General features: G+C 61.1%; 192 protein-coding genes, 1 tRNA gene and 1 pseudogene (2 of these 194 running past the window's edge). 105 read left to right on the top strand and 89 right to left on the bottom strand.

All coding sequences use genetic code 11. From position 1 onward, the window contains the following. A protein-coding gene (locus AB4P90_RS16645) for a HAMP domain-containing sensor histidine kinase (RefSeq protein ID WP_014718775.1) crosses the window boundary here: on the top strand, positions 1–107 show its 3' portion. Its footprint begins 1,285 nt before the window's first position; 107 of the gene's 1,392 nt are visible here — the last part of the coding sequence; its start codon lies beyond the left edge, outside the window; its stop codon occupies positions 105–107. Positions 108–114: 7 nt separating this feature from the next. Here the strand turns inward: AB4P90_RS16645 and AB4P90_RS16650 are convergent, their stop codons facing one another. Then, positions 115–1,716: a murein L,D-transpeptidase gene (locus AB4P90_RS16650; RefSeq protein WP_020301790.1), complete on the bottom strand. Its 1,602-nt coding sequence runs from the start codon at positions 1,714–1,716 to the stop codon at positions 115–117. Between the two features lie 39 nt (positions 1,717–1,755). On the opposite strand from AB4P90_RS16650, the gene AB4P90_RS16655 reads away from it, so the two are divergent. Together AB4P90_RS16655 and AB4P90_RS16660 are read left to right on the top strand one after the other, a co-directional pair. Continuing rightward, complete coding sequence (locus AB4P90_RS16655) at positions 1,756–2,484, top strand: murein L,D-transpeptidase catalytic domain family protein (RefSeq protein WP_019817186.1); 729 nt, start codon at positions 1,756–1,758, stop codon at positions 2,482–2,484. A 30-nt stretch (positions 2,485–2,514) separates the two neighbouring features. After that, the gene (locus AB4P90_RS16660; protein WP_038450407.1) at positions 2,515–3,261 is read left to right on the top strand and encodes a creatininase family protein; all 747 of its coding nucleotides are present in this window, start codon (positions 2,515–2,517) and stop codon (positions 3,259–3,261) included. Positions 3,262–3,542: 281 nt separating this feature from the next. Here AB4P90_RS16660 and AB4P90_RS16665 read toward each other — a convergent pair whose 3' ends face one another. Both AB4P90_RS16665 and AB4P90_RS16670 read right to left on the bottom strand, forming a co-directional pair. Beyond that, a complete protein-coding gene (locus tag AB4P90_RS16665; RefSeq protein WP_014718779.1) occupies positions 3,543–3,884 on the bottom strand; it encodes a hypothetical protein in 342 nt (113 codons plus the stop codon). A 45-nt stretch (positions 3,885–3,929) separates the two neighbouring features. Beyond that, positions 3,930–4,574 carry an ATPase gene (locus AB4P90_RS16670; RefSeq protein WP_072434048.1) on the bottom strand — a complete coding sequence of 215 codons (645 nt, stop codon included), beginning with the start codon at positions 4,572–4,574 and terminating at the stop codon, positions 3,930–3,932. Positions 4,575–4,713: 139 nt separating this feature from the next. Here AB4P90_RS16670 and AB4P90_RS16675 point away from each other — a divergent pair, with 139 nt between their 5' ends. Then, complete coding sequence (locus tag AB4P90_RS16675; RefSeq protein ID WP_014718781.1) at positions 4,714–4,998, top strand: hypothetical protein; 285 nt, start codon at positions 4,714–4,716, stop codon at positions 4,996–4,998. On the opposite strand, the gene yfcF is transcribed toward AB4P90_RS16675, so the two are convergent. Beyond that, positions 4,957–5,589 (bottom strand): glutathione transferase, encoded by a 633-nt coding sequence (gene yfcF, locus AB4P90_RS16680; protein WP_058410523.1) that lies wholly within the window; start codon positions 5,587–5,589, stop codon positions 4,957–4,959. The two genes, AB4P90_RS16675 and yfcF, sit on opposite strands and share 42 nt — an antisense overlap. 146 nt (positions 5,590–5,735) lie before the next feature. Here yfcF and AB4P90_RS16685 point away from each other — a divergent pair. Next, positions 5,736–7,176 (top strand): annotated as a pseudogene (locus AB4P90_RS16685) (hypothetical protein). Here AB4P90_RS16685 and AB4P90_RS16690 read toward each other — a convergent pair. Next, positions 7,173–7,715, bottom strand: a complete 543-nt coding sequence (locus tag AB4P90_RS16690) for a DUF924 family protein (RefSeq protein ID WP_019817183.1) — start codon at positions 7,713–7,715, stop codon at positions 7,173–7,175. The pseudogene AB4P90_RS16685 and the gene AB4P90_RS16690 overlap by 4 nt on opposite strands. Before the next feature lie 71 nt (positions 7,716–7,786). On the opposite strand from AB4P90_RS16690, the gene AB4P90_RS16695 reads away from it, so the two are divergent. After that, complete coding sequence (locus tag AB4P90_RS16695) at positions 7,787–8,941, top strand: DUF1624 domain-containing protein (protein ID WP_038450415.1); 1,155 nt, start codon at positions 7,787–7,789, stop codon at positions 8,939–8,941. A 249-nt stretch (positions 8,942–9,190) separates the two neighbouring features. Here AB4P90_RS16695 and metE read toward each other — a convergent pair whose 3' ends face one another. After that, a complete protein-coding gene (metE, locus tag AB4P90_RS16700; protein WP_395605160.1) occupies positions 9,191–11,479 on the bottom strand; it encodes a 5-methyltetrahydropteroyltriglutamate--homocysteine S-methyltransferase in 2,289 nt (762 codons plus the stop codon). 344 nt (positions 11,480–11,823) lie between these two features. Here metE and AB4P90_RS16705 point away from each other — a divergent pair, with 344 nt between their 5' ends. Together AB4P90_RS16705 and AB4P90_RS16710 are read left to right on the top strand one after the other, a co-directional pair. After that, complete coding sequence (locus tag AB4P90_RS16705; RefSeq protein WP_019817180.1) at positions 11,824–12,921, top strand: carboxynorspermidine decarboxylase; 1,098 nt, start codon at positions 11,824–11,826, stop codon at positions 12,919–12,921. A gap of 28 nt (positions 12,922–12,949) precedes the next feature. Next, positions 12,950–14,194, top strand: a complete 1,245-nt coding sequence (locus AB4P90_RS16710; protein ID WP_019817179.1) for a saccharopine dehydrogenase family protein — start codon at positions 12,950–12,952, stop codon at positions 14,192–14,194. A gap of 1,523 nt (positions 14,195–15,717) precedes the next feature. Here the strand turns inward: AB4P90_RS16710 and glsB are convergent. From glsB to AB4P90_RS16725, 3 genes are all read right to left on the bottom strand, one after another. Then, complete coding sequence (gene glsB / locus AB4P90_RS16715; RefSeq protein WP_014718789.1) at positions 15,718–16,626, bottom strand: glutaminase B; 909 nt, start codon at positions 16,624–16,626, stop codon at positions 15,718–15,720. Between the two features lie 55 nt (positions 16,627–16,681). Beyond that, on the bottom strand, positions 16,682–17,026 hold the full coding sequence (locus tag AB4P90_RS16720; RefSeq protein WP_014718790.1) for a hypothetical protein: 345 nt from the start codon (positions 17,024–17,026) through the stop codon (positions 16,682–16,684). Between the two features lie 73 nt (positions 17,027–17,099). Next, entirely contained in the window at positions 17,100–17,510 is a 411-nt protein-coding gene (locus AB4P90_RS16725) for a hypothetical protein (protein ID WP_014718791.1), read from the bottom strand. Positions 17,511–17,619: 109 nt separating this feature from the next. Here AB4P90_RS16725 and AB4P90_RS16730 point away from each other — a divergent pair, with 109 nt between their 5' ends. Beyond that, a complete protein-coding gene (locus AB4P90_RS16730; protein ID WP_038452182.1) occupies positions 17,620–18,465 on the top strand; it encodes a helix-turn-helix domain-containing protein in 846 nt (281 codons plus the stop codon). A 124-nt stretch (positions 18,466–18,589) separates the two neighbouring features. Here the strand turns inward: AB4P90_RS16730 and AB4P90_RS16735 are convergent, their stop codons facing one another. Both AB4P90_RS16735 and AB4P90_RS16740 read right to left on the bottom strand, forming a co-directional pair. Further along, positions 18,590–19,384 (bottom strand): class II aldolase/adducin family protein, encoded by a 795-nt coding sequence (locus AB4P90_RS16735; protein ID WP_058410543.1) that lies wholly within the window; start codon positions 19,382–19,384, stop codon positions 18,590–18,592. A 178-nt stretch (positions 19,385–19,562) separates the two neighbouring features. Continuing rightward, positions 19,563–19,772 (bottom strand): hypothetical protein, encoded by a 210-nt coding sequence (locus AB4P90_RS16740; protein ID WP_014718794.1) that lies wholly within the window; start codon positions 19,770–19,772, stop codon positions 19,563–19,565. Positions 19,773–19,968: 196 nt separating this feature from the next. Between AB4P90_RS16740 and AB4P90_RS16745 the strand changes: the two genes are divergently transcribed. Together AB4P90_RS16745 and AB4P90_RS16750 are read left to right on the top strand one after the other, a co-directional pair. Next, positions 19,969–20,472, top strand: coding sequence for a DUF4142 domain-containing protein (locus AB4P90_RS16745; RefSeq protein WP_020303039.1), 504 nt, complete (start codon positions 19,969–19,971; stop codon positions 20,470–20,472). Positions 20,473–20,502: 30 nt separating this feature from the next. After that, the gene (locus AB4P90_RS16750) at positions 20,503–21,063 is read left to right on the top strand and encodes a type 1 glutamine amidotransferase domain-containing protein (RefSeq protein ID WP_395605161.1); all 561 of its coding nucleotides are present in this window, start codon (positions 20,503–20,505) and stop codon (positions 21,061–21,063) included. Between the two features lie 60 nt (positions 21,064–21,123). Here AB4P90_RS16750 and AB4P90_RS16755 read toward each other — a convergent pair whose 3' ends face one another. Next, entirely contained in the window at positions 21,124–21,330 is a 207-nt protein-coding gene (locus tag AB4P90_RS16755) for a hypothetical protein (protein WP_003191730.1), read from the bottom strand. A 298-nt stretch (positions 21,331–21,628) separates the two neighbouring features. On the opposite strand from AB4P90_RS16755, the gene AB4P90_RS16760 reads away from it, so the two are divergent. From AB4P90_RS16760 to AB4P90_RS16775, 4 genes are all read left to right on the top strand, one after another. Beyond that, positions 21,629–22,105 (top strand): hemerythrin domain-containing protein, encoded by a 477-nt coding sequence (locus tag AB4P90_RS16760; protein ID WP_014718797.1) that lies wholly within the window; start codon positions 21,629–21,631, stop codon positions 22,103–22,105. A 183-nt stretch (positions 22,106–22,288) separates the two neighbouring features. Then, positions 22,289–24,934, top strand: coding sequence for a Tc toxin subunit A (locus AB4P90_RS16765; RefSeq protein ID WP_395605162.1), 2,646 nt, complete (start codon positions 22,289–22,291; stop codon positions 24,932–24,934). A gap of 34 nt (positions 24,935–24,968) precedes the next feature. Next, positions 24,969–29,648 (top strand): neuraminidase-like domain-containing protein, encoded by a 4,680-nt coding sequence (locus AB4P90_RS16770; protein WP_333958670.1) that lies wholly within the window; start codon positions 24,969–24,971, stop codon positions 29,646–29,648. Beyond that, positions 29,645–34,075, top strand: coding sequence for a SpvB/TcaC N-terminal domain-containing protein (locus AB4P90_RS16775; RefSeq protein WP_395605163.1), 4,431 nt, complete (start codon positions 29,645–29,647; stop codon positions 34,073–34,075). The genes AB4P90_RS16770 and AB4P90_RS16775 overlap by 4 nt, the downstream gene beginning before the upstream one ends. A gap of 54 nt (positions 34,076–34,129) precedes the next feature. Here AB4P90_RS16775 and AB4P90_RS16780 read toward each other — a convergent pair whose 3' ends face one another. The 3 genes from AB4P90_RS16780 to AB4P90_RS16790 all read right to left on the bottom strand — a co-directional run bounded on the left by AB4P90_RS16780 (position 34,130) and on the right by AB4P90_RS16790 (position 38,145). Continuing rightward, complete coding sequence (locus AB4P90_RS16780; RefSeq protein WP_395605164.1) at positions 34,130–37,024, bottom strand: RHS repeat-associated core domain-containing protein; 2,895 nt, start codon at positions 37,022–37,024, stop codon at positions 34,130–34,132. 129 nt (positions 37,025–37,153) lie between these two features. Beyond that, the gene (locus AB4P90_RS16785; protein WP_014718802.1) at positions 37,154–37,699 is read right to left on the bottom strand and encodes a putative natural product biosynthesis protein; all 546 of its coding nucleotides are present in this window, start codon (positions 37,697–37,699) and stop codon (positions 37,154–37,156) included. Positions 37,700–37,761: 62 nt separating this feature from the next. After that, on the bottom strand, positions 37,762–38,145 hold the full coding sequence (locus AB4P90_RS16790; protein WP_003191740.1) for a DUF2946 domain-containing protein: 384 nt from the start codon (positions 38,143–38,145) through the stop codon (positions 37,762–37,764). 182 nt (positions 38,146–38,327) lie between these two features. On the opposite strand from AB4P90_RS16790, the gene AB4P90_RS16795 reads away from it, so the two are divergent. Together AB4P90_RS16795 and AB4P90_RS16800 are read left to right on the top strand one after the other, a co-directional pair. Then, positions 38,328–38,936 (top strand): SCO family protein, encoded by a 609-nt coding sequence (locus AB4P90_RS16795; RefSeq protein ID WP_003191741.1) that lies wholly within the window; start codon positions 38,328–38,330, stop codon positions 38,934–38,936. Next, complete coding sequence (locus AB4P90_RS16800) at positions 38,936–39,418, top strand: copper chaperone PCu(A)C (protein WP_014718803.1); 483 nt, start codon at positions 38,936–38,938, stop codon at positions 39,416–39,418. Before AB4P90_RS16795 ends, AB4P90_RS16800 begins: the two co-directional genes overlap by 1 nt. 255 nt (positions 39,419–39,673) lie before the next feature. Here the strand turns inward: AB4P90_RS16800 and AB4P90_RS16805 are convergent, their stop codons facing one another. Beyond that, positions 39,674–40,582, bottom strand: a complete 909-nt coding sequence (locus AB4P90_RS16805; RefSeq protein WP_395605165.1) for a LysR substrate-binding domain-containing protein — start codon at positions 40,580–40,582, stop codon at positions 39,674–39,676. Between the two features lie 205 nt (positions 40,583–40,787). Between AB4P90_RS16805 and AB4P90_RS16810 the strand changes: the two genes are divergently transcribed. Both AB4P90_RS16810 and AB4P90_RS16815 read left to right on the top strand, forming a co-directional pair. Beyond that, the gene (locus AB4P90_RS16810; protein ID WP_014718805.1) at positions 40,788–41,186 is read left to right on the top strand and encodes a helix-turn-helix domain-containing protein; all 399 of its coding nucleotides are present in this window, start codon (positions 40,788–40,790) and stop codon (positions 41,184–41,186) included. Between the two features lie 58 nt (positions 41,187–41,244). Then, positions 41,245–44,007, top strand: a complete 2,763-nt coding sequence (locus AB4P90_RS16815; RefSeq protein ID WP_019816843.1) for a winged helix-turn-helix domain-containing protein — start codon at positions 41,245–41,247, stop codon at positions 44,005–44,007. Here AB4P90_RS16815 and AB4P90_RS16820 read toward each other — a convergent pair. Then, a complete protein-coding gene (locus AB4P90_RS16820) occupies positions 43,954–45,456 on the bottom strand; it encodes a winged helix-turn-helix domain-containing protein (protein WP_236466447.1) in 1,503 nt (500 codons plus the stop codon). The genes AB4P90_RS16815 and AB4P90_RS16820 overlap by 54 nt on opposite strands. A gap of 95 nt (positions 45,457–45,551) precedes the next feature. After that, positions 45,552–46,502, bottom strand: coding sequence for a GlxA family transcriptional regulator (locus tag AB4P90_RS16825; RefSeq protein WP_395605166.1), 951 nt, complete (start codon positions 46,500–46,502; stop codon positions 45,552–45,554). 181 nt (positions 46,503–46,683) lie between these two features. Between AB4P90_RS16825 and AB4P90_RS16830 the strand changes: the two genes are divergently transcribed. Beyond that, positions 46,684–47,406 (top strand): pirin family protein, encoded by a 723-nt coding sequence (locus tag AB4P90_RS16830; RefSeq protein WP_014718809.1) that lies wholly within the window; start codon positions 46,684–46,686, stop codon positions 47,404–47,406. 145 nt (positions 47,407–47,551) lie between these two features. After that, positions 47,552–47,977, top strand: a complete 426-nt coding sequence (locus tag AB4P90_RS16835) for a hypothetical protein (RefSeq protein ID WP_168224286.1) — start codon at positions 47,552–47,554, stop codon at positions 47,975–47,977. A 140-nt stretch (positions 47,978–48,117) separates the two neighbouring features. Here the strand turns inward: AB4P90_RS16835 and AB4P90_RS16840 are convergent, their stop codons facing one another. Beyond that, a complete protein-coding gene (locus tag AB4P90_RS16840; RefSeq protein WP_032901732.1) occupies positions 48,118–49,089 on the bottom strand; it encodes a GlxA family transcriptional regulator in 972 nt (323 codons plus the stop codon). Positions 49,090–49,198: 109 nt separating this feature from the next. Here AB4P90_RS16840 and AB4P90_RS16845 point away from each other — a divergent pair, with 109 nt between their 5' ends. Then, complete coding sequence (locus AB4P90_RS16845; protein ID WP_014718812.1) at positions 49,199–49,741, top strand: thioesterase family protein; 543 nt, start codon at positions 49,199–49,201, stop codon at positions 49,739–49,741. 174 nt (positions 49,742–49,915) lie between these two features. Further along, on the top strand, positions 49,916–53,683 hold the full coding sequence (locus AB4P90_RS16850; RefSeq protein WP_019816838.1) for a hypothetical protein: 3,768 nt from the start codon (positions 49,916–49,918) through the stop codon (positions 53,681–53,683). Positions 53,684–53,700: 17 nt separating this feature from the next. On the opposite strand, the gene AB4P90_RS16855 is transcribed toward AB4P90_RS16850, so the two are convergent. Then, entirely contained in the window at positions 53,701–55,329 is a 1,629-nt protein-coding gene (locus AB4P90_RS16855) for a hypothetical protein (RefSeq protein WP_019816837.1), read from the bottom strand. 142 nt (positions 55,330–55,471) lie between these two features. Between AB4P90_RS16855 and pvdM the strand changes: the two genes are divergently transcribed. From pvdM to AB4P90_RS16870, 3 genes are read left to right on the top strand one after another with little or no spacing between them, the layout of a single operon-like run. Next, positions 55,472–56,821: a pyoverdine-tailoring dipeptidase-like protein PvdM gene (gene pvdM, locus AB4P90_RS16860; RefSeq protein ID WP_395605167.1), complete on the top strand. Its 1,350-nt coding sequence runs from the start codon at positions 55,472–55,474 to the stop codon at positions 56,819–56,821. Between the two features lie 18 nt (positions 56,822–56,839). Further along, positions 56,840–58,108, top strand: a complete 1,269-nt coding sequence (locus AB4P90_RS16865) for an aminotransferase class V-fold PLP-dependent enzyme (RefSeq protein WP_014718816.1) — start codon at positions 56,840–56,842, stop codon at positions 58,106–58,108. Between the two features lie 29 nt (positions 58,109–58,137). Beyond that, complete coding sequence (locus tag AB4P90_RS16870; protein ID WP_014718817.1) at positions 58,138–59,010, top strand: formylglycine-generating enzyme family protein; 873 nt, start codon at positions 58,138–58,140, stop codon at positions 59,008–59,010. Positions 59,011–59,061: 51 nt separating this feature from the next. Here the strand turns inward: AB4P90_RS16870 and AB4P90_RS16875 are convergent, their stop codons facing one another. After that, complete coding sequence (locus AB4P90_RS16875) at positions 59,062–59,889, bottom strand: N(5)-hydroxyornithine transformylase PvdF (RefSeq protein ID WP_014718818.1); 828 nt, start codon at positions 59,887–59,889, stop codon at positions 59,062–59,064. A 190-nt stretch (positions 59,890–60,079) separates the two neighbouring features. Here AB4P90_RS16875 and AB4P90_RS16880 point away from each other — a divergent pair, with 190 nt between their 5' ends. Beyond that, positions 60,080–61,732 (top strand): cyclic peptide export ABC transporter, encoded by a 1,653-nt coding sequence (locus AB4P90_RS16880; RefSeq protein WP_014718819.1) that lies wholly within the window; start codon positions 60,080–60,082, stop codon positions 61,730–61,732. 118 nt (positions 61,733–61,850) lie between these two features. Then, positions 61,851–64,283: a TonB-dependent siderophore receptor gene (locus AB4P90_RS16885; RefSeq protein ID WP_173877515.1), complete on the top strand. Its 2,433-nt coding sequence runs from the start codon at positions 61,851–61,853 to the stop codon at positions 64,281–64,283. Between the two features lie 125 nt (positions 64,284–64,408). Here the strand turns inward: AB4P90_RS16885 and AB4P90_RS16890 are convergent, their stop codons facing one another. Together AB4P90_RS16890 and AB4P90_RS16895 are read right to left on the bottom strand one after the other, a co-directional pair. Next, positions 64,409–74,896: an amino acid adenylation domain-containing protein gene (locus AB4P90_RS16890; protein WP_395605168.1), complete on the bottom strand. Its 10,488-nt coding sequence runs from the start codon at positions 74,894–74,896 to the stop codon at positions 64,409–64,411. 3 nt (positions 74,897–74,899) lie between these two features. Continuing rightward, positions 74,900–88,933 (bottom strand): non-ribosomal peptide synthase/polyketide synthase, encoded by a 14,034-nt coding sequence (locus AB4P90_RS16895; protein ID WP_395605169.1) that lies wholly within the window; start codon positions 88,931–88,933, stop codon positions 74,900–74,902. A 210-nt stretch (positions 88,934–89,143) separates the two neighbouring features. Between AB4P90_RS16895 and AB4P90_RS16900 the strand changes: the two genes are divergently transcribed. Continuing rightward, a complete protein-coding gene (locus tag AB4P90_RS16900) occupies positions 89,144–89,395 on the top strand; it encodes a type II toxin-antitoxin system HicA family toxin (protein WP_014718823.1) in 252 nt (83 codons plus the stop codon). After that, a complete protein-coding gene (locus AB4P90_RS16905; protein WP_014718824.1) occupies positions 89,392–89,757 on the top strand; it encodes a type II toxin-antitoxin system HicB family antitoxin in 366 nt (121 codons plus the stop codon). The genes AB4P90_RS16900 and AB4P90_RS16905 overlap by 4 nt, the downstream gene beginning before the upstream one ends. Here the strand turns inward: AB4P90_RS16905 and AB4P90_RS16910 are convergent, their stop codons facing one another. Then, the gene (locus AB4P90_RS16910) at positions 89,758–90,930 is read right to left on the bottom strand and encodes an MFS transporter (protein WP_395605170.1); all 1,173 of its coding nucleotides are present in this window, start codon (positions 90,928–90,930) and stop codon (positions 89,758–89,760) included. Positions 90,931–91,062: 132 nt separating this feature from the next. On the opposite strand from AB4P90_RS16910, the gene AB4P90_RS16915 reads away from it, so the two are divergent. Then, positions 91,063–91,650 (top strand): TetR/AcrR family transcriptional regulator, encoded by a 588-nt coding sequence (locus AB4P90_RS16915; RefSeq protein ID WP_073452209.1) that lies wholly within the window; start codon positions 91,063–91,065, stop codon positions 91,648–91,650. On the opposite strand, the gene AB4P90_RS16920 is transcribed toward AB4P90_RS16915, so the two are convergent. Next, complete coding sequence (locus AB4P90_RS16920) at positions 91,634–92,989, bottom strand: MATE family efflux transporter (RefSeq protein ID WP_038450461.1); 1,356 nt, start codon at positions 92,987–92,989, stop codon at positions 91,634–91,636. The two genes, AB4P90_RS16915 and AB4P90_RS16920, sit on opposite strands and share 17 nt — an antisense overlap. Positions 92,990–93,069: 80 nt before the next feature. After that, positions 93,070–93,900 carry an IclR family transcriptional regulator gene (locus AB4P90_RS16925; RefSeq protein WP_019816829.1) on the bottom strand — a complete coding sequence of 277 codons (831 nt, stop codon included), beginning with the start codon at positions 93,898–93,900 and terminating at the stop codon, positions 93,070–93,072. 242 nt (positions 93,901–94,142) lie between these two features. Here AB4P90_RS16925 and AB4P90_RS16930 point away from each other — a divergent pair, with 242 nt between their 5' ends. Genes AB4P90_RS16930 through AB4P90_RS16960 form a run of 7 tightly spaced genes read left to right on the top strand, consistent with a single transcriptional unit; the run spans position 94,143 to position 100,581 of the window. Beyond that, complete coding sequence (locus tag AB4P90_RS16930) at positions 94,143–95,171, top strand: ABC transporter ATP-binding protein (RefSeq protein WP_014718829.1); 1,029 nt, start codon at positions 94,143–94,145, stop codon at positions 95,169–95,171. Next, positions 95,168–96,013: an ABC transporter permease gene (locus AB4P90_RS16935; protein WP_014718830.1), complete on the top strand. Its 846-nt coding sequence runs from the start codon at positions 95,168–95,170 to the stop codon at positions 96,011–96,013. The genes AB4P90_RS16930 and AB4P90_RS16935 overlap by 4 nt, the downstream gene beginning before the upstream one ends. A gap of 4 nt (positions 96,014–96,017) precedes the next feature. Beyond that, on the top strand, positions 96,018–96,812 hold the full coding sequence (locus AB4P90_RS16940; RefSeq protein WP_014718831.1) for an ABC transporter permease: 795 nt from the start codon (positions 96,018–96,020) through the stop codon (positions 96,810–96,812). Then, on the top strand, positions 96,812–97,102 hold the full coding sequence (locus AB4P90_RS16945; protein WP_014718832.1) for a (2Fe-2S)-binding protein: 291 nt from the start codon (positions 96,812–96,814) through the stop codon (positions 97,100–97,102). The genes AB4P90_RS16940 and AB4P90_RS16945 overlap by 1 nt, the downstream gene beginning before the upstream one ends. After that, positions 97,099–98,442, top strand: coding sequence for an FAD-dependent oxidoreductase (locus AB4P90_RS16950; RefSeq protein WP_395605171.1), 1,344 nt, complete (start codon positions 97,099–97,101; stop codon positions 98,440–98,442). Before AB4P90_RS16945 ends, AB4P90_RS16950 begins: the two co-directional genes overlap by 4 nt. Then, positions 98,439–99,536, top strand: a complete 1,098-nt coding sequence (locus AB4P90_RS16955; RefSeq protein ID WP_014718834.1) for an FAD-binding oxidoreductase — start codon at positions 98,439–98,441, stop codon at positions 99,534–99,536. The genes AB4P90_RS16950 and AB4P90_RS16955 overlap by 4 nt, the downstream gene beginning before the upstream one ends. A gap of 13 nt (positions 99,537–99,549) precedes the next feature. After that, positions 99,550–100,581 carry an ABC transporter substrate-binding protein gene (locus AB4P90_RS16960; protein ID WP_038450466.1) on the top strand — a complete coding sequence of 344 codons (1,032 nt, stop codon included), beginning with the start codon at positions 99,550–99,552 and terminating at the stop codon, positions 100,579–100,581. A gap of 3 nt (positions 100,582–100,584) precedes the next feature. Here AB4P90_RS16960 and AB4P90_RS16965 read toward each other — a convergent pair whose 3' ends face one another. Further along, positions 100,585–101,232, bottom strand: a complete 648-nt coding sequence (locus AB4P90_RS16965) for a nicotinamidase (RefSeq protein ID WP_073452215.1) — start codon at positions 101,230–101,232, stop codon at positions 100,585–100,587. 217 nt (positions 101,233–101,449) lie between these two features. Next, complete coding sequence (locus AB4P90_RS16970; protein ID WP_395605172.1) at positions 101,450–102,223, bottom strand: L-iditol 2-dehydrogenase; 774 nt, start codon at positions 102,221–102,223, stop codon at positions 101,450–101,452. A gap of 254 nt (positions 102,224–102,477) precedes the next feature. On the opposite strand from AB4P90_RS16970, the gene AB4P90_RS16975 reads away from it, so the two are divergent. Beyond that, positions 102,478–103,425 (top strand): helix-turn-helix domain-containing protein, encoded by a 948-nt coding sequence (locus tag AB4P90_RS16975; RefSeq protein ID WP_395605173.1) that lies wholly within the window; start codon positions 102,478–102,480, stop codon positions 103,423–103,425. On the opposite strand, the gene AB4P90_RS16980 is transcribed toward AB4P90_RS16975, so the two are convergent. Next, the gene (locus tag AB4P90_RS16980) at positions 103,407–104,219 is read right to left on the bottom strand and encodes an aminoglycoside phosphotransferase family protein (protein WP_130175123.1); all 813 of its coding nucleotides are present in this window, start codon (positions 104,217–104,219) and stop codon (positions 103,407–103,409) included. The two genes, AB4P90_RS16975 and AB4P90_RS16980, sit on opposite strands and share 19 nt — an antisense overlap. Positions 104,220–104,432: 213 nt before the next feature. Between AB4P90_RS16980 and AB4P90_RS16985 the strand changes: the two genes are divergently transcribed. Together AB4P90_RS16985 and AB4P90_RS16990 are read left to right on the top strand one after the other, a co-directional pair. Continuing rightward, positions 104,433–105,383, top strand: a complete 951-nt coding sequence (locus tag AB4P90_RS16985; protein ID WP_032872109.1) for a nucleoside-specific channel-forming protein Tsx — start codon at positions 104,433–104,435, stop codon at positions 105,381–105,383. A 14-nt stretch (positions 105,384–105,397) separates the two neighbouring features. Further along, positions 105,398–106,429 carry a purine nucleoside permease gene (locus AB4P90_RS16990; RefSeq protein ID WP_073452221.1) on the top strand — a complete coding sequence of 344 codons (1,032 nt, stop codon included), beginning with the start codon at positions 105,398–105,400 and terminating at the stop codon, positions 106,427–106,429. 150 nt (positions 106,430–106,579) lie between these two features. Here the strand turns inward: AB4P90_RS16990 and AB4P90_RS16995 are convergent, their stop codons facing one another. From AB4P90_RS16995 to AB4P90_RS17020, 6 genes are all read right to left on the bottom strand, one after another. Next, complete coding sequence (locus AB4P90_RS16995) at positions 106,580–107,539, bottom strand: zinc-binding alcohol dehydrogenase family protein (RefSeq protein WP_014718842.1); 960 nt, start codon at positions 107,537–107,539, stop codon at positions 106,580–106,582. Between the two features lie 28 nt (positions 107,540–107,567). Further along, complete coding sequence (locus tag AB4P90_RS17000; protein ID WP_014718843.1) at positions 107,568–107,741, bottom strand: DUF1427 family protein; 174 nt, start codon at positions 107,739–107,741, stop codon at positions 107,568–107,570. A gap of 69 nt (positions 107,742–107,810) precedes the next feature. Next, entirely contained in the window at positions 107,811–108,587 is a 777-nt protein-coding gene (locus tag AB4P90_RS17005) for a helix-turn-helix transcriptional regulator (protein WP_019816817.1), read from the bottom strand. A 114-nt stretch (positions 108,588–108,701) separates the two neighbouring features. Beyond that, entirely contained in the window at positions 108,702–108,872 is a 171-nt protein-coding gene (locus tag AB4P90_RS17010; protein WP_019816816.1) for a putative metallothionein, read from the bottom strand. An 88-nt stretch (positions 108,873–108,960) separates the two neighbouring features. After that, positions 108,961–109,416, bottom strand: coding sequence for a DMT family transporter (locus AB4P90_RS17015; RefSeq protein WP_014718845.1), 456 nt, complete (start codon positions 109,414–109,416; stop codon positions 108,961–108,963). 4 nt (positions 109,417–109,420) lie between these two features. Then, positions 109,421–109,909, bottom strand: a complete 489-nt coding sequence (locus AB4P90_RS17020; RefSeq protein WP_014718846.1) for a DMT family transporter — start codon at positions 109,907–109,909, stop codon at positions 109,421–109,423. Positions 109,910–110,028: 119 nt separating this feature from the next. Here AB4P90_RS17020 and AB4P90_RS17025 point away from each other — a divergent pair, with 119 nt between their 5' ends. The 3 genes from AB4P90_RS17025 (at position 110,029) to AB4P90_RS17035 (ending at position 111,832) form a co-directional block, all read left to right on the top strand. Next, complete coding sequence (locus AB4P90_RS17025; protein WP_014718847.1) at positions 110,029–110,961, top strand: LysR family transcriptional regulator; 933 nt, start codon at positions 110,029–110,031, stop codon at positions 110,959–110,961. Between the two features lie 257 nt (positions 110,962–111,218). Further along, entirely contained in the window at positions 111,219–111,458 is a 240-nt protein-coding gene (locus AB4P90_RS17030) for a type II toxin-antitoxin system Phd/YefM family antitoxin (protein ID WP_122300701.1), read from the top strand. Further along, positions 111,455–111,832 carry a type II toxin-antitoxin system VapC family toxin gene (locus tag AB4P90_RS17035; protein WP_003191983.1) on the top strand — a complete coding sequence of 126 codons (378 nt, stop codon included), beginning with the start codon at positions 111,455–111,457 and terminating at the stop codon, positions 111,830–111,832. Before AB4P90_RS17030 ends, AB4P90_RS17035 begins: the two co-directional genes overlap by 4 nt. 27 nt (positions 111,833–111,859) lie before the next feature. On the opposite strand, the gene AB4P90_RS17040 is transcribed toward AB4P90_RS17035, so the two are convergent. Then, positions 111,860–113,179 (bottom strand): Nramp family divalent metal transporter, encoded by a 1,320-nt coding sequence (locus AB4P90_RS17040; RefSeq protein ID WP_003191984.1) that lies wholly within the window; start codon positions 113,177–113,179, stop codon positions 111,860–111,862. Between the two features lie 42 nt (positions 113,180–113,221). Beyond that, positions 113,222–114,775: a DUF726 domain-containing protein gene (locus AB4P90_RS17045; RefSeq protein ID WP_014718848.1), complete on the bottom strand. Its 1,554-nt coding sequence runs from the start codon at positions 114,773–114,775 to the stop codon at positions 113,222–113,224. A gap of 285 nt (positions 114,776–115,060) precedes the next feature. Here AB4P90_RS17045 and AB4P90_RS17050 point away from each other — a divergent pair, with 285 nt between their 5' ends. Both AB4P90_RS17050 and AB4P90_RS17055 read left to right on the top strand, forming a co-directional pair. After that, positions 115,061–116,056: a GlxA family transcriptional regulator gene (locus AB4P90_RS17050; protein ID WP_073452232.1), complete on the top strand. Its 996-nt coding sequence runs from the start codon at positions 115,061–115,063 to the stop codon at positions 116,054–116,056. 111 nt (positions 116,057–116,167) lie between these two features. Beyond that, on the top strand, positions 116,168–117,367 hold the full coding sequence (locus tag AB4P90_RS17055) for an NAD(P)/FAD-dependent oxidoreductase (protein ID WP_395605174.1): 1,200 nt from the start codon (positions 116,168–116,170) through the stop codon (positions 117,365–117,367). Positions 117,368–117,536: 169 nt separating this feature from the next. Here the strand turns inward: AB4P90_RS17055 and AB4P90_RS17060 are convergent, their stop codons facing one another. The 3 genes from AB4P90_RS17060 to AB4P90_RS17070 all read right to left on the bottom strand — a co-directional run bounded on the left by AB4P90_RS17060 (position 117,537) and on the right by AB4P90_RS17070 (position 120,288). Continuing rightward, the gene (locus AB4P90_RS17060) at positions 117,537–118,727 is read right to left on the bottom strand and encodes a sugar transporter (RefSeq protein ID WP_014718852.1); all 1,191 of its coding nucleotides are present in this window, start codon (positions 118,725–118,727) and stop codon (positions 117,537–117,539) included. 112 nt (positions 118,728–118,839) lie between these two features. Next, positions 118,840–119,202, bottom strand: a complete 363-nt coding sequence (locus AB4P90_RS17065) for a type 1 fimbrial protein (RefSeq protein ID WP_038450482.1) — start codon at positions 119,200–119,202, stop codon at positions 118,840–118,842. An 87-nt stretch (positions 119,203–119,289) separates the two neighbouring features. Further along, positions 119,290–120,288 carry a bile acid:sodium symporter family protein gene (locus AB4P90_RS17070; protein ID WP_395605175.1) on the bottom strand — a complete coding sequence of 333 codons (999 nt, stop codon included), beginning with the start codon at positions 120,286–120,288 and terminating at the stop codon, positions 119,290–119,292. 85 nt (positions 120,289–120,373) lie between these two features. Between AB4P90_RS17070 and AB4P90_RS17075 the strand changes: the two genes are divergently transcribed. Further along, on the top strand, positions 120,374–121,162 hold the full coding sequence (locus AB4P90_RS17075) for a helix-turn-helix domain-containing protein (protein WP_014718855.1): 789 nt from the start codon (positions 120,374–120,376) through the stop codon (positions 121,160–121,162). 93 nt (positions 121,163–121,255) lie between these two features. Further along, positions 121,256–121,687, top strand: coding sequence for a hypothetical protein (locus tag AB4P90_RS17080; protein WP_020303074.1), 432 nt, complete (start codon positions 121,256–121,258; stop codon positions 121,685–121,687). 286 nt (positions 121,688–121,973) lie between these two features. Here AB4P90_RS17080 and AB4P90_RS17085 read toward each other — a convergent pair whose 3' ends face one another. The 10 genes from AB4P90_RS17085 to AB4P90_RS17130 all read right to left on the bottom strand — a co-directional run bounded on the left by AB4P90_RS17085 (position 121,974) and on the right by AB4P90_RS17130 (position 132,983). Then, positions 121,974–123,218, bottom strand: coding sequence for a zinc-dependent alcohol dehydrogenase (locus tag AB4P90_RS17085; RefSeq protein WP_133632836.1), 1,245 nt, complete (start codon positions 123,216–123,218; stop codon positions 121,974–121,976). An 83-nt stretch (positions 123,219–123,301) separates the two neighbouring features. Then, positions 123,302–124,420: a carboxylate-amine ligase gene (locus AB4P90_RS17090; RefSeq protein WP_395605176.1), complete on the bottom strand. Its 1,119-nt coding sequence runs from the start codon at positions 124,418–124,420 to the stop codon at positions 123,302–123,304. Positions 124,421–124,427: 7 nt separating this feature from the next. Next, positions 124,428–125,372: a class I SAM-dependent methyltransferase gene (locus tag AB4P90_RS17095; protein ID WP_102666272.1), complete on the bottom strand. Its 945-nt coding sequence runs from the start codon at positions 125,370–125,372 to the stop codon at positions 124,428–124,430. A gap of 11 nt (positions 125,373–125,383) precedes the next feature. Beyond that, the gene (locus tag AB4P90_RS17100; protein WP_106111274.1) at positions 125,384–126,763 is read right to left on the bottom strand and encodes an iron-containing redox enzyme family protein; all 1,380 of its coding nucleotides are present in this window, start codon (positions 126,761–126,763) and stop codon (positions 125,384–125,386) included. 295 nt (positions 126,764–127,058) lie between these two features. Next, positions 127,059–128,801 carry an ABC transporter substrate-binding protein gene (locus AB4P90_RS17105; protein ID WP_003192009.1) on the bottom strand — a complete coding sequence of 581 codons (1,743 nt, stop codon included), beginning with the start codon at positions 128,799–128,801 and terminating at the stop codon, positions 127,059–127,061. A gap of 32 nt (positions 128,802–128,833) precedes the next feature. Further along, complete coding sequence (locus AB4P90_RS17110; protein ID WP_014718862.1) at positions 128,834–129,106, bottom strand: DUF2160 domain-containing protein; 273 nt, start codon at positions 129,104–129,106, stop codon at positions 128,834–128,836. An 11-nt stretch (positions 129,107–129,117) separates the two neighbouring features. Beyond that, the gene (locus AB4P90_RS17115) at positions 129,118–129,918 is read right to left on the bottom strand and encodes a carbohydrate ABC transporter permease (protein ID WP_137271231.1); all 801 of its coding nucleotides are present in this window, start codon (positions 129,916–129,918) and stop codon (positions 129,118–129,120) included. Between the two features lie 10 nt (positions 129,919–129,928). Beyond that, positions 129,929–130,795 (bottom strand): carbohydrate ABC transporter permease, encoded by an 867-nt coding sequence (locus AB4P90_RS17120; protein WP_005789024.1) that lies wholly within the window; start codon positions 130,793–130,795, stop codon positions 129,929–129,931. Beyond that, entirely contained in the window at positions 130,792–131,889 is a 1,098-nt protein-coding gene (locus AB4P90_RS17125) for an ABC transporter ATP-binding protein (protein WP_137271232.1), read from the bottom strand. Before AB4P90_RS17125 ends, AB4P90_RS17120 begins: the two co-directional genes overlap by 4 nt. Next, positions 131,889–132,983: an ABC transporter ATP-binding protein gene (locus AB4P90_RS17130; protein ID WP_014718865.1), complete on the bottom strand. Its 1,095-nt coding sequence runs from the start codon at positions 132,981–132,983 to the stop codon at positions 131,889–131,891. The genes AB4P90_RS17125 and AB4P90_RS17130 overlap by 1 nt, the downstream gene beginning before the upstream one ends. 351 nt (positions 132,984–133,334) lie before the next feature. On the opposite strand from AB4P90_RS17130, the gene AB4P90_RS17135 reads away from it, so the two are divergent. After that, the gene (locus AB4P90_RS17135; RefSeq protein WP_032902867.1) at positions 133,335–135,152 is read left to right on the top strand and encodes a sigma-54-dependent Fis family transcriptional regulator; all 1,818 of its coding nucleotides are present in this window, start codon (positions 133,335–133,337) and stop codon (positions 135,150–135,152) included. A 1-nt stretch (position 135,153) separates the two neighbouring features. Here AB4P90_RS17135 and AB4P90_RS17140 read toward each other — a convergent pair whose 3' ends face one another. The 6 genes from AB4P90_RS17140 to AB4P90_RS17165 all read right to left on the bottom strand — a co-directional run bounded on the left by AB4P90_RS17140 (position 135,154) and on the right by AB4P90_RS17165 (position 139,982). Beyond that, positions 135,154–137,271 (bottom strand): TonB-dependent receptor family protein, encoded by a 2,118-nt coding sequence (locus tag AB4P90_RS17140; protein WP_395605177.1) that lies wholly within the window; start codon positions 137,269–137,271, stop codon positions 135,154–135,156. Positions 137,272–137,406: 135 nt separating this feature from the next. Further along, on the bottom strand, positions 137,407–137,676 hold the full coding sequence (locus AB4P90_RS17145; RefSeq protein ID WP_019816804.1) for a hypothetical protein: 270 nt from the start codon (positions 137,674–137,676) through the stop codon (positions 137,407–137,409). 133 nt (positions 137,677–137,809) lie between these two features. Next, positions 137,810–138,550: a hypothetical protein gene (locus AB4P90_RS17150; protein ID WP_395605178.1), complete on the bottom strand. Its 741-nt coding sequence runs from the start codon at positions 138,548–138,550 to the stop codon at positions 137,810–137,812. Positions 138,551–138,744: 194 nt separating this feature from the next. After that, positions 138,745–138,942: a hypothetical protein gene (locus tag AB4P90_RS17155; protein WP_014718870.1), complete on the bottom strand. Its 198-nt coding sequence runs from the start codon at positions 138,940–138,942 to the stop codon at positions 138,745–138,747. A gap of 92 nt (positions 138,943–139,034) precedes the next feature. Beyond that, a complete protein-coding gene (locus AB4P90_RS17160; RefSeq protein ID WP_014718871.1) occupies positions 139,035–139,436 on the bottom strand; it encodes a hypothetical protein in 402 nt (133 codons plus the stop codon). A gap of 129 nt (positions 139,437–139,565) precedes the next feature. After that, the gene (locus tag AB4P90_RS17165) at positions 139,566–139,982 is read right to left on the bottom strand and encodes an Ivy family c-type lysozyme inhibitor (RefSeq protein ID WP_014718872.1); all 417 of its coding nucleotides are present in this window, start codon (positions 139,980–139,982) and stop codon (positions 139,566–139,568) included. A 346-nt stretch (positions 139,983–140,328) separates the two neighbouring features. Between AB4P90_RS17165 and AB4P90_RS17170 the strand changes: the two genes are divergently transcribed. Further along, complete coding sequence (locus AB4P90_RS17170) at positions 140,329–141,105, top strand: hypothetical protein (RefSeq protein WP_019816803.1); 777 nt, start codon at positions 140,329–140,331, stop codon at positions 141,103–141,105. Positions 141,106–141,172: 67 nt separating this feature from the next. On the opposite strand, the gene AB4P90_RS17175 is transcribed toward AB4P90_RS17170, so the two are convergent. Continuing rightward, positions 141,173–141,263 (bottom strand) — tRNA-Ser (locus AB4P90_RS17175). A 153-nt stretch (positions 141,264–141,416) separates the two neighbouring features. On the opposite strand from AB4P90_RS17175, the gene AB4P90_RS17180 reads away from it, so the two are divergent. Beyond that, entirely contained in the window at positions 141,417–142,088 is a 672-nt protein-coding gene (locus tag AB4P90_RS17180; RefSeq protein WP_003192030.1) for a Bax inhibitor-1/YccA family protein, read from the top strand. 69 nt (positions 142,089–142,157) lie between these two features. Here the strand turns inward: AB4P90_RS17180 and murB are convergent, their stop codons facing one another. The 8 genes from murB to AB4P90_RS17220 all read right to left on the bottom strand — a co-directional run bounded on the left by murB (position 142,158) and on the right by AB4P90_RS17220 (position 149,013). Beyond that, positions 142,158–143,177: a UDP-N-acetylmuramate dehydrogenase gene (gene murB / locus AB4P90_RS17185; RefSeq protein WP_020303087.1), complete on the bottom strand. Its 1,020-nt coding sequence runs from the start codon at positions 143,175–143,177 to the stop codon at positions 142,158–142,160. Then, a complete protein-coding gene (locus AB4P90_RS17190; RefSeq protein WP_014718874.1) occupies positions 143,174–143,638 on the bottom strand; it encodes a low molecular weight protein-tyrosine-phosphatase in 465 nt (154 codons plus the stop codon). Before AB4P90_RS17190 ends, murB begins: the two co-directional genes overlap by 4 nt. After that, positions 143,638–144,402, bottom strand: coding sequence for a 3-deoxy-manno-octulosonate cytidylyltransferase (kdsB, locus tag AB4P90_RS17195; protein WP_038450504.1), 765 nt, complete (start codon positions 144,400–144,402; stop codon positions 143,638–143,640). Before kdsB ends, AB4P90_RS17190 begins: the two co-directional genes overlap by 1 nt. Beyond that, positions 144,399–144,584 carry a Trm112 family protein gene (locus AB4P90_RS17200; protein WP_003174668.1) on the bottom strand — a complete coding sequence of 62 codons (186 nt, stop codon included), beginning with the start codon at positions 144,582–144,584 and terminating at the stop codon, positions 144,399–144,401. The genes kdsB and AB4P90_RS17200 overlap by 4 nt, the downstream gene beginning before the upstream one ends. A gap of 24 nt (positions 144,585–144,608) precedes the next feature. Further along, positions 144,609–145,619, bottom strand: coding sequence for a tetraacyldisaccharide 4'-kinase (gene lpxK, locus AB4P90_RS17205; protein ID WP_122301406.1), 1,011 nt, complete (start codon positions 145,617–145,619; stop codon positions 144,609–144,611). Further along, a complete protein-coding gene (locus AB4P90_RS17210) occupies positions 145,619–146,047 on the bottom strand; it encodes a biopolymer transporter ExbD (protein ID WP_014718877.1) in 429 nt (142 codons plus the stop codon). The genes lpxK and AB4P90_RS17210 overlap by 1 nt, the downstream gene beginning before the upstream one ends. After that, positions 146,044–146,679, bottom strand: a complete 636-nt coding sequence (locus AB4P90_RS17215) for a MotA/TolQ/ExbB proton channel family protein (protein ID WP_003192043.1) — start codon at positions 146,677–146,679, stop codon at positions 146,044–146,046. Before AB4P90_RS17215 ends, AB4P90_RS17210 begins: the two co-directional genes overlap by 4 nt. Before the next feature lie 108 nt (positions 146,680–146,787). Beyond that, positions 146,788–149,013 carry a DNA internalization-related competence protein ComEC/Rec2 gene (locus AB4P90_RS17220; protein WP_236713041.1) on the bottom strand — a complete coding sequence of 742 codons (2,226 nt, stop codon included), beginning with the start codon at positions 149,011–149,013 and terminating at the stop codon, positions 146,788–146,790. 135 nt (positions 149,014–149,148) lie between these two features. Here AB4P90_RS17220 and AB4P90_RS17225 point away from each other — a divergent pair, with 135 nt between their 5' ends. Continuing rightward, positions 149,149–149,664, top strand: a complete 516-nt coding sequence (locus AB4P90_RS17225) for a DUF2062 domain-containing protein (RefSeq protein WP_003192045.1) — start codon at positions 149,149–149,151, stop codon at positions 149,662–149,664. A 3-nt stretch (positions 149,665–149,667) separates the two neighbouring features. Here the strand turns inward: AB4P90_RS17225 and AB4P90_RS17230 are convergent, their stop codons facing one another. Both AB4P90_RS17230 and AB4P90_RS17235 read right to left on the bottom strand, forming a co-directional pair. Then, the gene (locus AB4P90_RS17230) at positions 149,668–151,026 is read right to left on the bottom strand and encodes a sensor histidine kinase (protein ID WP_014718879.1); all 1,359 of its coding nucleotides are present in this window, start codon (positions 151,024–151,026) and stop codon (positions 149,668–149,670) included. Further along, entirely contained in the window at positions 151,013–151,741 is a 729-nt protein-coding gene (locus AB4P90_RS17235; RefSeq protein ID WP_014718880.1) for a response regulator transcription factor, read from the bottom strand. Before AB4P90_RS17235 ends, AB4P90_RS17230 begins: the two co-directional genes overlap by 14 nt. A 205-nt stretch (positions 151,742–151,946) precedes the next feature. Between AB4P90_RS17235 and AB4P90_RS17240 the strand changes: the two genes are divergently transcribed. From AB4P90_RS17240 to AB4P90_RS17255, 4 genes are all read left to right on the top strand, one after another. Continuing rightward, positions 151,947–154,700: a response regulator gene (locus tag AB4P90_RS17240; RefSeq protein WP_019816717.1), complete on the top strand. Its 2,754-nt coding sequence runs from the start codon at positions 151,947–151,949 to the stop codon at positions 154,698–154,700. A 55-nt stretch (positions 154,701–154,755) separates the two neighbouring features. Next, positions 154,756–155,745: a 2-hydroxyacid dehydrogenase gene (locus AB4P90_RS17245; RefSeq protein WP_020302959.1), complete on the top strand. Its 990-nt coding sequence runs from the start codon at positions 154,756–154,758 to the stop codon at positions 155,743–155,745. Between the two features lie 71 nt (positions 155,746–155,816). Then, entirely contained in the window at positions 155,817–156,257 is a 441-nt protein-coding gene (locus AB4P90_RS17250; protein WP_003192054.1) for a hypothetical protein, read from the top strand. Then, on the top strand, positions 156,254–156,658 hold the full coding sequence (locus tag AB4P90_RS17255; protein ID WP_014718883.1) for an META domain-containing protein: 405 nt from the start codon (positions 156,254–156,256) through the stop codon (positions 156,656–156,658). The genes AB4P90_RS17250 and AB4P90_RS17255 overlap by 4 nt, the downstream gene beginning before the upstream one ends. 132 nt (positions 156,659–156,790) lie before the next feature. Here the strand turns inward: AB4P90_RS17255 and AB4P90_RS17260 are convergent, their stop codons facing one another. Next, entirely contained in the window at positions 156,791–157,252 is a 462-nt protein-coding gene (locus AB4P90_RS17260) for a TlpA disulfide reductase family protein (protein WP_003192057.1), read from the bottom strand. A 115-nt stretch (positions 157,253–157,367) separates the two neighbouring features. Between AB4P90_RS17260 and arsC the strand changes: the two genes are divergently transcribed. The 3 genes from arsC to AB4P90_RS17275 are packed head-to-tail and all read left to right on the top strand — an operon-like array spanning position 157,368 to position 158,720. Next, positions 157,368–157,721: an arsenate reductase (glutaredoxin) gene (gene arsC / locus AB4P90_RS17265; protein WP_014718884.1), complete on the top strand. Its 354-nt coding sequence runs from the start codon at positions 157,368–157,370 to the stop codon at positions 157,719–157,721. Positions 157,722–157,774: 53 nt separating this feature from the next. Then, positions 157,775–158,332, top strand: coding sequence for an NAD(P)H:quinone oxidoreductase (wrbA, locus tag AB4P90_RS17270; RefSeq protein ID WP_153474968.1), 558 nt, complete (start codon positions 157,775–157,777; stop codon positions 158,330–158,332). Continuing rightward, positions 158,316–158,720: a DUF2069 domain-containing protein gene (locus AB4P90_RS17275; protein WP_032902853.1), complete on the top strand. Its 405-nt coding sequence runs from the start codon at positions 158,316–158,318 to the stop codon at positions 158,718–158,720. The genes wrbA and AB4P90_RS17275 overlap by 17 nt, the downstream gene beginning before the upstream one ends. A gap of 125 nt (positions 158,721–158,845) precedes the next feature. Here the strand turns inward: AB4P90_RS17275 and AB4P90_RS17280 are convergent, their stop codons facing one another. Both AB4P90_RS17280 and ttcA read right to left on the bottom strand, forming a co-directional pair. After that, positions 158,846–159,517, bottom strand: coding sequence for a DNA-3-methyladenine glycosylase I (locus AB4P90_RS17280; RefSeq protein ID WP_014718887.1), 672 nt, complete (start codon positions 159,515–159,517; stop codon positions 158,846–158,848). Between the two features lie 67 nt (positions 159,518–159,584). Continuing rightward, positions 159,585–160,409 carry a tRNA 2-thiocytidine(32) synthetase TtcA gene (gene ttcA / locus AB4P90_RS17285; protein WP_014718888.1) on the bottom strand — a complete coding sequence of 275 codons (825 nt, stop codon included), beginning with the start codon at positions 160,407–160,409 and terminating at the stop codon, positions 159,585–159,587. 362 nt (positions 160,410–160,771) lie between these two features. Between ttcA and AB4P90_RS17290 the strand changes: the two genes are divergently transcribed. Then, a complete protein-coding gene (locus AB4P90_RS17290; RefSeq protein ID WP_014718889.1) occupies positions 160,772–161,374 on the top strand; it encodes a Yip1 family protein in 603 nt (200 codons plus the stop codon). Between the two features lie 128 nt (positions 161,375–161,502). Then, positions 161,503–161,997, top strand: coding sequence for a SprT family zinc-dependent metalloprotease (locus tag AB4P90_RS17295; protein ID WP_003192067.1), 495 nt, complete (start codon positions 161,503–161,505; stop codon positions 161,995–161,997). Between the two features lie 93 nt (positions 161,998–162,090). On the opposite strand, the gene AB4P90_RS17300 is transcribed toward AB4P90_RS17295, so the two are convergent. Beyond that, the gene (locus AB4P90_RS17300; protein ID WP_020302957.1) at positions 162,091–163,266 is read right to left on the bottom strand and encodes a CaiB/BaiF CoA-transferase family protein; all 1,176 of its coding nucleotides are present in this window, start codon (positions 163,264–163,266) and stop codon (positions 162,091–162,093) included. A gap of 157 nt (positions 163,267–163,423) precedes the next feature. Between AB4P90_RS17300 and tusD the strand changes: the two genes are divergently transcribed. From tusD to AB4P90_RS17330, 6 genes are all read left to right on the top strand, one after another. Beyond that, positions 163,424–163,816 (top strand): sulfurtransferase complex subunit TusD, encoded by a 393-nt coding sequence (gene tusD, locus AB4P90_RS17305; RefSeq protein ID WP_003192069.1) that lies wholly within the window; start codon positions 163,424–163,426, stop codon positions 163,814–163,816. A 1-nt stretch (position 163,817) separates the two neighbouring features. Further along, positions 163,818–164,168, top strand: a complete 351-nt coding sequence (gene tusC, locus AB4P90_RS17310; protein ID WP_032902851.1) for a sulfurtransferase complex subunit TusC — start codon at positions 163,818–163,820, stop codon at positions 164,166–164,168. Next, positions 164,168–164,446, top strand: a complete 279-nt coding sequence (tusB, locus tag AB4P90_RS17315) for a sulfurtransferase complex subunit TusB (protein ID WP_020302956.1) — start codon at positions 164,168–164,170, stop codon at positions 164,444–164,446. Before tusC ends, tusB begins: the two co-directional genes overlap by 1 nt. Then, positions 164,443–164,778 (top strand): TusE/DsrC/DsvC family sulfur relay protein, encoded by a 336-nt coding sequence (locus tag AB4P90_RS17320; RefSeq protein WP_014718893.1) that lies wholly within the window; start codon positions 164,443–164,445, stop codon positions 164,776–164,778. Before tusB ends, AB4P90_RS17320 begins: the two co-directional genes overlap by 4 nt. Continuing rightward, the gene (locus tag AB4P90_RS17325; RefSeq protein WP_014718894.1) at positions 164,775–165,776 is read left to right on the top strand and encodes a glycosyl transferase family protein; all 1,002 of its coding nucleotides are present in this window, start codon (positions 164,775–164,777) and stop codon (positions 165,774–165,776) included. The genes AB4P90_RS17320 and AB4P90_RS17325 overlap by 4 nt, the downstream gene beginning before the upstream one ends. Before the next feature lie 88 nt (positions 165,777–165,864). Further along, on the top strand, positions 165,865–166,860 hold the full coding sequence (locus AB4P90_RS17330) for a glutathione S-transferase family protein (protein ID WP_060767000.1): 996 nt from the start codon (positions 165,865–165,867) through the stop codon (positions 166,858–166,860). 106 nt (positions 166,861–166,966) lie between these two features. On the opposite strand, the gene cysG is transcribed toward AB4P90_RS17330, so the two are convergent. From cysG to ftsK, 6 genes are read right to left on the bottom strand one after another with little or no spacing between them, the layout of a single operon-like run. Further along, on the bottom strand, positions 166,967–168,361 hold the full coding sequence (gene cysG / locus AB4P90_RS17335) for a siroheme synthase CysG (protein ID WP_395605179.1): 1,395 nt from the start codon (positions 168,359–168,361) through the stop codon (positions 166,967–166,969). Beyond that, on the bottom strand, positions 168,362–169,642 hold the full coding sequence (gene serS / locus AB4P90_RS17340; RefSeq protein ID WP_019816715.1) for a serine--tRNA ligase: 1,281 nt from the start codon (positions 169,640–169,642) through the stop codon (positions 168,362–168,364). Positions 169,643–169,657: 15 nt separating this feature from the next. Beyond that, the gene (gene crcB / locus AB4P90_RS17345; protein WP_014718898.1) at positions 169,658–170,032 is read right to left on the bottom strand and encodes a fluoride efflux transporter CrcB; all 375 of its coding nucleotides are present in this window, start codon (positions 170,030–170,032) and stop codon (positions 169,658–169,660) included. Further along, positions 170,029–171,354 carry a replication-associated recombination protein A gene (locus AB4P90_RS17350; protein ID WP_014718899.1) on the bottom strand — a complete coding sequence of 442 codons (1,326 nt, stop codon included), beginning with the start codon at positions 171,352–171,354 and terminating at the stop codon, positions 170,029–170,031. Before AB4P90_RS17350 ends, crcB begins: the two co-directional genes overlap by 4 nt. A gap of 27 nt (positions 171,355–171,381) precedes the next feature. Beyond that, positions 171,382–172,005, bottom strand: coding sequence for an outer membrane lipoprotein chaperone LolA (gene lolA / locus AB4P90_RS17355; RefSeq protein WP_003174700.1), 624 nt, complete (start codon positions 172,003–172,005; stop codon positions 171,382–171,384). Between the two features lie 54 nt (positions 172,006–172,059). After that, positions 172,060–174,468 carry a DNA translocase FtsK gene (ftsK, locus tag AB4P90_RS17360; protein ID WP_395605180.1) on the bottom strand — a complete coding sequence of 803 codons (2,409 nt, stop codon included), beginning with the start codon at positions 174,466–174,468 and terminating at the stop codon, positions 172,060–172,062. 474 nt (positions 174,469–174,942) lie between these two features. On the opposite strand from ftsK, the gene aat reads away from it, so the two are divergent. The 3 genes from aat to infA all read left to right on the top strand — a co-directional run bounded on the left by aat (position 174,943) and on the right by infA (position 176,706). Then, on the top strand, positions 174,943–175,623 hold the full coding sequence (aat, locus tag AB4P90_RS17365; protein ID WP_014718900.1) for a leucyl/phenylalanyl-tRNA--protein transferase: 681 nt from the start codon (positions 174,943–174,945) through the stop codon (positions 175,621–175,623). A 56-nt stretch (positions 175,624–175,679) separates the two neighbouring features. Further along, positions 175,680–176,387 (top strand): arginyltransferase, encoded by a 708-nt coding sequence (locus AB4P90_RS17370; RefSeq protein ID WP_003192088.1) that lies wholly within the window; start codon positions 175,680–175,682, stop codon positions 176,385–176,387. Positions 176,388–176,487: 100 nt separating this feature from the next. Beyond that, a complete protein-coding gene (infA, locus tag AB4P90_RS17375) occupies positions 176,488–176,706 on the top strand; it encodes a translation initiation factor IF-1 (protein ID WP_002553999.1) in 219 nt (72 codons plus the stop codon). A 245-nt stretch (positions 176,707–176,951) separates the two neighbouring features. Here the strand turns inward: infA and clpA are convergent, their stop codons facing one another. Continuing rightward, complete coding sequence (gene clpA / locus AB4P90_RS17380; protein WP_395605181.1) at positions 176,952–179,222, bottom strand: ATP-dependent Clp protease ATP-binding subunit ClpA; 2,271 nt, start codon at positions 179,220–179,222, stop codon at positions 176,952–176,954. 29 nt (positions 179,223–179,251) lie between these two features. Then, on the bottom strand, positions 179,252–179,620 hold the full coding sequence (gene clpS, locus AB4P90_RS17385) for an ATP-dependent Clp protease adapter ClpS (RefSeq protein ID WP_005789091.1): 369 nt from the start codon (positions 179,618–179,620) through the stop codon (positions 179,252–179,254). 225 nt (positions 179,621–179,845) lie between these two features. Here clpS and cspD point away from each other — a divergent pair, with 225 nt between their 5' ends. After that, positions 179,846–180,106 (top strand): cold shock domain-containing protein CspD, encoded by a 261-nt coding sequence (gene cspD / locus AB4P90_RS17390; RefSeq protein ID WP_014718902.1) that lies wholly within the window; start codon positions 179,846–179,848, stop codon positions 180,104–180,106. Positions 180,107–180,181: 75 nt separating this feature from the next. On the opposite strand, the gene icd is transcribed toward cspD, so the two are convergent. Further along, positions 180,182–181,438, bottom strand: coding sequence for an NADP-dependent isocitrate dehydrogenase (icd, locus tag AB4P90_RS17395; protein ID WP_005789095.1), 1,257 nt, complete (start codon positions 181,436–181,438; stop codon positions 180,182–180,184). A gap of 483 nt (positions 181,439–181,921) precedes the next feature. On the opposite strand from icd, the gene AB4P90_RS17400 reads away from it, so the two are divergent. The 24 genes from AB4P90_RS17400 (at position 181,922) to AB4P90_RS17515 (ending at position 208,980) form a co-directional block, all read left to right on the top strand. After that, a complete protein-coding gene (locus AB4P90_RS17400) occupies positions 181,922–184,147 on the top strand; it encodes an NADP-dependent isocitrate dehydrogenase (protein WP_130175066.1) in 2,226 nt (741 codons plus the stop codon). 225 nt (positions 184,148–184,372) lie between these two features. Beyond that, complete coding sequence (locus tag AB4P90_RS17405) at positions 184,373–184,819, top strand: NUDIX hydrolase (RefSeq protein ID WP_073844364.1); 447 nt, start codon at positions 184,373–184,375, stop codon at positions 184,817–184,819. A gap of 59 nt (positions 184,820–184,878) precedes the next feature. Further along, positions 184,879–186,003 carry a tRNA 2-thiouridine(34) synthase MnmA gene (mnmA, locus tag AB4P90_RS17410; protein ID WP_014718905.1) on the top strand — a complete coding sequence of 375 codons (1,125 nt, stop codon included), beginning with the start codon at positions 184,879–184,881 and terminating at the stop codon, positions 186,001–186,003. Next, positions 186,000–186,623 (top strand): high frequency lysogenization protein HflD, encoded by a 624-nt coding sequence (hflD, locus tag AB4P90_RS17415; RefSeq protein ID WP_003192101.1) that lies wholly within the window; start codon positions 186,000–186,002, stop codon positions 186,621–186,623. Before mnmA ends, hflD begins: the two co-directional genes overlap by 4 nt. A 125-nt stretch (positions 186,624–186,748) precedes the next feature. Next, on the top strand, positions 186,749–188,119 hold the full coding sequence (gene purB / locus AB4P90_RS17420; protein WP_047711152.1) for an adenylosuccinate lyase: 1,371 nt from the start codon (positions 186,749–186,751) through the stop codon (positions 188,117–188,119). An 84-nt stretch (positions 188,120–188,203) separates the two neighbouring features. Continuing rightward, positions 188,204–189,370 carry a cupin domain-containing protein gene (locus tag AB4P90_RS17425; RefSeq protein ID WP_014718907.1) on the top strand — a complete coding sequence of 389 codons (1,167 nt, stop codon included), beginning with the start codon at positions 188,204–188,206 and terminating at the stop codon, positions 189,368–189,370. After that, positions 189,363–189,785 (top strand): GNAT family N-acetyltransferase, encoded by a 423-nt coding sequence (locus tag AB4P90_RS17430; protein ID WP_014718908.1) that lies wholly within the window; start codon positions 189,363–189,365, stop codon positions 189,783–189,785. Before AB4P90_RS17425 ends, AB4P90_RS17430 begins: the two co-directional genes overlap by 8 nt. Positions 189,786–189,933: 148 nt before the next feature. After that, positions 189,934–190,671 (top strand): secretin N-terminal domain-containing protein, encoded by a 738-nt coding sequence (locus tag AB4P90_RS17435; RefSeq protein WP_395605182.1) that lies wholly within the window; start codon positions 189,934–189,936, stop codon positions 190,669–190,671. Positions 190,672–191,164: 493 nt separating this feature from the next. Continuing rightward, a complete protein-coding gene (gene aceA, locus AB4P90_RS17440; protein WP_003174717.1) occupies positions 191,165–192,490 on the top strand; it encodes an isocitrate lyase in 1,326 nt (441 codons plus the stop codon). Positions 192,491–193,133: 643 nt separating this feature from the next. Beyond that, positions 193,134–193,547, top strand: coding sequence for an NADH-quinone oxidoreductase subunit A (locus AB4P90_RS17445; protein WP_003192109.1), 414 nt, complete (start codon positions 193,134–193,136; stop codon positions 193,545–193,547). Between the two features lie 10 nt (positions 193,548–193,557). Next, positions 193,558–194,232: an NADH-quinone oxidoreductase subunit B family protein gene (locus tag AB4P90_RS17450; protein ID WP_003174719.1), complete on the top strand. Its 675-nt coding sequence runs from the start codon at positions 193,558–193,560 to the stop codon at positions 194,230–194,232. Positions 194,233–194,303: 71 nt separating this feature from the next. Continuing rightward, on the top strand, positions 194,304–196,088 hold the full coding sequence (nuoC, locus tag AB4P90_RS17455; protein WP_005789116.1) for an NADH-quinone oxidoreductase subunit C/D: 1,785 nt from the start codon (positions 194,304–194,306) through the stop codon (positions 196,086–196,088). Positions 196,089–196,090: 2 nt separating this feature from the next. Then, complete coding sequence (nuoE, locus tag AB4P90_RS17460; protein ID WP_003232080.1) at positions 196,091–196,588, top strand: NADH-quinone oxidoreductase subunit NuoE; 498 nt, start codon at positions 196,091–196,093, stop codon at positions 196,586–196,588. After that, the gene (nuoF, locus tag AB4P90_RS17465) at positions 196,585–197,940 is read left to right on the top strand and encodes an NADH-quinone oxidoreductase subunit NuoF (protein WP_032896666.1); all 1,356 of its coding nucleotides are present in this window, start codon (positions 196,585–196,587) and stop codon (positions 197,938–197,940) included. The genes nuoE and nuoF overlap by 4 nt, the downstream gene beginning before the upstream one ends. 135 nt (positions 197,941–198,075) lie before the next feature. Beyond that, positions 198,076–200,790: an NADH-quinone oxidoreductase subunit NuoG gene (gene nuoG / locus AB4P90_RS17470; RefSeq protein WP_014718910.1), complete on the top strand. Its 2,715-nt coding sequence runs from the start codon at positions 198,076–198,078 to the stop codon at positions 200,788–200,790. Then, positions 200,787–201,794: an NADH-quinone oxidoreductase subunit NuoH gene (gene nuoH / locus AB4P90_RS17475; RefSeq protein WP_003174724.1), complete on the top strand. Its 1,008-nt coding sequence runs from the start codon at positions 200,787–200,789 to the stop codon at positions 201,792–201,794. The genes nuoG and nuoH overlap by 4 nt, the downstream gene beginning before the upstream one ends. Positions 201,795–201,805: 11 nt before the next feature. Continuing rightward, a complete protein-coding gene (nuoI, locus tag AB4P90_RS17480) occupies positions 201,806–202,354 on the top strand; it encodes an NADH-quinone oxidoreductase subunit NuoI (protein ID WP_014718911.1) in 549 nt (182 codons plus the stop codon). A 9-nt stretch (positions 202,355–202,363) separates the two neighbouring features. Continuing rightward, positions 202,364–202,867 (top strand): NADH-quinone oxidoreductase subunit J, encoded by a 504-nt coding sequence (nuoJ, locus tag AB4P90_RS17485; RefSeq protein WP_003174726.1) that lies wholly within the window; start codon positions 202,364–202,366, stop codon positions 202,865–202,867. 2 nt (positions 202,868–202,869) lie between these two features. Beyond that, positions 202,870–203,178: an NADH-quinone oxidoreductase subunit NuoK gene (nuoK, locus tag AB4P90_RS17490; protein WP_003174727.1), complete on the top strand. Its 309-nt coding sequence runs from the start codon at positions 202,870–202,872 to the stop codon at positions 203,176–203,178. Continuing rightward, positions 203,175–205,028, top strand: coding sequence for an NADH-quinone oxidoreductase subunit L (nuoL, locus tag AB4P90_RS17495; RefSeq protein ID WP_395605183.1), 1,854 nt, complete (start codon positions 203,175–203,177; stop codon positions 205,026–205,028). The genes nuoK and nuoL overlap by 4 nt, the downstream gene beginning before the upstream one ends. Before the next feature lie 55 nt (positions 205,029–205,083). Then, entirely contained in the window at positions 205,084–206,616 is a 1,533-nt protein-coding gene (gene nuoM, locus AB4P90_RS17500; protein ID WP_014718913.1) for an NADH-quinone oxidoreductase subunit M, read from the top strand. Between the two features lie 7 nt (positions 206,617–206,623). Further along, positions 206,624–208,087 carry an NADH-quinone oxidoreductase subunit NuoN gene (gene nuoN / locus AB4P90_RS17505; protein ID WP_003174731.1) on the top strand — a complete coding sequence of 488 codons (1,464 nt, stop codon included), beginning with the start codon at positions 206,624–206,626 and terminating at the stop codon, positions 208,085–208,087. Positions 208,088–208,325: 238 nt separating this feature from the next. Beyond that, complete coding sequence (locus AB4P90_RS17510; RefSeq protein ID WP_003192123.1) at positions 208,326–208,676, top strand: toxin; 351 nt, start codon at positions 208,326–208,328, stop codon at positions 208,674–208,676. After that, a complete protein-coding gene (locus tag AB4P90_RS17515) occupies positions 208,666–208,980 on the top strand; it encodes a DNA-binding transcriptional regulator (RefSeq protein ID WP_089042244.1) in 315 nt (104 codons plus the stop codon). Before AB4P90_RS17510 ends, AB4P90_RS17515 begins: the two co-directional genes overlap by 11 nt. Before the next feature lie 61 nt (positions 208,981–209,041). Here AB4P90_RS17515 and AB4P90_RS17520 read toward each other — a convergent pair whose 3' ends face one another. Both AB4P90_RS17520 and AB4P90_RS17525 read right to left on the bottom strand, forming a co-directional pair. Further along, positions 209,042–209,794 (bottom strand): outer membrane beta-barrel protein, encoded by a 753-nt coding sequence (locus tag AB4P90_RS17520; protein ID WP_395605184.1) that lies wholly within the window; start codon positions 209,792–209,794, stop codon positions 209,042–209,044. Positions 209,795–209,919: 125 nt separating this feature from the next. Then, on the bottom strand, positions 209,920–210,753 hold the full coding sequence (locus AB4P90_RS17525) for an arylamine N-acetyltransferase (protein WP_072446046.1): 834 nt from the start codon (positions 210,751–210,753) through the stop codon (positions 209,920–209,922). A 120-nt stretch (positions 210,754–210,873) separates the two neighbouring features. On the opposite strand from AB4P90_RS17525, the gene AB4P90_RS17530 reads away from it, so the two are divergent. Then, the gene (locus tag AB4P90_RS17530) at positions 210,874–211,110 is read left to right on the top strand and encodes a DUF6555 family protein (protein WP_003192128.1); all 237 of its coding nucleotides are present in this window, start codon (positions 210,874–210,876) and stop codon (positions 211,108–211,110) included. A 30-nt stretch (positions 211,111–211,140) separates the two neighbouring features. On the opposite strand, the gene AB4P90_RS17535 is transcribed toward AB4P90_RS17530, so the two are convergent. Together AB4P90_RS17535 and AB4P90_RS17540 are read right to left on the bottom strand one after the other, a co-directional pair. Beyond that, on the bottom strand, positions 211,141–211,341 hold the full coding sequence (locus tag AB4P90_RS17535; protein WP_032902837.1) for a DUF6021 family protein: 201 nt from the start codon (positions 211,339–211,341) through the stop codon (positions 211,141–211,143). 12 nt (positions 211,342–211,353) lie between these two features. Further along, a complete protein-coding gene (locus AB4P90_RS17540) occupies positions 211,354–211,533 on the bottom strand; it encodes a hypothetical protein (protein ID WP_032902836.1) in 180 nt (59 codons plus the stop codon). A 114-nt stretch (positions 211,534–211,647) separates the two neighbouring features. On the opposite strand from AB4P90_RS17540, the gene AB4P90_RS17545 reads away from it, so the two are divergent. After that, complete coding sequence (locus AB4P90_RS17545) at positions 211,648–212,169, top strand: DUF3087 family protein (protein WP_395606102.1); 522 nt, start codon at positions 211,648–211,650, stop codon at positions 212,167–212,169. A 30-nt stretch (positions 212,170–212,199) separates the two neighbouring features. On the opposite strand, the gene AB4P90_RS17550 is transcribed toward AB4P90_RS17545, so the two are convergent. Further along, the gene (locus AB4P90_RS17550) at positions 212,200–213,060 is read right to left on the bottom strand and encodes a Dyp-type peroxidase (protein WP_395605185.1); all 861 of its coding nucleotides are present in this window, start codon (positions 213,058–213,060) and stop codon (positions 212,200–212,202) included. A 138-nt stretch (positions 213,061–213,198) separates the two neighbouring features. Between AB4P90_RS17550 and AB4P90_RS17555 the strand changes: the two genes are divergently transcribed. Both AB4P90_RS17555 and AB4P90_RS17560 read left to right on the top strand, forming a co-directional pair. Continuing rightward, positions 213,199–214,815 (top strand): NADP-dependent glyceraldehyde-3-phosphate dehydrogenase, encoded by a 1,617-nt coding sequence (locus AB4P90_RS17555; protein ID WP_020302317.1) that lies wholly within the window; start codon positions 213,199–213,201, stop codon positions 214,813–214,815. A 163-nt stretch (positions 214,816–214,978) separates the two neighbouring features. Next, positions 214,979–216,040: an FUSC family protein gene (locus AB4P90_RS17560; protein WP_395605186.1), complete on the top strand. Its 1,062-nt coding sequence runs from the start codon at positions 214,979–214,981 to the stop codon at positions 216,038–216,040. A 71-nt stretch (positions 216,041–216,111) separates the two neighbouring features. On the opposite strand, the gene AB4P90_RS17565 is transcribed toward AB4P90_RS17560, so the two are convergent. Further along, on the bottom strand, positions 216,112–219,966 hold the full coding sequence (locus AB4P90_RS17565) for an Ig-like domain-containing protein (RefSeq protein WP_395605187.1): 3,855 nt from the start codon (positions 219,964–219,966) through the stop codon (positions 216,112–216,114). 413 nt (positions 219,967–220,379) lie between these two features. Then, the gene (locus tag AB4P90_RS17570) at positions 220,380–221,111 is read right to left on the bottom strand and encodes a TetR/AcrR family transcriptional regulator (RefSeq protein ID WP_014718925.1); all 732 of its coding nucleotides are present in this window, start codon (positions 221,109–221,111) and stop codon (positions 220,380–220,382) included. Positions 221,112–221,466: 355 nt separating this feature from the next. On the opposite strand from AB4P90_RS17570, the gene AB4P90_RS17575 reads away from it, so the two are divergent. The 4 genes from AB4P90_RS17575 to AB4P90_RS17590 are packed head-to-tail and all read left to right on the top strand — an operon-like array spanning position 221,467 to position 226,084. Further along, positions 221,467–222,174, top strand: coding sequence for an ABC transporter ATP-binding protein (locus tag AB4P90_RS17575; RefSeq protein ID WP_020302320.1), 708 nt, complete (start codon positions 221,467–221,469; stop codon positions 222,172–222,174). Next, on the top strand, positions 222,171–223,370 hold the full coding sequence (locus tag AB4P90_RS17580; RefSeq protein WP_395605188.1) for an ABC transporter permease: 1,200 nt from the start codon (positions 222,171–222,173) through the stop codon (positions 223,368–223,370). The genes AB4P90_RS17575 and AB4P90_RS17580 overlap by 4 nt, the downstream gene beginning before the upstream one ends. Then, a complete protein-coding gene (locus AB4P90_RS17585; protein ID WP_395605189.1) occupies positions 223,363–224,841 on the top strand; it encodes a TolC family protein in 1,479 nt (492 codons plus the stop codon). The genes AB4P90_RS17580 and AB4P90_RS17585 overlap by 8 nt, the downstream gene beginning before the upstream one ends. Next, a complete protein-coding gene (locus AB4P90_RS17590) occupies positions 224,831–226,084 on the top strand; it encodes an efflux RND transporter periplasmic adaptor subunit (RefSeq protein WP_395605190.1) in 1,254 nt (417 codons plus the stop codon). Before AB4P90_RS17585 ends, AB4P90_RS17590 begins: the two co-directional genes overlap by 11 nt. Positions 226,085–226,187: 103 nt before the next feature. On the opposite strand, the gene AB4P90_RS17595 is transcribed toward AB4P90_RS17590, so the two are convergent. After that, a complete protein-coding gene (locus AB4P90_RS17595) occupies positions 226,188–227,582 on the bottom strand; it encodes an FAD/NAD(P)-binding protein (protein WP_395605191.1) in 1,395 nt (464 codons plus the stop codon). A 22-nt stretch (positions 227,583–227,604) separates the two neighbouring features. Then, positions 227,605–228,168, bottom strand: coding sequence for a helix-turn-helix domain-containing protein (locus AB4P90_RS17600; RefSeq protein WP_014718931.1), 564 nt, complete (start codon positions 228,166–228,168; stop codon positions 227,605–227,607). Between the two features lie 92 nt (positions 228,169–228,260). On the opposite strand from AB4P90_RS17600, the gene AB4P90_RS17605 reads away from it, so the two are divergent. Beyond that, a complete protein-coding gene (locus AB4P90_RS17605; protein ID WP_019819413.1) occupies positions 228,261–229,190 on the top strand; it encodes a DMT family transporter in 930 nt (309 codons plus the stop codon). A gap of 205 nt (positions 229,191–229,395) precedes the next feature. Next, positions 229,396–230,686, top strand: partial view of a monovalent cation/H+ antiporter subunit A gene (locus AB4P90_RS17610; protein ID WP_137271343.1) — the 5' portion only. The gene runs 1,631 nt beyond the window's last position; 1,291 of the gene's 2,922 nt are visible here — the first part of the coding sequence; the start codon lies at positions 229,396–229,398; its stop codon lies off the right edge, out of view.

Below are 230,686 nucleotides of genomic sequence, written 5' to 3' on the forward strand. Positions count from 1 at the left end.
TGGCGGCGATCATCAACTTGCATGGGTTCAAGCTGGAGGTCGGCACCAGTGAGTTGGGCGGCGCCCGCCTGGTGCTGGAATGCCGCCAGCAACTGATGCCGGAATAAGCGTGCCCTAGAGCACGCTGCCCATGGCCTTGATCAACACCGGGTCACGCGCATAGATATCCGGCGCGTACACCAACTCGCCCTGACGATCCACTTCTACCGTCCAATACCCCAACAGCACCGGTACCGGCGTGGCCAGCCTGAATTCATGGGTTTCGCCGGTCGCCAGCAGCTCATCGGTGCGGGTGCGTTCGGCGGGCGTTACCAGCAGGTCGCGCAATAACAACGGTTGCTCGACCCGCACGCATCCCGAACTGAACGCCCGTGGGCCCTTGGTGAACAAGGGCTGGCTGGGGGTGTCATGCAGGTACACCGAATACGGATTGGGAAAGCGCATCACAATCTTGCCCAGCGGGTTACGCGGACCGGCCTGCTGGCGCAGCAGGATATTGCCGGGGCGTGCCCAGTCGACCTGGTCGGGCGTCAAGGGGTGACCTTCGGCGTCGAGCACTTGCAGGTTTTGCTGGCGCAGGTATTCAGGGTTGAGACGGATGGCGGGCAGTTTGTCCTCGCGCATGATGGTCGGTGGGATGGTCCAGGTGGGGTTGAGGGTCAGCCGGGTAATACGCGACTTGAGCAACGGCGTCTGGCGTTCGGCCCGGCCTACTTGCAGGCGGGTTTGCCACACCGGGATGCCGCTCTGGTACACGCTCAGTTGCGCGGCGGCCACATTGACCACGACGCCTTCAGGCTCCAGGTCCTGGGCCAGCCAGCGGAAGCGCTCCAGGTTGATGCGCAGTTGTTCACGACGCATCGCCGGGCTGATATTGAGTTCAGCCACGGTGCCGGCGCCGACCACGCCGTCGGCCTGCAACGAGTGGCTGAGCTGGAAGGCTTTCACCGCCTTGACCAATTCGCCCTGGTATTGCTTGCCGTTGCCGCTGGGCAACTGGGCCAGGTAGCCACCGCTGTGCAGGCGCCGCGCCAACTCCGGCACCCGGGCGTCGTTCATGCCCGGGCGCAGCAACGCGCCCTCGGCGACCGGGTCCCAATGGGGCAGCGGCTGCTGGCGCACGCCGGCATAGGCATTGCGCAGGCTGCGGTACAAATCGGCGCTGGGCCGCGCATGATCGAAGGCTTGGGCCATGTCTTGCAGGCCGGTGGCGGCGAACGCCAGTACTTGGGTATTCGGATCGCCACTGGGTGGCTGGGAGTGCCAGAGGGGCTCAAAGCGCGATTGCTGCAGGCGCCCGTAATGCAAATCCTGCAGGGCTTGCAGGTACTGCTGGCTGTTGGCGATATCGCTGCACAGCACGTTGGCCGTGGCATCCGCCGCGGGCAAGCTATAGTGGGTGGGGTCCAGGCCATCGTCGGCAAGCATCAGCAACTGGCTGTGCAAGGCATGCCGGCGTTCGTCAGCCGACCATAGCGGGGCATCGCCCTGCTGCTGGTAAAAGGCTTGTAGGCGCGCCAGCGCGGCGGCATCGATACGCGGCGCAAGGTGCGGGCAGACACTGGTCAACTGCGCTAACGCCTGTTGCAACGGCGCCAGCGCGACCGGCGCAGGGGTGGTGACGGGCAATGGCTCCACCGGCAGCGTTTCGGCTGTAGCGACCAATGGTGCAACGAGCAGGCAAATGCTCAAGTAACATGCGTGTTTTTTGAACAATTGACTTAGCTCCACTCCACAGCGGGGACTCGACTGTAGATGCTGACTTTTATACGCCTGCTCAGGCTAACCAGCCTGGGCTTGATCACTGGGTGCCTGGCTTTATTGAGCAATGTTGCGCTCGCCGCCAATGGCACCTCTCCTTCCCTGTATAGCAGCCTGGCGCGCTCGGCTCCAGAACTCAATCCCACCGTGCTGAAAAGCGCCCTGAGCGCCGTGCAGTGCGCGGTCAATAACGGCGAGGAGCGTTCCGATCGCCTTGCGGTTATTGACTACTCCCAGCCCTCGACCGCCCGTCGCCTATGGATCTTCGACCTGCGCAAAAAGACCTTGGTTCTACGCGACCTGGTGGCTCACGGTGCCAAGTCCGGGGAAAACTTCGCTACCCAGTTCTCCAATCTCGAGGGCAGCCACCAGTCGAGCCTGGGCTTGTTCCGCACCCAGGAAAGCTACCTGGGCGCCCATGGCTACTCGCTACGCATGGACGGTCTGGAACCCGGCTTCAATGACCAGGCCCGCGACCGCGCCATCGTGATTCATGCTGCCGACTACGTCAGCCCATTGTGGAGCAAGCGCGAAGGCCGTATCGGCCGCAGCCAGGGTTGCCCGGCCGTGCGTCCGCAAGTCGCCCGCCAAGTGGTGGACAAGCTCAAGGACGGGCAGTTCATGTTTTCGTGGTACCCCGACCAGCGCTGGCTGAAGTCATCGACCTACCTCAATTGCAAACCCCAACAGGTGGCGAGTAGTCGTACAATCCGTGGCGGATAGCCTGTCCCCACTGATAAAAGAGAACGTCGCATGCTTCTACACACCTCCACCTGGATCGAAATCGGGCAGTTCCTGGAACGCAGCCGCACGGTGGTGATTCCCATCGGTTCCAACGAGCAACATGGCCCCACCGGCCTGCTGGGCACTGACTGGATGTGCCCGGAGATCATCGCCCACCACGCCCAGAAGCACGCCGACATCCTGGTCGGCCCGACCTTCAATATCGGCATGGCCCAACACCACCTGGGCTTTCCCGGCACCATCTCCCTGCGCCCTTCCACCTTTATCGCCGCGATTGGCGACTGGGTGCGCTCGCTGGCCGGGCATGGTTTCGAAAAGATCCTGTTCCTGAACGGTCACGGCGGCAACATCGCCACGATTGAAGCGGCGTTCTCCGAGCTGTACGCCGAAGCCAGCTTCGCCCGCCGCCCGGCCGGGTTTGCGCTGAAACTGGTGAACTGGTGGGACCTGGAAGGCGTCACTGACCTGGCCCAGCGTCAATTCCCGGTGGGGCATGGCAGCCACGCCACGCCATCGGAAATTGCCGTGACGCAGTGGGCGTATCCGGACGCGATCAAGTCTGCCGACTACTCACCACAAATTGCCAACACCGGCCCGATCCGCGAGGCCCTGGACTTCCGTGCGCGCTTCCCTGACGGCCGCATGGGCTCGGACCCGGCGTTGGCTACTGTGGAGAAAGGCGGTGAGTTGGTGGCGTTGGCGGCGCAGGGATTGGTCAAGACTGTCGACAGCTTCAGCAACGAAGCCAAACCCTGATCCAAATGGGGCCAATACCCTGTAGGAGCGAGCTTGCTCGCGAAAGAAGTCAACGATTACGCGCGCTCCCGAATAAACGCGGCGCCTATGAGTTTTTCGCGAGCAAGCTCGCTCCTATGTATTGCCCACAGAATCAGCGCCTAGCGCAGATCCCCTGTGGGAGCGGGCTTGCCCGCGAAGGCGGCGTGTCAGTCACTGAATATTTAACTGAACCACCGCTTTCGCAGGCAAGCCAGCTCCCACATTGGTTACAGGGTGGGTTGCGTTATGTGTGTGCGGGTTTATTTGCAATCCTGCGCGGCCTGCTCCAGCCGCGATGGCTTGATCGCCGAAGCCAACGGCTTGCGCTCATACAGGAACACTTTGGTGCCGTCCTGGGACTTGTAGGCCTCCAGCACATCATCGGCGGCAATCTTGCTGGTCAACAGCACCTTGGCGTGGCGCGAGTTCTGGGTGACGGTCGAGGTGATGCCGTGCTTTTCCAGCTTGGGCAATACGCATTGCACATAGCCATCGGGGGTCTTGTTGGTTTGCAGGGTCAGCGATGGGGCGTTGGGCGCCGTGATACAACCGGTCAGCAGCAACGAAGCACAAGCCAGGGCCGAGGCGAAGAAAGAGCGCATAAACATTCCTGAAAATAACCAAATAGGGTTCACAACCATCGCGGATCAACCTGCGCGAATCAGGGCCTTGAGCGACGCATCGAACTGCTTCAGGGCATCTTGCTGTACATCGCGTTGTTGCTCAATCAGTGCAGCAATCTCCGGCGCCGCCTTGTCGTGCACCCACACTGACGGCACGTGCTTATCCACCGAGCCTTCGGCCTTGGCGATAAATTGCAGGTTCGCGTCGTAGAAGCGTGCGACAAAGCGTGCTTCGACCCGGTCATTACGCTGGGTGAGCAATTGGTTATGGGTATCGAGCACCACCACCACATCCGGGTGCGCCTGCACCAACTCATCCAGGCTGCTATAGACCGTCACCGAGAGAAAAGTGCCCTGCAACGAGTGCATCAACCAGTCGATCGCCAGTTCCGGGTCGGAGCTGTTGACGAACGCCTCGCGAATCCGCCCATCCAGGGCATCCTTGGCGCCGTTCTGCGCCATGGCGTGGTAGCGTTCAAGGTAGCTGAGGTTGTCGCGGGTGTTTTCACTGAACAATACCCCCACCGACTGGGCACGCTGCAGGGAGTCTACGCTACCCACCAGTGGCAGCAAATGGCCTGTACGCACTTCATCGGCCATCGCCGGGGTGGTCATGACCGCGGTGCCCAGCATCAGGGCCATCAAAGCCAACTGGATAATCGTCCTCATCGCGCATTTTTCCTTGGGCTGCGTCTCGATGTGCAGATTCTGCGCGTTTGGCGAAAAAACAGAACTTGTGATCCTTGATGGTGACTATCATTTGAACCGATAGTGTCAGGCCGCCCATAAAATCTATAAGGACCCCGCCATGAAGCCCTACCAGAAAATCTTCGATCGTATCCGCGAGGCGGTACTGCCAGAGTTTCGCGAGCGAGTCGCCGACTACCTGGTTGAGTACGAAACCGTGTTGCTGAACTCACACGCCGACGCCGCGAAAAGCAGCGCCAGCGCCGAGCAATTGCGCGGTTATTTGCGCGGTTTGAACACCATGCGCGTGCTGGGCATGGCCGACTGGGAAGACCTCGACCGGCGTGTTGCCCAGCAGGCACAACTAGAGCGCGGGCCGTCGCAGCTCGACCCACTCGCGCACTGACGGCCGCTGCCACTGGCGTTGCGCGTAGGCCACCAGCTGCGCTGGCATGGCGTCACCGTTGAGGATCAGGCGATTGAGCATCACCGCCAGGTCCACATCGGCAATCGACCACTGGCCGCACAGGTACTCGCGGTTATCCGCCAGCAAGGCTTGCGCCGCGCTGATCAACTTGGTCGCGGCGGCTTGAGCCTCTGCTGACAACGGCGGCCTCTTCTGCCCGCAGAACACCACCAGGGTCGAGCGCTCCTGGCGAATCGGCAGCAAGTCGCTGCGCAACCACGCTTGAACCTGTCGCGCCCTCGCCCGCTGTTGCACATCCGCCGGGTACACGCGGGTTTCGGGGTAGGCCTGGTCCAGGTACTCGGTGATGGCCGAAGACTCCGACAGCGCAAAATCACCGTCTACCAAGGTCGGCACTCGCTGGGTCAGGGAGCGTTGGGCGTAATCTGCCGCCTGGGTTTGCCCGGCATCGAGGTCCAGGGTGAGGGTCTCGAACGCCAGGCCTTTTTCGCGCAAGGCGACAAACACCGACATGGCATAGGGGCTGGTAAACAGCGAATCAACGTAGAGGTGCAGCGGGCCTTGGCTCATGGGCAATCTCCTGAGGTGAGGCGTCACGCTACGAGATCCCGGCCGATAAAGACAATGCAGGGTTTTTATGGGGGCATTCCTGGCGGGAATAGCGCGGCTAGTGGCAATATTATGGCTACCGCTGATTTTCAAGGAAGGAACAGCACATGAAACAAGCAGTTGTGGTTATCCACGGCATCGGCGAGCAGCGCCCAATGGACACCTTGCGCGGCTTTGTCGAAGCGATGATCCCCACGGACACCCCCGATGGCAAACCTCTGTACTGGAGCAAGCCGGATCGGCTATCGCGCAACTTCGACCTGCGCGTACTGAAGGCCTCGGGCCGTACCTCGACGGATTTCTATGAGTACTACTGGGCCCACAAGATGCAGGGCACCAAGTTCGGCCATCTGCTGGGCTGGCTGTGGGACATCTTCAAGCGCCCGCGTCGCGACATTCCCGAGGCCATCGTGCCGATCTGGCGCAGCACGCGCTGGACGGTGCTGGTGTTATTGCTGCTGGTTGCCAGCGGTACATTGGCCACGGCCTGGGGCCAATTGCCCCCCAGCGACAACCCCTTCGCGCTGATCCCCTTGCTGCTCGCGGCCATGGGACTGGGGCTGCGCTATTCGGCGCTGGCGTACCTGGGAGACGCCGCACGCTACCTCAGCCCCAATCCGCAGAACGTGAGGGTGCGCGAGCAGATCCGTGCCGACGGTGTAGACCTGCTGCGTGCCCTGCACAACCAGGGCGACTACGAGCGCATCATCGTCGTGGGTCACAGCCTGGGCTGCTGTGATTGCCTATGACATCGTCGGCTACCTCTGGCATGAATACCACGACCAACTGACCCAACTGACCCCCAGCAACCGTGAGCTGGCGGCCCGTTATGCCAACCGCGAACCGCTGCAACCGGTGGTCAAGGATGCCCTGCCCGCCGCCGGCGCCTTGCTGGACGGCAGCCTGAGCAGCCTGTTGAATTTTCGTCAGCAACAGACCGAAGCTTTTGCCGAACAGCGCGGCCTGGGCAACCCCTGGCGCATCACCGACCTGGTCACGGTCGGCAGCCCAATGGCCCACGCCAGCCTGTTGCTGGGCCGCAGCGTCAGTGACTTCCAGCAGCGTATGGAACGCCGCGAAGCCCCGGCCTGCCCGCCCACCGAAGACACCCAAGGCTACGGCTACAACGCCCGCCAACCGCTGATGCTCGGCCAAAAGCCCTTCACCCCGCACTACCTGCACCACGCCGCAGCCTTTGCCGTCACGCGCTGGACCAACCTGTACTTCCCTGCCCCCTTCGGCCTGTTCGGCGACATCGTCGGCGGCCCGGTCAAGCCCGTGATGGGCGGCGGCGTGCTGGACTTGCCGGTGACCGTGGGCAATGGCAAAGGCTGGCTGGCCAAATCCTGGTTGAGCCACACTCACTATTGGAGCGAACGCGGCGGTACGCAGGGTTACCTCAGCGCACTGGGCAAGGATGAACAGGCGATCAACCAGGGCCCGCGTCCTTCGGCCACTGAAGCGTTGCGATGGGCAATTGACCTCAAGGGTGTGCGGCGGTTTCGCCGCGTTGGCGCCCAGCGAAGCCTGGCGCCAGAGCACGCCTAACCGGCGAAGCCACCGGCCTTGAGGAAGGCGCGTTCTTCGTCGGTGCTCGTCCTGCCCAACACCCCATTACGATGGGGAAACCGCCCGAACCGCTCGATGATGTCGGCATGCTCCTTGGCCCAGTGGTAGGTGCTGGCATCCAACTGCTGGTTCAGGGCCAGGGAGCGTTGCTGGTCCTGGGGGTCTTCCGAATGTTCAAAAGGCAAATAGCAGAACGCACGCAACTGAGGTTCAACCTGTTGATCCAATCCTGCGTCCACCATCTTTCGCGCATACAACCGCGCCAGCGGGTCGGTGGCGAACATATGCGCCGTGCCGCGAAAGGCGTTGCGCGGGTACTGGTCCAGCAGGATCAGTAACGCCAGCGCGCCATCCGCCGTGGTCAACCAGTCTTCGAGTTCACGCCGCGCCGCCTGCATATGAGTGGCGTGGAAGCTGTCGCGAAAGGTCGCATCGAACTCGTCGTCCTTGGCGAACCAACGCTTGGGCCCCGCCTGTTTCCAGAACGCGATTACGGCTTCGGCCGAGTGTGGGGTCATGCTTGTCATCAGCGCCTCGCTTAATGTTATAGAATAACGTCAATATTTTGCCTGCGTGTGACCCTTAACTTATGACTGACGCTATGACTTTACGCAAACGCCTGCTGTCCATCGACGCCCTGCGCGGCCTGGTGATCCTGTTTATGTTGCTGGACCACGTGCGTGAAACCTTCTTGCTGCACCGCCAGGTCAGCGACCCCATGAGCATAGACAGCACCGAGCCTGCGTTGTTTTTCAGCCGCACCCTGGCCCACTTGTGCGCGCCGGTGTTTGTGCTGCTCACCGGATTGTCGGCTTGGCTGTACGGCCAGAAATATCAGGGCCGTCGCGACGTGTCGGCATTCTTGTTCAAGCGCGGGCTGTTCCTGGTGGTGCTGGAATTCACCCTGGTCAACTTCGCGTGGACCTTCCAACTGCCACCCAGCGTGATCTATATGCAAGTCATCTGGGCCATCGGCATCAGCATGATCGCCCTCGCCGCTTTGGTTTGGCTACCGCGTGCCTGGCTGATCGGCTTGGCGCTGGTGATTATCGCCGGGCACAACCTGCTCGATGGGTTGCACGTTGCAGCGGGCTCGATGTTGCATGTGCCGTGGACGATCTTGCATGAACGCAACTGGATTGAAGTCTCTGAAAACCTGCGCCTGCGCACCACCTACCCGGTGCTGCCATGGATCGGTGTGATTGCCCTGGGTTACGGCCTCGGGCCATGGTTTGCCGATGCCACGCTTCCGGCTGTGCGCCAGCGTTATTTACGGGTCGCGGGGGTGGGCGCGTTGGTGGGCTTTGGGTTGCTGCGCGCGCTCAACGGCTATGGCGAGCAGCCTTGGCAGGTGTATGACAGCAGCGTGCTGACGCTGATGAGCTTTTTCAACATCACCAAGTATCCGCCTTCGCTGTTGTTTCTGGCGTTGACCCTGGGGATTGGCTTGCTGTTGCTGCTGGCGTTTGAACGCGCGGGGCATAAGCGCTGGATCGGCGTGCTGGCGGTGTTCGGCGCGGCGCCGATGTTCTTTTATCTGTTGCACCTTTATGTACTGAAAATCCTCTATGTGGCCTGCGTTGCGCTGTTTGGCCTCAACCATGGCAATTACTTTGGCTTCGACGGTATCGGTGCGGTGTGGTTGGCAGCGCTGCTGTTGCCGATTGCCCTGTACTTGCCGGTACGTTGGTTCGCCGGCCTGAAAGCACGGCGGCGGGACCTGGCGTGGCTCAAATACCTCTGACCTGATGCAGGCTAATTGTGCGGGGCGGTGTGTCAGCTACTAAATATTCAACTGAACCACCGCTTTCGCAGGCAAGCCAGCTCCCACACTGGTTACGCATCGCCCACATAATCAGCGCCTGCCACAGATCCCCTGTGGGAGCGGGCTTGCTCGCGAATACGGTGTGTCAGCCACTGCTGCTGTGACTGGAAGACCGCATTCGCGAGCAAGCCCGCTCCCACAGTTTTTAACCGCGCCCGGGCTCAGGAATCAGGCCAGTTCAGCACGCAGTTGGCGAGCGGCGGTGACCATATGAATGAGCGCCGCCTCGGTCTCCGGCCAGCCCCGCGTCTTCAAGCCGCAATCGGGGTTCACCCATAAGCGCTCTGCCGGAATCCGCTTGGCGGCCTTGCGCAGCAAGTTGGCCATTTCCGAGGCATCCGGCACCCGCGGCGAGTGGATGTCGTAGACCCCCGGGCCGATCTCATTCGGGTAGGCGAAGGCTTCGAACGCGTCGAGCAGCTCCATGTCCGAGCGGGAGGTTTCGATGGTGATCACGTCGGCATCCATGGCGGCGATGGACTCGATCACATCGTTGAACTCGCTGTAGCACATGTGAGTGTGGATCTGGGTTTCATCGCTCACGCCACTCGCACACAAACGAAACACTTCAGTCGCCCAGTCGAGGTAGGGTTGCCACTGCGCCTGGCGCAACGGCAAGCCCTCACGAAAAGCCGCTTCGTCGATCTGCACGATCTTGATGCCGGCGGCTTCCAGATCGACCACTTCGTCACGAATCGCCAGGGCCAGTTGCCGGGCTTGCACTTCTCGGCTCACGTCTTCCCGTGGGAACGACCACATCAACATGGTCACCGGGCCCGTCAGCATGCCCTTCATCACCTTGTCGGTAAGACCTTGGGCATAGCGAATCCACTCCACGGTCATGGCGTTCGGGCGGCTCAGGTCGCCGACAATCACTGCGGGTTTCACGCAACGCGAACCGTAACTCTGCACCCAACCGAACCGGGTAAACACGTAGCCATCCAGTTGTTCGGCGAAGTACTCGACCATGTCGTTACGCTCGGCTTCACCGTGCACCAACACGTCCAGGCCGAGGTTTTCCTGCACCTCGACAGCGTGCTTGATCTCACTGTGCATGGCATCGACGTATTCGGCGTGGCTCAACTTGCCGGCCTTGTACGATTGGCGCGCCAGGCGGATCGACGCGGTCTGTGGGAACGAGCCGATGGTGGTGGTCGGGAACAGCGGCAGGTTAAGGCCGGCCCGTTGCTTTTCGATGCGCTGGGCGAACGGCGACTGGCGCTGGCTGTCCTGCGCCGTGATGGCGGCCACACGAGCTTGAACGGCAGGTTTGTGAATGCGTGACGATGCGGCGCGAACTGCCCGCACCGCGCGGCTCTCAGCCAGGGCGGTGAGTACGCCAGGGGCTTCGGGCTGATCAACGGCCTTGGCCAGTAGCGCCACTTCCGCACACTTCTGCACGGCGAAGGCCAGCCAGCTTTTCAATTCGGCATCCAACTGGTCTTCCCGTTCCAGGTCCACCGGGCTGTGCAGCAGCGAGCAGGACGGCGCGACCCACAGGCGATCGCCCAACTTCTCATGGGCATGCTGCAAGATGGCCAGGGCTTTTTCCAGGTCGCAACGCCACACGTTTCGGCCGTTGACCACGCCCAGGGACAGCACCTTGTACGCTGGCAGGCGGTCGAGGATGGTCGGGTACTGGTCCGGTGCACGCACCAGGTCGATATGCAGGCCATCCACCGGAAGATTGGCAGCCAGGCCAAGGTTTTCTTCCAGGCCGCCGAAGTAGGTGGCCACCAATTTTTTCAGCGGGTCGCGCTGGATCAGGTTATAGGCGCGCTCAAAAGCGTTCTTCCAGTCCTGGGGCAGATCGAGCGCCAGGATCGGCTCGTCGATCTGCACCCATTCCACGCCCAATTCGGCCAGGCGCTGGAATATCTGGCCATACAGCGGCAGCAGTCGCTCGAGCAGGTCGAGCCTGTCGAAGTCAGCGCCCTTGGCCTTGCCCAGCCACAAATAGGTCAGCGGGCCGATCACCACGGGCTTGACGCTGTGCCCCAGGTCGAGGGCTTCCTGGACCTCTTCGAAGAGTTGATCCCACGCCAGGTGGAATTGCTGATCGACGCTGAACTCCGGCACCAGGTAGTGATAGTTGGTGTCGAACCACTTAGTCATCTCCTGGGCATGGGCACCGCCGCAGCAGCTGTCACTGACGCCACGGGCCATGGCGAACAAGGTATGCAACGTGGCCTGGCCATCGACCGGGCGGAACCGCTCAGGGACCACACCGAACATCAACGAATGGGTCAGCACCTGGTCGTACCAGGCGAAATCACCGACCGGCAACAGTTCGATACCGGCTTGCTGTTGCAGCGCCCAGTGGGTGCTGCGCAAGTCACGGCCAACGGCGCGCAGGCCGGCTTCGTCGAGCTCACCCTTCCAGAACGCTTCCTGCGCTTTTTTCAGTTCACGATCGCGTCCAATGCGTGGAAACCCGAGGGAATGAGCGACTGCCATGACTTACAACTCCGATGGTCTAATTGATGGCGGTCATTGTCGGCAGAGGGATGTCTTGAGACAAACTCATTTTGCTCTAGATCATCACAAGATTCACTCATGTTCAGGTGGGCATGATATTAGCGGCGCTACTGTGGGTGTTTGTGGTGCCAGAGCCGGCGTCATCGCGGCCTCGCTGAGGCCCGAGCGCTCCCAAAGGGGGCGGGGTGATTCTTATGAACGGTCATACTTACGCCCTATGCTTAACGTGGCGCGCAAAATCCGCCGGCTAACCTTTCGATCTGTTCCAAGTGCGGGCACAATGCGTGTCCTTTTTTGGCAGGCACCGCCGCAGGCTCTCAAAAATGATCAAAACGCCGTACTACCTCATCGATAAACAGAAGCTTCTGGTCAACATGCAGAAGATTGCCTACGTGCGCGAACAGTCCGGCGCCAAGGCTCTGCTGGCGCTCAAGTGCTTTGCCACCTGGTCGGTATTCGACTTGATGCAGCAATACATGGACGGCACCACCTCGTCGTCGCTGTATGAGCTCAAGCTCGGCCGCCAGAAGTTCGAAGGTGAAGCGCACGCCTACAGCGTGGCCTGGGCCGACGATGAAATCGAAGAGATGCTGGAGAACTGCGACAAAATCATCTTCAACTCCATCAGCCAACTGCAGCGTTTTGCCGAACGCAGCGAAGGCAAGATCCGCGGCCTGCGTGTGAACCCGCAGGTGAGCAGCTCTGACTACCTGCTGGCCGACCCGGCGCGCCCGTTCAGCCGCCTGGGCGAGTGGGACCCGGTGAAGATCGATGGCGTGATCGATCAGATCTCCGGCTTCATGTTCCACAACAACTGCGAGAACGGCGACTTCAGCCTGTTCGACAAGATGCTCGGCACCATCGAAGAACGCTTCGGTGCGCTGCTGCACAAGGTCAAGTGGGTCAGCCTCGGCGGCGGCATCCATTTCACCGGTGAAGGCTATGCACTGGATGCATTCTGCGCACGGCTCAAAGCGTTCTCCGAGAAGTACGGCGTGCAGGTCTACCTGGAACCCGGCGAAGCGGCGATCACCAACAGCGCCTCCCTGGAAGTCACCGTGCTCGACACCCTTTACAACGGCAAGAATCTCGCCGTGGTCGACAGCTCCATCGAAGCCCACCTGCTGGACCTGCTGATCTATCGCCTCAACGCCAAGCTGGCGCCGAGCGAGGGTGAACACACCTACATGGTGTGCGGCAAATCCTGCCTGGCCGGGGACATCTTCGGCGAGTATCAATTTGATCGTCCGCTGGCCATCGGCGATCGGCTGTCGTTCATCGACACCGCAGGCTACACCATGGTCAAGAAAAACTGGTTCAACGGCCTGAAAATGCCGTCCATCGTAGTGAAACAACTCGACGGTACAGTCGAGGTGGTTCGTGAATTTGGTTACGACGACTACCTGTCCAGCCTGTCCTGAGCTGGCGGATAAAGGAGAGATAAAGCAATTGAAAAAGAACGTTCTTATCATTGGTGCAGGAGGTGTCGCCAAGGTGGTGGCCCACAAGTGCGCGCAGCACAACGACGAACTCGGTCGTATTGCTATCGCGTCGCGCAACATCTCCAAATGCCAGGCCATCATCGACAGCGTCAAGGCCAAGGGTAGCCTCAAGGTTCCCGCCGATATCCAGGCCTTCGCGCTGAACGCCCTGGACGTGGAAGCGACCAAGGCCCTGATCCGCGAGACCGATTCGCAGATCGTCATCAACGTCGGCTCCGCCTTCCTCAACATGTCGGTACTGCGTGCCTGCATCGACACGGGCGTGGCTTACCTCGATACCGCCATCCACGAAGAGCCGGGCAAGGTCTGCGAGACCCCGCCGTGGTACGGCAACTACGAGTGGAACCACCTGGAAGAATGCAAACAGAAGAACATCACCGCCATCCTTGGCGTGGGCTTCGACCCAGGTGTCGTCAACGCGTATGCCGCGCTGGCGCAGCAACAGCATTTCGACCGCATTGATTCGATCGACATTCTCGACGTCAATGCCGGCTCCCATGGCAAATACTTCGCCACCAATTTCGATCCGGAAATCAACTTCCGCGAATTTACCGGGCAGGTGTGGAGCTGGCAGAACAGCCAGTGGACCAGCAACACCATGTTCGAAGTCAAACGCACCGACGACCTGCCGGTAGTTGGCTCGCAGAACCTCTACCTCACCGGCCACGATGAAGTGCACTCGCTGTCGAAAAACCTCGACGTGCCCAACGTGCGTTTCTGGATGAGCTTCGGCGAACACTACATCAACGTGTTCACCGTGCTGAAAAACCTCGGCCTGCTCTCCGAACAGCCGGTCAAGACCGCCGAAGGCCTGGAAGTGGTGCCGTTGAAAGTGGTCAAGGCCGTGCTGCCCGACCCGTCTTCGCTCGCCCCGGGCTACACCGGCAAGACCTGCATCGGCGACCTGGTCAAAGGCACCAAGGATGGCCAACCGCGTGAGATGTTCATCTACAACGTGGCTGATCATGAAGAGGCCTATGCCGAGACTGACAGCCAGGGCATCTCCTACACCGCAGGCGTACCACCGGTAGCCGCTGCACTGCTGGTGGCGCGTGGCGAGTGGGATGTGAAGCACATGGCCAACGTCGAGGAACTGCCAGCTGAGCCGTTCCTCAAGGCGCTGGATGTGATGGGCTTGCCGACTCGGATCAAAGACGAGAACGGTGATCGGGCCTGGGATGCGACGGCCTGATAGGCCATAGCTGACCGAGCAAAAAATGCGCCCCAAGGGGCGCATTTTTTGTTTTGGCTCACCTACAATTCGAAGAACAATGAGGATCAAAATGTGGGAGCTGGCTTGCCTGCGATGGCGACCAGTCAGTCAATGATTCTTCAACTGAGCCACCGCTATCGCAGGCAAGCCAGCTCCCACACTGGTTGTGGGTTGCCCACAGAATTGGCGCCAGGCATAGATCCCTGTAGGAGCGGGCTTGCCCGCGATGGCGACCTGTCAGTCAATGATTCTTCAACTGAACCACCGCTTTCGCAGGCAAGCCAGCTCCCACACTGGTTGTGGGTTGCCCACAGAATTGGCGCCAGGCATAGATCCCTGTGGAAGCGGGCTTGCCCGCGATGGCGACCTGTCAGTCAATGATTCTTCAACTGAACCACCGCTTTCGCAGGCAAGCCAGCTCCCACACTGGTTGTGGGTTGCCCACAGAATTGGCGCCAGGCACAGATCCCTGTAGGAGCGGGCTTGCCCGCGATGGCGACCTGTCAGTCAATGATTCTTCAACTGAACCACCGCTTTCGCAGGCAAGCCAGCTCCCACACTGGTTGTGGGTTGCCCACAGAATTGGCGCCAGGCATAGATCCCTGTGGGAGCGGGCTTGCCCGCGATGGCGACCTGTCAGTCAATGATTCTTCAACTGAACCACCGCTTTCGCAGGCAAGCCAGCTCCCACACTGGTTGTGGGTTGCCCACGGAATTGGCGCCAGGCATAGATCCCTGTGGGAGCGGGCTTGCCCGCGATGGCGACCTGTCAGTCAATGATTCTTCAACTGAGCCACCGCTATCGCAGGCAAGCCAGCTCCCACACTGGTTGTGGGTTGCCCACAGAATCGGCACCCGGCATAGAACCCTGTGGGAGCGGGCTTGCCCGCGATGGCGACCTGTCAGTCAATGATTCTTCAACTGAGCCACCGCTATCGCAGGCAAGCTAGCTCCCACACTGGTTGTGGGTTGCCCACAGAATTGGCGCCAGGCATAGATCCCTGTAGGAGCGGGCTTGCCCGCGATGGCGACCAGTCAATCAATGATTCTTCAACTGAACCACCGCTTTCGCAGGCAAGCCAGCTCCCACACTGGTTGTGGGTTGCCCACAGAATTGGCGCCAGGCATAGATCCCTGTGGGAGCGGGCTTGCCCGCGATGGCGACCTGTCAGTCAATGATTCTTCAACTGAGCCACCGCTATCGCAGGCAAGCCAGCTCCCACACTGGTTGTGGGTTGCCCACAGAATCGGCACCCGGCATAGAACCCTGTGGGAGCGGGCTTGCCCGCGATGGCGACCTGTCAGTCAATGATTCTTCAACTGAACCACCGCTTTCGCAGGCAAGCCAGCTCCCACACTGGTTGTGGGTTGCCCACAGAATTGGCGCCAGGCATAGATCCCTGTGGGAGCGGGCTTGCCCACGATGGCGACCTGTCAGTCAATGATTCTTCAACTGAACCACCGCTTTCGCAGGCAAGCCAACTCCCACAGAGAGAACGATCTCAAAACACCGACCACCCAATCCGCTCACTCAACAATTCCAACGCCTTCATCCCCGCCAGCGAGTTGCCCGCTGCGTTCAACTCCGGCGACCATACGCACACCGTAAACTGCCCCGGCACCACCGCGACAATTCCGCCGCCGACCCCGCTCTTGCCCGGCAGGCCCACGCGGTAGGCAAAGTTGCCCGCCTCGTCGTACAAGCCGCTGGTGGCCATGATCGAGTTTACCTGCTTGGTCTGGCGCGCCGTCAGCACCTGCTCGCCACTGTGGGCACTCACGCCTTCATTGGCCAGAAAGCTGAATGCTCGGGCCAGGTCCAGGCAGCTCATCTGCAACGCGCAATAGTTGAAGTAGCTGTGCAGCACCGCGTCCACATCATTGTGGAAGTTGCCAAAAGACTTCATCAGGTAGGCCATGGCCGCATTGCGCGCACCGTGCTGGGCTTCCGACTCGGCCACAACGCTATTGACCAGGATCTGCGGGTTGCCCGACAGGCGCCGTACAAAGTCGCGCATCGACAGAATAGGCACGGCGAAGCGTGACTGGTTGATGTCGCAGATCACCAGCGCGCCAGCGTTGATAAAAGGGTTGCGCGGGCGGCCACGTTCGAATTCCAGCTGCACCATGGAGTTGAACGGCTGCCCCGAGGGCTCGTGGCCCAGGCGTTCCCAGATGGATTCGCCGCCATGGTCGATGGCCTGCACCAGGCTGAAGACCTTGGAAATGCTCTGCACCGAAAACAGCGTGTCTGCATCTCCAGCGCAGTAGGCCGTGCCGTCGTTGCCGTATACCGCGATGCCGAGTTGGTTGGCGGGCACGTCGGCCAGCGCGGGAATGTAATCGGCGACTTTGCCGAGGCCGATCAAGGGGCGCACTTCGTCGAGGATCGACTCCAGCAGCGCCTGCATAGCTTGTCCTGTCATCTTTGTTCGAATCAGTGGTAAACGAGGCGCGGAGGATACGTCAATGGGCGCGCAACACCCACACAATCTCTACCACCCGCTCGGCAATCACCACGTAGATCAGGATCAACAACAGTTGCAACGCCAAGTGATAACGCAATTTGGCCAGGCGGCGAATGCCGTCGCTGACGTTCAACAGCATCAGCACCGTCGACAGCACAATCAAGCCCCAGCCCGCGACGCTGGAGGCGAAGATACCGATCAGCAACTCGCGCGGTCCCACCAGCGCGTTGGTCCCCGCCGCAAACAACAATGCGCAGACCAACAGATTTTTAACATTGTCGAAAATCTGCGTGCTCAGGTCGTTTTCCAGCAACGCCAGGTACCGCGTCCATAAAGTGCGCATGCTTGAATACCGAGTGGGAAGGCTCGTCAATCAAGGTAGTTCAATTGTGGACGCTGTCGAGCTTTGGCCAGGCTCAGAAATGCGCCACATCCGACACTTCTGTATCCAGCACATCCTGGGCCAACGCCCAGGCGCGATCCTTGGACTCCACCACCAGCAGCGGGTAACCCCAGGCCTTGCCGAACGTCACGGCAAAGGGCTTGAGGGCCAGGCGCTTGGCAGCGCTGGGCTCCACTTGGATCATGCCTTTGACGTAGGCGCGCAAGGCAGCCTTGTTTTTCTTCATCCAGATAGAGGCGCGCTTGCGCTCTTCGTGGGCGTGTTCATGACTGTTCTCATCCACGGCTTTTTCGTGCAGCAGCAAGAAGGGCTGCTCACGGGCCAGCAGACGTTCGAAGGTCAGGAAGGCGTCTTCCGGCGCACCTTCGCTAGGCGCGTCGAAAAAGATTTTCACCACCGGGAAAGTTGAACTGTCGAGTCGCATGGCAAAGCTCCTTTGATGAGATTGGTTCTCATCATAGGGCGACTGGCGCTGGACAGCATTGCACAGAATAGCCAGAATATTTCGCAATCCAGCCAAGGCAGTTCTCACCATGGTTCATCACCGCCTCGACCAGTACGACCCCTGCCGGGTCCGCGACGCCGCCGCGATCCCTCGCTCGATTGTTGCAGTGGGCGCCTCGAGTACGTCCGAACGCTGGGAACATACCCCTCACCACCATCAACACGGGCAATTGATCTACACCTTGCGCGGCGTGGTGCATTGTGTGATCGAGGCGGGTATCTGGATCGTGCCGCCGCAATGCGCGTTGTGGATTCCCGGCGGAGTAACCCACGCGGCACGCGGTGCCGGCGAAGCGGATGTGTACTGCCTGTTGATCAACCCGAACGCCGCCAGCGCCCTGCCCCGGCAATGTTGCACGCTGTCGGTGTCGCCATTGCTGCACGAATTGATCGGCAAGGCGGTCAGCTTCCCGCAGCTCTACGACGAAGACGGCGCCCAGGGCCGCCTGGTGGCGACGTTACTCGACGAACTGGCCCAGGCCCCCATCGAAGCCCTGCATTTGCCGATGCCCCAAGACCCCCGCTTGCATCGGCTGGCCAACAGCTTATTGGCCAACCCCGGCGATAAATCCACCCTGGGCGAATGGGCCGTGCGCATCGGCATGAGCGAACGCAGCATGACCCGCCTGTTGTTGGAAGAGATCGGCCTGAGCTTCGGTCGCTGGCGCCGGCAGTTGCATGTAATCCTTTCACTGCAGCGCCTGGCCAACGGCGAAAGTGTGCAGAGCGTGGCGCTGGACCTGGGTTATGAAAATGCCAGCGGGTTTATCACCATGTTCCGCAAGGCCATGGGCCAACCGCCGGCGCGTTACCTGGCGGACCGTGCCAGTACCGTCGGGCCGCACAGCAACGCGTCAACTATCGCCTTGACGTGAGGTTTTGATGATCGTTCCCACGCTCTGCGTGGGAATGCCTCGTGTGCCGCTCCGCGTCACGCTTAGGGACGCAGAGCGTCCTGGGCTGTGTTCCCACGCAGAGCGTGGGAACAATCCATTCGACTCAGTTCTTGTAGTCGGTATCGGTACGCTCAAGCTGGCGCACCAGCGCATTCCAATGCCGCGCCACGCCCGGGCCTTCGCCATTGCTGAACACCTTGGCCTGCTGCTCGACTTTGGCCACCACCTCTGCGGGTGGGAAGATCAACTCGGCATTCCCCGCTGCCTGTGCCGCAATCTGGATGTTGCAGGCCCGCTCCAGGCTTTGTAGTTGCTGGAAGGCATGCTCGACGCTGACGCCACCCGTCAACAAGCCGTGGTTGCGCAGGATCATCACACTCTTGTCGCCCAAATCCGCCACCAGCCGTTCACGCTCGTCCAGGTCCAGCGCCACCCCTTCGTAACCGTGGTAAGCCACACGCCCCGAGAATGCGATAGCGTGCTGGGAGATCGGCAACAACCCCTGCTTCTGCGCCGACACCGCAATACCGTCGCGGGTGTGGGTGTGCAGCACCGCTTGCAAATCATGGCGTGCGCCGTGGATGGCGCTGTGGATCACATAGCCGGCGTAGTTGATCCCCAGGCCCGTTGGGTCATCGACGATGGTGCCGTCCAGATCGACCTTGACCAGGTTGGAGGCGCTGATTTCGTCGAACAACAGCCCGAAAGCATTGATCAGGAAATGCGCCTCGGGCCCTGGCACCCGCGCTGAGAAATGCGTGTAGATATGATCGGTCCACTTGTACAACGCCGCCAGTCGGTAGGCCGCGGCCAACTTGACCCGCACCTCCCACTCTTGCGGTGTTACCCGCTGGCGCACATTGCTCAAGACACTGGAAATCGGCGTGACGCTACTCATGGCAAATCTTCCTGGATGGCCTAAGGGGACTTCCAGGCAAGGCTAGGGGATGGTCATAAATAATAAAAAGCACATTTTAATCTAAGCTAATTATTATATTTATTTATAAAAAGAAGCAATGGCAGCGTTCAGGCCACCACGGGAGCAAGCTCCTTCGCCGCCAATCAACTCAGCAGGTTCAACGCCCGTTGTTGAGCTTTTCGTTGATTGCATCCGTTTGCCGTTCAATGTCCTTGATCGAGGTCGGCGTCACGACTTTGTCGATGGTGTCAGTCTTGGGGTTTGCAGGTTCAAGCGTCTGCCCTTTGGTGGCCTGGGCATTACCTTTTTGCGCGTCTTCAGAGCTGACGGGGTCGGGGGTTTTATCGGCGGTTTTATGATCAGTCACAGTGCAATCCTCCTGGCAGTGGCAGGCCCCTGAGATGGCGGCCCTATGCAGCAGAACCCTGGGAATCCGAATTGGTTCAAGTCAATTGCCGCGCCTCACCGCTGGGCAAAAAAGCGCAAAAAATTTTAAACCTTTTACCCGCCTCTCAATTCAACAGTCAGGTAACGGCATCCCGCCATTTCCAAGGAGAGACACCATGAAAACTCGACTGATGAAACCGATGGGCCTTACCTTCATGCTGATTGCAGGCTCGATTTCCACCGCGATGGCGGCGACCTCCAACGACTTTGTCGACAACGCCGCCGAGGGCGGTATCACCGAGGTGGAAGCGGGCAAGCTGGCCCTGGAAAAAAGCAGCTCGGCGGACGTAAAGACCTTCGCCCAGCATATGGTCACAGACCACACCAAGGCCAATCAGGAACTGATGGCCCTGGCGAAAAAACTCGATATCGAAGTACCCGATGACGCCGCGCTCACCGACCAGGCGAAGAAAGCCATCCTGGAAATGCGCGATGAATCCTTCGACAAGGCCTATGCCAACAACCAGGTAGCGGCCCATGAAAAAACCGTCGAACTGTTCAAGAAAGAAGCGGCCTCCTCGGACAATCCCGAGCTGAAAGCCTTCGCCACCAAGACCCTGCCCACCCTTGAAGCCCACCTGAAAATGGCCAAGGAACTGCAAACCAAATACGCCCATTAAACCATCCATGACCCAAGGAGACACTCGACCATGAGCTCGCAACTCAACGGCAAGCACATCCTCGTCATCACCTCCAACACCGGCATCGAGCGCGACGAGTTGCTCAAGCCTCTGGAAACGCTGCGTGGCTACGGCGCGACCGTGACGCACGCCTCCAGCAAAGGCGGCACTACCCAGACATTCGTCGGCGACACAGAAAAAGACCAGGCCGTTAAATCCGACGTGCAACTGTCGGATGTTGTCAGCGCCGACTTCGATGCGCTGGTCATCCCGGGCGGCACAGTGAATGCCGATACCCTGCGCCAGGATTCTGCCGCACTGCGCCTGATCAATGAGTTCGTGCAGGCCGGCAAGACCATCGCGGCGATCTGTCACGGGCCATGGACCCTGATCGACGCTGGCGTGGTCAAGGGCAAAACCCTGACCGCCTATAAAAGCGTGCGCATCGACCTTGAAAACGCCGGCGCGGCCAGCGTAGTGGATGCCGAGGTTAAAGAGTGCCAGGCCAATGGCTGGACCTTGATCACCTCGCGCACGCCGGACGACCTACCGGCGTTCAATCAGGCGATTGCCAAGGCCATCGGCGGCTGATCGGCTTAGCGCAATGAAAACAGGCGCCCCATGGGCGCCTGTTTTTTATCACTCACCGCTTCAGCTCTTACGCTGCTGCGCCATTTCACGCTTGGGTCCGAACATTGCCCACGCAATCAACCCCAGCAGCGGCACGAACACCAGCACCACGACCCACAACCCCTTGGTCTCCCATCCGCCAGTGCTGCGCAAAACGATATTGATCGCCCAAAGTTCCAAGAGCAGCAGAACCACCGCCAATACGATCCAGATATATTCAATTTGCATGATTCACCTCCTGAAGTCTAAGCGTTAGGTCAAGCAGATGCCCCAAGGGTTCCATTAGAATTTTCCTGGCCCCACTTTATGGCCCCCCGTTGCGCTGGAGTGTCAGCAACCGGCTGTGCGTTGTGCAACCTCAACGCGGCCCGACCATGCAAGCTGCACGACCGACAAGCGCACATGAAAATATAACCATCTGATTTTAAAGATGATTTATAACCATAAAAGTTGGTACGCCTGATGCAACCTTCCTCACCACGAGGCGTGCACTTCGACACGCCCGCACACCCCCGTGAGGTTACCTATGAATGCCATCGACCTGCTCAAAGCCGACCATGAACGCGTCAAGACCCTGCTGACCCAGTTGAGCGAATCCACTGAACGCGGGGTGAAAAAGCGCACCGAGTTGCTGGCCAAACTTGAAATGGAAGTCACCCTGCACACCCAACTTGAAGAAGAAATCCTCTACCCCGCGTTCAGGAAAGCGGGTGGCAAGGAACAGGACATCATGTACCACGAAGCCAAGGAAGAGCACCGTACCGTCGACTCGCTGGTCCTGCCGGACTTGAAAAAGACCGACCCATCTTCCACCGAGTTTTCCGGTCGCGTCAAAGTGGTCAAGGAGCTGCTTGAGCACCATATCGAAGAAGAAGAAACCGAGATGTTCCCCCAGGCCAAGAAACTGCTGGGTAAAGCGCTGCTCGAAGAGCTGGGGGCCGAGATGGAAGCGATGAAGGCCGCGCACAAAAAAGCCATGGTGAAAAAACCGCTGGCCGCGTAACGGCTACCTCCTCGCAGCAAAGTTCGCGCGACAGTGACCCACAGGCCCTGTCGCGCTATCGATTTGCACCGATGATTTCTCCTCGCTCACTCAGCGATCCGGCCGACCGAGCCGGCCTGGCGCCCCATGCTAGCGTGCCATTGCCCTTGGCAGTGGCCGGGGGCTTTCAGGAGATTCATCACAATGGACACGCACTCCCCCACCTATACCCACCTGTTCAAAGAGGACTGGCACCTGCTGTGTTCGGCCTCTTCCATGGCGGCAATCGACTCCCCGATCGCCTACCTGAAGGCGTTATACCTGTTTGCCCAAGCGCTGGAAAAAAGCGGTAAAGGCAAACAGCCCAAGGTCACCCTCGACCAACGACGCCCCGAACTCAAGACGCTGCCCCTGGACGAACGCAGCCTCAGCGCTGTGATTCCTCAACTCTCGATGATCAACGAAACCCTGTCCCGCCAGATTGACGTTCACCTCAAACAAACCCGTCGTGAATACCGCGGTCGCTCACTTGATGAGGTGCTCGGCAAGCAACGTTTCCCCTTCGTGCTGCCGTTCGAACGTGCGCATCGCCAGTGCTGGCTCGGTTTGTCCGGCAACAAGCCACAATTGGGCGAACTCAGTTACCGCATCAGCCTCAAGCTGCCCACCGGCCAGCGTGCGCAAAACACTTACGGCGTGGTCAGGCACGAGGCCTATGAAGCGCAACGTTTGCTGTCCGGGCTGAGCCCTGCCCAGCAGGTGTTATTGACGGAGCCTTTTTTAAAAAGATCAGGAGACGTACAGGCAGAGGATTTTTTTACCCAGCACTATGGCACCCAGGCGCAGCCCCTTGAGGAGTTGCCCCACTGGTTGCAAAAAACCGGACTCACCGCCGATCAGACCGAAGCGCTACTGGCCTGCGGCAAGTATGTGCCGGTGCTGTCGAGCAATGTTCTGGCAAGCGCCCTGCCAACGCCGCCAACGCCGCCGGCCAAGCTGCGCCTGCACGACGGTGCCGCGTACGTGAACGGGCCGATCACCGAGGCTGGCGCGACCCAGTCGCCCCTGTCGATCACTACACAGGACAAGGGTGCTGCGCGCCTGCGCAATACCTCATGGGAACGTTACCAGCGCCTGCACCGAATGATCCGCCTGCAACGCTGGACGCAATTGCCCTTCGACGCACTCGACGCCCTGTCAACGAGCGTCGTGCGGCGTGAACACGAGGGCGACCCGGCGCGGCCCGCCAACGACAATACCCTGCGCGCACTGGGCGTCTATCGCTATCTGGAACGCCGCTACAGCCTGTCATTGCAAGCCTTTGCCGCCGTGCTGGATGAAATACCGGTGTGGGCACCCGGTACTCGCCTGTCGCTGTACGACCGGTTGTTCAACCCCGGCCCGTTGCCAGGCCAGGCATTGACGCTGGACAGGCCGACCCTGGCGTTGAGGGAGGAAATCCCGACAACCCTGCGCCACCAGCTCTGCACCGGCCTGCACCTGAGCGACACCCCGGCCTCGTTGCACTGGCTGATCAAGCAGGCCCGCCTGCATCTACCCGCTGCTTGCCCGACGCTGACGTTTTATAGCGCGCTGTATCGCCAAACCCGGATCGCGCGGATGTTCGGGCTGTCAGTGCTCGACAGCTACCATATGGCGGCGCTGCTGGGCGGTAAGGATTACACCACCCAACTGGTCAACCCGAGCCTGCGTCGCTCGGGCGTCAATGCCCCTGCCGACCTGCTCGATGTGCTGATGCAAATGGACTGGCTGGTCCGCTGGCTCAACGACACGGGTCAAACGGTTGATCAGCTTCGTCGTCAACTGCTATTGGATGCCCAATCCCCACCGCCCCACGTGCAGACGTACATCACCCAACTCGATGAGGTGGTCGAACTGACTCAGCATGGCCTGTTGGCGCAAGAAGACCTCGCTGACCTGTCATTGCCCCAGCCCGAGCCTGACACCAAAGCGGCGACCATTGCCTGGCATGCCCTCATCGTACAAGGGCTGCTGCACAGCCAACCGCTGCTCAAGCCCGCGCCGCCCAAAGAATTGCCCAATGGGCTGGTGCAGCTTATCGAAGCCCAGACGCTGAGCCTCAACCCAGAACGCAACACGGCTCTGCACAGCGATGCCAAACAGGCAGTGACCAAGAAGCTCGGCGCGTTCTACCAACAAATGCAGCCGCTTAAAGCAAACATCGACACGCTGCTCAACGCCCCCTCACACCTTGCCGGTGACGCCTCCGCGTACCTGCAATGGCGCAAACTCGTGGTTCGACAAATTGCCCGAACCGCCACTGCCGAATCCACCACGGAGCTGCACAAAAATGTACTGCTGAGCCTGCCGGATGCCGAAGTGTCCTTGGGTCTGGCAGTGAGCCGTGAGGCCTTGCAGGCCTTTGTGCTCCATCCGCACTGGCTGAGCCCTGACCACACCGCGGCCTCGCTGCTCAAGCTGACGCTGAGCACGCTGTACCTGCTGCAACGCTTTGCCCATTGCCTCAGCACCTACGGACTGGCCCAGGACCGCGTGCTCGCTTATTTGCAGCGCGCCAATTCATCCTCCGTTGAAGGCTCCGCCGTATCTCACGATGGGGCTTGCACTTCGCAACTGGCCGCATTGCTCAAGTGGGATGTCGATGAAATCAACCTGCTCGTTGAATCCCTGCCTGCCAAACAGGTGAAGACCCTGGCCGACCTGGACTGGCTCCTGCGTTGCCATGAAGCCGTCAGGCTCACCGGCCTCTCCGCCAACGCCTTGCTCAAGGCTGCCGACCTGCATGCCACCTTGATGAATGAAGACTGGCAACACGTTGGCTCGGCATTGATCGCCACAGCCCCCTAACCCCGTTGTATTTCGCCTGGTTCAAGGAATGACCATGTCTGACACCCTCACCCACCACCTCAACGAACACCTGCGCGACGCGATGCTGGGGTTCTACCTCAACAGCGTGCTGCCTGAAGACACGGCAGTGGCCGATACCGTCAAGACCGTCGACGATGTCTATACCTATTGGCTGCTCGACCCCCAGGTCCGCCATACGGTGCCCACCACCCGTGTCGCCAGCGCCATTGCCAGCCTGCAGCAGTACATCACTGGCATTTACCTGGGCCTGGAGCCCGGCTACGACGAACAGGGCATGAGCGCTGTCGAGCAGATCGAGTGGCGAGACCAGTTGCTGTCCTATTCACTGTGGCGTGCCCACCAGCAACTTCAGCACTACCCGGCCACCTACCTGAGCCCTACATTGCGCCATGGCAAAAGCGACAACTTCAGGCAACTGGAGAACCAGCTCAACCAATTTCGCATCGAGCCTGCGCCGCTGCAGACAGCCGTCCACAGTTACCTCAGCCGCTTCGAAGCACTTGCCAACATCAAGACCCTCAATGGTTATATCGATGGTGATAAAGACAGCTTTGCCAGCAGCACTTATTACTTCACCGGCAAGTCCAGTCCGGAAAACACCTATTACTGGCGCACGCTGAAAATGGCCTCGGGCGACGCGACCACTCCGCCAGCCTGGTCCTCCTGGCAAAAGATCCCGCTGTCGATTGACGATAACGTCCCCGAACAGACGATTCGCCCGGTGGTGTTCAACGGGCGCCTCTTCGTGGTGTGGGCCCAATGCATCAACCCGACGTCGTCGTCGAGGGACATCACCCGGATCGGGCGCGGTGATGTTGAATCGGAGAAGGAATACCAGCAACGGCTGGAAACCCGGATAAAGACCACCTATCTACAGTTGCGCTTGTACTTTTCCTATAAAAAACTGGATGACAGTTGGAGCGTGCCGCAGGCCTGCATTCAGGAATACAGCCTGGCACAGGGCCTGGATGACTTGAGCTCGGAAGACCTGATGAGCGCCACTGCGTCCATCGCCGTACTCGATTCAAAAAGCCAACCGCCGTCACTGTTCCTGGGCCTGAGCGCACAGCCGAACCATCAAACGGCTTCCCCGCACAACGGCGTGCATCGGCATTTCTTTCAAGCCGTACGGCTGGATCAGCACTTCAACGTCCATTGGCTTGAAACCCAGGGCAGCACTCGGCGGATGTTCTACTGGCATAAAGAGGCTGAACTGGCCGGGCGCTACCTGGCCCTGTTCGGGCACCACAACAGGGCCAGATTTCAATTCAGGGCGCCCGACACGGTCCAGGTCAAAGTCCACTCCCTGACCAACGACGCGCCCCATGGCACCACCCATGGCTGGAACTACGAAGACAATCAACAGCATATCCGCAGTCTTTCGGCTGAGAGCGATATTCGGTTCAACCGAACAACGTCAGTACTGGAGGTCACCACCCGCCTGGCGAAACGCTTCGAACCGCACCGCACTGTCAGGTTCAGCAAGGCAGACGCACTGGTCAATTTGACCATCACCCTCAGCAGCAGCGGTCCTGCCCAGAACGAGACGCTGGCGTTAGGCCCCACCGCCGAGATTTTCCTGGAGGGCGCCAAGCTGGCAACCTTCTCCAACGTGCGCATCGACTTGACCCTCAAGTGCAATGAGACCGGCGTCAGCTATGCCCAACTTATAAAAAATGCTGCGAATCAGCCGACGACCTTTACCCTGCCGCAAATTGAAAAAGATGAAGAAAACCCGAAAAGCACGACATTCAATCTGCGCGACCAACGCATTAGCCAAGAAGCCTTCGACTATTTTTTCAATACGCCAGACGCCACCTATACCGTCACCCTGTCGTTCTACAACAATCAGGCGCAGACCAGCAGCCATGCCTACGACTTAGTACTGGACAAGGTCCAGGTCCAGCAGAAACAACGCCTGTACAAACCCGTGTTGATGTATCCCAAACAAGGACACAGCGCTTTACCGGAAAGCCCTCACCGCAATAACACGGTACTCGTCGGCCTGGCAGACGCTTCTCGGCGCACCCTGCGCGACACGTTCACTGAACTCTCCGAAACGCACACGCTTGAGGCGCAGATCGAACTCTCCCCCACGACCTTGCACCCCTACGACGAGGACTCCACTGACACGACGGCTTCCACATTGACGCTGATTCACGGCGTGTTGCTGCTGGAAAGCGATGTGCATTACCCCGACCCCATCATCCTGGGCTACGCGCTGAAAACCGCGACCTTCACCCTGCCGCCCGATAACAGCACCCCCATCATTCCACTGGCTCCGTTTATCCGGCGACTCGCAACCCCGCCCTATGGCGCGGCAGAATTCATTGACTTCGACGGGTCCACGATCGAGTCGATCGATAAGCCTGAAAACAAACGAGCGCCCATACGCACCAACACCTGCGTGGCCGGGCTGCTGGCAAAAACCGCGGGCGCAGGTTTGCATGAGCTGTTTGCCTTGGCCCCGGATGCCTGGCGCGAGCCGCCATTGCCAGGCGAGGAAAAGCCCAGCCCACTGGACTTCCACGGCCCCCATGGCACCTATTACTGGGAGTTGTTTCTTTACCTGCCCTGGCTGTTGGCACAACGCCTGAACCAGGAGCAGCAATACGCCGAGGCCGAAACGTGGATACGCTACGTGTTCGATCCCGTCCACCCATCTGACGTTTGGCGCCTGCCCGCGCTGCTTGCCAGTGCGCCACAACGCCACAACGCCTCTGCCCTGCCCCACCCATTGGCGACAAGCAGCGCGGTACATTTTCGTCAGGCGCTGTACCTGTTGTACGTCGACATCCTGCTCAATCGCGGGGATGCGGCGTACCGGCAAATGACCCGTGACGGCCTGGCCGACGCCAAGTTGTGGTACATCCGCGCCAAGGGCTTGCTCGGGCCAAGACCGCCGCTCAACCCGGTCGATCCCTGGGCAGCCACGACCCTGGACAAACTGCAAAACCCTTCCACGCTCGACAGCACGACAGTACCTGCGGGCACCTCGCGGCTGTGTCGATCCCTGAGCCCTGATCTGCTGCTGCGCTGGGACAAAATCGAATCTCGCCTGCACAACCTGCGCCATCACCTGGACCTGACCGGCAAACCCTTGAGCCTGCCGCTGTACGCCGCTACCCTGACGCCTCAAACGCTGCTTGCCGCGTACCAGCAAGGTTCGGTCGGTGCCAGCCTGCGCCCGTCGCTGCGCACCGCCCAGGCCGCGCACTACCGCTTCCAGGTATTGCTGGGACACGCCTTGCAAGCGGTCGACAACCTGATCCAGTTGGGGGCGACCTTACTGTCGTTGTTCGAACGCAAAGAGCAGGCCCAGTACCTGGAAACCCAGCAGCAGCAAGCCTGGGACTTGGCGAGGCTGGCCGTCGAGCAACAGGCCCAGGCCGTACAGTTCGATGCGAGGAACCAGCAAGCGCTGCTGGCAGGACGCCGCATGGTCGAAGCGCGGGTGACGTTCTTCGAACAGCAGCTCAAGCGAGGCATCAGCCCGGCCGAGGCCCAGGCCACCCAGGAGTACCAGGACAGTGCGCGCTGGGACACCGCCGCCGCCGTGGCACAAGCCGGCGCGGGGCTGGCGATGCTGATACCGAATATTTTTGGCACCTCCAACGGCGGCGTGCGCTACGAGGGCGCTTTTCACGCCCTGCACGCGACGGCCCAAGGCATTGCCAATGACAAGCGCGCCAACGCTGCCCACCTGGACCGCACCGACCTGTTTGCCCGACGCGCCGCCGAGTGGGCCCATTCGTTGGAACAGGCACGCCTTGAGCTGGCCCAGGTCGACGCCCAGCTGCAGGCTTACACCGAACAGCAAGCCCATACCCGCTTGCAACTGGGCCTGGCCCAGACCAGCCTGGCCCAAGCACGAAGCCTGTACGACCAGCTCGGCAAACGCTTTACCAACGCCCAACTGTATCAATGGCTCAATGGCCAACTTTCCACTTTCTACTACCAAGCCTATGACTCGAGCCTGTCGCTGTGCCTGGCGGCCGAGGCCTGTTGGCAGGAAGAACGGGCTCAGTGGGACAAGCACTTCATTCAAACCCAGCATTGGACCCATCAATATCGCGGCTTCAGCGCCGGCGAAGCGCTCAAGCAAAATCTACTGAGCATGAGTAACGCCTACGTCACCCACAACGAACGTTTGCTGGAAATCACTAAAACCGTGTCGTTGCGCCATCTGCACAGCCAAGACCCTGTGGCCACGCGCGACATGCCCTGGGCCGCGCTTAAAGCCGACCTGCTAAAAACCGGCGCCTTGACCTTTGAACTGACCCTCAAGCTATTTGACGACGACTACCCAGGCCATTACCTGCGGCGTATCAAGCACGTCAGTGTGTCCCTGCCCGCCACGCTGGGCCCCTATGAAGACATCAAGGCCATCCTGACCCAAACCGCCAATACCACGTACCTCACCCCCGCGGCCAGACACACCGACGCTGCGGTAAAAAAAGACCTGCGCGCCAAACAGCAAATCGCCCTGTCCAGCGGGCTCAACGACAGCGGCCTGTTTACCTTGAACTTCGACAGCGACGAGCGTTACCTGCCGTTCGAATACACAGGAGCGATCTCCACCTGGCAACTGACCTTTCCCAACCATGCCCGGCAAAACGCCCTGCTCGAATCCCTCACCGATATCATCGTGCACCTGCGCTACACCGCTAAAAACACCGGAGGTCAACGATGAGCGTGCGGCCGCCCGAACTCTTGGAACCGAAGCTTCCTGCGCTGCCCAAGGGCGGTGGCGCCATCCAGGGCCCCGGCGCGCAATGGGGTGCCGTGGGCACACGGGGTGAGGCGTGCCTGGAGGTGCCCTTGCCCATTTCGCCGGGCCGTGGCTTCACGCCGGCCCTGAGCCTGGGTTATCGCAGCGCCCTAGGCAACGGGCCCTTCGGCCTCGGCTGGGCGATGTCGGCAGGCGCCATCACCCGTGATACCCGCAAAGGCGTACCGGCCTACGGTGATGACGACCGTTTCATCAGCCCCCAAGGCATCGACATGATCCCTGAGCGTGATGCCGACGGCGCAATTCAGGCCACCACCTGGGACCACTATAACGGCCTGGCCCTGGATGAACCCCACCGAGTGGTGCGCTATTTTCCGGTGATAGAAGCGCGCTTCGACCGTATCGAGCATTGGTCTTGTGACAGCGACAAGGCCGGGTTCTGGCTGGTTCAGGGGGCCGACGGCTGCGTGCACCTGTTCGGCAAGACTCTGATCGCGCGCTGTGCAGACCCAAACGACGGCCTACGTGTTGCCCAATGGCTGTTGCAGGAAAGCCTCAACCCTTTGGGTGAGCAGATCTATTACCACTACAAACCAGACGACCAGCCGCCAAGCGCCGCCAGGGACTATCGCGCCCAGCGTTATCTGGCGCGGGTGTGCTACGGCAACCTCAAGCCCCTTGAGCATCTGGCGCTGTGGCGTGCGGACACCCTCGCTGACAAGCAATGGCACTTCGAACTGCTGCTGGATTATGGCGAACGCCACACCGGCCTGAGCCAAGTGCCGACCTATGCCGAACAACATGCCTGGCCGATCCGCAACGACCCGATCAGCAGCTATGCCTATGGCTTTGAGCTCGGCACCCTGCGGCGGTGTCAGCAAGTGCTGATGTTTCATTACTTCCCCGACGAGCCGAGCCTGGGCGTCGAGCCGGTGCTGACGCGGCGTCTATTGCTGGAGTACACCCATCGCCACGCCATCGGCAGTTGCCTGAACGCTGTGCACAACCAGGCCTTTGACGCCCAAGGGGACGCCAGTGCCTGGCCGCCTCTGGAGCTGGCCTACAGCGCCTTCGTGCCGACGCTGGACGCCGCGCGCTACCAAGCGTTCGACGCCATGGCGGGCATCAACGACGGGCAGCATTATCAACTGGTCGACCTGTACCGCGACGGTTTGCCGGGCATCCTGCACCGCACCGATAAAAGCTGGTACTACCGCGAGCCGCTCAGGGCCCCCGGCCGGGCCAGCAGCAATGCGCTGATCTATGGTCCATGGCAGGCCCTGCCACGCATCCCCCTCGCCGATACCGCCCAAGCCACGCGCCAGGCACTGGCGGATCTTGACGGCGATGGGCATCTGGAATGGGTGGTGGCGCAACCAGGGCTGAGCGGTTTTTTCAGCCTCGACTCGCAGCGGCAATGGTCGGGTTTCGTGCCTTTTGCGGCGATGCCCCAGGAGTTTTTCCATCCCCACGGGCAACTGGCCGACCTGATGGGCAGCGGAAGGCTGGACCTGGTTCTGATCGGCAGCCGCAGCGTGCGCCTGTACGCTCAGCGCCAGGACGGCGGGTTTGATCCTGGCCAGCAGGTGCGCCATGCGCCCGACGATGAGGGACTGCCAACCCTCAGCCATTCGCCGGCCGAATTGATCGCCTTTTGCGACCCCCTGGGCAGCGGCCAACAACACCTGGTGCGCATCCGCCATAACGAAATCAAGTGCTGGCCCAACCTCGGCCGTGGACGCTTCGGCAAAGGGTTTGTCTTCGCCACGCTGGCGTTCGACCACGCCAGCTTCGATGCCGAGCATATTCGCCTCGCCGACCTGGACGGCTCAGGCGCGGTGGACCTGATTTACCTGGCGCCTGAACACATACAGATCTATATGAACCGCGCCGGCAGCGGGCTGGCATCGGAGCCACTGACACTGCGTTGGCCCGAGGGCGTGCGCCATGACGCGACATGCCAGGTCAGCTTTGCCGACCTTCAAGGCCTGGGCTGTTCCAGCCTGATCCTGAGCGTGCCGCACATGACACCCCAGCACTGGCGGTATGACTTCGTCAGTCTCAAACCGTATTTGTTAACCGCCACGCTCAACAACCGGGGGGCCACCACCCAACTGAGCTACCGCAGCAGCGCCCAGGAATGGCTCGACGAAAAACAGCACGGGCAAACCCTGGGAGTGCCTCGAGGCAGTAGCCTTGCGTTCCCGGTACAGGTGGTCAAGCGGCAACAGCAAAAGGATCTGGTCAGCCGTAACCGCTCCACCCAGTATTTTCGTTACCGGCAAGCCTGCTACGACCGTGAGGAACGCCAGTTCATCGGCTTTGGCCTGGTGTTGCACACCGAACAACCTCCTACGGCCGATGCGCCGCCTGGGGTGTTGACCAAACGCTGGTTCCACACCTTTGAGCCCTCGCAGGAGGCTTTTTACCCGGGCGACCCGCAGGCGCCCGCGCTGGGGCCAACCCTGCTGGGCCAGTTGGAGGCCGGGCGCACAGGAGATACGCTGATCGCTACGCCCGGCGCAACCACCCGCCGCGCGATGCAGCGTGCATTGGCGGGTAGCCTGCTGCGTGAAGAGGTATATGCAGCCGCCGACTCGCCACCACAAGCAGTGCCGTATTCGGTGCAGCAACAGCGCTATTTCATACGCCAACTAAGCCCGTCGGCCAAGGCCGGCGAACCGGCGGTGCTGCTGCCACTGTTGCTGGAGTCGCTGACCTGTCGCTACGAGCGCCAACCGGGCGACCCATGCTGTCGGCATATCCTCAATCTGCGCTGGGACTGCTACGCCGGCAATCTGCACAGCGTGGTGGTCGACTACGCTCGTCGCAAGACAGCCAGCGACGCCCCACCGCCGGGGCCGGCCCACGAGCAGCAGTGGTGGCGTGACGCGCATGATTCGGCGCAGCAGGCGTATTACCTCAACGAAACCCGCGCCCGCTTCATTCACCTTGACGCCGCGCAGCGCTGGCGCTTGCACTTGCCCTACCAGCAACGATGCAACGTGCTGGTCCTGAGCAAAGAGGCGTTAGCAATTGAAAAAATAAGCTATGAACACTTCATTGCGCAGGGCCCGTCCGATCCACTGGGAACAGCGGCCGAACGCAGGCTGGGGGGGCTGTCGGTGCAGCACTACTGCGTGGCGGAGCACACCGCCCCCTTGCCGGCCGGCACCGCAAGTTTTCAGGCGCTGCCCGCCTATATCGAGACAGCCGAACTCGATCAGCAAGCGCTGGAGGTGTATGAGGGCCGCCCTGTCGCTGCCACGCTGAGTGCACAGCACTATCGGGCCATGGCCGCGTTCCTGTCACCGGCCCCCGGGCAGGACGAGGCCATCACCCTGTGGTCGCTCGGCCAGGGGTACACCCGTTACGGCCAGGCTGAAATGTTCTATCGGCCTCGTCGGCATCAGGCGAGCCTGAGCCATGGGTTCACGCAGTCCGAGTACGACCGCTATGGGCTGTACATCATCAAGGTGCAATTGGCGGACGGCTGCACGACCCAGGCGCAGTACGACTACCGTCTTGGCCTGCCGGTGACGGTGACTGACGCACAGCGTACGCAACGCTACGCGCACTACGACGCCCACGGGCAGCTGCTGGCGACCGGCCTCAAGGGAGAGGAGCAAGGAAAGCCCGTCGGCCATGACGCCCAAACGCCCTTCATCCGCACGCCCGATACGGGCCCGGCGCAGGCCCTGGCTGATCCGAAAGCGGCGTTGTTCAACGCTCAAAGCGCGTGTTTCTACGACGTGTTCAGTTGGATGGGGCACATTCCACCCGCCAGCATCCAGGCGCAATGGGTAAGCAACGGTTACCTGCTGCCCAGCGGGCACATTCGTGCCTCGGCGTTGGCACGCCTGAACAGCCTGAGCGCTGCGCGCCCCCATCATCAAACCCTCAAGCGCCTGATTCAGGCGGCCAGGCAAGTGCCGGTGCACGTCGTGGTACTGCACGCCGACCGTTGGCAAGGCACGTCGCCAACCCCGCAGATTCAGGTCGCTCTCGCCTTCAGCGACGGCTTTGGCCGCGTGCGGCAAACCCAGGAAAAGGCGCAACCAGGCCCGGCCTTTGCAGTCGATGACGCCGGTATGTTGAGCGCGGGTGCCGAGCCAATCGACGCCACTCGCCGTTGGCGGATCAGCGGCCGTGTGGAGTATGACAATCAAGGTTGCCTGGCGCGCACCTGGCGACCTTACTTTGCCGACCGTGCTGGCTATATCGACGATGCGGCCTTCAACACCTTGCGCCCCAGCGAGCAACATTTTCATGACGCGTTGGGACGCCCGGTGCGCGTGGTCAATGCCAACGGCGACACACGGCGCCAGACCTACTGCGCCTGGTACAGCATCGCTGAGGACGAAAACGACTCGCACGCGCCGGACTGACAACAGAGCCGGGCCGTTACACGGCCCGTGCTCTTTGGGCTGACGTTAAGCGTATTAACGGCGGTGAGGGTTCATCACCCTGACCGCCCGATAATTGAGCCCGCTGATGTGCTGAATCATCACTCGATAGGCGCCACGACCGCGCTGCCCGCGATAGCCCGGCAAGTCAAAACTACGGACATTCTGCCCGCCCGCCATAGCATGCCCGGTATGAAAGTCCAGGGTGCGCGCTTCCAGGCGGTTGATCACATTCCTGATAATCCCTCCCCCTACGCCACGCAGCTCATTGAGAACAGGCTCAACGTCAATCACGAGTCGCTCAGGTTCCAGCCCGGAGGAAGGTCCTGAGCTTACCGGTGGCGCGGCGGGCTCTTCAGAAGCGGAGCCTCGGCGACCCACGCTCGTGACCCTGGTTTGCGGTTGTACTTCGGTGTGGGTCAGCCCAGCCGCAGGAAGCGGGCCGGCGCCCACCTTGCGTGCCGGGGCACGAAGTTCTATCCCGACAAACCCCAACCTCGCAAGCGTAAAACTAGGGTTACGCTCCGTTTGTGAGGCTATTTCAGCCTGCTCCCGGTGCTCGGTGGGCCCAATGTAACCATAGAGCCCGCCCCGTGCTGCCGGCGTCAGTCCGTAGGACAGGCGCTTAGTGTCTGCGGTGGCCAGTCGGTGTTCCAGAAAAAAGTCCGCCAACTCGCTGACTTCATGTTCGGTAGCGCCATGCCGATGGCCCAGCTCTTGCGCACCGGCCAATGCGGACTGCGCATAAAACGCTCTGCGCCGAACGTCAGTAGTGCTGAGCCGTTGATGCGCGTAAAAGGCGACACCCACCACTCCTGAAATCAGCCCAAAGTAAGCCAGCTCAACCCTGTATCCAACCTCTATACCAATCCCATGCCCGATCAACAACACCAGGAGCAGAACCGTCACCACCTCCAGCATCGAGCGGCGCTGCAAACCGTCTTCGTCTACATAACCCATGGGGTTGTTCCCCACCATCGTATACAGGTTCAACCCATCCACATCCCCCGCCGGGTCAGCGCTGATCCACCGCAACAACCACGGCGCGTAGTACCTGAAGCCGTAGTAATACAACCCGCTGGCGTCGCGCTCCTTGCCCGAATAACGTCGGGTTTTATAGTTCGCTTCCAAGGCGCTTTTTGCCGCCCACCAGGCGGTTGCGCCGAAAGGGTAATAACTTTCCTGGCTCAACAGGCCGGCTGCCTCGTCCAGCTCCAGGGTGCCGCTGCCCAAATGGTCGTCGAGACTGAAGCGCAGTTGCTCGTCCTGCATCTCCTCGGGGCGCTGCTGCTCCCACTGCAGCGCTCTGACCGAATGGCGCCCGCCCGGCGCGAGCATCACGTTCAACCACTCGCCATCCGGCCCGTGGCGATGCAGCTCCAGCCCTGGCAGATAAAGCACTTCATGGGTGTGAGCCTGCGTCTTGCCATGAGCCACGCGACGCTTGATGACTCGCTGGCCGGCGCCGTCGTACAGATACACCTCATCGTCATGTTCGCCATTGTCACGCAGCACCTGCGCGACGCGAACCAACTGGTTGCGCCCATTCCAGGTCAATGCCTGACCAGGCGCCAGAGCCTGGAGATTGCCACGTTGGTCAAAGCCGTTACCCAGGCCCGGCGCCTTTGCGCCCTCGCGGGCAATCACGCTGTGATTACTGTGTTCGCCCACCTGCATCCGTTGGGTATAACCGCTGCCGGTGCTGGGCACATGGCGCATCTGCGTCAGATTACCGGCCGAGTCGTAGGCATAGTGGCGGGTGTAGCTGCCCCAGAGACTGTCGTCTGTGGCGCCGAACGTGATTCGGCCCGGCAGTGCGGATGCGCCAGTATTGCGCGCGTTTTCACGGCCAGTGGCCTTGATCAATCGCGACAGGCTGTCGTATTCGAATGTGCTTACTGCCTCCACCTGCACGTTGCTGGCCCAGCGGGTCGGCTGCGCCGCATCGCGGATGCGCAACACATTGCCGACCCGGTCGTAGCTATAGAAGAGGTCTTGCAGGCGCTTGCCTGCCGAATCCTTGAGGTGGGCGCTCAAGCGTGTCAAACGTCCATCGGTGTCCGAATACTCGGCAACGCTGACCACGCCATTACCCAGGCGTTCGCTCAACACCTGGCCCGAGGCGTTGACGCTGCGTTGATCCACCAGGGTCTTGCGCGCTCCGCTTTTGAACAGGATCTCGCTTTTCGTCAATTGGCCGTCGACACCGTATTGAGATTGCTGGCGATTGCCGCGCGCGTCGACCTGCTCCAGACGTTGCCCCAGCGCATCGTGCTGCCAAGTGGTGGTGAAGGTCTGGGCTTGCAACTGTGCATCCCGCTCACTCATGGGCAGCGGCCAGTCGGGCGCGGTGTGCGACGTGCAAAGGCGCCGGGTTTGCTCGGTGATGTTGCCTTGCACGTCGTAGCGCTCAACGAGCAAAGTGCCTGCCGGGTCATCGTGACGAATCATGCGCCCACAACGATTGCGCGCCGCCTCCGTAGACGTCATGCCCGCGTAGGTCATGCGCTCGACACAGCGTTCAACCGCCACCTCCTCCGTGCGCTCGAATACCGCCACGGGGCGCAGCAACGGGTCGTATTCGAACCGCTGGCGCGTGCCTCGACTGTCCCACTGTTGCACGACCTGGCCGCCACTGCCGAGCAAGCGCGTCTGACGGCCCGCATCCACGCTGTCGGTGCTCAGCACTTGCCCGCCCAAACTATAACGATGAGACAGATTGGGCGGCACGTCGGGGTCGGCAGCGTGCAACTCAAACAACCTGGGGTCCCACTGTTGCTGCAACAGGCCGCGAGCGTCGAACACCTGCCGCGTGACCTGCGCGCTGGGTGATTGCTGCGCGGTATTGCGAGGGTACGCCACGCTGCGCACGGTCAACCCTCGCGGGTCGACCACCGTCAGCGTGGGCGTGTTGTGATGCAAAGAAGACATAACCTGATGACCTGAAAACCAAAGAAGCCTAGAGCCTAGTCATCAAGTCGGTGCCAGCCTGCGGGCCCCGCACGCTGCGCCGTGTGCGGCGCTTCCGAGGGTGTCGTGAGGCTTACCGGACGCGGCGCTTCATGGCACCGGCAGCCAACCGCTGAAAGCGCCTTGGGCATCCAACGGGCACCAGGCAAAATCCCAGGCGGGCGGCGGCAATGCCGGTCGCGGCGCGGCTATCGAAGGGTGATGCTTCCAGTCGAACAGCGTGCAATCGCGCCAGCTCAGAACAATGCCTGCCGACGGGCTGTCGTCCGTCAGCACCCAGCGCGCAGCAGCGGCGGCCATGAAGGCTTCGATCGGTTCCTCATCAATCTGTGTGCGGTACGCCGAACTCAGCAACCAGCGGCATACGTTCAGATGGTACGTCCAGTCCAGCGGCGGCTGGTTGCGATAGGCCCAGGTCATGAAGGCGCGAAACAGGTTCAAGCCCTCCGGTGGGTCGAGCTTGAGCAACGCCGGACAGATGTCGAACAAGGTATGCCAGTGAGGCAGCAGGCGTGCATCCAGGTGCACGAAGCAGCGCGAATTACTCGGGTAATCAGGCAGCGCCGGTTGCGCACGCAGGCGCCGCGACGCCTTACTGACCAGGCGGCTGGCGCCGGCAGGCAATTGAGGGTTCATAGAGTGTTCTCACAATCGTGACGAGAGAATGCCTCCTGGTCACAGGAAGCCCAAGGCACACGTCAGGATGCGGGAGAAGCGCGGGGGTTGGCCGAGGGCCAGGAATAGCGCGGCGGCGCCTTGTTGCGCCGCTCATGGGCGACACGTGGGGTTTGCGTAAGACCGAGCAGCCAGGCCAGGCCGATCAGGAACACCAGGGCGACGGTAACCGCGTTGCACACCGGGCAGGCAAAGTAGTTCGAGATGTTGCTGGAAGACGGGTTTGCCAACCCTTTGTCGGAAATGGGCGACTGCCCGCCGTCCACAGAACAGAACAGCCCGCCGATGCCGTTGAGCTGCTGCCCCATCATCTGGCCATGCCCCAAACCGCAGGCGAACAGGTTCATCAGCACGCAGAAGTACAGGGCCCAGGCGATCAGTGAGCGGTCAGAGTGGCGCAATTTCATGGCGGCGACTCTACCACCGAAGCCATAAAAGGACGAAATGCGCCGCGCCCCCTGTGGCAGAACGTCGCAGATTACGCGCACCGGCCAGGGTTGCTAGACTCTGCACCCTTCTCGTTACTCCTTTTCAAAGCCTGGCGGAGCAGCTCCACGGCCCTACAGGCGTTTCACAGGATGCACAGTTGATGAGTACGTTATTCACCCGCCGCAAAGTGCTGACCGGCATGGGCCTATTGGGCCTGGGCAGCCTGCTGGGCGGCTGTGACTACAGCCCCAAGCTGAACTTCAAGTACGGCAAGGACCTCAGTGACAAGATCATGGGCCGTACCTTCAAGCTCAAGAACACCGACGGCGAAACCGTCACCCTGAGCTCGTACCGCGGCCTGATGCCGGTGGTGTTCTTCGGCTTCACCCAGTGCCCGGCCGTCTGCCCGACCGCCCTGGCCCGCGCCGCCCAAGCCAAGAAACTGATGGGCCGCGATGGCAAGATCATGCAGGTGGTGTTTATCACCCTGGACCCCGAGCGCGACACCCCCGAGATTCTCAACAATTACGTCAAGGCCTTCGACCCCAGCTTCGAAGCGCTCTACGGCACCCCGGAAGAAATCGCCGTGGCCGCCAAGGAGTTCGGGATCTTTTATGAAAAGATCCCCGCCGGCGACACCTATACCCTCTCCCACACCGCCACCAGTTTCGTGTTCGACACCCGTGGCAACCTGCGCCTTGGCTTGCAGGCATCCCTTACCGCTCAAGAGTGCGCAGAAGACCTGCTCACCGTCATGGAGGTCTGCTAATGACTGCCGTTCAACACCTCAAGCGTCTCACCCTCGGCCTCACCCTGCTGGGCCTCGCCGCCCACGCCAGCGCCCAAGTCCAAGTAACCGACGCCTGGGTACGCGCTTCCGTACCCGGCCAGCCTTCCAGCGGCGCCTTCATGACCCTCACCGCCGACAGCGACAGCAAACTGCTGAGCGTCGCCTCGCCGGTCGCCAAAGACGTACAGATTCATGAGATGAGCATGAAGGACGACGTGATGCGCATGGGCCCAGTGGACTCGGTGGCCCTGCCTGCCGGCAAAACCGTCAAGCTCGACCCGAACGGCTACCACGTGATGCTGATGGGCCTGACCGGCCAGATCAAGGAAGGCGACCAGGTACCGCTGACCCTGACGGTGCAAGATGCCAAGGGGGAAAAGCAGGCTGTCGAAGTGAAAGCGACAGCCCGTGGGTTGGATGGCATGGACCATAGCAAAATGGACCATAGCAAGATGCATTGAGTAGGCGATTAAACCTACGGCCTTTTCTCCCGCGTAAGCGAGCTGCTTTTGAGCTTGATCTCAGGCGCCCCGTTAAACCACGCTGGCCGAACGCAGGCGGGGTGCCGAGTGGTGGGGGCATGTACTCGGTATAACTGTGTCGACCACCAGGCCGCCTTCGCGGGCAAGCCCGCTCCCACAAGGACTTCGTCTGGCGCTGATTCTGCGGGCAGTACATAGCCCTGTGAGGTGTCAGGTGGAGAGGAGTCAGCTCCATCACACGTCCCGCGCCATATGCTCCGCAATCCTGCCCCTCAACCAACGCTCCGCCGGGTCGTTGTCATGCACCCCGCTCCACACCATCGACAGCTCCGCCGCATCAATCGCAAACGGCGGGTCCTCGGCGCGCAGGCGTGTGCCTTCGGTCAATGCGCACGCGGCGTAATCGGGCACGGTCGCGATAATCTGCGTCCCCGCCAGCAACGCCCGCAACCCACTGAACTGCGGCACCGCCAGCACCACCCGACGCGAGCGGCCGATGCGGGCCAGGTCCAGGTCGATATTGCCGCTCAGGTCGCCAGAGAACGACACCATCGCATGGGGCCTTGCGCAGTAATCATCCAGGGTCAGCGGCGCCTCGCCGTCATCCCCGCGCAGGACCTTGCAGGGGATATCGCGCAGCTTCTTGCGCTTGGCATTGGCCGGCAGGTCGGTGGTGTAGCTGACCCCCACGGAAATTTCTCCGCTGGCCAGCAGCGAAGGCATCAACAGGTAATTGGCCCGGCGCACCACCACAATGACGCCCGGCGCTTCTTCGCGCAGGCGGCTGAGTAACGACGGAAACAGCCCGAACTCCGCATCATCGGACAAACCGATGCGAAACACCGCGCAGCTGGTGGAGGGGTCGAAATCCTTGGCACGGCTGACGGCGCCCGAGATGGTGTCCATGGCCGGTTGCAGCTCCTTGAGTATCGCCAGTGCACGCGCCGTGGGTTCCATGGCACGGCCGTTGCGCAGCAGCAACGGGTCATCGAACAAATCGCGCAAGCGGCCCAATGCAGCGCTCACTGCCGGTTGGCCGATAAACAGTTTTTCGGCGACCCGGGTCAGGTTTTTCTCGAACATCAAGGCTTCGAAAATCACCAGCAGGTTCATATCGACGCGGCGCAGATCGTTGCGGTTCATGGGTGCTATCCAAACGTTTTCCAGAGGGCCAGGGAAGCATGCACTGCACGCCTGGGATTGCATAGCTGTGCTGTCTTTTCCAGCACCGCACCTGGCGAAATTAACAACGATTAACTCGTCAGCCAGGCACTCGGGCAACAAGATAAAGCGCGTCTACACTGCACCCATCCACCGGGAACGTTCCCATCGACTGCGGATATTTGTCATGGCCCGACTCGAGCAATATGCCCCCCGGTTATCTCCCACCGGCGGCCTGTGCCCCCGGCGTGAGCGTATCGCCAAGCAACTGATCCTCGCCAACCTCGGCGAAAGCCTGGCGATTGCCGACCTGGCCCAGGCCTGCGCCTTGTCGCGCAGCCATTTTTCCCGCGCCTTCAAGTGCACCACCGGGCTGTCGCCCCAGGAATGGATTCGCCAGCAACGCATCCAGCGCGCCAAGGAATTGATTACCGGCTCGTCCCTGAGCCTCACGCAGATCAGCCTGGAATGTGGCTTTTGCGACCAGGCGCACTTTTGCCATATGTTCACCCGCAGCGAAGGCGTCAACCCCATGACCTGGCGAAACCACCACTCGCGTAGCAAACCTGATGTGATCGCTGCCTAGTGGTCTGCACGTACCTGGAATATGCTGGCCGCTTCCTTCCTCCAGAACCTGGGCAGCCATGAATGACTTGAGCGACCAGGCCGTGCATTTCGGCCCCTACCGCATCCACCCGCGCCAGCGCCTGGTGCTTGAGGCCGGCCGGCCGCTGCGCCTGGGGCGGCGGGCGGTGGACATTCTGCTGATCCTGCTGGAACACGCCGGCAATGTGGTGAGCAAACAGGAGTTGATCGCGCGGGTCTGGCCCAAAAGCGTGGTGGAAGACGGCAACCTGCGGGTGCACATGGCGGCGTTGCGCAAGGCACTGGGGGACGGCCAGGCCGGGCAGCGTTATATCGTCACGGTCGCCCAGCGCGGCTACAGTTTTGTTGCGCCACTGAGCATCGAACCCATGACGCTGCCCACCGACGGCGCGCCCCAACGCCCCAGCCATAACCTGCCCTTGCGCCGCACACGCATGATCGGCCGCCAAGCGCTGATCGACGCCCTGGTACAACAACTGCCGCAGCAACGCTTCATCACGCTGACCGGCGCCGGTGGCATCGGCAAGACCACCGTCGCCCTGCGCGTCGCGGAATTGCTGATTGGGCATTACCGCGACGGTATTCACCTGCTGGACCTGGCGCCGCTCAGTGCCGCGTCCATGATCCTGCCCAACCTGGCCGCCCTGCTCGGCCTGACGCCGGGCGAGAATGCGTCCCTGGCCAGCCTCGCCCGCAGCCTGCAGGCACGCCAGATGCTGCTGGTGATCGACAACTGCGAGCACCTGCTCGACGACATTGCCCTCATCAGTGAAACCCTGTTGCGCCATGCACCGCACCTGCACATCCTCACCACCAGCCGCGAAGCCCTGCGCGCCGAAGGTGAGCATGTGCAGCGCCTTGAACCGCTGGCCTGCCCGCCCGCCACCGGCAACCGCGCCCAGGCCCTGGGTTACCCGGCCATGCAATTGCTGATCGAGCGCGCCATGTCCCACCAGGAAAGCTTTGCCCTCAGCGACGCTGAACTGCCCCTGGCGATTGATATCTGCCAGCGCCTGGACGGCATTCCCCTGGCGATAGAACTGGTGGCCGCGCAAATCGAACGGTTTGGCTTGCCGGGCCTGCTGGTGCAGATGGAAGACAACTTTCGCCTGCTGACCCGTGGGCGACGCAGTGCCCTGCCTCGCCAGCAGACCCTGCGCGCCACGCTCGATTGGAGCTTTGACCTGCTCACCGCGTGCGAACAAATCTGCCTGCGCCGCCTGGCGGTCTTTCGTGGCGGCTTCAGCCTGGCCAGCGCAGCGGCGGTAATCGCCGGAGAGCAGGTGGCCCCCGCCGAAGTGCTGGGCTCGATTACGCAACTGGTGGCCAAGTCGTTGTTGAATGTGGAGGCCAGCGATGACGAGATGGTCTATCGCCTGCTGGACATCACCCGCACCTATGCCCTGGAAAAGCTCAGCCAGGCCTGCGAGCTGCATGCCACGCGAGAGCGCCACGCCGCCCGCTGCCTGGCACTGATGGAACAGGCCCAGGGCGATTGGGATTTGATCGCCACACAGCCGTGGATCGACCGTTACGCACCGCTGCGCGAAGACGTGCGTGCCGCCCTCGACTGGGGCTTTGCCGAGGGCGGTGCGCAGTTGCTGGCTATCCGCCTGACGGTCAGCGCGATGCCGCTGTGGCAAGAGTTGTCGTTGCTGCGTGAGCACGGCGGCTATGTGGACCAGGCGCTGGCGCTGATCGGCCAGGTCAGCGCGCCCTGCACGCAATTGACCCTGCAACTGCAATTGGCGCTGGGCAGCCTGTCCTATCACGCCATGGGCGCTGCGCCTCGGACCATCGCGGCGTTTGAGGGGGCTGCGCGCCTGGCCGAGATGCACCAGGACCGTGCAGGCCAGTTGCGCGCGGTCTCCGGGCTGATGGCGGTGAACCTGTGCGCCGGGCGCTATGGCCCTGCGCAGGAGCTGAGCCTGCAGTTCGATCGCCTGGACCCACGCACCGAGCCGTTGCTGGACCTGAGCGCCCAGCGGCTGCGTGCGCTGGGCCAGCATTACACCGGGAACCAGGCTCTTGCCAGGCACCACGCCGAGCAGGTGCTGCAGCGTATGTCCCAAAGTGGTCACGTGAACCGCTTTGCCCTCGGGGTTGGCGTGCAATACGACCAGAGCGTCGCCTCCTTGACCGTGCTGGCGCGAATCCTGTGGTTACAGGGTTTTCCCGAGCGCGCCTGGCGCACCGCCAGCCAGGCGCTGGAGCTTGCGCTACAGATCAACCACGGCACCTCGATCTGCTACACCCTGGCCCTGGCTGGAGTGGTGATCGCCCGCTACAACGGCGCCGAAGACGACGCCCAAGCCCTGCAAAGGCTGCTGCTGGAGCAGTCGCACAAGCATTCTGTGCAGTTGTTCCAGACCTGGGCCGGGCATTACGCCGGTATTCTTGGCCAACCGGATTGGCAGGGCCTGGGCCTGATCCAAGACACCTTGATCACCTTCGGCACCCATGCTGTGGATGTGCCAACCCTGGAACGCGCGCGCAGTGGCGCTGCGGGCTGGTGCGCCCCGGAGATTCTGCGGGTGTACGCCTTGCAGCTAGAGGATGAGCACGCCGCGCAAACCCTGCTGCTGGAGGCGCTGGGCCTGGCGCACCAGCAAGGCGCTCTGGCCTGGGAGCTACGCTGCGGCGCATCCCTGGCGCTACTGTGGCAACAGCAAGGGCGCATTCAGCTCGCCAGGGACTTGCTCAGTTCAATCCATGCACGCTTCAGCGAAGGCTTCGCCACCCGGGATCTACTGCGCGTGCGCTGCCTGCTCGACGAGTTGCAGGACAAGCGGCCGGCCTGAGAACGCGCCCAGGCAAGGCGCATAGCCTTGTTGCAAACGCTCGACCTGGCGCGGGTCCCGCAGTTGCCCCAAGGCGTAGCTGCGCACGCAGTTGAGCAGGCGATAGCGCGGCGGGCCCAGGCCGGGCTCGACATTCAGCAGCGAGACGTTGACCAGGCGCGCCAGCAGGTAAGACAGGTCGGCATGTTCGAGCTCGGTACCGGCCACCAGGTCACTCAGGGTGGGTAAGGTGACTGCCATCTTGAACAGACTCAATTGCAGAAACAGCCAGCACTGCGGCAGGCTCAAGCGCTCGTAGCTCCAATCCAGGGCCGCGGTCAGTGATCGATGGCGCGCCACCGCCGTGCGGCGCCCACGGGCCAGCAGTTGCAAGCCCGTGCGTACTTGCATCTGCACACCGCCGATGCCCAACGCATCCACCTGGGCCGCCGCCAATTCCAGGGCCAACGGCAGGCCATCCAGGCGCCGACACAGGTCGCGCAGCGGCGCCACATCCTGAGGCCGCAAATCAAACCCCTGCTGATTGGCACGCGCGCGCGCCACGAACAGTTGCACCGCAGGACAGGCCATCGCCTGTTCGACATTGGCCGACGGCGCCGGCATCGCCAGCCGAGGCACGCGCACCACCCACTCGCCAGGGGCCAACAAGGCTTCACGACTGGTGATCAGCACGCTGATGCCAGGCGCCATCTCACGCAGCGCACGCAGTAGCTGTCGACACGCGCCCAGCAGCAGGTCGGCGCCATCGAGTATCAGCAGTAACTGACGCGATGCCAGACGCCGGCCCAGTTCGTTGAGGCTGGCGGGCGCCGAATGCAACAGCAAGACCCTGGCCAGGTTATCGAGCAGCTCGCTTGGCGCTTGCACAGCGGCCATATCGACCCACCATACGCCGTCGCGATAACGCGGCAATACCCGCTCGGCCAGGGCCAGGGCCAGCGTGCTCTTGCCAATGCCGGCCACACCGGTGAGGGTCAGCAACCGCTGCGCGGCCAACCGTCGCGCCAGCACGCCCACCAGTTCATCACGCCCCCACACCGGGCTGAGCCGTGCAGCCAGGTTGTGCTGAGGCAGCAGCGTCGGCAGCGCGTCCTGCGCAGGCGCAGCGAAGCAGTAACCGCGCTGGGGGTGATTGAGGATCCAGCGTTGGCCGTCCAGCGCACGACGCAGCGCGGCGATGTGCACGCGCAGGTTGCTGTCCTCGACGACGCTGTTGGGCCACACCCGTTCGATCAAGGTCGCCTTGCTGATGAAGTGCCCGGGCGCTTCAAGCAGTACCGCGAGAATATCCAAGGCTCGCCCGCCCAGCGGCACCGGCCAACCCGCCTTGCTGACCAGGCGCTGCTGCCGATGAAAGGTGTAGGGGCCAAAGCTCACCGCCGTACCATTTTGCATGTCCGTCACAGCGCTGAAACACCCGTGCTTGAGTGCCTGCGCATCCTTTTCCATGGGCTCGACGCTATCTTGCCAGTTGGCGATGACAGGACAATGCTGGCACGGGGAGCAATACGGACAATAGGGTGCCTGAGACGGACAGGGTGTCGTTAACTGAACTGTTGTCGGTATTGGGTAGGGTTCAGCCCGAGCTTTTCGCTGAACAGAAAGCGCATATGCCGCACGCTGCCAAAGCCGGCGTGGAAGGCCACGGTCTTGAGCGGCAGGTCGGTGGTTTCCAGCAGGTGCCGGGCCCGGTCGATACGCGCGCCCTGCAGGAACGCCATGGGCGTCATCTGCACGTCCTTGGCGAACAGCCGCGCAAAGTGGCGCGCGCTCATCCCGGCCAACTCAGCCATGGACTCGATGGTAAAGGGTTGATCCAGATGCGCCAGGACGTGGTTCTGCACACGGGTGATCGGGGTTTCCTGGGGCGCCACGGCGGCAGTCATCGGGCTGAACTGGGCCTGGCCGCCCTGGCGTTTCATCACCACCAGCAGCACCTTGGCTACGTCCACCGCCACTTGCTTGCCATGGTCCTGGGCAACGACCGACAGGGCCAGGTCGATACCCGCAGTGACGCCCCCAGAGGTGATCAGGCGCCCGTCCTGCAAATAGATGCGGTCGGTTTCGACGATGGCGTTGGGAAACGCCTTGATCAACCGCTCGGTGTAGTGCCAATGGGTGGTCACGCGGTGCCCGTCGAGCAAGCCTGCGTGGCCAAGCACAAAAGCGCCGGTGCAGATCGAGCCAAAACGCCGAGCCCGTAGCGCCGCAGCTTTGAGCCACGGCAACAGCGCGGGGTGGCATTCGTTATAGGCGCCGGGGCCGCCCGGCACCAACAGCAAGTCATAAGCCGCCTGGGCCTGTTCCAACAGCAGGTCGGTCTGCACGCTCACGCCATTGGAGGCCTGCAACGGGCCGGGCTCAGTGCCGATGGTCAGGATCTGGTAGTGATCGGCCGCTGGCAGGTAGCGGTTGGCAATCGAAAACACTTCCAGCGGCCCGGCCATGTCGAGCAGCAGGAAGTCCGGGAACAGCGCCATGGCCACGGTTTTCATAAGCGGGAAATGTCCATCGAGAAGGAGTGCGGCGAGCATTATGGCACGACTTTAACTGTCAACCTGAAAGCAACAGTTATTCTATTTTCATCTTCTTAATCAATCATTCGTTAACCATTAACCTTCTTCTCAACGCAAGCGTCCTGCATCTCGCAGCCCGCGCTCACTTGAGGACTGGACCATGCTGACCCTTCGCAAAGCTTCCGAACGCGGCGCCGCCAATCACGGTTGGTTGAAGTCGTTTCATACCTTCTCATTCGCCAACTACTGGAACCCCAAGGAACAGGGTTTTTCCGACCTGCTGGTGATCAATGATGACCGCGTCGCCGCAGGCAAAGGCTTCGGCCAGCACCCGCACCGCGACATGGAGATCTTCTCCTACGTGCTCGAAGGTGCGCTGGAGCACAAAGACACCCTGGGCACCGGCTCGGTGATCCGCCCCGGCGATGTGCAACTGATGAGCGCGGGCAGCGGCGTGGCCCACAGCGAGTTCAACCACAGCCAGCGTCACGGCGTGCACTTCCTGCAAATCTGGATCGTGCCCAACGAAGCCGGCGCCAAACCGCGCTATCAGCAAGAGCATTTCACTGAAGCGCAAAAACGTGGGCGCTTGCAGTTGATCATCTCGCCAGAGGGTGCCAACGGTTCGCTGAAAGTGCGCCAGGACGCACGGGTGTATGCCGGCCTGTTCGACGCTGACGAAAGTGCCCGCCTGGAACTGGCACCGGATCGCTACGCCTACATCCATGTGGCGCGCGGCAGCATTGAGCTTAACGGCCAGCGCTTGCAGGAAGGCGACGGTGTACGCGTACGGGACGAACGCCAGATCCGCTTGAGCCATGGCGAAGACGCCGAAGTGCTGGTGTTTGACCTGCGCCCCAACGAACTGCCGCAAATGCCATGACGGTCGCAGTGATGGTCCCGCCAGCGGGACCATCGTTGGCATCGATAGTCACCATCAGCGCAATGAAGTTCTCTTAAAAAATGCAACGCGTAACATCAAACCCATGCCAAACGGCACCCAACTTAAATACTCGGAGCACACCATCATGAAACGCCAAATCCTGCTTAGCCTCGCTTTCTCGGTACTCGCTGCAAACGCTTTTGCCCACCCGGTTGTCGCTGAAGGCGGCGCGGATCGCCTGATAGAAACCCGTGTTGCCGAAGGTGGCGCGGATCGCCTGCAAGAACGTGGTCTGGCTGAAGGCGGCGCTGATCGCTTGCAGGAACGTGGCCTGGCTGAAGGCGGTGCTGATCGCTTGCAGGAACGTGGCCTGGCTGAAGGCGGTGCTGATCGCTTGCAGGAACGTGGTCTGGCTGAAGGCGGTGCTGATCGCTTGCAAGAACGTGGTCTGGCTGAAGGCGGTGCTGATCGCTTGCAGGAACGTGGTCTGGCTGAAGGCGGTGCTGATCGCTTGCAGGAACGTGGTCTCGCTGAAGGGGGTGCCGAGCGTCTGCTGAGCACCCACGTATAACCCCGCACTGTTGGCGGGACACCCCAAACCGGCCTGATCAGCCGGTTTTTTTTCGTCTTCGATTTGCAAAGTCTCTACATCACACGCTGTCAGGCCGCCATCGCAGGCAAGCCAACGCCCACATTGGGATCGTGGGTGTATCAGGTCGTCTTCACACCCTGGGCGATCAGGAACTTCTTGCGATACGCCGCCGGCAGCATCCCCACCCGCTGCTGAAACAACCGCCTAAACGAATTACTGTCTTCATAACCCACCGCATACGTGATGCTATCGAGCGTCATACGTGTCGACTCAAGCATCTGCTTGGCTCGCTCCAGACGCAGGCTCTGCAGATAACCAATCGGCGTGCACCCCGTGGCATCCTTGAAGCGCCGCTTGAAATTACGCACGCCAAAGCCAAAGCGCTGGGCAACCTCGTCGATCACCAACGACTGCGCAAAGTGCTGCTCCAACCAATGTTGCACACGCAGGATCTGCGCATCACCGTGGCTCTTGGGCAACGACCACATCGCATAGGCCGACTGTTCGGTGCGCCCGGCATCGATCAGCAAGTACTTGCCGCAGGTATGAGCCAGCTCCGGCGAGCCGAAACGGCGGATCAGGTGCAGCATCAAATCCATCGCCGCCGTGGCGCCACCGCACGTGACCAGCCGATTCTCTTCGCAGAGGATCTGCCGCTCATCCAGGCTGACCTGGGCATATCGACGCCGGAAGAACCCGGCAAATGCCCAGTGGGTCGTCGCACGCAAGCCGTGCAATAACCCCGTCTCGGCCAGCATGAACGCCGCCGTGCACATCGAAGCCAACACAGCGCCTTGCCCATGCTGCTCACGCAACCAGGGGCCGTAGGTGGCGAACGTCGGCATGGCTTCTTTGAGGGTAAAGAGAAAACCGGGAATCAGCACCAGGTCGGTATGCGCGATCTGCGCCAGTGAACCCTGCACTTGCAGGCATTGCCCGCCCCACGCCGTCACCGGCAGGCCGTCCAGGGACGCCAGCGTCACCTCGAAGGGCGGGCTGTCGGCGAAGAGATTGGCCGCGCTGAGCATTTCCATGGCCAGGGTGGCACTGGCAGCGGAGCATTGGTCCGCCAGGAGCAAGGTGACGTGCATGTAAAAACTCCAGCTTGCACTTTTCGCATGTAATAAGTCATTTACGCATCTACCTTAGCCGATTCCGGCTCCGTACAGTGCAGCCATTGATCAACTGTCTGGCGTCTTTATGAATCTCTGGTTTCGATTACTGCATATGCTGTTGCGCCGCCCCTGGCGCAAACCGGTCCATGGCCTGGCCACCACAGTGGTGCGCATGCGGGTCTGGCCCCTGGATCTGGACCTGAACCGGCATGTCACCAATGGCCGATATTTCACCCTGGCCGACGTGGCGCGCATGGATTTTGTGCTGCGCACCGGCGCCTTTCGCGTGGCCCTGCGCCACAAGGCCATGCCGATAGTCGGCGATACCTGGGGCAAGTTTCGCCGGGAATTGAAGCTGTTCGAAGCATTCGAAGTGCACACTCGCATTCTCGGCTGGGACCACAAGTGGAACCTGATGGAGCACCGTTTCGTCAGCAATGGGCGAGTGGTCGGCGTGGTGGTGATGCGTGGGTTGTTTCGCTCCGCCAAGGGCACCCTGCCCCCTTCCGAGTTCGTCCGCGAGCTGGGGTTGGACGACACCTCGCCGCCGATGCCGCAATGGCTCAGCGACTGGTCATGCAGTTGCGATGAGATGAGTGCGCAATTACGGGAACAAGAGCGAGCCTGAAGGGTGTCCAGACCACCGAAACGCGACTAACCGCATGTCGCTATTGGTCACACTCCATCCTTTGCCCGAGCGGAACTCTCGCAGCTTTTTCCTTCACCCAACAATGCGTCTGAAATTCAGACGCACTCCTCAGGAAACTTGCCTATTGGATATTCGCCTTACAGGTCCCCGCCCATGCTCAGTACGACCAAGCAAGCCAACCCCCACTGGTATGACGTCCCTTTCCACTCTACCAAGCCCGATGGGCCACCTCGCCAGCCACCGCTGATCGAGCCGCTAACCACTCCCCCTGCCTTGGCTGGCGCGACGCACGCGCCTGCACCGAAAACCTACAAGGAAGGGTTCGGCGACAGACACGACCTGCAAACGCTGACCACGAAACTCGGAGACATCGCGAAGCAATTGGATGTGAACACCACGCCTCAAGCGATACTGGCTGCCTTGAGAGCCCCCCTGGATATTCATCCTGACTCATCGTTCCCTGTGCGCCCCAGTGAAGGCGCGACACTGGAGAGCTTTATCAGGGCCAAGGGCTGGCCGATACCTACCACCCAACTTTCGCTGACCGAGCTGATAAAGACGGTGAAACAGGAAGCCCTGACGCAGCCGATGGGTAATTTTGGTGGCGCGTTGTCGTGGTCAATACCCCTGAGCCAGGCTGAGCAGAGCCGACTACGCATTATCTCCATGAGGTCTGACTACCTGAACGCCCTGGATGCCTTGCTGGCCCAGCACCCGCTAACCCCCGAGGTACAAAGTGACCCCGCGCAAGCACTGGAGGCCCTGCTCAGTTCCTCCGCAGGCCAAACGCTGGGTAAACACCTGCAGGAGCAATCCGGCGGTATCGCCACTGCCAACAGCGCCACCGACTACCTGATGGCTGCCATTCAGTTGCAACTGGACCCCGAATCCATTACCGCCCCTCAACGTAATAACGTGGCGGGGTTTGACCTGGCGCACGCGCGCCACTGGGGCAAACCCGCGTCTACAGTGCTGGATACGTTGAGCAAGCATTTGGTCGACAGTGGCAGGATCAGCCCTGTGCTGTCCAAAGTGGCTGCGTATGTGTTGCTGGCCAAGAAGGCCCCTGTTTACCTGATCAAAGACATACCGCCCTCCGTGAGGCACGGCAGCCCAGCCTGGCTGAACCTGGTCATTACCGTGGCGAGCATTGAAGCGAGTACGCCGGGGAAAGTCCCGAACATGACGTTTGCCCAAGTGATGCAGGAAGGCGAACATGCAAGGGTGGCGCAACCCGAGGCGGCTGCGCAAGCTCGTACAGCAGCGCTGGTAGATTGGGGGGTTTGCCATAACGTAATTGCCCGCAAGGACGACACGCAATACACCGTGCAAGAGCTGGAAACCCTGAAAACCACCTTCACAGCCCGACAGCAGGACATGCTAGGCGCCTCTGCCGCCTTGGATCTGGAATTGCCCACCCGAGAAAAGATGGCCATGGCCGTACTGGTGGAACGGTATGGCGACCTGGGTGATCTGTTCAAACAAAAACTGATCAAGACCAGCAACATTCCGCGCAGAGGGCAGAACAAGGCACACACATGGCTACCCGGCCTGCATTCGATGCTCGACATCGCAATGATGGATCTGAGATTGCCCTATCTCTTTGAAGCCGCGAACAAACGTGTACCGATCAACGACTTGAACGCCCGCTACCGATTTGGTGTGAGCGATAACTTCGAAAAGCGCTTTGAGGAAACAATCAAGAAGAAAAAGATCGCCCTCGCCACGACGGTCAAACACCTGATCGCGCAGCTCCCCCTGGAAGACCGTAGAAACTTTGAGTACGGCAAAGTTACGTATTATCGAAACTCATCCACTGAGTTGGGTTTCTGGAGCAAGTCCGACCCGGTGTATGAAAAAAACCTGCTGGTGAAAATTGAACGCGACGGGCAATCCAGCGGCTACCGTATCGACCCGACCAAAGGCGAAATCGTGCCCATTGAAATGTGGGCGCTGAAAGAACGTGAATCCAGGGAGGCGAATGTAGCGTTCAACACCAGCGTGTTCGTCCCCAAAAGCGTCAGTGCCGACCACGCAAACGAACGCGCCGGCGCAACTGACGCAGCTATTGATAGTTTTGCTACCGACCGCACGCAAGACATTGCTGATGCCTTCGTTGAGCATTTCAATCTCGATGACCCGGATATCAAGAAATACGCCAGAGGGCAGACGACCCAGGACCTGGCGAACGAGAAAATCAATCAGGTAAACGATTTCTTCATGAACTTGATTCCTTTCCGCTCGGCAATTGAAAACTTTAAAAAAGGCAACAACGTCGAGGGCGGGTTTGACTTGGCCCTGGATGTGTTTGGCTTTCTCACAGCGGGCGCGGCCAATATCGGCAAACTCACCAAGGTCGCCGGCAGTGCCGCATCCCTTGCCACCAAGGTCGCGCGAACGGGCAAAGTCATCGGCATGGTCACCTTGAGCAACTTCAACCCTCTGGACGGGCTGGCTGACCTGGCCATTGGCGGCGCAAACCTGCTGAGCAAAGGGTTGACCAAAAGCACCGCGTGGCTGGCCAACATACGAAACACGGATAAAGCCCATGATTGGTTGAAGGCTATCAGCCAGGAGCATGGCAATGCATTGCTCGGTTCGATCACCTCCGGCGGGCGCTCGGTTGATAGTGTTGTGGTATTCAAAAACGATCAGTGGCACCACTACGACCCCATCACCCGTCAACCCTACGGCACGCCGGTGAATGGCTTCACGCCGAGAGTCCTGGCAACCCAGGGTGAAATCAACGGCACCCTCAGCGAGTGGGTCGCCAACTGGTTCAACCCGGCAAAACCCGGCATACCCATACCGGAGGCCTTCAACGACGCAGTTGACGCAGCAAAAGCAACCACCACAGGCCACGCGGCATTCAATCAGGGGTACAACACGCTCGCCCCGGCCAGCATTTCTGGCTATTCAGCAGAGCTGGGCATCACTCAGTTGAAAAAACTGGCCACGGACGCCACCGCGTCACCCGAGGTACTGGGTAGCCTGTCCAGGCGTATCGACGAGCTGGAGGCGCTGCCAGGCAAAGTCAAAACACTCTACGAAAAGCTCATTCCGCCCACAAAGCCATTGCCCGGCAAGCCCGCGACGCCAGAACAATTGCAGTTTGAAGAGGCGCTCGCAAGGGGGGCTCCGGACGGGATCAACGGCTTCTCACCGACAATGAAAATGCATCAATTGCGCGAACTGATACTGGACCCGAAGCTGACGTCTGCCGAAGTCGGGGCTCTGTTCAAGCATTTGCAAAAACGAGCAATGGAAACCAGCTTAGAGCTAAGCAGAAAATTCGCTGATGACATGACCGCCGCCCATGGCACTTTGATCGCCATGCCGCAAGGGTATTACCTGAGCCAGGTCAACGTTGCATCCGAGGGCGGCTGCGCCGCGTTGGCGAATACCATGGCTATGGCCATGCTCGATGGCTCGGAAAACACCTTGATCAGCAACTTCTTCCTCAGTCTGGCGCACCCCAAACACCCTAATACTGAAAGGTTCCGCGACAGCCTGGAGAGATTTCAAAACACCCTCAGAGATGATTTTCACTCTGGGCAGCTCACCCGCAGTGCGACCTGCGACAGGATCATCTCGGATTTGGCAACGGCCACCACCTCCAAAGCCTTTCTTATCAGCAATTCAAAGCACGGTGTTACCGCTGGCGTCAAAATCACGAAGGACCAAAAGATCTGGTTTTACTATGACCCCAACTTCGGGCTCGTCAAATTCTCCAAGGAGGCGGACATGCGCAGCGGTATGGAGCGTGCACTCAATAGTGGCCAGACCAGCCATTTGTTCCAGCCGCTCAAAAAGGCCGATGGGTACACGGTGTCTGAATTCAACGAGTTATACCTGATCAACAAGATAGGGGATCCTCGAAGTGTCAGCGGGCTGTATTCGGCAGCGATATCGGTGACCTAGAGCGCCTGCAACACGTTTTAAAGCGTGTGCGTGACCTTCAAATGTCGGGCATACCACGGCCGCCGCGGCACGCGCTTGAACAACCCCTTGAGCACGTCCTCATCGGCGCCGAAGGTAATGCGCAGGGCCAGCTTCATGACTTCCGGATCCATTTCCATCGAACGCCCTCGTTGCAGCCCCGGTGTGGTACTGCAGCCATGGGTGTCCGGTCCCAGCCAAGGGTCGCCTACTTCAACCCAGCGGCCCTGTGCAAACCAGGCTACGCCGTTGACTTCCAGGCGGCTCACCTCGCCTGGGTTGAAGCGTTCGTGGGCGCGAAACCAGTCTTCGATACGGTCATCGATCCAGCCGTGGAAATGCCAGAACACCGGGTTTACATGGGATGAAAACGGGTCGCCCAGAAAGTCGTTCTCCGGCGCATACCAACGTGGGGCAAAGTCCGCGGGGTCACGGGCGAAGGGTACCGGGGCGCCGTTGGACGGGTCGCGGGGCACCGAGGCCCAACGCATATGCAGCCAGTCGTGCAGGCCCAGTTCCATTTCCGAGCCCAACTGGCCCAGGGTCAACTTGGCCAGGTAACGCGGGTCGCGGTATTGGGATTCCCACACCTGGAAATTGCTGTGGTAGGTCTGGGCGGCCTTGATATCGCTGACCCACTGGGTGTAGTCGGCATCATCCGGCGCTGACCAACAGGGCGGCAGCGCGAAACCGTCGTGGTTGTCGAAGTAGCGCACAAAGCCCAGGCGATCACGCTCCAACGGCGGTTGCGGCTCGGGAAATTGCGGCCAGGACGGCAAGTCCTGCATGGAGCGTGCGGTGCCAAGCATATGGCGGTGCATGAAGAAGAAGTCGATGCCCGACCCATTGCGGTCCTTGCGCTTGCCGCGGGCGTCGCGCTCCTGGCCACGGGGCCCGGGTTGCCAGCCGATGCCACGCAGGGCCTCGCGTTTTTCTTCGGAGAGCTTGTGCCACTGATCGCGGGTGGCGTGCCACAGTTGGTGAAACAGCCGATGCTCGGGGGAAACCAGCCAGGCCAGCAAGGTCGGGTTGAGACCGATGCGCTGGCGGGCTTCGGGGAACAGTTGTTTGTGGGCGATAAAACGGTTGTCGCGTTCGGTCAGCGCCAAGGGCCGCTCAAGATCGAGGATGTGCCCGCTGAGGGTGGCGCTGCCGGCATTGCTGAAATCGGCCCAGACTTCATCTAGGGTCATTTTGAATTCATAGGCCGGCACACCGCCGGCGGAATCGCGGTCGATCAAGCGCCAATAGAGCACGGCGCCCTCGCCCGTCAGCACATCACCCAAGACGCGGTAGCGCGGCTCGCCGTCCGCACGCAGCTGCTCGGCGGTGTCCAGGTAACCGCGCAGGCCACGCCCACGGGGAGCGATGTCCAGCAGCAGCTCCAAGCCTTGCAGCGGCAGGCCCGCAAGGCCCGCATCGCGGCCTTCCAGGCGCAGGCTCCAGACGCCCCGCAGGGTGTTCGCCAGGTGCTGGCCCTGGGTGTCAGCGAGGTCGACCGTAGCTTCGCCGGGGGTGATGGGAAACTCGTCTTCCCGCGTCAACTCGCGATGGGCATAAAAGGCCGCAGGCACCGCTGCACCGGTCAGCGCCAGGCCTGCGATGAACCCACGTCGAGAGATTGTCATTGGCTACCTTAGGAAACGGCTTGATCAGAGCTAGAACGTTTGCAACCCGATGAAATTTACCGCCCTGCCCCCGCCACCTAAATTTCCCCCGTCATCGCTCGTCCTTCCCTGATAGCAAAGGCCTCAACTGACTGAGATGGCAATGACAAAATCACGTTCGAAAAAGGCGCTGTATATCGGCCTGCCGCTGGCCCTGGCTATCGGCGCCGGGGCTGGCTTGCTGGTCTGGGATCAGTGGTTCAAGGGCAACGCCGGCTACCCGCTGGAGGTGATCAAGCAGGCCAATGAAATGCAGGATCGCCTGTTGTCATTTGACAGCCACATCACCCTGCCCCTGGATTTCGGCACGGCGGGCAATGAGGCCGACAAGGATGGCAGCGGCCAGTTCGACCTGGCCAAGGCCGCCCGCGGCCGATTGTCGGGCGCCGCGCTGACGATCTTCGGCTGGCCGGAAATCTGGAACGGCGATAACGCTCCGCACAAACCCACCGATGGTTTTGTCGAAGAGGCCCGCCACGAGCAGGAGGTGCGCTATAAGATCATCTCCGGCATGGTGCGCGACTTTCCCAACCAGGTGGGCATCGCCTACACCCCGGACGATATGCGCCGCTTGCACGGCGAAGGCAAGTTCGCGATTTTTATCAGCATGCTCAACGCCTACCCCCTGGGCAATGACCTGAACCAGCTGGACCTATGGGCCGCACGCGGCATGCGCATGTTCGGGTTCAGCTACATCGGCAATAACGCCTGGTCCGACTCGTCGCGCCCGCTGCCGTTTTTCAATGACTCCCCCGACGCCCTTGAAGGCCTGTCGCCGATCGGCCAGCAAGCGGTGCATCGCCTCAATGACCTGGGGGTGATCATCGACGTGTCGCAGATGTCGACCAAGGCCCTGGAGCAGGTCGCGCAGTTGAGCCGCACGCCGATGGTGGCGTCCCATTCGGCGCCTCGGGCGTCAGTGGATATCCCGCGCAACCTCAGCGACAAGGAACTGCAACTGATCAAGAACAGTGGCGGCGTGGTGCAGGTGGTGGGCTTCCCCGCCTACCTGCGCCCCTTGAGCCAGCCGACCCAGGACAAGCTCAATACCTTGCGCGCACGGTTCGACCTGCCGCCACTGCCGAATCTGGCCATGGCCCTGATGCCCGGCGATGCAATCATTGCCGCCTGGCCCGAGCAACGCTTCGGCCAATACGCCAGCGCGCTGTACGGCATTCTCGAGGAAGAGCCCAAGGCCACCCTCAAGGACCTCGGCGACGCCATCGACTACACCGTGCGCAAGATCGGCATCGATCATGTCGGCATTGCCTCGGACTTCAACGACGGCGGCGGCCTCCAGGGCTGGGAGAACGTCGGCGAGGTGCGCAACGTCACTGCCGAACTGATCCAGCGCGGCTACTCCGAAGCCGATATCGCCAAGCTGTGGGGAGGCAACTTCCTGCGGGTGTGGGACCAGGTCAAAAAAGCCGCCAAACCCTTGGCCAACCGCTAACCACCACGAAGTAAGTCCATGACCGACCGCCGTACATTTCTCAAGCAGGCCGGCGTCTTTGCCGCGAGCCTGCCGCTGGGCACCGCGTTGCTGCCTCAGGCAGTCGCCGCCGCCACGAACGACCCATGGACGGGATTGAAACAACTGTTCAACCAGGACCCCAATTACCTGCATTTTTCCAACTTCCTGGTGGCCTCGCACCCCAGGCCCGTGCGCGAGGCCATCGAACGCTACCGCCAACAGATCGACCGCAACCCTGGCCTGGCCATGGACTGGGACCTGCAGGAAACCTGGAAGCGTGAGGGCCAGGTACGCGAGTGGGCCGGCCGCTACCTGAACGCCACGCCAGCGCAGATCGCCCTGACCGGCAGCACGTCCGAAGGGCTGGCGATGATCTATGGCGGGATCAAGGTGCGCGCCGACCAGGAAATCCTCACCACGGTGCATGAGCATTACGCTACCGAGTTCAGCCTGGACTTCCGGGTACGCAAGGAGCAGACCCAGGTTCGCAAGATACGCCTGTTCAAAAACCCCAATCAGGTCTCGGCCGATGAAGTGCTGGGCAATATCCAGCGCAATATTCGCCCCAACACCCGTGTACTGGGCATGACCTGGGTGCAATCCGGCAGCGGCGTAAAACTGCCCATCGGTGAGATCGGCAAGCTGGTGGACGAACACAACCGCAACCGCGACGAGCCGGACCGACTGCTTTATATCGTCGATGGTGTGCACGGCTTCGGCGTGGAAGACCTCGACTTCCCCGCTATGCACTGCGACTTCTTCATCGCTGGCACCCACAAGTGGATGTTCGGCCCGCGGGGCACCGGCCTGGTGTGCGCCCGCGAGACCGAAAACAAATACGTCACGCCGATGATTCCGACCTTCTCCGAAGACAAAAACTTCGCCACGACCATGACGCCAGGCGGCTACCACGCCTTCGAACATCGCTGGGCCGCCGACGAAGCCTTCAAGTTGCACCTGCAACTGGGCAAGGCAGCGGTGCAGGCACGCATCCATGCCCTCAACACCGAACTCAAGGACCAACTGCTGGCCCACCCGCAGATCGAACTGGTCACGCCGCGCAGCCCCGAGCTGTCAGCAGGTTTCACCTTCTTTCGGGTCAAGAACCAGGACAGCGATGCCGTCGCGGCCTACCTGATGAAAAACCGCGTGGTGGTGGACGCGGTGGAGCGTGACGTTGGCCCGGTGATTCGCACCTCGCCGGGCCTGCTTAACAACTCCGATGAGATCCAGCGCTTCATGACCCTGCTGAGCCAGCGGTTATGACCCCTTTTCCCTTTGAACGAGACGCCTCCATGACGCCATCCCGACTCAAACCGCTCACCGCACTGGCACTCACCGCCCTGTGCGGCGCCCTGCTGCCCGGCCTGGCCCATGCCGCCGCCCCACAACCGGGCAAGGTCTTCAAAGACTGCAAGGACTGCCCGGAAATGGTGGTGCTGCCCGCCGGCACCTTCACCATGGGTACCCCGGAAGACGAAGTGGGCCGCGAGCCCGACGAAGGCCCCATGCATGCCGTGACCTTCGCCAAGCCGTTCGCCATGAGCCGCTTCCACATCACCGCCGGCGAATGGGACAGCTACGTGCGTCAGACCGGAGTCAAGATCGCCAATGGCGACGACCGCCCCGGCCGCGAATGCATCGCCAGCAAGCCGCGCTACCCCCAGGGGCCACGTCAGCCGGCGGTGTGCATGGACATGGACGACATCAAGCAGTACGTGAGCTGGCTGTCGAAGAAGACCGGGCACACGTACCAGATGGTCAGCGAAGCCCAACGCGAATACGCCGCCCGCGCCGGCACCACCGGCCCGTTCCCCTTCCCGTTCGACGAAGGCAAGGGCTACAGCATCGCCCAGCACGCCAACACCTACGGCCCGGCGGACGGCTACAGCTATTCGTCGCCCGTGGGCAGCTACCCACCGAATGCCTTTGGCATGTATGACATGCACGGCAATGTGTATGAGCGGGTGGCTGATTGCGAGCATCCGAACTACGTCGGCGCGCCAACTGATGGCAGTGCCTGGGTGGAGCCCAACTGCGAGGCCTACCAGATTCGCGGCAATGACTGGGGCGAGGCGCCGGTGTTTTCACGCTCGGGCAATCGCAACAACATCTACCCGCAAACACGGGGGGATTGGATTGGGTTCCGGGTAGTACGCGAACTCTAATACCTTGTAGGAGCGAGGGGGACGCCTAGTTCTTGCTCGCTCCTACAGGGTTCAGCCTTGTTTGGCCAACAGCTCCAAGCCTTCATGCAATGCCGGGAACAGGCTGTTGTTGAAGTTGTTCCAGCGCAACTCAAGGATGGTGTCCTCGGGCGAAATCTCGGTCTTGAGCACGTCGTGGAACACCTCTCCCGAGTCGATGCCGTTATCCACGTAGTGGAATGACGCACCGGTCCAATACAACGGCTCGCACGCCTGAGTCGCCTTGGTTGCCCAGTCGGTAATCGCCTGCCCACGTGCTCCGTACAGCGCATTCCAGGTGGCGTACGCCCCACGGCGTTCGTAAGGCGACTCGAGGCGGGTGATGCCCGGATGAATGTTCATGATGCGCCGTGCAAACGGCGCACCCGGGCGCACCAGTTCGTCGAGGATCACCAGCAAACCATCCAGCACCACGATGTCAGCCTTCAACTCCACCAGGGTGTCATGCAGCCGACGCTCGAAATCCTGCTTGCCGGCGACATGTTCGGCGCTGCCCCGTGGCAGGCGACGATAGGTCGACGGCACGCTGAGCAGCAGGTCATTGACCAACGTGCCTTGCACACGCAAATCCGCCGGGTACAACCACTGGCGACCCGGCTGGTAAGCAAAGCCATAGTCCGCCACCAACTGCTGGTCCCGCGGGTTGTGCTCATCGTCGTCATACACCACGCCTACGAGGTTGTAAGCCTCGCCCAGCGACGTGTCGTTGAGCGAGCCCACCAGAAACTCCAGCACCGATTTCATATAGCGCTCGTGGTCTTTATAGGCCACCGGTTGCCCCGCCTTGTCGGCGGCGGCGTTTCTCAGGGACCAGACATACACCAGGTTCTTTTTCGTCATGTGTTTCGCTCTCGCTCAAAGGGCCACGCACCGTGCGCCTACAGAACAAGAACGAACCAGGCCCCGGGCAATTTATCGCCCACTGCCACCGCCCGGCACGCCGCGCTAAATAGTCACGCCACAGCTTCGTTTGTCATGGGTAAGGGTCTGTGTGCCCAGCCCCCTCTTTTTCACTTTCCGGGAAGTATTTATGACCGACCCCAAGCGCGGCGCCTTCAAAGGTTTGCTCGCATTGCTCAGGCCCTTTCGCACCATCGTGACGGTCTCCGTCGCCCTTGGCATGGCGGGCGGCCTGGCCATTACCTTGCTGTTGGCGACGATTAACAATGCCCTGCATTCGGCGGGGGGCATGACCCAGGGTGTGGTGTTGACCTTCGCCGCATTGTGCGTGGTGGCGCTGGTCAGCTCGATTATTTCCGACATCGGCACCAACTACGTCGGGCAACGGATCATTGCCGCCCTGCGCAAGGACCTGGGTGAAAAAGTGCTGTCAGCGCCCATCGGGCAGATCGAGCAATATCGCTCTCACCGCCTGATCCCGGTGCTGACCCACGACGTGGACACCATCAGCGATTTTTCCTTTGCCTTCACGCCCCTGGCCATCGCCGCCACCGTTACCCTGGGATGCCTGGGTTACCTGGCCTACCTGTCCGTGCCGATGTTCCTGATGATGGTGGTCGCAATCATCATCGGCAGCGCCGTGCAATTCATCGCGGGTGGCAAAGGCATCCAGGGCTTCGATCTGGCCCGCAGCCACGAAGATGAATTGCAGCGTTACTACAATGCGATTGCTTCTGGCGCCAAGGAACTGCGCATGCACCGCCCGCGGAGGTTTCGCATGAACACCCACCGCATTCAGGAAACCGCAGACCGTATCAGCGATATCCAGGTGCGTTCGGTCAACATCTATATCCTGGCCAAGACCTTTGGCTCGATGCTGTTCTTCGTGGTCATTGGCCTGGCCCTGGCGATGCAGGCCTACAATCCCAACCCCGATCCCACCGTGATTACCGGCTTCGTGCTGGTACTGCTGTATATGAAAGGCCCGCTGGAACACCTGCTGGGCTATTTGCCCGTCGTTGGCAAGGCGAAGATTGCCTTTGGGCGCATCAGCGAACTGTCGGAGCGCTTTTCTTCGCCCGAGCCCCACTTGTTGATGGACGACAGTGAAGCGCCGAAGCCTGTGGTCAACAGCCTCGAACTGCGCGGCGTCAGCTACAGCCCGCCAGCGGTTGAAGGCAGCCAACCGTTCCACCTGGGGCCGATCAACCTGAGCATCAAACAAGGCGATATCGTGTTTGTCGTCGGCGAGAACGGCAGCGGCAAGACCACCCTGATCAAATTGCTGCTGGGCCTGTATCCGCCTCAGGCGGGTGAGATCCTGCTCAACGGTACAGCGGTGACCGACCCAGCGCGCGACGATTATCGCCAGTTGTTCACCACGGTGTTTTCCGACTATTACCTGTTCGATGACCTGGTACAAGGCAGTGCCACCCAGTCCCTGGACAGCGCCACCCAATACCTTGAGCGCCTGGAAATCGCGCACAAGGTCAGCGTCAAGGACGGTGTATTCAGCACCACTGACCTGTCCACCGGCCAACGCAAGCGCCTGGCCCTGGTCAATGCGTGGCTGGAAGAGCGCCCGGTACTGGTGTTCGACGAATGGGCCGCCGACCAGGACCCGGCCTTCCGCCGCATCTTCTACACCGAGCTGCTGCCGGACCTCAAACGCCTGGGCAAGACCATCATCGTGATCAGCCACGACGACCGTTATTTCGACATCGCCGATCATTTGGTGCGCCTGCGCGCCGGTCAGGTGGTGCATGAGATGGAGCCTGCATGAAGTACCGGAATAATTTTTTCCGGTTTTGCGAAGTAGGAACGTCTCACTAATGGTAATGAGAACTAAACTCAATAAACACTTAGAATTGCCCACTTAAAACATAGAAGAGAAAGCATCCATGCCAGCACGACTCGGTCTCAGCCCCCTGAGCAAAGCGCTATCCATGCGCCGGGCCCTGAACATCAACCTCTTGCCCAGTACCCTGGCGTTGGCTGTGTCGATGCCGATTGCAGGCTATGTGCAGGCCCAGGAGATCGAGTTGAATATTCCTGCACAGTCGCTGGGGAGCGCACTGCAGGAATTTGGCCGCCAGACCAATGTGCAAGTGCTCTACAGCCCGGGCGATGTGCAGGGCAAGAACAGCCCCGCCGTCAAGGGCAAGATGCAGCCACAGCAGGCCATCAATGCATTGCTGGCCGGTAGCCAGACCACCTATAACCTCAACGGCAACACCTTGACTGTCACTGCTGCTGGTAGTGGTGGTGGGCTGGAGCTGAGCCCGACGCAAGTCACTGGCAACATGCTGGGTAACGTCACCGAGAATACCGGCTCCTATACGCCAGGCTCGATTGCCACCGCAACGCGCCTGGTCCTGACACCCAAGGAAACCCCGCAATCGGTGACCGTGGTCACGCGTCAGCACATGGACGACTTTGGCCTGAACAGTGTCGACGACGTGATGCGCCACACGCCGGGCATTACCGTTTCAGCCTTCGATACTGAGCGCAGCAACTACTACGCTCGTGGTTTCTCTATCAACAACTTCCAATATGACGGGATCCCTTCCACCGCACGCAACGTGGCTTACTCGGCGGGGAACACGCTGAGCGACATGGCGATCTACGACCGTGTTGAAGTACTCAAGGGCGCGACTGGCCTGCTGACCGGTGCTGGTTCACTGGGGGCCACTATCAACCTGGTACGCAAAAAGCCGACCTCTGAGTTCCAAGGTCATGCCACGCTGGGTGCCGGTTCGTGGGACAACTACCGCAGCGAGTTGGATGTGAGTGGCCCGCTGACCGAGACCGGCAATATCCGTGGCCGGGCCGTCGCCGCCTATCAGGACAAACACTCGTTCATGGACCGCTACGAGCGCAAAAGCCCGACTTACTACGGCATCATGGAGTTCGACCTGTCTCCCGATACCCTGCTGACAGTCGGCGGCGATTATCAGGACAGCCTGCCGAAAGGCTCATCCTGGTCGGGCAGTTTCCCATTGATCGACGCCCAGGGTAATCGCAACGACGTCAAGCGCTCGTTCAACAACGCGGCCGACTGGAGCAGTTGGGAGCAATACACCCGCACCGTCTTCGCCATGTTGGAGCACGACCTGGGGGATGGCTGGATAACCAAACTGCAACTGGATCACAAGATCAACGGCTACCACGCACTCATGGGTTCCATTCAGGGTGACACCCCGGGATTGGATGGTAAGTCACAGCTGACTTCGGGCAAATACACCGGTGAAACCGTCAGTGACTCCGCCGATCTGTATGTAAGCGGCCCCTTCAGCCTGGGAGGCAGGGAGCATGAACTGGTATTCGGCGGTTCCATCAGCGCTTCGGAATGGAATGGCAATGGCTACTGGAACCTCGCCCCCAACCTGGTGGACTTCAATAACTGGCACGGCAACGCACCGCAACCTGATTGGGGCAAACCACAATCGAAAATCGACGACACCGTCCGCCAGACCGGCATGTACATGACAACACGGCTGAACCTTGCTGACGACCTGAAGCTGCTGCTCGGTGGCCGGGTAGTCAACTACACGGTGACCGGCTACAACCCTACCTATCGCGAGTCAGGACGCTTCGTACCTTATGTCGGTGCGGTGTACGACCTGAATGACACCTACTCGGTTTACGCCAGCTACACCGATATTTTCATGCCCCAGGAAAGCTATAACCGCGACAGGGACAACAAGCTGCTTGAGCCGGACGAAGGCCAGAATTGGGAGCTGGGTGTAAAGGCCGACTTCCTGGATGGTCGTGTAAACGCCAGTGCGGCCTACTTCGAGATCCATGAAGACAACCGTTCCGTTTCGGACGATGACTACAACAACTTGAAACCTACCCCCTCGAACTACGCGTTCAAAGGCACCCAGGCCGTGACGAAGGGGTACGAGCTGGAGATGTCCGGCGAACTGGCTCCGGGCTGGCAGCTCCAGGCTGGCTATACCCACAAGATTGTGCGTGACGACAAAGACGTCAAGATTTCCACTTTCGAACCCGAAGACCAGGTCAGCCTGTACACCACTTACAAGCTCAAGGGTAATCTTGACAAGTTGACCGTTGGCGGTGGCGCTCGCTGGCAGAGCGTTGGCTGGCAGAATATCTATAACTCTCCCCGTGGTGGCTACGAGGAGTTCTCTCAAGAAGCGTACTGGTTGGTGGACCTGATGACCCGTTATCAATTCACTAAAAACGTGTCGGCGACGCTGAACATCAACAACGTTTTCGACAAGTCCTATTACACCAACATCGGCTTCTACAATTCTGCCGCTTATGGTGAACCCCGTAACTTCATGCTCAGCACTCGCTGGGACTTCTAAAGCAGGATCAGACGCCCCGAGGCAATGACTGCCCGGGGCGGTTTGTTTGTCCGAATTATAGATAGGGCCATAAAAAAGCCCCCAGTCGCTCAAGGTGACTGGGGGCTTTTCATATTGGCCTCTGGTCAGCTCATCGCGGCAGCGAAGCTATGGACGAACTCTGCGTTATCGATTAATCGGTCATGGCTGGTCTCGATCAACACTGAGCGCTCGATCGTTGATTGCACTGCAACTTCCAGCATGCTCGCCTCAATCAATTGATGATGTACCCCAGTACGACTCAAGGTCGCCCACCAGCAACTTATCGGTGCCTTGATCGCCTTGAAGTCGGCATCGTGCAGGCGCTGCCCGAGAATGCGGTCAACCTCCCAGGAAATCTGCGCTTCGTGGCCACTGAGCAACTCATCCTTGAGCTCGCCAAAACGCGAGCCCAGGGTTTCCTCGGCCCAGTGGCTGAATGCAGTCCATTGCTCGCCTTCTGCAGCCTCTAAGCATTGCAGCTCGGACCAGTGGGCATGAATCTGCTGGGAGAACTCAGGGAACATCACCTCCAACAGTTCCACACGCCGTTCATTGGCAGAAATATCTCTTTCGTCAACCATCACCGCCGTATCCCAAAACGGCTTGACCCACTGCGGCGGGGATGCGTCGATCCAGCCAACACACTCGACCTGTCGGCCCGCCTGCTCCAGGCCATAGGCGACTTCCATCGCCAGGTTGCCCCCCAGCGACCAACCGGCCAAACGGAACGGACCCTCGGGCTGAGCCTTCAACAATTGCGTCGTGTAGTCCTCGACCATTGCAGCCCAGGCTGGCACCTCGCTGCCCTCCTCGGCCAAGGCGCGACACATCACCCCCATCACCGGCCTGTGCTCACGCAACGCAAGGGCAATCGCCTTGTAACAATGCACCGAGCCATAGCTGGGATGGAACAGGTACAACGGTGTTCCACGGCTTTGACTGTTGAGCCTCACGATCAACGAACTGCCAGCGCTTCCCTCAAGGCAAGCCGCCTGCCCTGCGACGCTCGGATTGAGCATCAACTGACTCACCGACAGCTCCACGCCAACAGCTTTGCGGATGCGCTCCTTGAGCATCAGGACCAGCAACGAATGCCCGCCCAACTCGAAGAAGTTATCTTCGACACTCACCTGCTCAAGCTCCAGGACTTCGCGCCAAATGGCTACAAGTGCTTGCTCCAGCGTATTGCGCGCTGCGACGAAGTGCCGTTCGTGCAAGTTTGAATCCGGCGCAGGCAACGCCTTGCGATCCAGTTTGCCGTTGGGGCTCAGTGGCATATGGTCCAGCAGTACCCACTGCGCAGGCACCATGTAGTCCGGCACATGTGCCAATAAATGAGTGCTCAGTGCATCACGCCAGGCGAGTGTCGAATCCTGCAGCACCACATACCCAACGAGATACTTGCCTTCATGCACTTGCACCGAGGCGTCGCGCACCAGTGGATGCTCCAGCAAGCGCGCCTCGATCTCACCCAGCTCTATGCGCAAACCGCGTAGTTTTACTTGATGATCCAGGCGCCCAATGTATTCGATCACGCCATCCCTGCGCTGTCGCACCCGGTCGCCGGTACGATACAACCGCGTGCCAGGCTGGAACGGGCACGGTACAAACCGCTCTGCGGTCAGGCTGGGACGTCGATGGTAACTGCGTGCCAGCCCGACGCCCCCCAGGTACAACTCGCCCGCAATGCCCACCGCGACTGGCTGCAACTGCGCATCCAGCACGTAAGTGCGCAGATTGGAAATGGGTCTGCCAATCGGCACGCTGTCACGATGCTCATCGACGCACGTCCAGTGAGTCACATCAATCGCAGCCTCAGTCGGTCCATACAGGTTGAACAAGCCCGTATTCGGCAGCTCGGCGAATACGTGTTGCTGCACCCCCACCGGCAAGGCTTCGCCACTACAGATGATACGGCGCAACCCCTGACAGCTGGCCACTTGTGAATCCTGCAGGAATGCGTGCAGCATGGAAGGCACGAAATGCAGGGTGGTCACTTGGTGCCGATTGATCAACTCCACCAACTTCGATGGATCCCGATGATCTCCAGGGGCCGCTACCACCAGCCGTGCACCGGTCATCAAGGGCCAGAAAAACTCCCATACCGATACGTCAAAACTGAACGGTGTCTTTTGCAACACCGTATCTTCGGCGCCGAGCGTATAAGCCTGTTGCATCCATAGCAACCGATTGGTCAACGCACAGTGACGGTTACCCGCCCCCTTCGGCTGGCCGGTGGAACCGGAGGTGTAAATGACGTAAGCGAGATTTTCCGCGTCTACGGCCACATCAGGATCGGTATCGGCATACTCGCTCAGCCAGTGATCGTCGGGCTCGACCACCAGACAGTGCGAGGGCGTGCTGACCGGTAAGGCCTGTAACAAATGCGCCTGCGTCAGCAGCAGCGGTACGTTGCTGTCTTGCAGCATGTAGGCCAGGCGTTCGCGCGGGTAGTCCGGGTCCAGCGGCACATAGGCGCCACCTGCCTTAAGCACAGCCAGAAGTGCTACCACCATTTCAATGGAGCGTTCCATCGCCACACCTACCAACACATCAGGCGCGACACCGGCCTGGATCAAGCGGTGCGCCAATCGATTGGCTCGTGCATTCAACTGCGTATAACTCAGTGTCTGAGCGCCAAACACCAAAGCCTGGGCATTCGGTGTGCGCCGCACTTGCGCTTCGATCTGCCTCTGCACGCTGTCTTCCAACCGATAATCCTGCGCCGTGTCGTTCCACTGTTCGACTATCACCTGATGCTCAAGAGGTTCCAATAGCGGTAGCTGAGCGACACGTTGGTGAGGGTCATCCAACATGGCCTGCAACAGGTTCTGCCAATGGCGCGCCATGCGATTGGGCGTGGCGGCATCGAACAGGTCGGTCGCATAAGTCAGGGTTGCCCATAGCCCATCGACGGTTTCCTGTGTGTCCAGGCTCAAATCGAACTGAGCGGTTTGCGTGCCCCACTCCAAGCTTTCAATCCTCAGGTCGGGTAGTTGCTGGCTCGTACTGGCTAGACGCGCTTGACTCTGATGATTGAAAAGCACCTGAAACAACGGATTGCGGCTCAAGCTGCGTTCAGGTTGCAGGGCTTCGACCAATTGCTCGAACGGCAAGTCCTGATGGCTTTGGGCGTCCAACGCCCGGTGCTTGGCCTGCTGCAACAGCTGGGTGACCGTCAGCTGCGCATCGAAATCGCCCTTTAGCACTTGGGTGTTGACGAAAAAACCTACCAGGCGCTCGGTTTCGACCCGGTTACGATTGGCAATAGGCACACCCACGCGAATATCCTGCTGCCCGCTGTAGCGGTGCAGTAGAGCCTGGAACGACGCCAACAAAACAATGAACAGCGTGACATCCTCACGCTGCGCCAGGGCCTTGAGCCCCTCCACTAATGCCGGTGCAAGCTTGATCTCCAGGCTTGCACCACGAAAGCTCTGCACCGAAGGTCGCGGCCGATCAAGGGGTAGCTCCAACACTGACGGCTCACCGCCAAGCAGAGCCTGCCAGTAACCCATTTGCCGATCGCGTTCACCACCCGTCATCCAGTCACGCTGCCACTGGGCATAGTCAGCATATTGAATCGGCAATGCCGGCAGTTGCAGGTCCTGGCCCTGGCTGTAGGCGGCATAAAGTTGCACCAACTCATCCACCATCACCTGCATTGACCAGCCATCGGAAACGATATGGTGCTGCACGAGCACCAACACATGGTCGTCTTCGGCCAGGCGCAACAAGGTTACGCGCAGCAACGGCCCTTGCTGCAGATCGAAAGGTTGCGCGATCTCGGTCTCTACCCGACGCTGCATGTCCGCCTCATTGACCTGCTCATGAAGGATGGCCACAGTGCCGTTTTCACGGATTATCTGGAAGGCCTGCCCTTCGTCCTGATGTACCTGCGTTCGCAGGCTTTCATGACGGGCTACCAGACTGTCGAAACTGCGTTGCAAAGCCGCATGATCCAGCCAGCCACGCAAGCGCAAGGTGCTGGGTACATGGTAGGCCGCACTGTGCGGATCCAATTGCCAGAGAAACCACTGGCGCTCCTGGGCATAAGACAGCGCCAACGGCTGTTGACGGCTGACCGGCAGGATCTGAAGCACACTTGCCTGTGATTCATGGGAGTTGCACAGGGTCTCGACAAACCCCTGCAGTCGCGGTTGCTCAAACATTGTTCTGAGGGGTACTTCCCGACCCAACAGTTGACGCAGGCGCGAAATTACCTGCATCGCCAATAATGAATGCCCCCCCGATTCAAAAAAGTGATCGGCCAGACCGACACGCTCCACGCCCAGGATCTGGGCCCAGATGGCCGCCACCTGTTGCTCCAACTCGCTCTCGGGCGCCACATACACCTGCTGCATCTGACTCACATCCGGCAGCGGCAAGCCCTTGCGGTCGAGCTTGCCGTTGGGGGTCAGCGGCATACGCTCAAGGAACATCAAATGCGTCGGCACCATGTAGTCCGGCAAGCGGGTTTTCAAGGCGCGCCGCAAGGTTTCGCGACCGGTGGATTGAGCGACAGCATCATCCAGGAGCGTCCGGTCCAGTGGTACGACATAGGCCACCAGTTGCTTACCGGTCGGCCCCTCTTGGGCGACCACCACGGTTTCACCGACACTGGCTTGCTCACGCAAGCGCGCTTCGATTTCCCCCAGTTCGATACGGAAACCGCGGATCTTCACCTGATGATCGACACGCCCCAGGTAATCCACCACGCCATCCGGACGCCCGCGGGTCAGGTCGCCGCTGCGATACACGCGACTGCCAGGCTTGCCGAACGGGTCCGGCACGAAGCGTTCGGCGGTTAACGCCGGACGCTCCAGATAACCGCGGGCCACGCCCTCGCCGCCCAGGTACAACTCGCCGGCTACGCCGATGGGTTGCAGGTTCAGTTGCGCATCCAACACGTAGCCACTGCGGTTACCCAACAAAGTGCCGATGGGCGCGTAGACGGCGCCACAGGGGTCGCCCTTGCGTGCCTTCCACAGCAGCGGCGTGACCACGGTTTCGGTCGGGCCGTAGCCGTTGAACAGGTATTTGGGTTTCAGCGCGCGCCACGCCAGGTCGTAGCTGGCTTGAGCCACGGCATCACCGCCAAAGCAGTACACCCGCACCGCCGGCGGGTTGCCGTCGCGCTCGGCATGTTCGGCCAACTGTTGCAGGTACACCGGTGGGAACACCGCCATGGTCACGTTATGGCGATGCATCTGCTCGTAGGTGTATTCCGGCAGCCACAGGCTGTCGTCCCGGATCAACACGCTGGCGCCGTTGATCAGCGGGTGCATCCAGCCTTCGTGGGAGCCGTCGAAAGCGAACGACATGAAGTGCAGCTCGCAATCGGCCGGCGAGGTTTCATAGCGCTCGCCGGTAGCGATGATATGCGCCACCAGCGGGCCGTGTGACACCGCCACGCCCTTGGGCAAACCGGTGGAGCCGGAGGTGTAGATCACGTAGGCAAGGTTGTCGCCGTCCAGCGCCACATCCGGGGCCGCATCGCTGTAATCCGACCAGGCTTGCACCTGATCCACCGCCAAGACGTCGAGGCCGTCCGGGATCGGCAACCGGTGTTGCACGGCCGAATGGGTCAACAGCATTTTCGAGCGGCTGTCTTGCATCATGTACAGCAGGCGATCACGTGGGTATTCGATATCCAGCGGCACATACACACCGCCGGCTTTCATCACCGCCAGGAACGCCACCATGATCTCGGCACTGCGCGGCATGGCGATGGCCACCCGCACTTCCGGGCCGACGCCACGGGCGATCAAGGCATGGGCCAGGCGGTTGGCCTGGCGATCCAGTTCGCCGTAAGTCAGGGTTTGCGCGTCGAATTTCACCGCCACCGCGTCCGGGATTTCGCGGGCGCGATCGCCGACCAATTCGTGCACCAGGCGCTCGGCCGAAAAGCCAGACTCCGTGCGGTTCCACAGTTGCAGGATCTGTTGTTGTTCGGTCGCGTCCAGCAGGCTTAACTGGCTGAGCTGCTGTCGTGGGTTGGCGACCATACCTTGCAGCAGGTTCTGCCAGTGACGCGCCATGCGTTGCACGGTGCTGGCTTCGAACAGGTCCTGGGCATAACCCAAGGTGGCCCATATACCTTCGGTGGACTCCTGAATATCCAGGTCCAGGTCGAAATGTGCGGTCTTGCTGTCCCAATCCAGCCCTTCTACCCGCAGCCCTGGCAATTGGTGCTGAACCTGAGCCTGGCCGACGTCAGTCTGATGATTGAACATGACCTGGAACAGCGGGTTGTGGCTCAGGCTACGCTCAGGTTGCAGGGCTTCGACCAGTTGTTCGAACGGTAAATCCTGGTGGGCCTGGGCTTGCAGGGCGCGTTGCCGAACGTGCTGCAGCAACTGCTCGACACTCATCAGCCCATGCACATCGGCCTTGAGCACCTGGGTGTTGACGAAGAAGCCAATCAAGCGCTCGGTCTCGCTGCGATTGCGGTTGGCAATCGGCACGCCGACACGTATTTCTTCCTGGCCGCTGTAGCGGTGCAACAAGGTCTGGAACGATGCCAGCAACAACATGAACAGGGTCACGCCCTGCTGTTGGGCCAAAGCCTTGAGCCCCTGAGTGAGTTCCGGCGTCAGCTCGAATGCCAGGCGTGCGCCGCGGTGGCTCTGCACAGCCGGGCGCTGGTGATCGAACGGCAACTCCAGCACGCTCTGCTCACCGCCCAACAGTTCACGCCAGTAGGCCAGTTGACGTTGCTTCTCACCAGCGTCCATCCAGCTGCGCTGCCATACGGCATAGTCGGCATACTGGATCGGCAGCGCCGGCAACTGCACGTCCTGGCCCTGGCTGTAACCGGCATACAACTGCACCAGTTCCTCGACCACCAACTGCATCGACCAACCATCAGAGACGATGTGATGCTGCACCAACACCAACACATGCTCGTCGGCGGCCAGGCGCAACAGCGTGACACGCAGCAACGGGCCTTCTTGCAGGTCGAACGGCTGGGCGATCAGCGCTTGCACCCTGGCGTTGAGCTGGGCTTCATCGGCATCGGCCTGGGTGATCGGCAAGGACATTGGCGGCTCAATCACTTGCACCGCGCCGTCGTGATCCTGGCGGATATGGGTGCGTAGGCTTTCATGACGCGCCAGCAAGCTATCGAAACTGCGTTGCAACGCAGCCAGGTCCAATCGCCCTTTCAGGCGCAGCGCGCTGGGAATGTGATACGCCGCGCTGTGGGGTTCCAGTTGCCAGAGAAACCATTGTCGCTCCTGGGCGTAAGACAGCGGCAACGGCTGCACGCGCCCGGCCGACAGCAGGGCCGGCGCCGTTGGCGATGGGCTCTCCTGGGCTTGCATGGCCGCGACAAACGCCTCCAGCCGCGGGTGTTCGAACACGGCTTTGAGCGGCACTTCCAGGCTCAGCGTCTGGCGGATGCGTGACACCACCTGCATCGCCAGCAAGGAATGCCCGCCCAGTTCGAAGAAGTGCTGGTTCAAGCCCACCCGTTCGGCCCCCAGAATAGCCGCCCAGATCGCCGCCACCTGTTGTTGCAACGGGGTGACCGGCACCCGCCAATCCTGTTGTTCCACGCTGGCATCTGGCTTGGGCAGGGCCTGGCGATCCAGCTTGCCGTTGGGGTTGAGCGGCATGCGCTCGAGGAAGATCAGGTGCGCCGGCACCATGTAGTCCGGCAGGTGGTCGCGCAAGGTGGCCATCAGCTGTTCGCCCACCTCGGCGCGCTCGGTTTCAGACAGCGTCTGCGCAGGTACCAGGTAGGCCAGCAGTTGGTTGTCGGCAGCCAGCAACAGCGCTTCACGCACGCTGTCCTGGGCCAGCAGCACAGTTTCGATCTCACCCAGTTCTATGCGAAAACCACGGACCTTGACCTGGTGATCGACCCGCCCGACATACTCCACCACACCATCGGCGCGATAGCGCGCCAGGTCGCCGGTGCGGTACAGGCGCTCGCCGGATGGGCTGAACGGGTCAGCGACAAAGCGCTCGGCGGTCAGGCCCGGCCGCTGCAAATACGCACGGGCCAAGCCATTGGCGCTGGCGATATAGAGTTCACCCACGGCGCCCAGCGGTAGCAGGTTCAGGTCACGGTCCAGCACATACAGGCCACGCCCTGGTAGCGCCCGGCCAATGGGGCTGGCACCGCCGGCGCTGACGGCGCTCGGGTCAGTGCAGTCCAGCACGCTGGAAACCACGGTGGCCTCGGTAGGCCCGTAGGTATTGAGCAAGCGCACATGGCCGAGCCCGGCGCGCTGCCACAACAGCGGGCCGTCCAACGGCATGGCTTCGCCGCCGATATGGATCTGGCGCAAGGCACCATAGGTCCTTGGGCCTGCTGCCAGGCAATCTTGCAGGAACAGCTTCCAGTAGGCCGTGGGCAAGTCGGCCAGGGTAATGCCCTGGGCAATGATCTGCCGATACAGCTCGGCACCGTCCCACAACTGCGGGCCACGCAGTACCACGGTGGCACCAAGGGTCAGCGCCGGGTACAGCTGCTCGACGAAACCGTCGAAGTTCAAGGTGGCAAACTGCAACACTCGGTCCTGGGCAACCAACTGCGAGTAATCCGCCGCGATGCCAGCGAACTCACTCAGTGCTGCATGGCTGATGGCAACCCCCTTGGGCTTGCCTGTGGAGCCGGAGGTATAGATCACATACGCCAGGCCCTGGGGCTCGACCTCAACCGGCAAATTATCGTCGGCACGCAACGCCAACTGCGCCTGGACCCGGTCGATGTCCACCGCCAGCACCTGGGCCGGCAACGGCAGGCGCCCATGCAGGTGCGATTGGGTCAACACCAGGCCCACACCACTGTCCTCAAGCATATGCGCCAGGCGTTCGCGGGGGTACTCAGGGTCCAGCGGCACATAGGCCGCTCCTGTCTTGAGCACCGCGAGCAAGCTGACCACCATGGCAAAGGAGCGCTCCACGGCGATCCCCACCAGCCCTTGAGGGCCGACGCCCTGAGCCAGCAGATAATGCGCCAGGCGGTTGGCCTGACGGTTCAGTTCCCCATAGCTGAGGGTCTGCTCATCCAGGGCCAGGGCTTGACGTTCCGGCTGCTGATCAGCCTGGGCTTCAAACAGCCGGTGTACAGCCTCAAAGGGGGTGACACCGGCCGGGGTGTTCCAGTCCTGGAGCATCCTGTGTTGCTCAGCGGCGCTCGCCATCGGCAGTTCGCAGAGGCGGCTGCGGGGTGCACTCACCACCGCCTGCAGCAGGTGCTGCCAATGTTGCGCCAAGCGCTCGATGGTGGCGGCGTCGAACAGGTCGGTGGCGTAGGTCAGCGCGGCCCAAAGCCCGTCGGCGGATTCATGGGTGTCCAGGCTCAGGTCAAAATGGGTGGTCTGGCTGTCCCAGTCCAGTTCCACCACACGCAGGCCCGGTAACTGCTGGCCTTCGCGGCCGCCTTGGGCATCGGTCTGGTGGTTGAACATCACCTGGAACAATGGGTTGTGGCTCAAGCTGCGCTCGGGCTGCAACGCCACCACCAGTTGTTCGAACGGCAGGTCCTGATGGGCCTGGGCCTCCAGGGCGCGGCGTTTGGTTTGTTGCAGCAGCTCGGCAAAGCGCATCTGCCCGTCAAGGTCAGCCTTGAGTACCTGGGTGTTGACGAAGAAGCCGATCAGCCGCTCGGTTTCGACACGGTTACGGTTGGCGTTCGGCACGCCAATGCGGATATCCGACTGCCCGCTGTAGCGATACAACAGGGCTTGGAACGACGCCAGCAGCAGCATGAACGCGGTCACACCCTCTTGCTGCGCCAGGCGCTTGAGCCCCGCCACCAGCGTCGGTTGCAGATGCACCTGCAGGCTTGCACCGCGATGGCTTTGCTGCGCCGGGCGCAGACGGTCCAGCGGCAATTCCAGCACCGGTTGCTCGCCGCCCAGCAGGGCCTGCCAATATGCGAGTTGGCGCGCCTGTTCCCCGGCTTCCATCCAGCCGCGTTGCCACAGCGCGTAGTCGGCGTACTGGATCGGCAGCTCCGGAAGTTGCAGGTCATGGCCCTGGCTATGGGCGGCGTAGAGCTGCACCAGTTCCTCCACCATCACCTGCATCGACCAGCCATCGGAGACGATGTGGTGCTGCACCATCACCAGCACATGCTCATCCTCGGCCAGTTGCAACAGCGTCACACGCAACAACGGGGCCTGGTGCAAATCGAACGGCCGCGCCACCTCCTCTTCCACCCGCGCCATCAACTGCGCTTGGTCGACGTGCGCCTGCTGGATCTGCACCCGTGCCTGCGGCATCACTGCCTGCCACAGGCGTTGACCGTCATCGACCAATTGCGTGCGCAAGCTTTCATGCCGGGCTAGCAGGCTGTCGAAACTGCGTTGCAACGCTGCCAGGTCCAAGTGCCCGTGCAAACGCAGGGCGCCTGGGATGTGATAGGCGGTGCTGTCCTTGTCCAGTTGCCAAAGGAACCACTGGCGTTCCTGGGCGTAAGACAACGTCGGTGTGTCGCTGTCGTGGCGGGTGGGAGCAATCGGCAGTTGAGCGAAACTCATGCCCCGGCTTTGCAGGCGCTGGTAAAACTGCTGGCGCTGCTCCAGAGGCAAGCGAAGAAAGCGCGACACCAGGTCGATATTAGGGTTGGAAAGCATGGTTCAAATCGCCTCTAGTTCGCTCAAGAAGTCACGAAGGTCATCAAAATCTTCCACGCTGCCGGCGCGGAAAGTGGCTGCGGCCTGCACGTAGGCGCGCAGCGATTCAGTCTGGAACAGTTCCATCAACGGTACGTCCAGGCCGAGCTCGGCCTGCACCCGCGAGGTAATCTGGATCGCCAGCAAGGAGTGGCCACCGACATCAAAGAAGTTGTCGTTCAGGCCCACTTGCGGCAGGTGCAGGATGTCGGCCCAGATCGTGGCGATCTGCTGCTCAAGCTCGGTTTGCGGGGCCAAGTACTGCTGCTGCATCTGGCTCGCATCCGGCAGCGGCAAGCCCTTGCGGTCGAGCTTGCCGTTGGGGGTCAGCGGCATCTGCGCCAGGAATACGAAGTGGCTGGGCACCATATAGTCCGGTAGGTCGGCTTTCAGGGCGCGACGCAGGGTGTCACGGAACTCAACCTGGTCGGCCAGGCTGGCGTCGGCCGGTACCACATAGGCCACCAGTTGTTTGCCGGTCGGCCCCTCCTGGGCCACCACCACGGTTTCACCGACACTGGTTTGCTCACGCAAGCGCGCTTCGATTTCCCCCAGTTCGATACGGAAACCGCGGATCTTCACCTGATGGTCCACACGCCCCAGGTAATCCACCACGCCGTCCGGACGCCCACGGGTCAGGTCGCCGCTGCGATACACGCGACTGCCAGGCTTGCCGAACGGGTCCGGCACGAAGCGTTCGGCGGTTAACGCCGGACGCTCCAGATAACCCCGGGCCACGCCCTCGCCGCCCAGGTACAACTCGCCGGCCACGCCGATGGGTTGCAGGTTCAGTTGCGCATCCAACACGTAGCCACTGCGGTTACCCAACAAAGTGCCGATGGGCGCGTAGACGGCGCCACAGGGGTCGCCCTTGCGTGCCTTCCACAGCAGCGGCGTGACCACGGTTTCGGTCGGGCCGTAGCCGTTGAACAGGTATTTGGGTTTCAGCGCGCGCCACGCCAGGTCGTAGCTGGCTTGAGCCACGGCATCACCGCCAAAGCAGTACACCCGCACCGCCGGCGGGTTGCCGTCGCGCTCGGCATGTTCGGCCAACTGTTGCAGGTACACCGGTGGGAACACCGCCATGGTCACGTTATGGCGATGCATCTGCTCGTAGGTGTATTCCGGCAACCACAGGCTGTCGTCACGGATCAACACGCTGGCGCCGTTGATCAGCGGGTGCATCCAGCCTTCGTGGGAGCCGTCGAAAGCAAACGACATGAAGTGCAGTTCGCAATCGGCCGGTGAGGTTTCATAACGCTCGCCAGTGGCGATGATATGCGCCACCAACGGCCCATGAGCCACCGCCACGCCCTTGGGCAAACCGGTGGAACCGGAGGTGTAGATCACGTAGGCGAGGTTGTCGCCGTCCAGCGCCACATCCGGTGCCGTATCGCTGTAACCGGCCCACTCTTCGGTGCGATCAATCGCCAGGGTATCCAGACCCTCGGGGACTGGCAGTTGCTGCAACGCCCGGCTGTGAGTCAGCAGCAGTTGCGCACGGCTGTCTTGCATCATGTACAGCAGGCGATCACGTGGGTATTCGATATCCAGCGGCACATACACACCGCCGGCTTTCATCACCGCCAGGAACGCCACCATGATCTCGGCACTGCGCGGCATGGCGATGGCCACCCGCACTTCCGGGCCGACGCCACGGGCGATCAAGGCATGGGCCAGGCGGTTGGCCTGGCGATCCAGTTCACCGTAAGTCAGGGTTTGCGCGTCGAATTTCACCGCCACCGCGTCCGGGATTTCGCGGGCGCGATCGCCGACCAATTCGTGCACCAGGCGCTCGGCTGAAAAACCGGCGTCGGTCTGGTCCCACAGCTCAAGAATCTGCTGCTGCTCATCCTCGCCCAGCAGGCTCAATTGGCTGATGGGCTGCTGTGGGTCGACCACCATCGCCCGCAACAGGTTCTGCCAATGCCCGGCCATGCGCTCGATGGTCGCCACGGCGAACAAGTCGGTGGCATAACTCAGGGAGGCACGCAGGGCCGTCGGGCTTTCTTCCACATCCAGCGCCAGGTCGAACTGGGCCACGCCTTCGTCCAGATCCAGGACTTCGACGTGCAAGTCGGCCAGGCGATGCAGATGGCTGTCGGCAGCGCTCACACGGTGGTTGAACAACACTTGGAATAACGGGCTCAGGCTAAGGCTGCGCTCCGGTTGCAATGCCTGCACCAACTGTTCGAACGGCAGGTCCTGGTGAGCCTGGGCCTCCAGGGAACGCTGGCGCACCTGGTGCAGCAATTGCTCGCTGCTCATTTGCCCGTGGATATCGGCCTTGAGCACTTGGGTGTTGACGAAGAAGCCGATCAACCCCTCGGTTTCCAGGCGATTGCGGTTGGCAATCGGCACGCCCACGCGCACATCTTCCTGGCCGCTGTAGCGATGCAGCAACGCTTGGTAAGACGCCAACAGCAGCATCGGCAGCGTGACGCCAGCGTGCTGCGCCAATGCGCGCAAACTGCCCAACAACTCCGGATGCAACTCGATACCCAAGCGTGCGCCGCGATGGCTTGGCTGTGCCGGGCGCGGATGGTCGAACGGCAACTCCAGCACCGGTTGCTCGCCGCTCAACTGCTCGCGCCAGTAGGCCAGTTGACGCGCCTGCTCCCCCGCCTCCATCCAACCGCGCTGCCACACGGCATAATCGCCGTACTGGATCGGCAGCGCCGGCAATTGCACGTCCTGGCCTTGGCTGTTAGCGGCATACGCCTGCACCAACTCCTCGACCATCAACTGCATCGACCAGCCGTCAGAGACGATGTGATGCTGCACCAGCACCAGCACATGGTCGTCCTCGGCCAGGCGCAGCAAGGTGACCCGCAGCAGCGGCCCATGCAGCAGGTCGAAAGGCTGGGCGACCACCTGCGCGACCCGCGCCTTGAGGCCGGCATAGTCGCTGTCGACCTGCTCGATATCGACCCGGCCCTGGGCGTCAATGACTTGAACCGCGCCGGTGGCGTCCTGACGGAAATACGTGCGCAGGCTTTCATGGCGAGCCAGCAAGCTATCAAAGCTCTCTTGCAGCGCGGTCAGGTCCAGCGGCCCGTGCAACCGCAAGGCGCTGGGGATGTGATACGCGGCGCCGGCCGGGTCCAGTTGCCAGAGGAACCACTGGCGCTCCTGGGCATAAGACAGCGGCAGTGGCTGCGTGCGATCGGCCTTGATCAGCGCCGGCGCGGTGACGCCCTCCACGCCCAAGGCCTGCACGAAATCACCCAGTAGCGGCTGTTCGAACAAGGCCTTGAGTGGGACCTCCAGCGCCAGGGCCTGACGCACCCGTGACACCACCCGCGTGGCCAGCAATGAATGCCCGCCCAACTCGAAGAAATGATCGTCGAGGCCCACACGGGGCAATTCCAGTACCTCGGCCCAGATCGCCGCCACCTGCTGCTCGCGCGGGGTGACGGGCGCTACATGGCCTTTGAGCGACAGGCTGGCATCCGGTTTGGGCAGTGCCTTGCGGTCGAGCTTACCGTTGGGGGTCAGCGGCAGGCTGTCGAGGAACAGCCACTGCGCGGGCACCATGTAGTCCGGCAGACGCTCGCGCAGCGCGGCTTTATACACCTGCGGTGCCTGCGGCGCGGTGCTGACCAGGTAAGCGATCAGCCGGTCGTTATCGGCCAGCACCACGGCTTCGCGTACGCCGTCGAACTCACGCAGGCAGGCTTCGATTTCACCCAGCTCGATACGGAAACCCCGGACCTTGACCTGATGGTCGACACGGCCGATGTATTCCACCACGCCGTCCGCCTGATAGCGTGCCAGGTCGCCGGTACGGTACAGGCGTTCGCCCGGAGCCCCAAACGGGTTGGGCACGAAGCGTTCGGCGGTCAGCGCCGGCTGCCCGTGGTAACCGCGCGCCAGGCCGACACCACCGATCAGCAGCTCACCGGACACACCTTGGGGGCATGGCGTGAGACCGGCATTGAGAATGAACAAGCCGGTATTGGCGATGGGCCGTCCAACGAACGGCAATGCCTGATGCAAACGATGAGCCGCCGACCAGATGGTGGTTTCCGTCGGGCCATAGAGATTCCACAGCGGGCCTTGCAGGTCGAGCATGCGCTGGGCCAAATCGACGGGCAACGCTTCGCCACCGCACAGGCAGGCGATGCCACGCAGTGAATGAGCCCGTGGGCTGTCGAGCAACATGCGCCAGGTCGAGGGCGTGGCTTGCAGCACATTCGCCGCCTGACGCTGGGCCAGATCAAGGATCGCCTCGGGGTCGAGGGCCATTGCCTGGGTGCTCAGCAACACGGTACCGCCGACACTCAGCGGCACGTACAGCTCCAGGGCGAAGATGTCGAACGAGAAGGTGGTCAGCGACAACAGCCGCGCATCCTGGCCGATACTCAACGTGCCGGCCATGCCGCTGGTGAAGCTGCACAGCGCCTTGTGACGAACCATCACCCCTTTGGGCTTGCCAGTGGAGCCAGAGGTGTAGATCACGTAGGCCAGATGCTCCGGTGTCACCGCAACCTGGGGATTGTGCTGCGCTGTGCCGGCCTCCTCCACCATCAGCACCTGCACGCCGTGCGGCTGCGCCAGGTGCCCCAGCAGGTGCGGTTGCGTCAGCAATACCCGGGCGCGGCTGTCTTCAAGCATGTAGGCCAGGCGCTCTGCCGGGAATTGTGGGTCGAGCGGCACATAGGCGCCACCGGCCTTGAGGGTCGCGAGCAAGCCAACCACCATGTCCAGGGAACGCTCCACGTGCACCGCCACCAGCACGTCCGGGCCGACGCCCATGTCGATCAGACGATGGGCCAGCCGATTGGCGCGACGGTTGAGTTCGCCGTAGCTCAGGTGCTCGTCATTGAAGTGCAGCGCGATGGCGTCGGGTTGCGCCGCGGCCTGGGCCTCAAACAACTGGTGTACGCAGCGTTCGCGTGGGTAGTCGGTGTCGCTGCGGTTCCAGTCGTGCACCATTTGCTGCGATTGCGACGGGCTGAGCATCGCCAGGTCGTCCAAGGCCACCGAGGCATCCTGCAGGACCGCGCGCAGCAGGTTTTGCCAATGCTCGGCCAGGCGTTCCACGGTCGCCGCGTCAAACAGGTCCGTGGCGTAAGTCAGCGAGGCCCAGAGACCGTCCACCGATTCCTCGGTTTCCAGGTTCAGGTCGAACTGAGTGCTGTGACCGGCCCAATCCACTGGCTGCAAAGCCAGGCCGGGCAATTGCACCGGGGCTGAACGCAGGCTGTCCTGATGGTTGAACATCACCTGGAACAGCGGGTTATGGCTCAGGCTGCGCTCGGGCTGCAACACTTGCACGAGCTGCTCGAACGGCAGGTCCTGATGGGCCTGCGCCTCCAGGGCACGCTGCTTGACCTGGGCCAGCAACTGGTCGAACGGCATCTGCCCGTGCACGTCAGCTTGCAGCACCTGGGTATTGACGAAAAAGCCCAGCAGTCGCTCGGTTTCGAAGCGATTACGGTTGGCGACCGGCACGCCGACACGCACCTGTGCCTGGCCGCTGTAGCGGTGCAGCAAGGTCTGGAACGAGGCCAGCAACAGCATGAACAGCGTCACGTCCTGACGCTGGGCCAGGGCCTTGAGTTCAGTCAGCAGCGCACGCTCCAGATGAATCTGGCGGCGCGCGCCACGATGGCTCTGCACTGCGGGGCGTGGATAGCCCAGCGGCAGGTCCAGCAACGAATGCTCGCGCCCCAGACGAGCGCACCAGTAATCGAGCTGGCGTTGTTGTTCCCCAGCCGCCATCCAGTCGCGCTGCCACTGGGCGTAGTCGGCGTACTGGATCGGCAAGGCCGGCAACCCTGCGCTGCCTTGGTACAGCGCCACCCACTCGTCGATCATCACTTGCATCGACCAGCCGTCAGAGATGATGTGGTGCTGGGTGATGACCAGCACATGGTGATCAGGCGCGACGATCAGCAACTTGACGCGCATCAGCGGGCCGTTGCGCAGGTCGAACGGGCGCTGGATCTCTTCGGTGACCGCCTGCTCGATAGCGCCGGCGTCGACCTTTTGTTGTTCAACTGGCACGGCCAGGCTTGCGTGGATGACTTGCACACTGTGCTCGCCCGACTCCACAAAGGTGGTGCGCAGCGGTTCATGGCGCTGCACCAGGGCCTCGACGGCGCGCTCCAGCGCCGCGATGTCGAGTTCACCGCGCAGGTGCAAGGCGGTGGGCACATGATAGGCCGCGCTGGTGGGGTCCAATTGCCAGAGAAACCACTGCCGCTCCTGGGCAAAGGACAACGCCAGCGGCTGCTCACGGCCAACCACCTGCATCACAGGCGCGGTATCGGCCTGCACGCCTGCGCACGCCGCTGCGAAAGCGGCCAGCGTCGGCTGCTCGAACAGGGCCCGCAACGGCACTTCCAGCTTGAGATCGTGGCGCACCCGGGAGATCACTTGGGTGGCCAGCAAGGAGTGGCCGCCGCGTTCGAAGAAGTGATCTTCCAGGCCAACCTGCTCGACCTGCAACACTGCTTGCCAGATCGCCGCCAACTGGATTTGCAATGGACTCTGCGGCGCCACGTAGGCGGCGCTGGCCTGGTTCAGGTCGGGTGTGGGCAGCGCACGGCGGTCGAGCTTGCCGTTGTGGTTCAACGGCAAGGCATCGAGGACCACCCAATGGCCCGGCACCATGTAGTCCGGCAACGTCTGACGCAAGCGCGCCGCCAGTGCCTGGGCCTCCAGCGCTTGGCCTTCGGCTGGCACCACGTACGCCACCAACTGCACGCCGGTCGCGCTCGGCTGCGCAAGCACGGCGGCTTCCCGCACGTTGGGCAAGGCTTGCAGGCTGGCTTCGATTTCGCCCATTTCGATACGCAGGCCACGAATCTTCACTTGATGGTCGATACGCCCGACGTACTCCAGCGCACCCGCCGGGTTGTACCGGGCCAGGTCGCCACTGCGATAAAGCCGCGCACCGGGCATGGCGGAAAACGGGTCCGGCAAGAAGCGCTCGGCGGTCAGCGCCGGGCGGTCGAAATAGCGTTGCGCCAAGCCAACCTCAGCACCAATGCACAGCTCGCCCACGCCATCGGTGGCCAACAGTTCGAAACCGCTGTCGAGTACATACAGGCCGCGCCCGGCAATCGCCTGCCCGATTGGCACGCCGTAGGCGTCGTTGGCATCGGCCAATTGGCACTCATGCACGCTGGAGACCACCGTGGCTTCGGTCGGCCCGTAGGTGTTGACCAGGCGCACATTGCCCAAGCCCGCGGCGTACCACGCACGCACGCCCTCCACTGACATGGCTTCACCGCCCACATGCACCTGGCGCAGCTTGCCCAGGGAGCGACGGTGCTCGGCGCACTCTTGCGCCAACAGGTACCAGTAGGCGGCGGGCAAATCGGCCAGGGTCACGCCCTGCTCGACAATCTCTTGCGCCAGTTGCCCGGCATCCCAGAGTTCATCGCCACGCATGATCAACGCCGCGCCCGCACACAGGGGCGGGAAGCACTGTTCGACAAAACCATCGAAACTGAAGGTCGCAAACTGCAACACGCGGTCTTCGGCGCTCAGTCGGCTGTACAGCGTGGCGCTGTCACAAAACTGGCCGAGGGCGGCATGGTCGATGGCCACGCCCTTGGGCTGGCCGGTGGAGCCAGAGGTGTAGATCACATAGGCCAGGTCAGCCGCCGCCGCGTGATTGGGCGGATTGGTCGTCGGGTAGCCGGTCAGTTCGTCGCCACTGGCGCTGAAATCCACGCGGGTCAGGCCGCGGGGCAAAGGCAAGTCGGCGAGCAAGCCGGTTTCGCTGAGCAGCACGTCCAGGCGGCTGTCGGCGAGCATATAGGCCAAACGTTCTGCTGGGTATTCAGGGTCCAGCGGTACGTAGGCCGCCCCGCTTTTGAGCACTGCCAGCAGGCTGACGATCAACTGCGGGCCACGCCGCGAAGCCAGGCCCACCCGTTGGCCGGGGCCGACGCCAAGCGCCAACAAGCGATGGGCCAGGCGGTTGGCACGCTGGTTCAACTGGGCGTAGCTCAAGCTGGCGTCACCGGCCTGTACAGCCAGGGCGTTTGGCGTCGCCTCGGCCTGGGCTGCAATACGCTGATGCACGCGTTCGTTGGCCTGGGGCGCTGCGGCTGAGCGGCTCAGAGCGAGCATCTGCCGTTGCGCAGGGGCGTCGAGAAGACGCAGGTTGCCCAGCGGCATGTGAGCGTCTGCGAGCAATTGCGCCAGCAGGTGTTGCAGGTTGGCGCTCAACTGCGCCACGTGCGCCTCGCTGAACTGGGCACGGTCATAACTGAATTCCAGGCGCAGGCTGGCGCCCAGTTCGATGCCCAGGGTTAATGGGTAGTGCGTGCGCTCATGGTTGTGCAGGCGACCGAAAGTCAGGCCGGCCGGCGCGCCTTGCTTGAGCGCCTCGGCGACCGGGAAGTTCTCGAACACCAGCAAGGTGTCGAACAGCGCGCCTTGCTGGCCGGCCCAGCCCTGGATGTCGTAGAGCGGCACATGTTCATGGTCGCGCAGGCTGAGGTTGAGCGCTTGCAGTTCGCTGAGCCACGTCGCGGCCGACTGGGCTGGCGAGGCTGCGCTGATGATCGGCAAGGTGTTGATGAACAGGCCTAGTTGCTGCTCGATCCCCGGCAGCGGTGCGGAACGCCCGGCCACGGTGGCACCGAAGGCGACGCAGTCCTGGCCGGTGTAGCGTTGCAGCAACAGGCTCCAAGCCCCTTGCAGCAGGGTATTGAGGGTGACTTTGTGCTGGCGTGCGAACTCGCCGAGGCGGCGGGTAAAGTCGCTCTCCAGTGCTACGTGATGGTCAGCCATGCCCACCCCGACTACCGGCGTGCGCAGCGCTTGCGCCAGCAGAGTCGGCGCCGGCAATGCCGCCAGGGCTGTTTTCCAGAACGCTTCGCCCGAGGACTGTTGTTGCAGCCAGGCGAGGTAATCGCGGAACTGCCCGAGCGGCGCCAGCACTGCCTGCCCCGCATAGTGAGCGATGACTTCACCGAGCAACTGCGCGTTACTCCAGCCGTCCATGAGGATGTGGTGGCTGGTGAAGATAAAGTGCCAGGCCGCACCAGCACCGCGCACCAGCGTCAGGCGAAACAGCGGCGCGGCATTCAGGGCAAAACCGCGTTCGCGTTCGGCCTGGGCCAGGGTGTCGAAATCGGCGTCGGGGTCTTCGATCACTTGCAGTTGCAGGTCGACCTGACGCTGGATCAACTGATGAGCACTGTCCAGGCCCAGCCAATGGAAGCTGCTGCGCAGGATGTCGTGACGATCCAGTGCGGCCTGCCAGGCACGCCCGAAGGCGAGCAAATCAAGGCCCTCGATGTCGAGGCGCAACTGGTTGATATAGGCCTGTGCCTCGGGTTCCAACAGGGTGTGGAACAGCATGCCTTGCTGCATCGGCGACAGCGGATAAAGGTCGGCAATGGCCGGCCCGGCCACGGGCAAGGCGTCCAGTTGCTGCTGGGTGAGGCGTGCCAGCGGGAAATCCGAGGGGCTCACCTGGCCTGCCGGCGTGGCACAGCAATGCTCGATCAACGCCTTGAGTTCGGCTGCGTACTCATCCGCCAACCGCTGCACAGTCGCCGCCTCGAACATCTCCCGACTGAACCCCCATTGCAACGACAGCTCGCCGCCATACACCTGACCTTCCAGCGTCAGCCAGTTGGCCAGCGGCGCCTCTGGATCCTGGGCCTGGCCACTGCCCTGACTGGCCGGCACGAACAGTGCCGACTCGTTGAACTGACGGTCGAACTGGCCCAGGTAGTTGAACGTGATGCGCGGCGCGGTAAGGTTCGCCAGGCTTTCCTGCGCGTGTGGCGCGCCCAGGTAGCGCAACAGGCCGTAACCCAGGCCTTTGTCGGGCACGGCGCGCAGTTGTTCCTTGACCGCTTTGATCGCCTCGGGCAACTCGCCTTTGGCATGCAGGCGCACCGGGTACAGGCTGGTGAACCAGCCGACGGTGCGGCTCAGGTCGATGTCGTCGAAGAGGTCTTCGCGACCATGGCCTTCCAATTGAATGAGCGCAGCAGGTTGCTCGCTCCAACGGCTGATCACCCGCGCCAGGGCGGTCAACAGCAGGTCGTTGACCTGGGTGCGATAGGCCGCTGGCGCGTCTTGCAGCAGTCGAAGGGTGTGCTCGACGTCGAGGCGTGTTTCCAGCTTGGCACCCAGGCGGTTTTGCAGGCCGCCTTCGGGGTGATCACACGGCAGTTCGGCGTCGATGGATTGGGCTTGCCAGTACGACAGTTGCTCCTCGACGGTCTGCGCGTGGCGGTGCAGCTGTTGCGCCCAGCGCTGGTAGGCACTGGTTTTTGCCGGCAGCACCTGTTCTCGGTAAGCCTGTTGCAGGTCTTCAAGCAGGATGCGCCAAGACACGCCATCCACCACCAAGTGATGGATCACCAGCAGCAAACGTTGGCTGCCATCGGCCCAATTCACCAACGCGGCGCGCAGCAGCGGGCCTTGGGCAAGGTCAAGGCTGCGCTGGGCTTCATCACACAACACCGCCAGTTCAGTGTCGGTGCTGGCCTGGCATTGCCACAACAGCGATTCGCTGACATCGGCGGCATGGCTCTGCTGCCAGCCGTCAGCCTGCTGCACAAAGCGCAGGCGCAGAGCGTCGTGATGCTGGATCAACCGCGCCAGCGCTGCCTCCAACCGTGCAGGCTCAAGCACCTCACCGGGCACCAGCAACAAGGATTGATTCCAGTGATGCCGCGCCGGGATCGGTTGGGCGAAAAAACTGTGTTGCACGGGCGTCAGCATCACCTCGCCACTGACCGGGCCCTGGTCGATCAGGCTGACCTGCTCGAAGCGCGCCACCAGGGCCAGGCTGCGGATGCTCTGGTACTGGAACAGGTCACGCGGGCTCAGGCGAATGCCGGCCTGACGGGCGCGGCTGACCACCTGGATGGAGATGATCGAGTCGCCGCCCAGCTCGAAAAAGTTATCGTCCTGGCCGACCTGCTCAACGCCCAGCACGTCGCTCCAGATGGCAGCCAGGGCTGTTTGCAGGTCGCCTTGGGGGGCGACAAATGCCTGCGGCTGAGCCGCATCCGGCGCTGGCAACGCCTTGCGGTCGAGCTTGCCGTTGGCGGTCACCGGCAGCTTGGGCAGCGCAATGAAATGCGTCGGCACCATGTATTCCGGCAAGCTGCCAAGCAACCAGGCCTTGAGGTCCGTTGGCGCCTCGCCTGCGTGCACCAGATAGGCGATCAACTGCTTGCCGCCCTGTACCAGTACCACGGCTTCGCGCACGTGTGGATGCTGCATCAGGCGTGCTTCGATTTCGCCCAGCTCGATACGCAAGCCGCGCAATTTGACCTGATGATCGAGGCGGCCGAGGTATTCGATCACCCCATCGGCGCGTTGGCGCACGCGGTCACCGGTGCGATACAGGCGCTCGCCTGTCACGAACGGGCTGGGCACGAAACGTTCGGCGGTCAGCGCCGGGCGCCGATGGTAACTGCGCCCCAGGCCAACGCCGCCCAGGTAGAGTTCGCCACTGACACCGGCCGGCACCGGGTTGAGTTGCGCGTCCAGCACGTAGGTGCCGAGGTTGGCGATGGGGCGGCCGATGGGCACGCTGTCGGCGCCTTCGTCGATGCAGGTCCAGTGCGTGACGTCGATAGCCGCCTCGGTCGGGCCATAGAGGTTGTACAGCGCCGCAGCGGGCAACTTGGCGAACACTTGCTGTTGCGCGTCCAGGGGCAAGGCTTCGCCGCTGCACATAATGCGCGTGAGGCTTGCGCACGCCTGTACGCCCGGCTCATGGATAAACGCCTGCAACATCGACGGCACGAAGTGCAAGGTGGTGATGGCGTGCCGACCAATGGTGTCGATCAGGCGCGCCGGTTCACGGTGCTCCCCAGGCGCCGCGACCACCAGGCGGGCGCCGGTCATCAGTGGCCAGAAGAACTCCCACACCGACACGTCGAAGCTGAACGGGGTTTTCTGCAACACCGCGTCGTTGGCACCCAGGCCATACGCCTGTTGCATCCAGCTCAAGCGGTTGACCAAGGCGCGATGGCTATTGCCGGCGCCTTTGGGCTTGCCGGTGGAGCCCGAGGTGTAGATCACGTAGGCCAGGTTAAGGGCATTCAAGGCCACGTTCGGCGATTCGCGGCTGTAGCCGTCGAGCCATAGCGCCGGCTGGTCCAAGGCAATCAACTGGATACCGGCGACGGGCAGCGACGCCAGCAGGCTCTGCTGGCTGAGCAGCAGTTGTATGCCGCTGTCTTCGATCATGTAGGCCAGGCGTTCCTGGGGATACTCAGGGTCGAGAGGCACGTAGGCGCCACCGGCCTTGAGAATCGCCAGCAGGCCAACCACCATTTCGATGGAGCGCTCGATGCATATACCCACCAGCACGTCGGGCCCCACGCCCTGCTCGCCCAGGGCATGGGCCAACTGGTTGGCGCGCGCATCCAGTTGGGCGTAGGTCAAGGTGGTGGTACCGAACACCAGTGCCGGTGCATCGGGGCTGCGCCGCGCCTGGTCTTCGATCAGGTGATGAATCCCGCGCTCGGTCGGGTACGCCTCGGTGGTCTGGTTCCAGCTGTGGACCAGCCGTTGCTGTTCAGCCGCGTCAAGCATGGGCAATTCGCCAATGCGCTGTTCGCCATCGAGCACCATGGCTTGCAGCAGGCGGGTCCAGTGCCGGGCCATGCGCTCGATGGTGGGCGTATCGAACAAGTCATTGGCGTAGGTCAACGCGGCATGCAGGGTGCCGGACTTTTCATAGGTGTCCAGGGTCAGGTCGAACTGGGTGGTGCGGCCTTGCCATTCCACCAGGGCCAACTCCAGCCCCGATGCGGTGCTGACCGAGGCGATGTCGGCGACGACCGGCTGATGGTTATACATCACCTGGAACAGCGGCGTGTGGCTCAGGCTGCGCTCGATTTTCAGCGCTTCCACCAGCCGTTCGAAGGGTAATTCCTGATGGGCCTGGGCGCCCAGGGCATGCTCCTTGATACCTTGCAGCAACTCGGCAAGCCGGGTTTGCCCGGTCAGTTCGGTGCGCAACACCTGGGTGTTGACGAAGAAACCGATCAGGCCCTCGACTTCGGTGCGATTGCGATTGGCAATCGGCACACCGACACGGATGTCGCTTTGGCCGGTATAGCGGTGCAACAGCACATTGAAGGCACCGAGCAGCAGCATGAACAGGGTAACGTTGTGTTTTTGCGCGCAACTGCGCAGTTGCGCGGCCAGTGCCGGCGCAATCGCGAAGTTATGCCGTGTGCCCTGGTAGCTGGGCATGGCCGGGCGCGGGTGGTCGGTGGGCAGCTCCAGGACCGGATGTTCATCGCCCAGGCGAGCCTGCCAATATTCCAATTGGCGCGCCTGCTCGCCCGCTTCCAGCCAGCGGCGCTGCCACAGGGCGTAATCACTGTACTGGATGGGTAGCGCCGGCAGTTGGGGCGCTTCGTTGCGCTCATGGGCGTCATAGCAACGGATGAATTCGTCGATCAGCACATTCATCGACCAACCGTCGGAGACAATGTGGTGCAGGGTCAGCAGCAGCACGTGTTCCTGCTCGGCAAGCTTGAGCAGTTGCACGCGCAGCAATGGGCCGTGTTCCAGGTCGAACGGCAACAGCGATTGACGGGTGGCGGCGGCGTTGACGGCCTGCTCACGCGCATCAAAGGCCAAGGCGGTGAAGTCCAGGTGCTCGACGGTCACCGACGGCTCCACCGCCACCTGCGCCAGCCGCTCATCAGCCTGACGCTGGAACACCGTGCGCAGGGTTTCGTGACGCGCCACCAGGCTGGCGAACGCTTGCTCCAGCGCTGGCAGGCTCAGCGCCCCCCTCAAGCGCACTGCGCCAGGCAAATTGTAGGCGCCGCTGGCCGGGTCCAACTGCCATAGAAACCACATGCGCTGCTGCGCGTAGGACAGCGCCTGGCGGTCCTCCACCTCCACCCCTGCCGGAATCGGAAACCTTGAAAAATCCACGCCTTCTTTCTGCAAGGCTTGCAGGAACAGTTGGCGTTTTTCCAGAGGCAGCCCGATAAACCGGCGAGCAAGTTTCAAGGAGTCTTCAGCATTCATTTCTTGGAATCCGGGGCAATAGGCGGGAAGCACAAAGGCACGTCGTCCCTATAAAACGAACCGGGCGGGGAAAAATTAGCGGGGGAATGGGGGGCGCCGCACAGGCTGTCATCGGGGGTTACATCAATCCCCGCGAAGCCGCACGAAGCTGAGCTAGCATTGACGAACACCACTTTTTGCAACTACATTTAGTTACACGCAGGGAACGCCGTGTCCAAGAATGAAAAGCTGCTCGCCAAACTGCTCAATGAGCACATGGCATTTACCTGGTCTGAGCTCGTCACGTTATTACGCCGATTGGGATACACACAGATTGAAGGGGCCGGAAGCCGGGTCAAGTTCGACATGGGCGACCCCAGTGCAATGATCACCCTGCACAAGCCTCACCCCGGCAACGAACTGAAACACTACATTCGGCGCCAGATCATCGAACAATTGAAATCAGGAGAACTGATTCAGTGAACAACCAACTGAAACACAAAGGCTACATCGGCTCCATCGAAGCCAGCCTCGAGGACAACTGCCTGTTTGGTAAAATCCTGTTCATCAAGGCATTGGTGAGCTATGAAGGCAAAACTGTGGCTGAACTGGACGCAGCCTTCCGTGGCGCGGTGGATGATTATCTCGCTACCTGCCAAAGCCTGGGGCACACGCCGGAGAAACCGTGCAAAGGTTCATTCAACGTACGTGTCGGGCATGACTTGCATTTGGCCGCTGCCCTGGCGGCAAACCGTAAGAAAGTGACATTGAATGATCTCACGCGTCAGGCGCTGAACGAATTTCTGCAGCATCACTACCCAGAGCCATGCCCGACGATTGGCTGACTATCCCAACCGCCGGTAACCCACTACCGCCGAACCCGCAACCACCGCCCCCGCCGCCAGCGCCACCCAGAATCCGCTGGTGGCGCCAAAGTGGTCGATCATCCACCCCGAACTCGCGGCGCCAATGGCCACGCCGATGCTCAGGCCGGTGATCAGCCAGGTCATGCCTTCGGTCAGGCGGCTGGCCGGGACGATCTGCTCCACCATGGCCATCGACACAATCAACGTGGGCGCAAAGAACAGCCCGGAGATAAAGATGGCAGCGGCCAAGCCGCGAATATTGCTCACCAGCAGCAAGGGCAAGGTGGTCAACGCCGTGGCTACGCCGCAGTACAGGAACTGGCGTGGCAACGGCGCCTTGAGTTTGAGGGCACCGAAGGCCAACCCGGCCAGGCACGAACCAATGGCATACACCGACAGCACGATACTCGCCGCCGCCGGTTGGCCCTGATGCTGGGCGAAGGCCACGCTGACCACATCCACCACGCCGACGATCACGCCCATGGCCAACAGCAAAATCATCAGGATCAATACCGACGGCGAAGCAATCAGCCAACGACCGTGCGCGCCCTGATGCGCGTGTACCGGTGGCTCGGTTTGCCGTTGCAGCACAAAGGTGGTGACGCCCACCCCCAGCAACAGCGCCGCCACCAGGGGCCCGGCTTCTGGGAACACCGCCACGCTCAACCCCACCGAAATGGGCGGGCCGATGATGAAGCACACCTCATCGAGTACCGACTCCAGGGCAAACGCGGTTTGCAGCCTGGGCTGGCCACGGTACAACTCGGTCCAGCGCGCCCGCACCATGGCCGACATATTGGGCATGCAGCCCGCCAGCGCGGCGAACAGAAACAGCGTCCAATTCGGCGCCTGCAACCGCGTACACAGCAGCAACATCAATAGCGCCCCGCCGCCGATCAGCGCGGCAATCGGCAGCACCCTGCCCTGGCCGTAGCGGTCCACCCAACGTGACACTTGCGGCGCGCAAATCGCCGTGGCCAGGGCAAACACCGCCGCCACCGAACCGGCCAGGCCATAGCCGCCATGTACCTGGGACAGCATGGTGATCAGGCCGATGCCGGTCATGGATATCGGCATGCGCGCCAGCATGCCCGCGAGCACAAAGGCCCGGGCACCGGGGACCTGGAATAATTCAGCGTAGGGGTTTGCCATCCTGCTTGACCTCTTGCTCGACGCCCTGGGCTTGCTATCTGAATCCATCAGGGCAAAATACATACGACGCGTATGTGGCAGATCATGCTTCGCATACGCAGCGTATGTCAATCACTTAGCCAAGAGACGCCCATGAGCCGAGCCCGAGCTGAAATGATCGAAGACACCCGCGCCCGCCTGATAGCGAGCGCGCGCCGGGCCTTCGCCACCCAAGGCTATGCCAATACCTCGATGGATGACTTTACTGCCCGTGCCGGCCTGACGCGCGGTGCGCTGTATCACCACTTTGGTGACAAAAAAGGGCTGCTGGCAGCGGTGGTCGCTCAACTCGACAGCGAGATGGACGTGCGCTTGCAACGCATCTCGGAGCAGGCCGTAGAGCCTTGGAGTGGTTTTTGCGAGCGCTGTCGCGCCTATCTGCGCATGGCCCAGGACCCGGAAATCCAGCGCATTGTATTGCAGGATGCCCCGGCGGTACTGGGCGACACCGGCTCCCAGCAACACTGCGTGGAGTCCTTGCGCCAATTGCTGGAGGCCCTGATGCAAGCGGGCCTGATGCCTACGGCCTCCAGCCACGCACTGGCGCAGTTGATCAACGGCAGCCTGGTTAATACCGCGTTGTGGATTGCCCGGGATGAGCACCCGAGTACACGGCTGGAGGAAGGCTTGCAAGGCCTGGAGTTGCTCTTGCGCGGCCTGAGCCTCACACCAACCGCTTGATCTGCTTATGCCGCCACACCAAGCGGTAATAGGCGATCTGCAACACCAGCATCGCCAGGTAGGTCACCGGAAATGCCATCCACACTCCTTCCAATCCGAAGTGGGCGTTGAACAGATAGGCCGTTGGCAGTTCCACGCAGAGCACGCAGAAGATCGAGATCGCCACCGGCATCAGCACCACGCCGCTGGCGCGCATGATGCCGCCAATCACCGCCTGGAAGCCAAATACCAGAATGCTCCAGAGCATGATGTGCAGCAGGTGTTCGGCCCGTACCCGTGCGCTGTCGTCGGTGATGAACAGGCCCAGCAACCAGTGGGATAGCCCATAGCCGAGCACGATCAAGCCACCGGTGAGGCACAGGTTGATTACAAGCCCCGTGCGCAGGATCGGCCCGATGCGCTCCAGGCGCCCGGCGCCAATCGCCTGGGCGCCGAGGATCGAGGCGGTAATGGCAATCGACAGCGCCGGGAACTGCACATAGTTGACGATCTGCGTCACCGCGCCATAGGCCGCCGTGGCCTGGGAACCGTGGCCGTTGACCAAAGCCAGGATGACCAGCTCTGACAGCGATAGCACCACCATCTGCAAGCCCGTCGGCAGGCCGATGCGCAGGACTTTGCCGAGGATAACGCGGTCCAGGCGCAAGGCGGCAAGCAGCTCGCGGTCTGGCGCCATCACGTGGTTTTTGTGGCGCAGGCGCAGGATCAGAAACAGCATCGCCAAGGCGTTACCCACCAGCCCGGCATACACCGCACTCTGGATGCCCATGGGTGGCAGGCCGATCCAGCCGCGAATCAGCGCAGGCGTGAGCAGCAAGCCCACCAGGGTGGAGACCATCAATGCCAGCAACGGCGAAATCGTGTCGCTGACGCCACGCAGCAGTTGGGTATAGAGGATGAACACCAGCAGCAACGGCATGATCAACATCATCATCTGGGCGTAGCCCACCGCATCGTCGAGCACATCCACCGGCGTGCCCAACGCCTGCAATGCCGGGCGCGCAAACAGGCTGCCCAGCACGGCGGCCACCAGGCCCACCAACGCGCCCAGGGTCAGGGTGGCACCGGTAATCACCTTGACCATTCCGGTCTCCTGGGCGCCCCATGCCTGGCCGATCAACACCGAGGCGCCCGCCCCCAGGCCGATCACCAGGGCGATAAAGAAAAACACGATGGGAAACATCCCCGACACCGCGGCCAAGGCCTGGGTGCCCAGCATCTGGCCGACGTAAATGCCGTTGAGGGTGCCGGAAAAGCTCTGCAGGAAATTGGACAGCACCATCGGTGCCAGGAACAACAGATAGATTTGCCACAGCGGACGTTGCAAAGGGTTTTGCATGAAAAATGGGGCCTCGAATCACGAAAGCGTCTCAGGGTTATACCGTAACTGGATCCAATATGCTGTTGTGAAGGCCCGGGTTAACCCCCAAAGGTCTGCGACGGCCTGCGCAACGTCGGGTCAAACGGATTGAGCCGCGGCCCGATGGCCGCCGCCTCGCGCTTCAACAACTCCACCACCATCGGCAAGCGGCTCGGCCCCAGGCGGTCGCTGATGGTCGCCACGCTCAACGCCGCGACCGCGTACCCGTCGCGGTTGAGGATGGGCACCGCCAGCCCTGCCATACCTTCCAGCACACCGGTGTTGCGTGCTGCATAACCCAGCTTGCGCACGTTCTCCACTTCGGAGCGCAGCAGCACTTCGTCGTACAGGTGGAAGTCCTTGAGCCGTGGCAGGTTGTAGCGGATCACCGTCTCGCGCTCTTCTTCCGGCAGAAACGCCAGGATCGCCAGGCTGCCCTGCCCCACACCCAAGGCCACGCGCCCACCGATATCGCCGGTGAAGGTACGAATCGGGTACGGACCCTCGCTGCGGTCCAGGCAAATGGCGTCGAAGCCGCTGCGCGCCAGCAGGAACAGCGAGTCCCCCAGCGACGCGCTCAGGCGCAACAGGCTGGGGCGCACCAGGTCGCGCAGGTTGCCGGTCTTGCCCGCGTTGGCCGCCAACGCGAAGAACTCCAGACTCAAGCGATAGCGTTTGCTGCGTGCATCCTGCTCAACCATGCCTTCGTCCATCAGGCTGCGCAGCAGACGATGGGTGGTGGGTTGGGACAAGCCCACCTGTTGGGCGAGCTGGGTGACCCGCTCGCCGCCCTCGGGTACCTCCCCTAGGGCTCGCAGCACAGCAAACAACCGGGAGACGCTGCCCGCACCGACTTCTTTGCCGCCATCAATTCGCTCAGTGGAATCCATAACACCTAATCTCGTTAATAATTCTGCTCAATGAATAAATCACAAAATAGTAGTCCGTTGAGTGAAATTCCACCTTCCACCCATCCTAGTCTTCGTCCTAATCTGCGTCCACAGGGGCGAATTGAACAACAACCGGCAGCCGACTTGAGATCGAGCGCCAACGCACCGGCACCGCACTTTTCGCATCTGCCCAAAACAAGAAAGCGCGTTTAGACGCGACTGAATAAAGGTGGAACGCAAACATGGCATTTCTCCAACTCAAGGCCTTGAGCAAACGCTATGGCGCCGTCGATGCGGTGGTCGCCACTGACCTGGCGGTGGAACAAGGCGAGTTCGTTTCCCTGCTCGGCCCTTCAGGCTGTGGCAAGACCACCACCCTGCAAATGATCGCCGGTTTCGTCGACGTCAGCGGCGGCCAGATCCTGCTCGACGGTCGCGACATTACCCACGCGAAACCCGCCAGCCGTGGCCTGGGCGTGGTGTTCCAGAGCTACGCGCTGTTCCCGCATATGAGCGTGCGCGACAACGTCGCCTTCGGCCTGAAGATGCGCAAGGTGCCTGCGGCCGACATCGCCACCCGCGTCAATACCGTGCTGGAGCTGGTGCGCCTGGCCCAGCATGCGCAGCGCTACCCTCGTGAGCTGTCCGGCGGCCAGCGCCAGCGCGTGGCCCTGGCCCGTGCGCTAGTGATCGAACCGCCGGTGTTGTTGCTCGATGAGCCGCTGTCCAACCTCGACGCCAACCTGCGCGAAGAGATGCAATTTGAAATCCGTCGTATCCAGTGCGCGGTGGGCATCACCACCCTGATGGTCACCCATGACCAGGCCGAAGCCCTGTCCATCAGCGACCGTGTGGTGGTGATGCAGGCCGGGCGTGTGACCCAGATCGACGCGCCGTACAAGCTCTATGAGCACCCGCGCACGCGGTTTATCTCGGACTTCGTCGGCAAGGCCAACCTGCTGGCCGGCGACTACGATGCGCTCGGCGCACCCCAAGTGCGTCACGACGGCGGCGCAGGCGAACTGACCCTAAGCCTGCGCCCGGAAAAAATCCAACTGGTGGAGCCTGGCACCGGGCGCATGCAAGGCAAAGTGCTAGACCGCTACTTTTTCGGCAGCCAATGGCTGTACCGCGTCCACACCGCCCTGGGCGAAATCACTGTGGTGCGCAGTAACGACGGCAGCGCACCGTTGGCTGGCGGCGCGGCAGTGGGCCTGCAATGGCAGGCCGATTTGCTGCGGGTACTGGCCGCCGATGAGGTGCACCCATGAGTCGCGGTTACCTGCTCTCGCTGCCAGCGCTGGTGCTGTTTGCCGGGCTGCTGATCGTGCCACTGGGCTTGACCCTGGTGCTGTCGTTCAATGTGTTCGACTACCAAGTGGGCGTGAAGGTCGATGAGTGGACCTTGGCCCATTACTGGGCGCTGTTGAGCGACGCCTACTTCTACGAGATTTTCTGGCGCACGTTCTGGATCAGTGCCCTGGTAACGCTGCTGTGCGTGGTGATCGGCGTGCCGGAGGCTTACATCCTCAGCCGCATGGGCACGCCGTGGCGCTCGATTTTCCTGATAGTGATCCTCACACCGCTGCTGATTTCGGTGGTGGTACGCGCGTTTGGCTGGAGCCTGCTGCTGGGTGCCGACGGGCTGATTAACCAAATGATCCAGGCTCTCGGCGGCAGTCCGATGAAGCTGCTGTATACGCCCTTCGCCGTGATCATCGCGTTGGTGCACGTGATGCTGCCGTTCATGATCATCCCGGTGTGGACCTCCCTGCAAAAGCTCGATCCGTCAGCCGAACAGGCGGCGTTGTCCCTGGGCGCCAGCCAAGCGACGGTGATGCGCAAGATCGTATTGCCCCAAGTGATGCCCGGTGTGCTGTCCGGCACATTGATCGTGTTCGGCCTGGCCGCCAGCTCCTTTGCGATCCCCGGTCTGCTGGGCGGGCGACGCCTGAAGATGGTCGCCACCGTGGTGTACGACCAGTACCTCTCGGAACTCAACTGGCCCATGGGCGCGACCCTCGCGGTAGCGCTGCTGTTGGTCAATCTGCTGATCATGCTGAGCTGGAATCGCATGGTCGAAGGCCGCTACAAAAAGTCCCTGGGGGTTTAAGCGCATGTCCAGAAACGGTCCTTTGGCCCTCGGCTTTCATGCGGTGGTGGTGCTGTTCATGATGGCGCCGCTGGTGGTGGTGTGCCTGGTGGCATTCACGCCAGAGAACACCTTGAGCCTGCCCACGTCGGGCTTCTCCCTGCGCTGGTTTCGCGCAGTGTTCGAACGCGCTGACTTTATCCAGGCGTTCTACAACAGCCTTATCCTGGCCTTCACCGCCGCCACGCTGGCGACCCTGATTGCGGTGCCGGCGGCCCTGGCGATCAGTCGCTATGCGTTCCCGGGGCGCAATTTCTTCAGCGCGCTGTTCCTGTCGCCCATCATCATTCCGCACCTGGTGCTAGGGGTGGCCATGCTGCGCCTGTTTGCGCTGATGGGCGTAAACGGCAGCTTTACCTGGCTGATGCTCGCGCACGTGGTGATCATCACCCCATATGTGTTGCGCCTGGTATTGGCGGCGGCCATCGGCATTGATCGCAGTGCCGAGCAGGCCGCCGAATCCCTCGGCGCCGGGCGCTTTACGCTGTTCCGGCAGATCACCCTGCCAATGATTTTGCCTGGCGTGGCCGGTGGGTGGTTGCTGGCGTTCATCAACAGTTTCGATGAAGTGACCCTGTCGATTTTCGTCAGCTCGCCGGCCACGCAAACCCTGCCGGTGCGCATGTACGTGTACGCCACCGAGTCTATCGACCCGATGATGGCCGCCGTTTCGGCGCTGGTCATCGCACTGACGGCAGCGACCATGATTGTGCTCGACCGGGTCTACGGCCTGGACCGCGTACTGGTGGGGAAACACTGATGGCGTTGTTCAAGCGACTGAGCGAAACCCAACGCCCTGCCCTGGCCTTTACCCTCGACGGCCAACCCGCCACGGGGTTGCTCGGCGACACCCTACTGACCGCCATGCTGACCTGTGCCGAGCACCTGCGCGGCAGCGATTTCAGTGCCGAGCGCCGCGCCGGGTTTTGCCTGATGGGTGCGTGCCAGGATTGTTGGGTGCGGCTGGCCGATGGGCGGCGGGTGCGCGCCTGTTCGACCCTGCTTGAAGACGGCCAGGCGATCAGCCGTGACCCGGGGCGCCAGCCATGAAGCCGGTGGTGATTGTGGGTGCAGGCCCGGCGGGGATCAGCGCGGCGCGCACGTTGCTCGACCACGGCATCACACCTTGCCTGGTGGATGAGAGCCCGCGCGGTGGCGGGCAGATTTATCGGCGCCAACCTCCAGGGTTTCAACGCACCGCCAGGCAGGTCTACGGGTTTGAAGCGCGCAAGGCCCAAGCCGTGCACCGCAACATGGATGAACTGGCAGCCTTGATCGACTATCGGCCCGATACCTTGGTGTGGAACGCCGAGGACGGTCGCCTGGACATGCTCAATAACGGGCGCGCCGACAGCCTCGAATACGCGCAGGTGATAGTCGCCACCGGCGCCACCGACCGCATCCTGCCTGTGCCGGGCTGGACATTGCCCGGTGTCTACAGCCTGGGCGCGGCACAAATCGCCTTGAAGTACCAAGGTTGCACGATTGGCGAACGCGTGGTGTTTTGTGGCTCCGGGCCGTTGCTCTATTTAGTCGCGTACCAATACGCAAAGGCCGGTGCCAAGGTGCTGGCGGTGCTTGACAGTGCGCCGCTGAGCGCCCAATGCCGGGCCTTGCCAGCGCTGCTCAGGCAACCGGCGACCCTGGCCAAAGGCATGTATTACCGCGCCTGGCTGACCGCCCACGGGATTGCCGTGCATCAGGGCGCAATGCTCAAGCAGATCGACGGCGACCAACGGGTGCGTGGCATTCGCTTCGGCGAACAGACCCTGCCATGCGATGCGGTGGCCTTCGCCCACGCCCTGCGCAGCGAAACGCAATTGGCCGATCTGCTCGGCTGTGAGTTTGCCTGGAACCCGCTCAATCGCGCCTGGCTGCCGCAACGTGACAGCGCCGGGCGCAGCAGTGTCGAAGGGGTGTACCTGGCGGGCGACGGCGCCGGGATCATGGGCGCCGATGCCGCGCAAATGGCCGGCGAATGTGCCGCGCTGGCGTTGCTGGAAGATACCGGCGTCGCGGTCGACCCGCACCGCCGGGCCACACTGGAGCGGCAGTTGGCGCGTATCCAGCGCTTTCGCCAGGGCCTGGAAACCGCGTTCCCCTTCCCCGAGCACTGGGCCGCGCAGGCGCCGGACGAACTGGTCCTGTGCCGCTGCGAAGAGGTCAGCGTCGGCGAGGTGCGCGCCGTGGTGGATGAAGGCCACTGGGAAATCAACCGGGTCAAAGCCCATTGCCGCGTCGGCATGGGCCGCTGCCAAGGGCGGATGTGCGGGTTGGCGGCGGCGGAAATCGTAGCAGAGCGCAGCGGCCGCGACCTCCCACAGATCGGGCGTCTGCGTGGCCAGGCGCCGATCAAGCCGCTGCCGTTTGGCGTGCAGGTGCAGCCATGATCGACGTCATCGTCTTGGGGGGTGGCATCGTCGGGGCTTCGGCGGCCTTGGTGCTCGCGCAAAAAGGCCAGCGGGTGGCACTGGTAGAACGGGATTTTTGTGGCTCGCACTCAAGCGGCGTCAATTACGGCGGCGTGCGGCGCCAGGGGCGGCCCTTGCATCAGTTACCGCTGTCCCAGCGCGCTCACCAACTGTGGGCCGACCTGCCTGGGTTGATTGGTATTGAGGGTGAATACGTGCGCTGCGGGCATTTGAAGCTGGCGCGCAGCCCCGGGGATTTTGCCGCACTGCAAGCCTACGCCGATCAGACCCGTGGCTTTGGCCTGGGCTTGCAGCTGTTGGACCGCAGCGAGTTGCGCAAGCGTTTTCCCTGGGTGGGCGACGTGGCAGTGGGCGCCTCGTTGTGCCCGGATGATGGGCATGCCAACCCGCGGCTGGTGTCCCCAGCCTTTGCCCGTGCCGCCCAACGCCATGGCGCTGCGGTGTACGAGCAAGCCGAGGTGATCCGCATCGCGCACGACAGCCGACTGTTCCAGGTGCACTGCGCCAACGGCCTGCACTTGCAAGCGCCCTGGCTGCTCAACTGCGCCGGCGCCTGGGCTGGCAAGGTCGCCGCGCAATTGGGCGAGCCGGTGCCGATTATCTCGGCGCACCCGGCAATGCTGGTCACCGAGCCGCTGCGGGGAGTGATGACCGTCAGCACCGGCGTCGAGGGCGGCGGCATCTATGCCCGGCAAGTCGCCCGTGGCAATTGCATCCTCGGCGGCGGGCGCGGCTTTGCCCTCGGCCCACAGCAAGCCCGGCCGGGGCAGGCGGCGGTGCTGGAGATCCTGCGCAATGCCGGCGAACTCTACCCGTTTCTCCAGGGAGCCCAGGCCATTCGCACCTGGAGCGGCACCGAAGGTTACCTGCCCGACCACGAACCGGTGATCGGCCCCAGCAGTACCCAACCCGGCCTGCTCCACGGCTTCGGCTTTGCCGGCGCCGGGTTCCAGCTCGGCCCCGCGGTTGGTGAAGCCCTGGCAGAGATCGTCTGCGACGGCGCCAGCCGCCAACCCATCGAAGCGTTTTCCATCCGTCGTTTCCAAGCCTGAGAGGAAAAACCCCATGCAATCACGTCTCGCGTTGTCCTGCTTGTCCCTCGCCTTGCTCACCAGCACGGCCCATGCCGCCCCCACGCTGTACCTGGGCATGAACGGCGGTACCATGGAACGGGTGTACGCCGACAAGGTGCTGCCCGCCTTCGAAAAGGCCAATAACGCCAAGGTCGTGATCGTACCCGGCACCTCATCGGACATTCTTGCCAAGGTCCAGGCCAACCAGGCCAACCCGCAGATGCATGTGATGTTCCTCGACGACGGCATCATGTACCGCGCCATCTCCATGGGCCTGTGCGACAAGCTCGCGCCGAGCCCGCCACTGGAACAGATCCCGGCCAAGGCCCGAATCAAGGACGAAGCCGTGGCCGTGACCCTGGGCGTCACCGGCCTTGGCTACAACGCCAAGATGTTCAAAGACAAAGGCTGGGCCGCGCCCACCTCATGGATGGACCTGGCCGACCCGCGCTTCAAGGACAAAGTGGTGTTCCAATCCCTGGCCTCCTCCACCTTCGGCCTGCATGGTTTCCTGATGTTCAACCGCATCCAGGGTGGCGATGAAAGCAATGTGGAACCGGGTTTCAAGGCCTGGTCTACGACCGTGGGCCCCAACGTGCTGGAATACATCGCCAGCTCAGCAAAGATCTCCGAGATGGTGCAGACCGACGAAGCCGCGATCTTCCCCCTGACCCCGACCCAGGTCGCCACGCAAAAACTGCTCGGCATACCGATGGAGTACGCGCAGCCCAAAGAAGGTGCGGTGGTGCTCAACGTGGCCGAATGCGTGATCGCCCGCAATGACCAGCCGGAACTGGCGCAGAAGCTCGCAGCGTTCTTGCTGACTGCCGAGGCCCAGGCGCCGGCGTTGGAAGAAGGTGACCAGATCCCGTCGAACCCGACCACCCCCACCACCGACAAAACCCGCGCGCGGGTGGAGGCCATGCAGAGTTATCTGCAAACCGCCATTTCGATTGATTGGGACCAGGTCAACCAGGCACGGCCGCAGTGGAATGCGCGGTGGAGTCGGTCGATTGAGCGTTGAGGCTCAGCCCTGCGCAATCAGGGCCAGTTCTTCGCGGGTGCGACTGATGTATGCACCGGCCTTGAGCAATTCGTCGACAGCCTGTACACCGCCCTCCTCGCTGATGCCTCGGCACGCCGGCAAATGCAGGATCACTTGCAAGCCGGCCTTGAGCAATTGCAACGCGGTAGTCTTGACGCAATAGTCCAGCGCCAGGCCGCCGACGATCACGCGGGCCACGCCGTGGGCCTTGAGGTACTCGATGACGCCGGTGGACAGTTTATCGTGCAGGTCGTGGTAACAGGCGCCGTAGGGGTGCAGGTCGGGCTCGACCCCTTTCCAGATGAAGTAGTCGTAGTCATAGGGGGTGGGCAACTCATCGAGCAGGGTGAACCCTTCGGTGCCGGGCACGCAGTGGCTGACCCAGGTCACATCGGCATGGGCCAGGCCGGTGGGTTGCAGCATCTCGCTGTGCTGCGCTACCACCCAGGGTGCGTGGGGGGTGTGGGCGTCCTTGCTGCCGATGCGGTGGCCGGCGAGACTGGCCATGTAATTGAGTTCGGCACCAATGCCGTCGCCACCGGCCACTGGCAACTCGCTGGGACACAAAGGCGTGAAGCTCTTCTGGGCGTCGACGTCGAATGAAGCGATGGCAGCTTTCGAAAGGCTCATGGTCGTTCTCGGGTGGTCTGCACGTACGACCGCCTCCGGGCGAGCGTAGAAATCTTGAAGTATGGAACAGTTTACTGCGGGGATCGATGCGTTGCTGACTTACCCTATTCTCAATAACGCTGAAGTTCAAAGGTGGGGCTTGCCTACGATGACGGGAGTGAATCCACCAACGCTATCGCAGGCAAGCCAGCTCCCACAGTTGGATCAGCGTCAACCGCTAGTTCATCCAATTGCCGCCATCGACGTTATAGGTCTGGGCCACCACATAATCGGCGTCCGTCGACGCCAGGAAGATCGCCATGCCGGTCAGGTCTTCAGCCGTGCCCATCCGCCCAAACGGCACCTCATCCCCTACGCGCTTTTTCTTCTCGCCAGGCGCCAGCCCTTCATGCCTGGCGAACAACGCATCCACTGCGTCCCAATGCTCGCCGTCCACCACACCGGGGGCGATGGCATTGACATTGATGCCCTGCTTGATGAGGTTCAACCCCGCCGATTGCGTCAGGCTGATCACCGCCGCCTTGCTCGCACAATAAACTGCCACCAACGGCTCGCCTCGCCGCCCGGCCTGGCTGGCCATGTTGATGATCTTGCCGCCATGCCCTTGGCTGATCATCTGTCGGGCTGCGGCCTGCAGGGTGAACAGGGTGCCGGCGACGTTGATCGAGAACAGCCGTTCAAAACTGTCGCGGGTGATGTCGATGATGGGGGCCAGGTCGAACAAGGCGGCGTTGTTGATCAGGATATCGAGCTTGCCAGCGTGGCTCACCACTGTGGCGATCGCCGCGTCGATGGAGGCCTGGTCGGTGACGTCCATCGACACCGCGTAAGCCTTGGGCCCCAGTTCGGCGGCGGTGGCCTGGGCCTGCTGCAGGTTGATGTCGGCGATGGCCACGGTGGCGCCTTCAGCGATGTAGGCCTGGGCGAACGCACGGCCAATGCCTCGCGCCGATCCAGTGATCAGCGCGCTTTTGCCTTCGAGTCGTTTCATGGGGGGTCCTGTAAAGGTTATTGCCGGTAGCCGGTGAACACCGCCGAGAACAGCTTGCCGACCTTTGTTGTTGAGCCTCGATTACAGCAGCTTGGCCTGCTGCCTCACAAACGGCTGGCGAATGCGCGGCTGATACTTTTTTAACCTGAGGCACAGGATCAAAAAAGTATCAGCCTCAGGCGAAACCAGGGCTAGCGCAGCGATTGCCAGTGCGGGTATTTTGGGAAAATTGCACCACCACAAGAGGCAGCACCATGCCCGTCAGCCCCGCCACCCTGTTCGAGCATCGCCCTGCGGAGCTTGAGGTGATCCTGACCGAACCGGAACATGGTTTTCGCTGGTTCGAACATGACTATCCCTATGAACTGGCACGCTGGAACCACCACCCTGAATTCGAAATCCACCTGATCCGTCAAGGCAGCGGCAAGCTGGTGGCGGGCGACTATATCGGTGCGTTCAGCGCAGGGCATGTCGCACTGATCGGCCCTGACCTGCCTCACGACTGGATCGGCGACCTGGCCCCCGGCGAATACCTGCACAGGCGTGATGTGGTGCTCCAATTCGACGGCGCCGCCCTGCTCGCTCTGCGCACCACCCTGCCGGAACTGGGCGAGTTACAGGCGTTGTTTGAACAGGCGCGACGCGGCCTCGAATTCACCGGAGCAACCGCCACACACGCCGCCAGGCTGATGGAGGCCATCGGCAATGCCCATGGTCTGCAACGCCTGACCCTATTTCTGCAACTGCTCGATACGCTGAAGAACGCCCCGCCCTCACAGGCCAAGACCCTGGCCAGCCCGTGCTACGCACCGACCCTGGATGCGCGCAGCGCCGAACGTATCAACAAGGCGCTTGACTACCTGATGCGGGAACTGACCGGCGATGTACGCCTGTCGGACATCGCCCGGCAGCTGGACATGAGCGAACCTGGCTTTTCGCGGTTTTTCAAACGCAACACCGGCCACGGCTTTATCGACCTGATGCGCAAGTTCCGCGTGCAGCGTGCCTGCCGCTTGCTGTTGCACAGCCAGATGTCAGTGGCGGACATCTGCTTTGAGGTGGGTTACGCCAACCTGTCGAATTTCAATCGCCACTTTCGTATCGAAATGCACCAGACGCCGAGTGAGTACCGGCGACAGGCCGCACTTCAATTATTCACCCCGGTTGCCCATCACCCGCCGCCCTACTCGTCCGCCCCTTGAGCCAGTGCCTGCTGTGCCAGACGGGCAACCTGCAACTCAATCATGGCACGCTCGCGCTCCTGGTCTTCCAGAAACCAGGCGGCAGACAACCCGGCATGAGCCACCACCCATTGCAACAAACGCGGACGTGAGAGGCCGGCCGCCAGGGCGATAACCCCAACCTGGCGGCTGAAACGCAGTGGATCGCTACTGGTCGGCAAGTCCGGATTGCAGATCAAATTGGCGTAATCGTAACCGCGCTCGCCCATCACCCGCTTTGGATCAATCGCCAGCCAGCCACGAGGGCCAAAGTCGAGGATATTGTCGTGATGGCAATCACCGTGCAGTACCACAACCTCCTGTTGCGCAGCCAGCAATGTCCGGGCCGTCGCCGCGCAGTCGCGTAAGACACCGCCCTCCTGTTCGGCGGCGTGCCACAAGGATCGGAACCACTCATCCAGCCCAACCAACCCTTCGGGCGGCGACACACGAGGCGCATGCAGCCGGGCCAGAGTTGCGCAGGCGATCTGGCTGGCTTCGTCGTCCTGACCATTGAGGGCCATGCGCATCAAGGAACCTGAGCCCGTTGCGCGTTCCATTAACACTGCAGTGTGGTCATGGGCGAACACCCGTGCCGCGCCGTCACCTGCCCACCAGCTCAGCAGGCGGCCGCCGAGTTTTTCCTCAGGGGTATGAGCAATTTTCAACATCGCCGGCACGCCTTTCCAGCGGACCGGCAACAGGTCGCTGCCGGGTGTGACGATAGGCTGTCCATCAGCACTCAGCTCCCAGGCACGCAGGTAGTGTTCGAACATCAAGGTTCCTCCACAGGGGTGACGCATCAGGATGACAGAAATCCCAGTGTTTTCCTGACCAAAGCGTCGGCTAATTGCTCTTTTTTCTAAACAGTTCAAGCCATTGACCCAAGTTGGTACAACCTGTGCAAACGTTTGCGGAACGAACTTGACCGCCAAGTTCACTCCTCCCCGTCGAATCGGGTTTAAACCGCGTAAGAATAAGGACTTTCAATGCACCCCACCTCAAAGCCTCGTGCTGGTCTTGGCGTTTCGTTGCTACTGGCCGCCGTTACGGGAGTACTCAGTGCACCCATTTTGGCGCAGGAAAAGCCCGTGGATGACTCAGCACAGGGCGAAACCCTCAGCCCTGAAGCCAACCCCCCGGCGAAAAAAGGCGTGTATCTGTCCGAGTGGTTCAACCAGGACCTCACGCTGATCGGCAGCAAAGACATCAGTTTCGGCCCCAAGCCTCAAGATGACGTCTACCTGGAATACGAGTACTTCGGGCGCAAGGGCCCCTTTGAGTTGTACGGCTATATCGATGTACCGAAGATCCTCACCATCGGTAACAGTAATGACAAAGGTGTGTGGGACCATGGCTCGCCGGTGTTCATGGAGCATGAACCGCGGATCTCCATCGACTACCTCGCAGGACGCAGCCTAGCAATTGGCCCATTCAAGGAATGGTATGTGGCCTTTGACTGGATCTACGACCACGGCAGCCGCAAGGAAAACCGCGCCAACACCCTGTACAGCGGCCTGGGTACCGATATCGACACCCATTCGAGGGTCAACCTGTCGGCCAATTTCTACGGGCGCTACCAGTGGGAAAACTACGGCGCCAGCAATGAGTATTCCTGGGACGGCTACCGAGCGCAGATGAAGTACATCGTGCCCATCGGCAAGTTCGACAACGGCGCCTCGCTGACCTACATCGGTTTCACCAACTACGATTTCGGCTCGGACCTGCACAAGGACAACCCGGCGCGCACCGCCAATTCCCTGGTGGCCACCAACGTGTTGCTGTACTCGTTTACCCATCTGCGCTTTACCCTGGTCGGCCGTTACTTTCACAACGGCGGCAACTGGGAGGACGGCAGCGAGTTGAATTTCGGCGAAGGCAACTTCCGCGCACGCTCAGACGGCTGGGGTTACTACGCCGGCGTGGGCTATCAATTCTGATCAAGGAGCTGTAGATGAACGCATTGACCCGTGTCTCGCTGGCCGTCGGCCTGGCCCTATTGCCCCACATAGTGCTGGCGGATAGCCCAGCACCGATCAAACCCAAGGTGATGCTGATCACCATGTTTGCCCCCGAGGCGCAAACCTGGATCGACCGCCTCGAACTTAAACAAGAAGTACGCGTTCCAGGCTTGTCCGCCGAATATCCAGTGATTCGCTGCAACAACCAGGACGTGTGCCTGCTGGTGACCGGCATGGGCCAGACCAACGCTGCCGCATCTACCCTGGCCCTGGCCTTGTCGCCCAAGTTCGACCTGCGCCAGAGCTACTTCCTGATCGCCGGGATCGCCGGCATCAACCCCAAGCACGGCACCATCGGTACCGCCGCCTGGGCCCATTACCTGGTGGAGTTCGGCACGCAGTGGGAGCTGGATTCACGGGATGCGCCCAAGGACTGGCCGACGGGCTATATAGGGATCAACACCAAGGGGCCCAACGAAAAACCTCCGCTGGACTACAAGACCGAAGTGTTTGAGCTCAACCAAAAGCTGCAAGCCAAGGCGTTTGCCTTGTCGCACAAGGTGGAGCTGACAGAAAGCACAGAGTCCGCCGCCTGGCGCAAACACTACCCCGCCGCCCCGGCCAACCAGCCGCCGCAAGTCACCCGCTGCGACACCCTGGCGGGCAACACTTGGTTTTCCGGCACGCGGTTGAGCGAACGTGCCGAAGTCTGGACCCAGTTGCTCACCGACAACAAAGGCGAATACTGCACCACCCAACAGGAGGACAACTCCACCTACGAAGCGCTGCTGCGCGCCAGCCGCGAAGGCTTGGTGGATATCCAGCGTCTGGCCGTGGTGCGCGCAGGCTCTGACTTTGACCGGCCTTACCCTGGCTACAGCGAAGTGGACAACCTGCTCAAGTATGCCGATCAGGGTGGGTTTGTACCGGCGCTGGAAAACCTGTACCGCACGGGCAACCCGTTGGTCCAAGCGATTGTGAAGAACTGGTCGGCGTGGGAAAAAGGCGTTCCCGAAACCGAATAAAGATCAACATTGTGGGAGCGGGCTTGCTGTGGCGAGCAAGCTTGCTTGCGCTGGGGTGCGTAGCGCCCCCAAAAAAGCCGGCTCCAGCTGCGCTGTCGAGCGGGAGCAAGCTCCCTCGCCACAGCAAGCCCGCTCCCACATTTCTATCCATCACGGCAGGAAGATGATTTTGTCTGGGCTGCCGTTGTTCACTTCTGCATAGCACTGAACACCCTCCACCAACGCCACTTCACGCAACCCCGTAGGCAGCGGCAACAGGCCTTCATCAAAGAAGCGCCCAAACGCCTCCAGCATCACCGCGCATTGTTCGCAGCTATAGAGCAAAGAGTTGATCCCCACCACCGACCCGCCCTTACGGTACAGCGCCAGGGCCGGTAACTGCACGTGGCCGTCAACCGGGGCGGCGATGATGGCGATGCGGCCGAACGGTGCCAGCCCCGCCACCGCGGCAGGCAGCCAGAAACCGGTAGTGTCAAAGATCACGTCGGCGCCGCCATTGAACACGGCCTGCACTTGCGCGCCCAGTTCCTCCGGCTTGCCCAAGGCAATCGCCTCCAGCCCTTGGGCCTGTAACAACTCGAGCTGATCGGCCTTGCGCACGGCCGCTAATACCTGCGCACCGCGTATCTTCGCCAGCGCCAACGCCGCACTGCCGACCGCGCCGTTGGCGCCGATCACCAGCAAGCGCGTGCCCTTGCCAACGCCGCTGCGCTCCAGGGCGTCCCAGGCGGTGGTAAAGGGCACACCGAGGCTGGCCGCCTGGGCAAAGCTCAAGTGCGTGGGTTTGTGCGCTACGCCCTTGGCTGACACGCGCAGGTATTGGGCATGGGAACCGTCAGCGAAAAACCCCAGGTCACGACCGGTGCCCCAAACCTCCTGGCCGAGCAATGCCTGCGGGCCTTCCACCACCACGCCTGCGAAGTCACGCCCAGGGATGCGTGGCAGCGTGGTGTAGGGGAAACGGCCAAGCACGTTTTTGACGTCGCTGGGGTTCAGGCCCGCCGCGTTGACCTTGACCAACACTTCGTCGGCAGACGGTACCGGCATGGGCACCTCCACCAGGCGCAGGTGGGCGAGGTCGCCGGTGTCGGTAAATTGCAGTGCGTTCATAGAGGGCATCCGTGGAAGGGAAAAGGGATCAGGACAACCAACCACTGACCAACTGCCGCGCCATGGGCCAGAGCTTTTCGCCGAGCAGCATGCCCATCAGGCCGACCAGTGCGATAGCGGGCGGTGCAGGCGAGCGGAAGTCCAGCGCGCCGTAGATCACGCCGACAAACAGGCCGATGGCCAAGGAAATCAAATAGCTCATGAAGGCTGCGCCCGGTGGATTGATGGGCTCAGTCTAGGGCGCACCTACCGTGGGTATCGGCCAAGTGCTTCAGGATTTCGGCCAACTCCGGTACTGCGACGGCGACACGCCCAATTCGCGTCGGAACATGTCGCTGAAGCTGCTGGGCGAGTAACCCAGGGTGCGCGCTATGCCGCTCACCGACTGGCCTTGGATCAACTCCGCAGCCGCCGTGGCCAACTGCACCTGACGGCGCCACTGGGCAAACCCCATGCCCAGGTGCTGCTGGAACAGCCGCGCCAGGGTGCGCACGCTGGCGCCCGCGGCCTCGGCGTGCTGTTCGAACGGGATGTCCAGGGAAGGCGCAGCCATGACCGCCTGGCACGCATTGATCAGCCGACGATCCGCCGCCACCGGCATGGCGATGCGAATAGGCGAGCGCCGTGCGCGTTGCAACTCCAACAGAGCCAGGCCCACCACAGCGTCATAGTAAACCGCATCACCGTGATCACCCTGCTCGACCAAGGTCACGATCAACTCCCGCAACAAGCGGCCCACTTCGATGACCTGCACCTGGCTGTCCAGCGTCGCCGCCAACGCCGGGCGCAGGTAGATATTGCGCATCTGCAAATCGGAGACCACACGGATCCCGTGCTCCACCCCCGGCGGCAACCACACTGCACGCTGGGGCGGCACTACCAGGGCTTCGCGGGGCGTCTCGACCCACATCACACCGCTCATGGCGTAGAGCAACTGGCCCCAATCGTGGCTGTGCGGTTCTACGTACAACCCACGCGGGTAGGTACGCGCCAACGGCTGCACGGGAACGGCGTGATCACTAAGGTCGGGGGGCGCGGCCAGGGCCATGGCGGTACACATCAAACAAGGACGGGCGACCATGGTAAAGACTGGTCGCCGGCAAGCGAACTGTTTTTACTCATCCTGCAGGCACCGGGTGCCCGGGCCTGCAGGTCAATCCTGTCAACCGTGGGCCGACTTGGCGCATTCGCATCCCGTCGCCGCCGCGCAGGGTTCACCGTGAGCATGGTGCTCGGCACAGCCCTGGCAGCAATAGCCCTTGCCGTCTTTCATTATTGCGTCAGCGCCCAGTACACATTTGCAGTGAGGGCAAGCACAGGTTTGATCTGGCATGGTCAGACTCCTTGTTCATGGTCGTCCGATGCGGCGAGCGCCGCACCTTAAGCAGTGACCCTGGGCAAGCAAGCATGGTTCAGCGCCGTCAGTCGGCTCGGCGGCTATTACTGCGGTACATGAACACCAACGCCAGGGCGAGCAACAGCATCGCGAGGATACGACTGCCCGACAGCTCGATCGCCGGGTTGCCCAGCCAGCCAAAGTTGTCGATCAGCATGCCCATGCCCAGTTGCCCGACAATCACGGCCACCGTGGCGACGGCCGTACCGACCACCGGCACCGCGCCGACCATCACCATCATGTACACCACGCCAAACAGGGCACCGGTCAATTGCCACTTTGGCACCTCCAGCAGGCTGACGGCCTGGGCCGGCTCGAAGAAAAATATCAACAACGCCGTGGTCAGCGCGCCCACCGCGAAAGTCAACAGACTGCTGCGCAACACTCCCACAGTCTGGCCCAGACGCCCATTGATAGCGGCCTGCACACTCAGCACCGCCCCCGCCGCAATCACCATCACCAACAACATAAACAGATTCATCGCCTTAGCCTCGTGCAATCAGAACCAGTGCCGCCACAATCAACGCCAACGCGATCCAGCGCTCGCCATTGACCCGTTTGCGCGCGGTGCCGAACCAGCCGAAGTGGTCGATCAACACACTCTTGCCCACCTGGCCCGAGAGAATCGCGATCATGGTCATCGCGATGCCGATGTGCGGTGTAGCCAGGGTCAACACCACTACATACATCGGCCCCAGAAACCCGCCGATCAACTGCCAGCGCGGCAGCTGCGTGAATGCCGGGCCCTTTTGCGGGCCGCTGAACAGCAGCAGTAAAAACAGAATCGCCGTGCCAACGCCAAAGATGCTCAACGTCGCCCACAAATGCCCGACCTGCGCGCCCAATGGCCCGAGCAATCCGGCCTCCACCGACAGGCCCATGCCCGCCAGAATTACCAACGGCAACAGCAGCAGCCGTAGAAGGTTATTGCTCGGCCTGGCCTGCGCCAAGCCTTCGGTGGAACGTGCCTGCATACATCACCTGTGTATCAAGAATGGAAAAACATGGCGCGCATTATCCGGTGGCCGTGCTGTGCGATAAATGGGAGTATGCGGACAACACCTTTGCGTAGAACGCACAGCCTGGAGAGATGATGCAGGGCTTGAATGAACTGAGTTTCAAGGCGCTACGCCTGTTTGTGGCCGTGCTGGACCAAGGCAGCTTTTCCGAAGTGGCCCGCCGCGAAAGCCTGGCGCCCTCCTCCATTTCGCGGCAGATTCAACTGATGGAACAAGCCGTCGGCCAGCAATTGCTCTACCGCCATACGCGTGCCGTCAGCCCCACCGAAGCCGGCCGCCTGCTGGGCCGCCACGCACGCTTGCTACTGGAGCAGTTGGAGACGGCGAACCAGGCCCTGCAGGAGCAAGACAGCGAGCCCAGCGGCCTGGTGCGCATCAACGCGCCCATGGTGTTCGGCCAGCGCCACCTTGCACCCTGGCTGGGAGCGCTGTGCCGGCGCTACCCGAAGTTGCAGCTGGATATCCAGCAAACCGACACCTTCGTCGACCCGCTGCAAGATGGCACCGACCTGCTGTTTCGTATCGGCGTGCTCAATGACTCGGGCATGCAGGCGCGCATCTTCGCGCCGCAACGCTTTCGCATCGCGGCCAGCCCTGCTTACCTGGCCCAACATGGCACGCCGCGCCACCCTGACGAACTGGCCCACCACCATTGCCTGGCCTACAAAGGCATCACCGGTCAGCAGCGCTGGTTCTTCCGCCGCGGCCAAGGCGACTGGACTGCGTACAGCGTCAGCGGCCCCATCACCGGCAACCACGCCGACACCCTCACCCACGCCGCCGAACAAGGCCTGGGCCTGGTGGTGTTTCCGTCCTGGCTGATTGGCGAAAGCCTGCGCGCCGGTACCTTGCAGGCGGTGCTGAGTGAGTACGAGGTCGCGACAACCCTGGAGCCCCAACAGATCGCTGCGTTGTGGCCGGGCAGCCGCAGGCTGTCGCTGAAGGTGCGCACGGTGATCGACTATTTCGTGGAGTGTTTTGGGACGGTGCCGTATTGGGATCGGTGACGGATTTTGACGCTGCTGAACGGCGCCAGTGAAGGAATATTTCTAGTAGAAAACGTAGGCCCGTTCTGATTTTGAGGGCCAGTATTTCTGGGGACGGTGCGCTGGGGCAGACTTTAGCCAAATTTACTTGGAGAGACTTCATGGTCACTACGTACCACACACCATCCCGCGCTGAACGAGCGGCCGCCAGTGGTCGTGCCATCTTTGATAGCGGTCGTAGTTTTGGCTATATTTGGCCAAAACACGGAGAAGCCCCCATGATTACCGTTGCCCTCGGTGAGGCAAAAAACAACCTGTCCAAACTGGTCGATGAAGCCGCCGCTGGCAAAATCATCACTATCGCCAAACATGGTCGCGCAATGGCGCAGCTCGTCCCGCTTGGTAAGTCCAAGGGCCGGCGAATTGGCGCAATGAAGGGCGAGTTGACAATTCCTGAAGACTTCGACGCCCCACTCCCCAGCGATCTTTTGGATGCCTTTGAGGCCAGTCATTCATGAGGCTATTGTTGGATACCCATATCCTGCTATGGGCACTCAACGATGACTCCAAACTGTCCGGTAAAGCCCGCAAGCTGATAGAAAACGCCGCCGAAATTTACGTCAGTGCGGCGACATTTTGGGAGATGGCAATCAAGGTTAGCTTGGGAAAGCTCGCTGTGGACTTAGATAAAATTCGCGAATACTGCCTGGAAAGTGGCTTCGTCGAATTACCCATCAGCCTGGAGCATGCCATTGCCGTCAGGGATCTTGAACATCATCACAAGGATCCCTTCGATCGGCTGATCATTGCAACAGCCATGACTGAGCCGATGAAGCTATTGACTGCTGACCCAGAAGTTGCCCAATACACATCCTTGGCCATCTTGGTGTAGGCACTGCCTCGGCAATGCACCTCAGTGTCAGAACAACCACTGCCCAATCAACCACGCATTCGCCCCACTGATCACCGCGAACAGAAACCACGCCAGCAGCCGCGTGGGCAACCGGTTGACGAACGGCCCCATCAATTGCTTGTCGCCGGTCATGCGGATCAACGGGTACAACGCAAAGGGCAATTGCAGGCTCAGTACCACCTGGCTGAGAATCAGCAGCTTGCCGATAGCATCGTCACCCATCAGCCATACCCCGAGAAACGCCGGGATCAGCGCCAGCCCACGGGTAATCAGGCGGCGCTGCCAGCAGGGTATGCGCAGGTTGAGGTAACCCTCCATAATCACTTGCCCGGCGATGGTGCCGGTAAAGGTCGAACTCTGGCCCGAAGCCAGCAAGGCGATACCGAACAGGATGCTGGCGAAAGCACCGCCGACCAAGGGGTCGAGCAGGTGATAGGCGTCCTGGATTTCCACCACATCGGTATGGCCGGTCTTGTAGAAGGCCGCTGCGGCTAGCACCAGGATCGCGGCGTTGACCAACAGCGCCAAGGCCAGGGAGCCGATGGTATCGATACGCGCCAGCTTGACTGCATCCTGCTTGCTCGCCAGGTCCTTGCCGATCAGGCGGGTCTGCACGATAGAGGTGTGCAGGTAGAGGTTATGGGGCATGACCGTGGCACCGAGGATGCCGATGGCCAGGTACAACGGCGCCGCATCGCTGATGGCCGACAGTGACGGAGTGAACCCGCTGAGCACGTCGGGCCAGTAGGGTTTGATCAGCACCAGTTCGATGAAAAAGCACACGCCGATGGTGGCGACCAGCGCTAGCATGATCGCTTCCAGGCGCCGAAAACCGCGATTTTGCAGGGCCAGGATCAACAGCGTGTCGAATGCAGTGATGACAATGCCGGTGGTCAGCGACACCCCCAGCAACAGGTGAAACGCCAGGGCGCAGCCGAGCACTTCGGCAAGGTCTGTGGCGATGATGGAGATTTCCGCCAACACCCACTGGGTACGAGCAGAGCGCTGGCTGTAGCGCTCACGGCACAGTTGCGCCAGGTCCTTGCCAGTGGCGATGCCCAGCCGCGAACACAGGCATTGCACCGCCATCCCCGCCAGGCTGGCCAGCAGCACCACAAACAACAGGCTATAGCCGTAGCGTGAACCGGCCTCAATGGCCGTTGCCCAGTTGCCGGGGTCCATGTAGCCGATGGAGATCAACAGGCCGGGGCCAGCGAACATCAGCACCCGTTTAAAAAACGAGGCCTTGGGATCAACAGCGACAGAGCCGGCCACTTCCGGCGGGCAGAACGGGGCGGTGGCGATTTTCGGCAGGCTGAATTTCACGCGGTATTCCAGGCAAATACACAAGACTTGGGCAGCAGCTTATCAGTCGGACGCGACCGTGCGCATCACCGTGTCTCGCGGCAGGTCAAACGCTTCCACCACTTGCACCACCAGCTCCAGTTCCTGGTTGAGCGCCTCGCGCTCCATGCGTTGGCGGATCACGCCGACCACCAGTACCGCCAAGGTGGTGATCGAATACGCCGGGCCGGAAAACGCCCGCACCCCGCTGACCAGCAACATCGCCGCAGCCAGCGCCTGGCCCACTACCGGAATCGCCGTAGCCGCACCGCGCCGCAGGATAAACCCGGTCAGCCCGGCCAACGCCGTGCCGCTCAAGGCTGCGGTAGCCGAACGGCCCACATCCAAGCGGTTGAACAACCCCTGCTCTTTTTGTGCCGCCGCCTTGAGCTCGGCCTCGAACGCCTGGCGATCAGCGCGGCTGAGTTTGTCCTTGTACTGCTCGATCAGTGTTTCTGCGACCTGCCCTTCGATCTCGGCAAGCGCCACGTGCTCAAGTGGTTGATCGAATTTGATACCCAGGCGTTGCGCCACATCTTCGGCAATCTGGCGATAGCCCACGCCATGGCCTCGGGCCAGATTCATAAAGCTATCACCGCCCATGCGCTGCAACTCAATGGCCAGTTTCAACGGCTCACGCACACTGGCATCAATCGCGGCACTGCGCTTTTGCGCCATCAGTTCGGCAAGAAACTTCAGCTCCTCCGGCCGCGCTTGCACCAACGCCGGGTACAGGTCCACGTCCGCTTCGGCAAACCGCACTTCACTGCTGCGCGAGTCCACACGGATCATGCCGCGCCGTTCCTGCAGCAAATCGGTGTACTGCACCACCGTCTTCAACTGCGGCCAATAGGCGGCATGATCGAAGCTGGCCAGGTGCACATTGGTGACCTTGGCCTTGAGCGCGGGCGTCACGTCAATCGCATAGCGGCCGATGCAACGCTCGGTATCGGGCTTCATGGCCAGCGCCCAGTCCTTGCTGGAATGGCAGTTGATCAACCGCCCCTTCAGCGGCGCCGACACCTCGTCCCAGGGGCTCGAGGTACAGATCGCCCCACCCATCAACAACAGGTTATTCAACGGCAGTTCGCGAGCGATCTCGGGGCTGGCCAGCAGGCTCTTGACCAGAATGCGTGCGCCCAGGGAATGGCCGATCAGGTTGATGCGCCGCACCGGCAGCGCCTGGTTGTGCAGGTAGCCGGCCAGTTCGGGCAACAAGGTCTTGGCCACTTCATCCACCCGTGCCTCGACACTTTTGTAATGGTCGAGAAAATAGGCAATAGCCTTGCCCACGCCCACCGTCGCCGCGCCAAGGCCGCCACCGCCGAGCAGCGAGGCGAGCACGTCCTTGAACGGTGCAAACAGGTTTTCCAGAAAATGCCCCGCCGGCCAGAACAGCATCAAGTTGGTCGAACCTTCGATACCCGCCAACTGCTGCTTGAAGTTGCCCAGTTGCTGGCGGTTGAAGAACGCCGAGTAACCGTGAACATAGAGATTGAGCACATCCCCCTGGGGCTCGCCACACAGGACGAACGTGGGCTTGCGGGTGCGGTGCATTTCATCCCACTGTTGTTGCATAGGGCGGCGACTCCGGTTGACGGGATGGCGATAGTAACAAACAGAGGCGATCAGAACGGTGAATCCTGACCGACGTTTGCAGAAGGGCCTGGCCAAAACAGTATTCAACCAAGACCAAACGCTGCGCGACTGCTTAAACTGTCTGGGGGGCATGGTAAAACAGCGCCCTGCCCCTTTACCGGAGACCACTGTCATGACGTCCAAAGTTGAACAACTCAAGCCATTTACCAGGGGCATGGGTGCACACTTGCGCACCTTGAGCCAGATCGAGCAACTGGCCAGCGTATGACCCTACTCTCCCCATTGGCCCAACCGCGCACCTTGGTGTTCCTGACGTATCCGCAGATGGGTTTGCTCGACCTGACCGGCGCGCAAACGGTGTTCTGGGCCGCCACCAAGGCCATGGCCGAACGCGGTTTGCAAGGTTATGTGCTGCACAATGCCAGCCTGGCGGGCGGGCTGATGCCAACCGCCGAAGGCTTGAGCGTCGACACTGTGGCTTTAGCGCAGTTGGACCCAGCCACCATCGACACCCTGGTGGTACCCGGCGCGCCCGCCATTGAGCAAGCCATGCTGGACAATACTGCGCTGGTGGACTGGCTGCGCAACGCCTCCGGTCAGGCGCGACGTACCGCGTCGGTGTGCAGCGGCACGTTTTTGCTGGCGTTGGCGGGCTTGCTGGAGGGTCGCCGCGCGGCGACGCATTGGGCCATGTGCGAGCTGCTCAAGCAACGCTTCCCGAGCATCGAGGTGGACGTGGACGCGATCTTCGTGCAGCAGGGCCAGGTGTGGACCTCGGCGGGCGTCAGTGCCGGGATCGACCTGGCGCTCGCGCTGGTGGAGGCCGACTGCGGGCGCGAAGTGGCGCTGCAAGTGGCACGCGAACTGGTGGTGTTCCTCAAGCGCCCCGGTGGCCAGGCGCAGTTCAGCCAGGTGCTGCAAGCGCAAACCGCCGACAGCGCCGGCTTTGATGCGCTGCATGCCTGGATCAGCGACAACCTGCGCGACAGTGACCTCAGCGTCGAACGCTTGGCCGCGCAGAGCCATATGAGCCCACGCAATTTTGCCCGGGTCTATAAGCAAAAAACCGGTCGCACCCCGGCCAAGGCCATTGAGCTGTTTCGCATGGAAGCGGCGCGCCGCATGCTTGAAGACTCCCAGCGTAGCATCGAGCAGATCGCCGGGCTGTGCGGGTTTGGCGACGAAGAACACATGCGCTGCACCTTCCACCGCCACCTGGCCATCTCACCGCGCGACTACCGCGAGCGCTTTTCCCGCTAGGCCGGCAGAGGCGGCAGTCATCCAGGGTTATCTGTCCTTTCGGACAGGCCCTGCTGCTTTTACAGTGATCCGGCAATGCCTTGCGGCTTACCTGGTCTCTGGAGCAACCCCATGAAACAACATATTCTGATCATCGGCGCTGGGTTTGGTGGCGTGTGGAGCGCCTTGAGCGCCGCTCGGCTATTGGATAAACACGACCGCAACGATGTGCGTATCAGCCTGCTCGCCCCCCAAGCAGAACTGCGTATCCGCCCGCGGTTCTACGAGCCCGATGTGCATACCATGCTGGCCCCGCTTGATGCGCTGTTCGACGCTGTGGGCGTGACCTTTGTGCCAGGCGCCGCCGACAGCATCGACGCCACTAATAAGCAAGTGACCTACCGCAACGCGGCCGGCATCCCGGCCACCCTCAGCTACGACCGCCTGGTAGTGGCTGCCGGCAGCCGCTTGAACCGCCCAGACATGGACGGCATTGCGCATGTGTTCGATGTGGATCAGATCGAAGACGCCGCGCGCCTTGAGGCCCATATCAAGGCCCTCAAAAATCTGCCCGACAGTCCGGCCCGCAATACCGTAGTGGTGGCCGGCGGCGGCTTTACCGGTATCGAGACCGCCACCGAAATGCCGGCGCGCCTGCGTGCGGCACTGGGTGAGACGGCCAACATCCGTGTGATCGTGGTCGACCGCGGGCCGCAGATTGCCGCGTCGATGGGCGATGGCATACGCCCCTCGATCATCGAAGCCAGCCGCGAGCTGGGGATTGAATGGGTACTGAACACCTCGGTCGCCTCGGTGGATGCCGGTGGCGTGACCCTGGCAGATGGGCAGCGGATTGAATCAAGCACCGTGATCTGGACCATCGGCTTTCGCGCCAACCCGCTGACCGAACAGGTTGAGGGCACCCGCGATCCCCAGGGCCGCCTGCACGTGAACGCCCACCTCAAGGTCAAGGGCCAGGCTGCCATCTTCGCCGCTGGCGACGTGGCCTACGCCGCCACAGACGCGCTGGGCAACTTCGCTGCCATGTCCTGCCAGCACGCTATCGCCCTGGGCCGCTACGCCGGCAACAACGTCGCCGCCGATCTGATCGGCGTGGCCCCCATGGCCTACAGCCAACCCAAATACGTGACCTGCCTCGACCTCGGCGCTTGGGGCGCGGTGTACACCGAAGGCTGGGACCGTCAGCTCAAGCTGGTGGGCCAGGAAGCCAAGGAACTCAAACAGCAGATCAATAGCGTGTGGATCTACCCACCGGCGGCGGATAGAGCAGTGGCACTGGCGGCGGCGGATCCGTTGATTCCGGTGGCGTAGGACAGTCAGTTAAGCGAACGCATTGCTCAAGGCAGTGAAGATCAAATGTGGGAGCTGGCTTGCCTGCGAAAGCGGTCGCGCAGCAACAGATGCAGTGGCTGACACACCGCCATCGCAGGCAAGCCAGCTCCCACATTAAGTCTGCAGTTATCCGGTGGATACGGGGCGATCAGCTTGGCATCGGGGCACCACCCTGCCCAAACCGCCGAATCGCCAGGCAATACCCCACCAACGCCAACCCCGCCAGCAAACCGCCCGCCGCGCCGATCCAGGCGAAGCCGAAGTGGCTGCCGACCCAACTGCCCATCAACGCACCACCGCCGATGCCGATGTTGTAGATCCCGGAAAACATCGCCATGGCCACATCGGTGGCGTCCGGTGCCAGCACCAGCACCTTGGACTGCATGGCCAGGCCAAAGCCCATGATCGCCATGCCCCAGAAAATACTCAGCCCCACCAGGTAAGACTCGGCGCCGCTCAACGGCAGCATCAGCGCCAGGCACGCGGCGAGGATAGACACTGCGCCGATCACGAACAGGTGGGGGTTGAGGCGATGCACCAGGCTGAACAACAACGAGCCGATGATGCCAGCACCACCGAACACCAGCAGGATCAGGGTCACGGCACTGCCGCCCAGGCCGGCGACGCCTTCGACGAAGGGTTCGATGTAGCTGTAGGCGGTGAATTGCGCGGTAACGGTCATTGCGGTCAGCACATAGAGCGCCACCAGCGCAGGACGCTTGAACAGCAGCGGCAGACTGCGCAGGGAGCCGGAGTTCTGGCTGGGCAGCAGCGGCAAGGTGCGCCCCAGCCAGAACACCAGGGCGGCGGCGAACGCGGCGATCACCAGGAAGGTAGTGCGCCAGCCCATGGCCTCGCCCAACAGGCGGCCCAAGGGAATGCCCAACACCATCGCCAGGGATGTGCCGGTGGCCAGCAAGCCAAGGGCCTGCACCTGCTTGCCCTCTGGCGCCAGGCGTACAGCCAGCGAAGCCGTGATCGACCAGAACAACGCATGGGCCAGGGCAATGCCGACACGACTGACCATCAGCAAGCCGAAGCTGGTGGCCACGCTAGAGAGAATATGGCTGGCAATAAACAGACCGAACAATACGATCAGCAGCTTGCGCCGTTCGACGTTGCGGGTCAGTAGCATCACCGGCAGCGAGGTCAGCGACACGATCCACGCGTAGATGGTGAGCATCAGGCCGACGCTGGCCACGGGCATATCAAAGCTGGCACCAATGGCGCTGAGCAGCCCGACGGGGACAAATTCGGTGGTATTGAACACAAACGCGGCCAGCGCAAGGGCGATGACCGGTTGCCAATTGGCTTGTGGGGTTGCGGCTGAAAGGCTCATTGACGGGCGCGGTACTCTGACGGTGATCAAGCGGCCACCCAGGACAAGCGCCGCCGCCGAGCATTCTATAGGTTTCTCGCACCGCTGTTGCTGCGGATCGTCGCCCGGCGGCCTACGGCGAAGTCATGGTAATGATGTAGTTGCCTGACTGGATAAGCTTGCCGGCGCTGTCTACCAACACATAGCGCTGATCGTAATAGCGCCCCTTGCCGCTGTCCGCCACCAGCCGCACATGGGGTGCATCGACACTGACAACCGGCACCACACTGCGCACCTCGATTCGGCTGCCACGACTGGATTGGGCACAGCCGCGCAGTTCCATCACCGAACCGCTGCGCGCATTTGTCGCACACCCTGACTCGACAATGGCGCCGCTGAACCTGATGGTGCCCTGCCCCACGGTTTGTGCGGCGCCGCAGGTACTTGCCCACAGCCCCAGAAGGCCAGTCATTACCGCTACACGACGAACGTTCATGCCGACACTCCTTCTTGGGTTAGTTAAGAAGTAAGTCGTCGTCACGCCGGTTAACTTGAGCTTATTTACCCGCGAATGAGAGGTGCATCACGGATCCACCTGCCCCATTAATTCGGGGATGCTCTCCGGCCGCTGGGCATAGCGTTGGGCCAACGCCGCGCAGACCATCAACTGGATCTGGTGAAACAGCATCAACGGCAAAATCAACACGCCCATGCTCGCCCCGGCAAACAGCACCTGCGCCATCGGCACGCCGGTCGCCAGGCTTTTCTTCGAACCACAGAACAAGATGGTGATGCGGTCTTCCTGGTTAAAGCCAAACGCCTTGCCCAGCAGCGTAGACGCCACCAATACCAGGGCCAGCAGCACGCAGCAAGCCACCACCAAGCCGCCCAACTCCCACAGCGGGATCTGGTGCCAGATGCCTTCGTTGACCGCCTCGCTGAAAGCCCCGTAGACCACGAGCAGAATCGAGCCCTGGTCGACGAATTTCAGCCAGGCTTTGTTACGCCCGACCCAGCCACCGATCCATCGGCTGGCAATCTGCCCGGCAATGAACGGCAGCAACAACTGCACGCTGATTTTGACAATCGCATCGACTGTGGAGCCGCCATCCCCATGCACGTTGAGCAGCAGCGCTACCAGCAGCGGCGTCAGGAAGATGCCGAACAGGCTGGACGCCGCCGCGCTGCAGATGGCCGCCGGGATGTTGCCGCGGGCCAGGGAGGTAAAGGCAATCGCCGATTGCACAGTGGCCGGCAAGGCGCAGAGGTAGAGCATGCCCATGTACAGCTCGTTGCCGATCAACGGCGACAGCACTGGCTTGAGCGCCAGGCCCAACAACGGAAATAGTACGAAGGTCAGGCTGAACACCAGCAAATGCAAACGCCAGTGGCCGGCACCGGCGGCGATAGCCTTGCGCGACAGCTTGGCGCCGTGCAGGAAAAACAGCAGCGCGATGGCCAGGTTGGTGACCCAGCCGAACGCCACGGCGGTCTGGCCGCTGGCGGGCAGCAGTGAGGCGAGGATCACGGTGGCGATCAGAGTGAGGGTGAAGTTGTCGGGGAGAAACCGGGGCCGGGTCATAAGCAATTCTTCCAGGGGTTGCCAAGAGCGTCGCGACGACTCTAACGTAACCACCTGTTACCGACTAACGCCAATGAGCCAGTAAATGCCGCCTAAAGGACATGAAAAAGCCGTTCGCCGCAGTGTCCCAGGGCTTTCCAGCCTGCCGAGGCCGGTGTACGGGCGTACTGAATCCTTGCCCAACCGTGCGCTGACGCGACGCCACAGCCACCCGTGGGTGCAGCTGTCCTACGCGATTTCCGGAGTGCTGGAGATCCAGACCAGCGTTGGCCGTTTCGTCGCACCACCGCAGCGCGCGGTGTGGATTCCGGCCGGCATGCCCCATCGGGTGTTCAGTTCACCCCATACGGAAATGCGCAGCTTATACCTCGATTGCAGCGTCACCGCCTGGGCCGCCGAGCGTTGCCAGGTGCTGGAGGTGAGCAGTTTGCTACGCGAGCTGATCCGCAACTTCAGCCAATTGCCGGTGGAATATACCGAGGACGGGCCGGACGGGCGCCTGGCTCAGGTACTGCTCGATCAGCTCGCCGCCGCACCCCAGGTGGATTTGATGTTGCCACTGCCTCACGACCCACGGCTGCGACAGATCTACCGCAGCCTCAACCTGCATCCCGAGCAGCAGACGACGTTGGGCGAGTGGAGCCGAAAGCTGGAGGTGAGTGAAAAGACCCTGAGTCGGGTGTTCCTGAGTGACACCGGGCTGACGTTTCGCGCATGGCGCCAGCGCCTGCGCCTGTTGAGCGCTCTGCCCGCCCTGGAACAAGGCGAGCGGGTGACGGATGTGGCATTGGGGTGTGGCTATGAATCGACCTCAGCCTTTATCAATGCATTTCGTCAGCAGTTCGATTCCACCCCCGGTGAATTCTTCCGCTGACCCTCCCTCACGACGCAAATAATCCCCAAACCGACGCTCGGCTGGTATTGTGCCGCGCTTTGAAACACAGCAACCGACTGCGAGGAATGGACGTTGAACACTGACGAAAAAATGACCGGGGACCTGTTCGAGGTTGATAAGCGCCTGTCACTCAAGCCCGTGGTGGACTTCAACGCCTACCTGCGCAGCGCCTTCGGTGACGGCCCTTGCACCTGCGTGCGCTGCACGGCCAACGGCGGCGATGAAAGCGGTTATGAGTTCCAACACACCTTCACCTTCGACACCAAGCCCCTGCACCGTCGCTTCGCTTCGACGGCGGGCAGTGATGTGTTGATGGCGTTGAAGAAGGCATGGTTGTCGTACACCAAGGCCGAGCTGCCGCTCAGTGGTACGTTGGCGCTGGATACGGTCAAGGAGTTTGTCGAGCCACAGTTGCACAAACGCCTGGCGCCGCTGTTTGTCGCCAGTGGGTTGGTCAAGGATGTCGAAGGCCAATTGCGCATCCAGCCGCAAGCCGCAGCCTGACACCGGTTAATGTGGGAAACACCACTGTCAAAGCAAAGAAAATCCATGTGAGAGCTGGCTTGCCTGCGAAAGCGGTAGTGCAGTCACAGATACAGTGATTGTCACACCGCCTTCGCAGGCAAGCCAGCTCCCACATTGGTCATGCATCGCCCACAAAATCAGCGTCCGGCACAGATCCCCTGTGGGAGCGGGCTTGCCCGCGAAGGCGGTGTGTCACTCACTGAATATTCAACTGAACCACCGCTATTGCAGGCAAGCCAGCTCCCATATTTTCCCGGGTATTGGCCTAGAAGCCGGGAACGCTTTGTACGCGCAACTCAGGGGTCAGTTCGTCCAGCGGCTCGGTCAGCGGCCGGTCGCTCCCACCCGGCAGGAGGATCACCTTGCGGCATTCCTCCTCGGCTTTATCAAACAGCTCATACCCCCGCGCCGCCTGCTCCAGGGGCAGCCGGTGAGTGATGATCGCCTCCGGATGCAGATGCCCCAGCTCGATGTGCTCCAACAACTCCGGTAAGAACCGCTGCACATGGGTCTGGCCCATCTTGAAGGTCAGGCCCTTGTCGAAGGCATCGCCGAACATGAAGCCATGGATAAACCCGGCATACACCCCGGCGACGCTGACCACACCACCGCGACGTACGGCGGCGATGCACTGGCGCAGGGCCTTGCCGCTGCTACCTTCGATCTTGAGGGCAGTGAGCAGGGTTTCTGTAGTGCTGCCCTTGGCCTCGAAACCCACCGCGTCCACCACACCATCGACGCCGCGCATGCCGGCGGTCTGGCGGATGATGGTGTCCGCCGGGTCTTCGTCTTCTTCGAAGTTGATCGGGATCACGCCGTAGGTTTTCTGCGCGTAGGCCAAACGATACGGATGGTCGTCGACCATGAAGATCTGCTCGGCGCCCAACATTTGTGCGCAAGCCGCACTGAGCAGGCCCACCGGCCCGGCGCCATAAATCGCCACACTAGAGCCTTTGCCAATGCCGGCATTGGTCACTGCCTGCCAGGCGGTGGGCAGGATATCGGAGAGGAACAGCACCTTCTCATCCGCCAGGGTGCCGGGCACCTTGAACGGCCCGGTGTTGGCCTTGGGCACCCGCACCCACTCCGCCTGGCCGCCGGGAATGCCGCCATACAGACGGCTGTAGCCGAACAGCGCAGCACCCGGCGGGATGGCTTTTTTATTCAGGATCGCACCGCGCCCATCGTTGGTGGTTTCGCAAGCGGCGAATTGCTGGAGCTGGCAGAAGAAACAATCGCCACAGGCAATCACAAACGGAATCACCACACGGTCGCCGGGTTGCACGGCAGTAACGGCCGGGCCGGTTTCTTCGACGATGCCCATGAACTCATGGCCGAAGATATCGCCGTGCTCCACGGTCGGGATCTTGCCCCGGTACAGGTGCAGGTCCGAGCCACAGATTGCGGTGGCGGTGACCCGCAAAATAATATCGTCGGGTTGTTCAATGATCGGATCGGGCACGGTATCCACCTGCACCTTGTGTGCGCCCTGGTAAGTCATCGCTCGCATGCTCTGCGCTCCTGCCGTTGAGGGGTTACTAATTAAGGACAGAGCAGCCCCTCAGTGTTCCTTCGACGTAGAGCGACACCCGATCAATGGTCGCCGCGCGTCTGGGCCAACAGCAGGTCGACTACCTGGCGCACGCTGGCAATTGCATCGGCGCCGCTGGCCTGGGCCTGGGCGTGCCAGCGCAACTGCTCAGTCGCGCTGTTGCCGCGTTGCAGCAAGGCATCCAAGGTATCGAACAACAGCGGCTCGCCCATGGCCTCTGCGGTGGCGGCAAAGGTCTGTCGGGCGTATTGCAGCCATTGCTCAGCGCTGCCCAGGGTGCCGGTGTCGTCCAACGCAAAGGTACCAGCGGCCCCATAACGCTTGGCCTGCCAGCGATTCTCCTTGAGCAGCCAGCGCGCCTCGGCACTGAAACCAGCGCCAGGACGCTGCATCGCGCAGGCGTGGGTGACCATCACCCGAAACAGCGTGGCGAGGGCCAAGGCGTCCGCCAGCCGTGGGCAGGCGTCGGTCATGCGCAGTTCCAGGGTGGGGTAACGCGCCGCCGGGCGAATGCCCCACCAGCCATTGCCATCGGCCTTGATCGCGCCGATGCGCTGCAAAAGGGCCAGGTAGCGCAGGTACTCGGCCCAGTCGCTAAAGTGCTCCGGCACGCCCATGCGGGGCCACTCGTCGCACGCGGCCTGGCGGTAGCTCATAAAGCCGCTGGGCGCGCCGTCCCAGAAAGGCGATGAGCAACTGAGCAGCAACAACAACGGCAGCCAAGGCGACACCTGGTTCATCACCGCGATACGGTCCAGCGTTTGAGGCACCTGCACATGCACATGCAGCCCGCACAACACACTGCGCCGCGCTACATATTGAATATCGTCGAACAGTTGCCGGAAATGCGCCTGATCGGTCGGCTGTTGCCCACGCCAATCGGCCAGGGGGTGGCTGCCGGCGCACACCGCACCGAGGCCGAACTCAGCCAGGGATTGCGCCAGGTTGCGGCGTACTGCTCGGAAGTAGTCCGCCGCTTCGGCGCTGGAGGTGAACACCGGAGAGGCCGCCTCGATCTGGCCCTGGAACATCTCAAACGAGAAGCCTGCGCCAATCGCTTCGCGGCAGGCTGCCAGCACCGCCGCCGAGGGCTCGCCGACCATCTGGCGGCTGTGCAGGTCGGTGATGAAGTATTCCTCTTCAATGCCAAAGGTGAGCATCGGGTATTCAGCGCAATCGGGTGACAGTCAGTGCGACCACGGCGATGCGCTCCACCTGCTCATAGCCGGGCTTTTCCAGTTCTTCACCGAAAACGTCCGGGTCCAGTTCGCGGTAGGTCCAGCCGTAGGCGTCGCTGCCTAGCAGTGGCTTGACCGCCTCCAGGAAAGGGTCGCTGCCGGCCACCATCGCCACCCCGGTATACAGCAGCAGGCTACCGCCCAGGGCCAGGCGCCCGATGGACTCACTGACGATGCGCAGCGACAACTGCTCCCCCAAGGCGCCGCCGCCATGGCGATAGGCGCGCTGGCGGTCATCTTTCATGTACGGCGGGTTGGCGACGATCAGGTCGAATTCGCCCTCCACACTGGCCAGCACGTCACTGTGGTACACGCTGACGTTATTCAGCGCGGCCAGCTCGGCATTCACCGCGGTCATGCGCAGGGCACGGGGGTTGATATCCACCGCCAGCACCTGGGCGTCATGCCGGGCTTTAGCAATCACCAGCGCGCCGACGCCGGCGCCACAGCCGATGTCCACGGCGCGCTTGAGCGGCTCGAAACGTTGTTGCAGGTAAGCTTCGATTACCTGGGCAAAGCGATAGCTGTCGGGGCCGAAAAACACCGCGTCCGCCTGGTCGGTGGGATAAGGCGAATGGGCGAACAGCAGCTCGTCGAGGCTCGACCATCGCACTGCGCTGCGCCATAGCGCGCCGTGCTTTTCGATCACATCCGCTTGCTGCAATTCTTCACGCAGGGCCTCGGGCAGCAGGCCTTGATCGAACGGCATCGACCAACCGAACACATCGCGCAGCGTCATTGCCAGGGGCGTCGCCAGCCGCCGATAGACACGCTCATGGGTCAAGGGCGTTGGCGTGATAAAGCGATAACCACCCTCCTTCAACCCGCGGCCCAAATTCAACAAGGCACGATCAGCCAGTTGTTGCGCAGACATAGGCACATTCCTTAGCGCAGGCGCGCACGCAGTTGGATAAAGCGGCGAGTGGCATACAGCCCGGCAGGCGTGCAGTGACGGCGGGCCGACAGCCACGGGATCAGCGCATTGAGCTGTTGCTCATCGGGCAAGTTGCACAATGACTCCGCCAGGGCCTGGGTATCAGGATCCGCGGGACGATGCTGCTCGCGGGAAAACCGGCTGCCGCGTCCCGGCCGCACGGGCGGCACGCGTTCGCTGGCAACCCATTCACCCGCAATCCAGTCATGGATCAGTTGTTTTTCATAACCGCTGAACACCCCGAACATCGCGGCGCCAGCGCCCTCGATCAATTGCCAGAAGCGACTGTTGGTGGGGTCCTGGTTGTGCTTGATCCAGCCTTTGTCTTCGAGGGCCTTGAGGAAAGCGCCGATCTGCCCAGGCCGGGCCAGCCATTGGTTGACGGTCTGCCCTTCAAAGCGGCAATAGTCCGAATGCATGTGCTGGCCGAAGGCGCGCTTGCGCTCAAGCATCGCCACCACCTCGTCCTGCAAGTTGAATTGTTTGATGATAGACGTGGTACCCAGGCCCAAATCATTCAGACGGTAGCCTGCCGCCACACGGCGATAGAAGTCTGCCCTGCCCTCGCCCAGCGGCAACAGGTTCAGCACCGATTGTGCAGCTTTGCACGCGTGGCCACTGCTGGCGTTGTCGATGGTGACATGCAGCGTGAAGTAATAAGGGTCGATGCCTAGCTCACTGAGTTCATAGGCGGTGATCAACAGGTGCAGCGGCAGTTGCTCGTAACCCAGGTTGAAGCCAATGACCTCCGGCAGGAACTCGTCGGCGCAAACGCCCAGCGCCAGTTGCAGCGCGCCTTGCAGGTAATGGTCATCCTCAAGGCCGGCGTCGCTGTCGGCATCGTGCTCGCTGAGCAACTTGCGGTAGATCACCACATGGTTCTGCGCAGCTTCACCGTCGCCCAATTCTTCCAGGTAAGTGGTGAGCAGGCCGTCGAAGCGCTGGTCTTGCCAATAGCGCAGCAAGCCATAGAGCCAGGCGCCGTCGACCTGTTTGGTCGGCGCCACGCACTGAAGAAAGTACAAAGCATGGGCCTTGTTTTGGAAATACCGCCGTGGCCCACCGTTTCGACGCTGTTCCAGATAGTCGGCATAGGCCTGGGCCACCTCGGCGCAGCGCTGCTCGACCCAGGCCAGCAGCTGTTCGGGGGCCTCTGGCAAGTCGCAGTCGGTGGCCTCTACCAGGGCCAATTGATCGTGCAGGTATTCACGCGCCAGTTCGGTGGCGTCTTGGGTTTCGCCATGCAGCTGTTGGTAGACCCGTTGATGGCGGCCCTGGGCCGAGTCGGTGAGAGAGGCCGGCTGGCCAGACAGCGCTGTAAGGAGTGTCATGATGGCAGTTTCCGCAAAGTCCGTTACAACGGGCCTCCCACAAGGTGGCCCCGCAAGAGCGCTCAACATCACGCGCTTCTAAAATGCAGAGCCTCGGGGCGTGCGGAAAATTCAAATGAGGTTGGGTTGGGAGGGATAAGCGGTCGTTTGTCAGGGCTCACAAAACCAAAAAATGCCTGTAGGAGCGAGCTTGCTCGCGAAAAACGTCAACGATAACGCGTGCTTCCTGAATAAACGCGGCGTCGGTGAGTTCTTCGCGAGCAAGCTCGCTCCTACAGGGGTTGAGATGGCGCTGTTACTTACGCGCCGCCTCCCACTGCTTGAGCAGGTCGTTGTAGTTCACGGTTTCGCCCTTGGGCTTCTCGTTGGCCAGTTTCGGCTTCGGCGCGCCCGGCTGGTCAAACCAGTATTGCGCGTCACGCTCGGGGTTCATTTTCGGGCCGCACACCGGTTGCACCTTGGAGCGTTCCAGGCGCGTCATGATCGCATCCTGCTCCTTGGCCAGGTTGTCCAGCGCCTGTTGCGGGGTTTTCTCGCCGCTGGCCGCTGCGGCGATGTTGCTCCACCACAGTTGCGCCAGGCGCGGGTAGTCCGGCACGTTGGTGCCCGTCGGGGACCACTCGGTACGGGCCGGGCTGCGGTAGAACTCCACCAGGCCACCGAGTTTGGGCGCCATGTCGGTCATGGCCTGGGAGTTGATATCGGACTCACGAATCGGCGTCAGGCCAACGATGGTTTTCTTCAGCGACACGGTTTTTGAGGTCACGAATTGCGCGTAGAGCCAGGCCGCGAGTTTCTGCTTTTCGGGCGTGGACTTGAGGAAGGTCCAGGAACCTACGTCCTGATAGCCCTTCTTCATGCCCTTTTCCCAATACGGCCCGACTGGGGACGGTGCCATGCGCCATTTCGGCGTACCATCGGCATTCACCACCGGCAGGCCCGGCTTGACCATGTCGGCGGTAAACGCGGTGTACCAGAAGATCTGCTGGGCGATGTTGCCCTGGGACGGCACCGGGCCGGATTCGGAGAAGGTCATGCCCGCCGCTTCCGGTGGCGCGTAGGCTTTCATCCAGTCCACGTATTTCTGCGTGGCGAATACCGCCGCCGGGCCGTTGGTGTCGCCGCCGCGGGTGACGCTGGAGCCCACCGGGTGGCAATCCTCTACACGGATGCCCCACTCGTCCACCGGCAAGCCGTTGGGCAAGCCTTTGTCGCCGCCGCCGGCCATGGAGAACCAGGCATCGGTGAAACGCCATCCCAGGGACGGGTCTTTCTTGCCGTAGTCCATGTGCCCATAAATGCGCTTGCCGTCGATTTCCTTGACGTCTTCGCTGAAGAACTTGGCGATGTCTTCATAAGCCGACCAGTTCACCGGCACGCCCAGGTCGTAGCCGTATTTCTCCTTGAACTTGGCCTTCAGCTCCGGCCGCTCGAACCAGTCGGCGCGGAACCAGTAGAGGTTGGCGAACTGCTGGTCGGGCAACTGGTAGATCTTGCCGTCCGGCGCGGTGGTGAAAGACAGGCCGATAAAGTCCTTGAGGTCCAGGGTGGGCGAGGTGAAATCCTTACCTTCGTTGGCCATCAGGTCGGTGATGGACTCGGTCTTGCCGTAGCGAAAGTGCGTACCGATCAAGTCGGAATCGTTGACCCAGCCGTCATAGATATTCTTGTCGGATTGCATCTGGGTTTGCAGCTTCTCCACCACGTCGCCTTCCTGCAGCAGGTCGTGGGTCAGCTTGATGCCGGTGATTTCACTGAAGGCCTTGGCCAGCACCTTGGATTCGTACTCGTGGGTGGTGAGGGTTTCCGACACCACGTTGATCTTCATCCCACGGAACGGCTCCGACGCCTTGATAAACCACTTCAACTCCTCCAACTGCTGGGCTTCGGTAAGGGTCGAGGGTTTGAACTCGCTGCCGATCCATTTTTTCGCGGCATCTTCATACGCATCAGCCCAGGCCGAAGCGCTCAAACCACTGAGGGCCAGTACGGCGGCCAATGAAATGCTATGTCGCAGCTTATTGTTTTTATTCAACATAGAGACCTCCAGGTTGTTTATTCATAAGGGCATCAGCCCCAACGCATCACACTCAACAGCCAAACAAGGGAGAGCGCGGACGCCACCCAGATACTCCAGTCGGTAACGCCAATGACCAGCAAATGCAGGTAGGCGCTACCGAGAAGACCGATAAACAAGCGATCCCCACGGGTGGTGCTGATCGGCAGCAAACCGCGCCGCGGGATACTCGGCGAACGTAATTCCCAAGTGGTCATGCCCGCCAGAATCAGGGCAATGCCGCCAAAGAACAGCGCAGTGGGGGTGGTCCAGGCCATCCATTCCATCATCGACTCCTCTAGACCCGGCCCAGGGCAAAGCCCTTGGCCACGTGGTTGCGTACAAACCAGATCACCAGCATGCCCGGCAGGATGGTCAACACCCCCGCCGCTGCCAGCACGCCCCAATCAATGCCGGACGCCGACACCGTGCGGGTCATCACCGCTGCGATGGGCTTGGCGTTGACCGAGGTCAGCGTGCGCGCCAGCAGCAGCTCGACCCAGGAAAACATAAAGCAGAAAAACGCCGTAACGCCGATACCGGAGCCAATCAGCGGGATAAAAATCTTCACGAAAAACTTGGGAAAACTATAGCCGTCGATGTAGGCAGTTTCGTCGATTTCCTTGGGTACACCGGACATGAAGCCTTCCAGAATCCATACCGCCAACGGCACGTTGAACAGGCAATGGGCCAAGGCCACGGCGATGTGCGTATCGAACAGGCCAATGGATGAATACAGCTGGAAAAACGGCAGCAGGAACACTGCCGGCGGCGCCATACGGTTGGTGAGCAGCCAGAAGAACAGGTGCTTGTCACCCAGGAAGCGATAGCGCGAAAACGCATAGGCCGCCGGCAGCGCCACGCTCAGGGAGATCACCGTGTTCAGGCTCACGTAGTACAGCGAGTTGAGGTAGCCGGTGTACCAGCTTGGGTCGGTGAAAATCACCTTGTAGTTGGCCAGGGTGAAATCCTGCGGAAACAGGGTCAGGCCGCCGAGGATTTCGGTGTTGCTCTTGAAGGACATGTTCAGCAGCCAGTAGATCGGCACCAGCAGGAACAGGATGTAGATCAGTAATGGAATCAGCTTGCGCTTGGTCATGTTGGCGGCCTCAGCGGTTGGCGTCGGAATGGGTCATGGCGGTGTAGAACAGCCAGGACACCAACAGGATGATCAGGAAGTACACCAGGGAAAACGCCGCCGCCGGGCCCAGGTCGAATTGGCCGACGGCCATCTGGGTAAGCGTCTGACTCAGGAAGGTGGTGGCGTTACCCGGCCCGCCGCCGGTGAGCACGAAGGGTTCGGTGTAGATCATGAAGCTGTCCATGAAGCGCAGCATCACCGCGATCAGCAGCACGCTTTTCATCTTCGGCAACTGGATATGTCGGAACACCGCCCAGGCCGATGCACGATCAATTCGCGCAGCTTGGTAGTACACGTCCGGAATCGCGCGCAAGCCGGAGTAGCACAGCAGCGCCACCAATGAGGTCCAGTGCCACACATCCATCACCAACACGGTGACCCAGGCGTCCATGGTGTTGGCAGCGTAGTTGTAGCTGATGCCCATGGCGTTGAGGGTCGAGCCCAGCAGGCCGATGTCGGCACGGCCAAAAATCTGCCAGATGGTGCCGACCACGTTCCACGGAATCAGCAACGGAATGGCGAGAATGATCAGCACCAGCGAGGACCAGCGGCCCTTGGTGGGCATGGTCAGGGCGATGGCGATGCCCAATGGGATCTCAATCAATAGCACGCAGGCCGAGTAGATGAACTGGCGCAGCAGCGAGTCGTGCAGGCGCGGGTCGAGCAGCACCTGCTTGTACCAGTCGGCCCCGACAAAATAGCGGCTGGACTGGTCGAAAATGTCCTGCACCGAATAGTTGACCACGGTCATCATCGGGATCACCGCACTGAACGCCACCAGCAGGAACACCGGCAACACCAGCCACCAGGCCTTGTTGTTCTGCACCTTGTTCATGGCGCCACCTCCAGCAGGTAATCGTCGGCGTAGAGCATCAGCCATTGCGCGGGGAAGCTGATGGAAGCCTTGCCTTCCGGCACCGGCTTGTCCTCGGCCAGCCGCACCTTGAGGGTGGCGCCGTCGAGGTTGAGGGTCATGATCTTGTAGGTGCCGAGGTCTTCCACATGGACGACGTCGGCTTGCAGGGCGTCAGGGTTGTACTCGTCCCACACGTGGATAAATTCCGGGCGGATACCAACCTGGAGCTTTTTGTAGTCGGTGGCGTTGAGACGTTGCTGCAACGCTTCGGACAGTGGCAACAGGGTAGTGGCGAACCCTACACCGCCAGCCTTGGCCTGCACCTCGATCAGATTCATCCCAGGGCTACCGATGAAATAACCGACAAAGGTGTGGCTGGGCCGCTCGAACAATTCACGCGGCGTACCGAACTGTACGATCTGCCCGCCATACATCACCGCGATCTTGTCGGCGAAGGTGGAGGCTTCCAGTTGATCGTGGGTGACGTAGACCATGGTGATATTGAACTGCTCGTGAATCTGCTTGAGCTTGCGCCGCAGTTTCCACTTCAGGTGCGGGTCGATCACCGTCAGCGGCTCATCAAAGAGAATGGCCGACACGTCATCGCGCACCAGGCCACGGCCCATGGAGACTTTCTGTTTTTCGTCGGCGGTGAGGTTGCGGGCTTTTTTGCTCAGCAGGGTTTGCAAGTCGAGGACTTCGGCGATTTCCTGCACCTTGCTGTGAATTTTCGCTTCAGCCATGCCCTGGTTGCGCAGCGGGAACGCCAGGTTGTCGAACACCGTCATGGTGTCGTACACCACCGGGAACTGGAACACCTGGGCGATATTGCGCTTTTCCGGGGTCAAGTCGTTGACCACTTGGGTATCGAACAGCACCTGGCCTTCGGACGGGCTGAGCAGGCCGGAAATGATATTGAGCAGCGTGGACTTGCCGCAGCCTGACGGCCCGAGCAAGGCGTAGGCACCGCCCTGCTCCCACACATGGTTCATTTCCCGAATGGCGTAGTCTTCTGGCCCTGTAGGCGTAGGGCTGTAGCTATGGGCAAGGTTACGCAAATGGATCTCGGCCATCAGGCAACCCTCGCGACACGGCGCCCGGGGGCCTGGACCAAGCGGCCCTGACCATCGAACACAAACAGTTTATGGGTGGGGATATACACGCGGATCGGCGCGTCGACATCGTATTCATGCACCCCAGGCAGGTGCAGCACCAGCAGGAAGTGCTCACTGCGCACATGCAGGAAGGTTTCCGAGCCGCTGATCTCGGCGACTTCCACGGTCACCGCCAGCTCCAGGTCATCATCGTTGCTAGGCACCAGGCTGATATGGCTGGGGCGCACGCCAAAGCGGAATTCGCCTTCGCCGATAGGACGCAGGTCAACATTGAGTGGGAAATGCACGAAATTGGCGAAGCTCACCTCGTTGCCGCTGATACGCCCTGGCATCAGGTTGATCGGCGGCTCAGAGAACAGTTCAGCGGCGAGGACGGTTTGCGGCTGGTGGTAGACCTCGGCGGCCTTGCCGCTCTGGATTACCCGCCCCTCGTGAAGAATGGTGGTGGTGCCACCCAAGGCCAGGGCTTCGTTGGGCTCGGTGGTGGCATATATCGCGATGGTGTGGCGCGCCTTGAACAGTTCGCGCATTTCCTGGCGCAGCTCTTCGCGCAGTTTGTAGTCCAGGTTGACCAGCGGCTCATCGAACAGAATCAGTTCAGCGTCTTTCACCAGGGCGCGGGCCATGGCGGTGCGTTGCTGCTGGCCACCGGACAATTCCAGGGGGTGACGCTGCAGGAATTTCTCGATGCGCAGCATCTTGGCGGTTTCCAGCACCTTGCTCTGGATCACCTCCTGGGACACACCGGCCTGGCGCAACGGCGAGGCGATGTTCTCGAACACGGTCATGGTCGGGTAGTTGATGAACTGCTGGTAGACCATCGACACATTGCGCAGGCGCACCGGCTTTTGCGTGACATCCACGCCGTTCATCAGGATGCGGCCGCTGTCGGGCTTGTCCAGACCGGCCATCAGGCGCATCAGGCTGGTCTTGCCGGACAGGGTACGACCGAGCAAGACGTTGAAAGAACCGGCTTCGAACCGCAGGTTGGCGTCGTCGATCCAGGTTTGGCCGTCGACAACGCGGGAGACATGTTCCAGGGTCAATGACATGACACGACCTTTTTTATTATTGGAATGAATCTGGTCCGTTGTCAGAGCGAGTTTCGTGCCAAAACCGCAAGCGCTTGATGTGTAAGGAGATGGGTGAATCATGATGTTCAGGAGTGAACAATCCGGCTGAACAACTGAACACTGCCGGGGTTGACAATGAACAGTTGTGAACAACACTTTATGCGCGACGAAGATCAAATGTGGGAGCGGGCTTGCCCGCGATGGCGGTGCATCAGTTTGTAGAGGCTGTGCCTGACCCATTGCCATCGCGGGCAAGCCCGCTCCCACATTGTTCGATGTCTGACGTTAGATGGCGCAAGACCCGACAACAATAATAAAGAAGGTCGCACGATGGCCGAACCCTTGACCCACGACACCCTTATCCAGGAATCCTGGCGCCGTTGCCGCGCCTACGGCCTGGACCACCAGAGCGCCCCCAGCTTTGACCAACTGCCCGCCGAAGGCATTCGCCAACTCCTGGAAAGCCAGCATTCCCTGGTACAGACCACCCACCAGGAAGTGTTGCCCTACTACGAGAACATCCTCAGCAATTCAAACTGCCTGATCATGCTGGCCGACAATCAGGGCCAGGTGCTGACCTCGTGGGGCACCCAGCGGTTTATCGAACCCACGCTGGCCCGTGGCTTCAGCCCCGGCGCCAGCTGGATAGAACGCGCCAGTGGCACCAACGCCATCGGCACCGCACTGGCCTGCGCCCAGGCCGTGCATATTGAACACGATGAACACTTCCTCAAGGCCAACCGCTTCATGACCGGCTCCGCGGCGCCCATTTTCGATGCCCAGCGCGAAATCATCGCCGTGCTGGATGTGTCCAGCGACAGTTACCTGCCGCCCTCCCACACCCTGGGCATGGTCAAGATGATGAGCCAGACCGTGGAGAATCGGCTGATCCTCAACCTGTTTCGCGGCGAACATTTCCAACTGACCTTCAACACCGGCTTGAGCAACCTCGACAGTCAATGGGCCGGCCTGCTGATCTTTGATGAAAGCGGCCAGGTCCTGTCGGCCAATCGGCGTGCGGATAACTTGCTGGGCATCAGCCTCTCGCGGGTGATGATCGACAGCCTGTTCAAGGTGTCGCTGCTGGAGTTGCTCAACCAGCCCGAAGGGTTGCCGTTTGCGTTGCAGGCGGCGGGACGCAATCGGTTCCAGTGCCTGTTGAAGCGGCCCAAGCAGATGCCGGTGCAGGCGCGGGTGTTCAACCAACCGCCGCCGCCAGCGCCGACCGCGATCAACCTCCAGACCCTGCATTTTGGCGATGTGCGCGTGGAGAAAGCCGTGCGCCAGGCCGAGCGCCTGCTGGAAAAGGACATTCCATTGTTGATTCACGGTGAGACCGGCGTGGGCAAAGAAGTATTCGTCAAAGCCCTGCACCAGGCCAGTTCCCGCAGCCGACAGGCGTTGATCGCAGTGAACTGTGCGGCGATTCCCGCAGAGCTGGTGGAATCGGAACTGTTCGGCTACGAAAAAGGCGCCTTCACCGGCGCCAACCAAAAAGGCAGCATTGGCCTGATTCGCAAGGCGGACAAGGGCACGCTGTTTCTCGACGAGATCGGCGATATGCCGTTGCCGACCCAGGCCCGCCTGTTGCGGGTGTTGCAGGAGCGCTGTGTGCAACCGGTGGGCAGCAGCGAGGTGTTCCCGGTGGATTTGCGCATCATCTCGGCGACCAACCGTGCATTGCGCGAGCTGGTGCAGGCCGGGCGCTTTCGCGAGGACTTGTACTACCGCATCGGCGGCCTGACCCTGGAATTGCCGCCGTTGCGCGAGCGTACCGACAAGCAGGCGCTGTTCCAGCAACTGTGGCAGCAACACCGCGAGCCGAACCAGTGGGCCGGGCTGAGTGCCGAGGTGCTGAGGTTATTTGAGCAGCATCCGTGGCCGGGCAATTTGCGTCAGGTGAGCAGCGTGTTGCAGGTGGCGCTGGCGATGGCCGAGGAGCAGCCGATTCGCGCGGAACACCTGCCCGATGATTTTTTTGTGGATTTGCAGGCGACGGTGCCGCAGTCCAAACCTGAGCACCTGGATGAACGCCTCGACCTGAGCCAACGCCTGGAAGCCGTGGGCGGGAATATCTCCCACCTGGCGCGAGAGCTGGGGGTGAGTCGCAACACCCTGTACAAGCGACTGCGCCAGCACGAAGGCTGATTTAACGCCAACTCCAGGAAACGCCGGTGTAAATACCCCGCCCATCCGCCGGGGTGGAGCGCGCCGCGTCCATCCCTTTGTCGTCATAACCCGGCGTGACGGTGTTGGCATAACGGCGGTTGGTCAGGTTGCGCAGGTCGACCCAGGCTTGCCAGTCGTGTTTGGGCGCGTCATAGCCGAACGTGGCGCCGAGGGTGGTGGAGGCCGCCGCATAGTAGGAATTGGCGTAGTCCACCGCTACCCGTGATGCATGCTCGGTGTTGAGGCTGGTGTAGAAACCCGTCGGGTGGCTGTAGCGCAGTTGCGCCTGGTAATAGTGCTTGGGAATGCCGGGCAAGGTGTTGTCGCCGAAACGCTCGTCGTCGCGGTAGTGGAAGTCGCTGAAGGTGTAGGCCTGGCGTAGGTCGAGCTTACCGCTGCCACCGCCGTCCCACAGCGGGCTGAGCAGGCTCAGCTCCACGCCCTGGTGCACGGTGGGGCTGGCGTTGGATTCGGCGATGATCGCGTTGCTGGTGGCAGTCTGGGCCTGGGTCTCTACAGAAAGCAGCTCGTGGCGAACTTCCGAGCGATAGAGCGCCAGGTCCCATTGGCCGAGCCAGGCTTCACCGCGCCCGCCGATTTCCAGGGTGGTGGCGGTCTGATTACGCAGCTTCACGCCTTCGCGCTGCAACCCCGTGGCCGCCCCACTGCCCGGGCCAAAGTATTTGTTCGAGCCCCAGATCATCGACCACGCATGCGGGGGCTCTACCGAGCGGCTCAGGTTGCCGTAGACCTGCAACTGCGGGGTGAAGTCGTAACGCAGGCCAATGCGCGGCGCATAATCCCAATCATGCTGACTGAGCGGTGCCTGCCCGTCAGGGTAAGTGACCTGGGTTTCGCGGCGCGTGTAGATGGCGGCGAGGCCGGTGGTCAGCCACAGATCCTCCAGCAATTCCAGCTCGTTGCCTACATGCAGCACGGTATCGGAACCCAGGTAACTGTAGTCGCGGGTCTTGGTGCCGGGGGCGTAGATTGCGGTCTTGCCCGCCGGGATGCGCACATATTCCGAAGCGCCATTATTGGGCATCGCCTGGGTGGTGCGCAGACCGAAGGTGGTTTTGCTGGCATGGCCGAACAGGTTGTCCTGACGGATGTAGTTCAGGGTGCCGCTGATATCGGTGTAGGCGACCTTGAGGCGGTTGGTGCCCTCGCGCAGATCCATCGGGTAATCGTGATAGGCCAGCCCGACTTCGATTCTTGATGCGTCATCGAGTTGCAAGGTGGTCTTGTTGGCGATCCAGGTAGAGCCCGGTTGCAGGCGTTTTGAATCGCGGGCGGCGTTGAGGCTGTTGGCGGCACGCGGATCATGGCTGATCTGGTCACGCGTGAGTCTGCCGGGAGAATCGTTGGTGGTTTCGCGATAACGCAAGTAGAAGCGCGTTTCCAGGTCCGGGTTAAAGCGATAGCCAAAGTTGGCGGCGATGCCCTTGCCGGTACCAGCGCTCTGGTGCTGATAACCGTCGGACTCCGAATCGGTGAGGCTGATGTAATAGTCGGCGTCCCCCAGCACCTGCCCGGAACTGACTTCGCGTTGGGCATAGCCGCGACTGCCGACCTCATAGCGCACTTGCAGCTTGGGCGCGTCCAAGCCGGTGCGGGTAACGTAGTTGACCGCACCGCCCAAGGCCAATGCACCCTGATCGAACCCGTTGGCGCCACGCAGCACCTCTACCCGGCTTTGCCACAGCGGGTCCTTGAGCTCATAGGGCGTGCCGCCTGGGCCGGTAAGCGGCAGGCCGTCGAACATTTCATACAGGCCGGAGGCATGGGCACCGGGGGCGCGGTTCAGGCCCGAGCCACGAATGGACACCTTCACCCCTTCGTTATTGGCCGCCTTGGCGTAAACACCAGCCTGGTACTTGAAGACATCCTCGTTGGTGCTGACCCGTCCCTGTTGCACGCTGTCCATATCGATGTAATTGGTGCCGCCGGGCACGCTTTTGAGCTGCGCCTGGGCGATTTCTGCGGCACTGGCCTCAGCCGTAGTGACTTCAACCGGCGCCAATTGCAGGCCTTCGGCCTGTACCAGCGAACTGAGGGTCAAGGCGGCAAAAATAAACGGGGGGTGGCGCAGCAGCATTGGGAGCAGGTCCTTGGAATCCGGGAACGTGCCGGGCCGAGCCCACCACGCGAACAGTGATGGGAAGGCAGGTATGCCCCTCGAGTCACTCCTTAATGACGGACAGGGGCGTATCAAAAACAGGGGTGAATCAGTTTAACCATCGGCAGTTGCCAATGTCCGCATCAGATCATCTGCATCCGACCCCGGCGGAAAGCGAAAGCCATACATTTCGTCAGTGGCGAGAATCGCCCCCAAGGTGTCGCGCAACTGGTCTTCCGTGGGCGAGTCACGCAATAACTTATGCGCCGGCAGCAATAACTCGGCAGACACGCCCTGGGCGGTCGCGGCGTCAATTACCGCATAGAGGATAAACCGCAAGCGTATTTCGCGATCCGTGGGCCAAACCGTTTTTCGTTTACCCAAGGGAGGGCCTCGTGTTTAAGAAAAATCCGAGGCTATTGCCCGCAGGCCAGCCTTTCAAGCCGCCGGAGACAAGATAGGCCGCTTCCTACAGCGGAAAGGGAAACACCGCACCGATTGGTCGATGCGATGGGCCTTACTGCACCGGCAGGAAATTCATCAGCAACAGGCTTTGTGCGTAATTGAGGCCAATGCGCCGGTAGCGCTCATCGAGGATTTGCGTCAGCAGGTCCAACCGCGCGACGATCTTGCCGAACTCAACGGCAAAACTGAGGTTACTGCCCTCCTCCGAGATTTCGTTGGAAAATAACAGCAACACGCCGTTGGCATCCTGACGCTGGCTGAGCAGCCAGGTGGCCTTTTCGATATTGCGCGCGGCATTGCTGACAAACTGCGGGTTGATCGAGTCGGTCACATAGAACTGCGTGCGCCCGCCGTGAGCGGTCACGAGCATGCTGCCTATCGCATAGATAAAGGCGCCCACCCGGTCACCACGAAAGTCGGGACTCAGGGAGTAACTCAGGGCAGCCAAGTCACGCCTGTCGCCGAGTGCGGGCAAGGGTTGGCGATTTTCGATGGCCTGGCGGATTTGTCGGGCGGCGGTCACCGCATCCGGGTAGCCCGACTGACGCCACTGGCTGGGGTTACGCAGGTAGAGCTTGCTCATCAGCAGATAGAGGCTCTGCAGGTTCTCACGCATGCCCAGGGTAGCCATGCGGTCGACGCTGGTCTGGAAGAACTCATCGGGCTTGCCGTCGCTGAACTGCCTGGCGATATCGCGGCCCTGTTGTTGGCTGCAACCCACTGCACACAGCGCGAACATCGCAGCCAGCAACAGCGGCCATCGGGTGGTAAAAATCGTAAACGTTCGATCCATCGGCACCGGGTCTGATTCTGTGGGCCGCACGCGGGAGTCGGGTGGCCGGGACAGAGGTAGATCAGCAAAATGGAAAAAAGTGCAGCGGTGCGGGTCGGATCAGCATCGGCTTACAGCCACAAGGAGGTGAACGAGACCAAGGGGGCCAGCAGACAATGCCCGGCACAGGGCCGGGCTCTTTGGCCTGAACGCCTTCAGGTCTTGGGATGCTCAGTAGCTACTGAATCGGCCGCATCTACATCCGACATATCTTCTTCAAGAGGCGCCTCGTCATCCGGCGGCAGCGGGATATTGTCCTCGTCACGCCGCGGGTCATGGCCGGTCTCGTTATCGGTGCCCCGGGTAACCGCTTGCTGGGAAATGTTGCCTGGGGCTTTCTCGTTGATTTCCATGCTGGCACTCCGTTTATAGGCTCGGGATATCCGCGCTTAGGATTGAGAGGCTGCATCGGGATTGAGAGTGCCGGGCGTTAGACGAATGGCGTTTAGTAGGCAGTCGGGGTGAAAGAAAAACTGCTGCCGTGCTGAGAAATTCTGCGGCGAACAAGGTCTCCCGGCTTCATATCAATTTCTGATTCGATGATTCTTGAGGTGCCGAAAAGCATGTATTTCGAGACACCAAGAATATGCTTGCCAGGGGCCAGCCCAAACCTGGCAACCTCCCCAGGGTGAAACTCGGCAGCCGGTTTTCCATCAATATGCAAAATAAAACGGACTTCAGCTCCGTAGATGCCCGAGTCTCTAGTCACCACCAACTGAGCCGCGTTCTTTTCCGTAAAGGCATACATTCTTGTGGATGGCACAGGGTCTGCGATGTCGGCAGATATAGGCGATGTGGAGCACCCACCAAGAGCAGCAAGCAGTAATGCTCCGATTAAGCCTCGCATATCGTTCCCTCAAAAAATTTGTGCGACTTTAACATCCACGATAACCATAACAAGCTGGCTGTTCGCTATGTCTTATCTGATGGTCGTTCTCCCCACCCACCGTTTGCCGCAGCAGAGCGACACCGGTCATCAATCTTCGGGATTGTTGTCAGCAAACGACTTATTCAGTAGGCCCTGAACGACACTGTCGGGATCACCCAGTAATTGCTTACTGAATGCCTCTCCCTCGGCTGGACGCGTCGCGAGTAGCCCCCAGGACTTTGTTCCATCTGCGTTAAAGACCACTATTAGCTGATTGTCTGCACAATCATGTGCCTTGCACATGTGGCCTACCGTAAAGCGCTTACCATCCGCCGAAACCGTCTCGACTGGCGACGCTGTGCCCTGAGCTTTACTGACCCAGTCCGGATAACTGAGCATCTCTGCGTAGGCTTTTTTGTAAGGCGCTTTGCTGGCAATCTCGGGCAGATATTGCTCAGCCCAAACGCCTTCAGAGACTAGCATCATGGAGGCACCCGCCAGCATCGAAAGGCTCAGTATTTTCATTCGAATGACTCCATCTCGCTGACTTTTCAGCCGCTTTCGCAGGTTGCACTTAAACATCGGTATGAAAGCTGGGACAGGGCACTGTTTTAGAAGTTTCGACGTTCACCTAACAAACAAGCTTGAAATCATGAGGCAGGCCATGGCTGCCGTGGAGAGGAATAAATCAGTCAAGCTAAAAGCTCCGTACTGTGCTTAGTAATGAATACGCAGTGCGAGGGCACGTGCACGATGACAGCTCCATACGGATCCAGTAAGACAGCATAGTCTTGTAGAAAAAGTGCTGTGATGACGGCGGTCATTTGCTTCGTGTACTTTCGACCCTCGACTTCACTTACGGATGAGTATCATGAATGACGATTTGAAGCAGTCAGGCTCTACGACTACATCACAAGCCACCACCTCTCTAGAGCAGGTCAAAACCGGCAGGGTCCTGGATTTTACCTGGGCGCCAAACGCCAACACCACGACCACCATCGTCTCGGCAGACTTTGTCGACTACAAGGTCGATACTGCCCAGGGCAGCCCCACTGGCGACAGCCATTCCATTGCACGATTTACCTATGTCCAGGGCAAAGGCGGTGGCCAGATCAGCCAGCTCTTTCTGGAAGAAATGCGTGCCGGTGTACGTGCCAATACCCAGATCGGGTTGATGGTAGGACGCAAATGGGTTCTGGACCCCAATGGGGAAGTTTCCGGCAGCATTGGTACATACGTGGTTGAGCAATTCGACGACATGCGCGCCAGTGTGAATTATGTCGGCTCCTTCGCCCGGGTCTTCGCTGATCCGAGAATGGTCAGTTACCACGCTGGCGGACATGTGCACACCAATGTTTCTATCACCGGCAGCAGGCCCTTGACCATGTCGGATTCAGGCAAGTCGATGCTGGTCATCAGCGATACAGATGTCACGCTGACAATCGGTGATGATGTGATTGAAGGGTTCAAGGTGAATCTAATCCAGGCAGCCGCCGGCAAGATCAACATTGCCGTATCCAGCAGCCACGTGATCTACAGCAACGCTGGAAGCCGCACGCACACGCTCAATCCACTGGATGAGCTGGAAGTCAGTACCTTCCCATTCGGGCCGGTGTTCCTGGCCTTTCGAGTTAGACCAACTGCCTAAATAGCCCGGTATAACCAAACCCCAGAAACGCAAAAGCCCCGCTTTCGCGAGGCTTTCGTTTAAATCTTGGCGGGAAACCAGGGATTCGAACCCTGGAGACGCTATTAACGTCCGCCGGTTTTCAAGACCGGTGCATTCAACCACTCTGCCAATTTCCCTTGTGCATCACAGGATTATAGTAGCCCATCCCCGTGTCAGCGGGCGCCATAATACCCGAATGAAACACACTGTCAAACTCTCTGCATCGCTTGTTACAAGGCGTCTGTTATGATCTTTGCGACTGAACGTTTCAAAACTGAAGGAGTGTCGCCATGCGCGAACAGAATTACGCAGTGAATGGCAACGCGCAGGCTGAGCAGCTTGAAGTCAGCCGCGTGTTGCGCAACACCTACGGCTTGCTCGCCCTTACCCTCGCATTCAGCGGCGTGATGGCTTACGTGGCCCAGCAGATGCGCGTCGGCTACCCGAATATCTTTGTCGTGTTGATCGGCTTCTACGGTCTGTTCTTCCTGACCAACAAGCTGCGTGACTCGGCCTGGGGCCTGGTGTCGGCGTTTGCCTTGACCGGTTTCATGGGTTTCATCCTCGGCCCGATCCTCAACCGTTACCTGGGCATGGCCGGCGGTGCTGAAGTGGTCAGTTCGGCGTTTGCCATGACCGCCCTGGTGTTTGGTGGTCTGTCGGCCTACGTGCTGATCAGCCGTAAGGACATGAGCTTCCTGGGTGGTTTCATCACCGCAGGCTTCTTCGTGCTGCTGGCGGCGGTGGTGGCCAGCATGTTCTTCCAGATCAGCGGCCTGCAATTGGCGATCAGCGCGGGTTTTGTGCTGTTTTCCTCGGTGTGCATCCTGTTCCAGACCAGCGCCATCATCCACGGCGGTGAGCGTAACTACATCATGGCGACCATCAGCCTGTATGTGTCGATCTACAACCTGTTCATCAGCCTGTTGCAGATCTTCGGCATCATGAGCCGCGACGACTGATCAGCCAACGCAATAAAAAATGCCCCGTATCGCGAGATACGGGGCATTTTCATTTTCAGGCCCGATAGCTCAGTACTGATTGGGTTCCATTTCCAGCTCGACCTTGAAGCGCTTGAAGATATCTTGCTGGATGCGTAGCGCCAGCTGGGCAATCTCCTGCCCGGTGGCGGTGCCGTAGTTGACCAGCACCAGCGCTTGCAGCTTGTGCACGCCCGCATCGCCCTCCCGGAACCCCTTCCAACCGGCTTTGTCGATCAGCCAGCCGGCGGCGAGTTTCATTTGGCCGTCGGCCTGAGGGTAGGCCACCAGGTCCGGATACTGGCGTTGCAGCTCAACAGCCAAGGCTTGGGGTACCAGCGGATTCTTGAAGAAGCTGCCCGCATTGCCCAGCTCTGCCGGGTCTGGCAGTTTCTCGCGGCGAATGCTGCAGATCGCGCGGCTCACATCGCTTGGCGTGGCGTGGATGATGCCCTGCGCGGTCAGGCGCTGTTGCACCGGGCCGTAGTCGAGTGTCAGGTGACTGGCGCGGCTAAGGGCAAAGCGTACCCGCAGGATCAGCCAGCGCCCGACTTCGTGCTTGAACAGGCTGTCACGGTAGGCAAAGTTGCATTCGTCCAGGCTGAAGTCCCGCAGTTCGCCCGTCTGGCGATCCAGGGCGGTGAGGCCGGCAAACACATCCTTGATCTCTACGCCATAGGCACCGATGTTCTGCATCGGCGCGGCGCCGACAGTGCCCGGGATCAGGCTGAGGTTTTCCAGGCCGCAGAAGCCGTGCTCAAGCGTCCACAGCACAAACGGATGCCAGGCTTCGCCCGCTTCGGCTTCGACCACCACGCGCGTGCCATCGTCGCTCAGCACGCGAATGCCTTGTGTCGCCATACGCAACACCAGCGCCGGAACATCCTGGGTCAACAGCAAATTGCTGCCGCCTCCAATCACCAGCAACGGCACCGCCTGTGCGGCGGCATAGGCGATGGCCGCGCGCACGTCAGCATCACTGTGGGCCTCGGCAAATAATTGCGCGCTCACATCGATGCCAAAGCTGTTGAATGGCTTGAGCGATACCTGCGCACGCACTTGCAAGGTCATAACCGCCCCTTCAATTCGATCACCAATAAGTCACAGGCGCGCTCGATCAGGTCCAGGACCCGTTCGAAACCTTGCTCACCTTCATAGTAAGGGTCTGGCACCTCGTCCACTTCGCCATCAAAGCGACGCAGGAATAAATCCAGCTCCGCCTTGCCCTGCCCCGGCTGCATGGCCTTGAGGTTGCGCAGGTTGCTGCTGTCCATGGCCAGGATCAGGTCATAGCGGGCAAAGTCCGCGCGGGAAACCTGCTGGGCACGCTGGCTCGACAAATCATAACCTCGCGCCAGCGCCGCCCGTTGGCTGCGCTGGTCCGGCGGGTTGCCGACATGCCATTCCCCGGTGCCAGCAGACGCCACCTCAATCTGGCCAGCCAAGCCTGCTTCACGCAACTTATGGCGCAAGATACCTTCAGCAGTTGGCGAGCGGCAGATATTGCCCAGGCATACAAACAGAACTTCCATCAGGCGCCCAGCAGGCGACGGACGCGTTCGAGGTCTTCCTGGGTGTCGACACCGGCTGGCGGTGCTTCCAACGCATCGCCCACGTGGATACGCACGCCGTGCCAGAGGGCACGCAGTTGCTCCAGGGACTCGGTGTTTTCCAGCCAGCACGGGCCCCAGCTGACGAAGTCGTGCAGGAAACCGGCGCGGTAGGCATAGATGCCGATATGGCGGCGATATGGCACGCCCTCCGGCAACACGTCGCGATTCTTGGCAAAGGCATCCCGCGCCCACGGCAAGGTGGAGCGACTGAACGTCAGTGCCAGGCCGTTGATGTCGCTGACCACTTTCACCACATTCGGGTTGAACAGCGTCTCGATGTCTTCGATCGGTTCGGCCAGGGTCGCCATACGCGCCTCGCCATGGGCCGCGAGGTTGGCAGCGACCTGATCGATGACACTCGGCGGTATCAATGGCTCGTCACCCTGCACATTCACTACGATCGCGTCGGGTGCCAGACTCAGCTGAGTGGCGACTTCGGCCAGGCGATCAGTACCGGAGTTATGGTCTTCGCGGGTCAGGACCGCTTCGGCACCAAAACCTTTGCACGCCTCGATGATGCGCGGGTCGTCGGTGGCCACCACCACCCGTTCGGCGCTGCTCTTGCACGCTTGTTCCCACACCAGCTGGATCATCGGCTTGGTGCCGATCATTTGCAGCGGCTTGCCCGGCAGGCGCGTCGAGGCATAGCGCGAGGGAATGACAACGGTAAAGGCGGTGGTCATTTATCCAGGCGCTCATCGGTGGTCAGAGTACGGGCTTCGCTTTCGAGCATGACCGGGATGCCGTCACGGATAGGGTAAGCCAGGCCGGCACCTTTGCTGATCAGCTCGGTTTTGTCGGCGCTGAGCTTGAGCGGGCCTTTGCAGATCGGGCAAGCGAGGATATCGAGCAGTTTGGTGTCCATGAGTGTTTCCTGGAAAGAAGCGTTTTAAGGCAAGAGACGGTTGGGCAGCAGACGCATCAGCTGCATGTCGAACCAGGCGACGAACGCCGGCGACGGTACCGCATCCACCGCAAGGTACCACCAGTCGGGCTGGGCAAAGGCGCGGCACTTCACCGCGTCCTTTTCGGTCATGACCAGCGGCAATGACGGGGTAAAATTCAAGACCTCGGCGCTGTAGGGCGCGTGGTCGGCAAAAGCATGGGGTAGCGGCTGCCAGTGTAGCGTTTCAAGGGTATTGAAGAAACGTTGCGGGTTACCTATGCCGGCCACCGCATGCACCTGCTGGCCCTGCGCAAAGTAGGTGACCGGCTGGCGCTCGCCGCTGTGCAGGTTGACCAGCGCTGTGGGCAGCAGGCGAAAGGCAAAGCCATCTTCACGGTCCGAAACGGCACCGTTATAAAGTACCCCGTCCACACTCTTCAGGCGATCCACCGGTTCACGCAACGGCCCGGCTGGTAGGCACCGGCGGTTGCCGAGGCCGCGAGCGGCATCGATCAGCACCAGTTCAAGATCGCGAGCCAGGCGGTAATGCTGCAGGCCGTCATCGGAGAGAATCAGGTCCAGGGGCTCACTGGCCAGCAGTGCCTTTACCGCACGACTGCGATCAGGATCGATCATCAGCGGTACACCGCTGCGCTGCACGATCAGCAAGGGTTCATCACCGGCCACCTCGGCACTGTGGCCGGCCTCCACACGCCACGGCAGCTGCGGCGGCCTGGCACCGTAGCCTCGACTGACCACTCCTACGCGCAAACCGCTGCGGCGGCAGTGCTCGATCAACCACAAGATCAACGGCGTCTTGCCGGTGCCCCCCACCGTAATATTGCCCACCACGATCACTGGCACAGACGACTGATAAATCTCGCCCTCGCCCGCCACGAAGCGCGCACGCTTACGTTGAACCACACGGCGATACAACGATTCCAGCGGTCGCAGCAACATTAGTGCTGGATGACCTTCGTACCATGCCTTGAGTAAACGGTCGGAGATGGCCATCAGGGCGGGCTCGCCGCCTCGACAGTGGTCATGCGCAAATGGCTGAAACCGAGCTTGCCGGCAGCGTCCATGGCGGTGATCACGGCCTGGTGTGGGGTTTTGCCATCGGCGCTGATGGACAGCGGCAACTGGGTGTCGCCACCAGACTCCTTCTGCAACGCCTCCATCAGGCTGGCAAGGTCATTTTTCTCCAGCAACTGGTTATTCACCGAAAACACCCCTTCGGCGCTGATAGCGATGTCCAGCTGCTTGACTTGCTGGTCTTCGGCAGGCGAGCCACTCACCGCTTCAGGCAGGTCGACACGCAGCTGGGTTTCCCGGGTGAAGGTGGTGGTCACGACAAAGAACAGCAGCAGGATAAACACCACGTCGATCAACGACGCGAGATTGATATCAACATTTTCCCGTTGCTTACGGCGAAATTTCACGCTTTGCCCTCGACCAGGTCTACATCACGGTCGCCCTGCACCACTTCTACCAGCTTGATGGCTTCCTGTTCCATACCGACCACCAGCTCATCAATGCGCCGCTGCAGGAAACGGTGGAAAAACACCGAAGGGATACCCACCATCAAGCCCGCAGCAGTGGTGATCAGGGCCTTGGAAATGCCCCCGGCCAATACCGACGCGTTGGTGGTCATGCCCGAGCCCGTGAACGCACTGAAGATATCGATCATGCCCAATACCGTGCCGAGCAAACCCAGCAACGGCGCCATGGCGGCGATAGTGCCGAGGGCGTTGATGTAGCGCTCCAGTTCATGAATAACCCGGGCGGCCGCCTCTTCGATGCACTCCTTCATGATCTCGCGACCATGCTTGGAATTGGCCAGGCCGGCGGCGAGGATTTCACCCAGTGGCGAATTGGCACGCAGCTCTTTGAGCTTTTGCTTGTCGAGCTGCTTGTTCTTGATCCAGCCCCAGACCTGCCCCAGCAAGTGCTCGGGGGTGACGCGACTGGCGCGCAGGGTCCACAGGCGTTCGGCGACGATGCCGAGTGCGACGATGGAGCTCAGAATGATCGGCAACATCATCCAGCCGCCGGATTTGACCAATTCCCACACAGTGAATGTCCCCTCGAAAAAGTGCGCCACTTTACCATATAGGGTCAACAGAAGGGTTCACCGGCTACAGGTCCGTCTGTCGCGGTTCGAGACCTTGGCAACGCCTGATTACGGTAACGGTTCGCGCCAGAAACGACGTTCGCTGCGCGCAACCGTCGCAGGCACAAACGCCCCCAGGCGCAGGCGCACAGCGCCCTGTTCGGCGCTGTCATACACCCGGCTGCCCAGTGCTTGGTAGCGTTCGAGGACCTGCGGATGAGGATGGCCGAACGTATTGCTGCGACCGCGGGAAATCAGCACAGAGGTGGGCGCCAACCGTTGTACGAAAGGCCAGGACGAAGAACTTCGGCTGCCATGGTGCGGGGCCTGCAGCCAGTCGGTCGGAACCGCCAGCGGGGATGCCAGAAACGCCTGTTCGGCAGCGCGATCAATGTCGCCGGTGAGCAGCAGGCGTTCGCCATTGGCCTGGACGTGCAGCACGCACGACCTCGGATTGCCCTCAAGCCCACCCGCCCACTGCCACAGTTCAAACGACACACCATCCCATTCCCATCGTTCGCCGCTGGTACAGGGCTGGGTGGCGAGAAAGGCTGGCAAGCCCTCGGTTTCGCCGCCCACCACGCGTTTGACGGGCAACCCCCGAGCCACTGCTGCCGCACCACCGGCGTGATCGGCGTCGGCATGGCTGAGCAGCATCATGTCCAACTGCCCTACCCCGAGTTTTTTCAACGACGGCAACACGACGCGCGCGCCGAGGTCGACAGGCCCCGAGCGCGGCCCGGCATCGTAGAGCAAGGTGTGATGGCGGGTGCGCAGGATCAGTGCCTGCCCCTGGCCGACATCCAGTTGCACCACATCGACCTGTCCGTGGGGCACCCACTCCCGGGGCGGGAAAACGGCCATCAACAACATGGGCCAGCCCAACACCCGGAACGGCACCCCTTTGGGCAGCAGTAACACCACTGCGCCCATCAGGCTGACCAGCCAATACGCCAGCGGCACCTCGGGCGGCACCCAGGCCGGCAATTGCCCGGCCAGCAGCGCCAGGCCCTTGAACAATCCGTCCAGCGCGCCGCCGGCCAGCCATAGCACAGCTTCCCCCGCCAGCGGCACCCACAACAACGCCGTGCCCAGCAGCGCCAGGGGCAGCACCACCAGGCTGATCCACGGCACGGCAAACAGATTGGCCACCGGTGCGCTGAGGCTGATGGGCAAACCCAACACCAGCAACACCGGAAACAAGCCAATGGCAATCAACCACTGAGGCCGGGTCCACGCCTGCCAGACGCTCCACGGCCCCAAGCGCCCGCCGAACGCCAGCAACAATACCGCGACCGCCGCAAACGATAACCAGAACCCTACCTGCAGGCTGGCCAAGGGCTCCAGCACCAGCACGCCGTTCAGCGCCAGCAGCAACGGCCACCACAGCCCCAAATGGCGGAAACGCAGACGCCACAGCAACACCAGGCCGACCATCATACAAGCCCGCTGCACCGGCACGCCAAACCCCGCCAGCAGGCCATAACCCAACGCTGCGCCAAAAGCCAGGCCGCACGCCCACGGCAGCCACGGCCAGGTTCGTGGCCAGCAACCATAGCGCGCCAATACCGCGACAAAGCCGTAGATCAAGCCCGCCAACAAGCCGATATGCTGCCCGGAAATCACCAGCAGATGCACCGTGCCCGTGTCCTGCAACACCTGCCAATCCTCAGGCGCCAAGCCGGAACCGTCGCCCAATACCAACGCCGCCAAGCCCGCCTCGCGGCCTTGGGCATCCACCGCCATCACGCGCTGGCGAACAGCATCGCGCCAGGCATTGCGGGCCGGTGCGAGGCGTTCACCATCTTTTACCGTTGCAGTGGCACCGATACGCTGGGCCAGCAGCCAGGCTTCGTGGTCAACTCCATGAAAATTGAGCAGGCCCGCAGGCCGCTTGAGTGTCAGCGCCAGGCGCCAGCGTTCGCCGCTGTTCACCACTGGCCCGCCGTGCCAGGACACGCGGATACGTTTGGGCAGCCGCCCCTTGCGCAACCGGCCGTCGGCCAGTTCAAAGCGCACGCCCGTAACCGTCTGCTGGGGCAAGCCGACCACACGCCCCTCCACCCAACGAGTCTGCCCATCCAGGGCCGGCTGCAGTCGATCATCCAACGCCCGCTGCGCGCTGAAGCAAGCCCAGCTCAACCCCACCAGAAAAAAGGCCAAGGGATAGGACCGAAAAGGCAACAGCATCAAGGCCAGCACCAGCATGGCCAATAACGCGCCGCCGGGCGGCAGGGCCGGCAACCAACGCAACATCAGCAACCCCAGCGCCAACGCCAACATCCCTGTCTTCATGGATCATCCTTTTCCCGTGATCCACTCAGTCTTAGTCGGCTGAACGACAGCGCCTATGATGTTTTGTCACAAAGTCTGAATTTTCTGTTTATAGAATCCGGGCATACTTGCCCCTCGAATTGACCTGGACCCCATATGCCCCGGCGCTTATTCAAACGGTACATGCCAGACCCCAGCAGTATCAGGGAACACAAGTCATTACAGTTTCTTGGCACGCTGCTGCATGACCCCAACCTCTGGCACCTGAACCGGCACTCCGTGGCGCGCGCCATGGCGGTGGGTTTATTTGCGGCGTTTATCCCGATTCCGTTGCAGATGTTGCTCGCCGCAGTGCTCGCGATCTCGGTGCGCGGCAATATGCCCATCGCCATCAGCCTGGTGTGGTTGACCAACCCCATCACCATGCCGGTGGTGTTCATCTGCACCTATATGACCGGCGCCTGGCTGATGAACGTGCCGCCACGCAGCTTGCCCGACAACCTGACGTGGGAATGGATCAGCGGCCAGTTGAGCACACTCTGGCAGCCGTTCCTGCTGGGTTCGGTGGTATTGGGGGTAGTATTGGGCGCCCTGGCCTATTGCCTGACCATGGCGTACTGGCGCTGGTGGGTGGCGCACCAGTGGAAAAAACGCAAACTGCGTAGGCGCTGAGCGCTAACGGGCCAGCAAGTGCAAATGCACACGCAGGCCCTGCCCGGTATTTTCCGCCCATAAGCGACCGCCCTGGCGCTGCACGGCGTTGCGGGCAATGCTCAGGCCCAGGCCGAAACCACCATCGCCGGGCCGCGAGCCGTCCAGGCGGGTAAAGGGCGCGAAGATGCGCTCCAGATCATCCTCAGCAATCCCAGCGCCCTGATCCTGCAGCCAGATATGCCAATAGTCCCCCTCCCGACAGCCGTCGAGTTGCACCCAGCCGCCCTGGGGCGAGTGGCGTACGGCGTTGCGCAGGATATTTTCCAAGGCCTGGGCCAGTGCATTGAGGTTGCCACGCACCCAACTGTCCGCGGGTAACAGGCACGGCAAGCGCGATGCGGGCCAACCGCTTTCAAAACACGCGTTCTCGCGCAAGATGTCCCATAACGCCTGGAGCTGAATGTCTTCCTGGGGCAGCGGCGTTGTTTCGCTGTCGAGCCACGCCAGTTGCAGGCTGTCTTCCACCAGGCGCTGCATGGCGTCGATTTCCCGGCCCAGGCGCTCGCGCAGCTTGGCCGGGTCTTGCTCGCTGTCGCAGGCCACCCGCAGGCGGCTCAAGGGTGTGCGCAGTTCATGGGACATATCGCGCAGCAACTGCTGCTGCAAACGCACGGTGCCCTGCAAGCGTTCGGACATATGGTCAAAGGCGCGGCCCAACTCGCCCAGTTCATCCTGGCGGCTGGTGGCATCGCGAGACATCCGCGTATTGAGTTGGTCCGCACGCCAGGCATTGGCCTGCTCGCGCAATTGATTGAGGGGCATGATCAACAGCCGGTAGAGGCCGATGCACAGCAACAGGGTAAACAGGCCGGGAATCACACCATTGGTGACCACCCGCCAGAACAGTTGATAGCGCCCTGGCATAAAACGCTGCGGCAGCTCGATCACCAGCGACCCCGCGCCAGGGTCGACCGGAAACGGCACCTTCATCCAGGGCAGGCCAATGACATGCCGGCTGACCGGCCAATCCAATCCGCGCAAAAACGTCAGGCGCTGGCTTTCCTTGTCACTCAAGGGCGTGCTGCCCAGGGACTGTAGGTCGTTACCGATCACCCCCACCCAAGTGCTTTCGCGCTCGGCCATCCGCCGCAGCCAGGCGTCCACGCCGGCGCTGCCTTGAGTGCTCCACGCCAGCTCGGCACCCGCGGCATAGCCAGTGAGAATCTCCCGCGACTTGTCCGACAGGTACGCGCTCTGCTGCTCCATGTAGCGGCCCCAGGACCAACTGAGCCAGATCATCAGCAAACAGAAGGCGATCAACAGACAGGCCAGCTTCCAGAACAACGAGTGCCTGCCGGGCAATCGCTCAAAGCCCTTCATCGTGACCGCTCAGCACGTAGCCCTTGCCCCATACGGTGCGTACTTCACGCTCGATGTAACCGATGGCCTTGAGCTTGCGGCGGATCTGGCTGACATGCATGTCGAGGCTGCGGTCATGGGGCGCATACCCGCGCTGCAACACCTGCTGATACAGGAAGGCTTTGCTGAGGACTTCTTCGGCATTGCGGTGCAGGGTTTCCAGCAGGCGGTATTCGCTGCGCGTGAGCCCGGCCCACTGGTCCTGGCAGGACACATCGCAGCGTTCATCATCAAAGTGCAGCACCCGGGCATGTTCAGGTACCGAGGCGCGCGGCGGCTCGGGCCGGCGATCCAGGGCAACGCGGCGCAGGATCGCTTCAATTCGCACGCACAGTTCAACCATGCTGAACGGCTTGGGCAAATAGTCGTCCGCGCCCAGGCGAAAACCGCTGATACGGTCGGCTTCAGCGCCCAGGGCCGACATCAGGATCACGGGCATGGCGTGGCTCTGGCGCAAATGGGTGAGGATCGACAAACCGTCCAGCCCCGGCAGCAGAATGTCCATCAGCACCAGGTCGAAGGCCTGGGCGCGGGCCAGTTGCAGGCCCTGCTGGCCGTTCTGGCACCAGGTCACCTGGAAGCCGCTGCGGCCAAGCTGCTCGTGCACGTAGGCGCCCAACACCGGGTCGTCTTCGATGGTCAGGATACTGGGTAGGCCAACTGCTGCGGGAGTCATTAGCGTCTGCAAGTCATTCTCAATCACTGATTATTCAAGATTAAACGTTCACAGGCAATCGCCACCCGGCGCCGAATGGCCCGAAGATTGCCGCATGTCATTAATTTGCAAGATTCCAGACCGTGCAAATGGCTACACTGCGCAGGTGGCGCGGGCCGGATGCCGGCGTGGATCATTGATAACAACGTGGTAGCAGGAGAGTGGCGTGCTTAGAAGAATGGGGATAAAAGGCCGCGTACTGTTGCTGACCTTATTACCGACCAGCCTGATGGCGCTGTTGTTGGGCGGCTATTTCACCTGGATGCAACTCTCGGAGTTGCAGACCCAACTGCTGCAACGCGGCGAAATGATCGCCGAGCAATTGGCACCCTTGGTGGCACCCGCGCTGGGCCATAAGAACACCGACCTGCTGGAGCGCATCGCGACCCAGTCCCTGGAGCAGCCGGATGTGCGCGCCGTGTCGTTCCTGGCGCCCGACCGTTCGTCCCTGGCCCATGCCGGTCCGACCATGCTCAACCAGCCGCCCACCGGCAACAGTTCGCACCTGTTGCAGCGCACCGGCAATGACGCCACTCGCTATCTACTGCCGGTGTTTGGCCGCCATCGCAACCTGGCGGGCGAGTTGATTCCCGATGAGGCCGACCGTCTACTGGGTTGGGTCGAAGTGGAGCTGTCCCACAATGGCATGTTGCTGCGCGGCTATCGCAGCCTGTTCGCCAGCCTGCTGCTGATCGCCATCGGCCTGATGTGCACCGCCGCCCTCGCCCTGCGTATCAGCCGCACCATCAATTCGCCGATTGGCCAGATCAAGCAAGCCGTGACCCAGCTCAAGGACGGCAACCTGGAGACACGCCTGCCACCCTTGGGCAGCCAGGAACTGGACCAACTCGCGTCGGGCATCAACCGCATGGCCGAAACCCTGCAAAATGCCCAGGAAGAGCTGCAACACAGCATCGACCAGGCCACCGAAGACGTGCGCCAGAACCTGGAGACCATCGAGATCCAGAACATCGAGCTGGACCTGGCGCGCAAGGAAGCCCTGGAGGCCAGCCGTATCAAGTCGGAGTTCCTGGCCAACATGAGCCATGAAATCCGCACGCCGCTCAACGGCATCCTCGGCTTTACTCACCTGTTGCAAAAAAGCGAGCTGTCGCCGCGCCAGTTGGACTACCTGGGCACTATCGAAAAGTCTGCGGATAACTTGCTGGGCATCATTAACGAGATCCTCGATTTCTCGAAGATTGAAGCCGGCAAGCTGGTGCTCGACAGCGTGCCTTTCAACCTGCGCGACTTGCTGCAAGACACCTTGACCATCCTCGCTCCCGCCGCCCATGCCAAGCAGCTCGAACTGGTGAGCCTGGTTTACCGCGACACGCCCCTGGCGTTGGTGGGCGACCCGCTGCGGCTCAAGCAGATCCTGACCAACCTGATCAGTAATGCGATCAAGTTCACCCGCGAAGGCACCATTGTGGCCCGGGCCATGATCGAGGACGAGCAGGAAGACAGCGTGCAATTGCGCATCAGTGTGCAAGACACCGGCATTGGCCTGTCGAACCAGGATGTGCGCGCCCTGTTCCAGGCATTCAGCCAGGCCGACAACTCGCTGTCGCGCCAGCCCGGCGGCACCGGTTTGGGCCTGGTGATTTCCAAGCGATTGATCGAGCAGATGGGCGGCGAAATCGGCGTCGACAGCACGCCGGGTGAAGGTTCGGAATTCTGGATCAGCCTGAACCTGCCCAAGACCCGTGACGACGTCGAAGACCTGCCCGCCGCGCCGCTATTGGGGCGTCGTGTGGCCGTGCTGGAAAACCACGAACTGGCGCGCCAGGCCCTGCAACATCAGTTGGAAGACTGCGGCCTGGAAGTCACGCCGTTCAATACCCTGGAAAGCCTGACCAACGGCATCACCAGTGCGCACCAGACCGAACAGGCCATCAGCCTGGCGGTGCTCGGCGTCACGGCCAACGACATTCCGCCCGAGCGCCTCAACCAACACCTGTGGGACCTTGAACACCTGGGCTGCAAGGTGCTGGTGCTGTGCCCGACCACCGAGCAGATGCTGTTCAACCAATCGGTGCCCAACCCTAACAGCCAATTGCAGGCCAAGCCCGCCTGTACGCGCAAGTTGCGCCGCTCCCTGGCCGACCTGATCAGCCCGCGCCCTTCGCGCAGCGAACCCGGTGAGCCGTTGTCCAGCCGTGCGCCACGGGTGCTGTGCGTGGACGACAACCCGGCCAACCTGCTGCTGGTGCAAACCCTGCTGGAAGACATGGGTGCCAAGGTGCAGGCGGTGGAAAGCGGTTACGCGGCAGTCGACGCCGTGAAGCAGGAAACGTTCGATTTGGTGCTGATGGACGTGCAAATGCCCGGCATGGATGGCCGCCAGAGCACCGAGGCGATCCGCCAGTGGGAAAGCGAACGCCACGGCACGCCGCTGCCGGTGGTAGCCCTCACGGCTCACGCCATGGCCAATGAAAAACGCGCCCTGCTGCAAAGCGGTATGGACGACTACCTGACCAAACCCATCAGCGAGCGGCAATTGGCCCAGGTGGTATTGAAATGGACCGGCCTGGCGCTGCGTAACCAAGGCCCGGAGCGCACCCATGAAGGTGCGGCCCAGGGCGTGCAGCTCTTGGTACTCGACCACGAAGAAGGCCTGCGCCTGGCCGCCAACAAGGCCGACCTGGCCGCCGATATGCTCGCCATGCTGCTGGCCTCCCTGGAGGCTGATCGCCTGGCAATTACCCACGCCCGCGAAGCCAATGACAACCATGCCTTGATCGAGCGCGTGCACCGTTTGCACGGCGCCACCCGCTACTGTGGCGTGCCGCAATTACGAGCAGCCTGCCAACGCGCCGAAACCCTGCTCAAGCAGGATGACGCCAAGGCCATGGCCGCGCTGGACGAACTGGACATGGCGATTGCGCGGCTGGCCAGTGAAGCCAGAGTCAGCGCCTGACCCTGTTTTCATGGGCAACGAATCAACAATGTGTAAATTGCAGGGAGCCTTCTCAATGCGCGTCATTCTCTTCAGCAGCCAAACCTACGACCGCGAGAGTTTCCTCGGCGAACCGCTGCCGGCTGGCCTGGAACTGCAATTCCAACCCGCCCGGCTCAACCTCGATACCGTGGCCCTGGCCGAACACCACGAGGTGGTCTGTGCCTTTATCAACGACGACCTCAGCGCCCCGGTGCTGGAGCACTTGGCCAAGGGCGGCACACGCCTGATTGCCCTGCGCTCGGCGGGCTACAACCACGTCGACCTACCCGCCGCCCAGCGCCTGGGCTTGACCATCGTGCGCGTGCCCGCCTATTCGCCCCACGCAGTGGCCGAGCATGCCGTCGCCCTGATCCTGGCCCTCAACCGTCGCCTGCACCGTGCCTACAACCGTACCCGCGACGGTGATTTCAGCCTGCACGGGCTGACCGGTTTTGATCTGGTCGGCAAAACGGTCGGCGTGGTCGGCACCGGTCAGATCGGCGCGACCTTCGCCAAGATCATGGCCGGCTTCGGCTGCCAGTTGCTGGCCTACGATCCCTTCCCCAACCCACAGGTGCAGGACCTCGGGGCCCGCTACGTGAGCCTGCCTGAACTGTTGGCGAAGGCGCAAATCATCAGCCTGCACTGCCCGCTGACCGCCGACAGCAAACACCTGATCAATGCCCGCTCACTCGCGCAGATGCAAACCGGTGCGATGCTGATCAACACCGGGCGCGGTGGCCTGGTCGACACGCCAGCACTGATCGAAGCGCTCAAGCTTGGCCGGTTGGGCTACCTGGGGCTGGACGTCTACGAAGAAGAAGCCCAATTGTTTTTCGAGGACCGCTCGGACCTGCCCCTGCAGGATGACGTGCTTGCCCGCCTGCTGACCTTCCCCAACGTCATCATCACCGCGCACCAGGCCTTCCTCACCCGTGAGGCCCTGGCGGCGATTGCCGGTACCACATTGGCCAACATTGCCGCGTGGGCCGATGGCCGGGCGCAGAACCTGGTCAAGGGATGATCAGCGGTCACATACCAGGCTCATGATAGGCCGGCACCCGTGATAGGATGCCGCGCCTATTTGGAGGATCCATGGCCGAACACGATTTCCGCTTCAGCTTGCTGAGCCCGCAACATACCCTGATCGAATGCCGTGCCCTGGTGCCGGGCCGTTACCAAGTCACCGGCAACGGTGGTTCGATCAAACATGGCGACGTCCTGATCGTCAGCCTGCGCGGCAGTAAAACCCTGTCGATGCGACTGACCGTCGAAGGTGACGCACGCTACTCCATCCGCCCAGCGGGCCAGTGGGTCGCCATGGCCCAAGGGCCGAAGTTCGGCGAACTGGAGATTCACACCTGGAAGGTCAATTGCGACAGCTGCGACGCCGTGCTGGAGTTTGAATTCGCGGTAGAAACCAAGCTGACCAAGGCACCGCTGCAACCGGCCGCCAACGCGCGTATCAAAGAACTGGGCTGGGCCAGCGAAGGCGATAAGCACCGCTGCCCGAAATGCCAGCAGGCCGCGCAATGAAAGGCCCGCTGCTGCTCGCCGCCATCGGCATGGGCCTGGCAGGCTGCGCTGCCGATGGCGCCAAGCTCGAGCGCGACCACAGCTACGTAGTGGAATGGATCGGTGAGCGGCCGTTGATGGACTACGCGCACCTCACCGTCACCCTGGGCGCCGATGGCCGCGCCTATGGCAATGGCGGCTGTAACCACTGGTTTGCGCCGTACACGGTCGAAGGCGACAAGCTCAGCTTCGGCCCAGTCGGCAGCACCCGGAAAATGTGCGCCGAGGCCCTGATGGAGCAAGAGCATCGCTTCTTCCAGGCCCTGCAAGGCGTGCAGCGCTGGGACATCTCGCCGATCGAGCAGACGCGGTTCTGGCCGGCCGAAGGCAAGCCGATCCGCTTGTGGCTCGAAGAAGGCTGATCTAGGCGCACTCTCCTGTATTAACGCGGTGTCCTCTGGTTCTGTGGGAGCTGGCTTGCCTGCGATGCGGACGACGCGGTGTATCAGGTACACCGCAGCGATGCCATCGCAGGCAAGCCAGCCCCCACAGTTTTATCCTTTCAGCGCCTTGAGCTTGGCCAACACCCCTTCCGCTGTCTGCTCACCCATCAACTGCTCACGCACCTTGCCCTTGTCGTCGATGATGTAGGTCACCGGCAATGCCTCGCTGCGCGGAATCTCGAAGATCCCGTCCGGGTTCTGGGCCAGTACCGTGAACTTGATCCCCAGCTTGTCGCTGGCGGCCTTCAGTTCTTCACCCTGCACATTGTCGAAGTTGACGCCGAACACCCCGACATTCTGGCCTTTCAACTGTTCTGCCAGGGCATTGAGCTCGGGGATTTCCGTGCGGCACGGCCCACACCATTCGGCCCAGTAGTTGACCACCAGCCACTGTTTGTCCAGGCGTTCGGCCGCCACTTTCTGGCCATATTGGTCAACGCCGTAATCGTTACCGCAGCCGCTGAGCAGCAGGGTTGTGATGATCGCCAATGCACCGATCAGTCGCCTTGTCATGGGGTATTCCTTCGCAAAAATGAACGTTGGCTGCGGCCTATCGCCTCTTACGGTTTAAGGACAGGCGCCAGCGCAGGTAGAATACCCGCCACCTTACGCAAGATGCGACCCGCACATGACCGATCTGACGCTTTATCACAACCCGCGCTGCTCGAAATCCCGCGGTGCGCTGGAACTGCTGGAAGCCCGCGGCCTCACCCCGACCGTCGTGCGCTACCTGGATACCCCGCTGGATGCCGCGCAAATCGAGGCCCTGCTGAAAAAACTGGGGATCAGCGCACGCCAACTGCTGCGCACCGGCGAAGACGAATACAAAACCCTGAACCTGGCAGACGCCAGCCTCAGCGACACCCAACTGATCGCCGCCATCGCAGCCCATCCCAAGCTGATGGAACGCCCGATCCTGGCAACCGCCGACAAAGCCATCATTGGCCGCCCACCCGAGAACGTGCTGGAGATCCTGCCGTGACTACGCGCTATGTGCTGGTGTTGTATTACAGCCGTAACGGCTCGGTGAGCGAGATGGCCCGGCAGATTGCCCGCGGTATCGAGCAAGGCGGCATGGAAGCGCGGTTGCGCACCGTGCCGGCGATTTCCACCGAGTGCGAAGCGGTGGCGCCGAGCATTCCCGACGAAGGCGCGCTGTATGCCAGCCTGGACGACCTGAAGCACTGCTCGGGCCTGGCCCTGGGCAGCCCGACCCGGTTCGGCAACATGGCCGCGCCGCTCAAGTACTTCCTCGATGGCACCAGCAACCTGTGGCTTACCGGCGCTTTGGTCGGCAAGCCGGCCGGCGTGTTCACCTCCACCGCCAGCCTGCATGGCGGCCAGGAGACCACGCTGATGTCGATGCTGCTACCGCTGCTGCACCATGGCATGTTGATCACCGGCCTGCCCTACAGCGAGCAGGCACTGCTCGACACCCAGGGCGGCGGCACGCCGTATGGCGCCAGCCACCATTCCGGGCCAGACGGTAAGCGCATGCTCGATCAACATGAAATCACCCTGTGCCGGGCCTTGGGCCTGCGCCTGGCCAAGACCGCCACGCTGTTGGAGAACGGCCGTGGCCAGGAAGCCTAAGGTCCTGCCAACGCGGGAATGGCTGGCGCCGCGGGTCAAGGTGGCACGCGCGCTGAGCCTGCTGGCGTTTTTAGGCCTGGTGGGCTTGTTGTGCGCGTACTACCTGTTGGTCGCCGACCTGCATGGGGCGCGCCCGTGGGTCATCCTGCTGATCGAGTTGGTGCCGCTGCTGATACTTGCGCCAGGCATGCTGATGGGCAGCGCACGCGGGCATTCGTGGATGTGCTTTGTGGTGAACCTGTATTTCATCAAGGGCGCGCTGGCGGCGTATGACCCGAACCGCCAGTGGTTCGGTGTGCTGGAAATGCTGGCGAGCCTGGCGGTGTTTTGCACGGCGTTGCTGTATGTGCGTTGGCGGCATCAGTTGAACCGTCGACTGGCCGATTGACTGATCGTTCCCACGCTCCGCGTGGGAATGCTGCCCAGGACGCTCTGCGTCCCGGGCCTAGTGCAAGGGTGACGCGGAGCGTCACAGGATGCATTCCCACGCGGAGCGTGGGAACGATCAGGTGATCAATGATTCACCGTGTAAGCCAACATCATCGACAACTGACACATCGGCCGCCCACTCTCGGCATGCCACTGGTTGAAGGCGCCCTGCACCGTCGCCAGGTCGCGCAGGCTGGTCGGGGCCTTGTCGACAATCTTCTGCGCATTCAGCGCCGCCACCACGTCATCGCTTGGCACAAAGGTGTCCTTGCCGACCATGCGCAAAAAGCGCGGCGCCGACAGCCCGCCCAGTTGATGGCCATGCTTGCTCAGGTACTTCCAGAGCCCAACGATGTCAGTCACTGGCCAATCGGCGATAAACGCACCGAAGCTGCCTTTTTCCTGCTCGATATCCAGGATCATCTGCGCATTGCGCGGCACACTCTTGAGCTTGCCCAGGTGGCGGATGATGCGGGCGTCCTGCATCAACCGTTCCAAGTGCTCGGCGCCCATCAGCACGACTTTTTCCGGGTCGAAACCGAAGAACACCTGCTCGAACGCCGGCCATTTGGCATCAACCACGCTGTGCTTCAAACCGGCGCGGAACACCCGAAGCGCCAAGGTCGACAGGTAACGGTCATCGGTGATCTTGCGCAATTGCGCCGGGGTCTTGGGCACCGGCAGATGGGCTTCCAACTTGGCCGCCGAACCGAAGCGGTTCAGACAATATTCGTGCAGCCACTTGTAATCGCGCATGCCCTCTCCTGTCAGTCGAATTGAAAACGGCGCCCGCAAGCGCCGTGTACTAGAGCCTCGGGAAGACTCAGAGGTTCACTACATTGACGAAACGCGATGCGGCGGTCTCATCGATTTTCAAGCTGGTGAAGTCAAACAGGTTGCGGTCGGCCAATTGCGACGGGATCACGTTTTGCAGGCTGCGGAAGATACTTTCGGTACGCCCCGGGGTCTTGCGCTCCCAGTCCACCAGCATCTCCTTGACCACCTGGCGCTGCAGGTTTTCCTGGGAGCCGCACAGGTTGCACGGGATGATCGGGAATTGCTTGAAGTCGGAATAAGCCTGGATGTCCTTCTCGTTGCAATACGCCAGCGGGCGGATCACCACGTTGCGCCCATCATCGGCACGCAGCTTGGGCGGCATGGCCTTGAGCGAGCCGTTGAAGAACATATTGAGGAAGAAGGTTTCGACGATGTCATCGCGGTGATGACCCAAGGCCATCTTGGTCGCGCCGATCTCATCGGCAAAGGTATAGAGCGTGCCGCGGCGCAGGCGCGAGCACAGCGAGCAGGTGGTCTTGCCTTCCGGGATCAATTCCTTGACCACCGAGTAGGTGTCTTTCTCGACAATGTGGTACTCCACGCCCAGTTCTTTCAAATAGGCCGGCAGCACATGCTCAGGGAAACCGGGTTGTTTCTGGTCCATGTTGACCGCCACGATCTCGAACTTGATCGGCGCGACCTTTTGCAGGTGCAGCAACACGTCGAGCATGGTGTAGCTGTCTTTGCCGCCGGAGAGGCAGACCATGACCTTGTCGCCGTCCTCGATCATATTGAAATCGGCGACTGCTTCACCGGCCAGGCGACGCAGGCGTTTTTGCAGTTTGTTCTGGTTGACTGTAAGAGTGCCCATGGCGCTTGGATCCGCAAAGGTGTGTGACGAAAAGCGCAGCATTTTACCGGTAAGACTCGCCGAGTTCCAATGTGGGAGCTGGCTTGCCTGCGATAGCGGTGTGCCAGTCAACATCTCTGGTCCGGACAGGCCGCCATCGCAGGCAAGCCAGCTCCCACACTGGATCCCATGAATCCTGACAGACCGCACCGCGATTAGCGTGAGTGTTTACAGCGCAATTTGCTCTAAAGGCCCTACGGTTATTCCGGTCATCCCTTTCTATACTGCGACTTGAGGTCGCACATCTATCCAGACCTTTCAGGCCATTTGGCCCGTGGGCGCTCCGATGGGGGGCGATGGTAATAACGACAGGAGTGACTGGCATGATCCATCACGTCGTGGGGCTGTTTACCCATCCCGACCAGGAATGGCGGGAAATCCGTGGCGATAAAGAAGAAAGCATCAGCCACATGTACCTCACTCATACCCTGATTCTCGCGGCGATCCCCGCCATTTCCGCCTTTATTGGCACCACTCAGGTCGGCTGGGTCATCGGCAACCGCGCCCCGGTGATGCTGACCCAGGAAAGCGCGCTGTGGATGACCCTCATGTCCTACGCGGCCATGCTGTGCGGCGTGGCGGTGATGGGTGCATTCATTCATTGGATGGCCCGCACCTACGACGCCAGCCCAAGCATGGCCCGCTGCGTGGCGTTTGCCACTTATACCGCCACACCCTTGTTTATCGGCGGGCTGGCGGCGCTCTACCCGCATATGTGGCTGGGCATGGTCGTGGGCACGGCGGCGATCTGCTACACGGTGTACCTGCTGTATGTGGGGCTGCCGACCTTCATGAGTATCGACCCGGATGAAGGCTTCCTGTTTTCCAGCTCGGTATTGGCCGTCGGCCTGGTGGTGCTGGTGGCGATCATGGCCTTTACCGTGATCGTCTGGGGCCTGGGCGTCGGGCCGATCTACACCAGTTGAACGAAAAAACCCGCAGGCACGGCCACCGCAAGGTGGCTTTGTGCGTTCTGCATGACCATTCGGCGCCTGACAGATTCGGAAACACCCAGCTTTGCGGCATACTGGGCGTCTCTGGAGATATGTACAGCATGCCCGAGCAACTCAATACCCGCGTCGAAGATTGTTTCCTGCAAGCCGAATCCTTTTTCAAACGAAGCTTCAAACGCCCCCAGGTCAGCCTCAAGCTGCGGGGCCAGAAGGCCGGTGTCGCGCATTTGCACGAGAACCTGCTGCGCTTCAACCCTCAGTTGTACCGTGAAAACAGCCAACACTTTCTCAAGCAAACCGTGGCCCATGAAGTGGCGCACCTGATTGCCCACCAATTGTTTGGCGAGCGTATCCAGCCCCATGGCGAGGAATGGCAGTTGATCATGCGCGGGGTTTATGAGCTGCCGCCCGACCGTTGCCACACCTACGAGGTCAAGCGTCGGCAAGTGACTCGCTATATTTACCGCTGCCCGTGTGCGGACAGTGATTTTCCGTTTTCACCGCAGCGCCATGGGCTGGTGAACCAGGGGCGGCGGTATTTGTGTCGGCGGTGTCGGCAGACTCTGGTGTTCACTGGAGAAACTCGGGTGGAATGAGGGCCTCTTCGCAGGCAAGCCAGCTCCCACATTTTGATTGCGTTCACAGATCCAGATGTGGGAGCTGGCTTGCCTGCGAAAGCGCCCGCTCAGTCAACCTACAACCTTGGCCTGCCGCAATTGCTCTATCCGCTCAATACCGAACCCCAACTCCGCCAGCACCTCATCACTGTGCGCCCCCACCGCCACCCCAATATGCCTAGGCGCCGGCAACCCCTCGGAGAATTTTAGCGGGCAGGCCAATTGCGCTTGTGTCGAGCCGTCACCCCGGGGCACCTGGCTGACTAGCTCCCGCGCCTTCAACTGGGGATGCTCCGCCGCTTCGCTCAAACTCAACACTGGCTCAACACAGGCATCCACCCCGGCAAACAACTCACACAACTCTTCAAAACTGCGCTTCTCGAACTCCACCTGCAACGCCTGTTTGAGCACGGCCTGGCGTTCGGGCGTCACGCTGTGTGCCGCCAGTTCCGGGCGCCCCAAGGCCGCGCACAGCTGCTGCATAAACCCCGGTTCCAAACTGCCCACCGACATCCAGCGCCCATCGCGTGTACGGTAGTAGTCATAGAAACTCCCGCCATTGAGCACATGGTTCTCCCACCCAGGCTCGACCCCACAAGCCAGGTAGCCGGCCCCCGCCATGGCATTCAGACTGAACGAGCAATCGGTCATGCTCACATCCAGGTATTGCCCCACCCCGCTTTGCTGCCTGGCAATCACCGCCGCCAGCAAGCCCACCACGGCATGCAGTGAACCGCCCGCCACATCCGCCAGCTGTACGCCCAGGGGCAACGGGCCGGTGTCCTGGCGCCCGGTATGGCTGGCCACGCCGGCCAACGCCAGGTAGTTGATATCGTGCCCGGCGCGGTCCTTATAGGGGCCGGTCTGGCCGTAACCGGTGATCGACACATAGATCAGCCGCGGGTTGATCGCCTTCAGCGCCTCATAGCCCAGGCCCAGGCGCTCCATGACACCGGGGCGGAACTGCTCGAGCAGGATGTCATGGCCCTTGACCAACTCACGCACAATCTCCAGCGCCTCGGCCTGCTTGAGGTCCAGGGCCAGGCTGCGCTTGTTGCGATTGAGGTAGGCGTGGCTGGCCGAGGTACCACGATCATGGGGCGGCAATACCCGCAACAGGTCCATCCGTGTGGGCGATTCGATACGCAGCACCTCGGCGCCCATGTCCGCCAGCATCAGGGAGGCAAACGGGCCGGGCAGCAAGGTGGAAAAATCCAACACTTTAAGGGACGCCAAGGGACCTGACATGGGGACTCCAGTTGGGTTGCGAATACTCACAGACTAGGCAGCCGGGCAGCTGCCGGCAATCGTCAGAACGATCAACCACAGTGACCGTTTTGATCACGGCGGGCTTTTTCGCGGCGGCGGCTTTATCATTGGCCGACGTTTGTTGGCAGAGTCTTCCATGAAGTTCGCGATTGCACTGTATAGCGCCGCCCACGCGCCCTCCTCGCGCCGCGCCCTGTTGTTCGCCCAGGCGGCGCTGGCCGGCGGGCATGAGATCGTGCGGCTGTTTTTCTACCAGGACGGCGTGTACAGCGCGTCCAATAACATCGTCGCGCCCCAGGATGAGCAAGACATTGCGCGCCAATGGCGCGAGTTTGTCAGCCAGCACCAACTCGACGGCGTGGTGTGCATCGCCGCAGCCCTGCGCCGGGGTGTGCTTAATGCCGAGGAGGCTGCGCGTTACCAACGCAGCGCGGTCAACCTGGAAGCACCCTGGGCGTTGTCGGGCCTGGGGCAATTGCATGACGCGATCCAGGACGCCGACCGCCTGATCTGTTTTGGAGGGCCGTGACATGTCCAGATCCTTATTGGTGATCAGCCGCCAGGCCCCATGGTCCGGGCCGAGTGCGCGGGAAGCACTGGATATCGTGCTGGCCGGCGGCGCGTTCGATCTGCCCATTGGCCTGCTGTTCCTGGATGACGGTGTGTTCCAACTGGCGCCGAACCAAGCGGCCAAGGCCGTGCAACAGAAAGACCTGAGTGCCAACCTGCAGGCCCTGGGCCTGTTCGGCATTGATGACGTGTTCGCGTGCAGCCATAGCCTGACCGCACGCGGGTTGCCGCCGCCTGCCCACGCGCAGGCGCTCGACAGCCAAGCCATTTTCCAGCTGATTGACCGTTACGACCAGGTGATTACCCTCTGATGTCGACTCTACATGTGGTGTCTCATTCCCCGTTTACCGACAGCCGCCTCGACAGCTGCCTGCGCATCTGTGGCACCGAGGACGCTATCCTCCTATGTGGTGACGGAGCCTACGGCCTGCACACGCCCGCCCTGCATACCAAAGGCGTAAAGGTGTTTGTGCTGGCCGAAGACATGCAGGCGCGCAACCTGCCGCTGCCCGACTGGGCTGACAGCGTCGATTACCCAGGCTTCGTGCAACTGTCGATCGACTACGACAAGGTCAACACCTGGCTATGAACACCCTGACCGTCGGCGCACGCACCCTGGAACTGGATAAGGACGGCTACCTCGTCGACCTCAACGACTGGTCCGATGAAGTGGCGAATGCCCTGGCCGCTGCCGAAGCCTTGGAGCTGACGCCGGCACACTGGGAAATCCTCACCCTGCTGCGCCAGTTCTACACCGAATTCCAGCTATCCCCCGCCACGCGCCCGCTGATCAAGTACACCGCCTTGAAGCTGGGCCCGGAAAAGGGCAACAGCCTGCACCTCAACAAACTGTTCAACGGCACTCCCGCCAAACTCGCCGCCAAGCTGGCGGGCCTGCCCAGGCCGACGAATTGCTTATGACCGACTTTGCCCCCCTGACTCTCGTAACGCCCCAAGAGCATCCCTTTGCGCAGTTCGTGCGCATCCTCGGCAAAGGCAAGCGTGGCGCGCGCAACCTCACCCGCGAGGAAGCGCGGGAAGCCATGGGCATGCTGCTCGACGAAAAGGTCGAGGACACCCAGCTCGGCGCCTTCCTGATGCTGCTGCGCCACAAGGAAGAAAGCCCGGAAGAACTCGCCGGTTTCACCGAAGCCGTACGTGAGCGCCTGCACGCGCCAGCGCTGAACGTCGATATCGACTGGCCGACCTACGCCGGTAAAAAGCGCCACCTGCCGTGGTTCCTGCTGGCAGCCAAATGCCTGGCGCAGAACGGCGTGCGCATCCTGATGCACGGCGGCGGCGCCCACACTGCGGGGCGCTTGTACACCGAGCAATTGCTGGACGGCTTGCAGATCCCGCTGTGCCGCGACTGGCAACAGGTCCAGAGCACCTTCGCCCACGGCAACCTGGCATTTATCCCGCTGGGTGATTGGGCCCCACAGCTGCAACGCATGATCGACCTGCGCAACACCCTGGGCCTGCGCTCGCCTATCCACTCTCTGGCGCGCCTGCTCAACCCGCTGAATGCGCGTTGTGGCCTGCAAAGCATTTTCCACCCCGGTTACCAGGGCGTGCATCGCGATGCCAGTGGCTTGCTGGGTGACAACGTGATTGTGGTCAAGGGCGACGGCGGCGAGATCGAGATCAACCCCGACACCCTCAGTCACCTGTACGGCACCACCGGCGGCCAGAGCTGGGACGAAGAGTGGCCCGCCCTCTCAGACCAGCGCCACGTCAAGCCAGCAACGCTTGAGCCCGAGCACCTCAAAGCGCTGTGGCGCGGCGATGTTGAAGACAGCTACCCGCAACTGGCGTTGATCGCCACCATGGCGTTGGCCCTGCGCGGCCTTGGCCACCCACGGCAACAGGCGTTCGAGTTGGCCCAGCAGTACTGGGACGCACGGGATAAATCGATTTAATCGATCATTCACGCCGGTTCTTTGCGCTTTTAGTTCGAACTCATCCCTTTAGACTGGGCTCCAACGCTTATCAGCCAAGGAGCCAGTCATGGGTTTATTGATCGACGGACAGTGGAAAGACCAGTGGTACGAAAGTAGCGCCGATGGCGCTTTCCAACGGGAGCAGGCACAACGCCGCAACTGGGTGACCGCCGATGGCGCGCCAGGCCCGAGTGGTGAAGGCGGCTTCAAGGCCGAGGCCGGTCGCTATCACCTCTATGTATCCCTCGCCTGCCCGTGGGCGCACCGCACCTTGATTCTGCGCAAGCTCAAGGGCCTGGAAAGCCTGATCGACGTCTCGGTGGTCAGTTGGCTGATGCTGGAAAACGGCTGGACCTTCGACAAGGCCCACGGCTCCAGCGGCGACAACCTCGACGGTTTCAACTTCATGCACCAACGCTACACCGCCGATACCGCCGACTATACCGGGCGCGTGACCGTGCCGGTGCTGTGGGACAAAAAGCTCAAGCGCATCGTCAGCAATGAATCGGCGGAGATCATCCGCATGTTCAACAGTGCGTTCAATGCGCTGACCGGCAATACCCTGGATTTCTACCCCCAAGCCCTGCATTCGACCATCGACAGCCTCAACGAACGCATCTACCCCGCCGTGAACAACGGTGTGTACCGCGCAGGTTTCGCCACCTCACAACAGGCGTATGAAAGTGCGTTTGATGATGTGTTTGCCGAGCTGGATCATTTGGAACAGCACCTGGGCAGCCATCGTTATCTGGCCGGCGAGTACCTGACCGAAGCCGATGTACGGCTGTTCACTACGCTGATTCGTTTTGATGCGGTGTACTACAGCCACTTCAAATGCAACCTGCGGCGAATTGCCGACTATGGGAATTTGTCGAACTGGCTGCGGGAGATGTATCAGTGGCCGGGGGTGGCCGAGACGGTGGATTTCGAGCATATCAAGGGGCATTACTATGCCAGCCATCGCACGATCAACCCGACGGGGATTGTGCCGAAGGGGCCGTTGCAGAGGTTTGATACGGAGCATGATCGGGTGCGGCTGCCGGGTAAAGGTGTCTTTGGCTGATCCGGATCATCGGTTGTAATGAGATGGCCTCATCGGGGGCAAGCCCCCTCCCACACTTGGAATGCATTCCAATGTGGGAGGGGGCTTGCCCCCGATGCTTTTGAGGTCAGACTTGGGACTGGGCGCCCTCGAACCACTTGAGCTTTTCACGCAGTACCACCACCTCACCCACGATCACCAGTGTCGGCGCATGCACTTCATGCTCCGCCACCATGCGCGGCAGGTCGGCCAGGGTGCCGGTGAACACGCGCTGGTTGGACGTGGTGCCCTGCTGGATCAGCGCCGCTGGGGTATCTGCGGAGCGCCCGTGCTTGATCAACTGCTCGCAAATGATCGGCAAGCCAATCAAGCCCATGTAGAACACCAGGGTCTGTGAGGGGCCGACCAGGTCTTGCCAAGGCAAGTCCGAGGTACCGTTCTTCAAGTGCCCGGTAATAAACCGTACCGACTGGGCATAATCGCGGTGAGTCAGCGGAATCCCGGCATAAGCCGCACAACCACTGGCTGCCGTGATACCCGGCACCACCTGGAAGGGGATGCCATGGGCCGCCAATTCCTCGATCTCTTCGCCACCACGACCAAAGATGAACGGGTCACCCCCTTTAAGGCGCAGCACGCGCTTGCCTTGCTTGGCCAGGTCGACCAGTTGCTGGTTGATCTGGTCTTGAGGCACCGCGTGATCGGCACGACGCTTGCCGACGTACACGCGCTCGGCATCACGACGGCACAGTTCCAAAATCGCCGGCGCAACCAAACGGTCGTACAGCACCACGTCGGCTTGCTGCATCAGGCGCAATGCGCGGAAGGTCAGCAAATCCGGGTCACCTGGGCCTGCACCCACCAGGTACACCTCACCGGGCGCGTAAGGCGGCGCGCCATTGACCTTTTCGATCAACAGGCGCTCGGCCTCCTCGCCCTGCCCGGCCAACTGGCGGTCGGCAATCGGGCCCTGGAACACTTCTTCCCAGAACGCCCGGCGCTGCTGCACATCCGGGTACAAACCTTTGACCTGAGCCCGAAAACGCGCGGCCAGCCCAGCCAGTTGCCCGTAGGTGGAGGGAATCCAGGTTTCCAGCTTGGCGCGGATCAGCCGTGCCAGTACCGGCGCGTCACCGCCGCTGGAGACGGCAATCACCAGGGGTGAACGGTCGACAATCGCCGGGAATATCACGCTGCACAACGCTGGCGCGTCCACCACATTGACCGGCACGCAGCGACGCTTGGCATCACTGGACACTTGCGCATTCAGTGGCTCATCGTCGGTAGCCGCGATAATCAGGGTGCAACCGTCCAGGTCGGTCTCCTGATAACCGCGCAACATCAGTTCCCCGCCACTGCCCAGCACCAGCTCACGCAGCTGGCTTTCGATCTGGGGAGCAACCACCCGCAACACCGCGCCGGCATCGGCCAGCAGCCGGGATTTGCGCAAGGCAATCTCCCCACCACCGACGACCAACACACGACTGCCGCGCAGGTTATGAAACAGCGGCAGAAATTCCATTTAGCGGATGACCTCAACGCCCGCCATGTAAGGCTTGAGCACCTCAGGTACACGGATCGAACCGTCCGCCTGCTGGTAGTTTTCCAGCACGGCCACCAGGGTACGGCCTACGGCCAGGCCCGAACCGTTGAGGGTATGCACCAGTTCCGGCTTGCCGGTTTCCGGGTTGCGGAAACGCGCCTGCATGCGACGGGCCTGGAAGTCACCGCAGTTGGAGCACGACGAAATCTCGCGGTATTTGTCCTGGCTCGGCACCCACACTTCCAGGTCGTAGGTTTTCACGGCGCTGAAGCCCATGTCGCCCGTGCACAGGGCCAGTACGCGGTACGGCAGCTCCAGCAGCTGCAACACGCGCTCGGCGTTGGCAGTCAGGCCTTCCAGGGCTTGCATGGAGGTCGACGGTTCTACTACCTGGACCATTTCAACCTTGTCGAACTGATGCTGGCGGATCATGCCGCGGGTATCGCGACCCGATGCGCCGGCTTCGCTACGGAAGCACGGGCTGTGGGCAACCAGCTTCAACGGCAGTTGCTTGGCGTCGAGGATTTCGCCGGCGACGATATTGGTCAGCGACACTTCGGCCGTCGGGATCAGGTACAGGTCGGCTTCGCCGTCGCGGCTGATCTTGAACAGGTCTTCTTCGAATTTCGGCAGTTGGCTGGTGCCCATCAACGCCGGCGCCTGAACCAGGTACGGGGTGTAGGCCTCTTCGTAACCGTGTTCGCCGGTGTGCAGGTTGATCATGAACTGCGCCAGTGCACGGTGCATGCGCGCAATCGGGCCGCGCAGCAAGGCAAAGCGTGCGCCGGACATTTTTGCCGCGGTTTCAAAATCCAGGCCACCGGTCAATTCGCCCAGGGCGACGTGGTCCTTGATCTCGAAATCGAAGGCTTTCGGCGTGCCCCAGCGGCGCACTTCGACGTTGCCGTCTTCATCTTCGCCGACCGGTACGGATTCGTGGGGCAGGTTCGGAATGCCCAGCAGGATCGAATCCAACTGGGTCTGAATGCCTTCCAGCTCGATTTTGCCGTCGGACAGCTCAGTGCCCATGCGCTCGACATCCGCCATCAACGGCGCGATATCTTCGCCGCGCTGCTTGGCCTGGCCGATGGACTTGGAGCGCGCATTACGTTCAGCCTGCAGTGCTTCGGTGCGGGTCTGGACGGTCTTGCGCTGTTCTTCCAGCGCTTCGATGCGCGCAACATCCAAGGCAAAGCCACGGGATGCCAGGCGGTCCGCTACGTCCTGAAGGTTGCTACGTAACAGTTTGGAATCGAGCATGTCGGTCTCTCGTTATCAAAGTTTGGTCAAGGACAGGCCAGCCCAGGTGGCGAGCAGCCCGCCGAATACGCTGATGGCCGCATAGCCAATCGCCAGCGGCACTTGCCCGCTTTCCAGCAGGCGCACGGTATCCAGTGAAAAGGATGAAAAAGTCGTCAGGCCGCCAAGAAAGCCAACCATCAGGCCGGCACGTACCTCGACAGGCACTTCCGGGCGTAACAAAAACAGGCCGTATAACACGCCGATCAACAGGCAGCCCACGATATTAACGGCGAGCGTCGCCGTATAGAAGTGTTTCGGCCAATTGGCGTTGATCCAATTGCCGGTGGCGAAGCGCAACAGCGTCCCGGCAATCCCCCCCACCGAGACGGCGACCACCAAAGGAATCATGATTTTCTCCGCTGCCGGGGGCTCAGACGGTCGAGGGTGGCCAGGTGATTGAGCTTCTCACCGATCTTCAGCTCCAGGCCACGGGGCACGGGCTGGTAGAACGGCTGCGGCTCCAGCTCATCGGGGAAGTAGTCTTCGCCGGCCGCATAGGCGTCCGGCTCATCGTGGGCATAACGGTATTCGTCGCCATACCCCAGTTGCTTCATCAGCTTGGTCGGTGCGTTGCGCAGGTGCAGCGGCACTTCGAGGGAGCCGTGCTCGGCGGCCGCACGCAGGGCCGACTTGAAGCCCATATACACCGCGTTGCTTTTCGGCGCGCAGGCCAGGTAGGTGATGGCCTGGGCCACCGCCAGCTCGCCTTCCGGGCTGCCGAGGCGCTCCTGCACCTCCCAGGCGGCCAGGCACAGGCTCAGGGCCCGCGGGTCGGCGTTGCCGATGTCTTCGCTGGCCATGCGCACTACGCGGCGCGCCAGGTACAGCGGGTCGCAACCGCCATCGATCATGCGCGCAAACCAATACAGCGCGCCGTCAGGGTTGGAACCGCGTACGGATTTGTGCAGCGCGGAAATCTGGTCGTAGAAGGCTTCGCCGCCCTTGTCGAAACGTCGGCGCGTGTCACCCAGCAGGCTTTGCAACAGATCAACGCCAATCTCGCCGCCGTCTTCGGCCAGGTCGGAAGCGTTCTCCAGCAGGTTGAGAAAGCGACGCCCGTCACCATCGGCGGCGGTCAGCAAAATCTTGAAGCCTTCATCGCTGAGGCTCAGCTGGCGCTTGCCCAGGCCCTTGTCTTCGCTCAAGGCACGGTGCAGCAGCTTTTGCATCGCCGCTTCATCCAGGCTCTTGAGCACATAGACCCGCGCCCGTGACAACAAGGCGTTGTTCAATTCAAAGGAAGGGTTTTCGGTGGTGGCGCCGATAAAGATCAGCGTACCGTCCTCGACATAAGGCAGGAACGCATCCTGCTGCGACTTGTTGAAGCGATGCACTTCGTCGACGAACAGGATAGTGCGCTTGCCGTATTGCCCGGCCTGCTGCTTGGCCACTTCCACCGCCTGGCGGATCTCCTTCACCCCGGCGAGCACCGCCGAGACCGTTTCAAAGTGCGCGTCCGAGACTTTCGCCAGCAGCCGCGCCAGGGTGGTCTTGCCCACGCCCGGCGGCCCCCAGAAAATCATCGAATGCAGCGCACCCTGCTCCAAGGCTTCGCGCAAGGGTTTGCCGCGAGCGAGCAGGTGTTCCTGACCGACGTACTCATCCAGGTTGGTCGAACGCAAGCGCGCGGCCAATGGCTGGGCAATCGGGTCACTTCGAAACAGATCCATGGGCAGCGTTTGAAACCTCTGGGCAGTTTATTCCTGGATCACGTCGGCACCCTTGGGGATGTCGAACTTGAACTTGGACGCGGGCACCGGCTGGTTGGCCTTGACCCCGGAGAACAGGATATCGGTGCGCTGGCCGACGCTGTCGACCAGGCGCATGTTGTTGATCACGCCGTTGCCGAACGACAGGGACAGCGTGTCAAACAGCGTGTCCTTGGATTTTGGCTTGAGGGTGAACTCGATGACGTTGCTGGTCTGCTTGGAGGTGATGTCGAAGCTGTCGTTGATTTTCGACACATCACCCGACAGCAGCAGTGCCGGGGTCTGGTTCAGGCGTGGATCGAGCTTCTTGATGGTGGCTTGTTCCAGGTCCGGGTCCCACAGCGTGACTTTCTGGCCGTCGGAAACGATGGTCTGCTCAGCCTTGCCTTCGGTATGCCAGTAGAACAGCCCTGGGCGCTGCACGGCCATTTCACCGGCGGTTTCCTGCAACTGGGTGCCGCCTGCATCCAGGGTCAGCTGGGAGAAGCGCGCGGTGAGGGTCTGGGATTTGTCCAACAGGTTCTTCAGGCTGGCGACGGAAGCCGGGTCAGCGTGAGCCGAAACAGCGGTCAAGGCCAGGGCCGGCAACAACAGCATGCGGATAAAGCGCATGGGAGTCCTCATTGAGTAGTCAGGGCACGCCGCGTGTTGCCACGCGGCGCGGAATCAGTCGCGCATCTGCCCAGGGGCGATGACTTCACGCGAGCCATTGGTGTTCATTGCGGTCACGACGCCGGCCATTTCCATGGCTTCGATCATGCGGGCGGCGCGGTTGTAGCCGATTTTAAGCTTGCGCTGCACCGCCGAAATCGAGGCACGGCGGCTTTCCAGTACGAAGGCCACGGCCTCGTCGTAGAGCGCGTCGGTTTCAGCATCATCGTCGCCACCGCTGCTGCCACCGTCGAAGCCGCTGCCGGCCTCTTCCACGCCAGCGAGAATGTCGTCGTTATATTCCGGCGCGCCGCGCAGTTTCCAGGCTTCGACCACACGGTGGACTTCGTCATCGGAAACAAAGGCGCCGTGAACGCGAATCGGCAGGCTGGTCCCGGGCGGCATGTACAGCATGTCACCGTGGCCCAGCAGTTGCTCGGCGCCACCCTGGTCGATGATGGTACGCGAGTCGATCTTGCTGGAGACCTGGAACGCCATGCGCGTCGGAATGTTGGCCTTGATCAGGCCGGTGATCACGTCCACCGACGGCCGCTGGGTCGCGAGAATCAAGTGGATGCCCGCCGCCCGCGCCTTCTGGGCGATACGGGCGATCAGCTCTTCAACCTTCTTGCCGACGATCATCATCATGTCGGCAAATTCATCGACCACCACCACGATGGTCGGCAGCTTGGTCAGCAGTGGTGCTTCATCGTGAATGCTTTCGCGCTTGTACAGCGGGTCGGTCAGCGGTGTGCCGGCGTCCTGGGCTTCCTTGACCTTGGCATTGAAGCCCGACAGGTTACGCACGCCCATCTTCGCCATCAGCTTGTAGCGGCGCTCCATCTCGGCAACGCTCCAACGCAGGGCGTTGGCGGCGTCCTTCATGTCGGTAACCACCGGGCACAGCAGGTGCGGGATGCCTTCGTAGATCGACAGTTCCAGCATCTTCGGGTCGATCATGATGAGCTTGGCGTCATCCGGCCCGGACTTGAACAGGATCGACAGGATCATGGCGTTCACACCCACCGACTTACCGGAACCGGTGGTACCGGCTACCAGCAGGTGCGGCATTTTCGCCAGGTCGGTAATCACCGGCTTGCCGCCGATGTCATGGCCGAGCGCCAGGGTGACCGGCGATTTGAAGTTGTCGTATTCCGGGGTCGACAGCACTTCGGAGAAGCGCACGATCTGCCGGTCTTCGTTGGGGATCTCGATACCCACGGTGGTCTTGCCCGGGATCACTTCCACCACGCGCACGCTGGTGACGGCCAGGGAACGTGCCAAATCTTTGGCCAGGTTGGAAATACGGCTGACTTTTACCCCGGCGGCCGGTTGGATTTCGTAACGGGTGATCACCGGGCCCGGATGGATCGAGTCCACCGACACTTCGACGCCGAATTCCTTGAGCTTGATTTCCAGCAGGTGGCCGACGGCCGCCAGGGATTCGGGGGAATAGTTGAGTTGTTTCTTTTCGGCCGGGTCCAGAATCGAGATCGGCGGCAAGGTGCCTTCGACAGCGCTGTCGATAAACAACGGTGCCTGCTTCTCTTTTTGCACGCGATGGCTGGGCTCCGGCGCCTTGGGCGGTGCCGGGGCGATCACGGGCGGCACCTGCCTTTCACGGTCCGACATGTGCTTGCTCAGGGCCTGCTCGCGCTCGATCAAGCGCTCCTTGACCTTGGCTTGCTCGCGTCGATCCGGCGTGCTTGGAGCCACCACCTCGTTGACACGGGTGTCAACCTCACGCAACTGCGCCACCATTTGCTTGCGCTCGACACGGGCGGCCCACCAGCGGTTGGCGGCGCCCTGGAACAATTCGAACAGGTCGAGGGTGATCTTGCCGGTCACGTCCATCACCTTGAACCATGACAGGTCGGTGAATACCGTCAGGCCGAACAGGAACAGCGCGATGAACATCAGGGTGCTGCCCTGGATATTCAGGGTACGGCGTGCCAGGTCGCCGAGGCTTTCGCCCAGAGCCCCGCCCGCGCCCGCCGGCAAGCCGGTCGGTGCATGGAAGTGGATATGCGCCAGCGCAGCACCCGACAGCACCAGGAACACCAGGCCGATCAGGCGCCAGGAGAACAGCCAGCCGCTCCACTGCCACGGCTCGTGACGCTGGCGGAAGATCTGCCAGGTCTTGATCGCCAGCAACAGCGGGAAAATGTAGGCGAAGTAACCCAGGATCATGAAGAGGATATCGGCGCTGTAAGAACCTACAGGGCCGCCGAAATTCTGCACGTCATCGATCTTGCTGTTATGACTCCAGCCCGGATCGTCCTTGCCATAGGTGAGCAAGGCCATCATCAGGAACAGACACAGCGCACCGATGGCAATCAGTGCGCCTTCCTTGAGTCGGTAATGCAGGTGCTGGCGCCAGGCCGGTACGACTGCTGCTTTAGGTGCTGCGGCGGATTTCTTCAAAACGGGTCTATTCCTGCGCCTTTAGCGCGTCCATCTGTTAAATGACTACACGACTGCTCTATCCGGAGCAGCTGAAAAATGAACGAATGTTGCTGAATCTACTTTTAACATCCGGTGACGGATAGGTGAAATGGCGATAACGCCACAATGGCCGCATTGTACGGGTTTGCGTGCGCGATGCCACGCACTTGCCCTTCACCTGACTGCACGGACAATTTGAGCATGCATTGCCTTTGCTGACAAAGGCTTATGAGCTGTATTTAGCAATCCAGGCAAGCTTGGCAAATGGCCGGCATGCGCCAGACCCGATTACGACCACACCCTGTGTGCAGAGTTGCAGAAACACCCGCTCATGCTAATCCTCGTTAATAGCCTATTCGGGCTGGCCCCGTGGCGCCGGGTCGTCAATAATCAACACTTGCGGTGCAGGTGCATGACCTGCCACTCCCCTCCCCTTCCGTAAGCCTGGATGCCATGCTGACCTGGTTACAACGCGACACCCTGACGTTCCCACCTTTGGCCAAGGCCATGCGCGAACCCAACGGCCTGCTCGCCGCCGGTGGCGACCTGTCGGCCGAACGACTGATCCAGGCCTACCGTCATGGCTGTTTTCCCTGGTTCTCCGAAGGCCAGCCTATCCTCTGGTGGTCACCCGACCCTCGCACAGTGATATTCCCCGACGAGCTGCATGTTTCCCGCAGCCTGGGCAAATTATTGCGCCAGCAGCGCTATACCGTGACCTTCGACCAGGATTTCGCCGCCGTCATACACGCCTGCGCCGCGCCCCGTGCCTATGCCGATGGCACCTGGATCACCGAAAGCATCCAGCAGGCCTATCTGGAGCTGCACCAGCGTGGCTACGCGCATTCCGTCGAGGTCTGGGACCAGGGCGAACTGGTAGGTGGCCTGTATGGCCTGGCGATGGGCCAGTTGTTTTTTGGCGAGTCCATGTTCAGCCGCGCCGACAACGCCTCCAAATTCGGCTTCGCCACATTGACCCGGCAACTGCAAGCCTGGGGATTTGTACTGATCGATTGCCAGATGCCCAATGATCACCTGCACAGCCTGGGTGCCCGCGGCATACCGCGCAGCGTCTTCGCTGACTTCCTGGACAAACATCTGGACCAACCCAACGCCGGGCCGTGGGTTTCCTAGGCGACTTTCGCGCACGTGGCTTACACTTATTTCAAAGCTTATCCCGAGGGTTGATCATGACCGAGCTGGCGCGCTTGAAGTTCTATGCCACTCAAGCCCACTCATGCAGCTATCTGCCCGACGAGCAGGCCACCACGCTGTTCCTCGATCCCAGCCAGCCCATGGACGTGCATGTGTATGCCGACCTGTCCGAGATGGGCTTCCGGCGCAGCGGCGATCACCTGTATCGCCCCCATTGCCAGAACTGTAATGCCTGCGTGCCCGCACGCATCCCGGTTGCGCAGTTTTCGCCCGACCGTAACCAGAAACGCATTCTCAAGCGCAACGCCGACCTGACCGTACACGCCACCAAACCCCAATACAGCGAAGAATATTTCGATCTCTACCAACGCTATATCGAGCAGCGTCATGCCGACGGCGATATGTATCCGCCCAGCCGCGACCAGTTTTCCACATTCCTGGTGCGTGACCTGCCCTTTTCGCGGTTCTACGAATTCCGCCTCGACGGCCGCCTGTTGGCCGTGGCGGTCACCGACCTACTGCCCAACGGCCTCTCGGCGGTGTACACCTTCTATGAACCGACCGAAGAACGCCGCAGCCTCGGGCGCTTCGCCATCCTGTGGCAGATAGGCGAAGCGCTGCGCCTGGAACTGGAAGCGGTGTACCTCGGATACTGGATCAAGAACTGCAAAAAGATGAACTACAAGACCCAATATCGGCCCATTGAGCTGCTGATTAATCAAAGATGGGTCACGCTTAACTAGAACCCCTTGGCTTGAACACCCTTTTTCGGGCACAATGCACGCCGCTTTTGCCTGGCGCAGTTGCACCGGGCCATTCACTGGATACCGAGGGCTTTACTGCATGTCGAAAGAAGACAGCTTCGAAATGGAAGGCACTGTCGTCGACACCCTGCCCAACACCATGTTTCGTGTGGAGTTGGAAAATGGGCACGTCGTAACCGCGCATATCTCCGGCAAGATGCGCAAGAACTACATTCGTATTCTTACCGGTGACAAAGTGCGCGTCGAGCTGACGCCCTATGACTTGAGCAAAGGGCGCATCACTTACCGCGCTCGCTAAGCAAGTCAATACAAAACGCCCGGTTATGCCGGGCGTTTTTGTGTGCGCAGGATTTAACAGTCGCCACTTGACCCTGTGGGAGCTGGCTTGCCTGCGATAGCGGTGGGCCAGTTAACGATGTGCGACCGAAGGACCGCCATCGCAGGCAACCCAGCTCCCACAGTTGATGGTCACAGTCTCGTAAATCGTATTTCAGGCAGCAAAAAGGCGCCTTTCGGCGCCTTTTGCAATGTTGCAGCTAACGATCAGGCCATTTCCGCCGTGGTCTCGAACTCGAAGGTCAGCTCGCCGTCCTTCAGGTCGATGTGCACCACGCCACCATGGTCGGAGAGTTCGCCGAACAGGATCTCTTCGGCCAGTGGCCGCTTGATCTTGTCCTGGATCAGACGCGCCATCGGGCGTGCGCCCATTGCCGCATCGTAGCCGCCCTCTGCGATCCAACTGCGGGCCGCTTCCGTCACATCCAGCTGCACGCGCTTGTCTTCCAACTGCGCTTGAAGCTCGGTGAGGAACTTGTCCACCACGCTTTTGATGACCTCATGGCTGAGGCGACCAAACTGGATAATGGTGTCCAGGCGGTTGCGGAACTCCGGCGTGAAGCTCTTCTTGATCACTTCCATGGCATCGGAGGAGTGATCCTGATGCGTAAAGCCGATCGAAGCCCGCGCCGCGGTTTCGGCACCGGCGTTGGTGGTCATGATCACGATCACATTGCGGAAGTCCGCCTTGCGCCCGTTGTTATCGGTCAGGGTCCCGTGGTCCATGACCTGCAACAACAGGTTGAAGACTTCCGGGTGAGCCTTTTCGATTTCATCGAGCAGCAATACGCAATGTGGCTGCTTGGTGATCGCCTCGGTCAACAGGCCGCCCTGGTCGAAGCCGACATAGCCCGGAGGCGCACCGATCAAGCGCGACACAGTGTGGCGCTCCATGTACTCGGACATGTCGAAACGGACCAGCTCGATGCCCATGGCCTTGGCCAACTGGCGAGCCGCCTCGGTCTTGCCGACACCGGTCGGGCCTGCGAACAGGAACGAACCGACTGGCTTGTCCGGCGACTTGAGGCCCGCACGGGACAACTTGATCGCCGTGGACAGCGAGTCGATGGCCGCATCCTGGCCAAACACGGTGAGCTTGAGGTCGCGCTCCAGGTTACGCAGCAGCTCCTTGTCGGAACTGGTGACGTGTTTTGGCGGAATCCGCGCGATCTTGGCCACGATGTCCTCGACCTGAGGCACGTCGATGCGCTTCACGCGCTTATCGACCGGTTGCAGGCGCTGGTAGGCACCCGCTTCGTCGATCACATCGATGGCCTTGTCAGGCATATGCCGGTCATTGATGTAGCGCGACGCCAGCTCAGCCGCCGCACGCAAGGCCTCATCGGTGTACTCGATGCCATGGTGCGCTTCAAAACGCCCCTTGAGCCCACGCAGGATGCCAATGGTATCTTCAACCGACGGCTCGGACACGTCGACTTTCTGGAAGCGACGCGCCAGGGCACGGTCTTTTTCGAAGATGCCGCGAAATTCCTGGAACGTGGTCGAACCAATGCAGCGGATATCACCGGAGGACAGCAGCGGCTTGAGCAGGTTGGAAGCGTCCATCACCCCACCGGAAGCCGCACCGGCGCCAATGATGGTATGGATCTCGTCGATGAACAGGATGGCCTGCGGGCGTTTTTTCAGCTCGCCGAGCAACGCCTTGAAGCGTTTCTCGAAATCGCCACGGTACTTGGTCCCGGCGAGCAACGCGCCCAGGTCAAGGGAATAGACGACACTGCTGGCCAGTAGGTCTGGCACCTGGTTGTCGACAATGCGCTTGGCCAGGCCTTCGGCAATCGCGGTTTTACCCACGCCCGCCTCGCCCACCAGCAACGGGTTGTTCTTGCGACGACGCGCAAGTATCTGCGCTACACGCTCTACCTCGTGCTCACGCCCCACCAGCGGATCGATCCGCCCCTGGCGCGCCATTTCATTGAGGTTGCTGGCATAGGCATCCAGCGGGTTGCTGGAAGAAGAAGACTCACCGCCCTCCTCGTCCTGCATATCCTGCTCGCCCTCGGAATGATCGCCGTGCCCAGGCACCTTGGAGATACCGTGGGCGATGTAATTGACTACATCAATACGGGCAACGCTCTGCTGCTTGAGCAGGAACACGGCCTGGCTTTCCTGTTCGCTGAAAATTGCCACCAGCACATTCGCGCCCGTGACTTCACGCTTACCGGAGCTCTGTACGTGGAACACAGCACGCTGCAATACCCGCTGGAACCCCAGGGTTGGCTGGGTTTCGCGGTCCTCGTCATGCACGGGGATCAGTGGCGTGGTGGAGTCGATAAACTCCTGCAGGTCATGCTTGAGCTTGTCGAGGTTGGCGCCGCACGCACGTAGAACGGTGGCGGCAGCTTCGTTATCCAAAAGTGCCAGCAAAAGGTGTTCGACGGTCATGAATTCATGACGCTTCGAACGAGCCTCTTTGAAGGCAAGATTGAGGGTGACTTCGAGCTCGCGGTTTAACATAGCTTCACCTCATACCCAAGTGGTCGGCGTTAACCGTCCTTCTCGATTTCACAGAGTAGCGGATGCTGGCTTTCCCTGGCGTACTGGTTGACCTGCATGGCCTTTGTCTCGGCGATGTCGCGGGTAAACACTCCACATACTGCCCGTCCTTCTGTGTGAACGGCCAGCATTACCTTGGTCGCCAACTCGCGGTTCAGGTTGAAAAACACCTCGAGCACTTCGACGACGAAATCCATCGGTGTGTAGTCATCATTAAACAAAACCACCTTGTACATCGGCGGCGCCTGTAAAGCAGGCTTGGCCTCCTGAACAGCAATGCCTGCAGAACCGTCGTCGTCATGTTCCTGATCCGGGCGATCCTGATTGAATGTTAGTCGAATCTGGCTGTTTGCATGCATGGGAAAGAAAGGTTCGTCAGTGGTTCAATTACAGTGGTGGGGGCGGCCTGTCAGAATTTCAACTCTGACCCTTTGGTCACCTTGACTATCGGCGAAACGGTGTTACAACGAATAGAGCCCACAGTGGGTAAAAAAGGTCCGCGCAGTCAACCTTATTTATTCGGGTTAGGACGGATAGACAGGATGATACTCCAGTGATGGAGTCTGGTGCAGAGGGATAAGGGAATGGCTAGTGGTAAGGTCAAGTGGTTCAACAATGTCAAGGGTTACGGCTTCGTCATTGAAGACGGCAAGACCGAGGACCTTTTTGCGCATTTCTCAGCGATCCAGATGGAAGGTTACAAAACGCTGAAAGCGGGTCAGCGTGTCAACTTTGAAATCATTCAAGGGCCAAAAGGCATGCATGCCGTAAATATTGTTGATGCGCCTGCCACTGCAGGCGTGAAAGAAACAAAGGTAGAAAAATCAGAGAAGCAGCGGGCCTGACCAGCCACTGAAATCAAGCACTCAAAGCAAACCGGCCGCCCCGACTCATCAGGGCGGCCGGTTTTCTCTGCCTGTTTACATATGCTTGATCAACGCATCACCAAACCCCGACGACGACACCAACGTAGCGCCATCCATCAGACGCTCGAAGTCATAGGTCACGGTCTTGGCCGAAATCGCGCCGTTGGTGCCCTTGATGATCAGATCCGCCGCCTCGACCCAGCCCATATGCCGCAGCATCATTTCCGCCGACAGGATCAATGAACCAGGGTTGACCTGATCCTTGCCCGCATATTTAGGCGCAGTACCGTGGGTGGCTTCAAACATTGCCACGGTGTCCGACAGGTTGGCCCCCGGCGCAATACCAATGCCGCCCACTTCCGCCGCCAGGGCGTCGGACAGGTAATCACCATTGAGGTTGAGGGTCGCGATCACGTCATATTCAGCCGGACGCAGCAGGATCTGCTGGAGCATGGCGTCGGCAATAGCATCTTTGACCACTACATTCTTGCCGGTCTTGGGGTTCTTGAACTGCATCCACGGCCCGCCATCGAGCAAGGTCGCACCGAACTCTTCAGCCGCCACTTCGTAGGCCCATTCCTTGAAGGCCCCTTCGGTGAATTTCATGATGTTGCCTTTGTGCACGATGGTCAGCGAGTCGCGGTCGTTATCCACCACATACTGCAAGGCCTTGCGCGCCAGGCGCTTGGTACCCTCTTTGGAGACCGGCTTGACGCCAATTCCGCAATCCTGGTCGAAACGGATCTTGGTAACACCCATTTCTTCCTTGAGGAACTTGATCACTTTGATCGCTTCCGGCGAACCGGCCTTCCACTCGATGCCCGCGTAAATATCCTCGGAGTTCTCACGGAAAATAGTCATGTCCACGTCGCCAGGCTTTTTCACCGGGCTGGGCACGCCTTCGAACCAGCGCACCGGGCGCAGGCACACGTACAGGTCAAGTTGCTGGCGAAGCGCTACGTTCAGCGAGCGGATACCGCCACCCACCGGCGTTGTCAGCGGGCCCTTGATGGACACCACGTAATCCTTGACCGCGTCCAGGGTTTCCTGGGGCAGCCAGGTGTCCTGGTCGTAGACTTGAGTGGCTTTTTCGCCAGCGTACACCTCCATCCAGGAGATTTTGCGCTTGCCGCCGTAAGCCTTTTCAACAGCGGCGTCGACCACCTTGATCATCACCGGGCTGATGTCGACGCCAATACCGTCACCTTCGATGTAGGGGATGATCGGTTGGTCAGGAACATTGAGAGAATGGTCTGCATTGACGGTGATTTTGTCGCCGACTGCCGGAACCTGAATCTTCTTGTATCCCATGCTGAACTCCATCTATGGATTGAACATCTGGCTGCGTTCGAGCCTACTCCAGATAAATGGCGACTGAAACCTCACGCCATGCTCATTTGCATCGAAAACAGCATATTTGGTGGCCTACAAGCCTGAAAGCAAAGGGAAAAGCGCCAATCTTGAGCACATCCCACTACCCCACGCACCTGCGACCTTTAGACCAATGGACGAGCCCCCTTTTGTATGAAGGCTCAGCGTAAGCATAGCGACCTATGTATAATGCCGCCGCTGACCAAAGAGTCACGACGGCGGACCGCTCTAGAACGTAGCCTTTCGCCAGAAAGCCGGACTATTACCATAGCCCACCCGCTTGACGCTCGACTGATGCAAACCAACATCACCGCGAAGAAACCTCGACATTTCGCTCATGGATGACTTTGAACGAACGCGCTCTACCCGGCGCATCTCGAGTTTCTGCGCACGCTTTCAGCAAAGAAGAGAGTTAATCCGAATATGCCCACCCGCTCGAAGATCATCTACACCTTCACCGACGAAGCCCCAGCCCTCGCCACCTATTCACTGCTGCCTATCGTAGAGGCCTTCACCGCTTCCGCTGATATTGCCGTGGAAACCCGCGACATTTCCCTCGCCGGGCGCATCCTCGCAAGCTTCCCCGAGCAACTGGGCACCAAGGCCATCCCGGACCACCTCGCCGAACTGGGCGACCTGGCCGTTACGCCTGAAGCCAACATCATCAAGCTTCCCAACATCAGCGCCTCGACCCCGCAGCTGCAAGCCGCGATCAAGGAACTGCAGGCCCAGGGCTACGCCCTGCCGGACTACCCTGAAACCGTAACCACCGACGCGGAAAAAGAAACCCGTGCACGTTACGACAAGGTCAAGGGCAGCGCCGTGAACCCGGTACTGCGCGAAGGCAACTCCGACCGTCGCGCACCGCTGTCGGTCAAGAACTACGCACGCAAGCACCCGCACAAGATGGGCGCCTGGGCTGCCGATTCCAAGTCGCACATTGCCCACATGAACAACGGCGACTTCTACGGCAGCGAAAAAGCCGTGCAGATCGAAACCGCTGACGCGGTCAAAATTGCGCTGGTTGCGAAGGACGGCACCACCACCGTCCTGAAGGAAAAGACCAGCGTTCAGGCCGGCGAAATCATCGACACCGCCGTGCTGAGCAAAAAAGCCCTGCGCAGCTTCATCGCCGCTGAAATCGAAGACGCCAAGAAGCAAGGCGTGCTGCTGTCGGTTCACTTGAAAGCCACCATGATGAAGGTCTCCGACCCGATCATGTTCGGCCAGATCGTTGCCGAGTTCTATAAAGACGCCCTGGCCAAGCACGCGACCGTGCTGGAACAGATCGGCTTCAACCTGAACAACGGCATCGGCGACCTGTACGCCCGCATCAAGGCCCTGCCGGCCGACCAGCAGGCGCAGATCGAAGCCGACATCCAGGCGGTCTACGCCGTTCGCCCTGCCCTGGCGATGGTCAACTCCGACAAAGGCATCACCAACCTGCACGTGCCGAGCGACGTCATCGTCGACGCCTCGATGCCAGCGATGATCCGTGACTCCGGCAAGATGTGGGGCACCGACGGCCAACTGCACGACACCAAGGCTGTGATCCCGGATCGCTGCTACGCCACCATCTACCAGGCGGTCATCGAAGACTGCAAGGCCAATGGCGCCTTCGACCCCACCACCATGGGCAGCGTGCCAAACGTTGGCCTGATGGCGAAGAAAGCCGAAGAGTACGGCTCCCACGACAAGACCTTCCAGATCAAGGCTGACGGCGTTGTCCGCGTCACCGACAGCCAGGGCAACCTGCTGATGGAACAGAACGTCGAAGCTGGCGACATCTTCCGCATGTGCCAGACCAAAGACGCGCCGATCCAGGACTGGGTCAAGCTCGCCGTCAACCGTGCCCGCGCCAGCAACACCCCGGCCATTTTCTGGCTGGACCCTAAGCGCGCGCACGATGGCGTGGTGGTCGAGAAAGTTCAGACCTACCTGAAAGATCACAACACCGAAGGCCTGGACATCCGCATCATGGCCCCGGTCGATGCGATGAAGTTCACCCTGGAGCGCACCCGCAAGGGCCTGGACACCATCTCGGTGACCGGCAACGTACTGCGCGACTACCTGACCGACCTGTTCCCGATCATGGAACTGGGCACCAGCGCCAAGATGCTGTCGATCGTGCCGCTGATGAATGGCGGTGGCCTGTTCGAAACCGGTGCTGGCGGTTCGGCTCCAAAGCACGTGCAGCAACTGCTGGAAGAAAACTTCCTGCGCTGGGATTCCCTGGGCGAGTTCCTGGCCCTGGCCGCGTCCCTCGAGCATTTGGGTGTGACGTACAACAACCCGAAAGCGCTGGTACTGTCCAAGACCCTGGACCAGGCCACCGGCCAGTTCCTGGACAACAACAAGTCGCCATCGCGCAAGGTCGGCAACATCGACAACCGCGGCAGCCACTTCTACCTGGCGCTGTACTGGGCACAAGCCCTGGCCGCCCAGACCGACGACACTGCACTGCAAGCGCAATTTGGCGAACTGGCCAAAACCCTGGCCGAGAACGAAGCAACCATCGTTGCCGAACTCAACGCCGTACAGGGCAAGCCAGTGGACATCGGCGGCTACTACGCGCCGAACCCAGAGCTGACCAGCAAGGCCATGCGCCCGAGCAACACCCTCAATGCGGCGATTGCCAAGTTGAAGTAAGGTTGTAAGGATGCGAAGAAGCCCCGGCCCAGTGCCGGGGTTTCTGTTTCGGACTGCCACCGATTTAACTGAAGAAACCCAATAGAATGTGGGAGCTGGCTTGCCTGCGATGACGGTCTACCAGCAAGCTATTCAGTAGCTGACCCACCGCTATCGCAGGCAAGCCAGCTCCCACATTGACCGCAATCCTGCCCGAAGACCGCGGGGCATCCCAAGAGACTTCCCATGACCTGGCAACCTCACATCACCGTCGCCACCATCGTCGAAGACAACGGCCGCTTCCTGATGGTCGAAGAACTCAAGGGCGGCCGCGCCGTGCTCAACCAGCCCGCCGGCCATCTGGACCCGAACGAAACCCTGACCGAAGCTGCCGTGCGCGAAACGCTGGAAGAAACCGGCTGGGACGTGGAAGCTACCGGCATCGTCGGCATCTACCTGTACACCGCACCCAGCAATGGCGTCACCTATCAACGGGTCTGCTTTATCGCCAAGGCCCTGAGACACCACCCGGACTATCAACTCGACGAAGGCATCCTGCGCGCCCGCTGGCTGACCCGTGACGAGCTGATGGCCGTGCGCGACGACTGGCGCAGCGAGCTGATTATCCGCTGCATCGATGATTATCTGGCCGGCCAATGCCACAGTCTCGAATTGATCCGCCCTTCTCTTTAGCCTTGCGGGCCCAGGCCTGCTAGAATCGCGTCCTTTTTCAAGACACCCGTTGAAACCCTATGCGTGATTCAGCCCCTTCTGACACACAAAAGAAGCGCGTCATCGTCGGCATGTCCGGCGGCGTGGACTCTTCCGTTTCCGCCGTTCTGCTCATGGAGCAGGGTTATGAGGTGGAAGGCCTGTTCATGAAGAACTGGGAAGAAGACGATGGAACCGAATACTGCACCGCCATGGACGACCTCGCCGACGCCCAGGCCGTATGCGACAAGATCGGCATCAAGCTGCACACCGCCAACTTCGCCGCCGAGTACTGGGACAACGTGTTCGAGCACTTCCTGGCCGAATACAAGGCCGGCCGCACGCCGAACCCGGACATCCTGTGTAACCGCGAAATCAAGTTCAAGGCCTTCCTCGACTACGCCATGATGCTCGGCGCCGACCTGATAGCTACCGGCCACTACGTGCGCCGTCGCGATATCGATGGCCGCACCGAATTGCTCAAGGGCCTGGACCCGAACAAGGACCAGAGCTACTTCCTGCACGCCGTCGGTGGTGAGCAGATCGCCAAGACCCTGTTTCCGGTCGGCGAACTGGAAAAGCCCGAAGTGCGCAAAATTGCCGAGAAACACGGCCTGGCCACCGCCAAGAAGAAAGATTCCACCGGTATCTGCTTTATCGGCGAGCGGCGCTTCAGTGATTTCCTCAAGCAATACCTGCCGGCGCAACCGGGCGAGATCAAGACCACCGAGGGTGAAGTGATCGGCCGCCACCACGGCCTGATGTACCACACCATCGGCCAGCGCCAGGGCCTGGGTATTGGCGGTTTGAAGGACGCCGGTGAAGAGCCGTGGTACGTGCTGGTCAAAGACCTGGAAAACAACGTGCTGGTGGTCGGCCAAGGCAACGAGCACCCGCTGCTGTTCTCCGGCGCCCTGCTCGCTTCCGAGATCTATTGGGTCAACCCTATCGACTTGAGCACCCCGCGCCGCCTGACCGCCAAAGTGCGTTATCGCCAGAGCGACCAGCCCTGCACCCTGGAAAAGACCGCCACCGGCTACCGTGCCACCTTCGATGACCCGCAGCGCGCGGTCACCCCTGGCCAGTCCGTGGTGTTCTATGACGGCGAAATCTGCCTGGGCGGCGGCGTGATTGAAGTCGCGCAAGCCTGGAGCAACCCGGCATGAGCCCGACCCAGGAGCAATTGACGGCCCTTGGCGGTGTCTTTCTCGCTGCGGTACTGGTGGACAAGATCGCCAAGACCGGCCAGGTCACTGAAGCCGGCCTGACCTGCATGCTCGGCAGCCTGCTGATCCGCGATCCCAAGGACACCCTTGAGGTTTATGGCGGTGACGACCTGGCCCTGCGTGAAGGCTATCGCGCCCTGATCGGCGCCCTGGAGCGCGACCCCAGCACTCTGCAGCGCGAACCGTTGCGCTATGCCCTGTCGATGCTCGGCCTTGAGCGCCAACTAGCCAAGCGTGACGACCTGCTGGACACCATCGGCAAGCGCCTGCCGCAGATCCAGTCCCAGGTAGAACACTTCGGCCCGGCCCACGAAAACGTGATCGCAGCCTGTGGTGCGCTGTACCAGGACACCTTGAGCACCCTGCGCCAGCGCATCCAGGTGCACGGCGACATGCGCAACCTGCAGCAACCCAACAACGCGTCGAAAATCCGCGCCCTGCTCCTGGCCGGTATTCGTTCGGCACGCTTGTGGCGCCAACTGGGCGGTCATCGCTGGCAGTTGGTGATCAGCCGACGCAAATTGCTCAAAGAGCTTTACCCGTTGATGCGCAACGAATAAGTCGCACCAGCAGGCTGTTTTCAAGCCATTACGCGTAATACGCCGGTCAGTTGGCGACGGACCGGCGGATTTTTTCATGTATGATACGCGCCCCATTTCGTTGCCCGACTGTCCGAGAACACCCCATGCAGCTCTCTTCGCTCACTGCGGTTTCCCCTGTTGACGGCCGCTACGCCGGCAAAACCCAGGCCCTGCGCCCTATTTTCAGCGAGTACGGCCTGATCCGTGCCCGTGTCCTGGTTGAAGTGCGCTGGCTCCAGCGCCTGGCCAGTCACCGCGCCATCAGCGAAGTGCCGGCGTTTTCCGCCGAAGCCAACGCTGTATTGAACACCCTGGCGGAAAACTTCTCCCTGGAGCACGCCGAGCGTGTCAAAGAGATCGAGCGCACCACCAACCACGACGTCAAAGCCATCGAATACCTGCTCAAAGAGCAAGCGGCCCAACTGCCGGAACTGGCCCAGGTCAGCGAGTTCATCCACTTTGCCTGCACCAGCGAGGACATCAACAACCTGTCCCACGCCCTGATGCTGCGCGAAGGCCGTGATGACGTGATGCTGCCGCTGATGCGCCAGACCGCCGAAGCCATCCGCGAGCTGGCGATCCGTTTCGCTGCCGTGCCGATGCTGTCGCGCACCCACGGCCAGCCGGCCTCGCCGACCACCCTGGGCAAAGAACTGGCCAACGTGGTGTACCGCCTGGAGCGCCAGATCGCCCAAGTCGCCGCCGTGCCATTGCTGGGCAAGATCAACGGCGCCGTAGGCAACTACAACGCCCACCTGTCGGCCTATCCTGAGATCGACTGGGAAGCCAACGCCCGCGCCTTCATCGAAGACGAGCTGGGCCTGGGCTTCAACCCCTACACCACGCAGATCGAACCCCACGACTACATCGCCGAGCTGTTCGACGCGATTGCACGCTTCAACACCATCCTGATCGATTTCGATCGCGATATCTGGGGCTACATCTCCCTGGGCTACTTCAAGCAGCGCACTATTGCAGGCGAAATCGGTTCATCGACCATGCCGCACAAGGTCAACCCGATCGACTTCGAAAACTCCGAAGGCAACCTGGGTATCGCCAACGCCCTGTTCCAGCACCTGGCCAGCAAGTTGCCGATCTCTCGCTGGCAGCGCGACCTGACCGACTCCACCGTATTGCGCAACCTCGGTGTCGGCTTTGCCCACAGCGTGATCGCGTACGAAGCCAGCCTCAAAGGCATCAGCAAGCTGGAGCTCAACGAGCAGAAGATTGCCGCTGACCTGGACGCGTGCTGGGAAGTATTGGCCGAGCCGATCCAGACCGTGATGCGCCGCTACAACATCGAAAACCCCTACGAGAAGCTGAAAGAATTGACGCGCGGCAAGGGCATCAGCCCCGAAGCACTGCAAACTTTCATCGACGGCCTGGACATGCCAGCCGCGGCCAAGGCCGAGCTGAAGCTGCTCACCCCGGCCAACTACATCGGCAACGCTGTAGAGCAAGCCAAGCGCATCTGATCCAAGCAAGCTCCTTTGAGACGCCCGGCCGCGCCGGGCGTTTTTATTCCTGTCTTAAAAGTGCTTTTTTTCAATAGGTTACACATGAATCCTGATATCCCTCTTCAACTTCTGGGCGGCATCACGGCACGGGAATTCCTGCGCGACTACTGGCAGAAAAAACCGCTGCTGATCCGCCAGGCCATCCCTGACTTCGAAAGCCCGATCGACGCCGACGAACTGGCAGGCCTGGCCCTGGAAGAAGAAGTCGAGTCGCGCCTGGTGATCGAACACGGCGAGCGCCCGTGGGAACTGCGTCGCGGCCCGTTCGCCGAAGACGCTTTCAGCACCCTGCCCGAGCGCGAGTGGACCCTGCTGGTGCAGGCGGTCGACCAGTTCGTGCCGGAAGTGGCTGAGCTGCTGGAGCACTTCCGCTTCCTGCCGAGCTGGCGTATCGATGATGTGATGATCAGCTTCGCCGCGCCGGGTGGCAGCGTCGGTCCGCATTTCGATAACTACGATGTGTTCCTGCTGCAAGCCCAGGGCAAGCGCAACTGGAAGATCGGCCAGATGTGCAATTCCGAAAGCCCGTTGCTGCAACACGCCGACCTGCGCATCCTCGCAGAATTCGAAGAAAGCGCCGAATGGGTGCTGGAACCGGGCGACATGCTCTACCTGCCGCCGCGCCTGGCCCATTTCGGTATTGCTGAAGACGACTGCATGACCTATTCCGTGGGTTTCCGTGCACCGAGCGCCGCTGAAGTGCTGACCCACTTCACCGACTTCCTCAGCCAGTACCTGACCGACGAAGAGCGCTACACCGACGCAGACGCCCAGCCGGTCAGCGACCCGCACCAGATCCAGGGCGACGCACTGGACCGCCTCAAGGGCTTGCTCGCCGAGCACATGAGCGATGAGCGCATGCTGCTGACCTGGTTCGGCCAGTTCATGACCGAGCCACGCTACCCGGAACTGGTGGCCGGCGAAGAGTTGGGCGAAGAAGACTTCATCAACAGCCTGCAAGACGGCGCGATCCTGGTACGCAACCCGAGCGCACGCTTGGCCTGGTCCGAAGTGGACGACGACGTACTGCTGTTCGCCAGCGGCCAGAGCCGTTACCTGCCGGGCAAACTGCGTGAACTGTTGAAGCTGGTGTGCTCGGCCGATGCACTGCACAGCGAAAACCTGGGCGAGTGGCTGGCCGACGAAGACGGTCGCGACCTGCTGTGCGAACTGGTCAAGCAAGGCAGCCTGGGGTTCGCGGATGAATAGAATTCACGTAAGTGTCGCGGACTGGCGAAAGGATATCGACGAGATTCGGCGCATTCGTGAAGCGGTATTCATCGCTGAACAATCGGTCCCGCCTGAATTGGAGTGGGACGCGGACGATGCCGGCGCCATGCATTTTCTTGCATACGAAGGTGATTTCCCGATTGGCACCGCTCGATTGCTGCCCAGCGGCGAGATCGGTCGGGTATCAGTGCTCAAGGACTGGCGTGGGCTGAAAGTCGGCGACAAGCTGATGGAAGCGGTGATCGGCGAGGCGGTGAAACGCGGCCAGACCCGGCAATTCCTGAGTGCGCAGGTGTATGCGGCGCCGTTCTATGAGCGGCTGGGCTTCAAGATCGTCAGCGATGAGTTTCTTGAGGTCGGGATTCCGCATGTGGATATGGTGCGCGGGGACTGACCCGAGTCCGCGTCGCCTGCGATAGCTATTTCAGCAACATCCTGAATGCCCTGCCTGCCAGGGCATTTTGCCGTCTACGATTCAACTTGCGCCCTGCCAGGCCGACAAACTGGCACTATCAAGCAAATGACTCGCAGAGATAACGGACATGTCCCTACGCACCCTGCTCACCGCCCTCGTGATGACCGTCAGCGCTTGCGCCATGGCCGCCACTGAAGTCGTCAACCTGAACAACCGCACCAGCGCCGACCTGCTGCCCGTGGCGCAGAACTTCATTGGCAAGGACGGCACCGTCAGCGCCTACGGCAACCAGCTTATCGTTAACGCTGAGCCCGCCAGGATCGAGGGCTTGCGCGCACTGCTCGGCCAATTGGATACACCGGCCAGACGTCTGCTGATCACCGTCGATACCAACGAGAACAACCAACAGAACAGTGGTGACAGCCAGACCCGCATCATCAGCTACGGCACTGCCAGCCGCGACGGTGGCGTGCAGCAGATCCAGGCCAGCGAAGGCGTGCCTGCGCTGATCCAGGTCGGCCAGAGCGTACCGCTGACCACCACGCAACAGGACAGCTACGGCCGTCTGCAAAACCAGACCCAGTATCGCAACGTCACCCAGGGCTTTTACGTGACCGCCAGCGTCACCGGCGAGACCGTACACCTGGCCATCAGTACCAACCGTGACCGCATGAGCCAGGAACGTCCCGATGTAGTGAACGTGCAAAACACCGACACAACTGTCAGCGGCCGCCTGGGCGAATGGATTCCCCTGGCCGGCATCAATCGTGAAACCCAGGCGGACAAATCCTCTACAACCCGCAGCTACTCTACTCAGGGCCGCGATGACCTGACTTTACGGGTCAAGGTCGACACCCTGAACTGAAGCACCGAAAACTGACTGGCAAGTCGCATTAGACTAAAGATGTAGTGCCATAAAAAAAGCACTACAAAACATTTGACGAGCCAAAAAAGCATGGGCATGATGGCCTCGCTCCCGCTAATCAGGGGCCCTGGCAAGGGCCTTCGGATCGCCGCTCTAAGCTACCCACCTGAGCCGATTCGTGTCTGTACCGCCCACAAGGTGTGTTTGACGTTGGTTGCGACTGGAACGAAGTTGTCCCGAGGGACGGAAGCTAACCAGGTAACCCGGCTACACACTGATGGATCGTACAAAGGCCCACGACGCCCGAAGACCGTTCGCAGTTTGCCCTTACCTGCTCAACTCCCCCTTGAGCCCCATCGTTCATCCCGTCGCCTACCTCCGTCAGATTTGACTTGAACCCCAAAGCTTCTGGTCAGCGAGCAATCCTACCCAGGCAACGAATGCCGGGCTGGCAAACGGATACTTCAAACAAGACGCGACGAGGTTTTTCCCCATGGCACTGACACGCGAACAGCAAATTGCAGCCCTTGAAAAAGACTGGGCTGAAAACCCACGCTGGAAAGGCGTAACCCGCGCTTATTCCGCTGCTGACGTCGTCCGCCTGCGTGGCTCGGTCCAACCTGAGCACACCTTTGCAAAACTCGGCGCCGAGAAGCTGTGGAACCTGGTCACTCAGGGTGCCAAGCCTTCTTTCCGTCCCGACAAAGATTTCGTCAACTGCATGGGCGCCCTCACTGGCGGCCAGGCAGTCCAGCAGGTAAAAGCCGGTATCCAGGCGATCTACCTGTCCGGCTGGCAAGTGGCAGCGGACAACAACTCCGCTGAATCCATGTACCCCGACCAATCGCTGTACCCGGTGGACTCGGTACCAACCGTGGTCAAGCGCATCAACAACTCGTTCCGTCGTGCCGACCAGATCCAGTGGAAAGCCGGCAAGAACCCGGGCGATGAAGGCTACATCGACTACTTCGCGCCAATCGTGGCCGACGCCGAAGCCGGTTTCGGCGGCGTACTCAACGCCTACGAGCTGATGAAGAGCATGATCGAGGCAGGCGCTGCCGGCGTGCACTTCGAAGACCAACTGGCTTCGGTGAAAAAATGCGGCCACATGGGCGGCAAAGTACTGGTACCGACCCAGGAAGCTGTACAGAAGCTGACCGCTGCTCGCCTGGCCGCTGACGTGGCCGGTACGCCGACCATCATCCTGGCCCGTACCGACGCCAACGCAGCAGACTTGCTGACCTCGGACTGCGACCCGTACGACCAGCCGTTCGTCACCGGCGAGCGCACCCAGGAAGGCTTCTATAAAGTGCGCGCCGGCCTCGACCAGGCAATCGCCCGTGGCCTGGCCTACGCGCCGTACGCCGATCTGATCTGGTGCGAAACCGCCAAGCCAGACCTGGACGAAGCACGCCGCTTTGCCGAAGCGATCAAGAAGGAATACCCGGACCAACTGCTGTCCTACAACTGCTCGCCTTCCTTCAACTGGAAGAAGAACCTGGACGACGCGACCATCGCCAAGTTCCAGCGTGAGCTGTCGGCCATGGGCTACAAGCACCAGTTCATCACCCTGGCCGGTATCCACAACATGTGGCACAGCATGTTCAACCTGGCGCACGACTACGCCCGCAACGACATGACCGCCTACGTGAAGCTGCAGGAGCAGGAATTCGCAGACGCCGCCAAAGGCTACACCTTCGTGGCGCACCAGCAGGAAGTGGGCACCGGCTACTTCGACGACATGACCACCGTGATCCAGGGCGGCACCTCGTCCGTGACCGCGCTGACCGGTTCGACCGAAGAAGAGCAGTTCCACTAAGTACCGCTTACACGGCCACTGCGGCCCCACGGAAGACCTAACCGCAGTGCCGCGCAACAATCACGCCCCGACTGGTTCGGGGCGTTTTTTTTGCCTAGGAATCACCGAAAATCAAGGGTGGGAGCTGGCTTGCCTGCGATGGCGGTGGGTCAGAGGCAGGTGTTTCAGCTGATCCGCCGCCACCGCAGGCAAGCCAGCTCCTACATTGACCGCGCCCTATCCATAGTTTTTTGCTAAAAACATTGATCCAGAGCGGTATCCGCGCACATCCGATCGGTTAAAAGAACCGTTGCGACAACTAAGCGACACTCAAGCAAGTAACGGTAACTTCCCGCGCCACATGAGAAACACTCGCTTACACCCCGCGCAAACAATATTCATTATCATTTAGCGCCTGAAAACTTCGTTACCGCTTAAACAAAACATAATTGATGAAAAGCCCGCTAATGCCCACGCCACAAGGGCTACAGCCCCAAGAAGGTGCACTATGTGCTTATTCCACCGAATAATTTCGCCCTGGGAATTTTACTTGCCCGGTGTTTAGCCATAAAATCACCGCGATTGATTGCAGTGCGACATATCGTCACTGCATCGTTACTTTTTCGAGCTCAGAGACCTTTGCTCTCTGTTAAGGATTTCCAGCATGACCGACGCGACAGGACTCATGGCCCACAACTGGGGCTTTGCCATTTTCCTTCTCGGTGTTGTAGGCCTCTGCGCCTTCATGCTTGGCGTCTCCAGCCTCCTCGGGTCAAAAGCCTGGGGCCGCAGCAAAAACGAACCGTTCGAATCCGGCATGCTACCTACAGGTGGCGCCCGCTTGCGGCTCTCAGCCAAATTCTATCTGGTCGCGATGCTCTTCGTGATCTTCGATATCGAAGCCCTCTTTCTCTTTGCATGGTCTGTGTCCGTCCGCGAAAGCGGCTGGACCGGATTCGTCGAAGCTCTCGTTTTCATAGCAATTCTGTTGGCAGGTCTTGTCTACCTGTTCCGAGTGGGCGCCCTTGACTGGGCTCCGGAAGCTCGTCGCAAGCGGCAAGCGAAGCTGAAACAATGAGGCTTTGGCAATGCAATACAATCTCACCAGGATCGACCCGGATGCTCCTAACGAGCAGTACCCCATCGGCGAACGGGAAACCGTCTCCGACCCGTTAGAAGACCAAGTCCACAAAAACATCTACATGGGCAAGCTGGAAGACGTGCTGAGTGGCGCGGTCAACTGGGGGCGTAAAAATTCCCTGTGGCCGTACAACTTCGGCCTTTCGTGCTGCTACGTGGAAATGACCACCGCCTTCACGGCGCCCCACGACATCGCGCGCTTTGGTGCCGAAGTGATCCGGGCCTCGCCGCGCCAGGCGGATTTCATGGTTATCGCCGGTACCTGCTTCATCAAGATGGCGCCGATCATCCAGCGTCTCTATGAGCAAATGCTCGAACCAAAGTGGGTTATCTCCATGGGTTCGTGCGCCAACTCCGGTGGCATGTACGACATCTACTCGGTCGTTCAAGGGGTGGACAAGTTCCTGCCCGTGGACGTCTACGTGCCTGGCTGCCCGCCCCGTCCCGAAGCGTTCCTGCAAGGCTTGATGCTGTTGCAGGAATCGATTGGCAAGGAGCGTCGCCCACTGTCCTGGGTGGTCGGTGATCAAGGCGTTTATCGCGCCGAGATGCCGTCTCAAAAGGAACAGCGCCGCGAACAGCGAATCGCAGTCACCAACCTGCGCAGCCCCGACGAAGTCTGATCCAGCCCGCTTCTTTTATAGAACGAAAACCTGGCTTCATTCTTTACGTTGACCGAAAGCGATAAAAAACCATGACTACAGGCAGTGCTCTGTACATCCCGCCTTATAAGGCAGACGACCAGGATGTGGTTGTCGAACTCAATAACCGTTTCGGCCCTGACGCCTTCACCGCCCAGGCCACACGCACCGGTATGCCGGTGCTGTGGGTGGCGCGTGCCAGGCTCGTCGAAGTCCTGACCTTCCTGCGCAATCTGCCCAAGCCGTACGTCATGCTCTATGACCTGCATGGCGTGGACGAGCGTCTGCGCACCAAGCGCCAGGGCCTGCCGAGCGGCGCCGATTTCACCGTGTTCTACCACCTGATGTCGCTGGAACGTAACAGCGACGTGATGATCAAGGTCGCCCTGAGCGAGAGCGACCTGAGCATCCCGACCGTGACCGGTATCTGGCCGAACGCCAGCTGGTACGAGCGTGAAGTCTGGGACATGTTCGGCATCGACTTCCCTGGCCACCCGCACCTGACGCGCATCATGATGCCGCCGACCTGGGAAGGTCACCCGCTGCGCAAGGACTTCCCTGCCCGCGCCACCGAATTCGACCCGTACAGCCTCAACCTCGCCAAGCAACAGCTTGAAGAAGAGGCGGCGCGCTTCCGCCCCGAAGACTGGGGCATGAAGCGCTCCGGCACCAACGAGGACTACATGTTCCTCAACCTGGGCCCGAACCACCCTTCGGCCCACGGTGCCTTCCGTATCATCCTGCAACTGGACGGCGAAGAAATCGTCGACTGCGTCCCGGACATCGGCTACCACCACCGTGGCGCCGAGAAGATGGCCGAGCGTCAGTCCTGGCACAGCTTCATCCCGTACACCGACCGTATCGACTACCTCGGCGGCGTGATGAACAACCTGCCGTACGTGCTCTCGGTCGAGAAGCTGGCCGGTATCAAGGTACCGGACCGCGTCGACACCATCCGCATCATGATGGCCGAGTTCTTCCGCATCACCAGCCACCTGCTGTTCCTGGGAACCTATATCCAGGACGTCGGCGCCATGACGCCGGTGTTCTTCACCTTCACCGACCGTCAGCGTGCCTACAAGGTCATCGAAGCCATCACCGGTTTCCGTCTGCACCCGGCCTGGTACCGCATCGGCGGCGTGGCCCACGACCTGCCGAACGGCTGGGAACGCCTGGTCAAGGAATTCATCGACTGGATGCCCAAGCGCCTGGACGAGTACCAGAAAGCCGCGCTGGACAACAGCATCCTCAAGGGCCGCACCATTGGCGTCGCGCAGTACAACACCAAAGAGGCCCTGGAGTGGGGCGTCACCGGTGCCGGCCTGCGTTCCACCGGTTGCGACTTCGACCTGCGTAAAGCGCGCCCGTACTCCGGCTACGAGAACTTCGAGTTCGAAGTACCGCTGGCGGCCAATGGCGATGCCTACGACCGTTGCATCGTGCGCGTCGAAGAAATGCGCCAGAGCCTGAAGATCATCGAGCAGTGCATGCGCAACATGCCGGCCGGCCCGTACAAGGCGGATCACCCGCTGACCACGCCGCCGCCCAAAGAGCGCACGCTGCAGCACATCGAAACCCTGATCACGCACTTCCTGCAGGTTTCGTGGGGCCCGGTGATGCCGGCCAACGAATCCTTCCAGATGATCGAAGCGACCAAGGGTATCAACAGTTATTACCTGACGAGCGATGGCGGCACCATGAGCTACCGCACCCGGATTCGTACCCCAAGTTTTGCCCACTTGCAGCAGATCCCTTCGGTGATCAAAGGCGAGATGGTCGCGGACTTGATTGCGTACCTGGGTAGTATCGATTTCGTTATGGCCGACGTGGACCGCTAAGCATGAACAGCACGCTTATCCAGACAGACCGTTTCACCTTGAGTGAAACCGAGCGCTCGGCCATCGAGCACGAGCTGCATCACTACGAAGACCCGCGCGCGGCGTCGATCGAAGCCCTGAAGATCGTCCAGAAGGAACGTGGCTGGGTGCCCGACGGCGCCCTCTACGCCATCGGCGAGATCCTCGGCATCCCCGCCAGCGACGTTGAAGGCGTGGCGACGTTCTACAGCCAGATCTTCCGCCAACCGGTGGGCCGCCACATCATTCGCGTGTGCGACAGCATGGTCTGCTACATCGGTGGCCATGAGTCCGTGGTCAGCGAAATCCAGGCCAAGCTGGGCATCGGCCTCGGCCAGACCACCGCCGACGGCCGCTTCACGCTGCTGCCGGTGTGCTGCCTGGGCAACTGCGACAAGGCGCCGGCGTTGATGATCGACGACGACACATTCGGTGACGTACAGCCTGCTGGCGTGACCCAATTGCTCGAGGGCTACCCATGACCCTGACCTCTTTCGGCCCGGCCAACCTGATCAAGCGTTCGGCCGAGACCCACCCGCTGACCTGGCGCTTGCGTGACGACGGCGAGCCGGTATGGCTCGACGAATACCAGGCCAAGAACGGCTACGCCGCTGCGCGCAAAGCTTTCGCCGACATGGCCCAGGACGATATCGTCCAGACCGTGAAAGACGCCGGTCTCAAGGGCCGCGGCGGCGCAGGCTTCCCCACCGGCGTGAAGTGGGGCCTGATGCCCAAGGACGAATCCATCAACATCCGCTACCTGCTGTGCAACGCGGATGAAATGGAGCCCAACACCTGGAAAGACCGCATGCTGATGGAGCAACTGCCCCATCTGCTGATCGAAGGCATGTTGATCAGTGCCCGTGCGCTCAAGACCTACCGTGGCTATATCTTCCTGCGTGGCGAGTACACCACCGCCGCCAAGCACCTCAACCGTGCAGTGGAAGAAGCCAAGGCCGCTGGCCTGTTGGGCAAGAATATCCTCGGTTCCGGTTTTGACTTCGAACTGTTCGTGCACACCGGCGCCGGGCGTTATATCTGCGGTGAAGAGACCGCACTGATCAACTCCCTCGAAGGCCGCCGCGCCAACCCGCGTTCCAAGCCGCCCTTCCCCGCCGCCGTGGGCGTGTGGGGCAAGCCGACGTGTGTGAACAACGTCGAGACCCTGTGCAACGTGCCGGCGATCATCGCCGACGGCGTGGACTGGTACAAATCCCTGGCCCGCGAAGGCAGCGAAGACATGGGCACCAAGCTCATGGGCTTCTCCGGCAAGGTCAAGAACCCTGGCCTGTGGGAACTGCCATTCGGCGTGACCGCTCGCGAGCTGTTCGAGGACTACGCCGGCGGTATGCGCGACGGCTACACCTTGAAAGCCTGGCAGCCAGGCGGCGCCGGCACCGGTTTCCTGCTGCCCGAGCACCTCGATGCACAGATGTATGCCGGCGGTATCGGCAAGGTGGGCACCCGGATGGGTACCGGCCTGGCGATGGCGGTCGACAACACCGTGAACATGGTCTCGTTGCTGCGCAACATGGAGCAGTTCTTTGCCCGTGAATCGTGCGGCTTCTGCACCCCATGCCGCGACGGTCTGCCGTGGAGCGTGAAGCTGCTGATGGCCCTGGAAAATGGCGAAGGCCGCGAGGGTGATATCGAAACCCTGCTGGGTCTGGTCGGTTTCCTCGGCCCAGGCAAGACTTTCTGTGCTCACGCACCGGGCGCCGTGGAGCCATTGGGCAGCGCAATCAAATACTTCCGCTCGGAGTTCGAAGCCGGCATCGCGCCCACCAGCGCCGCCGTCCCGCCTCTGGCGAAGCCGATCGTAGTCGGCGCGTAACGCTTAAACAGGCGAAGGGTCCGTGCCCTTCGCCTGCTCATGTGCTGACGCCGTAAAGGCTGTGTAGATGCACATGAATAACAAGATTCCATTAGCCACGCCCGCTGACAACGGGCCAACGAAGAACTTTGAACCATGGCCACTATCCACGTAGACGGCAAAGCGCTCGAAGTCGATGGGGCGGACAACCTGTTACAGGCGTGTCTGTCACTCGGCCTCGACATCCCGTATTTCTGCTGGCACCCCGCGCTTGGTAGCGTCGGTGCCTGTCGCCAGTGTGCGGTCAAGCAATACACCGACGAGAACGACACCCGTGGTCGTATCGTCATGTCCTGCATGACCCCAGCCACCGACAACACCTGGATCTCCATCGACGATGAAGAATCCAAGGCGTTCCGCGCCAGCGTTGTCGAATGGCTGATGACCAACCACCCCCACGACTGCCCGGTCTGTGAGGAAGGCGGTCACTGCCACCTGCAAGACATGACGGTGATGACCGGCCACAACGAGCGCCGTTATCGCTTCACCAAGCGTACCCACCAGAACCAGGACCTCGGCCCGTTCATTTCCCACGAAATGAACCGCTGCATCGCCTGCTACCGCTGCGTGCGCTTCTATAAAGACTACGCCGGCGGCACCGACCTCGGCGTGTTCGGCGCCCACGACAACGTGTACTTCGGTCGCGTTGAAGACGGCGTGCTGGAGAGCGAGTTCTCCGGCAACCTCACCGAGGTCTGCCCGACCGGTGTGTTCACCGACAAGACCCACTCCGAGCGCTACAACCGTAAGTGGGACATGCAATTTGCGCCGAGCATCTGCCATGGCTGCTCCAGCGGTTGCAACATCTCCCCGGGCGAGCGCTACGGTGAGCTGCGTCGTATCGAAAACCGCTTCAACGGTTCGGTCAACCAGTACTTCCTGTGCGACCGTGGCCGTTTCGGCTATGGCTACGTCAACCGCGAAGACCGCCCACGCCAGCCCCAGCTGGCCGATGGCGCCAAGCTGAGCCTGGACGCAGCGCTGGATAAGGCTGCCGACCTGTTGCGCGGGCGCAATATCGTGGGTATCGGTTCGCCACGCGCCAGCCTCGAAAGCAACTTCGCGTTGCGCGAGCTGGTAGGTGCCGAACACTTCTACTGCGGTATCGAAGCCGACGAGCTGGAGCGCATCCGCCTGGTCCTGCAAGTGCTGAACGACAGCCCGCTGCCGGTACCGAACATGCGCGACATCGAAGACCACGATGCGATCTTCGTACTCGGTGAAGACCTGACCCAGACCGCTGCACGCATCGCGCTGTCGCTGCGTCAGTCGGTCAAAGGCAAGGCCGAAGAAATGGCCGACGCCATGCGCGTACAGCCTTGGCTCGACGCCGCCGTGAAGAACATCGGCCAGCACGCGCTGAACCCGCTGTTTATCGCCTCCCTGGCTGAAACCAAGCTCGACGACATCGCCGAAGAGTGCGTGCACGCCGCGCCGGACGACCTGGCCCGCCTCGGTTTCGCCGTGGCCCACGCCCTCGACGCCAGCGCACCCGCCGTTGAAGGCCTGGACGCTGAAGCTGCCGAGTTGGCCCAGCGCATTGCCGACGCCCTGCTGGCGGCCAAGCGTCCGCTGATCATTGCCGGTACCTCGTTGGGTTCCAAAGCGCTGATCGAAGCCGCCGCCAACATCGCCAAGGCCCTGAAGCTGCGCGACAAGAACGGTTCCATCAGCCTGGTGGTGCCGGAAGCCAACAGCCTGGGCCTGGCCATGCTCGGTGGCGAGTCCGTGGACGCAGCGCTGCAAGCCGTGACCGACGGCCGTGCCGACGCCATCGTGGTGCTGGAAAACGACCTGTACACCCGCACCGCTGCGGCCAAGGTTGACGCGGCACTGGACGCGGCCAAAGTGCTGATCGTCGCCGACCACCAGAAGACCGCCACCAGCGACCGCGCCGATCTGGTGCTGCCAGCCGCCACCTTCGCCGAAGGCGACGGTACCCTGGTCAGCCAGGAAGGCCGCGCCCAGCGCTTCTTCCAGGTGTTCGATCCGAAGTACATGGACGCCAGCATCCTGGTGCACGAAGGCTGGCGCTGGCTGCATGCCCTGCGCGCCACCCTGCTGAACCAGCCGATCGACTGGACCCAGCTCGACCACGTGACCGCTGCCACCGCCGCCAGCGCGCCGCAGCTTGCTCGTATCGTCGATGCCGCGCCGTCCGCCGCGTTCCGCATCAAGGGCCTGAAACTGGCACGTGAGCCGCTGCGCTACTCCGGGCGCACCGCCATGCGTGCTGACATCAGCGTGCACGAGCCGCGTACCCCGCAAGACAACGACACCGCGTTTGCCTTCTCCATGGAAGGTTACTCGGGTTCGGCCGAACCGCGTCAGCAGGTGCCATTTGCCTGGTCGCCGGGCTGGAACTCGCCGCAGGCCTGGAACAAGTTCCAGGACGAAGTCGGTGGTCATATCCGCGCTGGCGACCCAGGCACTCGCCTGATCGAAAGCAGCGGTGACTCGCTGAACTGGTTCGCTGCGGTACCGCGTCCGTTCAACCCGGCGCCGGGCACCTGGCAGGTCGTGCCGTTCTTCCACCTGTTCGGCAGCGAAGAGACCTCTTCCAAGGCCGCGCCGGTTCAAGAGCGCATTCCTGCCGCCTATGTGTCCGTGGCCAAGTCCGAAGCCGACCGCCTGGGTGTCAACGACGGCGCGCTACTCAGCCTCAACGTCGCCGGCCAGACCTTGCGTCTGCCGCTGCGTATCAATGACGAGCTGGGTGCCGGCCTGGTTGCACTGCCTAAAGGCATCGCCGGTATTCCGCCTGCCATTTTCGGCAAAACCGTTGACGGTCTGCAGGAGGCAGCGCAATGACTTGGTTCACGCCGGAAGTAATTGACGTGATCATCTCGGTGGTCAAGGCCATCGTGATCCTGTTGGCCGTGGTCGTCGCGGGCGCCCTGCTCAGCTTCGTCGAACGTCGCCTGCTGGGCTGGTGGCAGGACCGTTACGGTCCGAACCGCGTTGGCCCGTTCGGCATGTTCCAGATCGCTGCCGACATGCTGAAAATGTTCTTCAAGGAAGACTGGACCCCGCCGTTTGCCGACAAGGTGATCTTCACCCTGGCACCGGTGGTCGCCATGAGCGCCTTGCTGATTGCGTTTGCGATCATCCCGATCACCCCGACCTGGGGCGTGGCGGACCTGAACATCGGCTTGCTGTTCTTCTTCGCCATGGCCGGTTTGTCGGTATACGCGGTGCTGTTCGCCGGTTGGTCGAGCAACAACAAGTTCGCCCTGCTGGGCAGCTTGCGTGCCTCGGCGCAAACCGTATCCTATGAAGTGTTCATGGGGTTGGCACTGATGGGCATCGTGGTGCAGGTTGGCTCGTTCAACATGCGCGACATCGTCGAGTACCAGGCACAGAACCTGTGGTTCATCATTCCGCAGTTCTTCGGCTTCTGCACCTTCTTCATCGCTGGCGTGGCCGTGACTCACCGTCACCCCTTCGACCAGCCGGAAGCGGAACAGGAACTGGCCGACGGTTACCACATTGAATATGCCGGCATGAAGTGGGGCATGTTCTTCGTCGGTGAGTACATCGGCATCATCTTGATCTCGGCCCTGCTGGTCACGCTGTTCTTCGGCGGCTGGCACGGTCCGTTTGGCATCCTGCCGCAGTTGGCCTTCTTCTGGTTCTTCCTGAAGACCGCGTTCTTCATCATGCTGTTCATCCTGCTGCGCGCCTCGATTCCGCGCCCGCGTTATGACCAGGTGATGGATTTCAGCTGGAGATTCTGCCTGCCGCTGACCCTGATCAATTTGCTGGTGACGGCTGCCGTCGTGTTGTTGAACACGCCAGCTGCCGCGGTTCAGTGAGGATTTGACCCATGTTCAAATATATTGGCGACATCGTTAAGGGTACCGGTACCCAGTTGCGAAGCCTGGTGATGGTGTTCGGTCACGGCTTTCGCAAACGCGACACCCTGCAATACCCCGAAGAAGCGGTGTACCTGCCGCCGCGCTATCGCGGCCGCATCGTACTGACCCGCGACCCCGACGGCGAAGAGCGTTGCGTAGCCTGCAACCTGTGCGCCGTGGCGTGCCCGGTGGGTTGCATCTCCCTGCAGAAAGCTGAAACCGAAGACGGTCGCTGGTACCCGGACTTCTTCCGCATCAACTTCTCGCGCTGCATTTTCTGCGGCCTCTGCGAGGAAGCTTGCCCGACCACCGCGATCCAGCTCACACCGGATTTCGAGATGGCCGAGTTCAAACGTCAGGACCTGGTGTACGAGAAAGAAGATCTTTTGATCGCAGGTACCGGTAAAAACCCTGATTACAACTTCTATCGTGTTGCAGGTATGGCCGTTGCCGGTAAGCCAAAAGGCGCCGCACAAAACGAAGCCGAGCCGATCAACGTGAAGAGCTTGCTGCCTTAAGGAAGAAAGATGGAATTCGCTTTCTATTTCGCATCGGGTATTGCAGTGGTGTCCACGCTTCGCGTGATCACCAACACTAACCCCGTGCACGCCCTGCTCTACCTGATCATTTCACTGATCGCCGTGGCCATGACCTTTTTCAGCCTCGGCGCACCGTTCGCCGGTGTGCTGGAAGTGATCGCCTACGCCGGCGCCATCATGGTGCTGTTCGTGTTTGTGGTGATGATGCTCAACCTGGGGCCGGCTTCGGTCGCCCAGGAGCGCGTCTGGCTCAAGCCCGGCATCTGGCTCGGCCCGGTTGTCCTCGCCGCCTTGCTGCTGGGTGAACTGCTGTATGTGCTGTTCGCTCACCAGAGCGGCCAGGCCATCGGCCACACCACCGTAGACGCGAAAGCCGTGGGCATCAGCCTGTTCGGCCCGTACCTGCTGGTGGTCGAACTGGCTTCGATGCTGCTGCTCGCCGCAGCCATCACTGCCTTCCACTTGGGCCGCAACGAAGCCAAGGAGCAATGACGATGCCTGCTATCCCTTTGGAGCATGGTCTGGCGGTCGCCGGCATCCTGTTCTGCCTTGGCCTGGTCGGCCTGATGGTTCGCCGTAACATTCTGTTCGTGTTGATGAGCCTGGAAATCATGATGAACGCCGCGGCACTGGCGTTCATTGTGGCAGGCGCACGTTGGGGCCAGCCGGATGGGCAAGTGATGTTCATCCTGGTGATCAGTCTGGCAGCCGCCGAAGCCAGTATTGGCCTGGCGATCCTGCTGCAGCTGTATCGTCGCTTCCACACGCTTGATATCGACGCTGCCAGTGAGATGCGCGGATGAACATGATCTTTCTGACTTTCGTATTCCCCCTGATCGGTTTCCTGCTGCTGTCGTTCTCTCGCGGGCGCTGGTCGGAAAACCTCTCGGCCCTGATCGGCGTGGGCTCCATCGGCCTGTCGGCCATCGTGGCCGCCTACGTCATCTGGCAATTCAACGTGGCACCGCCTGAAGGCGGTCACTACACCCTGGTGCTGTGGCAGTGGATGGCGGTCGAGGGCTTCAAGCCCAACTTCGCCCTCTACATCGACGGCCTGTCGATCACCATGCTCGGCGTGGTGGTGGGTGTGGGCTTCCTGATCCACCTGTTCGCATCCTGGTACATGCGCGGTGAAGCGGGTTACTCGCGCTTCTTCTCGTACACCAACCTGTTTATCGCCAGCATGCTGTTCCTGGTGCTGGGCGATAACCTGTTGTTCCTGTACTTCGGCTGGGAAGGCGTGGGCCTGTGCTCGTACCTGTTGATCGGTTTCTACTACAGCAACCGCAACAACGGTAACGCGGCACTCAAGGCGTTTATCGTCACCCGCATCGGCGACGTGTTCATGGCCATCGGCCTGTTCATCCTGTTCCAACAGGTGGGCACGCTGAACATCCAGGAACTGCTGGTGCTGGCACCGCAGAAATTCCAGGTCGGCGACTTCTGGATCACCCTGGCTACCCTGATGCTGCTGGGTGGCGCCGTGGGTAAATCTGCGCAACTGCCGCTGCAAACCTGGCTGGCGGATGCGATGGCCGGCCCTACCCCCGTGTCGGCACTGATCCACGCCGCCACCATGGTGACCGCCGGTGTCTACCTGATCGCCCGTACCCACGGCCTGTTCACCCTGGCGCCGGACATCCTGCACCTGGTGGGCATCGTGGGCGGCGTGACCCTGGTACTGGCCGGCTTCGCCGCGCTGGTGCAGACCGACATCAAACGTATCCTCGCCTACTCGACCATGAGCCAGATCGGCTACATGTTCCTGGCCCTGGGCGTTGGCGCCTGGGACGCGGCGATCTTCCACCTGATGACCCACGCGTTCTTCAAGGCGTTGCTGTTCCTCGCCTCCGGTGCGGTGATCGTCGCCTGCCACCACGAGCAGAACATCTTCAAGATGGGCGGCCTGTGGAAGAAACTGCCACTGGCCTACGCCAGCTTCATCGTCGGTGGTGCCGCCCTGGCCGCCCTGCCGTTGGTGACCGCCGGTTTCTACTCCAAGGACGAGATCCTCTGGGAAGCCTTTGCCAGCGGTAACCAGAACCTGCTGTACGCAGGCCTGGTGGGTGCGTTCATGACCTCGCTGTACACCTTCCGCCTGATCTTCATCACCTTTCACGGTGAAGCCAAGACCGAAGCGCACGCAGGCCACGGCATCTCCCACTGGTTGCCACTGTCGGTGCTGATCATCCTGTCGACCTTCGTCGGTGCGATGATCACCCCGCCACTGCACGGTGTATTGCCACAAAGCGTCGGCCATGCCGGCGGCGAAGCCCAGCACAGCCTGGAAATCGCCTCGGGCGCCATCGCCATCGCCGGTATCCTGCTGGCGGCCCTGCTGTTCCTCGGCAAGCGTCGCTTCGTGACTGCCGTGGCCAACAGTGGCATTGGTCGCTTCCTGTCGGCCTGGTGGTTCGCCGCCTGGGGCTTCGACTGGATCTACGACAAACTGTTCGTCAAACCTTACCTTGCGATCAGCCACGTGCTGCGCAAAGACCCGCTCGACCAGACCATCGGTTTGATCCCGCGTGCCGCTAAGGCCGGTCACACCGCCCTGAGCCGCAGCGAGACCGGCCAATTGCGTTGGTATGCAGCGTCCATGGCGGCCGGTGCCGTGCTGGTGATCGGCGCCATCGTCGTGGTAACGGTCTGACTATGTTTAAGTGCACTGCGTACTTTGCAAACTTGCGAAAGGAAACGAGCCCGTCATGATTCTGCCCTGGCTAATCCTGATCCCCTTTATCGGCGGCCTGCTCTGCTGGATGGGTGAACGCTTCGGCGCCACCCTCCCCCGCTGGATTGCGTTGCTGACCATGTCCCTGGAACTCGCGCTCGGCCTCTGGCTGTGGGCCCACGGTGACTATTCATTCGCTCCGGCACCGGGTGTCGATCCCACCTTCGCGCTTGAATTCAAGCACGTGTGGATCCAGCGCTTCGGCATCAACGTGCACCTGGCCCTCGACGGCCTGTCGCTGTTGATGATCCTGCTGACCGGCCTGCTGGGTATCCTCTCGGTACTCTGCTCCTGGAAAGAGATCCAGCGTCACGTGGGCTTCTTCCACCTGAACCTGATGTGGATCCTGGGCGGCGTTGTCGGCGTGTTCCTCGCCCTCGACCTGTTCATGTTCTTCTTCTTCTGGGAAATGATGCTGGTGCCGATGTACTTCCTCATCGCGCTCTGGGGTCACAGTTCTTCGGACGGCAAGAAAACCCGGATCTACGCAGCGACCAAGTTCTTCATCTTTACCCAGGCTTCCGGCCTGATCATGTTGGTGGCGATCCTGGGTCTGGTCCTGGTCAACTTCAACAACACCGGCGTGATTACCTTCAACTACGCCGACCTGTTGAAAACCAAGATGTCGCTGACCACCGAGTACGTGCTGATGCTGGGCTTCTTCATCGCCTTCGCGGTGAAGCTGCCGGTGGTGCCGTTCCACTCCTGGTTGCCTGACGCCCACGCCCAGGCGCCGACTGCCGGTTCCGTGGACCTGGCCGGTATCCTGTTGAAGACCGCTGCCTACGGCCTGCTGCGTTTCGCCCTGCCGCTGTTCCCGAATGCCTCGGCCGAGTTCGCGCCGATTGCCATGACCCTGGGTCTGATCGGGATCTTCTACGGTGCGTTCCTGGCCTTCGCCCAAACCGACATCAAGCGCCTGATTGCCTTCTCGTCCGTTTCCCACATGGGTTTCGTACTGATCGGCATCTACTCCGGCAGCCAGCTGGCGTTGCAAGGCGCAGTGATCCAGATGTTGGCCCACGGTGTTTCGGCCGCTGCCCTCTTTATCCTCAGTGGCCAGCTGTACGAACGCCTGCACACCCGTGACATGCGTGAGATGGGTGGCGTGTGGTCGCGCATCGCATACCTGCCGGCGATCAGCCTGTTCTTCGCCGCCGCATCCCTGGGCTTGCCGGGTACCGGTAACTTCATCGGCGAGTTCCTGATCCTGATGGGTGCCTTTGTGCAGACGCCGTGGATCAGTGCCATTGCTACCTCCGGCCTGGTGTTCGGTTCGGTCTACTCGCTGATCATGATCCACCGCGCCTACTTCGGCCCGGCCAAGTCCGACACCGTCCTGCAAGGCATGGACGCGCGCGAACTGATCATGGTGCTCGGCCTTGCGGTACTGCTGATCTTCATCGGCGTGTACCCGCAACCGTTCCTGGACACTTCTGCCGCAACGATGCATGGCGTGCAGCAGTGGTTCGGCACCGCCTTCTCCCAACTCGCTTCGGCCCGGTAAGAGCGCTATGGAATTCACGATCCAACACTTTATCGCGCTTGCGCCGCTGCTGATTACCAGCCTCACCATCGTGGTGGTGATGCTGGCAATCGCCTGGCGCCGCAATCACTCGCAAACGTTCCTGCTGTCCTGCGCCGGGTTGAACCTGGCCCTGCTGTCGATCATCCCGGCCCTCAAGGTCGCGCCACTGGCAGTCACGCCATTGATGATGGTCGATGACTTCGCGCTGCTGTACATCGCCCTGATCCTGGTGGCGACCCTGGCCTGCGTCACCCTCGCCCACGCCTACCTCGGCGAAGGCGGCACCGGCTACCCGGGGAACCGCGAAGAGCTGTACCTGCTGATCCTGCTGGCTGCGGCCGGCGGTATCGTGCTGGTCAGCGCGCAGCACCTGGCTGGCTTGTTCATCGGCCTGGAACTGCTGTCGATCCCGACCTACGGCCTGGTGGCCTATGCCTTCTTCAATAAACGCTCCCTGGAAGCCGGCATCAAGTACATGGTGCTGTCGGCAGCCGGTTCCGCGTTCCTGTTGTTCGGTATGGCCCTGCTCTACGCCGAAGCCGGCAGCCTGAGCTTCACCGGTATCGGCCACGCGCTGGCCGCCACCAACAGCCCGGCGCCGATTGCCCAGCTGGGCCTGGCGATGATGCTGATCGGCCTGGCGTTCAAGCTGTCGCTGGTGCCGTTCCACCTGTGGACCCCGGACGTGTACGAAGGCGCCCCGGCGCCAGTGGCCGCGTTCCTGGCCACTGCGTCGAAAGTGGCGGTGTTTGCGGTAATGGTGCGCCTGTTCCAGATCTCCCCCGCCGCCAACACCGGTGTGCTGAGCAACGTGCTGACCGTGATCGCCATTGCGTCGATCCTGTTCGGTAACCTGCTGGCGCTGACCCAGAACAACCTCAAGCGTCTGCTGGGTTATTCGTCCATCGCCCACTTCGGCTACCTGCTGATCGCCTTGGTGGCGAGCAAAGGCCTGGCTGTAGAAGCCATCGGCGTGTACCTGGTCACCTACGTGATCACCAGCCTGGGTGCGTTCGGCGTCATCACCTTGATGTCGTCGCCGTACAAAGGCCGTGACGCCGACGCCCTGTACGAATACCGCGGCCTGTTCTGGCGCCGTCCGTACCTGACCGCCGTGCTCACCGTGATGATGCTGTCGTTGGCCGGTATTCCGTTGACGGCGGGCTTTATCGGCAAGTTCTACATCGTCGCGACCGGTGTCGAAGCCCACGAATGGTGGCTGGTTGCCTCGCTGGTACTGGGCAGCGCCATCGGCGTGTTCTACTACCTGCGCGTGATGGTCACCCTGTACCTGATCGAGCCAAACCTGCGCCGTGTGGATGCCGAGCTGCATTGGGAACAGAAGGCGGGTGGCGTCATGCTGCTGGCTATCGCCCTGCTCGCGTTCTTCCTGGGCGTGTACCCACAACCGTTGCTCACCCTGGTGCAGCACGCGGTGCTGGGCGTTTGATCGCTTAGGTTGATGCAGTAAACAGAACGGCGCCTTTGGGCGCCGTTTTGCGTTTCTGTAGCTTGGCTTTTTCCCTTCCCTACTCGCTGAAATTTCCTCTTCAATCTGCCTCCTCATCCGGCATCTACCCCGCTGGATGCGGCCTTAAGGTGTTTGCGTTTTAAGAAAGTTCCCACAGCTTGGGCGCTTGACCCATAGCGAGTGGGCTACCAAACTATACGCAGGCTACGTACAGAACATGGATGCTCTATTTATCGAACTGCCGGCATTCGAACGGCATCGCAGGGACTATCTGAGCGATGAGCTTTTTCACGGTTTTCAGCAGGAGTTGATGAAAAACCCAGAAGCGGGAGACGTGATCGAGGGAACGGGCGGGTTGAGAAAGGTTCGCTTCGTCGATGAGCGACGAAACAAAGGCAAGCGCGGTGGCCTGCGGGTCATTTACTACTGGTGGTCAGGCGGTACGCAATTCTGGTTATTCACTTTGTACGGCAAACACGAACAGAACGACCTGACGCCACAACATAAAAAAGCCCTTAAACACATGCTAGACAGGGAAATCAAAGCGAGAACACACCATGAAACGTGAAATCTTTTCCGAACTGGTCGAAGGCTTCGACGCCCTGGCTGGTGAACGCCAGGGAAAAATCACCCTGCGCACCCACAAAGCGCACCTCAACAAGCTGGCGCCACTCAGCGCTGACGAGGTAATCGCCGTACGCCAGCAACTCAACCTGTCCCGCTCGGTATTCGCCATGTACCTGCGCACCAACACCCGCACCCTGGAGAACTGGGAGCAAGGCCGGGCCAAGCCGAATGCGCAGGCTGTCACGTTGATACGACTAGTGGCGCGCTTTCCAGAAACCGTGGCGCAACTTGCCGCATTGGGCTGACCGGCAATAGCCGCAAAAAAAACGCCCCGAGCATTCGGGGCGTTTTGCAGCGCAAACAGCGTCAGAACGCGATACCCACCTTGAAACCGTACTCATCACGCTTGAGCTTGGTGTTGTCGGCCACATAGGAATCGTTATCGAGCTTGTACTCGGTACGGGTGTAGTACAGGCCCGCCATCACTGGCAGGTCGCCCTTCTGGTTCATCAGCAGGCTGACTTCGGCATAAGGGTTGGTGCGGTCCTTGAGGTCCACGCTGTCGCTGCCAACGCCGTCCACCTTGAGCTTGGCGCGACCGTCGATGGTGCGGCGGGCGCCGGCTTCAACGCGCAGGGTCATGTCATCGAACTGGTGGTTGTAGCCCAGCGCGGCCTTGGCAAACGGCGACTTGTTGGTGAGCTTCATGTCGTAGCCATTGGTGTCCGGCTCGTAGCGGGTCCAGGTGTAACCACCACCCACGATCACGTCGACGAAGTTGCGCGCATCCAGCGCGGCACGCCAGCCGAGGTCGAGGTCAGCCTGGCCTTCCTTGAGCTTGTTATCGCTCTTCTCGCCGTACTTGGCTTCGATACCGGCCTGGTAGATAAAGCCCGACTCGGCGGTGAGCTTGTTGCCGAAGTTGTAGAACAGGCCGGCTTCGGGCATGTGCTCCTTGTCGCTTTCGCTACCGCCTTCAAGTTTGAAGTCGTTGTAGCTGCCCATGATTCCGAACGTGGAAATCGGGTCGGTGGAGGGTGCAGCAAACACCACGCCGGGCGCAGCTACCAGGGCCAGCAGCGAGGTGCTCTTGATGAATTTTCCGAATAGTTTGGACATCGTTTTACATCTCCATTTTAAGGTGGGCAAAGTATTCAGGAATCGGTTCGAACCCTCGCGTTTGCGAAAAGTTCGAACTGATTTGCACCAAAATGGAGAAAAAACGGTTCAGCGAAGGCTCTATCTCAATACTCTTCGAGATCGGCCCTGATCAGGTGCTCAACCGCTTCGCGAAGTTGCGGCTGAGCCGGCAAACAAATGCCGAAGGTGTCGCGCAATAACGTCAGCAACTCATCAGCACTCTCCAGCTTGCGCTTCTCGCTGGGCCGATCCAGGTAATGAACCGCATAGCGGGCGTTGGCCAACGTATGGCGCCTGCCAGGCGCAAGCAACGCGGCTTTCAACTGCCCTACAAACGGGGAGCCTGGGTGCGTGGAGACATACCAGTTGCCGATTTCATAGTCGATGTCGGCCTGGGTTTGCAGATCGAACACGTACAGGCCACGCCACTCCTCGCCCACCTGCGCCCACAGCGTGTAGCTGCCGTGTTTGAGCGTCAGGCGATAAGGCTCATGAGCGGTGGCCTGGGGTGCGTCGTTGTCCAGTTGCAACGGGCTGCTGGGCACCATGCCGCCAAAACCGACATCGGTGATATAGCGCACGCCGTCGAGGGTCACCAGGCTCAAGCGATGGGTTCGCCCAGTGTGGGCGTCTGGTGGGCCGCCGATCACCACACGCCCGGTGATGCCACGGGCCTCGAAGCCCAGTTCCTGCAAGAGTGCCAGGAACAGCTGGTTCAACTCGTAGCAATAGCCGCCGCGCCCCTCGTGCAGCACCTTGCGCTCAACGCTGGGCAGGTCGATGGGTACCGGTGCATGCATCAAGGTCGACAGGCTTTCAAAGGCAAAGCTGCACACATGGCGCAGTTGCAAGTCTCGCAGGGTTTGCAGGGTGGGCGGCGGTGGCGATGCATAGCCCAGGCGTTGCAGGTACAGGCGGCTATCGGTGAGTGTGTGCATGGCGCGATCCTTGGGCGCAGGGCAAGAGCGTCACTATGCCGCGCCTCTGCCTGCGTTGTCATTTTGAATGAACCTTTTGGAGCGCCGGCCTATCCATCTATAACAAGATTGGGAGGCAGCATGAGTACCGCAAAAATCTACACCGTCCACTATCAGCTACACGGTAAACCCAAGTCTTTCGTGGTGCGCGCCGAAGTGATGAACAACGCCGAGGCCTGGCATTGGGCGGCCGTCGATGCCGACATTGCCCATGTCAGCCGCATCGGCCGCGTAGGTCACGAACAGGTGAAAAAGACCACCCGGCCCTGGGCGGAAAAATACGGTATCAGCGACGTCAGCTGGTCGCCGCCCAGGTAAACAAAGCCCCGCACAACGGCGGGGCTCGGTTCATTGCTTCAAGTCGCCCAACGGATCGTAGGGCGGCTTTTTTTTCGCTGTCTCGTCGTCCTTTTTGTCCAACGGCGCAATAGCCGGGCCGATGGGATCGACCTGCGGGTCGGCTACATCCGGCGAGTCCGGGTCGAAGCCCAGTTCATCCTTGCCACTGGCGTGTTCGTTGGAAGAGGGACCATCGGTAGGTTTGTTCATCATATTCTCCTGCTAAAGCGGGCGGGCTCTGTCGTGGAGGTTTTCCAGGTCTTCTTCTACGCGCTCGACATCGTTGTCCGGACCGCGCTCTTTGGGATCGTTGGGGCGCAACGCATCGTTATCACGCTCCTCCTCGCCCGGCGTACGGTTCGGATCCGGTGTACCTGGCGGTGGCTGCTTGTGTTCAGACATGATGACTGACCTCATGAGGGGTTCATCATTTTAGAGAAACCGCCCCGCGCCATCGTTCAACTTCATTGCGCCAGGCGTGAGAAGATGACCGCCCTTTTTGGAGAACTGCCCCGGATGTTCGAACTCAAACCCTGCGACCCCACTGCCTATCGCCAACAGACCCGCCGTAGCACGTTGATCGTCGCGGTGCTGTTCCTGGCCTTGGCCATGCTGCTGTCGAGCCTGGCGGTGATGCTGTTCGGTGAGCCTGGCGGTGACAATTTTCGCTTCAATGTCGGCGGCGTCTTCGCCGGCGTGTTGATCACGGTCGCGCTGGTGCGTGGCCCGTTCTGGAGCCAGGCCTGGTTGGCGCCAGCGGTGTATGGCTGGCAGCTCAAGCGCAGCCTGATGAGCGTGACCAACGTGATGCACAAGGTCACCGAGCGGGTGCAAGCCAACGACCCGGCAGCCATCAAACTGTTGCGCTTCTATCACTTGGGGCTGACGCAGATGCACGAGCTGGACGCCAACTCCAGCGCCCAGGCGCAACTGGTCGGCGAAATCGAAGCACACAAGGCGAAGATGCACGCGATGGGGATCGATACCGAACAAACCCGGCTCGATCCCGCGTGGCTGGAAACGCTCAAAAGCGCTTGAGGCGTACCTCAGGACGCAGGCAAAAAGCAGTTAAAAAACCAGACTCAGGTCCAGGCGCCCTTCCCTCACCGGCGGGCACCAGTAATAGCCACCGGTCAGCGGCTTGCTGATGCGATACAGGCCATCGACGATCCCGTCCTCCAACCCGCTCATACGCCGAAGCTGGGCCTCAAACGCATCGAAGGAATGCCCGAAGGCGAGAAACATCAACCCCGCTTGGCCATTCTCGGCCCAGGGCATCGAACGACGTACCACGAAGGCTTCCGGGGTAAAGCTCTCCTGAGCCGTGCGTTTGGTATGGGCCGATTCCGGGGCGTCTTCAAGTTCTTCGTTGTCGCCATGGCGACGGCCGATAATGTGATCACGCTCCTGGGCAGGCAATGCGGCGAAACCGTCGAGATCGTGCTGCCATTGCTGGATCGCGGCAAAGCTGGCGCCGCTGTCGGTCAACGCCGCTTCCACGGCGGCATCGTCGTGAGGGTTCTCTGTGCCGTCTTCGTAGTCGGTCAGGTCAAAACCGGTCTTGTAGCGGAAGCCTTCAATCGATTGCACCAGGGCAAACGCCGGGGCCAGGGCTTTTTCGACGGCCCGGCTGCGCAGCAGCAACTCACCGCGATCCACCCCATGCAGCCATATCCACAACGCCTGCTGGGTGGACGGGTTGTGCGCGCCAGGGACGCTTACTGAGGGAAATGCGCGCAGCCCTTCAATCTCGGCGCCCAGTGCCTTTACCAGCGGCTCACCGAAACCGACCACCGCCTGCGCATCCGTCAGTTGCACCAGCGCGTCCAATGCTGCGGGCACGGCTTGCAGGGAATCGAGGGCGAAAAACAGATGGCGGGCCTGCAAAGGCACCGGTGCGGCAAGAATGCCCGGCTGGTACTGACTCATGTGAACTCCTTCTGAAAAGCCGCGCAGTTTACCCGGCGAGCACCGCGCTGCGAACAACAATGCGCGTAAGCCTTGCCTTAGAGCCGTCAGTTGGGTGACTCTCTAGTCATGTTTTGTAACTATTCCAGGGGTAGCGACATGACCACCAGCAACCTGCTCGCCCAGCTGTTTCCCACTTCCGTCTCCCAGATTCCCGAGCAATTTCGCCTGGCGGCGCCCATTGAACAGCGCGACTACCTGGTCGATGGCCAGCTACGGGTGTGGAACGGCCCGCTTGCACGCGTGCAAAGCCCAGTGCAACTGGGTGATGAGCGCGTGCACATCGGCAGCACGCCGTTGCTGGACGCCGAGACCGCCCTAACCGCGCTGGATGCGGCGGTGCGTGCTTATGACCGTGGCCAGGGTGAGTGGCCGACGATGCGCGTTGTTGAGCGCATCCAGCACGTCGAGGCGTTTTTGCGGCGTATGCGCGAACAGCGCGACGCGGTGGTCAAACTGCTCATGTGGGAAATCGGCAAGAACCTTAAGGACTCGCAGAAAGAATTCGACCGCACCTGCGACTACATCACCGACACCATCAATGCCCTCAAGGAGCTTGACCGCCGCAGTAGCCGCTTCGAACTGGAGCAGGACACCCTCGGACAAATCCGCCGCGTGCCCCTGGGCGTGGCGCTGTGCATGGGGCCTTACAACTACCCCTTGAACGAGACCTTCACCACGCTGATCCCAGCCTTGATCATGGGCAATACCGTGGTGTTCAAGCCGGCCAAGCTCGGTGTGCTGTTGATCCGCCCGTTGCTGGAGGCGTTCCGCGACAGCTTCCCGGCCGGGGTGATCAACGTGATCTACGGCAGCGGCCGCGAGACCGTGAGCGCGCTGATGGCCAGCGGCAAGATCGATATCTTTGCATTTATCGGCACCAACAAGGCCGCCAGTGATTTGAAAAAACTGCACCCCAAGCCACACCGTTTGCGTGCTGCGCTGGGCCTGGATGCCAAAAACCCAGGGATCGTGCTGCCCGAAGTGGACCTGGACAATGCGGTGAACGAAGCGGTCACCGGCTCGCTGTCGTTCAACGGCCAGCGTTGCACCGCGTTGAAGATCCTGTTCGTGCATGAAGACGTGGTCGAGCGCTTTATCGAGAAATTCAACGCCAAGCTGGCGACGCTCAAGCCCGGCATGCCGTGGGAGGATGGCGTGGCGCTGACGCCACTGCCGGAAGTGGGCAAGGTCGACTATCTCAGCGAACTGGTGGCCGACGCGGCGCGCCATGGCGCCAAGGTCATGAACCCCGAGGGCGGCAGCAGCCGTGGTTCGTTCTTCTACCCGGCGGTGCTGTACCCGGTAAACCCGCAGATGCGCGTCTACCACGAAGAGCAATTTGGCCCGGTGGTGCCGATCGTGCCCTATCGTGACCTGGAGACCGTGATCGACTACGTGCTGGACTCGGATTTCGGCCAGCAGTTGAGCCTCTTCGGCACCGACCCCGTGGCAGTCGGACGCCTGGTGGACACCTTCGCCAACCAGGTGGGCCGTATCAATATCAATGCCCAATGCCAGCGCGGGCCGGACACCTTCCCCTTCAACGGGCGCAAGAACTCGGCCGAGGGCACGTTGTCGGTGCATGATGCCTTGCGCGTGTTCTCGATCCGAACTTTGGTGGCGACCAAGTTCCAGGAGAGTAACAAGGCGTTGGTCAGCGATATTTTGCGCAACCGCGATTCGAGCTTCCTGACCACCGACTACATCTTCTGAAGCCAACCCCGTTCCAATGTGCAGACAGGTCAGTGTGGGAGCTGGCTTGCCTGCGATGCCAGCTCCTCGGTCTTTCAGTCAGGTCGCGGTGATGCAATCGCAGGCAAGCCAGCTCCCACATTTGATCGAGCACATTCATACATTTGAGGCCACTTTAAGACTGATGAACCTGCCCTTCTTTGCCCGGCGCCTGCTGCGCCCCTTGCTCGACCCCTACCGCCGCTTTCGCCATGCCAAGCTGATCCACGCCGCGCGCGTGTCGGTGGGGTTGCTGGCAACCATCCTGCTGACCACCGGCCTCAACCTGCCCCACGGTGAATGGGCGTCGGTGACCATGCTGATCGTGATCGGCGGGTTGCAGCACCACGGCAATATCGGCAAGAAAGCCGTCGAGCGCGCCTACGGCACCTTGATCGGCGCCAGCGTCGGCTTGCTGCTGGTGGTGCAGCAGGCTTACTTCGGCCTGCCGTTGCTCACCTACCTGTTGATGTCGGTGGTGTGCGGGTTCTTTTCCTATCACGCCATCGGCAAAGGCGGCTATATCGCACTGCTGTCGGCGATCACGGTGTTTATCGTCGCCGGCCACGGCGATAACCCTATCTCCGATGGATTGTGGCGCACCGTCGATATCCTGATCGGCATTGTGCTGGCCCTGGCGTTTTCCTTTGCCTTGCCGTTGTACGCCGTGTATTCGTGGCGCTACAACCTGGCCAGCGCCCTGCGTGACTGCGCGCAGATTTATAGCCGGATCATCAATGGCCAATCGGTAACTGACGATGAACACCTCAAGCTGCTCAACCGCTTGAACGGGGCGATGGTGCAACTGCGCTCGTTGATGCCGTCGGTGTCCAAGGAAGTGCGGATTTCCATGACTGAGCTGGATGCGATCCAGCGGCACCTGCGCCTGTGCATCAGCACCTTGGAGATTCTGGGCAATACCCGGCCGGACCCGCGCGACGAGCAGGCCACGGCGCGTATGCGGGTGATGTTGAAGGCCGAGCATCGGCAGATTCGGGTGCAGTTGGTGGGGATGGCGCGGGCATTGAAGTCGGGGGTGACGGAGCGGTTGGAGCGCCCAGGCAGCATCGCACCGAATGCCGTAATGCTGGAGGGCCAAGTGCACAATGGGTTGGACGGCTATCGACTCTTGACGCTGCAACTGACCGCCAATGTCGATGGGATGCGCGAGCGGCTTTTGAAAAGCTCGTTACATTGGAAAATTTAGTAACAGCCGAGAGAAGCAGGTCCTACAACCCCATGAACCTGCTTCGCCTTTTTTCTACAGTGCCCTTATATTCAAGGTTGCAAGCACCAGGCCCATCCAACCGCCTGCTTTCGATTACACCAGGTTACTTCTGGGTCGATGGAGTCCCAGAGTACTCCAGTGAAGGCGTCGCATTGAGGCTCTGTACATACCCAATACCAAGAGTCATAAGGTACTGGCAGTGGCCAACCATAAGCCTGGCCCATGAAGCGAATAGCTTCGGCGGAATGGCCAATAGCGCCTGGCAGGGACTTTCTCCAATTGACTGCCGCGCCCCAGTCCATTCCGCGACGGTCTTCACGCACCTGCCATACGTTACTGACGCTGACAGTGTAGGACACTCGGCCACCCGCCCTGTCAGTGACAACAATGTTCGTACTGCCATTACGCATCCCTGACACAAACCCTGTAGATGTGACCGTCGCCACAGACGGGTCTTGCGAGGTGTAGGTATAAGGAGGCCGACCACCTGTTGCCGCTCGGGTTTGCGTATTGCCGGGGTATTCTGCTCTCTTTGCCCAGCCCGCCACGATATAAGCGGTTCCATTTAACGTCATCGTGGCTGTACTGATAAACAAGGCCGGATAGGCGGCGGTATATGATGTGGTAGGGAATACGACAGCACGCGCTTTATCCGCATTACCGCCAAACTCCACTTCACAGGTTATCGTTATCTGCCTGTTGTTGGGTAATGACTCCAGCCAACTGCGTAATACGGCTTTGTTCACGAGGCCATTGGCAGCCTCTGTTGAAGTGATCAACGCGCCGTTAGCCGTGAGTACATGAAGCGGTGCCACTCCCGAACTGCTGCAGGTGAGCCACACACGATTGCCCACTGAGCTCAAAGACCACTTGGCGACTGATGCAGAGGCATTGCCTGTGAAGCTGTTCAGGTTCAGAACGCCACCGGGTGCAATATTATTGATCAATGGCTGTGGTAAATCGGCGGGCTGTATCGTATCGACCCTCACCGTCTGCACCTGTGACGGAATCGGGTCCGTCACACCCGGCCGTTCTACCGAATACTTCAAGCACACGGTACTGTTCACACTGCGGTGCAAGACCTTGACCGAGGTCAGGTTGAACACCACCGTGCCCCCATCCAACCCATTTTCGACCGCCGTATGGTGGGTACCATCGGCAAAAATCCATTCAAACGTTATGCGATCCCGATTGCTCATACCGGTGTAGCGAACAGTGACCGTCGTATTGTGCTCAATCGGCAGCGGGTCCACCGTCACGTTCGGCCCGGTGTCGGTGGTGCCATTGATAAACGGGTGGGGCAACACGCCCGGCAGGGACTGGATGGTGTAGTGACGCTCGCGGAACAACACCGCATTGGCCTTGTTGAAACTGCGGTCAAAGCAGACCCAGAAACGGATGGTTAATAGCGTTCCATCCTTGAGCTTGCGCAGTTCGTCCACGGGGGTCGGTGGCAGGATTCCAGTGCGTTCGCCTTCTTCGGTCACGAGGTTGTTGGTGTAGGTGGCCTCGAAGTATGGCGTCTCTGGAACGGTGTCATAGGTGCCGCTGTACTCCATCCAGATGCGCTGAGCCCGATGAATGAAGTGCCAGATATTGATCATCGTGCGCTCGGTTCCATTCAACTTGGAGGTCTCGAGCACCGGGGCGTCCCCAATCCCTTCGATGGTCGGGATCGGCAAGGTGGTCAGGTTGAGCAGCAGCAGGTCGAGGATTGGAGAAGGTGTTTCTCGTCCGTTACGTATGAGGAAGTATTGCACGTTGATCCGTTGGCCAAATGGCGCAATATTGGCGCCCACGACTTCAGGCGGGACGGTGAAGTCCACGGTTTTACGGGTGTTGCCGTCTTGGGTTTCACAGTGGCTGCCGATGTCGGGAATGCCGGTCCAGCACGCTCGGATACGGTCGGTCGGTAGCATCTGCGCGAAGGTGACCCGAATAGTCGCACCGGCGGTAACCGCTTCCGGTGCCAATTGGTCGGGGGCTTTGGATGCTTCGAGGACTTCCGGGCAAGGCAGGTCACCCAGCGCCTTACCGACAGTCACTTCGAGTATTTCAGAGCGCAGGGTGCGCCCACCATTCGCGGGGATCATTGAATAGCTCAAGCGAATCACGCCGCCCAGGTTGGTGTCGGCGTAGTGCCGGTCCAGCGAAAAGGAGACGGGGGCTCCCGCGGTGGCGCGATTCAGGCGGATGTCACCCTGGGTGCTGCCGTCCACAGCCGTCCCTGTCAGGCGCCATGTAAAGACATCGCCATCGTAAGTTTCGGCGTAGGGCAGCGTGATGTCGAGCTGGCCAAACAAGTCATCTGGGTCTAGGTTGTCGTGCTCATCGACCCGGTCGATTTCCGGCCTTGGCATTTCGGCGATACGCTCGCCGAACCGCACATACGTCGACTCTGACTCGCGGATGGCCTGCGTCCCTGTACCCAATGCCCGCATGAGGCCGTCGTCTACCGTGTAGAAAACCCGCACATCGCCCAGCCCGATAAATCGAGCGAAGTTGGCTTGGGTTACGGTACGAAAACGGGTGGGCGGTGGTGGAGCGCCTGCGTTATGGCGTTGTTCGTATTCAACGAGCCCGCCACCCGGTAGAACAGCCTCCATCCGCAGCCTGACCAGATTGTTCGGATCGTAGGGCGTATAGGCCGGGTTCGGATAATTAATGGTGATGTAAGGCTCTTCGGGGTCAATCAAGCCGGCATCGGCCTGCACCACCGTGACTGCCGGCATGTCCGCAATCGTGCCAGAGATCAGGATCGTCAGGGATTGGGACGTGGCCAGTAAGGTGCCCAGCGGGAACTCAAGCCGCCAGGTGATCTTCATCGAGCCTTGGATCAATTGTTTGATGATGTCGTCATCGACAGGAAACGAAGTCGGCCAACCCGGGTCCGCGCCCTGATCGGGCAGATCGAGTTCAAACGTTGACTCATCGGCGTGAGTACCACTCAAGGTTGCAATGACGCGAGTATTCGCCGGGACAAAATGGCCATCCGGAAGCTGAAAAGGCGTGACTACCTGAACAGCAAAGAATTTCCCTGCATCCTGATCATAATTGACCGAGGTGACCGAGGTGGAGCCGACGAGGAAGCGCGCCCGCCTGAGCATGCTGGGGTCAAGCTCGGCCTGTACATGCACGGCCTGAGAAAAGTGCTCGACATGCCCGGAGCGGTTTTCCACTTCATCGAGCACCTGATAACGTATCGGTAGGAGGCCGCTGCCGGTGCCGATGACGCTTGCCGGAACTTCCACTTCAATCGGCTTTGCCCCGCTGGCGTGGTCGTCATCGAGTTGGAAAACCACCACCTGCGCGATCGTGTCCCAATACAAAAGAATCTTGTCTCGCACACGTTTACCGGGGTAATCGAGCGTGAACACTACGCCTTGGGCGGCGCGCTCCGGAGTCAAGACTGCGCCGGGCGCTGCGAGGTCGTCCGGCAAGCTGAGCAGCAATTTGTCGTGGTACCCCAGCCCGGGCTGTTCATCCAGGCCAGGTCGCGTGTCCTTGACGAAGACAGTCAGCTCATCTGATGTACTTGGCGTGCCAGGGCCATTACGGACAACGCGTACAAACACAGGAAAGGATAGCCCCCGCGGTATACTTTCCTCGTTGATGGCCAGTTGAAAAAAGTTTTTGCCTGTTTCCTCTGGTTTGACGGTGTGAAAGCCCAGGCGCAACGTACGGCTGCCGTGGAAGTACTCGCAGGTATCACCCGCTTGCAAATTAATCCAGCGCAAAATGGTTACATATAGATAAGTATCGAGATGCCGCACGCCTAGGCCCCTGTCAGCCCCAACCACGTTGAGCACCGGGTTCGAGTAGGCCGGCGGGTCGAGATCATTGCGGGGAGTGGATGAGCTTCGCGCTACCGGAAAGCGCTCCTCGGGGGCATGTAATTTGGACATGGCTGAACTCCTTGGGTGGGGCCTGGACGGCTATGGGACAAGGAAATCAGACGCTTGAAGGGGATGGGCGTCTAGCTGTCAGAATTGACAGTGGCGACGAGAGGTAATACAGCGAGCAAAAGCGCCGTTAATACAATGTCCGCACATTCACACTTCTTCTTACATATTTTTCACGTTTTATTCACAAGCCGAGACGTAGTGTGAAGCCTCATCCGTTACAAACGTTGCATATCAAGCCCGCCGCCCCAGCGGGCTTTTTTTTGCCTGCCTTTTGGTGCTGGAAACGCCCCGCTTTTGTAGGAGCGAGCTTGCTCGCGAAGAACGTAATGACGGCGCGGTTAACCAGAATGCCCGCGTTATCGTTGACGTTATTCGCGAGCAAGCTCGTTCCTACAGGGGTTTGGGGATTGGCTTCAGCGTGTGGCTTGTTCGCGAATGGCGCGCTGGGTATCCAGCACCTTCGCCAACGCCGTTTCAGCCTCTGCACTCTGCTGCGGCACTCGGATCGCTGCCGACACCAAGGTAATCAGCTTGGCCATCACCTCGGCATCCGTGGCCGGGCGGCCCAGGCTCATGGAGTTCATCAGCAAGCGCAGTTCGGTGCCGGCCATGACGCCGGAAATGGCCTTGAGGGCAAATTGCAGGCGCACCCCCAGTTCATTACGTGGCAAATCCGGCAAGGCCAGGGCGAAGGCTTCGAAGAACCGCTGGAACACCGGCTGGTAATGGACCTTGAGGTATTCCTGAATGAACGGCGACGTGTCGCTGTAGACCCGGCCCAGGAAGCGGATGAACGAGCGCCCTTCCCCGCTGGCTGGGTCGCTGCGCTCCAGGCCCATGGCCGGGGCAAACAGCACGCCCAGTAGCGTGTCGCAGTCCAGTGGGCCATCGGATTCGGCTTCACAGCGCGCAAGCAATTCCAGGCGCTGCTCGTTGAGCGGCTCCAGGCGCTGCATCAGCAGGGTTTTCATCAGGGAGTCCTTGTCCCCGAAGTGGTAGTTCACCGCCGCCAGGTTGACCTGGGCGCGTTCGGTTATCTGCCGTAGCAACACGGCGTCATAGCCGTACTTGATAAAAAGAGCCTCTGTCGCATCCAGCAGTCGAGTCTTGGTAACGTTTGGAGCGCTGAGTTTCTTCGCGACCATATGGATTCCACGGCGGAAATATTGTTTTAAAAAATAATTTGATTTTTTATACCGGGGCGGCCCGTCGAAAGCAAGTAGTGACACTCCGCCATATCTTGCAAAGCCTGTATAACCGGGCTTTTGAGACCAGGCATGGGATTTTTGTGAGCCACACACAGGTGACGGCGAAATCGCTTCGAGAGGTAAAACCGCTCTACCTCCGTGGCTGGCGAAGCGTCAGGAAGGCAGTTACTATTCAAACAATATTTTAAAAACAAGAAATTAAACCAGTCCGTGACGCGTACAGGCAGCTTCCGAACTTGTTACAAGGGTTTTCGGGGAGCAAGTCGGCACCGTCGAGACTGCAGGCGTAGTCATGATGACACAGACCCCCGCGCAACCCGGCTTGATTTCCCTGCAAGGCATCGGCAAGCGCTATCAGCTCGCCGGGCAAGAGTTGAACATTCTCAATGACGTGTGCCTGTCCATCGCCAGCGGTGACAGCTGCGGTATCCTCGGTGCCTCCGGCTCCGGCAAAAGCACCCTGCTCAACATCCTCGGCCTGCTGGACCTGCCCAACTGCGGCCAATACCACTTTGCCGGCCACGATATTTTCAACGCCACCCCCGATGAGCTGGCGGCGATTCGCAACCAGCAGATCGGCTTCGTGTTCCAGAGCTTCAACCTGCTGCCCCGCCTAAGTGCCCTGGACAATGTCGCACTGCCCTTGAGTTATCGCGGCGTGTCGCGGCATGAATCGGTGGAACACGCCCAGCGCATGCTCGCACAAGTCGGCCTCGCCGAACGCGCCCACCACCGCCCCGCCGACCTCTCCGGCGGCCAGCGCCAGCGCGTGGCCATTGCTCGCGCCCTGGTAGGCAACCCCTCGGTGATTTTGGCCGACGAACCCACCGGCAACCTCGACAGCACCACCGCCCAAGAGATCATGGACCTGCTGTTGAACCTCAATCGTGACCAACAGGTGACGCTGATCATCGTCACCCACGACCCCCACATTGCCGACCGCCTGGAGCGCAAGATCCTGGTGCGCAATGGCGTGGTGCGTGAGGCCGGGCGCCCATGAGCCTGCGGGTCGAGCAGAGTCTCAGCCACCTGCTGCATGAAGCGTTTATCAGCCTGCGTACCTTGGGCAAGCGCTCGATCCTGGCGCTCCTGGGGATCGTCATCGGCAGTTCCTCGGTGGTGGCGCTGATCAATATCGGCCACAACGCGGCGGTGGATGCGGCGATGATTTTCAAGGACATGGGTACCGACACCCTCATCGCGCAGTTCCCGCCCAAGGGCAGCAGCAACGTGCCGATGCGCACCCAGCTCGACCTCGACGCGGTGCGCCAGGCAGTGCCAGGCATTGCCCATATCGGCGCGCTCAGCCTGTTCAGCGGGCCCATTGTGTTTCATGGGCGGACCGCCAATGCCAACTTTGTCGGCAGTACTGCGGGCATCCAGGACGCCATGCGCCTGGCGCTGCGTGAGGGGCGCTTCCTGTCACCCTTCGATGCCAACGAAACCTACGGAGTGATCGGCGACCAACTCGCCCAGGCCCTTGGCGCGCCAGGTGACCCGCTGCAACTGGGCGACCGTGTGCGTATCAACGATTACCTGTTTCTGGTGGTGGGCATCCTGCGCAACCAGCCCAGGGCCATGCTGATGCCGGTGCAAGCCAACGAATCGTTGTTTATTCCCGCCGAGGGCATGCGCCGCATCTACGCCAACCCGCAGATCAACAACCTGATCATTCGCGCAGCGCCGGGACAGGACATGGAACGTATCGCCAAGGATGCCGCCGCCGCGCTGCAACCCCAGCTCACCGACCATAGCGTCGACATCACAGTGCCCCAGCAAATGATCGATGGCATGACCCGCCAAAGCCGCACCTTCGCCTATCTGCTGCTGGCCCTCGGCGCAATCTCACTGGTGGGCGGCGGTGTCGGGGTGATGAACGTGATGCTGATGAACGTCTCGGAACGCCGCCGTGAGATCGGCATCCGCATGGCCTTGGGCGCACGCCAGCGGGACATCCGTAATCTGTTTTTGCTCGAAGCGGTCACCCTCACCGCCGTGGGGGCCCTGTGCGGCGCAGTTCTGGGCATGACTGCCGCCTGGGTGTATGCGTGGCTGTCGAGCTGGGCGTTTTCCCTGGCGGTGGCCGCGCTGCCCCTGGGCGTGGGCAGCACGTTGCTGGTGGGGTTGTTCTTTGGCATTTATCCGGCGGTGTCGGCCTCACGCTTGCAGCCGGTTGAGGCCCTGCGCGATGAATAAGTACCTGGCACTGCTCATGCTGATCAGCCTGCCGGGCATGGCCGCCGATGTGGTGATCACCCCTCAGGCACCCAGCACTACCCGCAGCGGCTACGAGCGTAGCGTCTCGCTGAATGCCCAAGCCACCACCATGACCCTGGGGGACGCGGTGTACCTGGGCCTGCGTAATAACCCGGCGATCCGCAGCGTCTACTTGCAACGGGTGGCGCAGAAGTTCGACCTGCGCGTGGCCGAAGACGTGTTCAACCCCAAGCTCACCCTCAACAGCTATTACCGCAGCACCCGCGGCTCCCAAGACAATGCGCGCAACGCCAACGTCGCGCCCACCAGCAGCCTGCTCGGCGAATACGGCACGCGCTTGAGCATGGCCTGGACCCAGCAGTTGAACAACGCCAACCGCGCCGGCCGCTACCGCAGCGACGGCCTGGACCTGGCGGTCATCCAACCGCTGATGCGCGGGGCCGGCTGGAATGCCACCACCGCACCGCTGCGCCTGTCGCGCCTGGCCGAGCAGGCCAACCGCCTGAACCTCAAGGCCACCGTGGCGCAGACCATCAGCCAGATCATCGCCACCTACCGCGAATTGTTGCGCGCTCAGGAACAGTTGGTGATCGTCCAGGAAGCGCTCAAACGCTCCACTACTTTACTGGAGGTGAACAAAGCGCTGATCAGCGCCGGGCGCATGGCCGAGTTCGAGATCGTCCAGACCGAAGCCGATATCGCCACCCAGCAATTAGGCGTGGAAGAAGCGCGCAACCAACTCGACACCAGCCGCCTGGCGTTGCTGCGCCTGCTGGCCCTGGACCTGTCGACACCGGTGCGTGCCACCGAGGCGCTGGAAGCCACCCCCCTGGAGATCGACAAACGCCAGGCCTTCAACCTCGCGCAAAACCAGCAACCGGAATACCTCGCCGCCCTGCTCGGCAGCCAGCAGGCCGACCTCAACCTGGTGATTGCCAAGGATTCCGGGCGCTGGCAGGTGGACCTGGTCGCCGGCGCCAACCAGATACGCGCCGCCACCGACAACGACGACGGCCATAACAATAACCGCACCTGGGACAGTTACGCCGGAGTGCAAGTGCAGATCCCCATCGGCGATATCAGCACGCGCCAGGCCGAAGTGCGTGCGCGGGTGAATGTGGAGGATCAGGAAATCCGCATTACCGACGCTCGTCAGGAACTGGAGCGTAACGTCAACAATGTGGTGCGTGACCTCGGCACCCGCTGGCGCCAATATGAAATCTCCAAGCGCGCCGTGGAGTTGTCCAGACGCAAGATCGAGATCGAGCGGGAAAAGCTCAGCGCCGGGCGCTCCACCAACTTTCAGGTGCTGAGCTTCGAGACCGACCTGCGCAACGCCGAAAATGCCCAGCTCAATGCGCTGATCGCTTATTTGAACGCCCAGACCCAGCTCGATCTGACCCTGGGCATGACGCTGGAAAGTTGGGAAATTGCCCTCAATGACTACTAACAGAAAATCCCTGCTGGCCGTTGCCTTGATCCTGCTGTTGGCCGGCGCGGCCGCCGGCCTGCTCAGTCAACGCAGCGGGGCTGAGCAAGCGGCTACAGGCGAACAATGGCTGGCCGTAAAGCCCGACCCATTGGTGCACCAGATCGGCCTGGTGGGCAAGATCGAGCCTGACACCACCGTCGTCCTGACAGCACCGTTCGACGGCAATGTGCTGGCCAACCTGGTCGAACAAGGCCAGCGCGTCGAGGCCGGCCAGGTCCTGTTGCGCATGGACCCGGCGACGCTTGAAATACAGCTGCGCGACGCCCTCTCCGCGCAACTCAAGGCCCGGCGTACCGTGCAGGAAATGCAGGACTGGGGCAGCAGCCCCACCGTCAGCCGCGCCCGTCGCAGTTTACGCACCGCTGAAATGACCGCAGGCAACACCCAACGCAAACTCACCGAGAGCGAAAACCTGTTCAAGCGCGGCATCATCCCGCGCAACGAACTGGATGACCTCAAACAGCAAACCCAGCAACAGCAATTGGACTTGGTGGCGGCGCGCAGTGAGCTGCAACAAGCCCTGGACCAAGGCCAGGGCGAATACCGGCAGATCGCCGAGATGGAGCTGACCAATGCCACGGTGAAGTACCAAGCCTTGCAAACACTGCTCGAAGGCAAGGAGGTCAAGGCGCCCTTCTCCGGCATCGTAGTACCGGCGCCCGGCAACACCAATACCGCTCAAGGTGGCGGCAATAACAACGCGCCGGTGCAGGCCGGCAGCAAGGTCAGCCAGGGCCAGGTGCTGTTCGGCCTGGCCAATATCGAACGCTTGAAAATCGTCGCCAAAGTCTCAGAGCTGGATATCAACCAGTTGCGTCAGGGTCAGGCCGTTGAAGTCATGGGCGATGGCTTTGATGGCGAGCGGCTGTCGGGTTCAGTCAGTGTGGTCAGCGGCCTGGCCATCGCCAGCGACAGCCAGGGCAGCGCGCAGTTTCCGGTGACCTTGTCGATCCCCACCCTGACGCCCCAGCAGTTGCAGCGGGTGCGTCTGGGCATGAGTGCGCGGTTGACGATTGTCACTTATAACAATGACCAGGCGATCGTGATTCCCAGCCAGGCGATCCAGGCGGACATGACGGTGGAGTATCGGGCGGCGATGGATAAACCGGTGCAGCGGGTGAAAGTGACCCCTGGGCAATCGACGCGCCAGGGGGTTGAGGTGTTTGGGCTGACATCCGGGTTTGTGAAAATCTCAAGATAAAAGGAGAACACAATGTGGGAGCGGGCTTGCCCGCGAAAGCGGTGTGTCAGTCACTGCATCTGTTACTGCACTAGCGCTTTTGCAGGCAAGCCAGCTCCCACATTCAGCGCTGTACCAGCCTGGCGGCCAGCGTCTTGGCCTGCAGGGCCACATCGGTCACCGCCGTGCTCTCCCACCACTTGCCCCGCAACGGCGGCCCCATGGCGAACAGTCGCTGGCTGACCTGGCCGCGAGCATCCAGCACCGCCCCCGTTGCATCCGCCGCAATCCCCAGCGCCAGCGGCCCAGGCTGGACCAACCCACGCTTGAGCAATTGCTGCGGTAAAGGCCGGGCCACTCGGCGCCAGTCGTATTCGATGCCGCTGGAATTGATCAGCGCAGCGCCCAACACCTGGGTGATCACATCCTCGCCACGGTAGCGCACCGCAATGGCAACTCCCTCTTGCGACGGCACCAAGCCCTTGAACGACGCCGCCTGAATCCGCAATCGCCCTTGCTCCTGCAACCGCGCCACCAACTGCGCGCTCAAGGGCGGCGAACGGTGGTGATGGCTTTCCCACCAAGGCCGTACATGCCGCACGAACTGGCGCTTGTGAGCCTCACTGGCCTGGCTCCACAGGCGTGCTATGTGCACGCGCACCGTGTCCAGCGGTGCCTGCCAGTCAATACCTTGCCTCAGCGCGAGCTGGCATTGGCGTCGCACCTCACGCAGCAATTGTCGGGGGCTGCTCAGGCTGTGGTCAGCGGCGAGGAAGTCGTCCCAGCTCGGCGGTTGCCGGCGTACATGGGGCAACAAGCCGTGGCGCGAAAAAACCTCGATAGGTCCGCGATGCCCGGCTTGTTCCAGGGAGACTACTGCATCGACCATGGTCAGGCCGGAGCCGATGATCAGTACGGTCGATTGTGGGTCGAGACGAGTCATCGCGGGGACATCCCAAGGGTCCAACGCGGCGGCATTCAATCCTGTGGACTCGGTCTGCGGAGTGCGCGCCGCCGCAAACATGCCGGTGGCCAATACCGCACAGGCGCCGCGCAGTTGCTCGCCAGTATCGAGGGTCAACAACGCCGAGGTGGAGTCGACTTGCAGGTCTACCCCTTCGGCGCGGATGTGCTCGACGATCGAGGTGGACACTGCCTTGGCTTGCGCCAGACGCTGCTGGGCGTACAGGCCGAAAAGCCCCCGCGGCGGGAACAGTTCGCTGATGGGCACATGGTGTTGGTACGACTCGGGCCATCCGCCGGCGCTGATGTAGTCGGTGAGCCATTGGGTCAGGTCGTCGGCGTTGTCCGGGTCAACGCTCATGCGCGCCGCATTGCCGTTTAGCGTATGGCCCAATTCGACCGCGCTGTAGGCTTCGCCGCGCCCCAGTTCCGCACGGGGTTCGACTATCAGGATGCGCCGCGTGCCCGGCAGGCGCAGCAGTTGCACGGCCAGCATCGTGCCGCTCAGGCCACCACCGATGATCAGTACGTCTGCAACGCGGGTGGATTCGCTCATGCCAGTTCGCCCTTATTGTTGCTCAAATCACCACATTTCGAACAAACCGTACCGCCGCGCTCCCATCATTGCGATAAGCATGGGGCTGGTGGCTGGCGAACATAAAGAACTCTCCAGCCTCGATGACAGTTTCCTGATCACCTATCACCAGCGTCAGGCTGCCCTCGAACACAAACAGTTGTTCGCTCCACCCTTCCAAATCAGGGTCCGGGCAATAACGATCACCAGGCTCAAGCCGCCACTCCCACAATTCGACTTCACGCCGTGCCGTGGCCTTGGCCAGCAACACTGCCTTACTGCCGACAATCTCGCCCGCCCAGGCCAGCTCGTTGATACGGCTGTGGTCCCGCACATCCGGCGCCTGGATCAGGTCACTGAACGCCACGCCCAACGCTTCGGCGACACGGTCCAGGGTCGACAGGCTGACGTTCTTCTCCCCCGCCTCAATCGCCACCAGCATACGCCGGCTGACTCCGGACTTTTCCGAGAGCGCGGTCTGGCTCAAGTCGGCGGCATGGCGCAGGCGACGAACGTTCTGGCTGACGTGCTGCAGGACCGAAGCCCGTTGCGGATTTTCTTTGTGCACTATATTGCTCAATAGGTGGGTGTGCGCAGTATACTGCCCAGCGTGCGGCGCATTGTGCGGTCCGTGCTTTCCCCTTGCAAGACCGAGCCGCCATGACCGCCCCGAACTCCCCTTCGCGTTTCAACCGTTTCAGTAAAGCCGAATGCATCCTGGTGGTGATCACCATGATCTGGGGCGGCACCTTTTTACTGGTGCAGCACGCCATGACCGTCAGCGGGCCGATGTTCTTTGTCGGCCTGCGCTTCGCAGCCGCGACGATTGTGGTGGGGTTCTTTTCCTTGCGCACCCTGCGCGACCTGACCCTGTTCGAATTGAAGGCCGGAGTGTTTATCGGGGTGGCGATCATGTTCGGCTACGGTTTGCAGACCATTGGCCTGCAAACCATCTTGAGCAGCCAATCGGCGTTTATCACCGCCTTGTATGTGCCGTTCGTACCGCTGTTGCAGTGGCTGGTGCTGGGCCGTCGCCCCGGCTTGATGCCCAGCATCGGCATCATGTTGGCGTTTGCCGGGTTGATGCTGTTGACCGGCCCGGCGGGGGCCTCGCTGAATTTCAGCGCGGGTGAAATCGCCACCCTGATCGGTGCAGTGGCCATAGCGGCCGAGATCATTTTGATCAGCGCATTTGCCGGCCAAGTGGATATTCGTCGGGTGACCGTTGTGCAATTGGCCACGGCTTCAGTGCTGTCGTTCATGATGGTGGTGCCGATGGGCGAGGCGTTACCCGGCTTTTCGTGGTTGCTGCTGTTCAGCGCCGTAGGCCTGGGTTTGACCAGTGCGGTGATCCAGGTGGCAATGAACTGGGCCCAGCAAAGTGTTTCGCCAACGCGGGCGACGTTGATTTATGCCGGTGAGCCGGTGTGGGCAGGCGTTGTGGGGCGGATCGCCGGGGAACGGTTCCCGCCAATCGCGATGCTGGGTGCGGTGTTGATTGTGCTGGCGGTGATTGTGAGTGAGTTGAAGACCAAGGGGCAAAAGGCCGTTGAGCTGGCAGATGCCTTGGAACAGGAGCGTCAGGGCTAACCTGGGAACGCTGGAGTGCCAGGTCTATGGTCATCGCGGGCAAGCCCGGCTCCCAGAGGGTCGGCATTTCAGTTCAGAGGGAGGTTGAAACAGTGCCAAATGGGACGTTTCAGCCTACTTTGTAGGATCCTGCCACATCTTGGCGTTTGGTGATCATGAAAGCGGCACGTATGATGCATCCCAAACTCCCGCAGATTAGAAGCCTATGTCCCTGATAGTTCTACTGCTTCTGCCTTTTATCGGCAGCTGTCTGGCGGCCTTGCTGCCGCATAACGCACGTAACACCGAATCCCTGTTGGCCGGCCTTGTGGCGCTGGTCGGTACTATTCAAGTCGCCCTGCTCTACCCCCAGATCGCCCACGGTGGCGTGATCCGCGAAGAATTCATGTGGTTGCCCAGCCTGGGGCTGAACTTCGTGTTGCGCATGGATGGGTTTGCCTGGCTGTTCTCGATGCTGGTGCTGGGCATCGGCACGCTGGTGTCGCTGTATGCGCGCTACTACATGTCGCCGGACGACCCGGTGCCGCGTTTCTTTGCGTTTTTCCTGGCGTTCATGGGCGCCATGCTGGGTTTGGTGATCTCCGGCAACCTGATCCAGATCGTATTCTTCTGGGAACTGACCAGCCTGTTCTCGTTCCTGCTGATCGGCTATTGGCACCACCGTGCCGATGCGCGACGCGGGGCGTATATGGCGCTGATGGTCACCGGCGCCGGCGGGCTGTGCCTGTTGGCGGGGGTCATGCTGCTGGGGCATATCGTCGGCAGCTATGATCTGGACCAGGTGCTGGCGGCGGGCGATCAGATTCGCGCGCATTCGCTGTACCCGGTCATGCTCGCCCTGGTGCTGATCGGCGCCTTGAGCAAAAGCGCGCAGTTCCCCTTCCATTTCTGGCTGCCCCACGCCATGGCGGCGCCAACGCCGGTTTCGGCCTACCTGCACTCGGCGACGATGGTGAAGGCCGGCGTGTTCCTGCTGGCCCGCCTGTGGCCATCGCTGTCCGGCAGCGAAGAATGGTTCTGGATCGTCGGCGGTGCCGGCGCCCTCACGCTCCTCCTCGGCGCTTACTGCGCCATGTTTCAAAACGATCTCAAGGGCCTGCTGGCCTATTCCACCATCAGCCATCTCGGGCTGATCACCCTGCTGCTGGGCCTTAACAGCCCGCTGGCCGCTGTTGCCGCGGTATTCCATATTCTCAACCACGCCACCTTCAAGGCTTCGCTGTTCATGGCCGCGGGCATCATCGACCACGAAAGCGGCACGCGGGATATCCGCAAGCTCAGCGGGCTGGTGCGCCTGATCCCGTTTACCGCGACCCTGGCGATGGTCGCCAGCGCGTCCATGGCCGGGGTGCCGTTGCTCAATGGCTTCCTGTCCAAAGAGATGTTCTTTGCCGAAACCGTGTTTATCTCGTCGACTCAGTGGGTGGAAATCGCCCTGCCGCTGATCGCGACCATTGCCGGTACATTCAGCGTGGCCTATGCCCTGCGTTTTACCG

This window comes from Pseudomonas sp. B16120 (assembly GCF_044218845.1).
GTDB lineage: Bacteria > Pseudomonadota > Gammaproteobacteria > Pseudomonadales > Pseudomonadaceae > Aquipseudomonas > Aquipseudomonas paracarnis.

What these genes read in the sequence shown, in the direction of transcription:
- AB4P90_RS16790 (WP_003191740.1), bottom strand. Translation starts at nt 38,145, where the DNA reads ATGAAATTGCGCCACTCTGACCGCTCACTGATCGCCTGGGCCCTGTAC.
- AB4P90_RS16820 (WP_236466447.1), bottom strand. Translation starts at nt 45,456, where the DNA reads ATGGAAAAGGATGCGCAGGCACTCAAGCACGGGTGTTTCAGCGCTGTG.
- AB4P90_RS16945 (WP_014718832.1), top strand. Translation starts at nt 96,812, where the DNA reads ATGGCGTTGTTCAAGCGACTGAGCGAAACCCAACGCCCTGCCCTGGCC.
- AB4P90_RS16845 (WP_014718812.1), top strand. Translation starts at nt 49,199, where the DNA reads ATGAATCTCTGGTTTCGATTACTGCATATGCTGTTGCGCCGCCCCTGG.
- AB4P90_RS16840 (WP_032901732.1), bottom strand. Translation starts at nt 49,089, where the DNA reads ATGCACGTCACCTTGCTCCTGGCGGACCAATGCTCCGCTGCCAGTGCC.
- nuoJ (WP_003174726.1), top strand. Translation starts at nt 202,364, where the DNA reads ATGGAATTCGCTTTCTATTTCGCATCGGGTATTGCAGTGGTGTCCACG.
- AB4P90_RS17330 (WP_060767000.1), top strand. Translation starts at nt 165,865, where the DNA reads ATGGGTTTATTGATCGACGGACAGTGGAAAGACCAGTGGTACGAAAGT.
- tusD (WP_003192069.1), top strand. Translation starts at nt 163,424, where the DNA reads ATGAAGTTCGCGATTGCACTGTATAGCGCCGCCCACGCGCCCTCCTCG.
- AB4P90_RS17570 (WP_014718925.1), bottom strand. Translation starts at nt 221,111, where the DNA reads ATGGTCGCGAAGAAACTCAGCGCTCCAAACGTTACCAAGACTCGACTG.
- AB4P90_RS17555 (WP_020302317.1), top strand. Translation starts at nt 213,199, where the DNA reads ATGACCACCAGCAACCTGCTCGCCCAGCTGTTTCCCACTTCCGTCTCC.
- AB4P90_RS17090 (WP_395605176.1), bottom strand. Translation starts at nt 124,420, where the DNA reads ATGCTCACCTTTGGCATTGAAGAGGAATACTTCATCACCGACCTGCAC.
- AB4P90_RS17230 (WP_014718879.1), bottom strand. Translation starts at nt 151,026, where the DNA reads ATGAAGGGCTTTGAGCGATTGCCCGGCAGGCACTCGTTGTTCTGGAAG.
- AB4P90_RS16755 (WP_003191730.1), bottom strand. Translation starts at nt 21,330, where the DNA reads ATGCAAATTGAATATATCTGGATCGTATTGGCGGTGGTTCTGCTGCTC.
- aceA (WP_003174717.1), top strand. Translation starts at nt 191,165, where the DNA reads ATGGCACTGACACGCGAACAGCAAATTGCAGCCCTTGAAAAAGACTGG.
- AB4P90_RS16730 (WP_038452182.1), top strand. Translation starts at nt 17,620, where the DNA reads ATGGTTCATCACCGCCTCGACCAGTACGACCCCTGCCGGGTCCGCGAC.
- nuoL (WP_395605183.1), top strand. Translation starts at nt 203,175, where the DNA reads ATGAACATGATCTTTCTGACTTTCGTATTCCCCCTGATCGGTTTCCTG.
- AB4P90_RS16975 (WP_395605173.1), top strand. Translation starts at nt 102,478, where the DNA reads ATGCCCGTCAGCCCCGCCACCCTGTTCGAGCATCGCCCTGCGGAGCTT.
- AB4P90_RS17110 (WP_014718862.1), bottom strand. Translation starts at nt 129,106, where the DNA reads ATGGAATGGATGGCCTGGACCACCCCCACTGCGCTGTTCTTTGGCGGC.
- AB4P90_RS16810 (WP_014718805.1), top strand. Translation starts at nt 40,788, where the DNA reads ATGGCCCGACTCGAGCAATATGCCCCCCGGTTATCTCCCACCGGCGGC.
- AB4P90_RS17445 (WP_003192109.1), top strand. Translation starts at nt 193,134, where the DNA reads ATGACCGACGCGACAGGACTCATGGCCCACAACTGGGGCTTTGCCATT.
- AB4P90_RS17300 (WP_020302957.1), bottom strand. Translation starts at nt 163,266, where the DNA reads ATGTCAGGTCCCTTGGCGTCCCTTAAAGTGTTGGATTTTTCCACCTTG.
- nuoM (WP_014718913.1), top strand. Translation starts at nt 205,084, where the DNA reads ATGATTCTGCCCTGGCTAATCCTGATCCCCTTTATCGGCGGCCTGCTC.
- AB4P90_RS16875 (WP_014718818.1), bottom strand. Translation starts at nt 59,889, where the DNA reads ATGACGAAAAAGAACCTGGTGTATGTCTGGTCCCTGAGAAACGCCGCC.
- AB4P90_RS17540 (WP_032902836.1), bottom strand. Translation starts at nt 211,533, where the DNA reads ATGTCTGAACACAAGCAGCCACCGCCAGGTACACCGGATCCGAACCGT.
- AB4P90_RS17545 (WP_395606102.1), top strand. Translation starts at nt 211,648, where the DNA reads ATGTTCGAACTCAAACCCTGCGACCCCACTGCCTATCGCCAACAGACC.
- AB4P90_RS17250 (WP_003192054.1), top strand. Translation starts at nt 155,817, where the DNA reads ATGGCCGAACACGATTTCCGCTTCAGCTTGCTGAGCCCGCAACATACC.
- AB4P90_RS16780 (WP_395605164.1), bottom strand. Translation starts at nt 37,024, where the DNA reads ATGTCTTCTTTGCATCACAACACGCCCACGCTGACGGTGGTCGACCCG.
- AB4P90_RS17535 (WP_032902837.1), bottom strand. Translation starts at nt 211,341, where the DNA reads ATGAACAAACCTACCGATGGTCCCTCTTCCAACGAACACGCCAGTGGC.
- cysG (WP_395605179.1), bottom strand. Translation starts at nt 168,361, where the DNA reads ATGGAATTTCTGCCGCTGTTTCATAACCTGCGCGGCAGTCGTGTGTTG.
- AB4P90_RS16770 (WP_333958670.1), top strand. Translation starts at nt 24,969, where the DNA reads ATGTCTGACACCCTCACCCACCACCTCAACGAACACCTGCGCGACGCG.
- AB4P90_RS16735 (WP_058410543.1), bottom strand. Translation starts at nt 19,384, where the DNA reads ATGAGTAGCGTCACGCCGATTTCCAGTGTCTTGAGCAATGTGCGCCAG.
- AB4P90_RS16675 (WP_014718781.1), top strand. Translation starts at nt 4,714, where the DNA reads ATGAAGCCCTACCAGAAAATCTTCGATCGTATCCGCGAGGCGGTACTG.
- AB4P90_RS16760 (WP_014718797.1), top strand. Translation starts at nt 21,629, where the DNA reads ATGAATGCCATCGACCTGCTCAAAGCCGACCATGAACGCGTCAAGACC.
- AB4P90_RS17325 (WP_014718894.1), top strand. Translation starts at nt 164,775, where the DNA reads ATGACCGACTTTGCCCCCCTGACTCTCGTAACGCCCCAAGAGCATCCC.
- AB4P90_RS16870 (WP_014718817.1), top strand. Translation starts at nt 58,138, where the DNA reads ATGACGCCATCCCGACTCAAACCGCTCACCGCACTGGCACTCACCGCC.
- clpS (WP_005789091.1), bottom strand. Translation starts at nt 179,620, where the DNA reads ATGCATGCAAACAGCCAGATTCGACTAACATTCAATCAGGATCGCCCG.
- AB4P90_RS17565 (WP_395605187.1), bottom strand. Translation starts at nt 219,966, where the DNA reads ATGTCCAAATTACATGCCCCCGAGGAGCGCTTTCCGGTAGCGCGAAGC.
- AB4P90_RS16920 (WP_038450461.1), bottom strand. Translation starts at nt 92,989, where the DNA reads ATGCAAAACCCTTTGCAACGTCCGCTGTGGCAAATCTATCTGTTGTTC.
- AB4P90_RS16955 (WP_014718834.1), top strand. Translation starts at nt 98,439, where the DNA reads ATGATCGACGTCATCGTCTTGGGGGGTGGCATCGTCGGGGCTTCGGCG.
- lolA (WP_003174700.1), bottom strand. Translation starts at nt 172,005, where the DNA reads ATGCGCTTTATCCGCATGCTGTTGTTGCCGGCCCTGGCCTTGACCGCT.
- AB4P90_RS17030 (WP_122300701.1), top strand. Translation starts at nt 111,219, where the DNA reads ATGATTACCGTTGCCCTCGGTGAGGCAAAAAACAACCTGTCCAAACTG.
- AB4P90_RS17075 (WP_014718855.1), top strand. Translation starts at nt 120,374, where the DNA reads ATGCCGCCTAAAGGACATGAAAAAGCCGTTCGCCGCAGTGTCCCAGGG.
- AB4P90_RS17585 (WP_395605189.1), top strand. Translation starts at nt 223,363, where the DNA reads ATGAATAAGTACCTGGCACTGCTCATGCTGATCAGCCTGCCGGGCATG.
- AB4P90_RS16990 (WP_073452221.1), top strand. Translation starts at nt 105,398, where the DNA reads ATGAACGCATTGACCCGTGTCTCGCTGGCCGTCGGCCTGGCCCTATTG.
- nuoE (WP_003232080.1), top strand. Translation starts at nt 196,091, where the DNA reads ATGAACAGCACGCTTATCCAGACAGACCGTTTCACCTTGAGTGAAACC.
- lpxK (WP_122301406.1), bottom strand. Translation starts at nt 145,619, where the DNA reads ATGGCCATCTCCGACCGTTTACTCAAGGCATGGTACGAAGGTCATCCA.
- AB4P90_RS17260 (WP_003192057.1), bottom strand. Translation starts at nt 157,252, where the DNA reads ATGACAAGGCGACTGATCGGTGCATTGGCGATCATCACAACCCTGCTG.
- nuoF (WP_032896666.1), top strand. Translation starts at nt 196,585, where the DNA reads ATGACCCTGACCTCTTTCGGCCCGGCCAACCTGATCAAGCGTTCGGCC.
- clpA (WP_395605181.1), bottom strand. Translation starts at nt 179,222, where the DNA reads ATGTTAAACCGCGAGCTCGAAGTCACCCTCAATCTTGCCTTCAAAGAG.
- nuoK (WP_003174727.1), top strand. Translation starts at nt 202,870, where the DNA reads ATGCCTGCTATCCCTTTGGAGCATGGTCTGGCGGTCGCCGGCATCCTG.
- AB4P90_RS16865 (WP_014718816.1), top strand. Translation starts at nt 56,840, where the DNA reads ATGACCGACCGCCGTACATTTCTCAAGCAGGCCGGCGTCTTTGCCGCG.
- AB4P90_RS16885 (WP_173877515.1), top strand. Translation starts at nt 61,851, where the DNA reads ATGCCAGCACGACTCGGTCTCAGCCCCCTGAGCAAAGCGCTATCCATG.
- AB4P90_RS17510 (WP_003192123.1), top strand. Translation starts at nt 208,326, where the DNA reads ATGGATGCTCTATTTATCGAACTGCCGGCATTCGAACGGCATCGCAGG.
- wrbA (WP_153474968.1), top strand. Translation starts at nt 157,775, where the DNA reads ATGGCCCGGCAGATTGCCCGCGGTATCGAGCAAGGCGGCATGGAAGCG.
- AB4P90_RS16720 (WP_014718790.1), bottom strand. Translation starts at nt 17,026, where the DNA reads ATGCGCACTTTATGGACGCGGTACCTGGCGTTGCTGGAAAACGACCTG.
- serS (WP_019816715.1), bottom strand. Translation starts at nt 169,642, where the DNA reads ATGCTCGATTCCAAACTGTTACGTAGCAACCTTCAGGACGTAGCGGAC.
- AB4P90_RS17170 (WP_019816803.1), top strand. Translation starts at nt 140,329, where the DNA reads ATGAATGACGATTTGAAGCAGTCAGGCTCTACGACTACATCACAAGCC.
- AB4P90_RS16775 (WP_395605163.1), top strand. Translation starts at nt 29,645, where the DNA reads ATGAGCGTGCGGCCGCCCGAACTCTTGGAACCGAAGCTTCCTGCGCTG.
- AB4P90_RS17225 (WP_003192045.1), top strand. Translation starts at nt 149,149, where the DNA reads ATGCCCCGGCGCTTATTCAAACGGTACATGCCAGACCCCAGCAGTATC.
- AB4P90_RS16880 (WP_014718819.1), top strand. Translation starts at nt 60,080, where the DNA reads ATGACCGACCCCAAGCGCGGCGCCTTCAAAGGTTTGCTCGCATTGCTC.
- AB4P90_RS16825 (WP_395605166.1), bottom strand. Translation starts at nt 46,502, where the DNA reads ATGAAAACCGTGGCCATGGCGCTGTTCCCGGACTTCCTGCTGCTCGAC.
- AB4P90_RS17575 (WP_020302320.1), top strand. Translation starts at nt 221,467, where the DNA reads ATGATGACACAGACCCCCGCGCAACCCGGCTTGATTTCCCTGCAAGGC.
- AB4P90_RS16815 (WP_019816843.1), top strand. Translation starts at nt 41,245, where the DNA reads ATGAATGACTTGAGCGACCAGGCCGTGCATTTCGGCCCCTACCGCATC.
- purB (WP_047711152.1), top strand. Translation starts at nt 186,749, where the DNA reads ATGCAGCTCTCTTCGCTCACTGCGGTTTCCCCTGTTGACGGCCGCTAC.
- nuoI (WP_014718911.1), top strand. Translation starts at nt 201,806, where the DNA reads ATGTTCAAATATATTGGCGACATCGTTAAGGGTACCGGTACCCAGTTG.
- AB4P90_RS17135 (WP_032902867.1), top strand. Translation starts at nt 133,335, where the DNA reads ATGGCCGAACCCTTGACCCACGACACCCTTATCCAGGAATCCTGGCGC.
- AB4P90_RS17450 (WP_003174719.1), top strand. Translation starts at nt 193,558, where the DNA reads ATGCAATACAATCTCACCAGGATCGACCCGGATGCTCCTAACGAGCAG.
- murB (WP_020303087.1), bottom strand. Translation starts at nt 143,177, where the DNA reads ATGACCTTGCAAGTGCGTGCGCAGGTATCGCTCAAGCCATTCAACAGC.
- cspD (WP_014718902.1), top strand. Translation starts at nt 179,846, where the DNA reads ATGGCTAGTGGTAAGGTCAAGTGGTTCAACAATGTCAAGGGTTACGGC.
- AB4P90_RS17370 (WP_003192088.1), top strand. Translation starts at nt 175,680, where the DNA reads ATGACCGAGCTGGCGCGCTTGAAGTTCTATGCCACTCAAGCCCACTCA.
- tusC (WP_032902851.1), top strand. Translation starts at nt 163,818, where the DNA reads ATGTCCAGATCCTTATTGGTGATCAGCCGCCAGGCCCCATGGTCCGGG.
- AB4P90_RS17060 (WP_014718852.1), bottom strand. Translation starts at nt 118,727, where the DNA reads ATGAGCCTTTCAGCCGCAACCCCACAAGCCAATTGGCAACCGGTCATC.
- AB4P90_RS17035 (WP_003191983.1), top strand. Translation starts at nt 111,455, where the DNA reads ATGAGGCTATTGTTGGATACCCATATCCTGCTATGGGCACTCAACGAT.
- AB4P90_RS17560 (WP_395605186.1), top strand. Translation starts at nt 214,979, where the DNA reads ATGAACCTGCCCTTCTTTGCCCGGCGCCTGCTGCGCCCCTTGCTCGAC.
- AB4P90_RS16665 (WP_014718779.1), bottom strand. Translation starts at nt 3,884, where the DNA reads ATGCGCTCTTTCTTCGCCTCGGCCCTGGCTTGTGCTTCGTTGCTGCTG.
- AB4P90_RS17235 (WP_014718880.1), bottom strand. Translation starts at nt 151,741, where the DNA reads ATGACTCCCGCAGCAGTTGGCCTACCCAGTATCCTGACCATCGAAGAC.
- AB4P90_RS17155 (WP_014718870.1), bottom strand. Translation starts at nt 138,942, where the DNA reads ATGGAAATCAACGAGAAAGCCCCAGGCAACATTTCCCAGCAAGCGGTT.
- AB4P90_RS16795 (WP_003191741.1), top strand. Translation starts at nt 38,328, where the DNA reads ATGAGTACGTTATTCACCCGCCGCAAAGTGCTGACCGGCATGGGCCTA.
- AB4P90_RS16765 (WP_395605162.1), top strand. Translation starts at nt 22,289, where the DNA reads ATGGACACGCACTCCCCCACCTATACCCACCTGTTCAAAGAGGACTGG.
- AB4P90_RS17435 (WP_395605182.1), top strand. Translation starts at nt 189,934, where the DNA reads ATGTCCCTACGCACCCTGCTCACCGCCCTCGTGATGACCGTCAGCGCT.
- AB4P90_RS16785 (WP_014718802.1), bottom strand. Translation starts at nt 37,699, where the DNA reads ATGAACCCTCAATTGCCTGCCGGCGCCAGCCGCCTGGTCAGTAAGGCG.
- metE (WP_395605160.1), bottom strand. Translation starts at nt 11,479, where the DNA reads ATGGCAGTCGCTCATTCCCTCGGGTTTCCACGCATTGGACGCGATCGT.
- AB4P90_RS17070 (WP_395605175.1), bottom strand. Translation starts at nt 120,288, where the DNA reads ATGACCCGGCCCCGGTTTCTCCCCGACAACTTCACCCTCACTCTGATC.
- AB4P90_RS16980 (WP_130175123.1), bottom strand. Translation starts at nt 104,219, where the DNA reads ATGTTCGAACACTACCTGCGTGCCTGGGAGCTGAGTGCTGATGGACAG.
- AB4P90_RS17295 (WP_003192067.1), top strand. Translation starts at nt 161,503, where the DNA reads ATGCCCGAGCAACTCAATACCCGCGTCGAAGATTGTTTCCTGCAAGCC.
- AB4P90_RS17590 (WP_395605190.1), top strand. Translation starts at nt 224,831, where the DNA reads ATGACTACTAACAGAAAATCCCTGCTGGCCGTTGCCTTGATCCTGCTG.
- AB4P90_RS16895 (WP_395605169.1), bottom strand. Translation starts at nt 88,933, where the DNA reads ATGAATGCTGAAGACTCCTTGAAACTTGCTCGCCGGTTTATCGGGCTG.
- AB4P90_RS17430 (WP_014718908.1), top strand. Translation starts at nt 189,363, where the DNA reads ATGAATAGAATTCACGTAAGTGTCGCGGACTGGCGAAAGGATATCGAC.
- AB4P90_RS17115 (WP_137271231.1), bottom strand. Translation starts at nt 129,918, where the DNA reads ATGACCAAGCGCAAGCTGATTCCATTACTGATCTACATCCTGTTCCTG.
- AB4P90_RS16985 (WP_032872109.1), top strand. Translation starts at nt 104,433, where the DNA reads ATGCACCCCACCTCAAAGCCTCGTGCTGGTCTTGGCGTTTCGTTGCTA.
- AB4P90_RS16890 (WP_395605168.1), bottom strand. Translation starts at nt 74,896, where the DNA reads ATGCTTTCCAACCCTAATATCGACCTGGTGTCGCGCTTTCTTCGCTTG.
- tusB (WP_020302956.1), top strand. Translation starts at nt 164,168, where the DNA reads ATGTCGACTCTACATGTGGTGTCTCATTCCCCGTTTACCGACAGCCGC.
- AB4P90_RS16910 (WP_395605170.1), bottom strand. Translation starts at nt 90,930, where the DNA reads ATGGCAAACCCCTACGCTGAATTATTCCAGGTCCCCGGTGCCCGGGCC.
- AB4P90_RS17015 (WP_014718845.1), bottom strand. Translation starts at nt 109,416, where the DNA reads ATGAATCTGTTTATGTTGTTGGTGATGGTGATTGCGGCGGGGGCGGTG.
- AB4P90_RS17525 (WP_072446046.1), bottom strand. Translation starts at nt 210,753, where the DNA reads ATGCACACACTCACCGATAGCCGCCTGTACCTGCAACGCCTGGGCTAT.
- AB4P90_RS17085 (WP_133632836.1), bottom strand. Translation starts at nt 123,218, where the DNA reads ATGCGAGCGATGACTTACCAGGGCGCACACAAGGTGCAGGTGGATACC.
- AB4P90_RS17515 (WP_089042244.1), top strand. Translation starts at nt 208,666, where the DNA reads ATGAAACGTGAAATCTTTTCCGAACTGGTCGAAGGCTTCGACGCCCTG.
- AB4P90_RS16930 (WP_014718829.1), top strand. Translation starts at nt 94,143, where the DNA reads ATGGCATTTCTCCAACTCAAGGCCTTGAGCAAACGCTATGGCGCCGTC.
- AB4P90_RS17065 (WP_038450482.1), bottom strand. Translation starts at nt 119,202, where the DNA reads ATGAACGTTCGTCGTGTAGCGGTAATGACTGGCCTTCTGGGGCTGTGG.
- infA (WP_002553999.1), top strand. Translation starts at nt 176,488, where the DNA reads ATGTCGAAAGAAGACAGCTTCGAAATGGAAGGCACTGTCGTCGACACC.
- AB4P90_RS16925 (WP_019816829.1), bottom strand. Translation starts at nt 93,900, where the DNA reads ATGGATTCCACTGAGCGAATTGATGGCGGCAAAGAAGTCGGTGCGGGC.
- glsB (WP_014718789.1), bottom strand. Translation starts at nt 16,626, where the DNA reads ATGCAGGCGCTGCTGGAGTCGATCCTCGACGAAGTGCGCCCCTTGATC.
- AB4P90_RS16850 (WP_019816838.1), top strand. Translation starts at nt 49,916, where the DNA reads ATGCTCAGTACGACCAAGCAAGCCAACCCCCACTGGTATGACGTCCCT.
- kdsB (WP_038450504.1), bottom strand. Translation starts at nt 144,402, where the DNA reads ATGACCACCGCCTTTACCGTTGTCATTCCCTCGCGCTATGCCTCGACG.
- AB4P90_RS16670 (WP_072434048.1), bottom strand. Translation starts at nt 4,574, where the DNA reads ATGAGGACGATTATCCAGTTGGCTTTGATGGCCCTGATGCTGGGCACC.
- AB4P90_RS17350 (WP_014718899.1), bottom strand. Translation starts at nt 171,354, where the DNA reads ATGGATCTGTTTCGAAGTGACCCGATTGCCCAGCCATTGGCCGCGCGC.
- hflD (WP_003192101.1), top strand. Translation starts at nt 186,000, where the DNA reads ATGAGCCCGACCCAGGAGCAATTGACGGCCCTTGGCGGTGTCTTTCTC.
- nuoN (WP_003174731.1), top strand. Translation starts at nt 206,624, where the DNA reads ATGGAATTCACGATCCAACACTTTATCGCGCTTGCGCCGCTGCTGATT.
- nuoH (WP_003174724.1), top strand. Translation starts at nt 200,787, where the DNA reads ATGACTTGGTTCACGCCGGAAGTAATTGACGTGATCATCTCGGTGGTC.
- AB4P90_RS17045 (WP_014718848.1), bottom strand. Translation starts at nt 114,775, where the DNA reads ATGCAACAACAGTGGGATGAAATGCACCGCACCCGCAAGCCCACGTTC.
- AB4P90_RS16940 (WP_014718831.1), top strand. Translation starts at nt 96,018, where the DNA reads ATGTCCAGAAACGGTCCTTTGGCCCTCGGCTTTCATGCGGTGGTGGTG.
- AB4P90_RS17190 (WP_014718874.1), bottom strand. Translation starts at nt 143,638, where the DNA reads ATGGAAGTTCTGTTTGTATGCCTGGGCAATATCTGCCGCTCGCCAACT.
- AB4P90_RS16960 (WP_038450466.1), top strand. Translation starts at nt 99,550, where the DNA reads ATGCAATCACGTCTCGCGTTGTCCTGCTTGTCCCTCGCCTTGCTCACC.
- AB4P90_RS16690 (WP_019817183.1), bottom strand. Translation starts at nt 7,715, where the DNA reads ATGACCCCACACTCGGCCGAAGCCGTAATCGCGTTCTGGAAACAGGCG.
- AB4P90_RS17405 (WP_073844364.1), top strand. Translation starts at nt 184,373, where the DNA reads ATGACCTGGCAACCTCACATCACCGTCGCCACCATCGTCGAAGACAAC.
- AB4P90_RS17425 (WP_014718907.1), top strand. Translation starts at nt 188,204, where the DNA reads ATGAATCCTGATATCCCTCTTCAACTTCTGGGCGGCATCACGGCACGG.
- AB4P90_RS17520 (WP_395605184.1), bottom strand. Translation starts at nt 209,794, where the DNA reads ATGTCCAAACTATTCGGAAAATTCATCAAGAGCACCTCGCTGCTGGCC.
- nuoC (WP_005789116.1), top strand. Translation starts at nt 194,304, where the DNA reads ATGACTACAGGCAGTGCTCTGTACATCCCGCCTTATAAGGCAGACGAC.
- AB4P90_RS16995 (WP_014718842.1), bottom strand. Translation starts at nt 107,539, where the DNA reads ATGAACGCACTGCAATTTACCGACACCGGCGACCTCGCCCACCTGCGC.
- AB4P90_RS16835 (WP_168224286.1), top strand. Translation starts at nt 47,552, where the DNA reads ATGAAACGCCAAATCCTGCTTAGCCTCGCTTTCTCGGTACTCGCTGCA.
- AB4P90_RS17245 (WP_020302959.1), top strand. Translation starts at nt 154,756, where the DNA reads ATGCGCGTCATTCTCTTCAGCAGCCAAACCTACGACCGCGAGAGTTTC.
- AB4P90_RS17050 (WP_073452232.1), top strand. Translation starts at nt 115,061, where the DNA reads ATGACCCTACTCTCCCCATTGGCCCAACCGCGCACCTTGGTGTTCCTG.
- AB4P90_RS17005 (WP_019816817.1), bottom strand. Translation starts at nt 108,587, where the DNA reads ATGGCCCTGGCCGCGCCCCCCGACCTTAGTGATCACGCCGTTCCCGTG.
- pvdM (WP_395605167.1), top strand. Translation starts at nt 55,472, where the DNA reads ATGACAAAATCACGTTCGAAAAAGGCGCTGTATATCGGCCTGCCGCTG.
- aat (WP_014718900.1), top strand. Translation starts at nt 174,943, where the DNA reads ATGCTGACCTGGTTACAACGCGACACCCTGACGTTCCCACCTTTGGCC.
- AB4P90_RS17200 (WP_003174668.1), bottom strand. Translation starts at nt 144,584, where the DNA reads ATGGACACCAAACTGCTCGATATCCTCGCTTGCCCGATCTGCAAAGGC.
- AB4P90_RS17130 (WP_014718865.1), bottom strand. Translation starts at nt 132,983, where the DNA reads ATGTCATTGACCCTGGAACATGTCTCCCGCGTTGTCGACGGCCAAACC.
- AB4P90_RS17125 (WP_137271232.1), bottom strand. Translation starts at nt 131,889, where the DNA reads ATGGCCGAGATCCATTTGCGTAACCTTGCCCATAGCTACAGCCCTACG.
- AB4P90_RS17010 (WP_019816816.1), bottom strand. Translation starts at nt 108,872, where the DNA reads ATGCCAGATCAAACCTGTGCTTGCCCTCACTGCAAATGTGTACTGGGC.
- ttcA (WP_014718888.1), bottom strand. Translation starts at nt 160,409, where the DNA reads ATGGGCACTCTTACAGTCAACCAGAACAAACTGCAAAAACGCCTGCGT.
- AB4P90_RS16705 (WP_019817180.1), top strand. Translation starts at nt 11,824, where the DNA reads ATGATCAAAACGCCGTACTACCTCATCGATAAACAGAAGCTTCTGGTC.
- AB4P90_RS17530 (WP_003192128.1), top strand. Translation starts at nt 210,874, where the DNA reads ATGAGTACCGCAAAAATCTACACCGTCCACTATCAGCTACACGGTAAA.
- AB4P90_RS16750 (WP_395605161.1), top strand. Translation starts at nt 20,503, where the DNA reads ATGAGCTCGCAACTCAACGGCAAGCACATCCTCGTCATCACCTCCAAC.
- AB4P90_RS17255 (WP_014718883.1), top strand. Translation starts at nt 156,254, where the DNA reads ATGAAAGGCCCGCTGCTGCTCGCCGCCATCGGCATGGGCCTGGCAGGC.
- AB4P90_RS16660 (WP_038450407.1), top strand. Translation starts at nt 2,515, where the DNA reads ATGCTTCTACACACCTCCACCTGGATCGAAATCGGGCAGTTCCTGGAA.
- AB4P90_RS17320 (WP_014718893.1), top strand. Translation starts at nt 164,443, where the DNA reads ATGAACACCCTGACCGTCGGCGCACGCACCCTGGAACTGGATAAGGAC.
- AB4P90_RS16745 (WP_020303039.1), top strand. Translation starts at nt 19,969, where the DNA reads ATGAAAACTCGACTGATGAAACCGATGGGCCTTACCTTCATGCTGATT.
- AB4P90_RS17095 (WP_102666272.1), bottom strand. Translation starts at nt 125,372, where the DNA reads ATGTCTGCGCAACAACTGGCTGATCGTGCCTTGTTGAATTTGGGCCGC.
- AB4P90_RS17140 (WP_395605177.1), bottom strand. Translation starts at nt 137,271, where the DNA reads ATGCTGCTGCGCCACCCCCCGTTTATTTTTGCCGCCTTGACCCTCAGT.
- AB4P90_RS16935 (WP_014718830.1), top strand. Translation starts at nt 95,168, where the DNA reads ATGAGTCGCGGTTACCTGCTCTCGCTGCCAGCGCTGGTGCTGTTTGCC.
- AB4P90_RS16695 (WP_038450415.1), top strand. Translation starts at nt 7,787, where the DNA reads ATGACTGACGCTATGACTTTACGCAAACGCCTGCTGTCCATCGACGCC.
- AB4P90_RS17160 (WP_014718871.1), bottom strand. Translation starts at nt 139,436, where the DNA reads ATGCGAGGCTTAATCGGAGCATTACTGCTTGCTGCTCTTGGTGGGTGC.
- AB4P90_RS16805 (WP_395605165.1), bottom strand. Translation starts at nt 40,582, where the DNA reads ATGAACCGCAACGATCTGCGCCGCGTCGATATGAACCTGCTGGTGATT.
- AB4P90_RS17025 (WP_014718847.1), top strand. Translation starts at nt 110,029, where the DNA reads ATGCAGGGCTTGAATGAACTGAGTTTCAAGGCGCTACGCCTGTTTGTG.
- AB4P90_RS16950 (WP_395605171.1), top strand. Translation starts at nt 97,099, where the DNA reads ATGAAGCCGGTGGTGATTGTGGGTGCAGGCCCGGCGGGGATCAGCGCG.
- nuoG (WP_014718910.1), top strand. Translation starts at nt 198,076, where the DNA reads ATGGCCACTATCCACGTAGACGGCAAAGCGCTCGAAGTCGATGGGGCG.
- crcB (WP_014718898.1), bottom strand. Translation starts at nt 170,032, where the DNA reads ATGATTCCTTTGGTGGTCGCCGTCTCGGTGGGGGGGATTGCCGGGACG.
- AB4P90_RS17100 (WP_106111274.1), bottom strand. Translation starts at nt 126,763, where the DNA reads ATGACACTCCTTACAGCGCTGTCTGGCCAGCCGGCCTCTCTCACCGAC.
- AB4P90_RS17150 (WP_395605178.1), bottom strand. Translation starts at nt 138,550, where the DNA reads ATGGATCGAACGTTTACGATTTTTACCACCCGATGGCCGCTGTTGCTG.
- AB4P90_RS17550 (WP_395605185.1), bottom strand. Translation starts at nt 213,060, where the DNA reads ATGAGTCAGTACCAGCCGGGCATTCTTGCCGCACCGGTGCCTTTGCAG.
- AB4P90_RS16725 (WP_014718791.1), bottom strand. Translation starts at nt 17,510, where the DNA reads ATGCGACTCGACAGTTCAACTTTCCCGGTGGTGAAAATCTTTTTCGAC.
- AB4P90_RS17605 (WP_019819413.1), top strand. Translation starts at nt 228,261, where the DNA reads ATGACCGCCCCGAACTCCCCTTCGCGTTTCAACCGTTTCAGTAAAGCC.
- AB4P90_RS16965 (WP_073452215.1), bottom strand. Translation starts at nt 101,232, where the DNA reads ATGAGCCTTTCGAAAGCTGCCATCGCTTCATTCGACGTCGACGCCCAG.
- AB4P90_RS17280 (WP_014718887.1), bottom strand. Translation starts at nt 159,517, where the DNA reads ATGCGCGATTACAAGTGGCTGCACGAATATTGTCTGAACCGCTTCGGT.
- AB4P90_RS17000 (WP_014718843.1), bottom strand. Translation starts at nt 107,741, where the DNA reads ATGAGCTATTTGATTTCCTTGGCCATCGGCCTGTTTGTCGGCGTGATC.
- AB4P90_RS16915 (WP_073452209.1), top strand. Translation starts at nt 91,063, where the DNA reads ATGAGCCGAGCCCGAGCTGAAATGATCGAAGACACCCGCGCCCGCCTG.
- AB4P90_RS17595 (WP_395605191.1), bottom strand. Translation starts at nt 227,582, where the DNA reads ATGAGCGAATCCACCCGCGTTGCAGACGTACTGATCATCGGTGGTGGC.
- AB4P90_RS17055 (WP_395605174.1), top strand. Translation starts at nt 116,168, where the DNA reads ATGAAACAACATATTCTGATCATCGGCGCTGGGTTTGGTGGCGTGTGG.
- AB4P90_RS17400 (WP_130175066.1), top strand. Translation starts at nt 181,922, where the DNA reads ATGCCCACCCGCTCGAAGATCATCTACACCTTCACCGACGAAGCCCCA.
- AB4P90_RS17580 (WP_395605188.1), top strand. Translation starts at nt 222,171, where the DNA reads ATGAGCCTGCGGGTCGAGCAGAGTCTCAGCCACCTGCTGCATGAAGCG.
- AB4P90_RS16800 (WP_014718803.1), top strand. Translation starts at nt 38,936, where the DNA reads ATGACTGCCGTTCAACACCTCAAGCGTCTCACCCTCGGCCTCACCCTG.
- AB4P90_RS17180 (WP_003192030.1), top strand. Translation starts at nt 141,417, where the DNA reads ATGCGCGAACAGAATTACGCAGTGAATGGCAACGCGCAGGCTGAGCAG.
- AB4P90_RS16655 (WP_019817186.1), top strand. Translation starts at nt 1,756, where the DNA reads ATGCTGACTTTTATACGCCTGCTCAGGCTAACCAGCCTGGGCTTGATC.
- AB4P90_RS16970 (WP_395605172.1), bottom strand. Translation starts at nt 102,223, where the DNA reads ATGAAACGACTCGAAGGCAAAAGCGCGCTGATCACTGGATCGGCGCGA.
- mnmA (WP_014718905.1), top strand. Translation starts at nt 184,879, where the DNA reads ATGCGTGATTCAGCCCCTTCTGACACACAAAAGAAGCGCGTCATCGTC.
- AB4P90_RS17105 (WP_003192009.1), bottom strand. Translation starts at nt 128,801, where the DNA reads ATGTTGAATAAAAACAATAAGCTGCGACATAGCATTTCATTGGCCGCC.
- arsC (WP_014718884.1), top strand. Translation starts at nt 157,368, where the DNA reads ATGACCGATCTGACGCTTTATCACAACCCGCGCTGCTCGAAATCCCGC.
- AB4P90_RS17220 (WP_236713041.1), bottom strand. Translation starts at nt 149,013, where the DNA reads ATGAAGACAGGGATGTTGGCGTTGGCGCTGGGGTTGCTGATGTTGCGT.
- AB4P90_RS16855 (WP_019816837.1), bottom strand. Translation starts at nt 55,329, where the DNA reads ATGACAATCTCTCGACGTGGGTTCATCGCAGGCCTGGCGCTGACCGGT.
- AB4P90_RS17020 (WP_014718846.1), bottom strand. Translation starts at nt 109,909, where the DNA reads ATGCAGGCACGTTCCACCGAAGGCTTGGCGCAGGCCAGGCCGAGCAAT.
- yfcF (WP_058410523.1), bottom strand. Translation starts at nt 5,589, where the DNA reads ATGAGCCAAGGCCCGCTGCACCTCTACGTTGATTCGCTGTTTACCAGC.
- AB4P90_RS17290 (WP_014718889.1), top strand. Translation starts at nt 160,772, where the DNA reads ATGATCCATCACGTCGTGGGGCTGTTTACCCATCCCGACCAGGAATGG.
- AB4P90_RS17165 (WP_014718872.1), bottom strand. Translation starts at nt 139,982, where the DNA reads ATGAAAATACTGAGCCTTTCGATGCTGGCGGGTGCCTCCATGATGCTA.
- icd (WP_005789095.1), bottom strand. Translation starts at nt 181,438, where the DNA reads ATGGGATACAAGAAGATTCAGGTTCCGGCAGTCGGCGACAAAATCACC.
- AB4P90_RS16830 (WP_014718809.1), top strand. Translation starts at nt 46,684, where the DNA reads ATGCTGACCCTTCGCAAAGCTTCCGAACGCGGCGCCGCCAATCACGGT.
- AB4P90_RS17120 (WP_005789024.1), bottom strand. Translation starts at nt 130,795, where the DNA reads ATGAACAAGGTGCAGAACAACAAGGCCTGGTGGCTGGTGTTGCCGGTG.